At 36.6% G+C, this 230,686-nt stretch carries 237 protein-coding genes, 8 tRNA genes, 1 other RNA gene and 1 riboswitch (2 of these 247 only partly in view); of the genes, 119 read left to right on the plus strand and 127 right to left on the minus strand.

The window, feature by feature from the left end; all coding sequences use genetic code 11:
- Both CSP5_RS05010 and CSP5_RS09870 read right to left on the minus strand, forming a co-directional pair.
- A protein-coding gene (locus CSP5_RS05010) for a CoA-transferase (protein WP_148689788.1) crosses the window boundary here: on the minus strand, nucleotides 1-695 show its 5' portion. It extends 961 nt beyond the left edge of the window; only the first 695 of its 1,656 coding nucleotides appear in the window; it begins with the start codon at nucleotides 693-695; the stop codon falls past the left edge of the window.
- Nucleotides 696-821: 126 nt separating this feature from the next.
- A complete protein-coding gene (locus tag CSP5_RS09870; RefSeq protein ID WP_197685796.1) occupies nucleotides 822-1,556 on the minus strand; it encodes a J domain-containing protein in 735 nt (244 codons plus the stop codon).
- An 81-nt stretch (nucleotides 1,557-1,637) separates the two neighbouring features.
- Between CSP5_RS09870 and CSP5_RS05020 the strand changes: the two genes are divergently transcribed.
- A complete protein-coding gene (locus tag CSP5_RS05020; protein WP_172399412.1) occupies nucleotides 1,638-2,138 on the plus strand; it encodes a flavin reductase family protein in 501 nt (166 codons plus the stop codon).
- Nucleotides 2,139-2,288: 150 nt separating this feature from the next.
- Here the strand turns inward: CSP5_RS05020 and CSP5_RS05025 are convergent, their stop codons facing one another.
- From CSP5_RS05025 to CSP5_RS05055, 7 genes are all read right to left on the minus strand, one after another.
- Nucleotides 2,289-4,331 (minus strand): ABC transporter substrate-binding protein, encoded by a 2,043-nt coding sequence (locus CSP5_RS05025; RefSeq protein WP_148689790.1) that lies wholly within the window; start codon nucleotides 4,329-4,331, stop codon nucleotides 2,289-2,291.
- Nucleotides 4,332-4,481: 150 nt separating this feature from the next.
- Nucleotides 4,482-4,880, minus strand: coding sequence for a PH domain-containing protein (locus CSP5_RS05030; RefSeq protein ID WP_148689791.1), 399 nt, complete (start codon nucleotides 4,878-4,880; stop codon nucleotides 4,482-4,484).
- On the minus strand, nucleotides 4,861-5,814 hold the full coding sequence (locus tag CSP5_RS05035) for an oligopeptide/dipeptide ABC transporter ATP-binding protein (RefSeq protein ID WP_148689792.1): 954 nt from the start codon (nucleotides 5,812-5,814) through the stop codon (nucleotides 4,861-4,863). The genes CSP5_RS05030 and CSP5_RS05035 overlap by 20 nt, the downstream gene beginning before the upstream one ends.
- Nucleotides 5,807-6,775 (minus strand): ABC transporter ATP-binding protein, encoded by a 969-nt coding sequence (locus tag CSP5_RS05040; RefSeq protein ID WP_148689793.1) that lies wholly within the window; start codon nucleotides 6,773-6,775, stop codon nucleotides 5,807-5,809. Before CSP5_RS05040 ends, CSP5_RS05035 begins: the two co-directional genes overlap by 8 nt.
- Nucleotides 6,776-6,784: 9 nt before the next feature.
- The gene (locus tag CSP5_RS05045; protein ID WP_394335019.1) at nucleotides 6,785-7,651 is read right to left on the minus strand and encodes an ABC transporter permease; all 867 of its coding nucleotides are present in this window, start codon (nucleotides 7,649-7,651) and stop codon (nucleotides 6,785-6,787) included.
- An 83-nt stretch (nucleotides 7,652-7,734) separates the two neighbouring features.
- On the minus strand, nucleotides 7,735-8,766 hold the full coding sequence (locus CSP5_RS05050) for an ABC transporter permease (protein ID WP_148689795.1): 1,032 nt from the start codon (nucleotides 8,764-8,766) through the stop codon (nucleotides 7,735-7,737).
- Nucleotides 8,767-8,948: 182 nt separating this feature from the next.
- Nucleotides 8,949-9,023 (minus strand) — tRNA-Arg (locus CSP5_RS05055).
- Between the two features lie 56 nt (nucleotides 9,024-9,079).
- On the opposite strand from CSP5_RS05055, the gene CSP5_RS05060 reads away from it, so the two are divergent.
- Genes CSP5_RS05060 through mptA form a run of 3 tightly spaced genes read left to right on the plus strand, consistent with a single transcriptional unit; the run spans nucleotide 9,080 to nucleotide 10,585 of the window.
- Nucleotides 9,080-9,322 (plus strand): KEOPS complex subunit Pcc1, encoded by a 243-nt coding sequence (locus CSP5_RS05060; protein ID WP_077076299.1) that lies wholly within the window; start codon nucleotides 9,080-9,082, stop codon nucleotides 9,320-9,322.
- Nucleotides 9,323-9,682, plus strand: a complete 360-nt coding sequence (locus CSP5_RS05065) for a prefoldin subunit beta (RefSeq protein WP_021790036.1) — start codon at nucleotides 9,323-9,325, stop codon at nucleotides 9,680-9,682. It abuts the gene before it with no gap.
- A gap of 9 nt (nucleotides 9,683-9,691) precedes the next feature.
- Nucleotides 9,692-10,585 carry a GTP cyclohydrolase MptA gene (gene mptA, locus CSP5_RS05070; protein WP_021790035.1) on the plus strand — a complete coding sequence of 298 codons (894 nt, stop codon included), beginning with the start codon at nucleotides 9,692-9,694 and terminating at the stop codon, nucleotides 10,583-10,585.
- Here the strand turns inward: mptA and ribH are convergent.
- The 4 genes from ribH to ribB are packed head-to-tail and all read right to left on the minus strand — an operon-like array spanning nucleotide 10,582 to nucleotide 12,608.
- Nucleotides 10,582-10,986 (minus strand): 6,7-dimethyl-8-ribityllumazine synthase, encoded by a 405-nt coding sequence (ribH, locus tag CSP5_RS05075; RefSeq protein WP_021790034.1) that lies wholly within the window; start codon nucleotides 10,984-10,986, stop codon nucleotides 10,582-10,584. The genes mptA and ribH overlap by 4 nt on opposite strands.
- A gap of 11 nt (nucleotides 10,987-10,997) precedes the next feature.
- On the minus strand, nucleotides 10,998-11,492 hold the full coding sequence (gene ribC, locus CSP5_RS05080) for a riboflavin synthase (RefSeq protein WP_148689796.1): 495 nt from the start codon (nucleotides 11,490-11,492) through the stop codon (nucleotides 10,998-11,000).
- Complete coding sequence (locus tag CSP5_RS05085; RefSeq protein WP_021790032.1) at nucleotides 11,489-11,920, minus strand: adenylyltransferase/cytidyltransferase family protein; 432 nt, start codon at nucleotides 11,918-11,920, stop codon at nucleotides 11,489-11,491. Before CSP5_RS05085 ends, ribC begins: the two co-directional genes overlap by 4 nt.
- Nucleotides 11,913-12,608, minus strand: coding sequence for a 3,4-dihydroxy-2-butanone-4-phosphate synthase (gene ribB / locus CSP5_RS05090; RefSeq protein WP_077076301.1), 696 nt, complete (start codon nucleotides 12,606-12,608; stop codon nucleotides 11,913-11,915). Before ribB ends, CSP5_RS05085 begins: the two co-directional genes overlap by 8 nt.
- Before the next feature lie 61 nt (nucleotides 12,609-12,669).
- Here ribB and rimI point away from each other — a divergent pair, with 61 nt between their 5' ends.
- Nucleotides 12,670-13,125, plus strand: coding sequence for a ribosomal protein S18-alanine N-acetyltransferase (gene rimI / locus CSP5_RS05095; RefSeq protein WP_077076302.1), 456 nt, complete (start codon nucleotides 12,670-12,672; stop codon nucleotides 13,123-13,125).
- Here rimI and CSP5_RS05100 read toward each other — a convergent pair.
- The 6 genes from CSP5_RS05100 to CSP5_RS05125 form a co-directional block, all read right to left on the minus strand.
- A complete protein-coding gene (locus tag CSP5_RS05100) occupies nucleotides 13,114-14,247 on the minus strand; it encodes an HD domain-containing protein (protein WP_148689797.1) in 1,134 nt (377 codons plus the stop codon). The two genes, rimI and CSP5_RS05100, sit on opposite strands and share 12 nt — an antisense overlap.
- Nucleotides 14,248-14,260: 13 nt before the next feature.
- Nucleotides 14,261-14,566, minus strand: an RNA gene (gene ffs / locus CSP5_RS05105) — signal recognition particle sRNA.
- A 173-nt stretch (nucleotides 14,567-14,739) separates the two neighbouring features.
- On the minus strand, nucleotides 14,740-15,717 hold the full coding sequence (locus CSP5_RS05110) for a nicotinate-nucleotide--dimethylbenzimidazole phosphoribosyltransferase (RefSeq protein ID WP_148689798.1): 978 nt from the start codon (nucleotides 15,715-15,717) through the stop codon (nucleotides 14,740-14,742).
- A gap of 4 nt (nucleotides 15,718-15,721) precedes the next feature.
- Entirely contained in the window at nucleotides 15,722-16,711 is a 990-nt protein-coding gene (locus tag CSP5_RS05115; RefSeq protein WP_021790027.1) for a cobalamin biosynthesis protein, read from the minus strand.
- Entirely contained in the window at nucleotides 16,701-18,128 is a 1,428-nt protein-coding gene (locus CSP5_RS05120) for a cobyric acid synthase (protein ID WP_148689799.1), read from the minus strand. Before CSP5_RS05120 ends, CSP5_RS05115 begins: the two co-directional genes overlap by 11 nt.
- Nucleotides 18,121-19,164 carry an aminotransferase class I/II-fold pyridoxal phosphate-dependent enzyme gene (locus tag CSP5_RS05125; RefSeq protein ID WP_077076305.1) on the minus strand — a complete coding sequence of 348 codons (1,044 nt, stop codon included), beginning with the start codon at nucleotides 19,162-19,164 and terminating at the stop codon, nucleotides 18,121-18,123. The genes CSP5_RS05120 and CSP5_RS05125 overlap by 8 nt, the downstream gene beginning before the upstream one ends.
- A 47-nt stretch (nucleotides 19,165-19,211) precedes the next feature.
- On the opposite strand from CSP5_RS05125, the gene cobS reads away from it, so the two are divergent.
- The 4 genes from cobS (at nucleotide 19,212) to CSP5_RS05145 (ending at nucleotide 22,798) form a co-directional block, all read left to right on the plus strand.
- The gene (gene cobS, locus CSP5_RS05130; protein ID WP_148689800.1) at nucleotides 19,212-19,946 is read left to right on the plus strand and encodes an adenosylcobinamide-GDP ribazoletransferase; all 735 of its coding nucleotides are present in this window, start codon (nucleotides 19,212-19,214) and stop codon (nucleotides 19,944-19,946) included.
- Between the two features lie 72 nt (nucleotides 19,947-20,018).
- Nucleotides 20,019-20,198 carry a DUF1059 domain-containing protein gene (locus CSP5_RS05135; protein WP_021790023.1) on the plus strand — a complete coding sequence of 60 codons (180 nt, stop codon included), beginning with the start codon at nucleotides 20,019-20,021 and terminating at the stop codon, nucleotides 20,196-20,198.
- Nucleotides 20,199-20,202: 4 nt separating this feature from the next.
- A complete protein-coding gene (locus tag CSP5_RS05140; RefSeq protein ID WP_148689801.1) occupies nucleotides 20,203-21,168 on the plus strand; it encodes an NOG1 family protein in 966 nt (321 codons plus the stop codon).
- Nucleotides 21,143-22,798: a glutamate--tRNA ligase gene (locus CSP5_RS05145; protein WP_077076308.1), complete on the plus strand. Its 1,656-nt coding sequence runs from the start codon at nucleotides 21,143-21,145 to the stop codon at nucleotides 22,796-22,798. The genes CSP5_RS05140 and CSP5_RS05145 overlap by 26 nt, the downstream gene beginning before the upstream one ends.
- 65 nt (nucleotides 22,799-22,863) lie before the next feature.
- On the opposite strand, the gene CSP5_RS05150 is transcribed toward CSP5_RS05145, so the two are convergent.
- Nucleotides 22,864-23,268, minus strand: a complete 405-nt coding sequence (locus CSP5_RS05150) for a hypothetical protein (protein ID WP_077076309.1) — start codon at nucleotides 23,266-23,268, stop codon at nucleotides 22,864-22,866.
- 129 nt (nucleotides 23,269-23,397) lie between these two features.
- Nucleotides 23,398-23,814 carry a hypothetical protein gene (locus CSP5_RS05155; protein WP_148689802.1) on the minus strand — a complete coding sequence of 139 codons (417 nt, stop codon included), beginning with the start codon at nucleotides 23,812-23,814 and terminating at the stop codon, nucleotides 23,398-23,400.
- Nucleotides 23,815-23,942: 128 nt separating this feature from the next.
- Here CSP5_RS05155 and CSP5_RS05160 point away from each other — a divergent pair, with 128 nt between their 5' ends.
- Nucleotides 23,943-24,437 (plus strand): DUF2240 family protein, encoded by a 495-nt coding sequence (locus CSP5_RS05160; RefSeq protein WP_021790016.1) that lies wholly within the window; start codon nucleotides 23,943-23,945, stop codon nucleotides 24,435-24,437.
- On the opposite strand, the gene CSP5_RS05165 is transcribed toward CSP5_RS05160, so the two are convergent.
- The 3 genes from CSP5_RS05165 to CSP5_RS05175 form a co-directional block, all read right to left on the minus strand.
- Nucleotides 24,421-25,167 (minus strand): hypothetical protein, encoded by a 747-nt coding sequence (locus CSP5_RS05165; protein WP_021790015.1) that lies wholly within the window; start codon nucleotides 25,165-25,167, stop codon nucleotides 24,421-24,423. The two genes, CSP5_RS05160 and CSP5_RS05165, sit on opposite strands and share 17 nt — an antisense overlap.
- A 1-nt stretch (nucleotide 25,168) precedes the next feature.
- Complete coding sequence (locus tag CSP5_RS05170) at nucleotides 25,169-26,440, minus strand: hydroxymethylglutaryl-CoA reductase, degradative (protein ID WP_148689803.1); 1,272 nt, start codon at nucleotides 26,438-26,440, stop codon at nucleotides 25,169-25,171.
- 119 nt (nucleotides 26,441-26,559) lie between these two features.
- Nucleotides 26,560-27,816, minus strand: a complete 1,257-nt coding sequence (locus CSP5_RS05175; RefSeq protein ID WP_021790013.1) for an MFS transporter — start codon at nucleotides 27,814-27,816, stop codon at nucleotides 26,560-26,562.
- A gap of 125 nt (nucleotides 27,817-27,941) precedes the next feature.
- Here CSP5_RS05175 and CSP5_RS09755 point away from each other — a divergent pair, with 125 nt between their 5' ends.
- Together CSP5_RS09755 and CSP5_RS05180 are read left to right on the plus strand one after the other, a co-directional pair.
- Nucleotides 27,942-28,103, plus strand: coding sequence for a hypothetical protein (locus tag CSP5_RS09755; protein ID WP_021790012.1), 162 nt, complete (start codon nucleotides 27,942-27,944; stop codon nucleotides 28,101-28,103).
- An 8-nt stretch (nucleotides 28,104-28,111) separates the two neighbouring features.
- Nucleotides 28,112-28,194 (plus strand) — tRNA-Ser (locus CSP5_RS05180).
- A gap of 71 nt (nucleotides 28,195-28,265) precedes the next feature.
- Here the strand turns inward: CSP5_RS05180 and CSP5_RS05185 are convergent.
- Nucleotides 28,266-29,966, minus strand: coding sequence for a long-chain-fatty-acid--CoA ligase (locus CSP5_RS05185; protein ID WP_241869798.1), 1,701 nt, complete (start codon nucleotides 29,964-29,966; stop codon nucleotides 28,266-28,268).
- A gap of 129 nt (nucleotides 29,967-30,095) precedes the next feature.
- Here CSP5_RS05185 and CSP5_RS05190 point away from each other — a divergent pair, with 129 nt between their 5' ends.
- Entirely contained in the window at nucleotides 30,096-31,340 is a 1,245-nt protein-coding gene (locus CSP5_RS05190; RefSeq protein ID WP_148689804.1) for an MFS transporter, read from the plus strand.
- Between the two features lie 351 nt (nucleotides 31,341-31,691).
- Here the strand turns inward: CSP5_RS05190 and CSP5_RS05195 are convergent.
- Nucleotides 31,692-31,765: transfer RNA gene (locus CSP5_RS05195), tRNA-Thr, on the minus strand.
- Nucleotides 31,766-31,908: 143 nt separating this feature from the next.
- On the opposite strand from CSP5_RS05195, the gene CSP5_RS05200 reads away from it, so the two are divergent.
- On the plus strand, nucleotides 31,909-32,895 hold the full coding sequence (locus tag CSP5_RS05200) for a glycosyltransferase family 2 protein (protein ID WP_172399413.1): 987 nt from the start codon (nucleotides 31,909-31,911) through the stop codon (nucleotides 32,893-32,895).
- 42 nt (nucleotides 32,896-32,937) lie between these two features.
- On the opposite strand, the gene CSP5_RS05205 is transcribed toward CSP5_RS05200, so the two are convergent.
- Nucleotides 32,938-33,897 carry an MBL fold metallo-hydrolase gene (locus CSP5_RS05205; protein ID WP_148689806.1) on the minus strand — a complete coding sequence of 320 codons (960 nt, stop codon included), beginning with the start codon at nucleotides 33,895-33,897 and terminating at the stop codon, nucleotides 32,938-32,940.
- Nucleotides 33,898-34,052: 155 nt separating this feature from the next.
- On the opposite strand from CSP5_RS05205, the gene CSP5_RS05210 reads away from it, so the two are divergent.
- The 3 genes from CSP5_RS05210 (at nucleotide 34,053) to CSP5_RS05220 (ending at nucleotide 36,055) form a co-directional block, all read left to right on the plus strand.
- Entirely contained in the window at nucleotides 34,053-34,496 is a 444-nt protein-coding gene (locus CSP5_RS05210) for a hypothetical protein (RefSeq protein WP_148689807.1), read from the plus strand.
- 422 nt (nucleotides 34,497-34,918) lie between these two features.
- The gene (locus CSP5_RS05215) at nucleotides 34,919-35,338 is read left to right on the plus strand and encodes a ribbon-helix-helix domain-containing protein (protein ID WP_077076314.1); all 420 of its coding nucleotides are present in this window, start codon (nucleotides 34,919-34,921) and stop codon (nucleotides 35,336-35,338) included.
- 9 nt (nucleotides 35,339-35,347) lie between these two features.
- Nucleotides 35,348-36,055 (plus strand): hypothetical protein, encoded by a 708-nt coding sequence (locus CSP5_RS05220; RefSeq protein ID WP_148689808.1) that lies wholly within the window; start codon nucleotides 35,348-35,350, stop codon nucleotides 36,053-36,055.
- A 181-nt stretch (nucleotides 36,056-36,236) separates the two neighbouring features.
- On the opposite strand, the gene pyrI is transcribed toward CSP5_RS05220, so the two are convergent.
- The 4 genes from pyrI to CSP5_RS05240 form a co-directional block, all read right to left on the minus strand.
- Nucleotides 36,237-36,713: an aspartate carbamoyltransferase regulatory subunit gene (gene pyrI / locus CSP5_RS05225; protein ID WP_148689809.1), complete on the minus strand. Its 477-nt coding sequence runs from the start codon at nucleotides 36,711-36,713 to the stop codon at nucleotides 36,237-36,239.
- Nucleotides 36,706-37,635: an aspartate carbamoyltransferase gene (gene pyrB / locus CSP5_RS05230; RefSeq protein WP_021790002.1), complete on the minus strand. Its 930-nt coding sequence runs from the start codon at nucleotides 37,633-37,635 to the stop codon at nucleotides 36,706-36,708. The genes pyrI and pyrB overlap by 8 nt, the downstream gene beginning before the upstream one ends.
- 67 nt (nucleotides 37,636-37,702) lie before the next feature.
- Nucleotides 37,703-38,455: a tRNA (adenine-N1)-methyltransferase gene (locus CSP5_RS05235; RefSeq protein WP_148689810.1), complete on the minus strand. Its 753-nt coding sequence runs from the start codon at nucleotides 38,453-38,455 to the stop codon at nucleotides 37,703-37,705.
- Nucleotides 38,452-39,672, minus strand: a complete 1,221-nt coding sequence (locus CSP5_RS05240) for a DUF4147 domain-containing protein (protein ID WP_148689811.1) — start codon at nucleotides 39,670-39,672, stop codon at nucleotides 38,452-38,454. Before CSP5_RS05240 ends, CSP5_RS05235 begins: the two co-directional genes overlap by 4 nt.
- A gap of 188 nt (nucleotides 39,673-39,860) precedes the next feature.
- Between CSP5_RS05240 and CSP5_RS05245 the strand changes: the two genes are divergently transcribed.
- Together CSP5_RS05245 and CSP5_RS05250 are read left to right on the plus strand one after the other, a co-directional pair.
- Complete coding sequence (locus CSP5_RS05245; protein ID WP_148689812.1) at nucleotides 39,861-42,587, plus strand: DEAD/DEAH box helicase; 2,727 nt, start codon at nucleotides 39,861-39,863, stop codon at nucleotides 42,585-42,587.
- Nucleotides 42,588-42,622: 35 nt separating this feature from the next.
- Complete coding sequence (locus tag CSP5_RS05250; RefSeq protein ID WP_077076315.1) at nucleotides 42,623-42,949, plus strand: toprim domain-containing protein; 327 nt, start codon at nucleotides 42,623-42,625, stop codon at nucleotides 42,947-42,949.
- Here CSP5_RS05250 and CSP5_RS05255 read toward each other — a convergent pair.
- Genes CSP5_RS05255 through CSP5_RS05265 form a run of 3 tightly spaced genes read right to left on the minus strand, consistent with a single transcriptional unit; the run spans nucleotide 42,903 to nucleotide 45,730 of the window.
- Nucleotides 42,903-43,691 (minus strand): ABC transporter ATP-binding protein, encoded by a 789-nt coding sequence (locus tag CSP5_RS05255; protein WP_148689813.1) that lies wholly within the window; start codon nucleotides 43,689-43,691, stop codon nucleotides 42,903-42,905. The genes CSP5_RS05250 and CSP5_RS05255 overlap by 47 nt on opposite strands.
- A complete protein-coding gene (locus tag CSP5_RS05260) occupies nucleotides 43,684-44,715 on the minus strand; it encodes a FecCD family ABC transporter permease (RefSeq protein WP_145983961.1) in 1,032 nt (343 codons plus the stop codon). Before CSP5_RS05260 ends, CSP5_RS05255 begins: the two co-directional genes overlap by 8 nt.
- Nucleotides 44,716-44,737: 22 nt before the next feature.
- On the minus strand, nucleotides 44,738-45,730 hold the full coding sequence (locus CSP5_RS05265; protein WP_148689814.1) for an ABC transporter substrate-binding protein: 993 nt from the start codon (nucleotides 45,728-45,730) through the stop codon (nucleotides 44,738-44,740).
- Nucleotides 45,731-45,858: 128 nt separating this feature from the next.
- Between CSP5_RS05265 and CSP5_RS05270 the strand changes: the two genes are divergently transcribed.
- Nucleotides 45,859-46,845, plus strand: coding sequence for a glycosyltransferase family 2 protein (locus CSP5_RS05270; RefSeq protein ID WP_021789995.1), 987 nt, complete (start codon nucleotides 45,859-45,861; stop codon nucleotides 46,843-46,845).
- Here the strand turns inward: CSP5_RS05270 and CSP5_RS05275 are convergent.
- Nucleotides 46,842-47,855 carry an aldo/keto reductase gene (locus CSP5_RS05275; RefSeq protein WP_077076316.1) on the minus strand — a complete coding sequence of 338 codons (1,014 nt, stop codon included), beginning with the start codon at nucleotides 47,853-47,855 and terminating at the stop codon, nucleotides 46,842-46,844. The genes CSP5_RS05270 and CSP5_RS05275 overlap by 4 nt on opposite strands.
- A 66-nt stretch (nucleotides 47,856-47,921) precedes the next feature.
- On the opposite strand from CSP5_RS05275, the gene CSP5_RS05280 reads away from it, so the two are divergent.
- Nucleotides 47,922-50,234, plus strand: a complete 2,313-nt coding sequence (locus tag CSP5_RS05280) for a hypothetical protein (RefSeq protein WP_148689815.1) — start codon at nucleotides 47,922-47,924, stop codon at nucleotides 50,232-50,234.
- Between the two features lie 7 nt (nucleotides 50,235-50,241).
- On the opposite strand, the gene CSP5_RS05285 is transcribed toward CSP5_RS05280, so the two are convergent.
- From CSP5_RS05285 to CSP5_RS05300, 4 genes are all read right to left on the minus strand, one after another.
- On the minus strand, nucleotides 50,242-52,290 hold the full coding sequence (locus CSP5_RS05285; RefSeq protein ID WP_148689816.1) for a glycosyltransferase 87 family protein: 2,049 nt from the start codon (nucleotides 52,288-52,290) through the stop codon (nucleotides 50,242-50,244).
- Between the two features lie 285 nt (nucleotides 52,291-52,575).
- Nucleotides 52,576-53,622: a glycosyltransferase gene (locus tag CSP5_RS05290; RefSeq protein WP_077076319.1), complete on the minus strand. Its 1,047-nt coding sequence runs from the start codon at nucleotides 53,620-53,622 to the stop codon at nucleotides 52,576-52,578.
- Nucleotides 53,623-53,822: 200 nt separating this feature from the next.
- On the minus strand, nucleotides 53,823-55,412 hold the full coding sequence (locus tag CSP5_RS05295) for a DUF2029 domain-containing protein (RefSeq protein ID WP_148689817.1): 1,590 nt from the start codon (nucleotides 55,410-55,412) through the stop codon (nucleotides 53,823-53,825).
- A gap of 137 nt (nucleotides 55,413-55,549) precedes the next feature.
- On the minus strand, nucleotides 55,550-57,382 hold the full coding sequence (locus CSP5_RS05300; RefSeq protein WP_148689818.1) for a DUF2079 domain-containing protein: 1,833 nt from the start codon (nucleotides 57,380-57,382) through the stop codon (nucleotides 55,550-55,552).
- Nucleotides 57,383-57,469: 87 nt separating this feature from the next.
- Here CSP5_RS05300 and CSP5_RS05305 point away from each other — a divergent pair, with 87 nt between their 5' ends.
- Genes CSP5_RS05305 through CSP5_RS05320 form a run of 4 tightly spaced genes read left to right on the plus strand, consistent with a single transcriptional unit; the run spans nucleotide 57,470 to nucleotide 61,492 of the window.
- Complete coding sequence (locus CSP5_RS05305; protein ID WP_148689819.1) at nucleotides 57,470-58,582, plus strand: glycosyltransferase family 4 protein; 1,113 nt, start codon at nucleotides 57,470-57,472, stop codon at nucleotides 58,580-58,582.
- Nucleotides 58,583-58,641: 59 nt separating this feature from the next.
- Nucleotides 58,642-59,418 carry an NAD-dependent epimerase/dehydratase family protein gene (locus CSP5_RS05310; RefSeq protein ID WP_148689820.1) on the plus strand — a complete coding sequence of 259 codons (777 nt, stop codon included), beginning with the start codon at nucleotides 58,642-58,644 and terminating at the stop codon, nucleotides 59,416-59,418.
- On the plus strand, nucleotides 59,415-60,503 hold the full coding sequence (locus tag CSP5_RS05315; RefSeq protein WP_077076323.1) for a glycosyltransferase family 4 protein: 1,089 nt from the start codon (nucleotides 59,415-59,417) through the stop codon (nucleotides 60,501-60,503). Before CSP5_RS05310 ends, CSP5_RS05315 begins: the two co-directional genes overlap by 4 nt.
- On the plus strand, nucleotides 60,500-61,492 hold the full coding sequence (locus tag CSP5_RS05320; protein WP_148689821.1) for a glycosyltransferase family 2 protein: 993 nt from the start codon (nucleotides 60,500-60,502) through the stop codon (nucleotides 61,490-61,492). Before CSP5_RS05315 ends, CSP5_RS05320 begins: the two co-directional genes overlap by 4 nt.
- On the opposite strand, the gene CSP5_RS05325 is transcribed toward CSP5_RS05320, so the two are convergent.
- From CSP5_RS05325 to psmB, 5 genes are all read right to left on the minus strand, one after another.
- Nucleotides 61,489-62,247 (minus strand): glycosyltransferase, encoded by a 759-nt coding sequence (locus CSP5_RS05325; RefSeq protein WP_172399414.1) that lies wholly within the window; start codon nucleotides 62,245-62,247, stop codon nucleotides 61,489-61,491. The two genes, CSP5_RS05320 and CSP5_RS05325, sit on opposite strands and share 4 nt — an antisense overlap.
- Nucleotides 62,248-62,417: 170 nt before the next feature.
- Complete coding sequence (locus CSP5_RS05330) at nucleotides 62,418-62,801, minus strand: hypothetical protein (RefSeq protein ID WP_148689823.1); 384 nt, start codon at nucleotides 62,799-62,801, stop codon at nucleotides 62,418-62,420.
- 274 nt (nucleotides 62,802-63,075) lie between these two features.
- Nucleotides 63,076-63,603, minus strand: a complete 528-nt coding sequence (locus tag CSP5_RS05335) for a hypothetical protein (RefSeq protein ID WP_148689824.1) — start codon at nucleotides 63,601-63,603, stop codon at nucleotides 63,076-63,078.
- Nucleotides 63,604-63,612: 9 nt separating this feature from the next.
- Complete coding sequence (locus tag CSP5_RS05340) at nucleotides 63,613-65,535, minus strand: beta-CASP ribonuclease aCPSF1 (RefSeq protein ID WP_021789521.1); 1,923 nt, start codon at nucleotides 65,533-65,535, stop codon at nucleotides 63,613-63,615.
- 51 nt (nucleotides 65,536-65,586) lie between these two features.
- Nucleotides 65,587-66,222 carry an archaeal proteasome endopeptidase complex subunit beta gene (gene psmB, locus CSP5_RS05345; RefSeq protein WP_021789520.1) on the minus strand — a complete coding sequence of 212 codons (636 nt, stop codon included), beginning with the start codon at nucleotides 66,220-66,222 and terminating at the stop codon, nucleotides 65,587-65,589.
- Nucleotides 66,223-66,610: 388 nt separating this feature from the next.
- Between psmB and CSP5_RS05350 the strand changes: the two genes are divergently transcribed.
- Nucleotides 66,611-67,033: a CBS domain-containing protein gene (locus CSP5_RS05350; RefSeq protein ID WP_021789519.1), complete on the plus strand. Its 423-nt coding sequence runs from the start codon at nucleotides 66,611-66,613 to the stop codon at nucleotides 67,031-67,033.
- A gap of 86 nt (nucleotides 67,034-67,119) precedes the next feature.
- On the opposite strand, the gene CSP5_RS05355 is transcribed toward CSP5_RS05350, so the two are convergent.
- A complete protein-coding gene (locus CSP5_RS05355; protein WP_021789518.1) occupies nucleotides 67,120-67,743 on the minus strand; it encodes a 3'-5' exonuclease in 624 nt (207 codons plus the stop codon).
- Nucleotides 67,744-67,793: 50 nt separating this feature from the next.
- Between CSP5_RS05355 and CSP5_RS05360 the strand changes: the two genes are divergently transcribed.
- The gene (locus CSP5_RS05360) at nucleotides 67,794-68,186 is read left to right on the plus strand and encodes a hypothetical protein (protein WP_021789517.1); all 393 of its coding nucleotides are present in this window, start codon (nucleotides 67,794-67,796) and stop codon (nucleotides 68,184-68,186) included.
- Between the two features lie 31 nt (nucleotides 68,187-68,217).
- Here CSP5_RS05360 and CSP5_RS05365 read toward each other — a convergent pair whose 3' ends face one another.
- The gene (locus CSP5_RS05365) at nucleotides 68,218-69,108 is read right to left on the minus strand and encodes a phosphoribosylaminoimidazolesuccinocarboxamide synthase (protein WP_148689825.1); all 891 of its coding nucleotides are present in this window, start codon (nucleotides 69,106-69,108) and stop codon (nucleotides 68,218-68,220) included.
- Between the two features lie 33 nt (nucleotides 69,109-69,141).
- Nucleotides 69,142-69,441 (minus strand): antibiotic biosynthesis monooxygenase family protein, encoded by a 300-nt coding sequence (locus tag CSP5_RS05370; RefSeq protein WP_148689826.1) that lies wholly within the window; start codon nucleotides 69,439-69,441, stop codon nucleotides 69,142-69,144.
- A gap of 125 nt (nucleotides 69,442-69,566) precedes the next feature.
- Between CSP5_RS05370 and CSP5_RS05375 the strand changes: the two genes are divergently transcribed.
- The gene (locus tag CSP5_RS05375; protein WP_148689827.1) at nucleotides 69,567-70,022 is read left to right on the plus strand and encodes a peptidylprolyl isomerase; all 456 of its coding nucleotides are present in this window, start codon (nucleotides 69,567-69,569) and stop codon (nucleotides 70,020-70,022) included.
- Here the strand turns inward: CSP5_RS05375 and CSP5_RS05380 are convergent.
- Genes CSP5_RS05380 through cysS form a run of 3 tightly spaced genes read right to left on the minus strand, consistent with a single transcriptional unit; the run spans nucleotide 70,012 to nucleotide 73,076 of the window.
- On the minus strand, nucleotides 70,012-71,187 hold the full coding sequence (locus CSP5_RS05380) for a nicotinate phosphoribosyltransferase (RefSeq protein WP_148689828.1): 1,176 nt from the start codon (nucleotides 71,185-71,187) through the stop codon (nucleotides 70,012-70,014). The two genes, CSP5_RS05375 and CSP5_RS05380, sit on opposite strands and share 11 nt — an antisense overlap.
- Nucleotides 71,180-71,719 carry a cysteine hydrolase family protein gene (locus CSP5_RS05385; RefSeq protein WP_021789512.1) on the minus strand — a complete coding sequence of 180 codons (540 nt, stop codon included), beginning with the start codon at nucleotides 71,717-71,719 and terminating at the stop codon, nucleotides 71,180-71,182. The genes CSP5_RS05380 and CSP5_RS05385 overlap by 8 nt, the downstream gene beginning before the upstream one ends.
- Nucleotides 71,706-73,076, minus strand: a complete 1,371-nt coding sequence (gene cysS / locus CSP5_RS05390) for a cysteine--tRNA ligase (RefSeq protein WP_148689829.1) — start codon at nucleotides 73,074-73,076, stop codon at nucleotides 71,706-71,708. Before cysS ends, CSP5_RS05385 begins: the two co-directional genes overlap by 14 nt.
- A 119-nt stretch (nucleotides 73,077-73,195) precedes the next feature.
- Here cysS and CSP5_RS05395 point away from each other — a divergent pair, with 119 nt between their 5' ends.
- The 3 genes from CSP5_RS05395 to CSP5_RS05405 are packed head-to-tail and all read left to right on the plus strand — an operon-like array spanning nucleotide 73,196 to nucleotide 75,904.
- Nucleotides 73,196-73,741 carry a hypothetical protein gene (locus CSP5_RS05395; protein WP_148689830.1) on the plus strand — a complete coding sequence of 182 codons (546 nt, stop codon included), beginning with the start codon at nucleotides 73,196-73,198 and terminating at the stop codon, nucleotides 73,739-73,741.
- 5 nt (nucleotides 73,742-73,746) lie between these two features.
- Nucleotides 73,747-74,868 (plus strand): SPFH domain-containing protein, encoded by a 1,122-nt coding sequence (locus CSP5_RS05400; protein WP_021789509.1) that lies wholly within the window; start codon nucleotides 73,747-73,749, stop codon nucleotides 74,866-74,868.
- Between the two features lie 4 nt (nucleotides 74,869-74,872).
- On the plus strand, nucleotides 74,873-75,904 hold the full coding sequence (locus CSP5_RS05405; protein ID WP_021789508.1) for a zinc-ribbon domain-containing protein: 1,032 nt from the start codon (nucleotides 74,873-74,875) through the stop codon (nucleotides 75,902-75,904).
- A gap of 1 nt (nucleotide 75,905) precedes the next feature.
- Here CSP5_RS05405 and CSP5_RS05410 read toward each other — a convergent pair whose 3' ends face one another.
- The gene (locus tag CSP5_RS05410; protein ID WP_021789507.1) at nucleotides 75,906-76,514 is read right to left on the minus strand and encodes an alpha/beta fold hydrolase; all 609 of its coding nucleotides are present in this window, start codon (nucleotides 76,512-76,514) and stop codon (nucleotides 75,906-75,908) included.
- Between the two features lie 166 nt (nucleotides 76,515-76,680).
- Here CSP5_RS05410 and CSP5_RS05415 point away from each other — a divergent pair, with 166 nt between their 5' ends.
- On the plus strand, nucleotides 76,681-77,988 hold the full coding sequence (locus CSP5_RS05415; protein WP_021789506.1) for an FAD-dependent oxidoreductase: 1,308 nt from the start codon (nucleotides 76,681-76,683) through the stop codon (nucleotides 77,986-77,988).
- Here CSP5_RS05415 and CSP5_RS05420 read toward each other — a convergent pair.
- The 3 genes from CSP5_RS05420 to CSP5_RS05430 are packed head-to-tail and all read right to left on the minus strand — an operon-like array spanning nucleotide 77,957 to nucleotide 81,276.
- Nucleotides 77,957-78,613, minus strand: a complete 657-nt coding sequence (locus CSP5_RS05420) for a histidine phosphatase family protein (RefSeq protein WP_021789505.1) — start codon at nucleotides 78,611-78,613, stop codon at nucleotides 77,957-77,959. The two genes, CSP5_RS05415 and CSP5_RS05420, sit on opposite strands and share 32 nt — an antisense overlap.
- Before the next feature lie 53 nt (nucleotides 78,614-78,666).
- Nucleotides 78,667-79,812, minus strand: a complete 1,146-nt coding sequence (locus CSP5_RS05425; RefSeq protein ID WP_077076842.1) for an MFS transporter — start codon at nucleotides 79,810-79,812, stop codon at nucleotides 78,667-78,669.
- Between the two features lie 42 nt (nucleotides 79,813-79,854).
- Nucleotides 79,855-81,276 carry an MFS transporter gene (locus CSP5_RS05430; RefSeq protein WP_021789503.1) on the minus strand — a complete coding sequence of 474 codons (1,422 nt, stop codon included), beginning with the start codon at nucleotides 81,274-81,276 and terminating at the stop codon, nucleotides 79,855-79,857.
- A 189-nt stretch (nucleotides 81,277-81,465) separates the two neighbouring features.
- On the opposite strand from CSP5_RS05430, the gene CSP5_RS05435 reads away from it, so the two are divergent.
- Nucleotides 81,466-82,062: a hypothetical protein gene (locus CSP5_RS05435; RefSeq protein WP_021789502.1), complete on the plus strand. Its 597-nt coding sequence runs from the start codon at nucleotides 81,466-81,468 to the stop codon at nucleotides 82,060-82,062.
- 4 nt (nucleotides 82,063-82,066) lie between these two features.
- Here the strand turns inward: CSP5_RS05435 and CSP5_RS05440 are convergent, their stop codons facing one another.
- The 5 genes from CSP5_RS05440 to CSP5_RS05460 all read right to left on the minus strand — a co-directional run bounded on the left by CSP5_RS05440 (nucleotide 82,067) and on the right by CSP5_RS05460 (nucleotide 91,195).
- Nucleotides 82,067-84,463 carry a hypothetical protein gene (locus CSP5_RS05440; RefSeq protein ID WP_148689831.1) on the minus strand — a complete coding sequence of 799 codons (2,397 nt, stop codon included), beginning with the start codon at nucleotides 84,461-84,463 and terminating at the stop codon, nucleotides 82,067-82,069.
- Between the two features lies 1 nt (nucleotide 84,464).
- Nucleotides 84,465-85,886 carry a hypothetical protein gene (locus CSP5_RS05445; RefSeq protein WP_148689832.1) on the minus strand — a complete coding sequence of 474 codons (1,422 nt, stop codon included), beginning with the start codon at nucleotides 85,884-85,886 and terminating at the stop codon, nucleotides 84,465-84,467.
- 2 nt (nucleotides 85,887-85,888) lie between these two features.
- Entirely contained in the window at nucleotides 85,889-87,559 is a 1,671-nt protein-coding gene (locus CSP5_RS05450) for a hypothetical protein (protein ID WP_148689833.1), read from the minus strand.
- Nucleotides 87,556-89,235: a TRAFAC clade GTPase domain-containing protein gene (locus CSP5_RS05455; protein WP_148689834.1), complete on the minus strand. Its 1,680-nt coding sequence runs from the start codon at nucleotides 89,233-89,235 to the stop codon at nucleotides 87,556-87,558. Before CSP5_RS05455 ends, CSP5_RS05450 begins: the two co-directional genes overlap by 4 nt.
- Nucleotides 89,236-89,332: 97 nt before the next feature.
- Nucleotides 89,333-91,195: a hypothetical protein gene (locus CSP5_RS05460; RefSeq protein ID WP_148689835.1), complete on the minus strand. Its 1,863-nt coding sequence runs from the start codon at nucleotides 91,193-91,195 to the stop codon at nucleotides 89,333-89,335.
- Between the two features lie 146 nt (nucleotides 91,196-91,341).
- On the opposite strand from CSP5_RS05460, the gene CSP5_RS05465 reads away from it, so the two are divergent.
- From CSP5_RS05465 to CSP5_RS05475, 3 genes are all read left to right on the plus strand, one after another.
- Entirely contained in the window at nucleotides 91,342-92,145 is an 804-nt protein-coding gene (locus CSP5_RS05465; protein WP_148689836.1) for a hypothetical protein, read from the plus strand.
- Between the two features lie 14 nt (nucleotides 92,146-92,159).
- Nucleotides 92,160-93,257 (plus strand): ATP-binding protein, encoded by a 1,098-nt coding sequence (locus CSP5_RS05470; RefSeq protein ID WP_148689837.1) that lies wholly within the window; start codon nucleotides 92,160-92,162, stop codon nucleotides 93,255-93,257.
- 63 nt (nucleotides 93,258-93,320) lie between these two features.
- Nucleotides 93,321-93,920, plus strand: a complete 600-nt coding sequence (locus CSP5_RS05475; RefSeq protein WP_148689838.1) for a rhodanese-like domain-containing protein — start codon at nucleotides 93,321-93,323, stop codon at nucleotides 93,918-93,920.
- A gap of 3 nt (nucleotides 93,921-93,923) precedes the next feature.
- On the opposite strand, the gene CSP5_RS05480 is transcribed toward CSP5_RS05475, so the two are convergent.
- Nucleotides 93,924-94,346, minus strand: coding sequence for a hypothetical protein (locus tag CSP5_RS05480; protein WP_148689839.1), 423 nt, complete (start codon nucleotides 94,344-94,346; stop codon nucleotides 93,924-93,926).
- Nucleotides 94,339-95,196: a J domain-containing protein gene (locus CSP5_RS05485; RefSeq protein ID WP_148689840.1), complete on the minus strand. Its 858-nt coding sequence runs from the start codon at nucleotides 95,194-95,196 to the stop codon at nucleotides 94,339-94,341. The genes CSP5_RS05480 and CSP5_RS05485 overlap by 8 nt, the downstream gene beginning before the upstream one ends.
- A 293-nt stretch (nucleotides 95,197-95,489) precedes the next feature.
- Between CSP5_RS05485 and CSP5_RS05490 the strand changes: the two genes are divergently transcribed.
- From CSP5_RS05490 to CSP5_RS05505, 4 genes are all read left to right on the plus strand, one after another.
- A complete protein-coding gene (locus CSP5_RS05490; RefSeq protein WP_206744747.1) occupies nucleotides 95,490-95,945 on the plus strand; it encodes a nucleotide exchange factor GrpE in 456 nt (151 codons plus the stop codon).
- The gene (gene dnaK / locus CSP5_RS05495) at nucleotides 95,938-97,776 is read left to right on the plus strand and encodes a molecular chaperone DnaK (protein WP_148689841.1); all 1,839 of its coding nucleotides are present in this window, start codon (nucleotides 95,938-95,940) and stop codon (nucleotides 97,774-97,776) included. Before CSP5_RS05490 ends, dnaK begins: the two co-directional genes overlap by 8 nt.
- Before the next feature lie 10 nt (nucleotides 97,777-97,786).
- Complete coding sequence (dnaJ, locus tag CSP5_RS05500) at nucleotides 97,787-98,884, plus strand: molecular chaperone DnaJ (protein WP_148689842.1); 1,098 nt, start codon at nucleotides 97,787-97,789, stop codon at nucleotides 98,882-98,884.
- Nucleotides 98,885-99,343: 459 nt separating this feature from the next.
- Nucleotides 99,344-99,784 carry a universal stress protein gene (locus CSP5_RS05505; RefSeq protein WP_148689843.1) on the plus strand — a complete coding sequence of 147 codons (441 nt, stop codon included), beginning with the start codon at nucleotides 99,344-99,346 and terminating at the stop codon, nucleotides 99,782-99,784.
- A gap of 76 nt (nucleotides 99,785-99,860) precedes the next feature.
- Here CSP5_RS05505 and CSP5_RS05510 read toward each other — a convergent pair whose 3' ends face one another.
- The 7 genes from CSP5_RS05510 to CSP5_RS05540 all read right to left on the minus strand — a co-directional run bounded on the left by CSP5_RS05510 (nucleotide 99,861) and on the right by CSP5_RS05540 (nucleotide 106,783).
- On the minus strand, nucleotides 99,861-101,729 hold the full coding sequence (locus CSP5_RS05510; RefSeq protein ID WP_148689844.1) for a proton-conducting transporter transmembrane domain-containing protein: 1,869 nt from the start codon (nucleotides 101,727-101,729) through the stop codon (nucleotides 99,861-99,863).
- Nucleotides 101,726-102,355, minus strand: a complete 630-nt coding sequence (locus tag CSP5_RS05515; RefSeq protein WP_148689845.1) for an NADH-quinone oxidoreductase subunit B family protein — start codon at nucleotides 102,353-102,355, stop codon at nucleotides 101,726-101,728. Before CSP5_RS05515 ends, CSP5_RS05510 begins: the two co-directional genes overlap by 4 nt.
- Nucleotides 102,352-103,551, minus strand: coding sequence for an NADH-quinone oxidoreductase subunit D-related protein (locus tag CSP5_RS05520; RefSeq protein ID WP_148689846.1), 1,200 nt, complete (start codon nucleotides 103,549-103,551; stop codon nucleotides 102,352-102,354). Before CSP5_RS05520 ends, CSP5_RS05515 begins: the two co-directional genes overlap by 4 nt.
- Entirely contained in the window at nucleotides 103,548-104,903 is a 1,356-nt protein-coding gene (locus CSP5_RS05525; RefSeq protein ID WP_148689847.1) for a proton-conducting transporter transmembrane domain-containing protein, read from the minus strand. The genes CSP5_RS05520 and CSP5_RS05525 overlap by 4 nt, the downstream gene beginning before the upstream one ends.
- A complete protein-coding gene (locus CSP5_RS05530; RefSeq protein ID WP_021789481.1) occupies nucleotides 104,900-105,523 on the minus strand; it encodes a hypothetical protein in 624 nt (207 codons plus the stop codon). The genes CSP5_RS05525 and CSP5_RS05530 overlap by 4 nt, the downstream gene beginning before the upstream one ends.
- The gene (locus tag CSP5_RS05535) at nucleotides 105,520-106,470 is read right to left on the minus strand and encodes a respiratory chain complex I subunit 1 family protein (protein ID WP_077076339.1); all 951 of its coding nucleotides are present in this window, start codon (nucleotides 106,468-106,470) and stop codon (nucleotides 105,520-105,522) included. The genes CSP5_RS05530 and CSP5_RS05535 overlap by 4 nt, the downstream gene beginning before the upstream one ends.
- 16 nt (nucleotides 106,471-106,486) lie before the next feature.
- Nucleotides 106,487-106,548: riboswitch (Fluoride riboswitch) on the minus strand.
- A gap of 1 nt (nucleotide 106,549) precedes the next feature.
- Entirely contained in the window at nucleotides 106,550-106,783 is a 234-nt protein-coding gene (locus tag CSP5_RS05540) for a hypothetical protein (protein WP_077076340.1), read from the minus strand.
- Between the two features lie 124 nt (nucleotides 106,784-106,907).
- On the opposite strand from CSP5_RS05540, the gene CSP5_RS05545 reads away from it, so the two are divergent.
- Nucleotides 106,908-107,969, plus strand: a complete 1,062-nt coding sequence (locus tag CSP5_RS05545) for an archaeosine biosynthesis radical SAM protein RaSEA (RefSeq protein WP_148689848.1) — start codon at nucleotides 106,908-106,910, stop codon at nucleotides 107,967-107,969.
- Nucleotides 107,966-108,940: a thiamine-phosphate kinase gene (locus tag CSP5_RS05550; protein WP_148689849.1), complete on the plus strand. Its 975-nt coding sequence runs from the start codon at nucleotides 107,966-107,968 to the stop codon at nucleotides 108,938-108,940. The genes CSP5_RS05545 and CSP5_RS05550 overlap by 4 nt, the downstream gene beginning before the upstream one ends.
- Here CSP5_RS05550 and ileS read toward each other — a convergent pair whose 3' ends face one another.
- Nucleotides 108,941-112,021, minus strand: coding sequence for an isoleucine--tRNA ligase (ileS, locus tag CSP5_RS05555; RefSeq protein ID WP_148689850.1), 3,081 nt, complete (start codon nucleotides 112,019-112,021; stop codon nucleotides 108,941-108,943).
- Between the two features lie 110 nt (nucleotides 112,022-112,131).
- Here ileS and CSP5_RS05560 point away from each other — a divergent pair, with 110 nt between their 5' ends.
- The 3 genes from CSP5_RS05560 to CSP5_RS05570 are packed head-to-tail and all read left to right on the plus strand — an operon-like array spanning nucleotide 112,132 to nucleotide 113,778.
- The gene (locus tag CSP5_RS05560) at nucleotides 112,132-112,749 is read left to right on the plus strand and encodes a translation initiation factor IF-2 subunit beta (protein WP_021789475.1); all 618 of its coding nucleotides are present in this window, start codon (nucleotides 112,132-112,134) and stop codon (nucleotides 112,747-112,749) included.
- 7 nt (nucleotides 112,750-112,756) lie between these two features.
- Nucleotides 112,757-113,098 carry a type II toxin-antitoxin system VapC family toxin gene (locus CSP5_RS05565; RefSeq protein ID WP_277868681.1) on the plus strand — a complete coding sequence of 114 codons (342 nt, stop codon included), beginning with the start codon at nucleotides 112,757-112,759 and terminating at the stop codon, nucleotides 113,096-113,098.
- On the plus strand, nucleotides 113,089-113,778 hold the full coding sequence (locus CSP5_RS05570; RefSeq protein ID WP_077076344.1) for a DUF120 domain-containing protein: 690 nt from the start codon (nucleotides 113,089-113,091) through the stop codon (nucleotides 113,776-113,778). Before CSP5_RS05565 ends, CSP5_RS05570 begins: the two co-directional genes overlap by 10 nt.
- On the opposite strand, the gene CSP5_RS05575 is transcribed toward CSP5_RS05570, so the two are convergent.
- The 8 genes from CSP5_RS05575 to CSP5_RS05610 form a co-directional block, all read right to left on the minus strand.
- Nucleotides 113,768-114,022, minus strand: coding sequence for a hypothetical protein (locus CSP5_RS05575; RefSeq protein ID WP_148689851.1), 255 nt, complete (start codon nucleotides 114,020-114,022; stop codon nucleotides 113,768-113,770). The two genes, CSP5_RS05570 and CSP5_RS05575, sit on opposite strands and share 11 nt — an antisense overlap.
- A 5-nt stretch (nucleotides 114,023-114,027) precedes the next feature.
- On the minus strand, nucleotides 114,028-116,340 hold the full coding sequence (purL, locus tag CSP5_RS05580) for a phosphoribosylformylglycinamidine synthase subunit PurL (protein WP_241869799.1): 2,313 nt from the start codon (nucleotides 116,338-116,340) through the stop codon (nucleotides 114,028-114,030).
- 2 nt (nucleotides 116,341-116,342) lie between these two features.
- The gene (purS, locus tag CSP5_RS05585) at nucleotides 116,343-116,588 is read right to left on the minus strand and encodes a phosphoribosylformylglycinamidine synthase subunit PurS (protein ID WP_021789470.1); all 246 of its coding nucleotides are present in this window, start codon (nucleotides 116,586-116,588) and stop codon (nucleotides 116,343-116,345) included.
- 145 nt (nucleotides 116,589-116,733) lie between these two features.
- Nucleotides 116,734-117,468 carry a phosphoglycerol geranylgeranyltransferase gene (locus CSP5_RS05590; RefSeq protein WP_021789469.1) on the minus strand — a complete coding sequence of 245 codons (735 nt, stop codon included), beginning with the start codon at nucleotides 117,466-117,468 and terminating at the stop codon, nucleotides 116,734-116,736.
- Complete coding sequence (locus tag CSP5_RS05595) at nucleotides 117,465-118,283, minus strand: UbiA family prenyltransferase (RefSeq protein WP_148689852.1); 819 nt, start codon at nucleotides 118,281-118,283, stop codon at nucleotides 117,465-117,467. The genes CSP5_RS05590 and CSP5_RS05595 overlap by 4 nt, the downstream gene beginning before the upstream one ends.
- Before the next feature lie 127 nt (nucleotides 118,284-118,410).
- A complete protein-coding gene (locus CSP5_RS05600; protein WP_148689853.1) occupies nucleotides 118,411-119,514 on the minus strand; it encodes a class I SAM-dependent methyltransferase in 1,104 nt (367 codons plus the stop codon).
- Entirely contained in the window at nucleotides 119,472-120,014 is a 543-nt protein-coding gene (locus CSP5_RS05605) for an NTPase (protein WP_077076348.1), read from the minus strand. Before CSP5_RS05605 ends, CSP5_RS05600 begins: the two co-directional genes overlap by 43 nt.
- Nucleotides 120,015-120,016: 2 nt before the next feature.
- Entirely contained in the window at nucleotides 120,017-120,379 is a 363-nt protein-coding gene (locus CSP5_RS05610) for a dihydroneopterin aldolase family protein (protein WP_077076349.1), read from the minus strand.
- A gap of 153 nt (nucleotides 120,380-120,532) precedes the next feature.
- Between CSP5_RS05610 and CSP5_RS05615 the strand changes: the two genes are divergently transcribed.
- Complete coding sequence (locus tag CSP5_RS05615) at nucleotides 120,533-120,766, plus strand: hypothetical protein (RefSeq protein ID WP_083705422.1); 234 nt, start codon at nucleotides 120,533-120,535, stop codon at nucleotides 120,764-120,766.
- Here the strand turns inward: CSP5_RS05615 and CSP5_RS05620 are convergent.
- From CSP5_RS05620 to CSP5_RS05635, 4 genes are all read right to left on the minus strand, one after another.
- Nucleotides 120,759-122,636, minus strand: a complete 1,878-nt coding sequence (locus CSP5_RS05620; protein WP_172399415.1) for a helicase HerA domain-containing protein — start codon at nucleotides 122,634-122,636, stop codon at nucleotides 120,759-120,761. The two genes, CSP5_RS05615 and CSP5_RS05620, sit on opposite strands and share 8 nt — an antisense overlap.
- A complete protein-coding gene (locus CSP5_RS05625) occupies nucleotides 122,626-123,411 on the minus strand; it encodes a hypothetical protein (RefSeq protein WP_206744748.1) in 786 nt (261 codons plus the stop codon). The genes CSP5_RS05620 and CSP5_RS05625 overlap by 11 nt, the downstream gene beginning before the upstream one ends.
- 182 nt (nucleotides 123,412-123,593) lie before the next feature.
- Nucleotides 123,594-123,872, minus strand: coding sequence for a hypothetical protein (locus tag CSP5_RS05630; protein ID WP_021789462.1), 279 nt, complete (start codon nucleotides 123,870-123,872; stop codon nucleotides 123,594-123,596).
- A 46-nt stretch (nucleotides 123,873-123,918) separates the two neighbouring features.
- A complete protein-coding gene (locus CSP5_RS05635) occupies nucleotides 123,919-124,428 on the minus strand; it encodes an acyl-CoA thioesterase (protein ID WP_077076352.1) in 510 nt (169 codons plus the stop codon).
- 45 nt (nucleotides 124,429-124,473) lie between these two features.
- On the opposite strand from CSP5_RS05635, the gene rpiA reads away from it, so the two are divergent.
- The 4 genes from rpiA to CSP5_RS05655 all read left to right on the plus strand — a co-directional run bounded on the left by rpiA (nucleotide 124,474) and on the right by CSP5_RS05655 (nucleotide 126,241).
- Complete coding sequence (rpiA, locus tag CSP5_RS05640; RefSeq protein ID WP_077076353.1) at nucleotides 124,474-125,142, plus strand: ribose-5-phosphate isomerase RpiA; 669 nt, start codon at nucleotides 124,474-124,476, stop codon at nucleotides 125,140-125,142.
- Between the two features lie 87 nt (nucleotides 125,143-125,229).
- On the plus strand, nucleotides 125,230-125,544 hold the full coding sequence (locus CSP5_RS05645) for an Lrp/AsnC family transcriptional regulator (RefSeq protein WP_083705306.1): 315 nt from the start codon (nucleotides 125,230-125,232) through the stop codon (nucleotides 125,542-125,544).
- Between the two features lie 5 nt (nucleotides 125,545-125,549).
- Entirely contained in the window at nucleotides 125,550-125,807 is a 258-nt protein-coding gene (locus CSP5_RS05650; protein ID WP_021789458.1) for a UPF0147 family protein, read from the plus strand.
- A 74-nt stretch (nucleotides 125,808-125,881) separates the two neighbouring features.
- Complete coding sequence (locus tag CSP5_RS05655) at nucleotides 125,882-126,241, plus strand: ArsR family transcriptional regulator (RefSeq protein WP_171970452.1); 360 nt, start codon at nucleotides 125,882-125,884, stop codon at nucleotides 126,239-126,241.
- Between the two features lie 23 nt (nucleotides 126,242-126,264).
- Here CSP5_RS05655 and CSP5_RS05660 read toward each other — a convergent pair whose 3' ends face one another.
- On the minus strand, nucleotides 126,265-128,085 hold the full coding sequence (locus tag CSP5_RS05660; protein ID WP_077076355.1) for a glycoside hydrolase family 15 protein: 1,821 nt from the start codon (nucleotides 128,083-128,085) through the stop codon (nucleotides 126,265-126,267).
- 198 nt (nucleotides 128,086-128,283) lie between these two features.
- Here CSP5_RS05660 and CSP5_RS05665 point away from each other — a divergent pair.
- Nucleotides 128,284-128,387, plus strand: a tRNA-Tyr gene (locus CSP5_RS05665).
- Nucleotides 128,388-128,914: 527 nt separating this feature from the next.
- Here the strand turns inward: CSP5_RS05665 and CSP5_RS05670 are convergent.
- Nucleotides 128,915-129,430 carry a hypothetical protein gene (locus tag CSP5_RS05670; RefSeq protein ID WP_148689856.1) on the minus strand — a complete coding sequence of 172 codons (516 nt, stop codon included), beginning with the start codon at nucleotides 129,428-129,430 and terminating at the stop codon, nucleotides 128,915-128,917.
- Nucleotides 129,431-129,881: 451 nt separating this feature from the next.
- Nucleotides 129,882-130,385 carry a DUF2250 domain-containing protein gene (locus CSP5_RS05675; protein WP_148689857.1) on the minus strand — a complete coding sequence of 168 codons (504 nt, stop codon included), beginning with the start codon at nucleotides 130,383-130,385 and terminating at the stop codon, nucleotides 129,882-129,884.
- 227 nt (nucleotides 130,386-130,612) lie between these two features.
- Here CSP5_RS05675 and CSP5_RS09760 point away from each other — a divergent pair, with 227 nt between their 5' ends.
- The gene (locus tag CSP5_RS09760) at nucleotides 130,613-130,783 is read left to right on the plus strand and encodes a hypothetical protein (protein ID WP_172399416.1); all 171 of its coding nucleotides are present in this window, start codon (nucleotides 130,613-130,615) and stop codon (nucleotides 130,781-130,783) included.
- A gap of 313 nt (nucleotides 130,784-131,096) precedes the next feature.
- Here the strand turns inward: CSP5_RS09760 and CSP5_RS05680 are convergent, their stop codons facing one another.
- The gene (locus CSP5_RS05680; protein ID WP_148689858.1) at nucleotides 131,097-131,369 is read right to left on the minus strand and encodes a hypothetical protein; all 273 of its coding nucleotides are present in this window, start codon (nucleotides 131,367-131,369) and stop codon (nucleotides 131,097-131,099) included.
- Between the two features lie 266 nt (nucleotides 131,370-131,635).
- On the opposite strand from CSP5_RS05680, the gene CSP5_RS05685 reads away from it, so the two are divergent.
- The 3 genes from CSP5_RS05685 (at nucleotide 131,636) to CSP5_RS05695 (ending at nucleotide 134,729) form a co-directional block, all read left to right on the plus strand.
- The gene (locus CSP5_RS05685) at nucleotides 131,636-132,910 is read left to right on the plus strand and encodes an MFS transporter (protein WP_172399417.1); all 1,275 of its coding nucleotides are present in this window, start codon (nucleotides 131,636-131,638) and stop codon (nucleotides 132,908-132,910) included.
- A gap of 62 nt (nucleotides 132,911-132,972) precedes the next feature.
- The gene (locus CSP5_RS05690) at nucleotides 132,973-133,341 is read left to right on the plus strand and encodes a RidA family protein (RefSeq protein WP_148689860.1); all 369 of its coding nucleotides are present in this window, start codon (nucleotides 132,973-132,975) and stop codon (nucleotides 133,339-133,341) included.
- A 137-nt stretch (nucleotides 133,342-133,478) separates the two neighbouring features.
- Complete coding sequence (locus tag CSP5_RS05695; RefSeq protein ID WP_077076850.1) at nucleotides 133,479-134,729, plus strand: Glu/Leu/Phe/Val family dehydrogenase; 1,251 nt, start codon at nucleotides 133,479-133,481, stop codon at nucleotides 134,727-134,729.
- Nucleotides 134,730-134,913: 184 nt separating this feature from the next.
- On the opposite strand, the gene CSP5_RS05700 is transcribed toward CSP5_RS05695, so the two are convergent.
- On the minus strand, nucleotides 134,914-135,885 hold the full coding sequence (locus tag CSP5_RS05700; RefSeq protein ID WP_148689861.1) for an alcohol dehydrogenase catalytic domain-containing protein: 972 nt from the start codon (nucleotides 135,883-135,885) through the stop codon (nucleotides 134,914-134,916).
- 94 nt (nucleotides 135,886-135,979) lie between these two features.
- Between CSP5_RS05700 and CSP5_RS05705 the strand changes: the two genes are divergently transcribed.
- Nucleotides 135,980-136,051: transfer RNA gene (locus tag CSP5_RS05705), tRNA-Gly, on the plus strand.
- Nucleotides 136,052-136,252: 201 nt separating this feature from the next.
- Here the strand turns inward: CSP5_RS05705 and CSP5_RS05710 are convergent.
- Entirely contained in the window at nucleotides 136,253-137,386 is a 1,134-nt protein-coding gene (locus CSP5_RS05710; protein WP_148689862.1) for a hypothetical protein, read from the minus strand.
- Between the two features lie 106 nt (nucleotides 137,387-137,492).
- Here CSP5_RS05710 and CSP5_RS09765 point away from each other — a divergent pair, with 106 nt between their 5' ends.
- The 15 genes from CSP5_RS09765 to CSP5_RS05760 all read left to right on the plus strand — a co-directional run bounded on the left by CSP5_RS09765 (nucleotide 137,493) and on the right by CSP5_RS05760 (nucleotide 145,380).
- Nucleotides 137,493-137,645, plus strand: a complete 153-nt coding sequence (locus CSP5_RS09765; RefSeq protein WP_172399418.1) for a hypothetical protein — start codon at nucleotides 137,493-137,495, stop codon at nucleotides 137,643-137,645.
- Nucleotides 137,635-137,817, plus strand: a complete 183-nt coding sequence (locus CSP5_RS05715; RefSeq protein ID WP_148689863.1) for a hypothetical protein — start codon at nucleotides 137,635-137,637, stop codon at nucleotides 137,815-137,817. The genes CSP5_RS09765 and CSP5_RS05715 overlap by 11 nt, the downstream gene beginning before the upstream one ends.
- Nucleotides 137,818-137,963: 146 nt before the next feature.
- Nucleotides 137,964-140,501: a DNA primase family protein gene (locus CSP5_RS05720; protein WP_148689864.1), complete on the plus strand. Its 2,538-nt coding sequence runs from the start codon at nucleotides 137,964-137,966 to the stop codon at nucleotides 140,499-140,501.
- Nucleotides 140,501-140,782, plus strand: a complete 282-nt coding sequence (locus CSP5_RS05725) for a hypothetical protein (RefSeq protein ID WP_148689865.1) — start codon at nucleotides 140,501-140,503, stop codon at nucleotides 140,780-140,782. Before CSP5_RS05720 ends, CSP5_RS05725 begins: the two co-directional genes overlap by 1 nt.
- On the plus strand, nucleotides 140,775-141,092 hold the full coding sequence (locus tag CSP5_RS05730; RefSeq protein WP_148689866.1) for a hypothetical protein: 318 nt from the start codon (nucleotides 140,775-140,777) through the stop codon (nucleotides 141,090-141,092). Before CSP5_RS05725 ends, CSP5_RS05730 begins: the two co-directional genes overlap by 8 nt.
- On the plus strand, nucleotides 141,089-141,211 hold the full coding sequence (locus CSP5_RS09975) for a hypothetical protein (RefSeq protein ID WP_277868656.1): 123 nt from the start codon (nucleotides 141,089-141,091) through the stop codon (nucleotides 141,209-141,211). The genes CSP5_RS05730 and CSP5_RS09975 overlap by 4 nt, the downstream gene beginning before the upstream one ends.
- Entirely contained in the window at nucleotides 141,212-141,385 is a 174-nt protein-coding gene (locus tag CSP5_RS09770; protein ID WP_172399419.1) for a hypothetical protein, read from the plus strand. It begins immediately after the preceding gene.
- Nucleotides 141,382-141,513, plus strand: coding sequence for a hypothetical protein (locus CSP5_RS09980; protein WP_277868657.1), 132 nt, complete (start codon nucleotides 141,382-141,384; stop codon nucleotides 141,511-141,513). The genes CSP5_RS09770 and CSP5_RS09980 overlap by 4 nt, the downstream gene beginning before the upstream one ends.
- Nucleotides 141,500-141,970 (plus strand): hypothetical protein, encoded by a 471-nt coding sequence (locus CSP5_RS05735; RefSeq protein ID WP_148689867.1) that lies wholly within the window; start codon nucleotides 141,500-141,502, stop codon nucleotides 141,968-141,970. Before CSP5_RS09980 ends, CSP5_RS05735 begins: the two co-directional genes overlap by 14 nt.
- Nucleotides 141,967-142,143, plus strand: a complete 177-nt coding sequence (locus CSP5_RS09775; protein ID WP_172399420.1) for a hypothetical protein — start codon at nucleotides 141,967-141,969, stop codon at nucleotides 142,141-142,143. The genes CSP5_RS05735 and CSP5_RS09775 overlap by 4 nt, the downstream gene beginning before the upstream one ends.
- Nucleotides 142,140-142,418 carry a hypothetical protein gene (locus CSP5_RS05740; protein ID WP_148689868.1) on the plus strand — a complete coding sequence of 93 codons (279 nt, stop codon included), beginning with the start codon at nucleotides 142,140-142,142 and terminating at the stop codon, nucleotides 142,416-142,418. The genes CSP5_RS09775 and CSP5_RS05740 overlap by 4 nt, the downstream gene beginning before the upstream one ends.
- Before the next feature lie 44 nt (nucleotides 142,419-142,462).
- Nucleotides 142,463-142,735 carry a hypothetical protein gene (locus CSP5_RS05745; RefSeq protein ID WP_148689869.1) on the plus strand — a complete coding sequence of 91 codons (273 nt, stop codon included), beginning with the start codon at nucleotides 142,463-142,465 and terminating at the stop codon, nucleotides 142,733-142,735.
- Between the two features lie 471 nt (nucleotides 142,736-143,206).
- On the plus strand, nucleotides 143,207-143,413 hold the full coding sequence (locus CSP5_RS05750; protein ID WP_148689870.1) for a hypothetical protein: 207 nt from the start codon (nucleotides 143,207-143,209) through the stop codon (nucleotides 143,411-143,413).
- Nucleotides 143,414-144,616: 1,203 nt separating this feature from the next.
- Nucleotides 144,617-144,859 carry a DUF5678 domain-containing protein gene (locus tag CSP5_RS05755; protein WP_148689871.1) on the plus strand — a complete coding sequence of 81 codons (243 nt, stop codon included), beginning with the start codon at nucleotides 144,617-144,619 and terminating at the stop codon, nucleotides 144,857-144,859.
- Between the two features lie 17 nt (nucleotides 144,860-144,876).
- Nucleotides 144,877-145,380 (plus strand): hypothetical protein, encoded by a 504-nt coding sequence (locus tag CSP5_RS05760; protein ID WP_148689872.1) that lies wholly within the window; start codon nucleotides 144,877-144,879, stop codon nucleotides 145,378-145,380.
- Here the strand turns inward: CSP5_RS05760 and CSP5_RS05765 are convergent.
- Nucleotides 145,373-146,614, minus strand: coding sequence for a tyrosine-type recombinase/integrase (locus CSP5_RS05765; RefSeq protein WP_148689873.1), 1,242 nt, complete (start codon nucleotides 146,612-146,614; stop codon nucleotides 145,373-145,375). The two genes, CSP5_RS05760 and CSP5_RS05765, sit on opposite strands and share 8 nt — an antisense overlap.
- Before the next feature lie 391 nt (nucleotides 146,615-147,005).
- Here CSP5_RS05765 and CSP5_RS05770 point away from each other — a divergent pair, with 391 nt between their 5' ends.
- Complete coding sequence (locus CSP5_RS05770; RefSeq protein ID WP_148689874.1) at nucleotides 147,006-147,470, plus strand: hypothetical protein; 465 nt, start codon at nucleotides 147,006-147,008, stop codon at nucleotides 147,468-147,470.
- A 189-nt stretch (nucleotides 147,471-147,659) separates the two neighbouring features.
- Here the strand turns inward: CSP5_RS05770 and CSP5_RS05775 are convergent, their stop codons facing one another.
- Nucleotides 147,660-147,941 carry a VOC family protein gene (locus CSP5_RS05775; protein ID WP_197683160.1) on the minus strand — a complete coding sequence of 94 codons (282 nt, stop codon included), beginning with the start codon at nucleotides 147,939-147,941 and terminating at the stop codon, nucleotides 147,660-147,662.
- Between the two features lie 302 nt (nucleotides 147,942-148,243).
- Here CSP5_RS05775 and fabG point away from each other — a divergent pair, with 302 nt between their 5' ends.
- A complete protein-coding gene (fabG, locus tag CSP5_RS05780; RefSeq protein WP_197685797.1) occupies nucleotides 148,244-148,987 on the plus strand; it encodes a 3-oxoacyl-ACP reductase FabG in 744 nt (247 codons plus the stop codon).
- A 47-nt stretch (nucleotides 148,988-149,034) separates the two neighbouring features.
- On the opposite strand, the gene CSP5_RS05785 is transcribed toward fabG, so the two are convergent.
- From CSP5_RS05785 to CSP5_RS05805, 5 genes are read right to left on the minus strand one after another with little or no spacing between them, the layout of a single operon-like run.
- The gene (locus tag CSP5_RS05785; RefSeq protein WP_148689876.1) at nucleotides 149,035-149,619 is read right to left on the minus strand and encodes a TetR/AcrR family transcriptional regulator; all 585 of its coding nucleotides are present in this window, start codon (nucleotides 149,617-149,619) and stop codon (nucleotides 149,035-149,037) included.
- 25 nt (nucleotides 149,620-149,644) lie between these two features.
- Entirely contained in the window at nucleotides 149,645-150,634 is a 990-nt protein-coding gene (locus CSP5_RS05790; RefSeq protein WP_148689877.1) for a 3-oxoacyl-ACP synthase, read from the minus strand.
- The gene (locus CSP5_RS05795) at nucleotides 150,615-152,021 is read right to left on the minus strand and encodes a class I adenylate-forming enzyme family protein (RefSeq protein WP_277868683.1); all 1,407 of its coding nucleotides are present in this window, start codon (nucleotides 152,019-152,021) and stop codon (nucleotides 150,615-150,617) included. The genes CSP5_RS05790 and CSP5_RS05795 overlap by 20 nt, the downstream gene beginning before the upstream one ends.
- Nucleotides 152,022-152,024: 3 nt before the next feature.
- Nucleotides 152,025-152,843, minus strand: coding sequence for an alpha/beta fold hydrolase (locus CSP5_RS05800; protein ID WP_148689879.1), 819 nt, complete (start codon nucleotides 152,841-152,843; stop codon nucleotides 152,025-152,027).
- Nucleotides 152,840-154,231, minus strand: coding sequence for an MFS transporter (locus CSP5_RS05805; RefSeq protein ID WP_172399421.1), 1,392 nt, complete (start codon nucleotides 154,229-154,231; stop codon nucleotides 152,840-152,842). The genes CSP5_RS05800 and CSP5_RS05805 overlap by 4 nt, the downstream gene beginning before the upstream one ends.
- 465 nt (nucleotides 154,232-154,696) lie before the next feature.
- Here CSP5_RS05805 and CSP5_RS05810 point away from each other — a divergent pair, with 465 nt between their 5' ends.
- From CSP5_RS05810 to CSP5_RS05830, 5 genes are all read left to right on the plus strand, one after another.
- On the plus strand, nucleotides 154,697-155,071 hold the full coding sequence (locus CSP5_RS05810; protein WP_197685798.1) for a methionine-R-sulfoxide reductase: 375 nt from the start codon (nucleotides 154,697-154,699) through the stop codon (nucleotides 155,069-155,071).
- Nucleotides 155,064-155,600 carry a peptide-methionine (S)-S-oxide reductase MsrA gene (gene msrA, locus CSP5_RS05815; protein ID WP_148689881.1) on the plus strand — a complete coding sequence of 179 codons (537 nt, stop codon included), beginning with the start codon at nucleotides 155,064-155,066 and terminating at the stop codon, nucleotides 155,598-155,600. Before CSP5_RS05810 ends, msrA begins: the two co-directional genes overlap by 8 nt.
- Before the next feature lie 67 nt (nucleotides 155,601-155,667).
- Nucleotides 155,668-156,171: an ArsR family transcriptional regulator gene (locus tag CSP5_RS05820; RefSeq protein WP_021789049.1), complete on the plus strand. Its 504-nt coding sequence runs from the start codon at nucleotides 155,668-155,670 to the stop codon at nucleotides 156,169-156,171.
- Nucleotides 156,171-157,214 (plus strand): HD domain-containing protein, encoded by a 1,044-nt coding sequence (locus CSP5_RS05825; protein WP_021789048.1) that lies wholly within the window; start codon nucleotides 156,171-156,173, stop codon nucleotides 157,212-157,214. The genes CSP5_RS05820 and CSP5_RS05825 overlap by 1 nt, the downstream gene beginning before the upstream one ends.
- A 52-nt stretch (nucleotides 157,215-157,266) precedes the next feature.
- Nucleotides 157,267-157,339: transfer RNA gene (locus CSP5_RS05830), tRNA-Asn, on the plus strand.
- Between the two features lies 1 nt (nucleotide 157,340).
- Here the strand turns inward: CSP5_RS05830 and CSP5_RS09780 are convergent.
- Nucleotides 157,341-157,511, minus strand: a complete 171-nt coding sequence (locus CSP5_RS09780) for a hypothetical protein (protein ID WP_172399422.1) — start codon at nucleotides 157,509-157,511, stop codon at nucleotides 157,341-157,343.
- A 137-nt stretch (nucleotides 157,512-157,648) separates the two neighbouring features.
- Here CSP5_RS09780 and CSP5_RS05835 point away from each other — a divergent pair.
- Nucleotides 157,649-157,722, plus strand: a tRNA-Ile gene (locus tag CSP5_RS05835).
- 803 nt (nucleotides 157,723-158,525) lie between these two features.
- Here the strand turns inward: CSP5_RS05835 and CSP5_RS05840 are convergent.
- Together CSP5_RS05840 and CSP5_RS05845 are read right to left on the minus strand one after the other, a co-directional pair.
- Complete coding sequence (locus tag CSP5_RS05840; protein ID WP_021789045.1) at nucleotides 158,526-158,741, minus strand: hypothetical protein; 216 nt, start codon at nucleotides 158,739-158,741, stop codon at nucleotides 158,526-158,528.
- Nucleotides 158,738-159,535, minus strand: coding sequence for a hypothetical protein (locus CSP5_RS05845; protein ID WP_145983972.1), 798 nt, complete (start codon nucleotides 159,533-159,535; stop codon nucleotides 158,738-158,740). The genes CSP5_RS05840 and CSP5_RS05845 overlap by 4 nt, the downstream gene beginning before the upstream one ends.
- A 238-nt stretch (nucleotides 159,536-159,773) precedes the next feature.
- Here CSP5_RS05845 and CSP5_RS05850 point away from each other — a divergent pair, with 238 nt between their 5' ends.
- Nucleotides 159,774-160,832: a TrmB family transcriptional regulator gene (locus tag CSP5_RS05850; protein WP_077076381.1), complete on the plus strand. Its 1,059-nt coding sequence runs from the start codon at nucleotides 159,774-159,776 to the stop codon at nucleotides 160,830-160,832.
- Here the strand turns inward: CSP5_RS05850 and CSP5_RS05855 are convergent.
- From CSP5_RS05855 to CSP5_RS05880, 6 genes are read right to left on the minus strand one after another with little or no spacing between them, the layout of a single operon-like run.
- Complete coding sequence (locus CSP5_RS05855) at nucleotides 160,825-162,642, minus strand: glucosidase family protein (RefSeq protein WP_148689882.1); 1,818 nt, start codon at nucleotides 162,640-162,642, stop codon at nucleotides 160,825-160,827. The genes CSP5_RS05850 and CSP5_RS05855 overlap by 8 nt on opposite strands.
- A 1-nt stretch (nucleotide 162,643) precedes the next feature.
- On the minus strand, nucleotides 162,644-164,635 hold the full coding sequence (locus CSP5_RS05860) for an amylo-alpha-1,6-glucosidase (protein ID WP_148689883.1): 1,992 nt from the start codon (nucleotides 164,633-164,635) through the stop codon (nucleotides 162,644-162,646).
- 25 nt (nucleotides 164,636-164,660) lie between these two features.
- Nucleotides 164,661-165,806, minus strand: coding sequence for an ABC transporter ATP-binding protein (locus tag CSP5_RS05865; protein ID WP_148689884.1), 1,146 nt, complete (start codon nucleotides 165,804-165,806; stop codon nucleotides 164,661-164,663).
- A gap of 5 nt (nucleotides 165,807-165,811) precedes the next feature.
- The gene (locus CSP5_RS05870) at nucleotides 165,812-166,732 is read right to left on the minus strand and encodes a carbohydrate ABC transporter permease (protein ID WP_241869800.1); all 921 of its coding nucleotides are present in this window, start codon (nucleotides 166,730-166,732) and stop codon (nucleotides 165,812-165,814) included.
- A complete protein-coding gene (locus CSP5_RS05875; RefSeq protein WP_077076384.1) occupies nucleotides 166,732-167,643 on the minus strand; it encodes a carbohydrate ABC transporter permease in 912 nt (303 codons plus the stop codon). The genes CSP5_RS05870 and CSP5_RS05875 overlap by 1 nt, the downstream gene beginning before the upstream one ends.
- A gap of 52 nt (nucleotides 167,644-167,695) precedes the next feature.
- Entirely contained in the window at nucleotides 167,696-169,024 is a 1,329-nt protein-coding gene (locus CSP5_RS05880) for an extracellular solute-binding protein (protein WP_083705424.1), read from the minus strand.
- A gap of 177 nt (nucleotides 169,025-169,201) precedes the next feature.
- Between CSP5_RS05880 and CSP5_RS05885 the strand changes: the two genes are divergently transcribed.
- The 4 genes from CSP5_RS05885 (at nucleotide 169,202) to CSP5_RS05900 (ending at nucleotide 173,886) form a co-directional block, all read left to right on the plus strand.
- A complete protein-coding gene (locus CSP5_RS05885; protein WP_148689885.1) occupies nucleotides 169,202-170,884 on the plus strand; it encodes a TIGR04190 family B12-binding domain/radical SAM domain protein in 1,683 nt (560 codons plus the stop codon).
- 271 nt (nucleotides 170,885-171,155) lie between these two features.
- Nucleotides 171,156-171,752, plus strand: a complete 597-nt coding sequence (locus tag CSP5_RS05890) for a DUF981 family protein (RefSeq protein ID WP_077076386.1) — start codon at nucleotides 171,156-171,158, stop codon at nucleotides 171,750-171,752.
- 464 nt (nucleotides 171,753-172,216) lie between these two features.
- The gene (locus tag CSP5_RS05895) at nucleotides 172,217-173,152 is read left to right on the plus strand and encodes an ABC transporter ATP-binding protein (protein WP_172399423.1); all 936 of its coding nucleotides are present in this window, start codon (nucleotides 172,217-172,219) and stop codon (nucleotides 173,150-173,152) included.
- Nucleotides 173,149-173,886: an ABC transporter permease gene (locus CSP5_RS05900; RefSeq protein ID WP_148689887.1), complete on the plus strand. Its 738-nt coding sequence runs from the start codon at nucleotides 173,149-173,151 to the stop codon at nucleotides 173,884-173,886. Before CSP5_RS05895 ends, CSP5_RS05900 begins: the two co-directional genes overlap by 4 nt.
- A gap of 54 nt (nucleotides 173,887-173,940) precedes the next feature.
- Here the strand turns inward: CSP5_RS05900 and CSP5_RS05905 are convergent, their stop codons facing one another.
- Both CSP5_RS05905 and CSP5_RS05910 read right to left on the minus strand, forming a co-directional pair.
- Nucleotides 173,941-174,981 (minus strand): glycosyltransferase family A protein, encoded by a 1,041-nt coding sequence (locus CSP5_RS05905; RefSeq protein WP_172399424.1) that lies wholly within the window; start codon nucleotides 174,979-174,981, stop codon nucleotides 173,941-173,943.
- Nucleotides 174,982-175,829: 848 nt separating this feature from the next.
- Complete coding sequence (locus CSP5_RS05910; RefSeq protein WP_148689889.1) at nucleotides 175,830-176,618, minus strand: glycosyltransferase; 789 nt, start codon at nucleotides 176,616-176,618, stop codon at nucleotides 175,830-175,832.
- A 449-nt stretch (nucleotides 176,619-177,067) separates the two neighbouring features.
- Between CSP5_RS05910 and CSP5_RS05915 the strand changes: the two genes are divergently transcribed.
- The 4 genes from CSP5_RS05915 to thiI all read left to right on the plus strand — a co-directional run bounded on the left by CSP5_RS05915 (nucleotide 177,068) and on the right by thiI (nucleotide 180,921).
- On the plus strand, nucleotides 177,068-177,448 hold the full coding sequence (locus tag CSP5_RS05915) for a hypothetical protein (RefSeq protein ID WP_172399425.1): 381 nt from the start codon (nucleotides 177,068-177,070) through the stop codon (nucleotides 177,446-177,448).
- 921 nt (nucleotides 177,449-178,369) lie between these two features.
- Nucleotides 178,370-178,792 (plus strand): hypothetical protein, encoded by a 423-nt coding sequence (locus CSP5_RS05920; RefSeq protein WP_197685799.1) that lies wholly within the window; start codon nucleotides 178,370-178,372, stop codon nucleotides 178,790-178,792.
- A 45-nt stretch (nucleotides 178,793-178,837) separates the two neighbouring features.
- A complete protein-coding gene (locus CSP5_RS05925) occupies nucleotides 178,838-179,470 on the plus strand; it encodes a chlorite dismutase family protein (protein ID WP_148689892.1) in 633 nt (210 codons plus the stop codon).
- Nucleotides 179,425-180,921 carry a tRNA uracil 4-sulfurtransferase ThiI gene (gene thiI / locus CSP5_RS05930; protein WP_148689893.1) on the plus strand — a complete coding sequence of 499 codons (1,497 nt, stop codon included), beginning with the start codon at nucleotides 179,425-179,427 and terminating at the stop codon, nucleotides 180,919-180,921. The genes CSP5_RS05925 and thiI overlap by 46 nt, the downstream gene beginning before the upstream one ends.
- On the opposite strand, the gene CSP5_RS05935 is transcribed toward thiI, so the two are convergent.
- Entirely contained in the window at nucleotides 180,893-181,414 is a 522-nt protein-coding gene (locus tag CSP5_RS05935) for a TIGR00725 family protein (protein ID WP_021789026.1), read from the minus strand. The genes thiI and CSP5_RS05935 overlap by 29 nt on opposite strands.
- A gap of 188 nt (nucleotides 181,415-181,602) precedes the next feature.
- On the opposite strand from CSP5_RS05935, the gene CSP5_RS05940 reads away from it, so the two are divergent.
- Both CSP5_RS05940 and CSP5_RS05945 read left to right on the plus strand, forming a co-directional pair.
- Nucleotides 181,603-181,675: transfer RNA gene (locus CSP5_RS05940), tRNA-Asp, on the plus strand.
- A gap of 1,123 nt (nucleotides 181,676-182,798) precedes the next feature.
- Nucleotides 182,799-183,233, plus strand: coding sequence for a hypothetical protein (locus CSP5_RS05945; protein WP_148689894.1), 435 nt, complete (start codon nucleotides 182,799-182,801; stop codon nucleotides 183,231-183,233).
- Between the two features lie 265 nt (nucleotides 183,234-183,498).
- Here the strand turns inward: CSP5_RS05945 and CSP5_RS10060 are convergent, their stop codons facing one another.
- On the minus strand, nucleotides 183,499-183,711 hold the full coding sequence (locus CSP5_RS10060) for an AAA family ATPase (RefSeq protein ID WP_148689895.1): 213 nt from the start codon (nucleotides 183,709-183,711) through the stop codon (nucleotides 183,499-183,501).
- A 19-nt stretch (nucleotides 183,712-183,730) separates the two neighbouring features.
- Between CSP5_RS10060 and CSP5_RS05955 the strand changes: the two genes are divergently transcribed.
- Nucleotides 183,731-184,330 carry a hypothetical protein gene (locus tag CSP5_RS05955; protein WP_148689896.1) on the plus strand — a complete coding sequence of 200 codons (600 nt, stop codon included), beginning with the start codon at nucleotides 183,731-183,733 and terminating at the stop codon, nucleotides 184,328-184,330.
- A gap of 1,107 nt (nucleotides 184,331-185,437) precedes the next feature.
- Here the strand turns inward: CSP5_RS05955 and CSP5_RS09985 are convergent.
- Together CSP5_RS09985 and CSP5_RS05960 are read right to left on the minus strand one after the other, a co-directional pair.
- Nucleotides 185,438-185,560 carry a hypothetical protein gene (locus CSP5_RS09985; RefSeq protein WP_277868658.1) on the minus strand — a complete coding sequence of 41 codons (123 nt, stop codon included), beginning with the start codon at nucleotides 185,558-185,560 and terminating at the stop codon, nucleotides 185,438-185,440.
- A gap of 492 nt (nucleotides 185,561-186,052) precedes the next feature.
- On the minus strand, nucleotides 186,053-186,430 hold the full coding sequence (locus tag CSP5_RS05960; RefSeq protein ID WP_148689897.1) for a hypothetical protein: 378 nt from the start codon (nucleotides 186,428-186,430) through the stop codon (nucleotides 186,053-186,055).
- A gap of 856 nt (nucleotides 186,431-187,286) precedes the next feature.
- Between CSP5_RS05960 and CSP5_RS05965 the strand changes: the two genes are divergently transcribed.
- The 5 genes from CSP5_RS05965 to CSP5_RS05985 are packed head-to-tail and all read left to right on the plus strand — an operon-like array spanning nucleotide 187,287 to nucleotide 189,100.
- Entirely contained in the window at nucleotides 187,287-187,955 is a 669-nt protein-coding gene (locus CSP5_RS05965) for a DNA-directed RNA polymerase (protein ID WP_148689898.1), read from the plus strand.
- Nucleotides 187,955-188,161, plus strand: coding sequence for a transcription elongation factor subunit Spt4 (spt4, locus tag CSP5_RS05970; protein ID WP_148689899.1), 207 nt, complete (start codon nucleotides 187,955-187,957; stop codon nucleotides 188,159-188,161). The genes CSP5_RS05965 and spt4 overlap by 1 nt, the downstream gene beginning before the upstream one ends.
- Complete coding sequence (locus CSP5_RS05975; protein ID WP_148689900.1) at nucleotides 188,142-188,639, plus strand: GTP-dependent dephospho-CoA kinase family protein; 498 nt, start codon at nucleotides 188,142-188,144, stop codon at nucleotides 188,637-188,639. Before spt4 ends, CSP5_RS05975 begins: the two co-directional genes overlap by 20 nt.
- A complete protein-coding gene (locus tag CSP5_RS05980; protein ID WP_021789016.1) occupies nucleotides 188,640-188,939 on the plus strand; it encodes a 30S ribosomal protein S24e in 300 nt (99 codons plus the stop codon).
- Nucleotides 188,939-189,100 (plus strand): 30S ribosomal protein S27ae, encoded by a 162-nt coding sequence (locus CSP5_RS05985; protein ID WP_077076398.1) that lies wholly within the window; start codon nucleotides 188,939-188,941, stop codon nucleotides 189,098-189,100. Before CSP5_RS05980 ends, CSP5_RS05985 begins: the two co-directional genes overlap by 1 nt.
- Here CSP5_RS05985 and CSP5_RS05990 read toward each other — a convergent pair.
- Together CSP5_RS05990 and CSP5_RS05995 are read right to left on the minus strand one after the other, a co-directional pair.
- Nucleotides 189,097-189,399, minus strand: a complete 303-nt coding sequence (locus CSP5_RS05990; RefSeq protein WP_021789015.1) for a DUF2175 domain-containing protein — start codon at nucleotides 189,397-189,399, stop codon at nucleotides 189,097-189,099. The genes CSP5_RS05985 and CSP5_RS05990 overlap by 4 nt on opposite strands.
- Before the next feature lie 95 nt (nucleotides 189,400-189,494).
- Nucleotides 189,495-190,667, minus strand: coding sequence for an MFS transporter (locus tag CSP5_RS05995; RefSeq protein WP_148689901.1), 1,173 nt, complete (start codon nucleotides 190,665-190,667; stop codon nucleotides 189,495-189,497).
- 109 nt (nucleotides 190,668-190,776) lie between these two features.
- Between CSP5_RS05995 and CSP5_RS06000 the strand changes: the two genes are divergently transcribed.
- From CSP5_RS06000 to CSP5_RS06015, 4 genes are read left to right on the plus strand one after another with little or no spacing between them, the layout of a single operon-like run.
- Complete coding sequence (locus tag CSP5_RS06000) at nucleotides 190,777-191,877, plus strand: DUF763 domain-containing protein (RefSeq protein WP_148689902.1); 1,101 nt, start codon at nucleotides 190,777-190,779, stop codon at nucleotides 191,875-191,877.
- A gap of 58 nt (nucleotides 191,878-191,935) precedes the next feature.
- Nucleotides 191,936-197,047, plus strand: a complete 5,112-nt coding sequence (locus CSP5_RS06005) for an ATP-dependent helicase (RefSeq protein ID WP_148689903.1) — start codon at nucleotides 191,936-191,938, stop codon at nucleotides 197,045-197,047.
- 40 nt (nucleotides 197,048-197,087) lie between these two features.
- On the plus strand, nucleotides 197,088-197,378 hold the full coding sequence (locus tag CSP5_RS06010; protein WP_077076401.1) for a hypothetical protein: 291 nt from the start codon (nucleotides 197,088-197,090) through the stop codon (nucleotides 197,376-197,378).
- On the plus strand, nucleotides 197,375-197,872 hold the full coding sequence (locus tag CSP5_RS06015; protein WP_077076402.1) for a helix-turn-helix domain-containing protein: 498 nt from the start codon (nucleotides 197,375-197,377) through the stop codon (nucleotides 197,870-197,872). Before CSP5_RS06010 ends, CSP5_RS06015 begins: the two co-directional genes overlap by 4 nt.
- A gap of 1 nt (nucleotide 197,873) precedes the next feature.
- Here CSP5_RS06015 and CSP5_RS06020 read toward each other — a convergent pair whose 3' ends face one another.
- The 8 genes from CSP5_RS06020 to CSP5_RS06050 all read right to left on the minus strand — a co-directional run bounded on the left by CSP5_RS06020 (nucleotide 197,874) and on the right by CSP5_RS06050 (nucleotide 207,844).
- The gene (locus CSP5_RS06020) at nucleotides 197,874-198,890 is read right to left on the minus strand and encodes a hypothetical protein (protein WP_148689904.1); all 1,017 of its coding nucleotides are present in this window, start codon (nucleotides 198,888-198,890) and stop codon (nucleotides 197,874-197,876) included.
- Between the two features lie 47 nt (nucleotides 198,891-198,937).
- Entirely contained in the window at nucleotides 198,938-199,096 is a 159-nt protein-coding gene (locus CSP5_RS09785) for a hypothetical protein (RefSeq protein ID WP_021789007.1), read from the minus strand.
- A 177-nt stretch (nucleotides 199,097-199,273) separates the two neighbouring features.
- Nucleotides 199,274-202,615, minus strand: a complete 3,342-nt coding sequence (locus tag CSP5_RS06025) for a thermopsin (RefSeq protein ID WP_148689905.1) — start codon at nucleotides 202,613-202,615, stop codon at nucleotides 199,274-199,276.
- A 73-nt stretch (nucleotides 202,616-202,688) separates the two neighbouring features.
- Nucleotides 202,689-203,285: a hypothetical protein gene (locus CSP5_RS06030; RefSeq protein WP_148689906.1), complete on the minus strand. Its 597-nt coding sequence runs from the start codon at nucleotides 203,283-203,285 to the stop codon at nucleotides 202,689-202,691.
- The gene (locus CSP5_RS06035) at nucleotides 203,285-204,586 is read right to left on the minus strand and encodes a DUF58 domain-containing protein (protein ID WP_148689907.1); all 1,302 of its coding nucleotides are present in this window, start codon (nucleotides 204,584-204,586) and stop codon (nucleotides 203,285-203,287) included. Before CSP5_RS06035 ends, CSP5_RS06030 begins: the two co-directional genes overlap by 1 nt.
- Entirely contained in the window at nucleotides 204,586-205,554 is a 969-nt protein-coding gene (locus CSP5_RS06040; protein WP_148689908.1) for an AAA family ATPase, read from the minus strand. Before CSP5_RS06040 ends, CSP5_RS06035 begins: the two co-directional genes overlap by 1 nt.
- On the minus strand, nucleotides 205,544-206,668 hold the full coding sequence (locus CSP5_RS06045) for a hypothetical protein (RefSeq protein WP_148689909.1): 1,125 nt from the start codon (nucleotides 206,666-206,668) through the stop codon (nucleotides 205,544-205,546). The genes CSP5_RS06040 and CSP5_RS06045 overlap by 11 nt, the downstream gene beginning before the upstream one ends.
- A gap of 9 nt (nucleotides 206,669-206,677) precedes the next feature.
- Nucleotides 206,678-207,844 carry a hypothetical protein gene (locus CSP5_RS06050; RefSeq protein WP_148689910.1) on the minus strand — a complete coding sequence of 389 codons (1,167 nt, stop codon included), beginning with the start codon at nucleotides 207,842-207,844 and terminating at the stop codon, nucleotides 206,678-206,680.
- A gap of 250 nt (nucleotides 207,845-208,094) precedes the next feature.
- Here CSP5_RS06050 and CSP5_RS06055 point away from each other — a divergent pair, with 250 nt between their 5' ends.
- The 14 genes from CSP5_RS06055 to CSP5_RS06120 all read left to right on the plus strand — a co-directional run bounded on the left by CSP5_RS06055 (nucleotide 208,095) and on the right by CSP5_RS06120 (nucleotide 218,035).
- Nucleotides 208,095-208,730 carry a zinc-ribbon domain-containing protein gene (locus tag CSP5_RS06055; protein ID WP_148689911.1) on the plus strand — a complete coding sequence of 212 codons (636 nt, stop codon included), beginning with the start codon at nucleotides 208,095-208,097 and terminating at the stop codon, nucleotides 208,728-208,730.
- Nucleotides 208,731-208,858: 128 nt separating this feature from the next.
- Nucleotides 208,859-210,817, plus strand: coding sequence for an ATP-dependent protease LonB (gene lonB, locus CSP5_RS06060; RefSeq protein WP_148689912.1), 1,959 nt, complete (start codon nucleotides 208,859-208,861; stop codon nucleotides 210,815-210,817).
- Entirely contained in the window at nucleotides 210,807-211,208 is a 402-nt protein-coding gene (locus CSP5_RS06065; protein WP_148689913.1) for a hypothetical protein, read from the plus strand. The genes lonB and CSP5_RS06065 overlap by 11 nt, the downstream gene beginning before the upstream one ends.
- A complete protein-coding gene (locus CSP5_RS06070) occupies nucleotides 211,205-212,128 on the plus strand; it encodes a PfkB family carbohydrate kinase (RefSeq protein ID WP_148689914.1) in 924 nt (307 codons plus the stop codon). Before CSP5_RS06065 ends, CSP5_RS06070 begins: the two co-directional genes overlap by 4 nt.
- Complete coding sequence (locus tag CSP5_RS06075) at nucleotides 212,109-212,633, plus strand: gamma carbonic anhydrase family protein (RefSeq protein ID WP_148689915.1); 525 nt, start codon at nucleotides 212,109-212,111, stop codon at nucleotides 212,631-212,633. The genes CSP5_RS06070 and CSP5_RS06075 overlap by 20 nt, the downstream gene beginning before the upstream one ends.
- A gap of 24 nt (nucleotides 212,634-212,657) precedes the next feature.
- Nucleotides 212,658-213,875: a phosphopyruvate hydratase gene (gene eno / locus CSP5_RS06080; protein WP_148689916.1), complete on the plus strand. Its 1,218-nt coding sequence runs from the start codon at nucleotides 212,658-212,660 to the stop codon at nucleotides 213,873-213,875.
- Nucleotides 213,865-214,677, plus strand: coding sequence for a diphthine synthase (gene dph5, locus CSP5_RS06085; protein ID WP_148689917.1), 813 nt, complete (start codon nucleotides 213,865-213,867; stop codon nucleotides 214,675-214,677). The genes eno and dph5 overlap by 11 nt, the downstream gene beginning before the upstream one ends.
- A 175-nt stretch (nucleotides 214,678-214,852) precedes the next feature.
- On the plus strand, nucleotides 214,853-215,317 hold the full coding sequence (locus tag CSP5_RS06090; protein WP_148689918.1) for a YbhB/YbcL family Raf kinase inhibitor-like protein: 465 nt from the start codon (nucleotides 214,853-214,855) through the stop codon (nucleotides 215,315-215,317).
- The gene (locus CSP5_RS06095) at nucleotides 215,304-215,855 is read left to right on the plus strand and encodes an NTP transferase domain-containing protein (RefSeq protein ID WP_148689919.1); all 552 of its coding nucleotides are present in this window, start codon (nucleotides 215,304-215,306) and stop codon (nucleotides 215,853-215,855) included. The genes CSP5_RS06090 and CSP5_RS06095 overlap by 14 nt, the downstream gene beginning before the upstream one ends.
- A gap of 1 nt (nucleotide 215,856) precedes the next feature.
- The gene (locus CSP5_RS06100) at nucleotides 215,857-216,288 is read left to right on the plus strand and encodes a DUF6114 domain-containing protein (RefSeq protein ID WP_148689920.1); all 432 of its coding nucleotides are present in this window, start codon (nucleotides 215,857-215,859) and stop codon (nucleotides 216,286-216,288) included.
- Nucleotides 216,289-216,377: 89 nt separating this feature from the next.
- Complete coding sequence (locus CSP5_RS06105; RefSeq protein WP_021788990.1) at nucleotides 216,378-216,668, plus strand: NfeD family protein; 291 nt, start codon at nucleotides 216,378-216,380, stop codon at nucleotides 216,666-216,668.
- A 51-nt stretch (nucleotides 216,669-216,719) separates the two neighbouring features.
- Nucleotides 216,720-217,034 carry an NfeD family protein gene (locus CSP5_RS06110; protein ID WP_148689921.1) on the plus strand — a complete coding sequence of 105 codons (315 nt, stop codon included), beginning with the start codon at nucleotides 216,720-216,722 and terminating at the stop codon, nucleotides 217,032-217,034.
- Nucleotides 217,024-217,233: a hypothetical protein gene (locus CSP5_RS06115; protein ID WP_148689922.1), complete on the plus strand. Its 210-nt coding sequence runs from the start codon at nucleotides 217,024-217,026 to the stop codon at nucleotides 217,231-217,233. Before CSP5_RS06110 ends, CSP5_RS06115 begins: the two co-directional genes overlap by 11 nt.
- Nucleotides 217,214-218,035 (plus strand): aldose 1-epimerase, encoded by an 822-nt coding sequence (locus CSP5_RS06120; protein WP_172399426.1) that lies wholly within the window; start codon nucleotides 217,214-217,216, stop codon nucleotides 218,033-218,035. Before CSP5_RS06115 ends, CSP5_RS06120 begins: the two co-directional genes overlap by 20 nt.
- Nucleotides 218,036-218,042: 7 nt before the next feature.
- Here CSP5_RS06120 and CSP5_RS06125 read toward each other — a convergent pair whose 3' ends face one another.
- Nucleotides 218,043-218,447: a hypothetical protein gene (locus CSP5_RS06125; RefSeq protein ID WP_148689924.1), complete on the minus strand. Its 405-nt coding sequence runs from the start codon at nucleotides 218,445-218,447 to the stop codon at nucleotides 218,043-218,045.
- A gap of 240 nt (nucleotides 218,448-218,687) precedes the next feature.
- On the opposite strand from CSP5_RS06125, the gene CSP5_RS06130 reads away from it, so the two are divergent.
- Nucleotides 218,688-218,879 (plus strand): hypothetical protein, encoded by a 192-nt coding sequence (locus CSP5_RS06130; protein ID WP_021788985.1) that lies wholly within the window; start codon nucleotides 218,688-218,690, stop codon nucleotides 218,877-218,879.
- On the opposite strand, the gene CSP5_RS06135 is transcribed toward CSP5_RS06130, so the two are convergent.
- Nucleotides 218,876-220,792 (minus strand): glycoside hydrolase family 31 protein, encoded by a 1,917-nt coding sequence (locus CSP5_RS06135; RefSeq protein ID WP_172399427.1) that lies wholly within the window; start codon nucleotides 220,790-220,792, stop codon nucleotides 218,876-218,878. The two genes, CSP5_RS06130 and CSP5_RS06135, sit on opposite strands and share 4 nt — an antisense overlap.
- Nucleotides 220,793-220,890: 98 nt before the next feature.
- Here CSP5_RS06135 and CSP5_RS06140 point away from each other — a divergent pair, with 98 nt between their 5' ends.
- A complete protein-coding gene (locus tag CSP5_RS06140) occupies nucleotides 220,891-221,877 on the plus strand; it encodes a hypothetical protein (protein ID WP_077076422.1) in 987 nt (328 codons plus the stop codon).
- A 5-nt stretch (nucleotides 221,878-221,882) separates the two neighbouring features.
- Here the strand turns inward: CSP5_RS06140 and CSP5_RS06145 are convergent, their stop codons facing one another.
- Nucleotides 221,883-223,349, minus strand: a complete 1,467-nt coding sequence (locus tag CSP5_RS06145) for a D-glyceraldehyde dehydrogenase (RefSeq protein WP_021788981.1) — start codon at nucleotides 223,347-223,349, stop codon at nucleotides 221,883-221,885.
- 149 nt (nucleotides 223,350-223,498) lie between these two features.
- Here CSP5_RS06145 and CSP5_RS06150 point away from each other — a divergent pair, with 149 nt between their 5' ends.
- Nucleotides 223,499-223,690, plus strand: a complete 192-nt coding sequence (locus tag CSP5_RS06150) for a transposase (RefSeq protein ID WP_021788980.1) — start codon at nucleotides 223,499-223,501, stop codon at nucleotides 223,688-223,690.
- On the opposite strand, the gene CSP5_RS06155 is transcribed toward CSP5_RS06150, so the two are convergent.
- Nucleotides 223,691-224,812 (minus strand): hypothetical protein, encoded by a 1,122-nt coding sequence (locus CSP5_RS06155; RefSeq protein ID WP_077076424.1) that lies wholly within the window; start codon nucleotides 224,810-224,812, stop codon nucleotides 223,691-223,693.
- A gap of 174 nt (nucleotides 224,813-224,986) precedes the next feature.
- Between CSP5_RS06155 and CSP5_RS06160 the strand changes: the two genes are divergently transcribed.
- Entirely contained in the window at nucleotides 224,987-225,457 is a 471-nt protein-coding gene (locus tag CSP5_RS06160; protein ID WP_148689926.1) for a hypothetical protein, read from the plus strand.
- A gap of 6 nt (nucleotides 225,458-225,463) precedes the next feature.
- On the plus strand, nucleotides 225,464-227,284 hold the full coding sequence (locus CSP5_RS06165; protein WP_148689927.1) for an APC family permease: 1,821 nt from the start codon (nucleotides 225,464-225,466) through the stop codon (nucleotides 227,282-227,284).
- A gap of 26 nt (nucleotides 227,285-227,310) precedes the next feature.
- Here the strand turns inward: CSP5_RS06165 and CSP5_RS06170 are convergent, their stop codons facing one another.
- The 4 genes in view from CSP5_RS06170 to CSP5_RS06185 are tightly spaced (at most 6 nt apart) and all read right to left on the minus strand, a layout consistent with a single transcriptional unit that may run on beyond the window.
- Nucleotides 227,311-227,946: a hypothetical protein gene (locus CSP5_RS06170; RefSeq protein WP_077076427.1), complete on the minus strand. Its 636-nt coding sequence runs from the start codon at nucleotides 227,944-227,946 to the stop codon at nucleotides 227,311-227,313.
- Nucleotides 227,947-227,952: 6 nt separating this feature from the next.
- Complete coding sequence (cyoE, locus tag CSP5_RS06175; RefSeq protein ID WP_148689928.1) at nucleotides 227,953-228,834, minus strand: heme o synthase; 882 nt, start codon at nucleotides 228,832-228,834, stop codon at nucleotides 227,953-227,955.
- On the minus strand, nucleotides 228,835-229,500 hold the full coding sequence (locus CSP5_RS06180) for a cupredoxin domain-containing protein (protein WP_148689929.1): 666 nt from the start codon (nucleotides 229,498-229,500) through the stop codon (nucleotides 228,835-228,837).
- Between the two features lies 1 nt (nucleotide 229,501).
- Nucleotides 229,502-230,686, minus strand: partial view of a cytochrome c oxidase subunit I gene (locus CSP5_RS06185; RefSeq protein ID WP_148689930.1) — the 3' portion only. Its footprint extends 537 nt past the window's final position; the window shows 1,185 of its 1,722 coding nt (coding positions 538-1,722); its start codon lies beyond the right edge, outside the window — the gene reads right to left on this strand; the stop codon is at nucleotides 229,502-229,504.

Consider the following 230,686-nt stretch of genomic DNA (forward strand, 5'->3'; position numbering starts at 1 on the left):
TCCAGCAACTTCACCTGTGCAATTACTGTCCCAGGATTGGGTCTAGCCTTCACTGCCTGTACTATATTTATTACTGTTCCCCTGATAGGTTCGTCTTCCATTGATAGACTGCCCATAATATCAGATGATGATACCCTTACAAAGCAGACATCAGGTTTGGGTGCCTCATAAAGTAATAAGGGGCTGCCAGAAATGTTCAGTTTTGTAATTTTGCACATATTGCTCTTTCTTGCACTTTCATTAAGTGTTCCACTGTCCTGATCCGGATCAAGAAATGTTCCTATTCCTATCCTTGTCAAAAGACCTGGTCTTCCTGAGGCAACTTCCCTGAACCAGTATGATGCTATTCCAATAGGCCACCCATACACAGGTATTTTATCCTCTAGGGTTATTTTCTGTAAAAATGGAGAGAAACCCATGAATGGTATCAACAAACCCCTAATTAGAGAGAAATCATTTGTCTCATACATTTCTTTAAGAACTGCATCAAGAGCCCTGTCAACTGAGGCAGGAAGTGCATCTGTTTCTATGAACAAATCTCTAGGGTGACCCGTTAGTTTATAATTCTCGTACAACTTTTTGAGAAGAAACTCTGGGGTATTTGCAAGATTAAACCCTGAAATTGCAAGAGTGGAACCATCCTTGATATCTTTGTAAAAATTAAGTTCCTGATTTTCTGTATATATTTGAACCATCTAAATCATTCATGTAGATTTAACCAATTTATTAATTCTTTGAAAAAGATTGGGCATCCTTAATTTTTAAATAATAATTGTTTTAAAATGCTATTATCATACAAGTGTCAATACAAACAAAAAGGATTAATTAAAACGTTTCTGCAAATATTCATAGGCTGCATTTATTTCCTTTATTTTTTTAGTATATTCAGAGTTGTCAGCATTTTCAGAGAGATCAGGATGATATTTTCTTACCATTTTCCTGTATGAAGATTTAATTAGTTCAGGGTCTTCTGTTGGATTCATTTCAAGCAAATTAAACATTTCTGTTTCTAATTGCAAATTATCGGATTCACTTTGAATGTGGGGCTCGTAACCAAACTTATTTTTGTATCTATCATTATCTACATACTCATAAAATATATCATGGTCTTTTTCGGGGAAACCGTAAATTTTTACAGCTTCCATTAACTTGAAGAAACATAGTTTCCTATCCTTCCTCTTTAAGGAATTATTCAGGGAATAATAGGCCTCATTAAGATTAGAATTTAAACCATCACTAAAATTGCATAATACTACAAAATTCTTTATGATATCGGGAAGTCTGAGAGACCACCCAATATTGCCAAATGACTCAAAAACACTCTTCCTGTAAAGTGGTTTGGCCTTTATCCCGTCTCCTGTTATGTAAAATCTAATAATTCCTTTCCTGTCAGAAATAATAGATTCCTCAATTATCCAGTAGATGAAGATATTCTGGAATAACTTCTTTCCGTTGAATATACTTAAATCTGTTTGAAATTTAAGAAATCCATTTTCCTTTTCAACTTTTAATGGCTTTGAAAAGTTTGAAAATGGGATCTGATTTCCCTTTACCATTATGAGGGGGTATAGATTTTTCTTTTAAGATGTTTCGCAGATGTTTATACACTATTTTATACGATTTCATAATGCAGCCTGGTGTTGATAGAGGATTTAGATAAATCTCAGAACTATACCACAACCACAGTTGCATTAGTTACCTCTAGAAATGGAAATGTGGATAATGTTATGTCAGCTGAATGGAGCATAAGGGTGTCCATAGATCCATTTCTCATAGGAGTTATGGTGGGGTATGAGCGTGAATCATACAGACTTATATCCAGATCTGGAGAATTTGGTATCAATTACTGCTCAGATGAACAGGGAGAACTTGCTCATATTGCCGGTAACTACTCTTTGAAAGATACTAACAAATTTCAAAAAGGACATATAGCTACTTTTTATGGCAAGTTCATAAAAGCGCCCTTAATAGAGGGGTGTATATCAGTATACGAGTGCCGGGTAATTAATGAATTCAAAGTAGGAGATCACGCTGCTTTCATTGGAGAGGTACTGAATGGCTACTACGATGGTACTAAGAAACCTCTGGTTTTCCACCAGGGAAAATTCTTTCATCTTGGTGACAGAATCTCCCATTAAAATTTAGTTCTGTAATCCTACAAATAATTATTCATAAATTTCATAATCGTCAAACGAATCTTTGAATTTTCTGTTGAACTTTGATCTTATAAAAAATTAATTTATTCAAAAATGAATTGAAATAAAGGTTAATAAAAATCGTATGGCTGATTAAAACAGCCTGGAAAATATACTTGAGTCAGCCTGCATAGATGATACGAATGCCTGTACATTGTTTGATGAATTTTGATTTGCTACTGCCACTGAACTGGATGCTGAAGATCCGTGATATGAAATGGTCAGTAAGTTATAGAAGTAACCAACGAACGCGTTATCAACGAACCCGTGGACATAGGGCTGTATGAAATATACGTTGTTTGGCATTGGAAGCCAGATATATGCTGATAGGTTATAGGTAATGTTGTATATTTCTTTCATGTCATGGGCCTGGACTGCAGATGACTGGAAATCAAGGGTTGAAAAGAGATTCTGCAACGTCTTATTATTTACAAACGCATCATTTCCGCCTAGAGCTCCACCCTGCTGTATATCGTACACAGGCATTAACTGCTGTCCAATTGGATCTGGATAATCAGGTACCCATCCAAGGTCCATAAACCTCGGGAATGAACTGTTTTTCGTAAGACCTGCAAATGTTGCCTCAGTAACTGATTTTGATGCAAAATGCAGTCCAATTTTAGCGAAGGAACCAATAGCATATGTAAACTGAGCAGTTTCTATTGAATTTATTGGTGATATTCCAGTAAGATTGAATGTAACTGCAGTACTAAGATCATATCCAGATGTATCTCCATATTTATGAGTACCAACTGTTACGTAGTATCCTGATTCATTTCCAGCCATTGATATGTTCTGTAATGCGTATTTAAGATTCTGGCTCTGCAATGGGAGGTTTAGAGGATTGTAGAATGCGCTACCATATGAAGGGGAAATTGGTCCAAGCTCATTGTAAGCCTCTGGTTGACCATTGTAATTGTTGTTATATATGCTAGTTTGTTCTGTATAGTTATTTGCCTCTATAAGTGCTCTTCTGAAATGTATGTTGTTGGTGTATGATCTTTCTGTATTCATTGAGAAGTAAAATACTCCATCTATTGGGAATGATTTTACAAGATTATAATTGGCTTCTGAGCTATTATAGAAACTAGTTATAATGTTCTTGAAGGATGCAGGGGAAACTGTAGATATTTGTGACGTATTCTTGTCAAATTCCTCAACTCTGTCTGCGTGAGATAGTGCATATTTTATGACTATTTCCTGAATGTGAGGAGCTTGGAGGGATGAGGGTGTGTTTGTGCTTTTAGATACCCAGTAGTTAGGATTTGCCTGCAGAACCACAGTATCAAGACCGGCACTTGCAGATTTTACTTCGTATGGCCCAGTTCCAATTGCACCATTATCGTTGATGTAGGTATTTTGCTGATTATATATCACTCCACCATTTGCGTCAACTTGTCCTGGATATATTACTGCTCCCCACCATCCGGCCAGATCTGATAGCATGAATGAATAAACATAGAGACCCTTTACTGTAACAGTGTAATTCCCATTAACAACAACAGCCTGATGAGCATAACTCATTAGCATCATGTTTGATTTGTTTGTGTTAAAATTAGACAGTACATAATCAAGAGCGTTTGCAGTATTTTTAGTTGTTACTGTTAAGTTATTTCCTTTAACGTTGTAATGAGAAAGAGTATCGTTTTCAAATGCTCCAATTGTGCCCCATGGTAATGCAATACCAGTTGCTGCATAGTCAGAAGCATTAAACAGTATATTTGGGTAGTTAGATGTGGATACTCCCTGCCCCATTATGATTGTCCTGTAGATTGAAAACCAAACATCAGGAGCAGTCATGGGTTTTCCATTACTGAATGTGACATGTTGTCTCAATGTGAAAGTATAATTCTGTTGTGAAACATTTGTTACACTTTTAGCGAGAGCCGGCACAACTCCTACACCAGAATTATGGAACTCAGTTAATTCCTGATACAAGGCAGTATAAAGCGGCTCATCTGTCGTAAAAAATCCCGTTGCTGGATCCAGTTCCCCTGGTGCAGCAGTTTGAGATGTGTCAGTAAGTACTGAGGATGTAGCTTTAGCTGGATGATAAAATTCCAGTACAGAAACACCCGCGGCAATCAAAATGACAACAACCACGACAGCTATTATAGCATTAGTATGTTTTACCATAAGCCTAAATAGTTAAATGCTAAATATAAAGATTATGGTAATTTTTAAGTCAATTATATATCATGGAAACCAACAAAATCCGAGAAAACCTACTAATTAATATTAAGAATTTAATATATATTATTCACAATTCTATCAAATTTACTTATTTCAATCGGAAAATCTTTCACCCAGAACTATTTTTAAGTCGCTGTGAATTTTATTTCCCAGTGGTTTATCTTTTATGAGAAGATTTCGTCCCCTTGATATAATGTAGATTGATTCCAAACCAAATTTCTTTTGAAGGTAACCTTGAGTTGAAAAAGCCTCAGACACGTTTCTTGATAGAATTGTGTGATTGAGGAAGAAATTCTTAACTTCTATCTCTGAATCCGTTATTATAAATTTATAATTTCTTTTCCAAAGTATATACAAAGCAACCAATAGATAGGATATTAAAAGGAAAATAAGATAATTGGTGAAATTTTTTGGTGAAATTTCTAGAAATACAGAGAAAATGGCTATCAGGATTGTAGCTTTTAATGTAGTTTTAATTTCCATTGCTCCCATATAACCAGCACATCACTTTTACCCCATTTACATCTGCATAACCAGGTTCCCTCGTTTTGCATATTTCCATGACGAAAGGGCATCTGTTATGGAATCTGCAGCCCTCAGGAGGATTGATAAGGCTTGGTACGTCGCCTACTGGAGAGGCGACCTCCTTGCTGTTAAAAGATGGAATAGAACTGATCAGAAGTTGAGTATAAGGATGTTGAGGTGACTCAAGAATCTTTTTAGTATCGCCAATTTCAACTGCCTGACCAGCATATATAACGACCATTTCGTCACTTATGTATTTAGCTACTCCTATATTATGAGTTATAAAGATGTATGTAAGATTGCTCTTTTTCTGGATAGATATAAGAAGATTTAACATCTGAGCCTGTATCGATTCATCTAGGGCGGACGTTGGTTCGTCAAGAACAAGTAATTTTGGCTCCTTAATTAGTGCCCTTGCAATCGCGATTCTCTGAACCTGACCTCCAGAAAATTCTCTTGGCTGTTTATCCTTCGAATCATCATAATCCAGTCCAACGGAATTTAGAACATTTTTTACTGCCTCTTCATCGAATCTTCCCAATGGTTCTGAAACAAGATCCTTTACTTTCATTCGGGGATTAATAGATGTTGAAGGATTTTGAAAAACCATTGAAACATTTTTTCTCACGTTCCTGATACTGTTTTGATTGATCTCTTTTCCTTCATAATAGATCTTTCCTTCAGAGGGCTCTTCGATAGTGGCAACAATCTTACCAAGTGTAGACTTTCCAGAACCACTTTCTCCAACTACTGAGAGAATTTTTCCAGTTTCAATTGTCAAGTTAATGTTCTCAAGTGCCCTTACATTCGGTATCTTTCTCCTTGCAATAGTGTCTAGTAACTGTTTTTTCTGGACAGGATATAATTTTTTAACATTTTCAAATCTGAATATTTCACTCATAAAGCCAGCACCTCACCATAATATCTTGCTGGTAATTTATCAACTTAGGTTCTTCCTTTCTGCATTTATCAAACACCTTATTGCATCTGGGGTTAAATCTGCATCCTGTCGGCATATCGAAAAAAGAAGGTGGAGAGCCAGGAATAGAATATAATTCCCCAGAGGATTTATAGTTACTAGGGACACTTCTAAGCAGACCTTCTGTGTAGGGGTGCAGAGGCTTTTTTACAATATTTTCAGCAGGACTATTTTCTGCAATTCGACCTGCATACATTACAAGTATCCTATCGGATAAAACATATGCCAAACTGAGATCATGTGTTATGAAAATAATGGACATTTTAAATTCCTTATTTAACTGCTTCAATAGATTTATAACCTGTGCCTGTATGGTTACATCTAGAGCTGTTGTTGGTTCGTCGGCTATAAGCAATCTTGGCTTTAAAATTATAGCCATAGATATGACTACTCTCTGAACCTGACCTCCAGAAAGCTCATGTGGGTATCGTTTCATTATTTCCTCTGGATCTGGTAGCCTCATGATTTTTAACGTTTCTACAGCTTCTTTATGCATATCATTTTCAGAAAGATTCTCATTCTTTCGCTGGCTTCTAATTCTGATTGCCTCAATAAGCTGATACCCAACTCTCTTAACAGGGTTTAAACTGTTCAGAGGATTCTGAAAGATCATGAAAACACTTGTTCCCCTGTAAATTGTCATTTGATCCTCAGTTAATTTCACCACATCCCTGTTTTCAAACAAAATTTCCCCGGATACCACTCCAGACATGGGTAACAATTTTGTGACTGCCTGCCCAAGAGTACTTTTACCTGAACCCGATTCCCCTACTATGGAAATAATCTGTCCTTCTTCCATCTTCAGGCTGAAATCCTCAAGCACTGTTGAAATGCCATTTATGGTTTTGTAGCTTACCTTTAAATTATTTACTTCCAGTAACAATTGATCACCTTAATAGTCTATCCTGTTGTTTATGAGGTCTTGATACCTGTCTCCGACCAGAACGAATCCTATCACTATAACTAAAATTGTAATCCCCGGGAAGAATGAATACCACCAGTCCGCTGGTAGATAACTCAACCCATTTGAGGCCATTGCACCAAGCTCTGGTATCGGAATCGATAAACCTATGCCTAGAAACGCAAGGGTTGAATACGTTAGAATTACATTTCCAAAATCCAATGCAGCATATGCAATAATCGGATCTACACTGTTCAGGAAGAGATATTTTATAAAGAAATTGTGAGTTTTAACGTTATTAATTTTTGCTGCCTCTACAAAATCCATGTTCTTTAATCTCAATACCTGACCTCTGAAAAACCTTGTATATGTTGGCCACCATACTATACTCAACCCCAATATGACACCAGAATAAGTAGCTCTCAATGGAATTGATATTGCAATTACAAGGATTAACGCAGGTATTGCCAGAAAAGAATCGGTCAACCTCATAATTATTGTTTCGAGCCATCCACCTTTATACGCAGCACTAATCCCAAGAATAGCACCTATGACTATTGCAGAGAAAACCACTATAACAGATACGAATGCATCTCTCGGCATTGCAAAGAGCATTCTAGATAGAATACTTTCCCCTTCAAGGTTTGTTCCAAACCAAAATGCTACCGATTTTGTTGAAGGTGGTAAGAGACTATTTGCCAAAACAGTGTGATATGGATCTGATGGTAACAAAATATAACCCCAGCTGGAATACTTAGGAAATGATGACATATACTCCAGAAAACCCTGTATTGCGGACCAGCCAAGAAATGCAACGACTATAATCATCCCAATAATAGCCGACTTATCCTTTGACATCAGTTTCAGGAAATTTGACCTCTTTTTGAAGGCTGTCTTTCTTGCCCCTTTTTTTTCTTCGTCCTTGTGTGTTTGTTCATTGATCATTCCAGCCTCACCCTTGGATCAAGAATACCATATAGTATATCCGCAACCAGATTTGCTATTATAATAGAGATGGCTATTATGATAGTAGTTCCTAAAATTGCAATATAATCCAAATTAGTAATGGCATAAACTATGAACCATCCCATTCCGTGATAGTCAAAAATATCTTCAACAACAACTGCACCTGCAACTGCGTATCCAAAAGACAGAGCTAAAAGTGTAACTATTGGTATGGAAGCATTTCTGAGAGCTACGGTATAAACAGCTCTTTTCCTTGAGATTCCTTTCATCAAACCCAGCTTGAAATATTCTGATTCCATGGAATCTAGCATACTGGATCTTGTTAATCTTGTAATTATACCAAAACTTAGCAATCCTATTGCAATAATAGGCAGAATCATATGATGAATTAAACTAATAAAATAAGTAAAGTCTCCAGCTATTAGAGCATTTAAAAGCGGAAACCCTGTGACATTTGGAGGAGATATTAACAGTGGGTTCACTAATCCGGTAGCTGGTAGTAGACCAAGGTCATACGCAAAAAATAGTTGCAAAACTATTGCGACCAAAAAAGGTGGTGATGCCCAAGTAATAAGATAAACACCCTTTACTGCCTGATCTCCAGCCTTCCTTCTCTTTGAAGCGCCGAATGCTCCGGTAAATAATCCAAGAAACATAGATAATATAAGCGCCGGAATGACAAGCTCAAGCGTTCTTGGTAGGTATCTGGCTATTAACTGAATTTCAGGCCTGTGATAAGACGGATCAAATCCTAGATTCCCGTGAAAAATATTAGAAATATAGTTAAGCACCTGATATTCAAGAGGTGCCTTTAGATCATATTCGCTAATAATTGCATCCAGTTGCGATTTAGTGGTGTGTCCCGGCCCAGCGTATACCTTGGCGAGGGAGTAAGGATTTGGTGCAACAGCGTGAATCAGAAGATACACAATCGTTATAATAAGGAGCAGAGAAACTACCGCATATATTGCTCTTCTTACTATATACAGAACTAGATTTGTGTTCACTAGTGCAGAATTTAATTACACTATTTAATGATTTATAGCATTTAAGTGAGAATTATGTTTCAATTTACTTAATTTTATGCAGATTTTGTATACAAAATTACAATCAAATACTAAAATAAATTAGTAGATATAAAAAAGAGATATATTACTATATAATTAATTTTTTACAAAACTAAAAAAAGCGGGCTTGGTGGGATTCGGACCCACGATCACCGACTTAGAAGGACGGTGCCTTATCCAGACTAGGCCACAAGCCCATGCAAGGAAAATACTAACTGGCATAAATATTTTTGAGTTAAATGCATATCTAATTGTGGTAGAGAAAACAATTTCAGTTACATTAGATTTTGAAAAGAGCTGGTATTTGAAGCAAATACTTGCAATACTACCAAATATTGATGAAATATCCGGTAGAACTCAAATAAACACTCGGGAAACTGAACAATCCTTTCAAATTTATATAGAAGCGAGGGATACTGTTGCAATAAGGGCTGCACTAGGTTCGATAACAAGATGGATTCTAATTGCAGACAGGTTAGTTAAAGAGGTGCAATGAGTGGAAGGTGGAATAAGTAACTATTTACAAAATCAAGTAAGACAGGCTCAACAGATTGAAAACCAGATAGAACAGATAGGCACTCAAAAATATCAACTTGAAGTGAGAATTAAGGAACTTTCTAAGACCCTTGAGGAACTTGGGAAAGTGGGAGAAGGAATGCCAATATATAGAAGCGTGGGACCGGTCTTATATAAAGTTGATGACAAAAACAAATTAATAGAAGAACTCAAAGAGCAAAAAGAGTTGAGTGAAATTAGGATAAATACCATTGAAAAACAACAGAAAGCCCTTGAAGAGAAATATAAAGAAATAGAGGAAGTTATTAAGAAAGCATATTCAGAAAGTAAGACTAAATAAGGAAGTTTTATGGATAAATATAAAGATGTTCAGGGTGGAGAACCTGTTCATCTACTAAATGTGGACAGAGTTGGAGTCAAAAATGTAAGGGTTCCAATAACGGTGAGAAGGGGAAATGATGTTTTTAATTTGTCCGTTAGTCTAAACGTATTTGTTGATCTTCCTTCCTGGAGAAAGGGTGCTGATATGTCAAGAACCATTGAATCGATAAATTCCGTTATTAATGGTCATAAAAGCGAAGACGCCATAGAACATGTATCTATGGAGATTTGTAAAGAATGCCTTAAAAGATTTGACTATTCACAAAAGGCAATGGTAGAAATGAATACAGTGCTTTATCTTAACAGGAATGCCTCTGGAGGTTCTGAATCGTTTGTTCCCTATGAAGTTAAGGTAAATTCAGAACTTGATAGGAATGGAACCAGCAAGACTACCTTATCTGTTGAAATAATGGTAATAAACGCATGTCCATGTGCAATGGAAACGGCAAGGACAATACTAAAGGAAAGTATTCCTGAGGCTACTGAAATACTTGATAAGATTCCAGTAATAACTCACAATCAAAGGAATCACATTGTAATTAAAATAGAATACAGAGGTAATCTTGATATTGAAATCAAGAATTTAATAGAATTTGTGGAAGGTAGAATGAATGGTTCACTTCTACCACTCCTGAAGAGATCAGACGAGGGTGAGATGGTTGTAAAAGCTCATTTAAATCCTATGTTTGTTGAAGATATTGTAAGGGATATTTCATTTAATATAGTGAGGTATTTTTCTGAAATCGGAGATGATGTTAGATTAACAATATCATCCGAAAGTGAAGAAAGCATTCATCCCCACAATGCATTTGCGGAGATAAGTTCGACTTTTGGACAGATAAGAAAAGAAAATAGTAATTAATTCTTATTTGCTTTCAGCATTTTAATAACTGCTTCAACCGCGCTTCTGGCCTTTTCAATTCTTGCTTCTGCCTGTAATCTTGTCTGTCCAGGACCAGTAACTCCAAGCGACACTGGCATTCCTGTTTCAATGGATATATCCATGATTTTTCTTGCTGCGTTCTGCATTATAATGTCATCATGATCTGTTTCTCCCTGAATGACAGCACCCAGTGTAACAACACCGTCCACGTTTCCTGCTTCAATAAGTCTTTTTACGCCGAGTGGGATCTCAAAAGTTCCGGGTACCTTAAGTACTTCTGAAACCTCACCACCAAGAAACTTAACGTGATCTATGGCTCTTTCCAGCATCATCATTGTAATATCATAATTATATTCCGATACAACTATTCCAATTTTCATATTTTTTCACCTCAATGTGTTATTGCACTTCCTTTTTTCCCTTCGCCCAGTACGTCCCCCGCATCTGCATATCCCTGCCTTAATCCCTTTCCTGCATTCTGTGTTAATTTATCCGGAAAGAAAAGTAGATTGTAGGCGTTAATGGCATGTTCTCTTGCTCTCTGGTCACAAAGCCATGCCAGCTCCCTATCATCTTTTGCCTCATCTTCATGAACAAATACTTCAATTATATGTTTTCCTACCTTTAATTGCACTTCCATTAATCCAGTAGATGCGACCTGACTTGAAATCTTGTCAACTGGTTTCCGTCCAGGCATTCCGCATGCAATGACGATGTCACAGCCTGTGTTGAATAACAAAAGGCTTGCCACTGGAAGATCCTTAATTCCTGGGACTGTATATCTTGATATTCTGAATCCAGTTCCCGTTGAACCAAGTTCCTCAATTATAGACTTTGCCATGTCGTATCTTGCAAAAGTTGTGTCTGCGATCCCAATAAGTTTCATGCCCTTATACCTTCCATTTCAACAATCTTTCTCTTGATCATTCTTGTTCCTACTGGATCAGTTGAATCAAATTTCTTGCATCTTACCACTCTTACCTTAATATTTCTCTTAGCACATTCTTCCTCGATCTGCTTTTCATCAAATTTCTGATCGAAGCCTAAAGTGATAATATCAGGTTTCAGCAATTCAACTGTTTTGAATATATCACCGTGATTCCCAACTATGGCCTCATCAACCATTTTGAGATTGGAAACCATTTCTCTTCTTGCACTTTCTGAAAATACTAACTTTTTACCACTTTTCTGAGCATTCAGATCAGTTGCAACTACAACCACTAAATCTTCTCCAAGTGCTTTCGACTGGTTTAGATAATTTATATGCCCAAGATGAAGGATGTCAAACACCCCTGTTGCCATTACTTTAGTCATTGGTCCACTTTTCTATGATTTCCTTTCCCTCTATAAATGTTAAGTTATGTTCCACTGCAAAGTTTCTGGCTTCCTCAAATGTCATCGCTCTACCTGAATCTGAAAGCATCTCGGCTAAGGTTGCACTTGGTACCAAACCTGCTCTTTCTACTAAGTATGTGGCAAGCTCTGTATGTCCTCTTCTCTCGCCAAAGTAACCTTCTCTTGCTATCAGCAGATGAACATGGCCGGGAATCCTGAATTCCGTATAAAATTCATCCACAATATCTTCCTTCGATTCTATGTTTTTTATGAATTCTACAAGTTTTGAAATTGTTACCTGCCTGTCCATATCTGGTATTCCAGTATAGGTACTTCTATGATTTATTGTAAAAGTGAAGGATGAATGTTTATCATATCCCATATCTGAGGTATTCGTGGCCTTTTTCCCGTATGGCAGGAACCTTTCATAGATCTCCTCAAGATAGGGTAACTGAATTAGATCAGCCTCTTTCTTCCTAATGGTAGTGCATATAAGACCACCCGCTTCCTTTCTTAACATTTTTATTGAATCTGAAGTAACAAACTGTGATGCGAAAATAAGATCTGTCTCACCTTCTCTCTTTGCATCATCAAATATTAATATGGGTGAACCATGCTTCATATCGTCGATGGCCTGATCGAATGCCAACTCTTTCTGTCTAATCATAGATGGATATTGAAGGATGCATTAAAAATATTTGGTAGATACTCTAATTTGAGTTGATTACATGAAAATAGACAGGATTACTGATGATGACCTTAGGAAACTGGTGAAGCTAGAGGAACGTGCTTTTACTGTTGGACCCTATTCAGCCGATATGCTTAGATATGCACTATCAGAGTCTGGAGACATGGCGTTCAAGGTTGAAGATGAAGAAAATATAATAGCCTACATAATGGCATGTCCAGTATCAGATAGTTCTCTGGATATAGAGTCTGTAGCAGTTGATCCAGAATATAGAGGTAAGGGACTTGCAAAGGCTCTATTTCAACATATAGAGGATATTGCTAAACAAAGAGGATATGAAAAGATAGTTCTTGAGGTCAGAGAGCACAATCCGGAAGCCATTGGTTTATACGAAAAATTAGGATTCAAAAAAACAGAATTCCTCAAGAACTACTATAGTGAGAAATTGAATGGCAGTAGAAATGCATTCAGAATGGAAAAACGTTTAATCGAGTAGGCTTCTAATTTCTTCCTGTCTTATTTGTAGTTTTTGTGGTCCATATATGGTTATATATCTCCTGTTGAAGCTATCATAAAGCGAGTTAATCAATGGTGAAAGTGAACTAATTTCCATGAATTTTCTTCCCTGTTTTACCAGCACCTCATTTTTACTTTTCTTTCTGTCCTGATATGCATATGGAGGTACATAATCAACTATAAGCTCAGGATATTTTTCATGAATCTTACTTTCTATTTCAGGATTCCTTATATCAGGAGCAGAATCCCTGTATACGACCTTGTATAGATCTCTTCTATCTATCTGCCCGATCATATCTGAACTTGAAGCCTGATTTCTTAGATAATTCAGGAAAATATCATCATGCATATCCATCATTGAACTGTCAACCTTATCCAGTGAGTCCATTGCTCTCTCAATCATTTTTTGTGCAATCCTGACGGTTTTATGAAAATATACTGACTTATGCATCAGGTTTCTTGATAGAAGGATCGATTCCACTGATGTTATTCCTTTTTCCTCAATGAATATTTTTTCGCCATCTGTCCTGAGTATGTCTACCATTCTTTTTATACTGAAAGCTATGTTTCCTGTTCCTGTAAAGTAACTATCTCTTACAAGATAATCCATTTCATCGGCATCTAAAGGTCCACTAACGATTTCACTTTCCAGTTTAAATTCTCTGTGACCTCCAGAAAGGATTCTGGTCACCACTTCAGGATCAATATCATTAGACTCCAAATATTCCCTTATTTCACCCGTTCCTTTCTTACCAAGTATAATTTCTCGTCCATTTTCTTCATGATTTACGTGGAATTTATCCTGAAAAAAATCTTCGAATGAATGACTTAAGGGAAAATGACCTATATCATGCAGGAGAGCAGCAAATGTAACCTCCGTGGGATATTTAGTTTCAAGTTTCCGTGCGATCTGGTCGGCCAGTGCCATAGTTCCAAGTGAATGCTGAAATCTAGTATGAACTGCACCCGGGTATACAAGATAACACATTCCAAGCTGCCTGATCCAGTGCAGTCTCTGAAACTCAGGAGTGTCTATTATTTTCAAAAATTTTTCCGGAATCTCTGTGTAACCCCAAACAGGATCCTGAATGGCTTTGAACATTTTTAACCTCAAATACCGGACGCGCCCAGATTGGGCCTGACGTCCTGCTAAGTTTACCCCTGAGTTCACTCGACCCCGGTATCCAGCAGCACCAAAAGTTCCACCTACCGTTGCTCCCTTCCGGACCTGGCGGGTTTGGTGAATAAGTTACGGAAAGCATTTCCTTTGAATTGCTTTCTGTAATCCTCCGATCCGCTGGGCCGAAATCTCATTGATTCCTCAAGGCTTAACAGAGGCCAGGTTGGCCTCTCTGGACTGTCGTTCCCGCGTATAGGCTTCGGGTAACAGGAAGAGCCTGGCTTCCCAACCTAGTCCGGCTATTACCTTTATTAATCCTTCCTTAATATTTTTTCCATAGTTTTCGCATGTTTTCGCATTTCCTTTGTGACATCCTCCCACCCCTGAAGAGTGCGGGATTTCCCGCTCACACGTGTTGAAACTTATTTATACGAAGGAATGAAAAAGTTTTTTGATTAAATGGAAACAGGATTTTCACATAAATGATTCGTAGACGTCATCGATCGATTTTATTATTCTTTCAGTGCTTGCTTCCATCTCTGCCAGTACCATAGATCCGCCCATTCCTGCTCCTTCTTTAACGTATCCGTCCTCAAAGCGTCTTATTCCATCGAACCTTGATTTTGTTAAATCAGTACGGGAAAACCTCAGGTGATCCGGATCGACCAGATATTCCATAGTTTTTCGTGAGTCTTTCATTACCTGTTTAGTTGTCCACACTTCGAGATTATCCACCGGTAGTTTCATAGAAGATGCAATGTAATATATTGTTGCCATCTGTGTACCGCCAGAGAGAACTATTCTGGAGTCTTCGTTCTCTGAAATAATTCCAAGTGCTATTTCCTGAGTATAATCCCCAACCCTTGATATGGATTTCAGTGGATCATTCTGAATTCCGTGTCTCTGAATCATTTCTTCTATAACGTCACTCTTAAGGTTTGTAGGGTTTATTCTAAATGAACTGCTTGTTTTTATATCCAAACCGAGAAGTGATAGGACAGATTGTGCAGTAGTCGTTCCTCCTGGTATGGATTCTGAAATCATTATGGAACGACCATTTTTTAAAAGTGTCTTGCCAATATATCTGCCAGTTGAAACTGCAAGTGATGCCTGAGGTAAAGCCATCTCTTTCCTTCCGTCTCTCGCTGGATTTAGATCTGTATGTAGATAGGCACACTTTGGTTTTATCCCCATCCCTCCATCCACTACCAGAGTTTCCAATCCAGAAATACCAAGACATGCTCTGGCTATGAGGGAAGGTGTTGGTAATCCATCGGGTGTCATTGGAGGGACATCAAGAGATTTACATTCCCCCTCTACAAGTATTTCAGAGTCAAGGGCTGGTGTTAGAAAGGTTAGATCTGGAGTTTTACCAGCTGATGTTATACCTGGGATAAGGGATATCTGTGTATTTCCCGCTATCATCAAATTAATGTCAGGTTTTCTATTCATTTTATCATACCACTATTTTAAGGGGAAATAAAAAGAATATGTGTGGGTAAAGAATATATGAAAAAATGAGGATCAATGGGATTGTTACGAAAATTACCATGAGAAAGAATGAGAAATAGAATATTCTTAATGCTTTCTTGAGATCGCCAAGAGTTGGGTCAAAACCTTTTCTGTTAATCACATAACTTCCTTTTTTCTCAAGCTTAAGATTCAAAACAATTGCCATTGTACCCATGGAATATGCAGCATTCCTACTGGGTACGCTATTTAGAACGGATGAAAGCAGTGATTTCCTATTGCTATAGTTCAGCATATATGCAGAAATTGATATGAGTGCAGATGAAATTCGTGCAGGAATATAGTTAAGAATTGTATCCATAGCAGCAGAAGCCCTTCCAAATTTCAGATATTTTTTATCCCTGTACCCAAAGGTTGAATCCAGTGTGTTCACGATTCTGTAAACTATGGAACCAATAACACCAAATATGGAGAAATACAGTAAACTTCCTGTGAATGAATCTGTGATACCTTCAGCAACTGTTTCAATGGCCGCAGATATTAGTAAGGGTTCGTTCAACTCTGAAACATCTCTTCTTACACATCTGGAAGTTAGGACTCTGGCACTGTCCATATCTCCTTTTTCAAGACTCTTTATTATGGGATTAATGTGCGCTCCCATTGAGGTAAATGCAAATGTTGATTTTGCAATTATGGCGTAAAATATCAGGAAAAATATGTATATAAGAGGAAGACTGTAAAGGAAATCAAAAACCACTCCAAAAAATATGGTGATTGGAATTACTGTAAGCAATGCAGTAATCCACCCTGCCCTCACCAGCTTCCTGGATTTCTGCATCCCACGCCCAATGAACATGGCCCATCTTCCTGAGATTACTGCAATGTGTAGAAAACCTCTGGGTTCTCCGAATATTATGTCTATTATAAGGGCAAGGAAAAGAGTTGAGATTATGATTGAAAGGAATTCAGGTTCCATTTACGATCTGCATTAACAGTTCTCTTTTTAAATTTACGGATAGATTCATGGAGAATGATTTGATATTATCTTCCAGGGTTTCTTCGAAACTTCTACTTCTATTTATCCCTGTAAACCACTGAAAAACATTGGAATTTTCAAGGATCCCATGAAGATTGGTTCCAATAATTTTTCCGTCTGTGCTTATAGAACCTTCTGGACCAACGTTTGTATTGACAAAGTTTTCCTCATTTTTACTCTGTTCCTTTCCATAATGGATGAAATAGGCAGATCCTTCTAAGGGCAGGTTTCCAAGAGAACCGTGATACTTAACATCCCTAATCTCCTTTTTAGAATCATATAGGAAATTGGTATTTAGTAAACCAAGACCTTTAAGCTCATTCACAGGTAGCTGAACATGATCTGGATCCAGTATAGATCTTGACAGCATCTGGTATCCTCCGCAGATTCCCAGTATTTTCTTCCCATTCTCTAGAAATTCGCTTATCTTCTTCCCGATTCCTGTTTTGATTACAAAATTAAGATCTTCATAAACATTCTTTGAACCTGGAAACAGAAGAGAATCTACACTATCAAGCTGTTCCGGAGTGGTTATATATTTACCAAGCCCCATCTGTATAAGTGGATCAATGTCACTGTAATTCTCAAAATATGGATATCTTATAATGCCAACCTTTGATCCGTTTATATTGCTGTAATCAAGAGAATCTTCTCCAGGTAATGTAGTGTTTTCCATATGGGGAATTACTCCCATGCTGATCATCCCTGTCATAGAACTTATCTTTTCTATACCACTGTTCAGTAAATCCACCTCACCTCTCATGTTGTTTATGATGAAGTATTTTAGTACGTCGGGATACTGAGCAAGTGCCTTTGTTCCGTATAGTGATGAGAATGAACCACCATTTTCAATGTTGGTAACAAGTATTCCAGTACCTTTGAATTCATTTGTTAACCATGTATTCGCAAGATCCCTCTCATAGAGATTGATCTCCGCAGCTGACCCAGATCCCTCTGCAACAACCACATCATAGCTTTCAAGAAGAGACTTTAAAGCCTCCTTTACTGCTAACCTTGCTTCATCCCTCAGTATCTTTCCATAGTCATCAATGGTTCTGCTCCCGATGGACTTTCCCATAAAAATTACCTGGGACTTTCCTGATCCCTCGGGTTTAAGTAGAATAGGGTTAACCTTCCAGTCAGGTACTATTCTTGAGGCTTTTGCCTGTAACCATTGAGATCTTGCTATTTCATAACCATCTACAGTGGATATAGAATTCAATGACATGTTCATTGCTTTGAATGGCGATACTCTGTATCCCAGATCACTTAGAATTCTGCAAATCCCCATCGTAATAGTACTTTTCCCAGCATTGGATGATGTTCCCATAATGTGTATAAGCTTACCCTCAACCATTTATTACCGCCCGTATTGCCTTAATTAACTCCATATTTTCGTCGTGACCTCTTATATTTATTCTAAAGTCTCTCCCTGTAAAGCCATAAAAGTCACCCAGATTCCTTATTAAGAATCCCTTTTCCATAAGTTTTGTTTCAAAAAACAGAGGATCTATTTTTTCATTTAGACTGAAAGCCAGAAAGTTAACCTCTGACCTTCCCAGTACCTTTAGTTTCATTTTCTTTAATTCTAATACTAGATTTTCCCTTTCCCTTTCAATGTTTATGATATCAGGCTGATACTCAGACCATTTTTCTAATATAAGTTTGTAATCCTCTGGAATAGTCCACGGTCCCCTGATTTTCTTAAGAATTTTTATAGTTTCGGGTGAACAAACACCAAATCCTAATCTAATTCCAGGTAATCCACTCACTTTAGTAAGTGACCTTCCTAATATTACATCAGGATATTCTTCAGTAACTTTCCTAAATTCTTTTTGCCTTTCCGTTGATAAAAAATCTATATATGCCTGATCTAAGAAGACAGTTGCACCTTTCTTCGTTGAAATCCGGATTATTGCTTCAATCTCTGTGGAGTTAAGCATTTCACCTGTAGGATTGACAGGTATATTCAATGAGATTATATCATAACTAAAATTTTTTATAATTTCAGTGTTCTTAATCAATGCTCCTAAGGATAATCTTGCTATTCTACAACCACTGACCTCAGCTGCTCTTCTGTGCTCTGAAAAAATTGGTTCTATTAACAGAGCGTTCCTTCCTGAATGTGATTGATATACATAATGAATTAGAGATGTCATTCCATAGGTTGCAATAATTCTTTCAGGGTTAATGTCGAATAGTTTCCCTATGAGTTCCTCTAATTTTTCTTCACCCGCAGGGTAGTGTTTCAAAACTCCCGTCTTTTTACCCACAAGATATTCTGGACTGTTGTGATTGATATTCGCTGAAAAATCTGTTATTTCGGGATATTTATCCTTGATCCTCAGGAAATGATCACCGTGTGTAAAATTATCATCTGAACTTAATTTCATTTTAGTGTAATTAATTTCATATTTATATCACTTAAGTATATTCCAACGTGAAAATATCAAAATATGCAAGGGCATCGATTTCTTTCTTTACAATCATACCTGCAGGAAATGCAGAATTCATACCTGAAGCTATCTATTTTCTCTGGTTACCATATCTTCTATCAGGACTGGTCTCCTTTATAGTTTTGTACGAAATTGAAGGTTTCGTTTCAAAGTTCATTCTCGCAATAATTGCGCTCAGTATAATAGGTATTATACACGGTGCACAGAATCTTGATGCGCTATTTGATCTTGGAGACGGGCTCATGAAGAGAGGAGAGGCAGAGAAAAGACTTAAGGTGATGAAAGATCCATCTGTTGGTGCTGGAGGCTTATTTATGTTCTTTGTTGTATATGGGATTAGTGTTTCTGCCTTATTTTCTGTTCCCACAAACAAAATTCCCTACATGATACTTTTTTCCCAGTTAGTGGATATCATTTTCATGTCAGTGGTATTCTTCAGAAATAAGCCAATAGGTGAGGGTTATGGTAAATTCTTTTCAGTCATTTCATCAAGATGGACATTTTTAATAACTTCCTTTGGAATTCCGTTTATATTATCATTGTTACTCTTCCCAGAGTATATTGTTGTTCTTTTTTCTGTAATTATAATAGCAATTATTCTGAGGCTTTATCTTTACAAAATTTTCGGAGGCGTAAATGGAGATATAGTTGGAGCGTCTGGGGAGATCGGAAGAATGTTTGCCATTCTTCTTTCAACCATTTCAATTTTTATTGTGTGAATTGAGGATTCAGTAAAAATGTGTTAGTATTGAGAATGATAATTTTTTATGCACGTATACAATGTCCATTCTATGTCAAGATTTTATTATGCTTGTAAGGACGTAGGATTTGATTGCAGTTACCATATTGATGAACCAACTCATAAGGATCTGTGGAACAAAATAAGGATACATAATAGATATGCACACAATCAATTTGATATTACCCCTGAATGGGAAGAAAAAATAAATAAGGCAATACAGGAAAAGTGAAGTAATGAGACCGATACCGACCATACTCAGGTCTGATGAGCTTATAGATAAGAGCCTGAAGAAAGCGTCAAAAATAGACGAGCCTTACGACAAGATATTTGAGAATAAGGTTAGAAAGGAAAATATAGACAGAATTGCAACTGCAGAGAGTGTTTCCGCAATATATCTAAAAAGGATAGTTAAGAAATTTCCAACTTCTGAAAAACTCCATCCGTTCTATGAAGATTTTCTTCAGTTAAAATTTGGAATTGATAATTATAAAAGATCACTGAACAATGTGCAGTGGGCTGGAGAAAAGATTGTTGAACTTGCGACAGATTCTATACATGATCTTAAGAGAGCAAGAACAGCACACGAAATGGTAAATGTAAGAAAGAAATTTTACGGTCGATTTTGCTCTGTTCTTGAGCACGTTGACAAGGACCTAAGATTACTTGGTGAATGCAGGGACTTTCTAAGGAAACTTCCGGAAATCGATCCAGAAAAACCGTCATTTGTCATAGCAGGAATGCCTAATGTTGGGAAAAGCTCACTGCTAAATTCACTTACTAATAATGATGTTCAAATTGCACCTTACCCATTCACGACACTTAACGTATTCATAGGTCACATGAATGCGGGACCAAGAAAGATCCAAATTGTGGACACACCCGGTTTACTTGATAGGCCGATGGATGAGAGAAATGAACTGGAAAGGAGATCTATTCTTAGCCTGAAAGATATACGGGGAGTTATTCTATTTCTTATTGACTATTCTGGATTTTCAGGATATACAGTGGAGCAGCAGGAGAAACTTTACAACGATATAAGGGCAAACTTCCCTAAAAAGATAGTAAGGGTACAGACAAAAATAGATATAAGTGAAAGAAAAGAAGAAATTGCTATATCGAACATCAACAAAACAGGGATAAAAGAATTAAAGGACTTTATTATTAAGGAGTCTGGTGAATTCACTGAATACGGATATTGAAAAGAATGTCCTTAAGAATGCCATCGAACACGATGGTAGGGCAGAACTAAAGAGCGTAGTTAATAAATTACTTGGTTCCTATCCAGAACTCCGATCCTCGATCAAGGATCTGATGGCAGATATCAATCTGAGTATTTCAAAGATAAATTCTATGAGCATCGAGGAACAGATTTCTCTTGCCAATGAGAAATATAGTGATATCCTTATAGTTGAAAAGAAGAATGAGGAACATCACCTACCAGATCTTAAAAATGTAAAGGGTAAAGTTGTGATGAGGATGGCACCATCCCCCTCTGGACCACTCCATATTGGTCACAGCAGGATGTTGATTTTAAATGATGAATATGTGAAAAGATACGGTGGAGAATTAATTCTCAGAATAGAAGATACAAATCCAAATAATATATATCCTCAGGCTTATGACATGATCCAGGAAGATACCAGATGGCTTGACGTAAACTTCACACAGTTTGTTATACAATCAGAGAGGATGGAACTTTATTATAAGAGGGCGAGAGAATTAATCCTGATGGGAAAGGCCTATATTTGTAAATGCAGAGTTGAAGATTTCAAAAGAGACCTTATGGAATCAAAAGCATGTCCCCATAGGAATCTTCCACCAGAGATGATGGTTGAACAATTTGACCAGATTATAACAGGACATGATAAGGACTTAAAGCCTGTTCTTGTTATAAAAACTGACTTAAACCATCCCAATCCTGCGGTTAGGGACTGGATTGCATTCAGGGTTATAGAAACCCCACATCCTCATACTGGTAAGAAATACAGATTCTATCCTCTGATGAATTTCAGCGTGGCTGTGGACGACCATGAACTGGAATTGACACATGTAATAAGAGGGATGGATCATCTAAACAATACGGAAAGACAAAAATATATTTTCAACTACTTTAAATGGGACATACCAGAATATTTTCACTACGGTCTCATCAATATACAGGACGCCATACTGAGTACTACATCAATGAGGAAGGGTATTGAAGCGGGCGAATACAGAGGATGGGATGATGTTAGGCTCGCAACTCTCCTGGCCCTAAGAAGAAGAGGGTACCAGAAAGAAACCTTTAGAAAATACTGGATAGATTCTGGCCTGAATGATGTAAACTCAGATTTCTCATGGGAAATATTCAACTCAATGAACAGGCAATTCATAGATCACTCTGCAAACCGTTATTTCTTTGTCTCTGATCCGGTGAAGGTAAAGATCAATGGTTCTCCTGAAACAGAATCAATGATACCTCTCTATCCTAAAGAATCTGAAAGGGGATTTAGGAAATACAGTCTTGATAAGGATCAGACCCTTTATCTGCAGAAATCTGACATTAACGATGCAAAGGAGAATGATACAGTTAGGCTAAAAGATCTGTATAATATAATCTATAAAGACGGAGCCTGGCATTATCTTGATTCTGAAAATAAGACCAGAAGAAAAATCATTCACTGGGTGAAGGACGATTCTCCGGAATTTGAAGTTTATAAACCAGATGGTACAACTGATAGAGGTTTCATAGAATCTGATGCAGTAAAAGCAAATGGGATAGTACAATTTGAGAGATATGCATTTGTGAACAAGACATCGGAAAGATATGCACTATATCTGCATAAGTGAAAATAAAAAAGCATTGAGTTTATTCAAAGCCAGTTTCCTTTCCAATTTTTATATAAATAGATGTTTTAACCTATATTTATTGAAATGTCTCCTTCCTTAACGTAATATGCTATTGCACCCAGTATTATGAATATAGGGCCAATATAGAATCCTGCATGAATTATTAGCAGAACTATTCCGAGAATTAGAAGAACTATACTGTTATGTTTTCTGTCACTGTTTCCTACCTTAAGTTTCTCACCGTAAGAGATAGAAATTGCAGACAAAATTATCTGTAACAGAAAAATTGCTACAATAAATCCAAAGGCATCCGGGAAAATAGAAAGATTTCCTGTAACTCTAACAATACCTCCATTAAGTGAGGCCGCACCGATTATGATTGCAACTATAAGTTCCAAGACACCTGCAATTATTCCTATTACTGCACCGATAAAAATTGCCAGACTCTTGAGATCATTAGTAATCTTCATTATTTATAATAACGTCTCATTATAAAATATTTTTCTACATACAAATTAAACATTGGTTTTACAAAAAATTTGTAGAGTTAATTTATAAACTTCTAATAGGTTTATTAAGTAATTGCTGGAGGACTGCCCTCAATCCCTGACGATTATATCCCCTTCCTTGGCAAAAAATGCAAAACCACCCAGTATAATTAATATAGAACCAATGTAATCCCCTGCTCCAAAGGAGAATAAAATTATACCAATTATGAGTATGGCCATTCCATTTCTTCCACTCAACTTAGCATTTTTAAATGAATTTTTCGCAAATTTAACTGCTATTATTACTAATATCACACTTAAGAGTAATAAAATCAACATAATCACAATGGTATGTTCTACTGACAATACAGCTTCCTCTGTCGGATTTATAAAAGGACCACCTGAAAAATAGTTTGTTATGTAATCATATTGAATAATATAGTTAATAAAACTTATAATTCCCCAGATAATGATAAATAGTGATCCTATCAACACTGAATAATATTTAGTGCTGTTTTCAATCTTCATATATTAAGAATGAACCTCAGTTAATAAATTTTGCTTTAAGTTCAATTTACTAAGTTTCTTTACATATAACTAAGTTCTGAAACTCATTATTAGAGTGTTTTAAATAAAATGTACGTATATGATTGACAATGGATAGGGAATTGGCAAGAAAGCTTATTTCAGTAGTTTCACAGGAAAAAAAGAATGCGAGATCTATTTCTGGCAAGGATATTGTTAATATTCTGGTTTACAAAAGGAAATTTTTAAAGGAAGAAAGTTCGGTAAGGTTTGAAGATGAATGTGTCAGGGAAGGACTACTTTCAAGAGAAGGAGATAGTTTTCTCATCAACTTCAATGCTCCTGCGGAACATGTTCCAATCGATCTGGTAATAGATGAGGAGGAACTTTTCCAGGAGCAAACCAGGGATGCTTCTTATCTAGACAGATTGCTCAATGCTGTAGTTGCCTCGGGTAAATTAACAAAAAAAGAAGCTCTGGAAAGGTCAAAGAAGCAGCTTGAAAACTTAAAATATGTTAACATGACAATAAGGCTTTGTTCACTTATGAACGATCTATATATTGATTATTCTGACATTAAAAAAGATATGGAAAGAGATATCTTTAACCTTATTTCTCTCCCTTAAATTTTTCAGCTAAATCTCTTGCCCTTCCGATGTCCTCGTTCTCCATTGCAAGATCTATCGACACATCGTATAGGTAGGAAATAACGTCCTTAAATTCCTCCTTATCTTTCTTTGTCTTGAATGAGTTCAGGGTTGCCTCGGCCTTATCTATATTCTCGGTTGATAACTTGTTTGCATCCTCCATTTTGTCCCTGTCTCTTAGTAGCTTTATGAGACTTACACAGGCTTCATAATATATCTCCCAGATTTTCTCCTTCTCTGATTCCTGCATGATTTCTTTATATATTTTCGTGGCCTCCTCTGTATTTTTTATGTCCTCAGCAAGAATGTCGGCAAGAGCATTCTTAAGTGACAGAGTAAGGCTTATGTCCTCAAGTTGATCAGCAACTTCCATTGCCTCTTTAAGTGTTTTTTCTGCATTTTCCAGGCTACCAGCCTCATCCTGCAAATATGCAAGATTCATCATTTCAAGAGCAAGAATCTCTGGTTGTTCCAGCTCTGCTCTGATCTTGAGTGACTCAATAAGATTGGAAATGGCATTCTCTGTTTTCACACCTTCTTTTCCATAATAAGCCTCTGAAATCTTGCTCAGAATATCTGCCTTAAATTCCTTCTGATCACCGGCCTTCTCAAGCATTCCTTTGAGGGCAGTTAAGGCATCTGCATATTTCTCCTTATTCATTAGCTTTTCAACTTGCTTCATACCAGAATCGTATTCACTTTTATCCATATTATTCACCTTTCATTAATTTATCAAGAATTACCCTTGCATTAGTCATATTAATCGAACCAGATTTAACCAGCATTTCGGCAACTTTCTCAATATTATCACCAGTGGCTCCTACTGCCATCGCTAAATTTTTGGAGTGGAGAGCCATATGACCTTTCTGTATTCCCTCATCACTTAAAGCCCTCATTGCGGCGAAATTTTGTGCGAGTCCTACACAGGCCAGCACTTCTTCGAGTTCTCTGGCGTCTTTAATATCCAGAATCTTTTGACAGATTTTTGCCTTTGGAATGCTAGCAGAGGTGCCTCCAACGGTGCCCACACTTACTGGTATCTCAATTGATCCTATTATATCTCCATTGTTATCCAGTTCATAATGCGTGAGAGAGCCGTATGAACCTTTTATTGCTGCATATGCATGCGCATTAGCCTCAGCTTGTCTCCAGTCGTTCATGATTGCAAGTAATACTGCATCGATTCCATTCATAATACCCTTGTTATGTGTAGCAGCTCTGAATATATCTTCCTCGGCTAGCCTTGCTGCGTGAATGAATCTCTCAACCACCTCAGGACCACCAATTGCATCTTTCCTGAATGTTGCATATGCTCTGACAATTCTTAGAGGTGAAAGATTGCTAAGGATCTTAAGTACAACAGTACCTCCTGTGATTGCTTCCAGAAAAGGCGATACTCTTTCTACCATACTGTTTATAATATTTGCACCCATTGCATCTCCCGTATCGATTTCAAGATGTATAATCAGAACATGCTCATCATATTTCACATTATGAAATGTGATCTCTCTGGCACCTTTTCCCAGTTTGCTTAATGTCCTGCTTGCCTCGTTGGCAATTCGCAATATGTTCTCTCTTTCCATGAGAATTTCCGTCTTGGCTTTTCCTATATCATCGAGATTGGTTAACTGTATCTGGCCATACATAATAGATGAGGATGCATAGGCCCTGAATCCTCCTGCCATTCTTGCAATCCTTGCACCGTTTGAACATGCTGCTATTACAGAAGGCTCTTCTATGGCCATTGGAATAAGATAATCCCTTCCATTAATACTAAAATTTGTTGCAATTCCCATGGGAATTTCCATATTAGAAATATAATTTTCAACCAGTTTTTCTCCGGTTTCCCGATTCAGAGAACCGTTGTTCTTCAAAATGGATATTTCCTCATCGTTAAGATGGCAGTAATCCCTTAAAGTCTCTATTCTTTCCTCTGTACTCTTCCTGTAAAACCCTTTCAATTCTGAATTTTTTACTGGCATAAAATGAAGACCTTTTCCAAAAATAGCTAAAACGTATTAAACGCTTTGGTTGGTTTTTCACTTTACACTTTACCTTATAGAAATATGAATTTTAACAATTTAATAAATGATTTAAAAAATTACTGTGTTATCTGGGATGGAAGTTTCTTAGCAAATGGCTTGATCATTATGTTTGTAATAATAGAAAGAACAAGGAATGAAAGCATTAAGATAAATGATAATTCCATTGAAATTTTTAGCGTCTCAAATAGAGTTGTGAATATTAATATTCCAAAGGCTCCTCCAACTGTATTCCCTATACCCCAAGCCCATGTGTTTGCCCTGGTTGATACTTCCTTCGGTATTTTTTGATTCAGGAAACCAAGAATTGATGGGAAACCGGTAAATGCTCCAAAGGCATAAATTGAAAAGAATATCAGAGATAGAACATAATTCTGTGAAAAATAAAGGAATGGAAGGAAAGCCAGCAATGATAGAACGCCTGCAAAGAGTAATGTGAAATCTCCCCCTTTTCTTCTAGTTAATTGTCCGAATATAGGTTGACCTACTATGGGTGTTACCAAAGCTACCGCAAGGAATAAAAATGACAAAAAGCTACTTTTAAAGATTCCATCAATGTATGTAAATGCATAAGTAGAGATTGCCAGCTGAAAGGCAGACCTGAGAAAGAGTGTGACTGTCAATATGGCAAGAAATCCTCTAACTCCCGGCAGTGATTTCATCCTAACAAGCTCTTTCCTCTCTATTACAGCTTCCATTCTCTTTTCGCGGTAAGTTTCTGATTTTCTTAAATTTCTTGACATTATGTAAATGACTATAGCAACTACGAAATAGTACAGAGAAAGATAGAACAATCCCCTAAAAGCTCCATAATCTACTATCATAATACCAACTATAATGAGGATTACAGCCCTTCCAATGCTACCAAATGAACCATTTATTCCAAGTAAGAATGATGAATCTCTTCCCTTAAGTGAATATCTTAATATATCAGCACCAAGTGGATGATAAAATGCCTGCCCCAGTCCGAGGATGAATGCACCCAATCCAACTACAAGATATTTGGTCAGTATTGCCATAGATGATGAAAAAAGGAACGGGATAGAAAATGTAACTAGCGATATGGCAAGTAAGAGTATTCCCAGTGACATGAGCTCCGGATCTCTATCACCTGAATCTGACCATCTACCAACTGGAATGCTAAGTATTCCCGAAACAAAAACATATATAGTTGCGAAATAACCCAGAATTGTTATATTCAAACCAAGGGATGGTTCTGAATAATACACTATTAAGGAAGAAAACAACAGGAATACTCCATCGTTTGATAGATGGGCAAGAGAAGTACTCGAAAGTGCTTTTAATTCAGTTTTCATGAGACATAGGTATTTCAAAACTGTATTTAGAGATATATATTTTGTAGGCAAAGGAACGCTTGTTACCTGTAGATCATTATTGAAGAGTTCCAAAGAATATTATAGGTAATCTAATTACAGGTTTAATGGCGGATAGATTGGCAGAAGTTGAAATATCCAAAGATGGTGACGTATATCAGGCTAGGATAACATTACCTTCCGGTGAAGTTGTCAACCTTGAGAATGAACAATTTGAGGATATTTTAGAGCAGATAGCAAACGATCTTGGAGAAAGATTCTCCAATTAATGAAAAATGCGAGGATGGCCCAGCGGTACGGCGGCAGCCTGCTAAGCTGTTTTTCCTATGGAAAGCGTGGGTTCGAATCCCACTCCTCGCGTCTAATGATAATTTTTTATTAGAAGTTAATCTACAATAACTGTACCTTTTACACGAAACTATAAATGATGGTTATGTCCTTCTTTCATTTCTCTCCACTAATTCTCTTCTCAGCACTTTTCCCACAAGACTTTTAGGAAGTGAGTCTACAAATTCAACGCGCTTTGGTATTTTGTAAATTGCCAGTTTCTCCGAGCAATATGAAATCACCTCTTTTTCAGTTAAATTCTGGTCTTTCTTGAGCACAATATAAGCTTTAACCGTTTCTCCACGATGCGGATCCTTTATTCCTATGACAGCAGCATCTTCAATTTTCCCATTCTTAAGTAATACTTCTTCGATCTCTCTAGGATATATATTATATCCACCAGCGATTATCATATCTTTCTTTCTGTCTATTATATGAATGTATCCCTCCTCATCTACAAACCCTATGTCACCAGTGTATAGCCATCCATCGCGAAGCACCTGATCAGTTTCTTCTTTCTTATTCAGATAACCAAGCATGACCTGCGGGCCCTTTACCGTTATTTCTCCAGATTCCCCCATATCTATAACTTTGGTTCCAGTTTCAATATCTACAATCCTGATTGATGTATTTGGGATCGGGAATCCAACTGTTCCTCTCTTTCTCTTTGAAGGATCTACAGGGGTTATAGTAACAACAGGTGAAGATTCAGATAAGCCATATCCTTCTATTATTATGATATTCGTAAGGGAAGTGAACTGACTTTCTAGTTCCTCTGGCATAGGAGCTGCACCTGAAAAAAGCAATGAAGTGTTTGACAGGGCCTTTTTATCTCCCTTAAGGTTTTTCATTATGGAATGATACATTGTTGGAATTCCAGGGAATGTAATATTTTTTCCTTTTTTCATAGTACTGATTATAAGTTTTGTATTTCTTGGGTCCGGTATAATTGTTATGGGCATTCCGTTAAAAATTGGGAAAAGCATAGCTGTCATCATACCATAGACATGAAAAAATGGGATAGCAGCAAGGACCTCTGCATTTTTTTTATAGTTTTCAGGAACCCATTCATTGATCTGATATACATTGGAGATTAAATTCTGATGTGTTAAGATTGCACCCTTTGGCGTCCCTGTTGTTCCACCTGTATACTGTATTATGGCTGGTGTTGTTGAAGGTTCTATCTTTGCTTCTCCATTTTCTATTTTTCCCTTTTTATAGAATTTATATAGAATTATATCCTTGTTTAGCTGAATTTTTACCTTGCCTTTTTTAAACACTCTCCCTAAATTGTATAAACCCCTTATTGCACCTGGAAGGTAATCCTGAATTTTACAGAAAATTATCTTGTTTAGATATTTCTTATAAAGTGTTGCAATCCTTTCGTAAAAATCATCAAGGGTAATTATGACATCTGAACCAGAATCAGATAGTTCATTACTGATTTCAAAGCTTGTATAGAGTGGGTTTATTTGGACTACTACTGCTCCTATCTTGCAAATAGCAAAGAACATAATCACATATGCAGGAGAATTTGGCAACATTATGCCCACTCTATCACTGGGTTTTATTCCATTTGCCTTCAAAAATTCTGCTGCATCATCAACCATATCTTTCAGTTCTGAGAACGTGTACTGTTTTCCAATAAACTTTAGTGATATCTTATTCGGATTCCTTAATACAACATCCTGCAAGACTGAATAGAGGGTTCTTTCGGGGATGCTCAATTCGCGTCTTGTCCCTCCTGGATAATTCTTTTTCCATAATTCTTCCATATGCTGCAATATTGATGTCTCGTCTTCCATTTCATTTACACTATACTCATGTATAATTTTAACTCTTATGTTAGTTTATATTGATTTTATTATATTAAGACTTATAAAACTGATATAATAGGTACTGAACTTAAATATCAAGAAATAGTATATTTAAAAATGAAAGAAGATTCTGTTGGTACGGATGATCAGAGATCGCTATATAGGTGGATAATGGCAGGCATTGCAGGACTTCTTATGACTACGAGTTTTATCTCACTGACTGCATTCGGCATCATGTCTACAAAAATGGCATCCACTTTTGGGATTAGTTCCGGTACACTATCTATATACGGTGTTGATGCATTTTCTGTTGGCTTATTTGTAGCATTTTTTCTGGGTCATGGTGGTATATTCGATACAAAATTGAAAACTGGTGTTCTTGTTGCACAGATTTTTCTCATAGTGCCTCAGTTTCTTATTCCCGTCTTTCCCAATCCATATGTGCTCATAGCACTCCGTTTCTTTCAGGGTTTAATGATAATGATGCTTGCACTGTTTTCAATTCAGCTCGCTGGATGGTTTCCAGCAGGGGAGAGAGCTAGGTCTCTTGCTTTTACATTAGGTGCCATAAGCCTTGGTAGTGCTGCTGGTGGAATTCTCTCTGGTGCACTTATTGCACTTTCATGGCAAGAAACGTACTACATTACAGGTATAGTGATGGTTGCAGGTGCACTGATCTACTTCATTTTTGCAAGAGATTCTGAGTCTCAGAGAGATGCCATAATTCAGGCAAAGGGTGAACATCATCAAAGCGCATGGAAAAACCCCATGGTAATCTTGATGGGATTGATCCAGTTCCCGCTTACGTGGGTCTTGTTTAGCGTTGGTGGATATTTATCTTCATATTCTTATCACCTTGGCTATTCAAGTTCACAAACCAGCAACCTTATAATTGCCTGGGGTTTATCTGGATTTGTAGCCGCATTTATCGGAGCGATTCTAGGAGATTATCTCGCAAAAGGAAAGAAAACCAACAGAGGTATCCTGAATTCAAGACTTTTAATAATGACGTCTGCTGATATTCTTATGGCCATTGGGATTCTTCTCATGATAGTCATAGGAAGTTTCTCCTATTATGATCTTCTATTTGCCGCTGTGGTTAATGGATTCCTGATGATGTTTCCACCAAATTACTGGGCTCTACCTGGAAATGTATTTCCTTTGGCTATAATGAGTGCAGGGGCTTTTGGAATGGGGCTTATATCTAATTCAGCGGATGCAATAGGACCGTTTGTAACTTCATCACTCATAAGCGATTTAGGGTGGGATGGTGTGTTTTTAATTATGCTAGTCCTTTCATTAATAGGAATATTGCTTAACGTTTATCTATCCAGATCGAAATTACCTCTTCCACAGGATTAAAATTATATAATATATTTCCATTTATATGTTCCAAAAACCAAAATATTTTTCTACAAATAATGAAATTGAATTTTAGCTCTCTTTATGGTTCTAAGCTATGGTTATATCCTGTGTATTATATTTAGATTAGCTTTATTGAATAGATATTTAATCCAAAATTATAAATTCTGAAAAGACTTGTATTATTTATGGCAGTACCAAGAATAAAAAAGGGAAAATTGTCAAAAGAAAGAGAAAGAAATGATGATGGAACTTGGAGAAAGAAGAGAAAAAAGTGAAAATGCCTAATTTGGAATTTTCACAGTTTTAAATTAATAATGGATTTGCATATACGTTTTATAAAATCTTCAAAGCCGCCGACGGGATTCGATCCCGCGACCTCGTGCTTACCAAGCACGCGCTCTACCAGGCTGAGCTACGACGGCAGTAACCACCTGAATTCATAATCCTTAATAAATCTTGCAAAAAATTCTGAATAGTTCCTTATTTCCCTTAGGACTGCATACTTCTGTTGATTTAAAAGGTGCTTCTGCTATAATTTTAATAAATAGTAAGTGATTTTACCTTGTTGGAAGAGAAATTACCTATTATTTCTGTAATTATAACACTGTATAACAGAACACAATTTGTTCGTGAAGCAATCGAATCTGTTATCAAACAAACACTAAATAAAGATCTCTATGAGATTATATTAGTGTCTAATATACCTTTAGATACAAGTGCGTATGGAGAAAACCTGAAGTTCTCACTAATTCCTGATGAACAAATAGGGAAAAAATATTTGAGAGGACTCGAACTTTCAAAGGGAAAAATAATAACATTCCTTGATGATGACGACCTATTTTATGAAACAAGACTGGAGAAAATTGTGAATTTCTATAAGAAAAATAGTGGCACAATATATTATCATAATTCCTTTTCATTTATCAGTGCTGATGGGAAGGATGTGAAGACGACATTTAAGAAACATTCCCAAAAATTTTCACAAGGAAATAGACCCATGGTTATTAGAAATGATGGAAAACTTAAAAAACTTGTAAAAGCTAAAAAAATTTCGGCTGATTTCAATATGAGTTCCATAGCAGTTTCTAGAGAACTTATAATTCAGAATTCCAATTTGCTTTTCTCAAGTAACAAAACGCCTGATATATACCTGTTTCTTGAGGCTATACATCAGAGGGCCACAATATACCTGGATCCTGAAAAATTAACCAAATACAGGTTGAGAACAGAAACTCAGCCTAAATTATTTACTGAAACTATAAAACCCGGACATGTTCAACTTGATGTCAGGGATGAAATTGTCTCGATTGCCTCAAAAAGTGGTGATAAATTATTTTTGAAATATTCATATTTTGAACGTTATGATTACCTTGCATTTTCTGAATTAAAGAAGTTTAAAAACAGTAGGAACAGAAATAGGAAAAAGGTAATCGATAACATGAAAAAACTCCCTTTAACAAAAGTTTATTTGATACCTTATTTTTTTAAATACATATTTTTCTACATAATTTTATTTATTTATCCTGAGTGGGTAAAGCACATAAATATTTGACAATAGATTATCTCTGGTTAACTTCAGTCATAAGTGAGTTTATCAAATACTGCTTGATCCGTAATAATAAATTCCTCCAATCTCTTTTTTGTCTAATGTCCCTGTACTTTCCATATGTCTTAAATGCGATATGGCTTCACCAATTGCAAAGTTGGATTCCATCATATTCATGGATTCCATGGTTCTCCCCTTACTCCAGCGCATTTTGTGTGCTGTTTCATAGGCTGTCAACCACTTATCCCTAACGAGTTCCATGATTTCATTCATCCTATCACCATGATGTTTTATCAACTGATCTATCCTTTCATTTTGGTTTCCAAAAGGCTTTCCATGACCCGGGAATGTAGCCTTTACCTTAATGTTTTTAGTCTTGATGAGGCTGGAAAGGTATTCTCCAAGCATATCTTCCTCTTCGTCGTAATAGCTGATGTTGGGTGTAATTCGTTCTAAAATATGATCACCAGACATTAGAGCGGTACTATCATTTACAAAGTAGCAAGTAGATCCTGGTGAATGACCTGGAACATGCAATGTTCTAATTCCATTTGGTAAATTTTTAATTGCTTCGAGAGGCTCCAGTTTAAGGTCCAAATAATTTTTCAACTCCCTGAACACAGGATGACTCTCGGTAAGATTTTCTAAGAATTTATCTGGTACGCCATTCCTTCGTAGGTAATCGATCTGCCATGATATGAAACCTTTAGCTGAGGATTGAATTGCCTCAATTCGTCTCAAATCTTCCTTTCCTATGTACCCGTTCAGACTGTAATTATTATGTAATTTATTAACTCCCCCTACATGATCTATATGCAGGTGAGTGAGGAGTACCATGTTTATACTTTCTATGTCAACCCTCTTACTTTCCAGAAATGTATCTATTTGATCATCCATTCCTGTGTCGATTAGAATTTTATTTTTACCATCATCAAGAATGTAAATGGAAGCAGTTCTTAAAGCCCTTATGGCAATGGGAATTTCAAATGTGCTGATTTCGAATGTCATGAACTGGTATTACGATAAATCTTAAGTTACTTACTAGTTGCTATTTTGTTAAAATATCAAACAGAAATGTGATTATTAAACATTAGAATTTGAATTCCTTAATGCTGACTTTGAGGGTTGGGATAAATTATAATTTATAATTGGAATACTGGATTATGAAGAGTTTGGTTCCACTTGCTGTTTTTAAGGCAGGGACAAATGTAATTCCATATATATCTGCAATCTTCCTTGTAATAGCAGTCATTTTGCCAATCTACTTTTACCCTGGTTATTTTTTGGCAAGTGTCGTAAACTACGCTCCTTTTCTGGTACTATCCATCTTTATAATTGGATACAATATTGTACAGTACAGGAAAAGGGCTGACATAGAAATATTTGAAGATAAGATAATCATAGTTACCACAAACAAGAGATTTAATGTCTACTACAGTGACATACAAGATATTACCAGAGATATGAATGATGGCAAAAAACTGTTCATAATTCAAACCAAGTCTGGTCGTAAAATAGCGCTATATGACAGAAAATTAATAACATTCAAAACTACATTAATTGACTTTATTAAGAGCAGGACATCGTCAGGACAGGGTCAAAAATAAAGACCTACCTCTAAACTCTGGCATATGGTGATCTATTTTTTGATATGCGTGAAAAGTTCTTCTAATTTGGCATCTATATGGACATAATGAAGTTTAAATCATTTAAGAGTTGACATAACTATGATTTATTATATGGTTAGACTTACCAGCCCTTGCTTATTATTGATTAATTCCATGACTATATTGATTTTAATATGTTTGTATATTTATATTATAAAAATTGCCATACAGACGTACTTATTTAAAAATTGTAAATTATTATTAGAAATGTAATGTATGTTTGTTAAATCCTCTTAATTATTGGTTTTTAATTAAAAAATAGAATTATTTACTGTAACAATTTAGACTATTTTTGTATATACTTGTGTACAGTCATTTACATAAAATTTATATACCTCCAAGTATATCTATTAGAGATAATAATGAATCCTGAATCAAAAGACATTAAGATTACACTAAGGATTTCAGAAGAAGATCTTGACTTGATAGATAGTTTTCTTGAGGAAAACATGTCTTTTGGAAGTCGATCAGAGTTTCTTAGAAACTGCGCCCTAGATTTTATACAATCTAAGAAAAATTTCAAAGGAATGGATCTGGGAAACGGTATATCCCTTTCTAAGAAACAGGAAGAATACATTGAACGAATGATAAGAATGGGTTACTATCCATCAAAGGAAGATGCAATTAAGTCGATTCTGGAATATGTTTTTGATTCTGGCTTTATAAAAAAGATTTTTGAGGAAAAAATAGAGAAGTATCAGGAAATAGAAAAATCAATGAAATCTAACGAAAGGGTAAGTTTGGTAGACAGGGATGAAGAAAAAAAATATGGGAGGTATTAGGTGATTTAAATGGAGGAAGTAAATAAATTGAACCTGGAGAATGAAAAGCTTGACTCGGTGGAATTGCAGACCTACATGCAACAAACTATTGTGCTGATAGGTGACAGAATGAGTGATGTGTATAATGGCCTCATCAAAGCAAATGAAGGAAAGAAGAATGCAATTATCTATATCACACAGGAAAAGGAAAGAAAATTGAGTTCCTCAGGAAAACTGAAATACGAGGATTTTAATGATGAATATGATAGTTCCTTTGTAAAGATGACAGATAAAGACGGAAATATAATGGACGAAGAGGACGGTGCCAGCAGGATATCTTACCCTGACATTGTACAGGTAAAATTCAGAAATCTATCTTCGGATCGTGAGCTGAGGCACGCTGCTGAAATTGTATCGGGACTTGTGGATAACAGCTGGGTAACAATAGTTGCAAGTGATCTGTCTGAAGGCTTCGCTAGAAATATACATTCATCCTTGGTCTACAGAAGAAAGAAGTTCAATAATTCTGTCGCATCCTTCGTTTTTACAAGAGCAAGCAATCCCACTGATGAATTCAATCTTAAGATAATCAGAGAAAGTATAAAAAAGAACACTAATAAGTATAAAGAAATAGGCGAAGAGAAAAAAATAAGACACAATATCTTCTCAAAGAAAGGAGAAGAACAGGAAATACAGAAGATGATAGCTGAAATCTCAAGTCTGCAGAAGAATTTTTAAAAATTTAATTCTACCGATTACCTTAGAATTAAAAATCTACGCTTTCCTTCTTTTAAGATTTCAAGAGACTTCCACAAATTATTTTAGTTAGTGGTTCACTGAGCATTATATAAAAATAATCACTAACCGAATTTTTAGGCTGTTTATAGGGGATTTATTTCAAAAAAAGTGGTGTAAAAGATTATTTCATCAGGGATTCTCTTACTTCCTTGATGTCCATGGTTCTTTCACAGTAGTGACACCTGAATTTTTCACTGTTTTTTTCTATTTCTACCTTAAAGCTTGATTCAACTGGTTCTTTAGAATTTGTTACACAGTTCTGGTTGCTGCATTTTATAATGCTCCTGACTTCGCGTGGTATCCTCACGCTAAATTTTTCCTTTATCTCGAATTTTTCGATTACATTTATTGTTGCGTTGGGGGAAACGATGCTTATTAGGTCAAGCTCTTTCTTTGCAAGCTTACGGTTTTCAACCTTAACTATATCCTTTGTTCCATCCTTCTTGCTTGGAACATTCATAAGGACACTTACTGTAAGTTTATCACGGCCATTAATCTTTAAAACTGATAAAACTTCAAGTGCTGCTCCTGGATTGATATGATCAATAACTATACCATCAGAAATCTTGTTTATCTTCAATACCTTTTCTTCACTCATATTCTCCACCTCTCAGAATTATATCAATCAATGCCATCCTTACAAAAACACCATTTGCAGCTTCTATAAAGTAATAGGCCCTCTTATTGCTGTCTATTCTCGGATCAATTTCGTCCACCCTCGGAAGTGGATGCATAATTATGGAACTTTCCTTCATTCTTTCAACCAGATCCTGATTAAAAGAGTATGAACCAATTACTTTCTGGTAGTCATTAAGATCAACAAATCTCTCCTTCTGAATTCTTGTTACATAAAAAACATCCGTTGTTCCGAGCACATTTTCCAAACTGGAATCGGGTCTAATCTTCGCCTTAGATTTAATAGAACTCAAAAAATGTTCAGGCATCCTTAATATTTCTGGCGAAACAAGGTTGATTGTATTATTAAACCTGCTCAAAGCCTTTATTAATGAATGAACAGTTCTCCCATATTTTAGATCCCCAATCATCGAAATTTCAAGATCTTCTATTCGTCCATATTTTTCCCAAATTGTAAACAGATCAAGAAGAGTCTGTGTGGGATGCTGTCCTGACCCATCTCCTCCATTCAACACAGGTACTGTAGAAAATTCTGAAGCCAGTCTTGCAGCACCCTCCATTGGATGCCTCATAACAACTATATCTGAATATGAAGAAGCCATTCTTATGGTATCGGCTATGGTTTCCCCCTTTGCTGCTGAACTGCTTTTTGCCTCGGAAACACTTATTACGGAGCCACCGAGTCTATTCATTGCACTTTCAAAGGATAATCTTGTCCTTGTACTTGGTTCAAAGAAAAATGTAGCCATAATTTTTCCTTTCATTAGATCCAGTATTTTACCCTCCTTAACAGCTCTCTTGAAAATAGACGCACGTTTAAAAATTTCATAAAAATCTTCGGTTTCTACGTCGTCTATACTGACAATACTTTTACTCTTTAACATTAAAAATAGACATGGATAATTGTTATTTAGATTTACCTTACAATAGATCCGGACTAGACCCCGCAGATCAAATTTTCAGGACAGATCCACTGGATTTCATGTAAGTTGATATGAAACCTGTGTGAATAATTCCTGTAGATTTAGGACGGGTTGCTCCTGTTTTCACCTGAATGTCCCTTCCTTCTATTTCAACTGTTTCCAGATGTAGAAATCCATTTTTTTCATATTCCTCTCTTGCTTTTTCTACCTGATTAAATGTTGGTAGGTAGGTGATTATCCTTTTTCCTGACAGGATCCATTTTCTCTGCTCAGATACATTCTTCCAGGGTTCGGGCAGATCTAGAAAAATGGCATCTACTTTCCTCCCTTCATACTTATAGTCCTCAAATTCACCTATATCTATTCTTATATCCATTCCTGTGAAGTTCTTCACGTTCCTCTTAGTAAATAATGCCGAATTTTCATTATGATCAATTCCAAGGTACCCTTCAGAATTCTTGATTATTTTCAGAATGTATGTCGTTAGTGCTCCTGAACCTGTTCCACTTTCTATCACCGTTGATCCAAATTCTATTCCAGATGCCATCACCATATAAGATGAATCCCTCCCATTGATAATCTGTGCTCCCCTCTCACCTATATTTGGAAAAAATTGTGGAGTATATGACATAATTACATAATTTATACCGTCAAACAGAACACTGTCCCCGGGACTCAAAACCGCTGCGGGATTAACTTCAATTCTCTTCTTACCGTTTATAATGATGTTTTTCTCATCGTCATACAGCATTGTTCCATTATCAGAGTGAAGAAGCATCATTGTAACTTACCACCATAATATCCAATGACAACATCTGATACATTATTTCCTGAGGGGCCTGTGTTTATATCTCTCTTAAGCTTGATTGCAAGATTTCCAGTGTCACTGTTCTGAATATATCTTTCAATCTCGTCATTGTCAATTCTTTCTTTCAGAGTACTATCAACCAGGAACCCGGCGAGGCCACTGTTTCCATCCTGACCATCTGTAGCAAATGAAACAAAAGAAAATTCCTCTGATTTTTCAGTCTTTTTGAGTATTAAGGATGATAAGTAACAATTTCTACCTCCCTTTCCATCTCCAGTCACCCTGGATGTTGTCTCTCCATATGCTGAAAAGACGAATGGCTTTCCAGTCTTTTTATATTGATTTCTCAGGAGGTCCAGTAATCTATCTGAGCAGATGTTAACATCTCCATCAAGTATATTCCCAAGGAAGATTTTTTCATAGGGCAGTTCGATACTATTGAGCATATCTCCTGCATATTTCTTACCGGCCAGAATTATATCTGATTCTATCCTGCATTCTCTGTATGTAATATTATGTTTCTCTATTCCGAGCTTTGCCATGAGTTCTTTATCCGGGTCAAACCTCTTTCCTGGATAAAATGGGTTAGAACCAATGACTGAAATGTCATCACCAGGAACGTCTGATATGGCAAGAATAAGGACTTCACCATAATTACTGTGATTCAACATTTTTCCGCACTTGACATCTGAAAGTATGCATCGGATTGAATTTATCTGTTCTATGGGATAACCTCCTGTAACAAGTATATGCATGATTTCCATGTAACGATCGATTGAAACCCATGGAACAACTTTCTCGAATAGTGATGATGACCCTCCTGAAAGAAGGAAAATTAGTTTCTCCGAATTATCTTTCCCGATTAAATTAAATATTGCCTCTGAAGAATTAAATGTGTCATTCTCTGGAAAAGGATGATTTCCCTTAAACACCATGAATCCGTCAACATTTTCTGGACTTGGCGTCAGGCATATGCTTAGATTAGAATTTTTTATTACTGATCTGTCCAGTCCTTTTACCATTGGAATGGATGCCTTACCAACAGAAAATATACTGTAACTGCTATGTGATATAAATGTCCTGATTCGTTCACTCTGATTCTTCATTATGATTTCCGGAGATTCTATTTTCATTACCCTCAAGACAACATCTCTTATTTTTTCATTGATCTCCTTCATGTTTCCTGACATGTTTAAGGTATCAGCTTAAGGTCAATAAACTTAATTTTTCATAAAAAATTAGAAAAAACATTTTAATACTATTATCATTTAGATGTCATGAGGTGAAGCCGTGTTATTCAACTATAGACCTAGGGATGATGACGACGATGACGACGACGATGACGATGACGACGATGGGTTCTGAAGGAGCAATTTAAATGGTCGTTATCAACGAGAATAATTTTGAAAATTTTTTCTCACAGAGAATGTATGATTTTTTCAACACCCTAAAATTTGAAGAATTGACAGAAGCTCAGGAGATGCTCATCCCAGTAATTAGAAGTGGAAAAAGCGCCATGCTGATATCTCCAACAGGAAGCGGAAAGACAGAAGCCGCTATTTTTCCCATATTTGATTATATACTTAATAACGAGACAAAACCAATAACAGCACTCTTCATCACACCACTAAGAGCTTTGAACAGGGATATGTTACTCCGACTCAAGAATTATGGAAAAAAGATGGGTATAAGTGTTCAGGTTAGACACAGTGATATCTCTGAAAAGGAAAGGAGAGAGATCAGGGATAATCCTGCAGATATACTCATCACTACGCCAGAGTCGGTTCAGATACTGTTAAACTCAAAAAAGATAAGAGAGTACCTTAAATATTTGAAATATGTCATTGTAGATGAACTCCATGAACTGGCACAGAATGAAAGAGGGACGCAGTTAAGCATTTCTCTGGAAAGACTTGCAGAATTGTCACCAAATTTTCAGAGGATAGGACTATCTGCAACAGTCGGAAATCCAGAGGAACTAGCTAGATTTCTTTATAATACTGGTAATGTAGAAATTCTCAAAACATCCATGATAAAAACCATGGAGTTTGAGATTACAATTCCTGAAAAAGCCTCAGATGACATAGCAAGTAAGATGGGCTGTGAACCAGAGTATGCAGGGGCAGTTAAAAAAATTAAAGAACTGATTGAGTCCCATCAGGGTGCACTTGTATTTGTGAATACAAGAAGTGTGGCGGAGGATATTGCATTTCGAATGTCCCTATATTATGGACAATTACCAGTAATGGTTCATCATGGTTCCCTTTCTAGAGAAACCAGGGAAGAGGCAGAGGCAAAATTCAAGAACAGGGAGATCAAAGGACTGATTTGTACATCATCTCTGGAACTTGGGATAGACATAGGTTCTGCAGATCTTGTAATACAGTTCAATTCTCCAAGACAAATAAACAAGTTGATTCAAAGGATCGGTAGGTCAGGTCACTGGATACAGAAAATCTCCAGAGGAATAATTCTCTGTGGAGACCTCATTGAAATGGAGGAAGCTATGGCAATAGTAGGACAGATCAACAACCAGATACTTGAACCGGTGTTTATCAGAGATCTGTCCTATGCAACAGTGGCAAATCAGATACTTTTAAGATCTCACGAGATGAGAAAGTTTAATACTGAGAAATTCTACAAAATACTTATCAGAAGCTATCCCATGAGAAACCTATCCTATGAGGAATATCTTTCCATCATAGATTTTTTAAAAGTTTCAAGAAAGATCAGGTACGATTCTGTTAACGTTATGTCATCATCATCCTCGCTTGAATATTTCATAAATAATATTTCAATGATACCAAGCGAGAAGACATATAGGGTGATAGATGTAATCAACAGGAAATTTGTTGGAACACTTGACGAAAGATATGTACTGAATGAAATAGAACCCGGAGCTTATTTTGTTATGAGGGGTGCAACATGGAGAACAATAAGACTTGAGGAACAGAGTATATTTGTTGAACCTTTTCATACTGCTGCCCTCACCCCCAAATGGACGGGAGAGGATATACCTGTCCTTACAGATGTAACTGAAAGAGTTTCATTTAACAGGGAATTCTGCAATATAGATGAAAGCGTTGATCCCAGATCAAGAAAGAAACTTGAAGAGTGGCTGAAACAGGATCTTGCTCTTACAAGGAAGGTGTTCGTGGAGACCCATGGACAGGAGATACTTATACAGATACTATTAGGAACAAAGGGAAATTTTGCTCTTTCTGAGATAATAGGGTCCTTACTCACTGCCATAACAGGTGAAAGCGTTGAAACAGACTATTCTCCATACCACATTTATATGAGAACTGGTAAGAAATTGAGGTCAGCCGATATGGTTGAGATAATTAGACAGCTGAAGAATCATGATCTTGAAATTCTCATAGAAAATACTGTTAAAAGATCCAGATTTTTCAATGGAATATTCCTTTACGAGGCAAGAAAATTTGGAGTCATTAAGATGGATGCTGATCTTTCAAGAATGAGGATAGAGAAGATAATTGAATCTTATAAAAACACGGTTCTCTATGAAGACTGTATAAGGAAGATGATGAATGATTATATGGACATGGATACTGTGAATCTATTCATTAAAAACATTGATGATATTGAATTTGTTGAACGTGAAAACTTCAGCCAGGGATCAGAAAAGTTCCTGTCTCATTATTCAGAGAGAATTGCACCATTAAAACCAACCAAGGCAATTATTGATTCGATCAGGGACAGACTACTAAATGAAGAGATGACACTGCTCTGCACAAAGTGCCTGTGGACACATACAGATAAGGTTAAAAATTTAAATAATTTTAGATGTCCTTCCTGTGGAAGCAACCTTGTTGCAGCAATTTCACCGTTCAGCAGAGATAGCATAAAGGAATCAATTGACCGCGAAAAACTTACACTTAAGGAGAAAAATAGCCTGACAAAGTCCATTCACATTCTAAGGGCAAGAGGAAAGACAGCATTAATGACCATGGCAGGTAGAGGAATAGGGCCAGAAATGGCTACAAGACTTCTTTCGGTTAGATATTTTGATGAGGATGACCTTATTAGGGAAATAATAAGACAGGAAACTGATTTTGCAAAAAATAGGAGGTTCTGGAACTGAGGGAGAATAAATTCGTCAGAGAAGTTGAATATGTTTTGAGGGACAATATTAATTCGCCTATTATTGTAGAGGGGGATCATGACGTTTCAGCGCTAAGGGAAATTGGTGTCACTGGAGAGATCATAAAAATCAACCAGGGTGTATCCATAGAAAATTTCTGCAGCAGAGTTTCTTCAGAACATACTAAAGTAATACTATTAACGGACTTTGATAGAAAGGGAATAGATCTTCAATCAAAAATATCCACTATTCTTCAGAGTTATGGATGCAAAGTGAACTCCAGATTCTGGTACTTTATAGACCACAGCTTTAAGATTAAGAGTGTTGAGGACCTTCCCTGGCTTCTTCGGGAAAATCAGTGAAATCCTCCATTTCAACCGGATAAAATCTTATTCCCTCTGGGGATGAATATTTAGCAAATTTTGCATTATATGCCATTTCTAGATTGTGGATTGTTAGAACATCTTCCTTATCTCCGAAGGCAACAACCTTACCTTCCCTGAAAAGAAGGATAGAATCAGATATTCTGTTAGCTAAGTTTATGTCATGCATTACAAGCAGAACACCCTTTCTCTTTTCCTTTAAAGAATTAAGAATCTTAATAAGAGTGCTAATTTTGTCAAGATCAAGAAATGACGTAGGTTCATCCATCATTATATAATCTGCATTCTGATAAATACCGCCGGCTATGGACACCATTCTTTTTTCTCCTCCACTCAACGTAGAGAAATCCCTATCGATGAACTTTTCTACGCCACATAGTTTTAGAGCATCTACAATTTCTTCATCACCACCCATTCTTGTAAAGCCAGAAATCTCCATAACATCCCTTACTGTAAAACCCATGGGGTCCGGAATTTCCTGTTGAACATAGGAAATTTTTCTTGCTACAACTGATGGCTTCAATTTCCTAAGATTGTCGCCATCCACAATTATGGAACCTCCAATCAGGGGTATATAACCACTGATTGCTGTGAGTGTCGAAGTTTTCCCTGAACCATTTTTTCCGCAGATTGAAAGGATTTCTCCAGGGGAAAGTTCCATGGAGACAGGACCTATCTCAAGCTCACCTCGCCTGAAACGAATGTCATTCAGTTCAAGCACTGTAATACCCCCTTTTTGATATTTTTGCCATAAGAATCATGAAAAATGGTACACCAATTATGCCCGTGATAATACCTATGGGTAAAACCTCTCCCTTTATGATCAAATGTGCAAGATCATTGCTGAGAATAAGGAATGTTGCACCAAGAATAGCAGAGGAAGGGATCACATACTTATTGGAACCACCATACAATAATCTTGAAACATGTGGGAATATTAGACCTACAAATCCGATGAGACCGCTAATTGAAACACATGCAGATACTGCCACTGTGGTAAGCCCTATAGCAGCGAGTTTAGATTTTTCGGCATTTACTCCTACAGACTTTGCGTAAATCTCTCCCATCTGGAGTGCGTTTAACTGCCTGTACATTGACCCCAGTATAAGGGAAGTTACAATAACCAGAGGTACAACGATCATGTCATCAAGCCAAGAAATACCTGAAAGCGATCCAAGAATCCAGTAAAATATCCTATTCTCAAGAGCCGGTTTCGAATAAAGCAATAGGGCCACAAATGATGTTGCAAAAAGTGATATGGCGATACCTGTAAGCAGGAATACAACAGGAGGAGTTCTCCCATTTCTAAAGGATAAAACATAAACACCTGAAACAATAAGTATTGCGAATATAAATGCAAATATGGGTAATGTGAAAATTCCGAAAACTGTTATTCCAAAAACTATTGCAATGACAGCTCCAAGGGTTGCCCCACTGGATACTCCTGTAATATATGGCTCAGATATGGGGTTCCTAAAAATACTCTGGATAACAGCACCTCCCACGCCTAGGGAAGCTCCAACAGCGGCTGCCCCAAGAATCTCGGGTTCTCTCAGCTGAGTTACTATAATATAATCAGAATATTTTACGGAACCTACATTGATTCCGATCTGCTCTCCTACTGAGCGCAGTATGGTAAAAAATTCAACATTTACCGACCCTACCCCCAGAGAAAGGAAAAATGATAGGAAAAAGGCTATAATTGAAATTGAAAATATGGTATACGTTCTACCATGTGATACCATTAATTTCCTAATCTGTTTATTTTTAAACATTAACATCCTCATAGATACTCTGAACCTTTGGAGGTTCTGGATTGTAATTTAATTCAAATGGAAATTTAGGAAGTTTGACTGTTATGTGATATACTTCATAGATCATCCATTCTATGGCAAATATATTTCTGAAGTTAGGTTCTGAGAAAAGATTTGTATTAAATGCGGTATAGATCGTATTATTCTTATAAGCACCAGTTGAATCAAAGGGTTCTTTGTCAAGATCGGATTGATTAAAGCATGTTCCAAGAAGTATTACCTGAGGATTTGAGTTTACTATGTTTTCATTTGATATCTCATAGAAACCAGATCCATTTGCTATATTATTTAAATGAGAGTAATTGAACATAGCATTCACAAATGTACCTTTTCCAGTGGTCCATGTTGCACCATTCTCAACACACATTGCATATAGCAATGTCTTGCTGACAACACTTACATTAGAGAATTCATTCAATGATTCCCTCATCCAGTTATTGAGAAGTGTTGCATTCTTCTGGTTGCCAGTTAATTCACCCAGCAACGTGTTCTGAGCCATTATTTGTGTAAATGTAGAATTCAATCCTGCGCTGAGAAATATATAATCAATACTTGCGTTCAGAAGTTCCTGCACCTCACCTGGTGGATAAGAGCTAAATGAAATAACCGCCTGTGGAGAAAGATTTACTATCTGTTCAATACTCATATCTGGATAACATGTCATATTTGGTAAATTACTCTTTGGATATGTTGTGTAAGGACCCTTTCCCAGAACATCTTTGAATGCCCCTATGGCATAAAGTGTAGCACTTGCCGCCGGATCGAGTGAAACGATCCTGTTCAGATGAATGCCAGAAACGTTTGAATTTACAGTTATTATTCGTCCCTTTTTCGAGCTGGAAATGTGCTCATATTCAATCGCACCAATTGCTGATAAAATCACAACAATAACAACAATAGTTGCTATTATTTTCTTGCTGCCTTTCATTCTGTTATTTGTTTCCATATGAAGTCTCCTTTACAAAAGTGAAATTTAATTCATATTTATAAAGTTATCTTCATAACAATTATAGTGTTCGTCTAAATAAAATATCTTTAACAAAAACTTTTAAATGGATAGCTAATACCATAAGTGTGCCAGAATCCTTCACTCAACAATTGAAATATTATGAGCTTAAAAAGAGCCAAAAAGCCCTAGTATCACTTAGTTTTCTATGTCTCTTCAAGGGTAAGGAAACTCTTCTTGAAGATTCTCTGAATAGCATTGTTGATATAGCTGAAGAGTCTGGAATGGATTATGAAATAATAATAGTAAATACCACGCTGCTCCCAATTAATTCAGTATCCACTGAAGGAATAAGAGTTGAAAAGCCACTGAAAATTGCAGATTATGGATATTATAAAAGGGGTCAGGCTAAAAATGAAGCCTTTAAAAAAAGCACTGGAACACATATAGTTTTATTTGATCCTGAAAAAGTTTACGATATTAAATTTTCAGATGTCCTGTACAATTTTGTAAATCAGCGTGAGAAAAGGATGTTATACAGTGAATTCATAGTTATTCCCAGAGAAATACTTACAGAGGTAAATGGGTGGAACGACCTTTCTGTTTCAGAAGATTTAGATTTATTTGCAAGGATAAGTCAGGAGTATAACATCCTTTTTTATATAACAAATGGTCAGGAGTCAATTGAGAGATTCCTTACTTACAAACCAACCCAGATATTCGCATCGAAAGAATTTCAGCGAATGATGAAGGAGAAAAGGAGTAAAGTAATTACTGATCTTTTCATGGGATGCAATTATGGACTTAGAGATGCACTTCTCTTATCCCATAATGAGAATGTGAAACTCAAGATAAGAGATTATATGTCCCTTTATGCCTCATATTTCTTGGTAAAAATAAGAAGATACAACCGAGGAAAGAAGAGTAACTTTACCACAATAATGGAATCCATGTTCGAATCAATCATCCTTCAGGAATACGAAAAGGTGAAAATAGAGAGTTATCCCCTCAACATAAGTCTTGGAAAAACAGAGATTCGATATCTCATGGTTAAAAGCGACATATTTCCCAAGATATCAAAAACCCTTGACAAAATAATAAAAAGAGAGAATTAAATTTTTTCGAAATCTCTTCCCCTATCCTGTCTCTTTATCATCCAGCCTGGGTAAAGTTCCCTATCTTCAGAAACATCATCCAGTCTCTTAACCTGCTCTGCTGTTAGATTCACATCAAGAGTCTTCATGTTTTCTTCAAATTGCTCCAGAGTTCTTGCACCAACCAGAACTATTCCCTTTTTTGCTATTACCCATGAAAGTGCAACATTTGAAAGTTTGCAATCCTGTTCTTTTGCTATTTCTTCTGCGACCTCAAGTACAAATCTTGCCTTTTCCTGATCGAATGGTGGAAATACCCCTCTATCGCCAAACCTGGTACCTGCTTTCGCTTCAACTTTCTTGCCATACTTTCCTGATAAAACTCCACCGTGAAGTGGACTCCATGCAAGCAGTGATAGTCCATCATGATTCATGTATGGCAACACCTCCTGCTCTATATCCCTGTTCAAGAGAGAATAATTCATCTGTGCCGAATGATACGCCTCAAAGTGGTTTTCTCGGGCCACAGAATTGAATAGTGCCATTTGCCATGCCTGAAAATTTGAAAATCCTGGATAATCAATATCCCCTCTTTCGACAAGATCCTGAAGTGTTTCAATCGTTTCTATTATTGGCACATGATAGTCAAACGAATGCATTTGATAAAGCTCCACGTGATCTGTTTTCAATCTTTCAAGACTTCCCTTTATGGATTCCCTTATATGATGTCTTGTTAGACCAATCTGATTTATGCCTTTTCCAGTTCTCCCTCTTACCTTTGTGGCTATGTGAATCTCATCTCTAAACGACTTCAGGGCCTTTCCAAGAGCTATTTCAGATTCTCCTTCATCATATACGTCCGCAGTATCGAAAAGGTTTATTCCATATTCGTATGCTCTCTTCACCATTTCATTTGTCTGTTCCTGGCTTAATCCACCGAGTTTCCAGCTGTTCTTGTCGCCAAATGTCATTGCCCCAAGAGCCATTACTGAGACATACAATCCTGACTTTCCCAGTCTTACATACTTCATAAATGAATAATACAAGTGCATATTAAACCGTTATGACATAATATTTTTAAGGAGAAAAAATCACGAATGATGAATGCAATAAAGATTCTTCTCCCTGTGGTCCTTGTTTCAATCTTAATACCTCTTATACCAATTACCGGTGAGATTAATAGTCATAATATAAAATCCCCGGAACAGCAAGTGACAAATTCCAATACATTAAAAAACATTTATATTTATAATAATTTTACTATAAATACCACAAACCAGAATATTGCAAAGTCTTACATGCTGATATTTGAGGGTCAAAAACATATATTTCTTCAAATCCGGACTAATCTATCATTTGAGAATGAGATAATAGTTACCAAGGGAACGAATCTTACAATCGAAACACCTTCCGCAGGATACGAAGTTGGAATTTGCAACTCTGACTTTCTCTTTAATGGATCCTTGAGTTTTGATGGTGATAGAGTTCAAGTTTCTGATTCCATAATTGGTAATAATTTAAGTCATATCAGAATGTATTACGCCAAAGACATGATGGTTTTTAGAAATTCAACTTTCAGGAACCTAAATTCATCAAAAGTAGTATACAGAAATGTTGATTCGCTAAGACAAAGTTCCCAACCGATTAGTGCTGCTGGTAGTTTTACATATAGTTATATCCAAAACACAACCCATAAATTCCCCATAAGCGAGATTAAATTTAAAGGAAATTTTTCATACAATGGAAGCGGTATTTACCTAGGAATGGCATTCACCTTTGGTTGTAATTCCATAAGCAATAAGATTAATATTACAGCGGGAAATGGCAATTTTGAATCAGCTATCTACATGGTACATCCAGTTTATCTAAAGAGTATTTGTAATGATGATAAAATTGTAAACATCAGTATGCCATATGGTTCAAACCTAACTATCTGGAAATCTTCTATATGTTTTATTTCCAATTCAACGTTCAATATTACTGGATTTAGTACGAACTACATTGTGCTGAATGACACACATCTGGTTACACTTAACTCTTCATTCTCTGCTAATTCATTGCCTTTCACAAACTCGGGCTTTTATAATCTGAAGAAAGAAGGATTTCTATTGAACAATGGATCAGAACTCATAATGATAGGATCGTATTTCTCTGGAAACAATCTCAGTTCTGAATCTCCGGTTATAACAACAGATAATTCATTATTTTACTTCCTACCCTTACTGAGTGTTACTTATTCCATGTACCATAAAATTATATATTATCGTCCTGTGGGGATTTATCCAGCAGGTACGGTTAAACAAGATTTTAACCTAAGTTGTATCCTCGACAGTAATACTTATTCATATGGTACTAACACTTCCATTATCATCCCGGCGTATAAACAGGGGAGTAACAAATGTATGAATTCTATATTTTCCTTTACAATGTTTAACAAAACACAATATTTTTCAATATCGTCAAATGATATTTTTAAATTAGGGTCTTATACATACACAAAAACATATTATGATATTCCATATGTGAATGTAAAAACTGAGATCTCATACAACAACTCATCCATTTTTCTAAATATATCTGCAAATGAATCTATTTACAAACCAATCAACGTAACATATATTACCAAATTAAGTTATGATAATTCAACTGAGATATCCAAATATGACCTAAAAATCACTTCAGAGAAAAACTACTCATACGCTTTTAATATTCCCAGAAAAAGGAGCCTATACTATGAAAACATTGAGGTTAACTCTGAACTAAGATACTTCAACACCGTAAAGAATGTGACTGAATATTATATGAAAGTTTTCACTATTCCCCCTCTTTTTTCAGTTTTTATTCTAAAGTCAGTCAACCTTTCATATGGTTCCAATTTCTCGGTTTACATTGGTAGTCACTTATATCAAAGCTCCAATGGAATCATTGAATTCAGAAATGTGAAACAATGTCTAAACGTTCTAACAATGAATTCAGGCTTCATGGCACCAGAGGAAAAGAACATTACAGTTCACCCAGGTTTAAATTATATCAAATATAAGATAGAGTCAGGCAAGGTGGTTTTTACCGGTACTCTTTCTGAAAAACTTATAATAAGCGTAGGCAACACGAACTATGAATATTCAAATGGGCTATCAATTACCCTAACATATGGAAACCACACAATAATGTTGAACAATTCCGGAAAAGTTACATTTATGGATATTTTCGTACATAGTAATATGACAAGTATTTACCTGTATCAAAGGAATTTAAAACCCCCAATAGATTGGAGCGCTGAAGTTCTTCCTATATTGCTTTCTTCCCTTGCCATATCTGCAATATACAATATTTCCAGAAAGAAGTTAAGAAGAATTTGTCCTGTTTGTATGCAGGAAGTAACTTTTGATCGTAAACACTCACACGAGTAAGCTTTTATCAAAACCTGATGTTTGAAACGCTGAAGTTCTGTGCTGATGTTCCATTGGTATAAAGTTCGTAGTTAAATACTGTTGTAACGGGAACAATATGGAACATATTGCTTATTGCATATATCCTGGTGAAATTTATATTTCCATATCTTTGAATAAATATGTACTGGTTTATACCTGAATAATACGTATTTCCACTTACTGTTCTATTCATCCCAATGTAAATATCATAGATTCCATTTATAGTCATTTCTACTCCAACAAAATTTTTAATCTTGTCATTTGTCACAGAGGTCCCATTTCCTGAGTAGGAATAATTAAAGTTAAGATTATCCCCTGAATTCTTTAAATAAGATAGGTTTACTGCAGAATTTGAAAGCCTTATACAGTTAATCTTCGAGATATTATGATCGGGTGAAAGGGAAATCGTAAAACCGTTACCTGATTTACCATTCCCGTTATTTAAGTGGTAATTAAATCGATTACTGATCTGACTTGTGTCAACACCCCAGCATAAAAATGGAGATTTCAGGTTGTTTGTTGGATATTGAAGATTGTAGTTTGCAATCCCTATTCTGTTTATCTTTGGAGCTTTGACAGTAATATAATCACTAAGAAAGTTATAGTATGCCTGAATCCTAAAGGTGGTACCCTGTTTCAACAGATATGCATATGATTCAGGATATGCGGTTACATAATTTTGCCCAACATGAAGTGATGAAGATGCGTACCAAAGCATGCCATTATAGTTACCTTCCGTAGCGGTACTGGGAATTATTCTAAAATAAATTGGAGAGGTAAGATTAGAACCTAGCGCTGGCTGGTAAGTGATGCTGATATTCATAGATGTTATGTATCCAGGAATGCACTGCTGATCTGACATATTTTCAACTGCATTTATGTGGTAAATATTACTATCATTATCATTGTATGATAAATAGATCGACCCGGCAGTCGTTAAAGATATAATTATTATAACTATTACTGCGAACGTTATATTCTTCTGCAAATATTTCCTGATACCTGTTATATAAATACCTGTGTTTAGTGGCTTTGCCCTAATATCAGAGAGCGTTGGTGGTTTTATGTTTTCTTCTCTTAAATAATCTGCAAAACTTATAACGATTAAAAGCGACCAGTCAACAATATACCCAAGCAGTACCCTGTAATTTACAAGGAACATGAGCATAGGAAAGATAAATAGTGCGTACTTCAGCTTACTGTAGAAACGTACATAAAAGAGGAAGGTAATTATTATCGTTGCTAAGAATATAAGTGTAAAAACAGTGGATGGAATTTTAAACAATCCTGTGAATGAAAGTTCCGAAAAACCTATGCCTATACCAAGAACAGGCTGGAATTCGGCTTCGACGATGTTCCTAAGCCAGTCATAAGGCTGCATAATTATAAAAGGAAGGTTGGTGAGGAGAAAAGAAAACGCGGCGAGACTAAAGAAGACGAAAGACTGCTTGAAAGATTTTCCTTTTTCCATGAAAATCATAAAGATAAGAAACGGAAAGGCAACTATAGCCAGCTGCTTGGATGAAATTGATAAGCCGTAAAATAGGCCAGATAGCCAGGGTTTTTCCCTGAAGATATAGGCCAACACAAGAAAGAAAATCCATAGTATATCAGTTGAACCTCCTATTGAAAGCCCGAATGTATATACACTTAACATTATTATTAAGGAAAAATAAGGTAAAATCTTCTCCATATGAGTTTTCCTTAAATATAGAAAAACAGCCAGAAAATTAAGGGCTGAAAATATGAATAAGGTTGTATAATCAGGAAGATGGAAATATACAACTGGTAGAAATGCAAGAACCGACATTCCAGGATATAACAATATTTCCACCAGTTTACCATTCAATCCCGGTGTTACATAAAGTGAATATGGCTTTATGTAACTGAATGCACCAAGCATGTTGCTTTTAATATATGGGTCTTTGCCCTCAAGAAAAATTTTCGCAGCATATGTTTGAAGTATAATTTCATCGGTTAATGCATTGGGATATAATGTTGATATAACAAAGAAAAGTTGTACAATTGATAACACAAAACCAATATAAGGAAGGTTTTTGATAATTTTTGATTCTTTTATGCTGGTTAGAAAAACAAACATAAGAATAATTCCTAGAACGACTAGGATTACTCCATTAATTATTGAACCATAATCTAGATAACTCGTATAATTTATAGATATGAATGGTAAAATAATGAATACTAAGCCAAAAACAAAATAGCGGATTCGGCTCAACTTCTTAACTTCGGTTTCTGACTTCATATACAGATCAAATAAAACTAAATTTAAAAGAAGTTGTTAAAGATTGTTATTGTATCATTATAAATGCCATACTACACCCTGACTTCCCCCGAAGTTTGTCGAGAACGAAGCCAGAATGCCGATACCCGTAGCAAGCATATAATTTACACTGAATGCAGTTAAGAGAAATATCATTGCAAAATATATTGCAGATCCAAGACTGCTCATCATATTATATCTTGCGTACTTTCTCAGTACTGAGCCACTACTCCTTCTTCTGCGATATGTCCAGTAATTGTTTAGTATGAAGTTGCTGACAATCGATGCTTCTAGAGCCAGTATGGCTCCCATATATAGTGGATCATGAAAACCACCTACTATTAACTTCATCATCAACAGGTTAAGAATTGCCCCTGAGATTCCAACAACAAGAAATTTAACCATCAGGTAGTCTGAAAGATTGAGTAATAATTTAAGGTATCTTATAAATTCCTTGATTCCAAACTTACTCTTTCCTGCAGCCCTTTTATTGAATCTGTATGGAACCTCAACAACATTCCTGGTGCCAGATGCAACCAGCACTTCTAGAAGAACCTTGTATCCGTTTGACTTGATCTGTTCTGGTTCTATAATGTCCCTTTTGAACCCAAAAAATCCTGACATTGGATCTTTTATTCCTTCTGTTTCCTGTAAGTTTATGTGAGCTAAAAGTGTAGCTACTTTAGATATCATTCCCCTTGAGAAGCTAAAATCGCTTTTTCCTCCCCTAATATATCTTGATGCAATTGCAACATCCTTTCCCTTCTTTAACTCTCTTAAAATTCTGGGAACTACCTCTGGAGGATGCTGTAAATCACTATCCATTACAACTACGTATTTACTGCTGGATGCCAGCATTCCATCCCTAATGGCTGTGGCAATACCCAGCTTACCTTCTCTTTTGACCAATACAATATTCGTGTATTTCGCAGCAAGCTTTTCTACAACATTTGACGTACCGTCAGGGCTGTTGTCATCCACAACTACTATTTGATGATCAATATTCATATCTTCCAAACGGTGTATCAATATAGGTATGTTGCGCGATTCGTTATATGTCGGAATTATGATAGATAGTTCAGGAATAAAGCTCCCCCCATATAGTCAACATAATATCTTTTAGGATATTAAATTTTTTCTATGTCAATATTTAAAAATATATTGCTAGTTTAAAAGAGTATTTATGCATCTGCATAAGAATCTTTATCAACATTTATTAGATTAGCTGCCTCGTGTCTGACTGATTTCCACTCTAATTTGTTTTTAAAACGATTAAAGTAATTCTCCTAAACATTTATATTCTTTCCTATATCTATATGGTACCAGGTTTCAAGATTTGAGTTGTAAGCTATGATTACATAGCTGTTGTGCTCTTCAAGAAAATATGATGTGTCATTGGTGTGTATATGAAACGATGTATACAATTTTCCTGAAGCGGGTTTAAACTCAGTAGAATTCCAGAAAAAACCATTTGGATTGTTCAAAAAACCATCTTCAAGTATTCTGAATCTTAATGAAAGATTTTTAATCTCGCTTGAATATGTAACATTAACATAGAGACAATTAACACTTCCAGTACTATTCATACCTTCTGGTGTTACGGATTCTATTTTTATTTTTTGCTTATATGAACTGTCATTCTCCAGAAATACAAAGGTTGGGAGCAATATGATCAGTACCAACATCACCGGCACCATTATCCGGTAAATTTTCTTTATTTTATTGCTGTTTAGATGTATTGCCTGGTAAAATTTCTGAATAAACTGAAATGAAAAATCTTTCCTTTGCTCTATGGTATTTCCCTTTCTAATTATATATGGCAATGTTGAAAGAGTCAGTATTGGCCAGTACATTAAATAATTCTCCAGAAGTCTGAAATTGAATATCAGAACTATAATAGGGAGGGCTGTTAAAGAATATTTTAAGGTGTCAAATTTATATGCATAAATCAATACAAAGAAGAGCCACACGGATATCATTAGAGTGGTAAAGAACTCCCTGTCTGCAAATGGTATATATCCAGATATATAAAATTGAGATAAACCAAATCCTATACCAATTATTGGGGCATTTTCAGGTGCAAGGATCGAAGTGAAGAATGTTGTGGGACCCCTCATGATAAACGGTAAATTTAATAAAATAAAAGAAACGGCTGCCATTAAAGTAAATTCTAATAATTTCCTACTCCCGTATCTTTTGTATATAAATATTAGAAGAAATGGGAGGATAAATATGGGTAGCTGTTTGGATGCAAGAGAAAGACCAAAAAGAATACCAGGAATATAACGTTTTTGAAGTAGCATCAGAGAAGAAGCAAGAAAAGTAATCCAAATTATATCGGTTATCCCATTCAATGAGAAAAATATCAAATTTATATTGAAAAGTGAAACAGCAATAGCCAATGGAGCCATAAAAGCTAGGTCTCTTTCTATAAATTCCAGGGCAATAAGACTTAGGAGCAATAAAGTAAAGAAGAAGAGGACTACTTCAGGATTTACGTGAAGAAGTATGAATGGTATAAGAATTAAAAATGATAAATCAGGATATTGAAGATTTGTGACGTACCCTCCGGAAAGCTTTGGAGTGAGGCTTGAAAGTGGAACACCATAGGATTCCATACTTTTCAACGCGTACTGAAAGCCATAAGGATTTAAACCAGATAGAAATCTCTTTGCCGATAGTACCTCAATGGCGAATTCGTCTGTATATGTTTGTTTCATTGACATGCCTATTAAAAAGATTACTGAACCAACGCTAATTATTGCAATTATGATTACTAGCCTAAGAAATCGTTTGGTTATTTCCCTTCTTTTACCCGATAGCGTAGAAAGTACTATAAAGAGAAACCCGAAGATAGCGAGAAGAAATTCAATCATTATGTAGAATGGGCCTGAATAACCAACATAACCATATATGCTATATGGAAGATAAATCAGGAGAATACCAAGAGCAAGGAATCCAATCCTCTGGATTATAAGATCAAAGTTCTCAAGATTCTCCCTTTCTATTTAAATCACCTGCTATTAGCGCTGTACTGCTTCAATTTAAGTTCCTGCTTAATAACTGTAATTGAATCGAGACTTAAATAAATTTTTATATTACGGAAGTATGAATTCGATCTTATTTTTATGAAATCGTTCCCTTTCCCTATGACAGATATCTCCTTATTCAGCGATAATAATGAAAGATTGTTCTTTCCGGATAACCCCTTTAGAGTTAGATTATAGCAACCGGGAGCAATGAGACCTACATTATAATAGCTTATTCCCTTATCTTTCTGGATTACTGATGATGAATTCTCATTCAAATAACCGTATATTACTGGTGATAAAACTGAATTAAGCTGATAAAGGGCGACTCCCTTATAGAAATAAGTGAGTTTATAATTAAAATTATTTAGCAGGTAATTTATTTTAATTATGGGAGAATTATTAACATGAATCCCTGTTGCAACAGGCGATGTGAAAAAATAACTGTAAGGATCTGTTATGATATAATCTGGAATAGTTGTATTGAAATTAGAATTTAAACAGACTGGCATATATCCCTGTTCCAACTCAGGTAAGTTTCCTGCTATTAATACTGAAGAACCATGTGGAATATTGTTGATGAATGACATTAGATAGCCATCAGCCTTTGTTGGAATTATCTTTTCATATGTGCTATAAAGGATGGTTGAAGACCCCACGACGTATTCTTCCTGAGGATGATCATTCTGCTGTGCTGGAATTAAATTTCCTATAGGCGTAAAGAGATAGAAAAGAATTATGTTTAAAATTAGTATAATCACAAGCAATTTTCTAATATTGAACCTCTTTCCTGATATTTTAATGAATCTTCTCAACCCAAATATAAATGCAATGAACAGTGTGGATACATAAAGACTTGGATACTGGAAAAACATCTGAGATTCATAAGGTAGGTATGAATTTGTAAAGAGGAGTAAGCCATAGGGTAAGAGTAAAATCAAAAATTCAATTCCAAGAAGAGGTATAAAGAGAAATGGTAACATGATTCTGACAAAAAATTCAGCCTTAAACCATACATTACCATAAATCCCAGGGTTAAGATTTATGCCAATATAGTGGGAGGGGTAAAATTTTAGGTAATATATGCTTGGGAGAATAAATATTATTATCGCAAATATTGCCTCTGATAATTCATACTTCATAATATTGAATTTACCAGATGATATCCATCTCTGCATAACCATGATAGCAAGGAACAGGAATACAATCACTGGAGACATTAGGTCTGTGATAGAAGCCAGAGAGAGGAAAATCAACCACTTTGATGTATCTCTTCTAATATAATAATATACTCCTAGCAGGAAGAATGTTGGAAAGAATGCCATATAATGGAAATCAAACCAGAATACACCTGATAGTGGATAATAGAGATAAAATATTAAACTGATCAAAAGGGCAAATTTTTTTGACTTTAACACTTCGCTGGCGATCAAATAAACTACAACTCCAGAAAATGATAGAAAAAAATCCTGTAGAAAAAGGAGAAAATATTCTTTTGGAAATAGAGCATAAATAAATCCAATAGGGATATATATTAGCTTATTTGTGGCTACTCCACCACTCATTACCTGTCCAAGAAAGGTCTGCCCGTAAATTACGTTATATGCAAGGGATGCATTAACTCCCAGATCATAAACATTCTCTGAAAATGATAAATATCTCAAATATGAAATTGATGAGTAAATTACTGAAAAAGAAATAAAAAGAAATAAAACCCATCTAATTTTCCATATTTCCGTGTAGATCTTTCCAATGCTAAAGTTTCTTTTGGATTTCTGATTTTTAGGGATATCCTCTTTATCACCTTCATTATACATCAAATCTACTTCGTAACTGTGATCAATTCAATGATTTAAAATTATGCAATATCGAAAACATATATAATCAGAGGCAATGCTGAACCAATGTCGATAGCCATCTTTCTGACAACTGACCTAAAAATGGGCGGAGGAGTGGAAAGATGGACTTTGAATACAGTAAAAGGAAGACCAAATGATCAAAAGATAATAATTATTTCGACAGATTATGCTGATAGAGCCAGATTTTCAGTGGTCAATCAAATTTCACAAATTGACCATGAACAAAAACTTAATTTGATTGAAAATAAATTTAATTTTTTGAGAAGATCTAAAATGCTTTCTTTCCTCTTAGATAATGCAATTATACCAATTATGCTGACATTTTTTAAAAGATCATATTCCAAAAAATTAAATTTGTCGGGCGTTGAAATAGTATATTTAACAAAGAACCAGTACTGGAAACTGTTTAAAGGAAAGAAGATAGTTGGAAGTAATCATACAGAATTTGGCAATGATGGTTTTATCTCCAGACTAAAGGCAAAACTGTACAGAAGTGGTATAATCTACAGGGATATCTCATATTTTCACGTATTTCCAGGCAGGGAAAAAATAGAGAAAATTATAGGAACGAAAGCCGAAGTTGCAGTCATTCCAAATGGCACTACATCCAGAAACTGTAATAAAAAAACAGGAGATTTAACCAGATTTCTCTTTGTTGGGAGACTTGAAACAATAAAGGGTATTCAAATTCTGCTTACTGCATGGACAAACATCAAAAGAGAAGATTGTTACCTTGATATTGTTGGTGCTGGAACACTGACGGAGGATAGCTATTTAGGATTAAAAAATGTAAATTTCCGGGGAATTGTAAGTGATGAGGAACTAAATAAAATATATTGCAAAAGCGATGTTTTTATTTACCCTACTCTCTGGGACTCATTTCCAAACACAATTATAGAAGCGATGTCAGCGGGCTGTAAGATAATAACCTCCAGATTTCTGAAAGGAGCCTTTGGTGGAAGCGGAAACGAATCGTTTCTGACTTTCGTAGAACCGAATACAAGTTGCATTATAGAAGAGATAAATAAGGCTGCAGACAACCTGGATGAAACCAGAAAGCAGGGAGAACTAACCTATGAATTCTTTAGAAAGAACTATGAATTAGCCATGGTCAATGAGAAATTTTTCAACTTTTTAAACAAAATAAGAAACGAATGACTGTTTTGGGAAAAATGAAGGCAACTAAAAGATTTTTACATATGAATAAATTAGCTTCTATGAATATACTTGTTACGGGAAGCAAAGGGTTCATAGGAACAGAGATCATGAAGTGCCTTCAGGAAAATGGTTATAGTCCGGATGGCGTAGATATTGGAGATAGTGTAGATGAAAAAAAGAAATATGATATTATACTTCACTTTGGAGCCAGAACACTCATAAGGAATTCATTTTCTAAACCATATGAGTATTTTGAAGATGGATTAGGTCTTACCATGAAATATCTTGAGCTTGCCAGAAAACATGATTCACTATTCCTCTTCCCTTCATCAGGATCAACTGCTGAACCTTCTAATCCCTATTCCCTAACCAAAAAACAGGCTGTAGAATGGATAAACCTTTACAGAAAACTGTATTCCACAAGAGTAATCATCTTCCGCCTTTTCAATATATATGGAACGACTGCAAGAAAGGGTGCAATATATCTTTTTACCAATGCAGCACTTAAAGAACAGACCGCAACAATCTATGGAGATGGAAGCCATGTAAGGGATTACGTCAATGTGCTTGATTTAGCCAAAACAGTTCTTGAAGTTGTAAATGGAAATATAAACCCGGGAGATTATGAAATTGGTTCTGGTGTGGGAACGAGTGTTAATGAAGTTATATCAATGGTAGAAAAGGTAACTGGAAAAAAGTTAAAAACAGAGAAAAAGCCGTTCATAGTTGATGAAGCAGACGAATTGATAGCCCATAATACAATTGTAAAGAACCCGATGAAACTTATTGACGGTATAAAGTTAATAAGGGACAGTCTTGTAACGGAAAACAAATGAATATTGCACAAACCAGTCATCATTACTACCCACATTCCGGTGGAACTGAAACTGTAGTAAAGACTGTGGTAGATGCATTGGCTTTAAGGAATAATACGGTTCATGTTTTTTCCGACTATGAAGACCTGAAGCAATTAAAGGATGAGAAAAACATATTATATCACGGTATTAGACTAAAAAGAGTGGGGAAGTTCAGGTTCCCGGCATCCGGATACTGGAAAGAAATTGAAGATTCTGATTGCGATATTCTTCATGTGCAGGGACAGAGGGTATGGAGCTCTGATTACCTTTATACTCACCTGAATAGAATCAAATCAAAGAAAGTTTTTACTGCTCATGGCTATTATCAGCTAATTTACGGCGGTATGATTAACAGGCTTTATTATGGCAGGTTTATGCCCTCATTTCTCAATAAATTTGATAAGATAATCTGTCTAACAGATGTGGAAAAGCGAATTTCTGAGAGAATGTTTCCTAAAATAACAAATAAAATAACTGTTCTTCCAAACCCTGTGGATTTCAAAAGGATGGATGAAATTTCATTAGACAGGGGTGTTCTGGAAAAATACAATCTGGTTGAAAAAAACTTTTTTATACATGCAGGTGGGCTTCAGAGGAATAAAAATATTGAATTTATACTGGAAGCAATGAAGGGGTTAAAAATTCCATTAGTTCTATGTGGAAACATACCAGATACTAATTATTTTGAAGAAATTAAGTTAAAAGCCACTCAGATGAAAGTGGAGATAAGGGTACTGGGTTCCATAAATGAGGATGAACTATTTTCACTTATTAGAAAAGCGAGGTTTTACCTATCTGGATCTATCTTTGAAGGATTCGGCATATCCATGGTTCAAGCATCCTATCTTGGTACTATGGTAATCGCAAACAACGCAGGCATTGCCACCGAACTACAGGAGATGGGGGGTCTAAAAATTGCAAATAGCCCAGAACAGATGCGAAAGATTATTGATAGTGAAATGAAGATAGAGGATCATGAACAATTGAAAGAATCTCTAAAAAAAAGATTTTCAAAGGATGAAATAATAGACAGACTGATAAAGCTCTACGGAGAGTTGATATGATAGAAAAAGTCTCTGTAGTAATAACTGCCCATAATAGAAAAAAATATCTTTTGGAAGCAGTTAACTCAGTGTTGCATCAGGTGAATCCTGGTGTTGAAATTGAAATCGTGGTAGTGAAGAATTTCGTTGACGATAAAATAGATTCTTTCCTCATGAATTCTGGTGCAGTGAACATATATACAGATGAAGAGAGTTTTGGGAGTAAACTCTCCCTTGGAATCAAAGCATCTTCAGGGAATATAATCTGCTTCCTTGATGACGACGACATGTTTAATCCTATTAAAATAGCACTAATAAGAAAGATTTTTGATGAAAACAAGGGGCTTTTATTCGTTCACAACGATATCCAGATCATTTCTGAGGAAACTACATGGAATACCGCTCGGGCTACTAATGAAGAAGCGACTAAGTTTAAAGTATACAGTAGCGAGAAACTAAGTGGGAGAGAATGGGGAAAAATTCTATCTTCCAGAGCAGACTGGTACGTATCATGTGCTTCCATGGATGCGCCATTCGCAAAATCTATTTCACAAATAGTGTATCAATCTAATAGAAGTTTAGATAAGATCCTGTTTCTTCTTGGTACAGGTAAAGAGGCATCGTTTGGGCTTTGCAAAAATCGACTTACTATGTATAGAAAGCATGAAAGTATTACTGGACTTAAAACGGATGTCACAGATTTTAGAAACAGGAGGCTAAAGTTCACCAAAGAGTCAATTGAAAATCTAAGAAGAACTTTCAAGAGTTATATAAAAGGAGTGAATAATTTACCGTATAACTATATGCTTTTGAAGATGAAGGGAAATTTAGCAATATACGATAAATATAGAAGGGGCAAAACTTTTAGAATAATGACCTCTGAATTAAAACATTTTATAAGATATGGTGGGGAAGAATATGCCTTACTGTCGATTCTTCTATTTCTAAATATTTTTTCAAACAGGCTCTCTATTAGAGTATTTCGGTATATCCAAATAAGAGATATCTAAATATTTCTGGAAAAGAACTCTGATTCGATCTTATCGATTATTGTCTTGATCTTGCTAGATTTTTTGTGCTTATTTATAATCCACATACCAAAAACTGAAAGAAACATTTTTGGGATGGTCTTGAAGACCCTAAGTTTTGAACCGTGCTCGTTGTTCCATTCTATACCCACTTCAACCGGCTCAAGGCCATATTCCATGGAGTGATAGATTACAGAGACATCAAATGCCCAGTCAAAAACCCTTACCTTCTGTATTATCTCCTTCAATGATTTTGATCTGAAAACTTTAAGGCCACACTGTGTATCCTTGATGTCCATTCTGAATAGAAAAAATACGAAATAATGGAATACCCTTCCAAATATGATCCTGTAACCTGGTTGCCTTACTTTTATTTTAGAACTTCTCATCCACCTTGATGAAACAACAAAATTTCTATCCGTTAGAAGGGTTGACAACCTATTCACTTCTGAGGCGGGAATAGAACCATCTGCATCAACATATGCTATTATATCTCCAGTAGCCTTTTCTATTCCTTCCTTAACCGCTCTCCCCTTTCCAAGCCTGTGATTGTGCTGGATTACCTTACAATCAGGACAGATAGATTCTACGATTTCAGGTGTTCTATCCGATCCGTCAAAAACAACAATAATCTCCTTAAGATTTTCTACAGAACCCTTAATGTCTTTAATGGTAGAAGCAATGCGAGATTCCTCGTTGTATGCAGGGATAACTATAGATATTGTCTTATTTTCCAAGTTGCTGAGTATTAATTGAATGGTTTTAAACTTTATTACGAATTAAAGAAATAAATAAGCATATTATTATTTTTTAATGTGATTTAACTGCTTAAAACTGATTGTGCTCACATTAATTTTAGTTTATGAAAACTCAGCGAAAAGTGGGATTTTTAATATTATGGTCATAATTAATTTCTCCCAAGATACTTCCTTGGAATTGCTACCAGAAACAGCATTAGAAGTAGGAAAGCAACAATAAGAGAAATATACTGATTATCTAACTCCAGTTTTGGCATATATACGTTGGTTGCGCTGTGCCTGGTTGATTGAAGAATAACGGGAACTGAAGTGTTACCTTCTATTGTTATATTGAGATAGTATGGCAAATATGTATTATTACTGAAATTTATTTGAAATCTATAAAACCTGTTTTCGTCCACTTTAAAACGTAGATCTGAAAGGTTGGATCCTGTTACATTCATTGCCAGTCCTCCATTGATGTAGAATCTTCCCGATGGAGTTATATTTGAATTTGCCTCAATTAGGATAAATTTTATTTGCGTGTGTTTCAATGGAAGTAGCACCTGATGAGATGAAACCTCCGTAGACACGTTTATTTTAGAAATGGAATCATTTATCCAATTCGTTCGATCTCTTAAAATGTTATGATCCTGTGTCTGATACAAATATATGGATGATAACCCGGAAATAATAATCATAGAAATTAGAATGATTGTTATCAACCTTGGCAACCTGTTCATCAGAATAAGGAATTTAAACTAATACTTAAACTGCATTGTCCATTGAGAGCAAGAAATATTTAATCCCATTGGCTGTGCTTTAATACTACAGCTTTTCAAACTCATCTTTGAACCAGTATGCGTCCCAAGGAGAAACAATAAGCAGATCACCATGTTCTATTTTCTCGTGTACTAATTTTCCAAGGATGCACATCCTCCTATCTTCGTACAGGATTTTGTAATCTTCTGGCATAGCATTTGAGTAAAATATAAAAAATGCCCTGAAAAGAGACATTGTAATCTCAGAATTTAAGGATTCAACAGATTCGTTGATATTTTCCACGTACTTTGCAATCGTTTCAAGACCTAGTTCAAGGACTTTCCTCTTTACCTGTAGGTCAGTCGATTGTCCTTTGTCTGGAACTTTTCCTGCAAAATCGCATTCTACAACATTGACTGGAATATTCTTGAATTCCTCGGTCAATTTGTTCCCCACAGATTCACTGTTAGATTCCAGACTAATGAAAATTCTTCCGGGGTTCAATCCACTTATTAAACTAACAAGCTCTTTTAATGATTTTTCCCTGTTTTCCTCCTTTCCTGGTGCATATATAATAACTTCAAGTTTACTCAATTATTTCACCTAGTATAGTCTAATGGTTTCAAGATTCCTCAGTGCATGAGATTCTATTCCGAATTTCTGTCTAATCTGCCTTGCGAAATCCTGTGCATTTTCACTTTCACCGTGATTTACAAGTATTCTCTTTGGTTTTGGCATCATGGTTGCAATATATGCAAGTAATTGCTTTTTATCCGAGTGCCCAGAAAACCCTTCAGCGGTCTCAACGTTCATATTTACTTGATAGGTTGTCATCTTACCACCCTCACTCAGGCTTACTTCCTTTGCTCCTCTCTGCAACCTTTTACCGAATGTTCCTTCAGCCTGATAACCGACAAACACCAGAGAATTTTTTGGAGAATCTGACCATGCCTTGAAGAACTCCATAACTGGACCACCATTCATCATGCCTGAAGTTGCAAGAACAATATTACTTTCAGATGAATCGCATATCTGCAATCTCTGTTCTCTAGTTTCTACCTTCTTAAAAATAGGACTCATAAATGGGTTTTCTCTCTGAATCATGATCTGTTCCCTTAGATTTCTGTTTAGGAACTCTGGGTAAGCTGCATGAATTGCTGTAGCCTCCATAATCATTCCGTCGAGATATACAGGTGTCTGTTTTATTGCTCCTGTTCTCATGGCTTCTTCAAGAACCATCATTACCTCCTGGCTCCTTCCTACTGCAAAAACAGGAATTAGGACTGAACCACCTCTTTCAAATGTACGATTTATTATATTGACAAGAATTTCAGATGCATCCTTTCTTGTCTTGTGGTAATCATCCCTTCCTGAATAGGTACTTTCCGTCATGAACGTTTCCACTCTTGGAAACTTATTATTGGCAGGATTAAAAAGCCAGGTCTTTTCAAACTTGACATCACCACTCAACACCACATTGTATAATCCATCTCCTATATGCAGATGTACAGATGCTGATCCAAGAATATGACCAGCATTGTAAAATGTAAGTCTCACATCGGGAGTAATGTCAGTTGTTTCGTTATTTCTCAGTACTATAGTTCTCTTCAATTCCTCCCTTATGTGCTTTGTTTCGTATGGAGCTTTATAACCCTCCATATGCGCTACCTTTATGAAATCGTTCTGGAGCAATACTGCAAGATCTCTTGTGGGCTGAGTCATATAGATTGGACCCTCATAGCCATACTTGTATAGCATTGGTGCCATTCCTGAATGATCTAGATGAGCGTGCGTTAGAATTACTGCGTCAATTGAACTCAATGGCTGAACTTCTGGAAGATATAAATATGGTGAACCTTCCCACGGCTTCTCTCCTGCAGTGTTTGTGTTCATCATTCCGCAATCTATGAGTATTTTGGAGTTATTTGTTGATACCAGGGTAGCGCTTCTTCCAACTTCCCTATGACCACCAAGAGCAGTTAACCTTACCCAGGTCTCACCAATCATAACAGGAGAATTCAATTTCTGCCCCAATGAATTGAGGAATTTCTTTCTTTCATCTTTGACCTCCCTCATGAATTCCCTTACTTCTTTTACAGTATGTGAATGCATTGGTGGTGCCCTGATTATCCTTGGAGACCAGTTAGTATTGTTTTTTATTGAATGTACATATTCGGAATCTTTCTGTGAAATAATAGAAGGTTCTTCAAGCTCTATTACAACCTCACCGGTATCCGATTCAAAATAAATATCCTTGAGTCCCGCCTCTTCGGGGATCGTATCTTCAACGATCTTCCTCACCTGATCCTCGTCCTTGAGAATTGATGGATCTGGCCTAATGAATATCCTTCTTCTGATTTCCTGTGCTACCTTTATTGCAATATCATCCCTGTTCGCAAAAAGATCCTCATTCTTTGTATAAACAACGATATTTGGCCCTTCATAGACAACTTCTGTAATTTCGTTATCCGGAACAAGTCTCTTGAATATGGATTTTGCATCCTCAATATAGTCTCTGAATACCATTTCTGATGACTCCTGAAAAATTTATTTTTTTAAAGTAATTAATAATAATATTTAAAGATTTAATTTTAGCTTTTTAATTCTGCTCAAAACGTCTGATTCTTCGAGTTGAACATAGCCTTTATCTTTGGTAATTACGGCTACATCTATCATTCCACCTGATGCTGAATCCCTTGATTTAGCTGCAGATATACCCTTAATTACAAGGTCTACCCCTTCATCAACTGTCATGTCTTTGTTATACATCGATTCAAGAACGCCGTACACAAATGGAGATCCTGATCCTGTGCTGACAAATATATCCTCCACCGATCCTCCTGCTGCATCTACCGAAAAGATGTGTGGCTTTGAATCAACCCCACCTATGAGAATTTGTACCATATAAGGATAGAACTTTGTCTGGTTTAGTATATTTGAAAGTAACGTGGCAGCGGCGCTGATTGGAATGTTTATTTTTCTTTGCATCCTGTATAGTTCTAGCTCTGCTTTCATGTATCTTACCAGTACCTGAGCATCTCCTACAAGTCCAGCAATGGTCATTCCAGCGTAGGTGTCAATTTGAAATAATTTCTGCCCGTCCTTGTGTGCTATAAAATGCTCCATTGTAACTCTTCTCTCTGTTGCCATTATAACGGCATCTTTGAGAGTGATAGCTACAGTTGTTGTTCCAGTTTCCATTAATTTTTCCATTAATTCCACTCCATTCAGTCAATAGCTATGTGTATTAAATACTTTTTAATTTTTTTAGCTCCTCGGACTTTTGTACTCACTGGGACTGCATAATTCACTTAGAAACACAATCTCTTATTTGATCCCAGCATAAAAATTGGTAGAGATATAAATTTTGAAATATTCGTGGTTTAATTTCTAATAAAATTCAATATTAAGCGATGATAATTTTCCATTGAATCTTTATTTTTACTTTAAAGAATTGGAAGAAATCTTTAAAATTGTTAAAAAAGAAGAATAATCTTTCAAAATAATGATAAACTACATTAAATAATATTTTTTCCTTAAATCCCTTAAGAAGCCATTTTAACTTACATTGATTTTAAATATCTTATGAAAATGACAGGTTATGGTACTAAATGCTGAAGATATCATGTCACCAATTCCATCGCCTCTTCCAGAGGATCTTGATGTGGCATCAGCCACAAAGCTAATGGCAAAGGATCATAGAGGATACGTTCTCGTAGGAGAAAATGGTACCATAAAAGGAATAGTTACAGAGTGGGATTTTGTCAGTAAAGTTATGGCAGCAGGAATAAATCCTGAGAAGGTAAAACTTGGTGAAATAATGTCAACCGATATCAGAAGCATTCCTGAGGACACACCAACAAAGAAGGTTACTGTAATAATGAGCAAAAACGGAATAAGAAGGATACTGGTTGGAAGAAATGGCAAATTTGTAGGGATTATAACTTCAAGGGATATTCTTAGAATTTTCGAAGACTATGTAGAAAATGTAGAAAATGTGGCAGGCAAATATGGCCTGCTCTAAACATTCATTCGTAAATTTTCATTTTTTTTAGAATGACATTTTGCTCAACATGAAGATTGAAAAAATGAATTGCAACAAATTTCGTTTCAATATTTAAAAATGGATTTGTAAAGTTCTATAACATCATGAACATCACCAAGGGAATATTCACGTAGTTTTTTAGAATCATTTTTCCACAAAAATTCAACGGCTTCAGCTGGATTCATACCATCAATCTGAATATTTTCTTTGACTCTCATTAGGTCAAGTTCATTATATAACTCGGAATTTACTATTTTCCTGAGGCTCCTGATATTGTAATCTCCTGTTTTTACTCTCATATCAAGAGCGCAGGCATACATCATGTCAAGTAAATAAGATGTGCCAAAGAAAAATTTCAATGCAAACAACTGTTTGGAGTATGGTAAGCTAACCAATTTTGTGTTTATCAGTGTAATATCATAACTCACGTGGTTATAGCCGATGATAACTTCTGGCTGATATGAATCCACAAAATCCTGTAACTGGAACAGGAGATCATATTCGTTATAATTACTGGGATCAGCCATTATTACATCATATTTTCCCTGAAGCGTTCCTACAGATACTGCTACTATTGATTCATTTCTCAAAAATCCTTCCTTCACCAGTGTTTCCAGGTCGAGGGCAAGGACACGAGTTGCCCCATTTATTCTTCTTCTGATTCTAGAAAGTCCTATATCAATGTCCATTGAGTATAATTGTTTAGATAATATTATAACTATTTCTTTATTTCCCGATCATGCACTTCACAAATAGAATATACCTGAATGAACAGGTAGATATGCAGAAACTTGGAAATCTTGTATTAAGCTTCTTCAAGGAAGAGGGATTTATTACTCAGAGAATTAATCTGGATCACACTCAAATTATTCAGGCAAAGAAAGGTGGTATAATGAGGGCTCTTCTTTCTACAAATAAGGCTTTCACCATTATAGTTAAAGGTGATCCAAATAATATAGATGTAATTATGGGAATACGGGAGTGGATAGAAGAAGATTCAGAGTCAAAGTTGAAAACGGCAATAAAAACTCCGATTTCATTCTTTGAATCGGTACCAGAGGCAATCTGGGCCTACGAACTTGAACACCACCTTTGGAATCATCTTGAAACCAACATTGAACTAGGTATATAGAGATTGCAATTTCCAAAATATGTAGGAATATTCACCAGTTTTGACCGGTGATCCTTTCGTACATTGTACGATATAATTTTGATGTTGATTCTATAATATTTTTTGGTAGGGCTTCAATATCTGGTTCCTTCTCCCCTTTTCCTCTTGCCTCGTACAGTCTATCGTAATAGCCATTGTCCCTGTAATATTTTCTGACACTTTCCTTTGAAAGTTCCACGATTTTCCCATTTTCATATTCCTGCATTTCCCAGAACCTGTCCTCATCCGCCGTCCCGAATGTGTCCACAATTATTATTTCCCTGCCATCTCCAAGCGCAAATTCCTTCTTTCCATCTGCATGAATTAGTCCTCTTTTTCCTACTTCGTCCTGAATCTTTCTATCAATTTTTGCAATGATATCACGTATTTTATATACTTCCTCTTCTGTCAATCCACCAATTTCTGAAGCTTCTCGAAAATTCAGAGGTCTATCAGTTTTTTCAAATTTTGTTGTCATTTCAAAAAAAGGTTCATCTAGCTTCTCTCCCTTTTCAGGAATATGATTCATCCCGAGGTCTTCCTTTTTGATTTTTCCAGACTTAATTCTATCAACAAGTGTACCAGCCGCATAATGTCTCATTACAAATTCCAGTGGGATGAGAAAGTTGATCCAGTGTTTAGATCCACCAGACTCATTTACTCTGTATTTCCTGACCTCCATTTCATTATTTGCTTTCAGGGAGAGAAAATGAGTTTTGATTCCCAGGTTCTTCTGAACAAAATCAAACCAGTAAGCAGAAGTTCTGCAAACTGATTCCCCCTTATTGGGCACATTGACCGGTATAATTTTATCAAAAACAGAGATCCTGTCCGAAAATTTAAAAATTAGAGTGTTTCCATTGTCATATACATCCTTAACCTTTCCCTTTCTGATCAGTTCCATGGAGGTATATTATCATCCTTTAGATTTAGATTTCTAAATTTCCTGTATGATTTCATGAATTTTGAGTACTGGACGATCAAGTATTGCCCCCTGTGGCATTGGCATAGAATGTGATTCTTTGAAGTCAGAGGAATCTGTCCAGGTATCAAAGTCCTTCCTCGAGTCCCACAGAGTCATAACAACGTATTCGTCATCATTTCCCGTTGGTTTAAGTATATAATTCCTGACAAAACCGTGAAATTTCTTCAGGTTAGACTGTCTATTCTTGAATCTTTCCTCAAATTCATTTCTGAAGTCCCTGGCAACCCTGATCCTGTTTTCAACAACAATCATAATTATCAATAGTTAATTGTTATATTATAATTTCCAGATCTTTGGGAATAGAAGTTAAAAAGAATTTGCCATAGATATGGACAGAACATCTAATAATATTGATTGCAATAGACCCCTTGGTACGTATGAAGGTAGCTGAATTTAAAACAACGGCTGGAAATTTTAAGGTACAGTTAGATGAGGAGAACATGCCCATAACTGCAGGAAATTTTATTACCCTTGCAAAAAAGGGGTTTTACGATGGTACAATTTTTCACAGAGTAATTGATGGGTTTATGATACAGGGAGGAGACCCTAAGGGAACCGGAATGGGTGGACCAGGATATACGATCAAAGATGAATTCTCCAAGGACAATCACAACAAAAAGGGAACCATATCAATGGCAAATGCTGGGCCGAATACAGGTGGAAGTCAATTTTTTATAAACCTTGTGGATAATATTTACCTTGATGGAAAACACCCAGTATTTGGGAAAGTTATTGAAGGGATGCCAGTTGTTGAGGCCATAGGAAAAACAAAGACTGACAGAAACGATAGACCTGTTTCCCAGGTCAAAATCATCAAATGCACTATTCTTTGAACTGATTCATCAGTTCCATAGCCATTTTTATACTTCTTTCTCTGATTTTCCCAGCGTTAAGTTTTGGTGAAGTCCTCTTCCCTTTATGAATGATCTGTTTAAGCAATGGAGTCATTTCACCGTGATCCTTGCAAACCTGTTTTTCATTGAACAACCCTATGGTAGTGAAACTGCACTTATCACATCTATACACGTTCTTCATCCCAGATAATTTTCCCCTCTTTGTTATTGGCCTGCCATCAATTTCAACGATATCCATTGCAAAATCAATTGAACGAGCCGAAGCAATTGAGGTTCCTACTCCAAAACTATCAACTCCTGCATCTTTTAGTTCCTGGATCTGTTCCTTCTTCAAACCTCCAGATACCATTATTTTGATTTTGGAGAAACCTCTAATATCAAGCTCCCATCTAATTTCCCTGATTATTTGTGGAAAATTTCCCCTCCTTGATGAGGGTGTGTCAATCCTTATGAAATCAATTTGTGGGAACTTTTCAGCAGCTTCAATTGCCTTGAACTTTTCGTCACCAAATGTGTCTATCAAAAGAGTTCTTGTGCCAGCTGGAAAATTATTTGCAATATATTCCCATGCTCTTTCCTCTCCCATTAAAAGAGCCACTGAATGAGGCATTGTACCTGAAGGTTCAATTCCAATTGCCTCGGCACCGAGTATTCCGGATACACCGGCGGCTCCACCAATATATGCTGCCCTGTCAATCATTGGTGATATGCCTGGATGCATTCTCCTAATACCAAAGGAGACATATGGCTTTGGATGGCAGGCCATATAGACTTTTGTTGCCTCTGTACTTATTCCGGACGATTGACATATAAAACCAAGAATAGAGGTTTCCAGTTCCATTATTTCAGAATAATTCCCCTTCATTACAATAAATGGAATTGACCTACCCAGGGAATCCCTCGTTGCCATAAGAGTACCCTCTGGAATTGCCCACACATCGATATTTCTGCCTTCTAACAGATTAGTTACCTCCTCCAGACCTGTAAAGTTAATCCATTGTTCGATGACAGAGGATGTAATTTCAGCAACTACAATCTTCTTTTCTGGCATTACAAGATTCAGTGTTCTGCTGAAATATACATCGCTTGCCTTTCCATCAATTATCTCCTTCTCTGTCGCAATAAAGAACTTTCCTTCACTCATTTAGATTCACCAGTTCACCTGATTTAATTGTTTTAACACCGTATAGCCTTTTCATCTGATTAAGTGCCAGATTGTGATCTTCCTCTCTAAGGGATGCGCACAGGTCATCGATTATTGTGATATTATAGTATCTAAAAAATGCACCTGCAACTGTATGAAGAACGCAAATATCTGTACTTATACCGAAAATATAAACTTCCCTTATTTCCTTAGCTCTAAGAAAACCGTCAAGATCACTTTGAAAAAATGCATCATAGAATCTTTTTTCAATGTGGTATGCATTTATTTTATCCAGATTTCCATAAAGGTATGAACCGGGAGTATTTCTTAAACAGTGTTCACCCCAAACACGAAACTCTGGATCATTTGTCATGTGTGAATCCAGTGTAAGTACGACTGTTTCTGATGAATCTATTTTTTTCAGGAATTCTTCAGCCTTTGTTGCAACCTTTCTCGCATTTTCTGACCCGAATTTCCCATCTACAAAATCTACTACAAAATCAACACCGATGAAAGCCCTATCTGAGTTCATAATGCCACCCTGATTTTCCCTGGCCATCCTCAATTATGACCCCAGATTCCTGAAGTGCGTTTCTAAGTACATCAGAATACTCATATTTTCTCTCTTTTCTTAGATTTTCCCTTAACTTTACAAGTTCCTCTATTGATTTTTTACTTAAAACTGTGCTTTCTCTTACCAATATTCCCAGATAGGAGTCGATCTCATCTATTCTAGTTTTCAATAAATTTGCATCGGTCTCATCCATATTGTCAATGTTTTTATATATCATTGAGCATACTTCAAGTAAACCTGCTACTGAACTTCTTGTATTCAAATCCTTTTCCATCTCTCTATCAATTGCCTTAAATAAATTACCGTAATCAAGCTTCTTCCCCTTTCCTCTTACTCCAGAAAGTAGCATATAAGCCCTGTTTATGTATTCCACGTTTTTCTTCGCTTCTTCAAGCAGAGATTCGGAGAAATCTGTCTCCGAGGCATAATTATTTGACAGAAAGGCCATCCTGACAGTTTCTGATGAATATTTCTCTGATATCTCCTTAACTGTAATGAAATTATTCTCTGACTTGGACATTTTTGTTCCATTAATTTTTAATAATCCGGAATAAATCCAGAAATCAACCACTCTGCTATTACCCTTCAGTGATGACATTATGGAAAGTTCAGATTCATGGTGAGGAAACAATAGATCTGTTCCGGCACCGTGTATATCATAGTGGTTTCCGAAATACTTACCAGATATTGCAGTGTCTTCTATATGCCAGCCTGGTCTTCCCATTCCCCATGGACTCATCCATGCAGGTTCTTTTTCTGTCTTCTGAAATTTCCATAGAACAAAATCCCTTGTATCTTCTTTGAAATCGGAAACTGTTGCTCTCTTACCCTGTTCGAGTTTATCTGCCTTTTGACCGGATAAAATACCATAGTTCCGGTCCATCCAGACCCGATAATATATCCCATCCGGTAGTTTATATGTGTATCCACGCCTCTCCAGAATTTTTATTTGCCTTATTATTTCCTTAATGTGCTCAGTGGCAGGAGCATAAAAATTTACGGAATCTATTTTTGCGAATTTCATTGCTTCTATGAACTTTTGAAAATATAACGAGGAAAGTTCAAGAGGATTCTGATCCGTTTCCATTGCTCTGTTTATGATCTTATCGTCTATATCTGTAATGTTCTCAAGAAAAAAAACTGAATACCCCTTATGCCTCAGATATTTTGCTAGAACGTCAAATGTAATGTATGTTTTAATATGCCCAAGATGTGGTTCATCATAAACTGTCGGACCACAAACAAAAAGTTTGATAACATTGCCCTTTTTGTTCAATGACTTCAATTTGTCTGAAAGGTGATCGTGTAGAATCATGATTTAGGTTATGATATATGGCTTAATATAATATTTTCTTCCTTATTAGGATGCATTTCTTTTGAACATAATAAAAGATAGCCTAATATTTAATAGCATAAATTACATGTTACATCTGAATGGACACTCAGAATGGAGATAAAGACATTAGGGTGGCTGTAGACAAAAACCAGTCCATACTTAAAAAGATTCAACTTGTAATTCCAGGTTTTAAGGGATACAGGGAAAAGGAAGATATTAGAACAGCGGACGAACTATTGAGATCACAGATAGGAGGAGTTCTTGGAAGAGCTGTAAGTTCATTAACAACCGCACGTCAGAATGCAATAAATTTTAATAAATTCGGTTCTCTGAACTTTATTGGTAATACAATATCAGTGGTTGAGACATTTCAGGGTGATATAGTTCACGGACAGCAGGGATATTCAGGATTTGCACCCGCGATTCAGGTAAATACTACAGTTCTTGACAGACTTTATGAATATGACTTTGAATTTGTTTCAAAATGCAAGGAAATTGCGGATACCTGTTCACAGCTTGAAAATGTGTCTGGGATGCAGGACCCAGACATACTTGCTTCCCTGAACAGAATTTCTGATATGATTAAAGATGCTAAAAGAGCTTGGTCTCAGAGAATAGAAACTGTTGAAGGTATAAAAGAGTGATTTAGATGTTTGGAAAGAAGTCAAAAGATATTCCATATAAGGGAGGAAGCGTATTTGGATCAATAACAATAGCATGGGAAACCCAATTTAAGGAAGGAAACGCCATGTGGAAGGTTCCAAGATTAATACGTCTTAATGATAACATTGTAGTAAGAGAGGATGAAACTGCTGTTTTTTACAGAGATGGAAAAGTGCTGACTTATTTTGATAAGCCCGGAAGATACGCACTTACAGATTTCAATGCCCCAGTTGTAGGCGATCTCCTGAAATATTTTTCAGGTGTTCAACAACAGGCTGAAGTCTATTATGTACAGAGAAGAATCATGGATGGTAAATATGGTAGTAGCAGCCCTTACCAGTTCATGGATGCCGCTTTTGGCATTGTAAATCTAAGAGCATTCGGTGAATACAGATGGAAAATTTCAGATCCTGCATTATTCATAAATCAGTTTGTTGGAACATTTAATGTCGATTCAACCACAGACGTAGAATCAAGGTTGAAAGATCAAATAATACTGCTACTTTACAATGCACTTGGAAAGTTAAAGGACACTGGAATGAAAGTGACTGATATACCAGCAAATCTCTCAACTATCGAGCAGGCTGTTCTGGGTATGGCGCCTTCAAGCTTTCAGCAATATGGAATTGAGATAGATAAATTACAGGGAATTAACATATCGCTTCCTGATGAGGTTCAGAAGGCTGTAGACACAAGATCAGAAATGTCAGTTCTTGGTGTTAACTACATACAGTATCAGGCAGGACAAGCTATGGTTGATGCATCAAAGAATCCCAATGGATTTGCCGGTTTGGGTGCAGGTATGGGAGTTGGAATGGGTGCTGGAGCCGGAGTTGGTTATGCAATGTCCGGTCCGATGATGGCAAATATGCAAAATGCAAATAACCAAAACGTAAATAACCAGAATGCTGGAACAGCACAGCAGGCTCAAACAAGGACATGCCCAAAATGTGGAGCAGCGGTACCCTCAACAAGCAATTTCTGCCCGAATTGCGGAAATGACATGAGAATACAGCAGCCAGCAACAATTAAATGTCCAAAGTGTGGATCTGAAATTCCAGCTAATTCAAAGTTCTGCCCAGATTGTGGACAGAAGATAACGGGGTGAAAAAATGTATTGTGACAAATGCGGAGCTCAGCTCCCAGATGACGCTGTTTTCTGCTCTAAATGCGGAAACAGGGTAGGAACTGCTAGCCAACAGAATGCTGCCGGAAACCAGAATGGACAGCAAAACACAACAGAAGCCAGAACAGTGATTGCACAGAGTGGCGTCACAGAGCTTAAATGCCCTGGATGTGGCGCACCCATAAAACCCACACAGGGAGAAATGGTTGTGACATGTGAATACTGTGGAACCAGCGTTACACTTGGTAATACGGGATGGACAAATGTTTCAAAACATACAATGCTCAATCTTTCAGTCGAGGACACAAATCAGTTACATGAAATAATAAAGAAGCATCTTGACAAGGGTCTTCTTGGGAGACACATGTTTGAGGAGTCTAAAGAAGAAGAATTGACTTTGACCTATGTTCCATACTGGATAGTCCCCACAGGTGCCAATTCAAGTTTTAAATACCTGAATGTTGCTGCTGAGGTTGGAACTCTGGCAATGGATGCCGCCATTATGGGTGTTGCAGATGATGCAATGGGCGGCCGTGGAGGCGGAATGGGTGGAGGTATGATTGATGGAATGATGATAGGTGGAATGATGAGTGGAGGCATGGGTGGAAACAATGCCATCAGAGGTGGAACTTTTTCTCAGAACTATCAGTTCCCAGTACTTGCAATTAAAGACAGACCCCATCTACAGCCAGACTCTTATAATTTCAAACTTGAACAGAGAGTAGATTTCAACAATTCAAAAATAATGAAAAGCATAAAGGTTCTCAATGGAGATATTGACGAGGACACGTCAAAGGAAATGGCGAAGACTCTTGTTTCTCAGGTTCAGGAAAATATAATTAAGCAAAAACATCATCATCTTGAAGCACTTCAAACCCAATGCGTAACTGGAACACCAGAATTACTTCATGTACCAATATGGCAGGGCAAATACACACATAAGAAGAGAGAATATTACGTAATCGTAGATGGTTCAGACGGACAGGTAATGAAAACAGATGTTGAAAAACTGAAGTAATTTATTTCATAAGAAATTTATCAACTATTTTAAAAAATTTCTCTGTTTGATCCAGGTACACTGGATGACCTGAATTTTCCACTATTTCAATTTCAAAGTTTTTATGTTTTCTAATTTCATTCAACATACTGTTATACGGAGCAACGGTATCATTCTGTCCCCACAAGAAAAGGGTTGGTGGTGTGATTTGGTTTAACAGTTTCATGTTAAACCATGCAGGTCCCACTACAACTAATCTTAAGACTGAATCTGGAAAGAGAGCTGTGTTCATTATTGCCATACCACCTCCCATTGATGCTCCAATTAATGTATACTTATCTATTCCCATAAACTCCATAAATGACTGTGCAAATGATTCGGAATTTTCTATGTCCCCTCTTTCTATTTTGAAATTCGGGTTTTCCTCGCTCTTTCCAAAACCAGGGTAATCTGGCGCATATACGTTATAACCCATGTTAGAAAAGTGTTCCATTGATCCTATCCTTTCCCAGTCCTTTGAACTAAATGAATAACCGTGGAGCATTATGAGATTTTTCTTATTTTCCTCCTTTTTGCTTTCCAGGTAGAATAAATTCCTGCCGTTAAATTTTATATTCTTTTCTTCAGTCATATCAATCTTAATGATATCACTGCACTGAGATTAAATGTTACACAATTTTTAATAAAGTATTGGGAGAGATTTGATGAACGATGAATATGTTAACTTATATGACAATTCATCATTGTCAACCTTATAAACTGGAAAAACTTAAAGATTAAACACATAATAAGTACCAATGGAAGTAGTAATTATAGGTGGAGGAGCTGCTGGAATGTCAGCAGCTTCAAAGGCAAAAAGAACTGCAATTGATTCAAGGGTAACAGTCGTGGAAAATGGAAATTTTGTATCCTATGCCGAATGTGGTATTCCATATTACCTATCCGATAAGTTTGAAAATTATGAAAATCTTATACATTACCCAATCAAAGAATTTACTGAAAATAGAGGAATTAATGTTATGACTGGGAAAAAAGTGAAAAGCATTGATTCTAACCAAAAGAAAGTAATTCTTGAAGGTGGAGAAACCCTGAAATTTGATAAACTTGTCATAGCAACTGGTGCATCTGCAGTCAGGAGTGAATATGAATCCCTTGGCAATGTTTTTGCCGTCCGAACACTGGATCAGGCAATTGCAATAAAGAAAAATGGTTTAGGAAAGAAAATCGCCATAATTGGTGACGGGATTCTTGGAATGGAGCTTGCTTCAGAACTGTCAATTGATGGAAAACAGGTTACACTTGTCTCTAAACATGATAGATTATTTCCAAAAATGGATGAAAAAGTTACAGAAGATATGATTTCATTCTTTAGTAGAAATGTGAAAGTTATTCTTTCTGAAAAGATTGTAAAAATCAGCAAAATTCAAAATGGGTTAAAAGTCGAACTTGAACATACAACAATTGAGGTTGATTCTGTATTCTATGCCATTGGTATTGTTCCAAACACGGGTTTCCTTAAGGGATCTGGAATAAAACTTAGCGAACAGGGACTCATTGAGGTAAACTCCCATATGGAAACAAATGTGGTTGATATTTACGCTGCAGGGGATTGTGCAACGTCTATCAATAGAATAAGTGGAAAACTGGAGGCTCAACCACTTGCACAGATCGCAAATAAGATGGGAAGGATAGCGGGATCAAATCTTGCTGGAAAGGAGATGGTATTTCCTGGAGGATTAGGAACCACTCTAGTAAAGGTGTTTGATTTTGAACTTGGATTTTGTGGGTTAAATGAAGTGGTTGCGAAGAAAGAGGGCTTTGCACCAGATGTAAAAATAGTGAGGGGAAAGAGTAGAGCAAATTACTATCCTGGAGGCAGCACCCTGACACTAAAGATAGTTTATGATAAGGAAAGCAGACGTCTTCTTGGAGCTGAGGTATGTTCAATGGATAATGGGGCATGGAGATTGAACACCTTAGAAACTGCCATATATTCAGGAATGACCGTTGATGATTTGTTCTATAACGATCTTGGCTATACACCCCCATTCGGTCCTGTCTGGGACCCAATAATTATAGCTGCAAGCTTGACCATGAGGGATTGATATCAGAATACCAGTCTTCTCTCATATTTATTGACAGAAATGGCGAAAAGATACCATGCTTTACTTCAAGTCCAAGTAGGGCGCAGTTGAGAAATGTTCTTGGCTTTGGAACCAAATTGAGTTTTTGATGAATAATTGACCACATAACACCCCCATGTGTAACGAGTAATATTTTCTCATTATCCTTTGAATTATTCAGTATATTATCCATACACTTTTCAATTCTCTTGTGAAAGGTTGAACTGCTTTCAACGCCCGGAATGAAATCAATGTTTGGCGTTACTGGAGAAAAATTCATTGAAACGCCAAAATTTCTCATTATTCCTTCAGAATCCAACCCTTCGATTCCCCTGAAATTTCTTTCACCTAGACATTCGTCTATTATAATTGGGTATCTTGAATCTTTACCTGTAACCATTTCTGCAGTGTCAATACATCTTTGGAATGGACTACAGTAAACCCTTTCAGGGTCAATTTTAAAAATCACATCTTTAATAGCCTCAGCCTGCTTCCTGCCATCTTCGTTTATATGGCTATCCTCTGGACAATACCATAATCCTGCCTTATTGCAGTCTGTTTGTCCATGCCTCAAAATATATATTTTCCCAGTAAAATCATTACCCATTCCATTGGCTTAATTCTTGATGTAATAAAATTTTTCCCAATGATATATGGATATTATGTTTTAAACCACGAATATTTCCAGTAAAGTATAATATCATAGGCTGCTTTTATACCTCCAGCAGCGAATATTAAAGATGATGGTAACAGGTCAACTGCAAGACCTCCAAGAAGTGGACCAGGTATTTGTGAGGCTGATCTGGCAGAGGTAAATCTTGAATTTGCTCCTATTCTGCTTTCTTTTGGTATAAAAGTGTTGATGAAACTATCCCTCGCTGGCACATCCATCTGGCTGGTTGTCTGGCGCAGGTACAAAAATGCCTCACTCCATAAAAGATTATGAACAACTGGCATGAACAGGAGAAAACCATTACTTATCAGATGAGTAAAAACCATTGTCCTTATCAACCCGATGCTGTTCTGTATCCTGGATGAAATCAGAATAGATATGGCCGTTAATATATTTACAACCAGGAAGATTGCCCCGGCAGTACTAAGATCTACATTATATACAGCCTTGAACCACAGGGTGAGCATTGATGTGGTTATAAGGCCTCCTCCAATGGAATCCATGGAAAATAAAGCAGTCAATATTCGAATATGACCCTTCATATCTTCAGATATTTCTGGGCGATCACTTTTCTTATGATATACTGGAAATTCAATCAAAAGATAGAAAAACAGTTGTGTTACAGCTAGAAGCATATCCATAATAAAAATTTCCTGAAATGTTATGGTGCTCAATATGAATAGAACGAGTGATCCAATTGACGCTGCTCCATAAGAACCAAAATTATAAATGGAGAAGGTACGGTTCTTAATTTTTTGGTCAACTTCATAATGACTAATTGTGTATTGTTCTATAGGCTGATAAGCTGAAAGGTCCCTTCCACTTAAGGATATACCACCTACTATCACACCTATCACATAGAACACTGGATTGTGAAAAATTATGAGAAGAACAAATCCAATGATCAGAAACGAGGATAACAGGATTGATCTCAATTTGAGTGATTTATTAATACGTCCGTATAATATTACAAATATACTGGTAGAGAGAAGACTCAGAAATAATACCAGACCGATCTCTATTGAATTATAATGGAAAGAGGCGAGATAATAGGGCGAGCTAACAGCCATCGTAATGAAAATAAATGATCTAAAAGACTTTGTTAGAGTAAGCAGACCGGATTGCCTGTTCATTTCCCATAAATACATCTATCATTAAAAATAGTTTTGAGAGTTTTATCTCTTTATGGCTCGATCCTCCTTTCCTCTTGCGAATGAGAATAATGCACCTACGAGTAATATTGCAAGACACACAAATAGGGCTGATCGTATTCCACCTAATAATGCAGATGAAACAGTTGGACTCAAACCACCATCCAATTCGCTTGTGCCTGCAAATACCTCATATGCAACATATCTTGAAACGCTGAGACTTGCTATGGATATAGATACTATGAAACTACCCAGCATTCCAATGTTAGACATTGTTCTCAGGAACCCTGATGATAAACCATAGAGGTCCCGAGGTGAATTAGCCATTACTGCACTGTTGTTAGCAGGGAAAAACAGTGAGGAACCAATTCCTGTGAAGAATGATCCAATTATAATTATATCCAGTGTTGAATTCACCTTTAAAGTGGAATATATAAGAATTGCCACGCCCATGATAAGAAGACCCGAAGTTGCAGGGATCCTCGCTCCTATCCTGTCCGCCAATCTTCCAAACAGTGGACCAAGGATACTCCCTACTACATATCCAGGGAGAAGATACAGTGAGCTAACAAATGGTGTAAGATCCCTTATTCCCTGAAGATACATTATTAGAAGGAACACAACAGATAGAAAACCAAGACTCTGCAAAAAAGCAGAAATGATTGAATAACTCAAGACACGTATTTTGAAAATTCTGAATGGTATGAGTGGCTTAGAAACATACCTCTCTACGGCTATAAAAGCCAAAAGTACAATTGTACCCACAAGAATGAACATTTCATTGTAAAATGTTAGACCATTAGAAGTTATATCAACACCTCCATATGCCAGAATTGCCAGAGATGCAGCGAGTAGAGTTGCCCCCGGGATATCGAGTTTGTTAGGAATTTTCTGCCCCGGATTAATATTCTGTATTGCATAGATGAATGCAAAAATTCCAATTGGGACGTTTATATAGAAAATGTACTGCCAGCCAATAAACGTAGTTATAATTCCTCCCAGAACTATCCCAAGCATGGCACCAGAGTTGAATCCGATTGCAGTGTATCCGAAAACTCTGCCCCTCCTCTGTGGTGGAAAATTATCAGCTACTATTGCTCCACTGTTTGACTGAATCATAGCAGCGCCAAATGCCTGGATTGCCCGGAAACCGATTAATTCATATATAGTGGTAGAGGCTCCACTCAGTGCAGAACCAATGGTAAAAATTCCAATTCCTGCCGTGAATATTTTTTTTCTAGTAACTATATCACCAAGCCTTCCAAGCTGGGTTGTCCCTACGGCAATTACAAGCAGATAAATCAGGATGACCCATATTGACAGAGAAAGTTGAGTTTTGAAATATCCGTTTATGGTTGTAAGGGCAAGGAGAACTATGGTGGAATCAATTGCACCCATTAGCACTCCGATTAGAAGTACAAGTATCAGTTTACTCTCTCTTTCCATGGAGGGATATTCTATTTTCGATATTTAACTTAATTATAGATAATATTAAAATTTCCCATAAAAACCACCATATATAACGATAAATTGGTATGGTTAGTCAACCTGCAAAACGGTTCAATATTACAAAGTTTATTAATCTTGATTATAGGAAATGTTTAATTAGTGGCAATGTAATAATATACTGATAAAATGGCGATTAAATTACGCAAAAGTGAGGATGACAAACAATTTGAGACGAGAAGCAAAATTAGAAATTACAAATCTCAAATAGACAGAGGGCTTAAAAGACAGCAACAGCTTATGGCTCAGGCCATAGCCAACATTAAAAAAGCAGCATCGATCAAGGATAAAAAAGGGATGCTGAATGCAGCACAGAATGCAGTCAGAATAAAAAGTTCGGTGGAGTATCTGAAGAGCTTTTCACTTTATCTGGATAATTTGGAAATAACATTTGAATTTGTATATAACGAAAGGCGAAACAATGAAATATTATCTGATGCAAACAGGGAACTTAATAAGAGAATGCTCTCAGAGGAACAGGCAAGGCAGATTGAAAATAACATCCAGGCAATAAACCAAAAGACAGAGGATTTAGAAAGAAGACTTGAGGATCAGTTTGGTAACATAAATCAGAGTCTTGATGAATTTGCTGCAAGAGGAGGAGAAAACGTTGATGAGGTAATAGGAAGCATATTAGGTCAAAATCCACCAGAGAATCAGGAAAAATCAAATAATGAAATCGATGATCTCATAAATAAAATAATGGGGGAGAATACAAAAACATAATGATTCATAGAGTGAGAAGCCATCCAAAGAATAGCTTGAATGCGTAATTTGTTTCTGGATCATATGGTATCCTTAGAATTCCATTTATTTCCTGTGACTCAATGGAGGTTTTTCCCTGTTTATCAGTTTTTATCTTTATGCTTGGTCTTAGGTAGATGGTGCTTGATTTAATACGGCTCTCGATTACTTTTCTTGTTTCTGGTAAAAGCATAACAACTTCCCTTGGTGTCTGACCCTCAAGATCCAGTGTTCCCAAGGGAAAATTGAATAGAACGAAACAGAACTTCGGATCTGGAAGATCATTTTTCCTGTTATCAAGAATATTCTTGAGTATTTTTACAATTTTAATATCGTAATTTTTTAAATCTGAGTACATTGAATGATCTATAAATATGGCATAGGCCTTTCCATTGCTGAGATTATCTTTGAATTTTTCTGACTCCGTTTCAAGAGTTATACCCGACCAATCTACTATGGTCAAATTTCTGAATGTACTTTCATTTTTTGGCTTCAGGAGGATAGATATTTTATTACTTTTCCCATTTTTATTTTTCTCCGGAAACTGACTATTTACGATTATGCTATTTAGAAGTGATTCCATTAATTCTATGCCACTGGTTATATCCCAGGTGAATTTTGTATCAGATGAAAGCGCATCTATGTAGTTTAAGAAGAATGCGAGAAAGGTAGTCTTGCCTGAATTTTCTGGTCCTACTAAACTCAGTGTACTATAACTCTCACTATTCACCCCATACAGAACACCATATTGATTTGTTCCCCTGGAAATCATCGACTCCTCGTATTGCTTGTATCCCGAGCGGGATGTTTCATCAAATATAGAAAATCTTAAAGGCGTTGATATAACAGAAGCTGCATAGGAAATAGCCATTACAGTAAGGATGCTAACCAAATAGGTTATTCCAGACGCATGCACAGAATTGAAATTGGGAATGTAAACTGTTAAAATGAAGTAAATGCCGATTATTGAGGCCATCATTCCACCTTTTCTGGTGCCAGGAGATATGGTTCCACTCAAAATATACGCCAAAGCGAAAAGGATAAGAAGTATTATAAGTGAAATTGTCAGTGGTATCCAATTTATTCCACTATTGTACTGGAAGAACAGGGTTCCCTTATTGAAAAGCTTTTCAAAGAAAGGTATTTTCTCAATGATCATGGTAAAAAAAAGAAATATGAGAATAAATGAAAATAAAAGACTCGACATATTAAGGATTTCGTTCCTGATTTTTGATAGCAGTCCTCTTGTTATTAGGTAGGTTGTGGAAAGAAATAGAATAATCAGGAAACCAGATTTAATTAGATCTGAAATAAGGATAAGGGAGATTATGTCTCTAATTAGGAAAAAAAGAGAATAATAAACAACGACTGGACCGGAGGAGAATGACCCTGAGAAAAGCAAAAAAATAAAGATTGCAATAAAACCTGTTAGAAAGGAGAATACATAGAGTGTTGTCTTTGCATTGGACCACTTCATTCTGTAACCCGCAGCAGATGATATTGCAATGATTAGTGAAAACGAAGGAAACCAGAGAAAAAGATACTCAAAAAATGTAATAGGTGAAATCACTGAAACGAGGCCAAGACTACTATTAGTATTTAGAATAAGTGCCAGTAGTATCATAACTACGGCAGGCCCAGATGAATTTATTAGGAATACTGGATCACTATCAGATTCCTTAAATCGAAGAAAGTACCCTATAAGAATCATAACGAATAATGAAAATGGCAACAGGTAGTACAGAATCTCCTGATGTGGAATGCTTGGATATCCCACATATATCTCCATGGAGATAAATATCAGGATTATTGTTGAAAAGAACGCTGAGAAATATGAAATCCTGATTCTCTGTAGAATAGTAAGAAATTTGCCCTGTATCCCAACAAGCAATAATATGCCGGAGAATCCAGATATTGCAAATGCGGAAATTATGAGATAAAATAAAGTTTCAGTACCGTTAGAAATTGATTTATATGTCGTCCCTAGAGCCAGTAATGTAAGTACCCTGATAAGGAGCAATATGATTATATAAGAAATTGAAGAGAATATAAATTTGTACAGTCTCTTTATAACGATCTGATTTCTCACGCCCACTATGTATTTTTTTAGGTAGGCGAATAATCTACGCATTAAAAATGTATAAATAAAAATTGCAAGAAATATTTTTGATATTAACGGAATTCCAACATGACTGTCTATACCAAGAAATGTTGCAATTGATCTTTCAATGTTTGCGTTCAGGTGAATGCCTCTGGAATTCAGATAAAAGTATGTAATTAATAGGTACAGAATGAAAAAGAGTGGTGATATTATTCTAAATATTTTGTGTAAAGCCCTGATGTCAAGTTTTTGCTCTCCACTACCTTTGAGATCTCTATTCACTTCACGACCTGTGTCTTATATTTTCTGCTATTTCGATAACATTCTCCATCTCTACCCTTGTTATCTTGTCTGTTCCCCTTAGAGAAAAATTAACTGAAAGTGCTGATAACCTGTTTTCAAGGTTTTCGTCTCCCTTTACATAATTTTTTAGTTCGTCAATAGCATTAACAACCTTTCTTACCTCCATTGTTTGTATGTCTTTGATCAGGATATCGATACTGTTTTCTCTTCTCTGCTCTGGCTTTGTAGCTTTAACAGAGGGTTCTTCAGTATCACTGCTGTGAACGATTACACTGGTTTCCTTTTTCGCCTCGTTTATTTTACGTTCAAATATGGCATCAAGAGTTAACTCTCCCCTCCAAAGATCTGAAGCTTGCAGCTCTACTGTTCCCTTTAGATGACCACTTGTTTCGGGGATCAGTCTTGATTCTAATTCTCTGTAATCATTTATCTTCAGGTTTGACAATGATATTTTTGTTTGACCAACCACATCAAATGAGCCCAAAAGTCCGTTAAGATTTATGACAAGATTCTCCATGTCCACTATGGGTCGGATCTTAAACACCAAAGAAAACTCCTCTCCTTCTCGAAGTATGCCAGAGAGTGAATATGAGACTGACATTTTAACGTAATTGGATGGATCGTTCGTAGAATCCACGATGGTAAAAATTGCATCGCGTACCATATCATTCAGATAGGCATAATCTCCGTTGTGCTTGAATTTAATCATATAATCTGGTATATTCAGTTTTCTGAGATTTATCCGCTCGTCGTTATCTGAATATTTGATCAACTCCTGAATGGCCTTTGTTGCCCCAACCCTCGAACACATTAAAATTATGATTGCTTTAATCTGGGGATCAGCTGAGTTCAGAGTTGAAAGGAGAGTTGATTCAAACTTCTTATAAATATCCGGCTTATAAGAACAGCATTCAAGAACGAATATACCTGATGATAAAGCCAGTTCTGTTTGATCTGATGACATGTTTTTTACAGCCTCTGGAACATATATTTCGAATTCGTCTCTCCATGACTGTTTGACGTACTGACTCATTTCTGTAAAACCCTTTGTTCTGTCTTCAATAACATCTGACTTGAATAGATTGATAAGCGATTCAAGATCTCTGTCCCTTTTCTTCTCTCTTTCTTCTTGCTCCAGCTTAGAAAGTGAATTTTGGAAATAAACTAAGTTCTTTTCATCAATCTTCCTGCTTTCTATTATGCCTCTTAAGGATATGAGCAGATTGCTAAGAAGTACCTCATCACTTGGATTTTTGAATGTTGACTCTATGAGTGTCCTGACATATTTTATGTTATTTCTCTCTACAGGTGTTATATCTCTCCTTTTCTCAATTTTCTTGCATTCTTTAAAAATTCTTGTTGCAAGTTCCTCCTTGCTCTTAAATATATTTTCTTTTGCCATTCTCATCCTCTCAGTCTGAATCTGCGCTTTTCAGTTGGTTCTTCATCACCACCTATCATTTCCACTATAATATTGTTGAGTTCTGGTGGAATTAGAACCTTTCTTTTTACCAATCCTTTCTTTACCTGCGTGATGAGATTGTACATCTTTTTCTGATCAAATACTTCATTGTTTTTTGCAATAATTTCTAAAACTTCCTTTAGGAATTCTAAATCTTCAAATTTGTTTTCAACTATAGATTCCTCAACCAGTGAGAACAGGTCTTTCCTTGCAATATCGAAACTCTTCAGAATGGAAATGCTCTGATCGATCTCTGTTGGCGTCATCTTCCTGCTTGTAGAATATTTTGACCACGTCCTGAAAAGTGTTGGTATTGTGGTAAATAAAGTTCTGCCCATGTTTACGTTTGAATCACTTTTCAACATGTTTTCAACCAGAATCTCATTTATCTTTCCATAATTCGATAAACTTATATTCTTTAGGAACTGAACGAGATTTCTACCACCTACAGTATTTGGGTCACACTGTATCAGCACAGGCATCATGTTGTCAATTAGATCAGTGTCGTATCCCTTTGCCTTTTCCTCCTCAACGTTATTTTCAAGATACTTTACAGTAGCATCAATTAGATCGTCTCTGAATCCACTTTTTCTAATAATATCGCTTACTATCTTGAAATATTCTTCCTTTGGTCCATATGATTCCATATTTGAAACTTTCAATGCTGTGTTAATTGCCATTGATGGCTCAGCATTGTTGCATATAGATTTTACTATTCTTGATATAAATATGTTGGCCAGAATTGTTCTATTACTACTCTGCGGTAAGTCGTCTGATTTTCCTATATCGTAAACTTTTCCTGTCTCAATTAGTCTAAAATACTCATTTGATACAGATCTTATGAGGCTATCTTCACCTGGAATTTCAACATTCTTTCCATTATAATTTATGATAACATTTGAACTATTATCAGTGGAAGGGAGTGTACACACCAGATCAAAAATTCTTTCTTCCTGCGAAGGCGGATAATCATATGTAGAATAAGTGAGTACTATCCATGGTGGAAAAAGACTCTCAAGAGTCATTATTTGCCTGAACATGGTAGTGATATCAGTGGATATAACACCAATTTTTATCTGGCTTTGGAAAATATTCAGGAAAATACCATAAAGTGCATCTCTGGAAAATTCTCGATTTTTATCTGATATTAATTCTTCTCCGTAGGACTGGTCATTTACATCTATCTCTATATTAACTACTGGAAGTTGCATAAAATTGCCATTAGCCAGTTTTAATTTTTCTATGTCCTTAACCGAAGCAATACCTTTCAAATGATGTCTGTCCAGTTCCTCAAGGTTCTTTCTTGCCTCGACAAAATTCTTAAAATCAAAAATAAGGAAATGACTCATCAGGGCTCCATCCCTTCCATGTATGTCTTTTCCTATATTTTTTACATAGTTCATTGCGACTTTTCCAGACGGTAATGTTAACAATCTTCTGGATTCCTTAAATGCGATGTTATTCAGACCGATTGGTATACTGTACTTTTCTATGTAGCTAAAGTCCTCTTCACTTAATGAGGAACTCTGTGTAATGAACTGATATCCTGACCTCCCTTTTTTTTCCGCCCAACCATAAAGAACCTGGTCTGCAACAATGCTAATTAGACTCATAAGTCTCCTACCTCACTAATCCAGTTTGCAATTAAGATAAAACCTGAGTTTAGTTGAGGATCGAAGTTTATTCCGTACATTCCACCCACACCAAGATCTAACTTTGGAACAATTTCTCCATTTTGATCCCTTTCAGTCTTTATGAATATCTTGAATGCTGATGGATTCTTTATGTTTTTTGTGATATATGCATAGGTATTTCTCAATAATTTTAAGAGGTCAATTGCTGAATAATTAAATACTGCGTCAGGAAGTGTATCTGTTTTCGTAAAAAGGAATGCTATATTTGGACGGCTTTTTTTGTCCACCCTTGCATTAAGAATGGTTTCAATGATTCTTCTGTATTGTAGATCCCGTGTAGCCCACTCACGGTATGAAGAACAATCGATCATTACCAGATATCCTTTTGCTTTCAGGAGGTATTCAAATCTTGTATTCATCAACATTCTCCTTACATTATCGGGACCACCCTGAAGACTGTTAAACGTTTCCCCAGCAATGTCGTTTATCCGCAAGTATATTCTATTTGATCCAAATCTTTTCTTCTTCGTGAATTGAAAGACTACCTCACCAACCCTGTCTTTCGCAGTGAGTTCTGGGAACTTGTGTTCGGAAAATATCCTGTTTATATATTCTTCCATAAGGTCTATTCCACTCACAACATCTGCTTCCACGTTTATGGCCGCTTCAATGTCCTGCAAAAAATGAAAAAAGTATGCAAGGAATGTGGTCTTACCGGCTGCTGGTGGTCCGATTATGGCAATTGCGTCTTTCTGTTCATATTTAGTGTTTATAGTTGATACTGCATTTCTCTGCTGATAATTAGTCTGATTTTGACTGCTATTGACCTGTTGCTTTTGATTTGCTGACTGATTTTTATCACGGTTAAATTCAGGCTTGTACCCCTCATTAATAACCGGATCTCCTGCCATTGACATCGTATTAGTTACATTGGTTTCTGCAATACCAGTATTGTTTTTGACAATCTTCATATGAAGCACCTTAGTTGTATGATAATTCACCATAAACAATAAAGCTATTAAGATTTCTGTGAATTCAATAAAATATATAATATTATAATTAAAAATTGTTGATCCTGACGATAAGATTACACCCATATATGCAAGTATAGAAAGTGTACCTACAACTCCTGTAGCACCTCTTATCCCGGGTGTAGATACTGACAATAATGTCCCAACCGATACTGTAAAATATATGGGATACCAGAGTATTTCAAGATAAAAGATTTGAGCATAGGAAGTACTATTATGCAGGAATCCTATTCCTGCTAGACTAACCAGGGTGCTGATAAACATCCCCAGTCCTGTTAGGAATGATACCATTACATATCTCCTTGAGGCTTTGGAAAAGTTATGATTTATGGCAGCAGTAACCCTTCTCATCCTTGAAATAGAAGATGAACTTAAAAACATAAAAATAAAACCGATATAGGGTATCATTGATAGAATCACATAAATTCCAGTTTCAACGGAACCACGGGAGAGGTTTCTATAATAAATCTCCTGAGAGCCCAGTATCTTCTTATTGGCCTCTTTGACATAATGACTTATTGAAAGATACCATGATAAGAGAACGAGAGAACACACTACCGTGAGAAATATGACTAATCCAATCTCTTCACCATATCCGAACTGGTTAAGTGGAATTCCTGGCATTATGTTAGCTCACCTGTGGACCTTTTTTTGTATTCCTCATCTTCGAGCAAACATTGCAAAAAATCCATGGAATGTAATGAAGATTTTGTATAAATAATCACTTTTTCTTGAATACTTCTTCATCCTGAACTTTTGACTGAATTCCAAGACCTTCTTTTTCCATTAACTTCCATACGTATATTACGTCCTTGCTACTGCAGTCTGTCATCTTTCCTATGGATTTCAATCTTGCAATACCTGAAATCTTCAATTCGTCAAGTGTCTCCCTTCTTATCTTTTCTATCTTATCCTTGCCTGGAGGTTGATCCTTTGCCATAAGTATATTACTGATCTCTACTGATTGACTGTTATTTTCGTTAAAATAAACATTACCATTTCTCATATCTCTAAGCAGTAGCAGGAAGTTCTTGCTATCAACTCCATTATTTGATGAGTTCTTAACCTGATCAATCACACTATCTTCAAAACCATTTGGAGAGCCTATAACTGCTATAATGTAGGAATTTTCCATGTTGGAAGTTTCGATTAAAACACCCAGTATTCTTGCAAGATCAATATTATTAAATGGGTGCTGATCTATTCCTATTCCCATATTTCCTTCCTTTCTGTAAATCTCGGATTCATGAACATTATAAATAAAGGCCACTCCTATCCTGACATCATTCCTCAGAAACCTTCTCTTCTGGTAACGGTACATTATTGCCCTACTTTCTACTGCATATGTTCCATCTCCACTCAATTCGTACATTTCTGAGAAAGTGTTTCTGTTAATTATGTCCTTTACCTTAACACCTCCTTCAAAATCCATTCTTGGGTTGGAAAGTCTTATGGATTTTTCGTCTGTGAATAAGGATTCTGCTGTTTCGAAAAATGCAACTTCTCTTATCCTTGCCTCTTCTTCAGTACAGGCAAATGTGGAGTCAAAGGCTCCTGTTCCACTTTTTCCTGACACTGCAATGAGTTTTTTGAGCGTATTCAGGGTACTAATCTGCGATTCTATATCATTTTCCATTTTATAGTTTGAATCCTGGATCAGTGATTGAATCCTCTTTACTTCTATTTCCCTTAACTCTGGATTGCCTGATATGTCAGGGTCTGAATTGAGTCTACCCATTTCATTCTCCAATTCGTTTATCTTTCCTTTCATTTTAATTTCAAAGGTCTTCAATTCCTTCAATGGAGACTCAATGTCAAAACTTTTAAGTGAAGCCATATCTCTGTTCTTCAGGAGGACTGTTGCTTCCATAACCTTGTTATAAATCTGATCAAGTTCATTTCCCGATAACATTTCTGTTAATTCATTCTCTATTTTAGATCTCTTATTTTCCAGATCCAGTGAAATTTTCAGGACTCTTTCATAATTGTTAAACAGTTTCTTAATCTGACCTGGATCAATCTGAATAAACGAAATGACACCTTCGGTAATTTTCTGGAACCTGTTTCTGTATTTTTCCTCCATAGCCTGAGAGATCTCCCCTCTAACATTTTTTCCTGATAGTATATCTATGGTGGAAAGGAAATTCTCCATATTCTCATTGTACCATTCCTTGATAAGCCTGTATATCTGATCATCCCTGTTTATTAGTAGTGTCCTTATGGACTCACTGTTCATTGAATCTATTTTTGAGAAATGTTCAAGTTTTTCTACAGCCTCATATTCATCATCAGTAAATTTCCTTACGTACTGTTCTATTTCCTGATCATCTATTGTTTTATTTTCAGATTCTTTCCTGAAAGAGAGTGATATCTTTAGCTGTGCCAGTTTTATATTAGCCAGAGCGCTCTTCGCCATTTCCATTCCAATTTTATCGCTGCATCTGGTTCCTATGGTTGAGTAATAGTTATCAAGATCTCTCATCATTCTCTTTCTGCCACTCGTGTCCATTGTAACAATGTCCATGTAATCTCTTCCAGCCTCCTGAAGAGCTCTCCTGAAAATTGTAATGCATTCACTTTCCATTTTATTACAAAAATAAAAGCACTTACCCCTTTATATTAATTTCTACATCATGAAAAGAATAGATTTATTTAAGTGAGATATTATTAACATTGAGGAAGAGTATGGAAAATGAAATTTTTAATAAAATTACAAATCTAGAAAGTTTGATGAACAGGAAAGTCATTATTTTAAAGACGAGGCTCAAGAACCTGCAGTCACTCGATGAGGATACTGTACAGCTTGCCTTTTCCGTATTAAAGAAGTTTTTTCCGAAAAGAGATGAAAAAAATTATGGAAATATTGAGACAATTTTTTTAGTTTCAGGATACTGGCCATACAACTCCCACTGCACTAATTCCCTTATTGAATTTCAGAAAAGATTCGATTATGATACAATTGCAGATGGGACTGTAGGTGGTGGTATGACCTTATTTTTTAAAAGTGGAAGGAAGAGGTTCAGAAAGAAGAACTCAATAATTTCAACCATTAACATTGAAGAAATAATACAGGATTTCAATTCTACAATACTCCAGAATATGAAATCTTTCGTTCCTGAACTGACAGACCAGCAAAATGTCCCTGTCAGAGAAATCCTGAAGAATTATTCCGCAGATAAGGTTCTTGATGTGGATTTGATAGACCAGATAAATATAAACAAAATATATAAGAATTACATTGAATCCATGGGAAAGAAGATCTCTATCCTGACTGGAAATTCCGGAAGTTATAAGGATATCGTGGATGAATTTGGTAACTGTCCTTATGTGGGCGAAGGTATTGATGAATACCTAACACAGGAACAGGAAAATGGGGTGAATGAAATTGTCGATTTCATTGACGAAATAGAAACGGACGAAGTAATGAAATCAAGGGATTTCAGGAAGCAGTGGATAAAGATATATTCAGGTAACTCGATGTTCTCAATTTATCTTGATAACCTTGGAGCTGTTAGGGAGATAAAGAGTATATGAGGGAGATTTAGAACATGGAACATGAAAAATTAAGGGAATTGCTGGAAAAAGGTCTGAAGGCTGAATACGATGGTGATAGAAAAACAGCACTGTCTCTCTACAGCGATGCAGTATTGATACTAAACGATGAACTTAGAACGGATAACCAGATAAAAAAGGAGAAAATACAGAGACAGATGAAATCTATCCAAACTGCTATTACGAGGTTAAAATCGGGTGAATCTTCGGGAAGCAGAGAGGATGCAGACGGGATCAAAATACTTGAAGAACTCGGACTGACACTGGAAAATGGCAATGGCCCCACCATGGATGAGGTTGCCGGTATGACAAAGGTAAAAGAAGAAATGTACACACAGATAATATATCCATTGAAATTTCCAGATCTGGCAAAAGAATTCAATATAAAATTTGGAGGTGGGATACTCTTATATGGTCCTCCAGGAAATGGTAAAACATTCCTTATAAGAGCACTGGCAAGAGAGGCAAAGATGAATTTTATCTACGTTAATCCTTCAAGCCTGTTCAGCCAGTGGTTTGGTAATTTTGAAAAGAATATTACTAAACTGTTCAAAGCGGCTAAAGAACTGTCTCCCTGCATTCTTTTCTTTGATGAACTTGATAGCCTCTTTCCATCCCGTGATCAGGTTAACAGTGATGCAGCGAGAAGAGGGGTTTCACAGTTTCTTAATGAAATAGGAGGGTTTTCATCTGATTCCTCAGATAGACCTGTAGTAATCCTCGGAGCAACAAACGTCCCATGGCAACTGGACCCTGCAGTGACAAGGCCAGGAAGATTTGACAGGATGATTTACATTCCACCTCCCGACCTAGAAGCAAGGAAACTGATACTTCAACACTATCTCTCTAAAATAAAGAGACTTGGTAAGGTAGATGTTGACGAACTTGCTAAAAAGACCGAGGGTTACAGCGCGGCAGATCTTGAATATCTATGTAAATTCACGACTCAGAAAGCCTTTTTGAGGGCTGTAGAAGGGAACAATGAAGAGTTCATAACAGATAATTCCATGAACGAAGCAATGCTTGATGTGAAGCCTTCCATTAATCCTTCTGTTCTGCAAAGGTATAAAAGATTCATGGATCAAAGGTCATGATTAAATAAAAAATATAAAAATTTTATGGAGAAAGCGTTAAGTTGAGTGTATTCATTATCTGTTATGACCGATGACATAGAGAAAGTAGTTGAGAAAGTGAAAAAAGAAGAAATGATGATACTCGATATGAGAGATTTTGAATCCTACATGAAAGGACATATTCCAAACTCGATTCTAGCTCCATATGTTGAAGGTAGATGGGCGCCAGAAATTTCAAATTTCCTCAGTTCCAGAGATAGCCCTACCATTGTGCTATATGAATCCGATGAGGAAAAGAATGTTGCATCCAGTGAACTGAGTAAGATTGGACACGAACTTCAATTCCTGAAGTATAAAGAGTTTAAGCAGGCAGGAAATTTCCAGGAAGCCCATGCCACTAATCTAGGACCTGATGAATTTGGAGAACATATCGAAGATTATCAGGTAATTGATGTAAGAGAGCCATATGAATGGAATTCCGGATATATAGATAATGCTCATCTTATACCATTGAATGACCTCTTTATAGAGTATGAAAAGTTAGATAAAAAAAAGAAATACGCCATTATTTGTGCCCATGGAAATAGAAGTCTTTACGGTGCAATTTTCCTTGCTGACAAGGGGTTTGAAGTTTATAACGTTGATGGAGGCATGGATGCACTGCAGCGTTCTGGATATGTGTGAACCTTAAGGACTCTCAAGAAATTCTAAATCATTTATTACATCAAAAATTTCTTTCTCCTGAGTTCTGCTCCCCCGTGACCTTATAGGTTCAACAACTTTCTTGTTTACTATGACAAACAACCAGGTTGAAAATGACATTATACCGACGTAAAGTGTGATGAATGATATTGTTACCGTGTATGAACCACCTGTACTTATTGACTGAAGATAAGCCGTAGAAATGATAAAAAGCAGAAAAATTATACCTACCACTGATCCAGCTCTAGTATAAAATGAACCTGAAATAAAGAGTCCGAGTAGAAGTACTATTGACAAAAGTGTCACGAAATCCTCGCTCTTTAGAATTAACGGTGACACCAGATATAAGACTATAATAGATATTAAAACTGGCAGAAGTATATTTAATTTCGATAATTTTTCAGTCAAACTTAACCTCCATTTTAATGAGTTCTTTTGCAACATCCCATTCGTTTTTAGAAATAGAGAATTTTGTAACTCCCGCAAAAAAATCGTCGTTTTTCTTCAAAAGATAACTGTGAAACTTCATGAACTTCTGGATAACCCTGTATTCCTCTTCTGTTAACTTTATCTTTTTGAATAGCCCTGCATTTACTTTAAGAAAGAGCTGAAGTATTAATTCTTCTTTCGATATTAGTTGCATACCTACTTCCATTTCATCTCTCGTTTTTGAGGTTTCAAGGATCTGCTTGATCTTTTTTGAATTGAAATAGTTTGTCTTTATTCCCATTGTGGATTTTTCCATTTGAAATGTACAGTATATGAAGAATGCATCTTCAAGTGTGAGATTTCCAGCCATCGCTTTTAATTTCAGATTTTCAGAAAGCTTCTCAAATGTATTACTGGCCCACTGATGATCCGCCATATACCTTGAAAGGTTTACCATCCATTTATCTAACCTCTCTCGTTCAAGTTTTGTTCTGTTTTTTCTTTCTATGTCCTCGAAATTATCAAATGATGGCCCTTTAACAGTGTTTTCCCTGGGAGTATTATCTCTTTTTGGATTTCTGGCATATTGCATCCACTTTTCTCTTTCATTCTTGGCCCTTTCCAGTGAAAGATCATAAACTCTCCTTTTACCTGGGTCTGATAAAACCTCATATGCTTCGTTCAACTGTCTTGCCATCAACTCGTTCATCGTGGCATCTCCCTTGGCCAAATCGGGGTGCCACTTCTTTATGAGAACCTTATATGAACTCCTGATTTCGTCTTCTGATGCGGTTCTGGAAACACCTAAAAGAGAATAATAATCAAGCACTGTGGTGTAATAATACCTCAGGTTAAATTACTTTTGTCCAGTGAAATGAATTTTTTAAACTTCATAATTTAGAATTAATTAATTTAATATGATCCATAATTTTCTTTTAAGTGCAAAACATTGTGAAATCCTGCTTAATAGTGAAAGAATAATTCTATAAAATATGACACTAAAATAGAAAAGATTTATAATGAAGAACATATTTACTTCCAATGACCGAGACGTCCGATAATATGGAAATTCTTATTAATCCCATACAGAATTCCATAAAAAATGCCAAGAGAAGGAATTCCATGAGAAAAGTATCTGTAAAAATTGAAGATGATCAAATAGACGAGCTTAAGAAACGAAATAATGATTTACTTAGGAACCTAGCTGACCTACAAAATTATTTGAAGATATCTCAGAGGGACTTTGAGGCACAGAAGAAAACTGCTGGAATGGATATTCTGAAGGGCCTTCTTCCATTTCTGGACACTCTTGATGCAGGAGTTGCATCTGAAAAGGATAACCAGGTGCTGATTTCATTAAGAGATAATCTACTCAATACCCTCTCCAAATATGGTCTAAAAACCATTGAGGCTGAAGGGCATAAAGTTGATTTAAAACACCACGAAGTTGTGGGAATAGTAGATGGGGAAGAAGAGAACAAGATAGTCCATGAGATTCAGAAGGGATACCTTTTGAATAATGAAGTAATCAGGACATCAAAGGTCATAGTACAAAAAAAAGGTGAAAAAATTGAGTAAAATAATAGGAATTGATCTGGGAACAAGTAACTCTGCAGCTGCGGTAGTAATATCCGGGAAACCAACCATAATTCCAAGTGCGGAAGGTATATCTGTTGGGGGTAAATCTTTCCCCAGTTATGTCGCGTTCACAAAGGATGGCGAACTTCTTGTTGGAGAACCAGCCAGAAGACAGGCACTTCTGAATCCGGAAGGTACCATTTATGCCGCAAAGAGGAAAATGGGATCGGATTATAAGTATAAAATTAATGGAAAAGAATATACTCCACAACAGATTTCTTCATATATTCTCCAGAAAATAAAGAGGGATGCAGAAGCATATCTAGGGGAAACCATTTCAGAAGCAGTTATAACTGTACCGGCCTATTTTGATGATAATCAGAGGCAGGCTACAAAGGATGCGGGAACAATAGCTGGTCTTAATGTTAAAAGAATAATTAATGAACCTACAGCAGCTTCTCTTGCCTATGGTATAGATAAAGTAAATCAGTCTATGAAGATCCTTGTCTATGATCTTGGTGGAGGAACACTGGATGTCACAGTAATGGACTTTGGAGAAGGCGTTTTCGAAGTTGATTCCACATCGGGAGATACAAAACTTGGTGGAACAGATATGGATGATGCAATCATCAAATATCTCATGGATGAGTTCAAGAGAACGGATAAGGTCGATCTAAGCAAGGATGAAAAAGCTAAGATTAGACTGAAAGATGCAGCAGAAAAAGCAAAAATTGAACTTTCAACAACTCTTGAGACAGAAATTAACCTTCCTTACCTTACAGTTGTTAACAATGAACCAAAGAATATGCTCATAAAACTCAAAAGATCAAAGCTCGAGGAATTAATCGCTCCTATAGTGGCAAGATCAAAGGAACCACTGGAGAAGGCTTTAAAAGAAGCTAACCTCACGAAAGATAAGGTTGATAAGATAATTCTCGTAGGTGGACCTACTAGAATTCCTTATGTGAGGAAATTTGTAGAAGATTTCTTTGGAAAGAAAGCGGAAGGAGGTGTTGATCCAATGGAATGTGTTGCAATAGGTGCGGCCATTCAGGGTGCAGTACTTACTGGAGAAATAAAAGATATTGTACTTCTTGATGTAACTCCCCTTACACTTGGTATAGAAACACTTGGAGGTGTAGCAACCCCAATCATACCAGCAAACACAACCATCCCAACTCAGAAGTCACAGATATTTTCTACAGCTGCAGATGGACAGACCGAGGTAACAATACACGTTGTCCAGGGAGATAGGGCAATGGCAAAGGATAATGTATCACTTGGAATGTTTAACTTGCAGGGGATTCCCCCGGCCCCTAGAGGAATACCTCAAATTGAGGTAACATTTGATATAGATGCAAATGGTATATTGACAGTAACAGCCAAGGACAAGGCAACCAATAAGCAGCAGAGAATTTCCATAGAAGCAAAGAATAAACTCAGCAAGGATCAGATAGAAAAGATGAAGAAAGAGGCGGAGGAATTTGCTGAAGCAGATAAGAAGAGAAAAGAGGAAATTGAAAAGGTAAATCTTGCAGAAACACTGGCATATACTACAGAGAAGACCATAAGTGAGAACAAGGATAAGATAGATCAGAAGGATCAGGATGAAGCAACTGAACTTATAAAACAGCTAAGAGATGCAATAAAGGATAATGATGCTGAAAAAATCGACTCTCTCTCGGAGGAGCTGTCAAAGAAAGCGCAAGCAATTGGAATGGCAATGTATTCAAAGGCACAGGAAAATCAGTCCCAGCAGTCTTCAGAAACACCAGATGAAACGAAAGATCAGGAAAATGGTCAAACCGAGGGTCAGGAAGAGAGTCAGTAAGTGATAGAATTTGGCCAAAGACTATTACAAAACACTGGGAGTTGAAAAGAATGCCTCCCCAGAGGAAATAAAAAAGGCATTCAGACAACTTGCCAGGAAATGGCATCCTGATGCCAATCCAAATAACAAAGCAGAATCAGAACAGAAATTCAAGGAAATTAGCGAGGCCTATGAGGTTCTTTCTGACGAAAATAAAAGAAAGGTATACGATCAAACCGGTCAGGTTAATTTCGGATCTAATGGAAGCGAAGGATTTAAATGGCAAGATTTCTCCCATTTCAATGATTTCTCAGACATTTTTGATGATATATTCAGGAACTTCGGTGGTGGAGGTTCATTTAGATCGGGATATGGTGGGAGAGATACAAGGCAACTTGATCTAAGTCTTAGTCTCTCAATTTCAATGGCAGAATCTTACAGAGGGGCAAAAAAAGAGGTAAGATATAAGAGAACCATAGACTGCCCAAACTGCAATGGGAAAGGATTTGAAGGAAACGATGTGAAGACATGCCCAACTTGTAACGGTACAGGTCAGGAAAGAGTTGTTCAACAGTCAGGTATATTCAGAATGGTAAACGTGATCACCTGCAGGACATGTAATGGGAGAGGTTACGTAGGCAGTACAAAATGCCACGTTTGTCACGGTTCAGGCAAAAAGACAGAAGTTGAGACAAGAACTATAGATATTCCCGCAGGAATAAGCGATAATACTCAATTTGTAATAAGGGGTATCGGTGATCAGGAAGGGGGACAAACTGGTGATCTTTACGTTCTAGTGAACGTGAGAGAAGAAAGCGGATACAGAAGGTCTAATTATGATCTTATAGTGGAAAAGGAAGTGGCCTTTCCAGATGTGGCCCTTGGGAAAGATGAAAGCGTAAATATATTCGGAGAGGATATTAAATTTAAAATACCGGCGGGGACTCAACCTGGCGAAGCCATAAGGCTAAGAAATCTTGGATTCCCTCACACACGGGGAACGGGAAAAGGAGATTTGCTTATAAGGATCAAGGTAGTTGTTCCAAAAAAACTCAATTCTACCCAGAGGGAAATTATAGAGAAGTTATCTGAAGAACTTAACACAAAGCATTCCTGGTTTGGAAAATAAGTTGTACTAATTATAAGTTCAATACTAAATTAAAAAAAATAATATATTATTACTATCCAAAAAATCGAAAAATCTTTATAAACTTGTATAAGTTTACGTTTAGAGGTAAAAATGGAAATAAAACTAACCAAAAAGAGAATCAAGGAGGATCTAAAATTTTTTATGGAAGATGATCCAATAGGAAAAATGGTATATGACGCTTTAGATAAATTATAATTTTTTAAAACCGATTAATAAGTTTCAAATCTATACAGTTCTTTTAGCCTTGGAACCTTGAACACTTAAAATTTATTGGATATATGAATGACTGTAATTAAATGGCGATCAACTAAGACGTTTTATTTCAAAAAATAATAAAGTGAGACTGTATGATTGTTTACTTTTTTGTTCACTTCTAAATCATATATAAAATGGAGGATAGGCAAATACTTAAATACGAACAGTCCCTTAATATAAACAATGAAAATGCTAGTAGCCTTCGATAATTCGCCAAGTGGTAGGAAAGCCCTGAGCTTCGCTTTAAAATTTGAACCTATTTGTGAATTTTTGACCGTACTATATGTGAATCCCGGGATGGTAAGAGTCGCGTCTAATGTGGATACAATTGTTCCAGAAGCAGTATTTAGTGATCAGAACAAATTTGTAGAAGAAATTCAAAAGGCAGCCGTTGAGTTAATTGGTGATAGGGCAATTAGATATGAATTTGTTAAGGTAGAAGCGACCGGAGACGAAGTTGCAAAAAAGATTTATGATACCGCAATGTCTAAACAGGCTGATTTTATAATAACCGGGACAAGAAAACTGACAGGTTTAAGTAAATTCATTCTGGGCTCTGTGAGTTCCGAATTGATAAAGATTGCACAGATTCCAGTAATGGTAGTATCTCCAGATGATATTTGATTCAAATTGAAAAAAAATTCTTTGATTTAATAAACTAAGAAATTTCAGATCAAAGTAAGATCGCATTAGATTATCTTTAAATAACGACCATTATAAGAACCAGAAACAGCGCCATAATAATGTACTGAACGTACCTGTTTATATTTCCGTTCATAAAAAATTTTCCAAATTTTATAGACAGTCTTGAGTAAAGTTTTGCCAGGTCGATCATGAATATCCAGAAGATATCAAACGTCCTCTCTTGATATTTTGAACCTTCTCTTTCTTCTCTTGAAAGATACACCTTTTTCAATATGATTCTCAACGTGTTTGCATAGGCAAATGAATTCATTTCCTCACTCTGATCTATTCCACCGTTCCATACAGGAATCTTTCTGTCATTTCCTCTTGATAATAATGATACTATAAGGGCCGTCAAAAATATGAATAGAATATCAAAAGTGGGTGACAGAAACCCAAAGAATCCCACATGAGCTGGAGAATACAGTAGAAATGGGTATATTATTCCTTTCAAACTGGATAGAAAGATCGTTTGTGTTCCAATTCCAACAAATGTTCCAATAAATTTTGAATACATATAAACATAGGCTGGGGCTATAACTGTGAGAGAGAGTATTATAGTTCCTGAAATCTTCAGTGGAGTTCCTATTCTATGACCACTTTCACTATTGTCATTCTTTCTTGTTGTAAATCCAAAATATTTTGTAAAGGTAGGAATGGTTATACCTGCACCCAGTGCAGCCATAGATCCAGAGATTATTGCAACAACTGCGAATATTAAATTTGATGAAATAGATGAAATAAAGAGAGATTCAAGAAGAAGCCATTCGCCTATACCCCCACCGAGAGGGGCCAGTCCCATGAGGGATATCACTGATACTGCTGCTCCAACTCTTGCATATGGTGTAAGACCATTTCCTCTCATAGTAGGAAGATTATTATTGTCTGAGATGCTTGAAAGTATGAACACTGAAGATTTAGCCCATGCGTGGGCTGTGGCATAGATAAATATCCCCAGCATGATGAATGATGCCATTACGGGGTCATTCATTCCCTTCCAGACAATGAGAAGACCTACAAAAATGATCATTGCTCCTGAATTTTCCACTGTGCTGTATGCCGGTAACATCTTACTGTTCTCAGAAGATAACGCAAAAATTGAACCGAAAAGCAGAGAGAATGAACCTATCACCATAAGGATCAAACCCAAAACAAAGTTTGATGAAGATGTGAGAACAAATTCAACTATACCGTAAAGTGCCAGAGTTGTCATTGCAGCACTAAACAGTATTGAACCAGGAGTAGGGGAATTTCCATGGGCAATTGGAAGCCACTCGACCATCTGTAATGGAACTATACCCATTTTGAAAGTAAATCCCAGAATAATTATTAGAAGAATATATGGATTTGTAAGGGCTGCACCAAGTAATAAACTGCCAGTTGATACATAATAACCTGCAAATCCCAAAATAAGGAATACTGTGCTGAGTTCTCCAAATGAAATGAAAACAAAGGGGGGATATGATTTAGTTTCTTTCTTCAACCCAATCATTAGATAACCACTTATGGTCATGGATTCCCAAAACATCAGAAATAGAACGATATTGTCAGAAATGAGAACTGAATTTATGGATGCTATGGTAAGACCCACAAAGAATGCGAGCTTTCTGTCCTGAGGCATATAAAATAGAGAGAATACGAAAACGAGAAATTCTACAACTGAGATTATAAGTAGAAAGGTTACGTTAGGTCCCTGCAACATTATGCTGAAGTTACCTATTAACAGTGTTCCCGTTGAGAGATATCCAATCATAGAAATAATGGCAATTGCAGAATTCAGCAATGTAAAGAAAATGCCAAAATAATATGATAGTCTGGCCGAAAAAAGTGATATAGGGAGTGAAAGAAACGGTAGTACAAAAAGAAATAGAAGAAGATAGATCATTTACGCCCCCTCACTTTTTCCAGCGCTTCAATTATAACGAAAGGATCAGGAGGACAACCTCCAATGATTAGGTCAGGATCTAAAAGAGATTCAAGATCTTTTCCGAATATATTCCCAGATAGAGCACATGCACCAAAAAGTATTACAACCGCAGGCTTTGACATTGCACCAATAGCTGCCCTGATCACAGGAATCATCTTTTCGCTGTAGACCCCCATTATTACAAGCGCATCTGCCTGTTTTGGGGTATTGGTGAAGAAAATGCCAAGCCTGGAAACATCGTAATAGGGATTATTAATAGAATGAAGTTCTGTATTGCATGAGCCACATGTTCCTGAATCTATTGGAAATATCTTAAATGATCTTCTTAGTGCCCTTTCTTTTCTCTTTAATTCATAATTATCTGTCCTCAGAGATGGTTCGAATGAAGTTACACACAGACCACAGGAAATGCATTTTCGCATATCTACGCCTTTTTTATCTATGGCATCCGCAGGGCAGAAAACCTCTTCATCTCCTCTCCTTACCGGGATTGTACTCCATGGTGATATGGTCTCGTTTTTCTTTGCTGGAAACTTTGTGGTTATGATACCCTTTCTTATAGAATCAACAGGCCAAATCTTCACTCAATATCACCCATTTCACTTAACCATATGCCGAAGCTTTCAAATGCAAAGGGTATGTCTGTTTTCACATTTCCCTTTATTCCCAGTGCAAAGGCTTCCATGTTCAGCACGGAAGGAGTGCGAATGTATAGTTTACCAATTTTTTCATTTTCCACATCTAACACAATCCTTGCATCTCCAGATGGTGTCTCGATACCGCTGGAACTCAATGCATCATATGTCTCACCTTTAAAATCTTCAAACTTCCTTGAGACTGCATCTTCAATTAGCTGAAGGGAAGAAAATACTTCAGCTGAGAATACAAGAAAGCGGGACAATGAGTCTCCTCCATCCTCTGTTACGGGTTTAAAATTTGACTCCTTATAGTATGGATCAAACGATCTGTAGTCATAGGAAATACCTGCTGCCCTGAGAACAGGCCCTCTCTGGAATTTTTCTTCTATTTTACATGTGTTTTCAATCCTGTCTATGAATATTCTTGAAACTGTCAACCCATCAATTATCCTCCTGTATTCAGAAACAACTTCTTTTGCAGTATCTACAATTTTCGTGACGTTTATTTTTCTTCCTATCCCACCTATCCTGTTCACTCCGAACATGTACCTATGACCTGTTTCCGTAGCCACTGCTCTCATCATTCTTTCCCTCAGCGCAAGCAGCCAGTACGAAGCTATATTTTGTGATGCCGCCTCACACAGCCTTGCAGTTTTAAAAATGTGAGAAATTATTCTCTCTATCTCCAGCAGAATCAGTCTTATTTTTACTGTTTCACCGGTAACAACAAGATCTAATTTCCTTTCAATCTCCCTTGCCAAAAGTGTGCTGTATGAAAAGCTGTGAAAACCATTAAATCTCTCCATCATTAAAAGTCCCCTTTCAAATGAAGATCCTGAAAATTTCATTACTCTCTTCTTAAAATCTGGAATCGCATCCAGTGAAAGAATTCTTTCACCGTAGGTATAAATCTTGAAATCTACTGTTTCTACCATCCCTCCAGTACTCGGACCATAATTGAATGGAAATACATTTTCTCCTGTTACTCTGTGATGGTATATTCCTCTTAGGGGATCGTAAATTCTTAAATTCTGAATTTCCTTTAAGTGGGATTCTTCTACCATCTCAGAATCATCTCTAATAAGGTAATATATTCCTTCCCTTTCAAAAAAACCAGTTACATTTTCTGTGTCCGGAATCATAAGAAACCTCCCAAATATACAAAAATTATGGAAAAAGCAAAGAGTACAGACAATCCTGCAACGTACTTTTGAGTTCTTTCCAACTGGATTACTTCCTGCCCATCTGCATTGCCATCAAAAATCATTACTGAAACTTTCTGTATAAGTGATATAGAAATGATAAACAGACATATCACAATAATGATTACAGCAGCAATGGTTCCATTGTTGATCAACTGGTAAATGATCAAAAATTCTCCTAAAAAAGTAGTAAATGGTGGTGCACCAGTAACTATGAGCGAGGATGCCAGCAAGGACATTGAAGTTGATGGCATCCTGTTCCTCAATCCTCTAATTTCATCAATCTTTTTTGTACCAAAACCATTCAGAATATTCCCAGAGGAAAAGAATGCACCAGATTTACCAAATGCATGGGTGAGAATGATGAAGAGAGCTCCCACAAGGGCAAGACCACCTGTGATCAGGCCAAGGGTTATGAGGGCCATATTCTCCATTGTTGAATAGGCAAACATTCTCTTTATATTTCTCTGTGAGGGCATTATAAGGGCAACGAAAACAAGAGTTGCGAGGATGAATATAAGAAAGATTTCTTCAAGGCGTGGCGTGTATGTGGCAAGAAAGAATCTGTATAATGCATATGCTGCAACAGGCAGGAGAATTCCTGAAAACATAGCACTGATCTCAGATGGGGCTTCTCCATGTGCATCAGGAAGCCATGTGTGCATTGGGAATATTCCAATCTTTGTTCCAAATCCAACCAGAGCAGTAGCACCTGCAATTGTGAGAATAAAGGAAGGAGAGTGTCCGGTTTCTATAATGGCAACAGAGTTCAGCGTGTGATAATTTAGATATATGAGTATCACTGAAATTAATGCGAGTGTAAGGCCAGTAGATACAATCAAAACATATCTCCATGCTGCCTCTATCTCAGTTTTCTGCCTTTCTATTATTAGCAGTAAGGCGCTTGATGCCGTTGTCGCCTCTATTCCAATCCACATCAATCCAAAATCGTTTATGACCAGAGTGAAAAGCATTGTGAAAACAAACAAATGCATCAATGAATAGTGCAGCTTCAGATTTCTTGACTCTTTTATTTTACTGTGATAGGTCGACGCAAAGAATATAGATAGGGTATATACAAGCGATACTGAAATAACAAGAATCCTGTTCACAGAATTTATGTTAAAATGTGAATATACCCCCATTGGAATTGATAGCACTACAAATGAAACAATGACTTCTATGACACTTCCTATCTTTCCAATCAACTGGGAAAGATTACTAAAGTATGAAAAGGATAGAACTACCGGTATAATCAGCAAAATATAGATGAGTAAAGTATCCAAGTTCATCCTATCAACTCCTCCATCTTTTCAGAAGTGTGATCCCCTGTCAGTAATACGGCTGCAACAATAACCAGAGCTAAAACATCCAGAAGTACACTTATCTCAACAATAAGTGGCAAGGGGAATATGCCAAGACTCAACAGAATCATTGCATTCTCCTCTTCAATATATCCGGTGAACTGTGTTATCTTGTTCTTTCTTGTTCCTATAAGCAGAAGTCCCTGTATAGCTATTACAAAACCAATTGCTGTAATGGGACTTGGGGCAAACTGAAATATTGTGAGTCTATAAATTATCAGGGTTGCAATTAGAACAATGATGCTTACTATGATTATTGAGGGAACTGTTGTGGACTTTTCTCTTATTAATTCCCTCCTTACAGGGAACTTTTTTATTAATATATATGCTGTAAGAATTCCCCTTATGAAAATTATGAGGAATGCTAGAAGTATCAAATCATAATTTACTGTGTATAGACCACTGATAAAGGCATATATGGCAAGAAGTGTAGTCTGTATAACTATTACCTGAATCTTTGTTATCACATAGCTACCTATTTGTGCCCAAATTGCCACGAAAAGCATCAATGTCGCTATAAAATCATAGACCTCATCCAGAGGGATCATATTATTGCACCTCCAAGTTTGAATAATACCAGTGCCAGAATTGCGAGAGTGAATGAAATGGCGAGGAAATCAGCTATCTTGAATAATCTAACTTTGGCTAGAATTTGTTCAATAAATATGATGATGAGAATCAAAACAATCCATTTTCCTAGCATTATAATTATATCGATTAAAGAACCCGTTATCCCGGTAAACATGAACCATGGAAAGATGAATATATTCAGTAAAACTGACCCAAGTAAGAATTGCTTTATCCAGGCTGCATATTTAAGAAAGAAGAGATTCCTTCCACCGTATTCATAGGTTCTTCCCTCATCAATCATTCCCATTTCTGAAAGTCCTGAACTTTCCACTGGCAGCTTGCCTGTTTCAAATATGAATATCATGAAAAATGCTATACTTGAAAGTATATGTGTAAGGGATAAGTACAGTGAAGCGTTTGATGAAACTAATGAGGCTGTTGTGTATGGATTATTTGTTCCACTTTCTATTGCCACTGAGAATAGTACCAGTATAAGGGTTGGTTCTGCAAGAGCTGAAAATGATGCTGATCTTGAGGCACCCATTGCTGAAAGGTTACTCCTTGAATCAATGGCACCAAGGATGAGGAATACAGATGCCAGTGAAAATAACATGGCCCCTCCAAGGAAATCTACCATTGGAGCAAATAATGTTGGTATTGGTATTATAACAGGAATTACAAATGAAATTGAGAACAAAACACCAAATACCAGCATTGGTACCCAGCGGTAAAGAAGATTTGTATCATATGTTGAAGTTTTCTCTTTTTTAAGATACTTTGCCAGATCATAGTATGGCTGAAAAATACTCGGCCCACGTCTGAATTCGGTTTTTGCCTTGAGGTTTTCGTAAATACCTGCCACAAGCGGAGCTAAAAGTAAAACTCCAAATATCTGAATTATGGTTTCTCCAAGCTGAACGTCCATTTGAACTCTACCTATTTAAAGATCAGACGTTATCAGCCCGGAGGGCGCTTAAAGGCTAACGTCATAGCCTTTCTTGAAATTACTCTACAACTTCTCCTGTGAATTCGGCTTCCTTTTCTGCTCTGTGTCTTTTCTTTATTACGTATCTGGTGGCATAACCTGTTATTTCGTTAAAATCCTTCTTTGATGCCCCTGTAATTACTGTTTTAAGCAGTTCCCTGTTCTTGTGAAAATTCTCAGTAAATAACTCTGGTTTTGAATTTGCAAGTTCTATTGCAATCTTTTTTACATATTGTGGTCTGATGCTTCCCATATTGTTCCGGATATGCCAACTTGCTTAAAAATATTTTTAATTAAGCTTCAATTTTAGGAAGTTTTATACAAATTCACAATATTTTTATCAAAAAACTTAACTGAATCTTGAATATGTGGTACTGATGATCAATAGGGAACTGGCAGCAGAGGTAAAAAGCCTTATGCCTTCCAGGGAAAGAGAAACAGATAGGAACAGTCCTGTTTCGATGTGGAACGAAATGGACAGGTTGAGAGGTAAACCGGAGCCAACAACAGTAGTGATATTCAGGACAAGAGGCTGTTCATGGTACGATTTCAGCTCATGCTCAATGTGTGGTTATTTCAACGACGTAAACACAAATGTAGGGATGGAAAACCTAAAGGCCCAGATTGATAAGGCCTATGACTTTATGGAAAATACAAAGATATTAAAAATATTCACCTCAGGTAGTTTTCTTGATAGGAGAGAAGTGCCAAAGGAGTCCTTTGATTACTTTATGAAAAGGATGTCAGATAAGGTGGAGAAACTTTTGGTAGAATCAAGAACAGAATATGTTACAGAAACTACCATTAAGGACATGAAGTCCTATGGCATTGATACACGGATAGCCATAGGAGTTGAAAGTTCTAATGATTATGTGGTAAAGAACAAGGTAAACAAGGGGACAAACTTCTCTAAATTTATTAATGCAGCAAAAACATTACAGAAAGAAAAGGTAGAGTTAAGATCTTATCTTCTACTAAAGCCACCTTTCATGTCAGAAGAAGAGGCAGTTATAGACGCTATTAAGTCTGTAAGGGACTGTGCACCCTATTCAACAGATATATCCGTTAATCCAATGAATATACAGAAAAATACCCTTGTGGAGAAATTGTGGAAAAGAGGAGAATACAGACCTCCATGGTTGTGGAGCGTTGCCAGAGTACTTTTAGAAACAGGGGATGTTGAGGCAGATGTGCTATCCTACCCAACCGGCGGAGATCGTGAAAGGGGTGCACACAATGATGACAGGGATCAGGAGCTCGTTAAGCTTATTTTCAATTCATCACTTAATCAGGACTTTAGAGAGTTGCAGGAATACTATGAAAGGGGTGAAAAGACAAAATATTTCTCACATATAAGGAATGAGAATAGATTGCCTGTTCAGTACGATATAGATTCATTTATCAGAAAAATAACATCTGGATCGGTGAAAATTCAATGAAACTTAACAAAATTGGAGAACGGGCCATAATAGATAGAATATTTTCAACTGGAGATATATCACAGGAACCAGATGACTGTTCTCTGATGGACTGCGGAGAAAAATATATCCTGTTTACAACGGATTCCATAAGTGAGAAAATTCATATTCCTGAACTGGCAACCCCTTATGAAGCAGGAAGGTTTTTTGGAAGCATAAATTTGAGTGATGTGGCTGCAATGGCCGGTATTCCAGAAAGCTTCATGGCAAGTTACAATCTGAGGAATGACATGGAAATAGACTATCTTGAAGAGTTCTCTAGAGGCCTTTCAAACCTCCTTCAGGAATATAAGGTTGAATTTGCTGGCGGTGATACAAAGGAAGCTGACGAAAATATTTTTGTAGGGTTCTGTATAGGTAGACAGGAAAAGGATCTTGTAAGGAAGAGGTCATATATAGGTCCTGATCAGATTCTGTGCTTGACAGGTAATATAGGCAAAGTCGGCGCTGCTTACATATCCTATAAAAATGGGATTGATGTTAGAGAATCATCCAGAAGAATGCTAGATATTAAGCCAAGACTTGATGTTGCGGAAATTATTAGCAGGTCTGGAGCTAGATTTATGATGGATCTATCTGATGGTTTATTTGGTTGCCTCTCCCAGATGAAACATGATTATGGCTATGGTTTTAGAATAGTTGAACATGAGATTAAAATGCATGGTTCTGTTGATGAGATTTCCAAAATAACAGGTGTATCAAAAAGAGATATGGCAATGAATATTGGAGGTGACTATGAACTTCTGTTTACCATAGAGAATGATCACTTTGGCGAGTTTTCAAGAGAAATGGAAAAAAACAACATAGATGTAAGTTACATAGGGAACACGTGGGAAGGAAACAACATCATTTTTAATGGGGAGAGATGGGAAAATATTGAGGAAAAGGGATGGGAACATTTTTCAGTGGAACCTGATTCCTCAGAAGAATGATCACATTTTCCTTATGGCCAGTTTTAATTCCCTACCATCTATATCCCAGTTCTTCGTAAACGATTCTCTGTCATCTCCAGAGAATTTTGAGTTTTCTATACTATCGCTCAGGGTTTCTGACTTTATGTTTCCAACAGATACCTTCATGGCTTCTCTTATGAGATCATCTCCGTCATACTTAACTGATATATGCTGATCGTATGGCAGATCCATTTCCTTCCTCATCACCTGTATTCTCCTTACAATTTCCCTGACCATTCCCTGAACCTCCAGATCATGGTCTATTTCCTTGTTAATATACAGATTAAAGGTATCCTCACAGACCATTGTATAGCTTGGTGAGACCTCCTCAAGTATCTCAACTGATCCTTCTGGAAGCTCCTGACCCTCAAATGAAATACCGGTTCCTCTTGAGAATGATTTTGCCTCTCCTGAATCGTTTATTTCTTCCAGAAACTTGTTAAAATCTTTCATCTTTTCTTTCAATATGGGTGCAACCTTACTCAGCACAGGTCTGAGATATGTTTTTACAGGTTTCTGATTTTCATTTATGAATCTTATCTTTCCACTGTTTATCTCTTCTCTAACTGGAATTAGTGTCTTCTCTGTGACACTGTTTCCTTCAATCAAGATTTCCTTGATAGGCTGCCTTCCCTTTATTGCAGCAGCCTGTCGCCCCCTTCTTACAGCTTCAAGCACCTTCCTGGACATTGCCATCTGATTTTCCAGTTCCTGATCTATGAGATTCACCAATACTTCCGGGAACATTTCAGCATGAATGCTTAATGACTCTGGGTGCAGCTTTCTGTATATGTACTCAGTCGTGAATGGAGCTATTGGCGCCAGCATCTTGCAGATACTTTCTATGGCAAAGTGAAGTGAACTATATGCATCATTCTTCTGCATTTCTCCGGAATTTTCCCAGAATCTTCTTCGTGAAAGCCGAAGATAAAAGTTGGATGTATCGTCTATGAGTTCTGCAATCTGCCCCTGTGCCTGGCTGAAGTCGTAAACATCCATTGCATTTATGACGTTTGAAACTGTGGAGTTTACCCTGGAAACAAGCCACCTATCAAGATCATTGTCAGAGCTGGAAAGTCCTTTATAAACATAATTATCTAGATTAGCATTTGAAGCAAAGAATGTGTATATATTTATTAGTGTCCCAAGTATTTTTGTCTCTGTTTCCCTCACAGTCTTATCCACAAGGGGTTTAGGCTTCCAGGGAACGGTGGTATAGAAGAATAGCCTTGATGGGTCCGGACCATATTTTTCTATCATTTCCTTAGCAAGGACCCCATTACCCTTACTCTTGCTCATTTTTCTTCCCTGAGAGTCCAGGATAAATTCAGCACAGAATACATTTTCATAGGCATTTTTACCGAAAAGAAGTGTTCCGATGACATGAAGGGTGTAGAACCACCCTCTTGTTTGATCTATTCCCTCTGTTATAAATGAGACTGGGATGTCTGGCTCCTTTGCACCGTTAAATGGATAGTGGGTTGCAGCGTAGGTTGCTGAACCTGAATCGAACCATGTGTCTATTACGTACGGTTCTCTCTCCATCATTTCTCCGCATTTTTCGCACTTTAGCTTTATTTCATCAACAAACGGTCTGTGGAGATCCTCTGGTGCCTTTTTAGCTCCATTTTTTATAAGTTCATCAATCGAACCTATTGCCTTCATGTGCTTGTTACTACATGACCATACTGGAAGAGGCGTTCCCCAGTACCTGTTTCTTGAAAGATTCCAGTCTTTCGCTTCCTCAATGAAATTACCAAAACGTCCTTCCTTTATGTGTGCTGGAACCCAGTTTATTTTCTCGTTGTTACTAACAAGTTCCTTCCTGAAAGATGAAACTCCAAGGAACCATGCATCAATTGGATAATACAGAAGAGGCGTCCCGCATCTGTAGCAAAATGGATATGAGTGCTCATATTTCTCACTTCTCAGGGCAAGGTTTCTTTCCTTCAGGTATTTCACAATCTCAATATCTGCATCCTTGACAAACAGACCGTTCCACGGTAAGGATTCGTATTCAAATTTACCCTGAAGATTCACAGGGTTTACAAGCTTAACATTCTGCTGCTTTCCTATCTCAAAATCTTCTGACCCGAAAGCTGGAGCGGTATGTACTACACCTGTACCTTCCTCAAGAGTCACATGATCTCCATGAACTATCACACAGGTATTATCAGGTAGTTTGATAAAATCTATAGGTCTCTCATACTTGAGATTTATTAGTTCTTTACCTTTAAACGTTCTTAATATTTTGTAGTTGTCGTGAAAAATGTTTTTTACCAGATTCACTGCTACAACATATGTTTCATCGTTAAATTGAACATCACAGTAATCTATATTCTCATTCACGGCCAGAAACATATTTGAAGGGAGTGTCCACGGCGTTGTTGTCCACGCCAGTACATATCTGCCATCATTTAATTTAAACTTTGCATAAACAGAAAGATCTTTTGTATCCTTATATCCCTGGGCAAGTTCGTGTGAACTGAGTGTTGTACCACATCTTGGACAGTACGGAGAAATCCTGTAATCTTTGTAGAGTATTCCCCTTTCGAATAGTGTTTTGAGGGCCCACCACTCACTTTCGATGTAATCATTCCTCAATGTCACATAGGCGTTGTCATGATCTATCCAAAACCCAAGTTTATCATCAACTTCCAGCCACTCCTCCACATACCTAAATACACTCTTTCTGCAGTAATCGTTAAACTTATCGACTCCAAAATTCTCTATTTCCAGCTTGGTTGTAAATCCGAATTTCTTTTCTGCCTCCAGCTCTACTGGAAGACCGTGACAGTCCCAGCCGGCATCCCTTCTCTTTATGTTATAGCCCATCATTGTCTTGTATCTCAAAACCGTATCTTTTATGGTTCTGGTTAAAGCGTGGCCTACATGTGGTATTCCATTTGCTGTTGGTGGTCCCTCCAGAAAAGTGTAATCCTTTCCGTTCTTTCTCATTTCAATTATGGCTCTGAATACATTTTTCTGATTCCAGTAATCTAGAATTTCTCTACCTATGTCCTTTTGATTCTTGCCAGATTCTATTGGTGAAAATACCATAATATAACACTCTACCCTATACTGAATTAGTTAAAAATTTAACCATCAATCATTCCTTATAGGATCACATTTGATGTTCAACTTAATAAAGTCATATGGAATACTGTATCATGGATGTTGATGATTATGAGAAAATGCTTTCAAAAGCTTCAGATGTTCTTGCTAAGGCAACTGTAAGCCAGGAAAGATTGAAAATACCAAAGGCAATAATAATGGAAGAGGGAAAGGTTACTGTTGTCAGGAATTTCATGGATATTGTAGAGATGATAAATAGAGATCCGAAAGAAGTCGCAAAGTTTCTCACGAAGGAGTTTGGTATTGGAATGACAATAGATGGGAGAAGGCTCATCATTAATAGGAAAATATCTGAAGAGGACTTCAACAACAAGATGGAACAGTATATGAATGTGTACGTGAGATGCTATGAATGTAACTCCCCGGATACAGAAATTATCAAGGAGGCAAGGGTAAGCCTGATTTCATGTAAGGCATGTGGTGCGCAGCATCCCATTAATATGTCAAGGGAAATCATGATTGACAGGGATGAAATAAGAGAAAACAAAAAATATACAGTAACCATAGATTCCATTGGTAAATCAGGTGAAGGAAGGACAAAACTGTATGGAACCAGCATAATCGTTCCCGGGGTTAAGAAAGGGCAAACTGTGAAGATTCTGGTTAAAAAAATAAGGGATAATACAGCAATTGCGGAGGTAGTAAAGGATTAAAATTCTAATAGATACAAATATAATAATATATTCAGTAAAACAGAAGATAAATCTTCTTATGGAACTGAAATTTTTCGACGGAAATGCTGAGCCATTTCTCAATAGATGTGTTGTTGAAGAGCTTTATGGACTTTCAAAGAAAAATAAAAGTGCAAAAATCGGACTTGAGATGTTTGGTAAGATAGAAGTGGTTGATGGCGAAGGGAGGGGCGATGATTGCATCCTTGACTCATGCTTGAAATACAACCTGTGTTTATTATCCAGTGACAGAAATCTGCTCAGAAGAGCAACTGATTTGAACTTGAAAACATTAACTCTTCAGGATGGTAGGAGGATAGGATGGTTCTGATAAAAAAAGAGGATAGTCTTTCATTTGATGAATATGGTGCATTAAAAACGCTTGCCAGAATAAAGAAAAAACATGGTAGCATAAGACTCAGTTCATCTGAGCTAGGCGAAATGCTCCTTGCGAGTCAGCAAACTGCATCTCGTTTGCTTATCAAAATGGAAGAAAGAGGATTTATTAAACGAGTACTCACTGGCAAGAAACAGAATATTACCCTTGAGGAAAAGGGAATCAATGCACTTTATGAGGAAATGGCTGAACTATCTGATTTACTTGGAATTATGGAGAATTTTTCAATTTCAGGGACGGTGAGTTCAGGACTGGGTGAAGGTAGATACTATGTGTCGAAAAAACCATACGTTGTGCAGTTTTCTGAAAAGCTAGGAATTATACCCTATCCAGGAACTCTAAATGTAAAAATATTGTCAGAAGATGAATCTAAGCTCAGAATGCTGAGAGCGAATGAAGGAATCCTTATTGAGGGTTTTGAATCAGACGATAGAACTTACGGTGACGTAAAGGCTTTCGGCTGCAGAATTAAAAATGTGGAATGTGCTGCTATCTTCCCTTACAGATCAGTCTATAAAGATATAATTGAGATTATAAGTTCAGAATATCTAAGAGAAAAGCTGAGTCTTAACGACGGTGATCTTGTTAAGATTGATTTTACCATTAGAAACTAACATCAAGCTTTCCGCTTTCAATTTCATCGCATACCTTCTTGAATCTTGCCTTAAATTTTTCCTCGTCCAGCCCACATTCAAGAAGTTCTGAATATACTTCAAATGATTCGCCATCAACATTCCTTCCATTATAAACTGTTATGGCTCCACAGCTTCTGGCTGCATCGAAATTGTATCGGTATGTGCCTGTCACGGTAACATTTCTGCCTTCTATATAATCTGAAACTTTTTCAAAATCTTTCATATGCTTCATCCAACTATTGTTTCTAATCCCGTCTCCCATATGGTTCTTAGGGATTCAATACTTTTGTGTAATATGATCTGTTCATCATTTACCACAATTGCCTCTTTTCCCTCAACGATCCCAATTTTCCTTGTCATTACACCCTTGAATGCCTCTTCGAACTCTGCCTCCTTTCCTCTGGCAACCTCAAAAATAAACCTGTTTCCTGATTCTGAGAATAACTTGTTCAGAACCCTCACAGGGGATATACTTGATATATCAACCTTAAAACCCTTTTCTGATCCAAAGCTCATTTCTAACAGTGAAATTATGAGCCCACCTGTTGAAATATCGTGAATAGAGTTTATCATAGCTGAAGATTTGTGCTTTATGATCAGACGTCTGAAACTTGCCAGTTCTTCCAAATCCATTGGTTCAAGGGATCCAGTCTGTTCGTCTCTCATAATGGAATATTGACTTCCCGCAAGGCTATATCCAGAGGATCCAAGAAGATATAATGTGGAACCTTCCTCCTTAAAATCTGGTGAGAATATTTCTGAATAATTGTCAGTAATACCAATCATAAGTATATTGGGTGTTGGTGGAATGTTATTTTTCCCTATGTGATTGTAAAGGCTTACGTTCCCAGCAACAACCGGAAGGGAGAAGAATTTGCAGAAGTCTCTAATGGCCTCCAGTGAATTCTTGAATTGCATCATAACAGTCATGTCGTTAGGGTTTCCAAAATTCAGGGAATCTATTACGGAATGTGGATCTGTACCTGAACAGAGGAGATTTCTAAATCTCTTTGCAAGAGTCCATATGGTTCCATTATATGGATCTATCTGAGTTGCGTTTACCGATGAACCTGATGATAGACTTAATCCATAAGAAGAATGATCATCCATCCTCAGAACTGATGAGTCAGAGTGCGTTTCTTTATTTGGAAGTCCAACAAATGGTTTCTGAACAGTGTTTCCTCTTACTGTATGGTCATACTGACGAATAACAGGAAACTTTCCACTGTTGTTGAAGTCTTTTATCACTTCAATAATTTCATCCTCCAGGTTGTTTGGATCTTTCAAATAAACGGTAGAGCGTGTCTCATGTTTACTGTTAAAATAGGGTTTAGAATATAATGGACCGGATGTCAGGAAGTTTAAAGAAAGGTCCATAACAAGGTTTTCCTGATAAAACAATTTCATTCTTTTTCCAGGAACAGACCTTCCTATAATACTAAATGGAAGATCCCATCTTTCAAATATTCCTGATATCTCATCGATGCTTTCCTGTTGAACTGCAAGGAGCATCCTCTCCTGACTTTCACTTATCCAGATTTCCCATGGAAGCATTCCCTGCTCTTTTGTGAGTACTTTATCAAGGTGAATTTCGCCACCAGCACCTCCTGCAAGACACATTTCTCCTGCTGCGCTTGAAAGCCCACCTCCTCCGAGGTCCTTCATTCCACTTATAAGTCCTTTATCATTGGCCTCTAGTATTGCCTTTATGAGTGGTTCCTTGACAATAGGGTTACCGAGCTGTACCGCTTTCCTGCTTTCTCGATCATCCTTTTCCAGGTTACGGGATGCAAAGTTTACTCCATGTATTCCATCTCTTCCAGTTTTGCCCCCAACAAGAATTAGTATATCGTGGGTTGAACTGACCCTGCTTCTGCTTATGTTTTTCTCTTTTATTACCCCAACGCATCCAACATTTACCAGTGGTATTCCCTCAAATTGCTTTCCAAAATATAGTGATCCTGCAACAGTTGGTATGCCTACCCTATTACCATAATCCCTTATTCCTGATATTATATGGTTAACTGTAAAATGTGTATTTAGATAACCTTCAGGTATCACACCCTTACCATTACCAAGGTACAGTGAATCTATGACTCCAATTGGTTGTGAACCCATACATAGTATATCTCTGAGAATGCCTCCAACTCCTGTTGCAGCGCCACCATAGGGTTCTACTGCACTTGGATGATTGTGACTTTCCATTTTAACTACGTAATCCAGGTCGTCCTTAACATTTACAACTCCTGCATCATCTTCCATTGCAAGTACAGTATATGGAGTACGAAGATTGGAAAGATATTTCTTCAGATAGATTTTAGATGATTTGTAGCAGCAGTGTTCACTCCACGCCTGACCCATTGCCTGTAACTCTGTCTCAGTTGGGTCTCTGCCCATATATAAAAAATAATTCTTAAGACGGATCATCTCCTCAATATCAAGCCCCAGCCCCATTTTTGAGCTTAGTTCCATGAGAGAGTCATTATCAAAATTCCCTATTGGGATGGCCCCATATAGAGGCGTTTCTGGTCCAGAATTCAAAACTACTCACCCAGGACGATTAACTTATAGTTATTTATAACGGGATTGATCAAAATGCTCTCTGCTATGGTTTTTGCCATATTTTTTGCCGTTTCTTCATCCTCAGAGAACTCCATTTCATAAACTTTTAACATTGAAACCTTATCAATGCTATAATAACCCAGAATTCCTAAATTGTGGTGAAGTGTAGTTGCCTCAGGATCCTCAACTCCGGGAAGATAACTTATTTCTAATCTGATCTTGACCATCTAAGTACCATATGTCATTATGATTAAATTATTTTACATTTTCTATAGTTCCTTTTAATGGTTTCATCTGCCATATAAAACTTCAACTCAAAAAATTTCATATTAGTAAAGGGTTAAATTTAGAGCTTTTTAATCTTTTAAATGATCATCTTATGGAATCTATTATTGGCTTTAGGGAAGAATAAACATCAACGGCCTGTTCGGCTAAGGTCCCTGTAACAATTATATCAGCACCCGCGTTACATATTTCTTTAGCAGATAATGGTGTCCTGATTCCACCTCCGACAATCACAGGGATAGAGGAGTATTTTTTAACTTCCTTTATCACGTTTGCGCTTATATGTGATGGTGCCCCGCTTCCCGCCTCCATATATACAAGCTTCATACCCAGCAGTTCTGCTGCAAGGGCGTAGTTAACGGCAAGAGATTTATCTTCTCTACCTATGAGCATTGCTTTACCAACCCTTCCTACGGTCATTCCCGGTTCGAAAATAATATATCCCATGGGGATAGATTCAATTCCACTTGTTTTAACAAGCTTTGCCGCTTTCACCTGATGATCCATTAAGAATTCCCTATCCTTAGAATTGAGAAGTGACATGAAAAATATTGCGTCCGCGTTTTTCGTGAACATGTCGGATGAACCTGGAAAGATGATTACTGGAAGTTCTGTTTTTGATTTAATTCTTAGGGCAGCCTCGTCCATCTCTTTTATGGTAAGATGAGTGCTACCACCCAGCAGTATGAAGTCAGTACCGGCCCTTCCCGCCTCATGGGCTATATTTGCGCTACCTTCAAATCCTGAGGTTGCTGGATCTATAAGGGTCATGTGAACCTTTCCCTTCTCCGATTTCTTAATAATTTGATCATATACATTCATGTTAATCCACCTATAGTAAATGATAAGAGACCGAGAATCATGGATAGTTTAGAGAACTGCTGACCCTTTTTAGCGCTCCTGTACTGGGTTATCATCGTAATCACAAAGAATATATCACACAACATGACTGCTAAAAGGTAATAAACTCCAAAAATTTTTTCTGTATAAGGAAGAATGGAAAAAGCCAGAGTTATGATAATAAATATTGTGGATAAGTTTAAGGCATTTCCCTTTCCGTGCACCCTGGGAAATGTCTTTCTGTCTACATCGCCATCAAAATCCTGAACGTCCTTAATTAGTTCCCTTGATGCATTTGAAAACATTGCCAGGAAAAATAGAAGGATAGTTTTTTGGGGATCATTGAAAATTACACCTCCATAAAGAAAGATAAGTCCTATAAGTGCACTCACTGTAAGATTGCCGGGAAGACCTGAATATTTTCCCTTAGTTTCATAATAAATGAGAAGTATAATTGCGGCCAGTGCAATAAATGTCCCATATAATGGTAAGAATACTATGGCTAGAACCACGGCGACTATGTAGGAACCTGAGAAGATATATGTTGCACTTTTTCTGGAAATTACCCCCGTAGGTATTGGTCTTTCTGGATGATTTACTTTGTCTGTCTCAGAATCCAGAACGTCATTCATTATGTTTCCTCCTGTCAAAACAAGAAATACAACCAGTGAAGCTATGGCAACAGTAAAAAGATTGTACTGAATTGAATATCCTATAGCCACCAGTGACGAGATTACAGTGCCTATAACTGCCATAACGGCATTAACTGGACGAAACAGCCTGACTATTGGATTCACTATGGGTTAAGTGTTAATCTTTATAAATTATTTCCCATATTATTCCGGACGGGTCTCTATTACGACTCAATTCCCAGTGATAGTATTTGCGTATAGATGATAGAACATTAAGATCTTTCCCTTAAAATTATCCTTTTTTCTGTTGTATAAGGGTATTTATGAGTTCTAAAGGTTTATCTGACTTAAAGCCCGTTGGGGAGAAATGTGTCCTTGCTACCTTAATTCCATTTTCTTCAGAAATCTTAACTACGGAATCAGTTGACGGCAGGTTGATCTTTCTCCTTGACATACTTTCGCTTAAGTCTGTAAAAAAAAGTTCCATGTCTTCATTCTTTAGTTTTCTTATAAAATCTGAAGTTTTTTCATACACTGTTGATGGAAAAACCATTTCTTTTTCGATGAATATAGTGTTCATCTTTCCAGACCAAATTGGTCCAATATATCGATCGGGATATACCGTATCTTTAATCTCATGCAAATTGATGTGCTTTAAGTTGAGAAGAGAGCTTTCTGCATCCTTTACGCTCTTGTTTATCCTTACTATAACCCTATAATAATGACCATGCCACATTGAGATCATTGGTTCCATTCCACAATCAAGAGTAGCGGCCCTTCTTGCTATAAATCCAAGTAAATTCCTGATTCCCATTTCATGTCGCAAACTATTATTTAGAACTTCGGTACCATATCTTCGTAGATTCTTATCCTTCAATGATCCTGAGAGAACGCTTAAATCTGTGGCTGTGAAACCAATATAACCATGATTGCTTACGTAATTTATGGCGATGTCCACAAAAGGTACGACTGAACCATATGGGTCCACATCGATAAAATCAAAGTGAAATTTTGATACAATTGATTCAAATGGCTCATTATATATCTCAATTTGGGATTCGTTACTTTTAGCATTTTCAATTATTTTTTGAAAAGATACGAAACTTCTCTCACTAACAACGGAACGAACGCCTGTCTCCTTTTCTGCTCTTAAAGCCCTTATTCCTGTTGCCCCAAATCCGTCCAGATACAATCTTGGTTTTACTGTGTTGATAAAAGATATGGTAAGATCTCTGTTTAACTTTTGAGAAAAGTTGAGGAAACCACTGGAAATCTTTCCTGGTCCCTTCTCTGGTCTGGATGACCCATCAGGAACGTTGAAATCAACCTCTACTTTTCCTTCTCTGTATATACTTATGACACTTCCTCTCCATTGAGTACTTTCATAACCCGGTATGGAAGTAGGCTTCTATTTATTGGTGTTATATCAAATACCCTCACACCTTCAAGAGCACGAATTTCCTGAAGCACCGGGTTTCTTGATTTCTTGTGAACTGTTACTATCATTGGTTTTGTGTAATTCAGGGTATCGTTAATTTCTTTCTGAACATTCTTGGTTGTTAACTCAAGTTTTCCGATTTCATCAATCACTATTACATCTGCAGTCTCTCTTGCTCTCTGAAGACTTGGGATGAGGATTTCTTCAAGAAGCTTAGTATCGACCCCAATCTTATCTATCTTCACTCTTGATACTAATCCAATTTCAGCAAATACTACTTTCTTCTTAGAGTATATATCAAAAATAGTGTATCCTGTGAGTCTATTCTGTTCGAAGACTTCCCCAACCAGAACTCCCTGTACTTCTTTCCCCTGATTTCTAATCATTTCCATTATTTTCGCAAGCGCATCTGCCTTTATGGACCCAACTGGCCCGGTTATACCTATCTTAACCGCCATTTTTATTCCTCCAGTGACATTAGTGGATAATCAAGTTCCTTTATGTATCTCATTCTAGCCCTTACTTCTTCCTGATTATATTTTATTGTGAGGTAAACATCAAGCATTTCTCCCTTAAGAGTGACATATTTATAATGACCTGTTGATCTTTTAACCATAGCTCTATTTATTTTAACTTCCGCCTTTTCTACAAAGGGCTGTACCATTACACTTTGTTTAATTGCAGTTTCTATTGCCTCTATGTTGGACAAATTCATTGGAACCCCAACATACTGATGATAAATGGAACCAAGCTTAATTCCAGCCTCAAATATTGCTCTTTCGCGATCAGTACAGTGAAAATAGGAGGCTGCTTCATCTACCATTTATCGGATATTTAAAAACTTGTAATAAAAGTTTTGAATTTTCTTGACAGTTTAATAATATGTATACTGTATGAATCTTTTTCATCTAAATTGATTGGGAATGCTTTTCGTAGAAAAATTTTATAACACAATTTGGAATATACTTCAGTAAAAATGGAGAAGAAGAACTATTTAGAGGGAAAGAAAGGCGTATCTTCCTATATTAATTACAGTAATGCCTTACTTGCCATAAGTTTCATATTTTTGATAATCGGTGTACTATTCTATCTCTCGTGGTCAATTCTATATAATACATGGTCAGACCCGGGACTCTATTCTTTTTGTCTGCCTATGGCAATATTCGGTATACTTGGAATAGCTTTCGTAAAATCTGGATCTTTTAACTAAAATTTTCAATCTCCCAGTCTGAGGCTATAATTTTTATCTTAGTCATTTCATCCTGAGAGAATAGAATTGTTTCTGAGAATGGACTATTTTTTCCACCTGAAAGGGACATATGTAGATTTTTTAAACCATAATCTGATAGATTAATACCAAATTTCTGAAGATTTGAAATTAGTTTATTCCTAAATATGAATATATTGAGTGAATTATTTAGAATCTTTTTTCCATTTTCTGTGGTGAAATCTGACGAATCCTGAGATACAATGAGAACAGAGGTAAGAAAGTGCCTTGAAACTTTTATCATCTCTACTATTTGTCTTTCACATTCCCTGTTTCTGAAAAATCTGTGACCCTCTTCAATAAGAATAATTGTTGGAACATTTCCAGAACGCTTCATGAATAATTCTGCATACAAGAGATGGTCAAGCAGATCATCATCACTGCATTTTCTTATTTCCATTTCGATATTTTCGCTTCTAGCTGATTCACCAGTGATATTCTCTCTCCAGAGTCTTTCATCGTATTCACCCAGAACATCAAGAACCAGAATTCTGGAAACATAACCAAGCACAATCATTCTTGTAAGTAGAATCTTCGAAAAGAAACTTTTTCCAGATCCTGTTTCGCCCATAACCAGAATATTGTGACTGCTCATAGGATATGGATCAAAAAATACAGGATTACCTGTAAGGTCTTCATTTCCAATAATTATCCCACTTCCTCTCGATTCAAACAGAATTGGAAAAAAAGAAACCAATTTAGATCTGGGTTGAGGGTATTCTATAAGTATTCGGTTCAGGTTGAACCAGTTAAAAGCAATGTTTCTTTGTTTTGGTATTACCAGCTCTATTCCCCATAATCTGGCATGATTTTGAAGTTGGTCTATAATTCTGGCAAGTTGGTAGAATTTATCAGATGAAACAGTTAATAGTAATTCCACATTGTAACAGTATTTATCGACATCCTTTCTGAACTCGGTTGCTGCGTCCACCTTATTTTTCAGAGTGTTTCCTATATGCCTTCCCTTTTCTGACAGTAATCTTTTGCGGGTTAGTATTGATGTAACTCTTCTTTTGAAGTGTGGATTTTCCTTTGAAATTTTTCGAAATCTAACAAAGGTATCAACTGCCAGATTTGAAGCACTAATAAATCGCGATATTTGAAATAATGAACCATTGCTTATTTGCGTTACCAAAAGTGTTATGGATTTCTGATTTCCCATAGAATGCATTCTATATCCATTTCTGTATCCCTTGATCTGAGACAACCTTTGCAATATCCTCTTTCTTTCTTCCCCATCAACAATGGTTGCCATTATTCCATGTTGTTCAAGATTTTCTATTAGGTTTAAGTGTGAATCATTTTCCTGAGAAACCAGTTCCATAGCTATATAAGACGTATTTAAAAAAGACTTCGCTCCAGCACCAATAACATTGTCAAGAGATTTTGTAATAGGTCCTCGATTATCCAGATTTCCATGATTCTCTTCAGATATGGATAACATTATGAATTTCTGATCAAGATACTCACTGATGCCGTTTATTAGGGATATTTGACTTTTAACCTTTTCCGAATTTCCATTCCATGAAAAATTTGCATCAAGTTTCAATATTAGGAATCTTTCCGTTGAAAACGGCTTCGTCGAACTGGAGTATCTAATTTTTATGAGGTAGTATGAAATTGAGAAGATTGCAGCTACTGAAATCAATACAATCATTATGAGTGGGTTTTGGTAACCATGAATAATGTATAGCAGGGCTAAAATAGAAAGAATTAAGACTACCACAGAGATTAATTTTTGATTATCAGCACTCCTGTAATCAAAGATATTAGATAATGGTTTAATGGGGTTTGCGATTTCACTATCCATCATAACCCTCATCTTTATCATTGATTCTGAAAAACTGGGGCTGATTTAATTCAGGATTTTGGGATTTCAAATTTCTTACCCTCTCTTCGTGCTTTTGCTTTTCCAATCTTATCCCTTTATCAAACGCAGTACTCAATAAACCATATCCAGATAGTAGAAAGAAGTTTGAGAATAATCCTGAATTGGATTGGTTTAACCTGTAAGATGTATATATAAAAGAATATGGCAAAATGGAAAGGAGAGAAAGGAAACCCAGCTGGATGAAGAAATATCCTGAAAAATTGAAGTAGAAGTATATTAACAGTAAAATTATAAGTGGTGATACAAGCAACTGCACATACAGGAGCCATAGTTTGACCACGAACTTTCTAAATGCATCTATTCCGGTTAATAGGGAAAGAAATGGGAGAAATATGTACAGAGTTATAAGAATGGCAACCCTGAGCATGAGAAAGCTCAGCATTGACATTGCGGCAGTAAGATAAATACCATCGAATACTATCTCAAGGATAGAGCTTTTGGATGAAAAGAAAGAAGATACATTTCCAAGCATGTATGAAATGGAAAAGTAATAAGACCATTTTGTTGATTGAGATAAAATGAGTTTTGACACGTCCATGGTTCCAATTGAAAAGCTATTAATGAGTATCATTGAAATAACAAAGAAAATGGCACTTTCCGAGAATTTAAGTAGAATTTCTTGAGATTTCCCATTTTTAGAAGATATCAGATAAAATGAAGAATAGATGGCAGAAAATAACAGTAAATAAGGAATCATAACAAATAGGTCAGAACGAAAAGTCTGTATGTTAAGATTGAACGCCTTCCAGAATTCAAAATCATAAGTGCTCTCTAATCCGTCATGAATTGCAATCTTCCATAGTGATGAAGAAATTAGTAATTCTAAGGATAAAATAAGTGTCCCTAAGGGAGACAGGATGGAAGAGATGCTTAGCAATTTTACCCAACTGCTATATACTTGAAAATTGCAAATAGGGTTCCACTTATCGCCAGAACATATATGAGGGTGCCAATTGCAGCATTTTTTGCTCTACCATATGACTGATACTTTCTTTGTTCATCTGCACTGAAGAAGGAAAACGCGATAGGAATCCAGAGTATAGCTATTATAAAAGCAGATATTCCAACAATAATGTCAGTTGAACGGGATATTAATCCTGTAAGGCTCGATGAAGATGTATAGTTTCTCATAGTTTCTAAAAAGTTGCTTAAATACACAACTGGATAAAAAAGTAATATTAAAAATTGTTTTCATGAATGCTTATTAATGCATATCATCGAAAATCTGAGCTTCTTTTTTCACAGATTTTAACAGTTCAAGCCTCCTTAAGCTCCTTTCTTCACCGGACTTGAATCTATCCTTTGAATCGTCGTCATCAAGTATCAATCCTGGAACTGGAGATGGTCTCCCATCTACATCAACAGCCACATAAGTGAGGTAAGCTTTTGTGGTAAACCTTTCCTTCCCTGAAAGTGCATCCTGTGCAGAAACATCTACTTCTATTTCCATTGTCGTCTTGGTTGTGTAATTAACCCTTCCCTTCATATTGACAATGAACCCAAGGTGTATGGGCGCAAGAAAGAATAAACTATCAATACTTCCAGTGACTGTTCCCTGTCTGCAATGCTTAAATGCAACTATTGATGCCACGTTATCTATCCATTCCATTAATCTACCACCATAAAGAGCATTGAATACATTGGTATCTGCTGGAAGAACCAGTCTCTCTATCTGTGTATAACTTTCTTTCCAAGATTTTGATTTTATTTCCATGTGTACGTATCGATTGATTTAATTTAAAGAAATCATATTGGATCTATGGATGAAAGTAGATTAAAGGAAAAAGCCGCTGTAAAAGCAATCCCATATGTTCCAAAAGAAGGTTTTGTTGGTATCGGTACCGGATCAACAGTAAAATTCCTTATCAAACTTTTAGTTGAGGAATCCAGGAAATATTCTGATGTTACATTTGTTCCAACCTCCCTGGAAACTATGTATTTGTTGAATTCTGGTGGATTAAGGACATCTACTGAATTTCACGGGAGTATTGCAATAGACATAGACGGAGCTGATGAGATTGATCCAAATGGAAATTTAATTAAGGGAGGGGGTGCAGCTCTAACCAGAGAAAAGATTGTAGCGGCAAACAGTCAAAAGTTAATTATAATAGCCGATCAGAGCAAACTAGTAAATAAGCTTGGAAAATTCAAGGTTCCTGTTGAGATACTACCATTTTTGGCAGAACAGACAATTCAAAATATTGAAAATAAGGGTTGCAAAGTAACCCTGAGACCAGAAAATAAAAACAGAAGCGACAACGGTAATATTGTTATTGATTCGGATTTTGGATTGATCGATAATGTTCAGGATATTCAAACAAAGTTGAAAATGATACCTGGGGTTGTGGAAGTGGGCATATTTCATGGGATGACATGGAAAACCATAGTTGGTAAGAATAGTGGTGTAGAGGAAATTAATTATAAATGAGTCAAAATATATAATAAAATCTTAGAATACTGGAAAATTTAAAATGTAGTTAGAAATAAGGTATTGAATTTTCGGAGTGTCCTTTTGATGCAAAACAGTGGTCTTGATGTTGATCTAGATCGAGTATTCGATCGAAAAATAGTAACGGCTTTGGTGGGTATGAGGGTAGAAATTAATAGAGTGGAAAATATTGCTGCCGAAATAGTGTCAGAACCACACGTTGAGGATGTATTTGTTGTAACCGGCGATTTTGACATTATAGTAAAGGTGAGATTTCCAGATTATAACGAGTTTCAAAAATACATTCTGAACAGGCTCAGTAAAATATCTGGAGTTAGAGATTCAAAGACCATGATGGTTGTAAGCATCAAGAAGGAAAATAAGAGAGTGTTTGTGGAGTGATTTATATGGATTCGAATTTGTTTAACGAAGTAATGTATTTGCTTGAAGAAATGTCGCTAGATACGTCAGTGCCAAAAAATGTAAGGAAGAATGCTTCTGATGCCAAAACAAAGCTTGAGAATCAGAAAACAAGCTTAGATATAAGGTGTGCAACCGCAATTTCCATGCTGGATGAAATTTCGAACGATCCAAATGTTCCTTCACATGGAAGGGCATCCCTGTACACTATCATAAGTAAACTAGAGGCACTTGCAAAGAGTTAGAGGAAAGAATAAATAATATTCAACATATTTTGAGAAGAATATATATATTATAATTATATTATTATGTGATAACAATGACGTTAACAGAAGAAGCAAATAAATTAGCCAAAATTCTGATTGTTTCTAACATTCCCAGAAGCGTTGCATACACACTCGTTTACACAAGAGGGAAGGAAGAAGTAACCAGTATTGAGATTGAACGCGAGGCTGGTCTCAGGCAGCCTGAAGTGTCTATTGCCATGCAATGGCTTAGAAGAAGAGGATGGATAAATAAACGTAACATGAAGAAAGAAGGCAAAGGAAGACCAGTTCATGGGTACAGATTATCAAAGGATTTTGATGAAATACTTGAAGAGATTATTCAGGATCTCACCACTCAGATCGATGATATAAAGAAAAATATTCAGGATCTTGCAAAATTTAAAACTGCTTAAAATTACATTTAAAAATTTACTTCTTAATTTTTACCATTTAATTTTTCGTTTGCTTTGCATATGGCCCTGATCACTCCAAGATGGGTGATTGCCTGTGGAAAGTTACCAAGTTGTTCCCCTGTTTCCATATCAATTTCTTCAGAAAATAGATGGAGGTGGTTTCCCTTACTTATTAGTGTTTCCAAAACATGTTTTGCTTTTTCAACATTACCCTGTTCAGAAAGGATCTCTGCATACCAGAATGAAGTCAGTAGGAATGCATTGTCCTTGCAGTTGAATCCATCATCGTTATTATATCTCCTCATAAGGTAATCTTTCCCCATTAATTCTTTTTCAATCCTGTTCACAGTTGACTTAATTCTAGTATCATTGGAGTCGAGAAATCCTGTAAGTGATATTCTTAAGAGAGAACTATCAACATCTTTGGAGCCATAGTACTGTACAAATGACTGTGTTTCTTTATCCACCCCATTCTGTAATATATCTGATTTGATTTCGTTCATCTCCTTTTCCCAGGTTATATAATCACCCTTGAAATTCAGCAATTTGCCAATTTTTATTGCCCTGTCATAACCCATCCAGCACATAACTTTAGAATAAGTATAATGTCTTGGAGGTGTCCTAAATTCCCAGATACTAGAATCGGGTGTTCTCCACACATGACGTATTTTGTCGATTATTTTTATTACAAGGTCCCACATGTATGCGTTTACAGTACCTCCGATCATTGCAAGATGGTAGATTGCATTAATCATTGAACCGTATATATCAAGTTGAAATTGCTTGGATGCTAGATTTCCCATTCTCACTGGAGAAGAATTCATGTACCCTTCATAGTCGATTTCATACTCTTCCAGATCATCTTTGGAATCTATGCTGTACAGTACTTTCATATCGTCTTTCTTTTCTATAATATCCATCATGTCATACAGATAATTTGTTGCAACAAACTTCAGGCCCATCATGGAAAGTGCCTCAATAACATATGATGTGTCCCTTATCCATGAATATCTGTAATCCCAGTTCCTCTCGCCACCGATACACTCTGGAAGGCTGGAAGTTGGGGCAGCTACCATCATACCGGTTGGATCATAAAATAGTGCCCTTAAGGTTAGAGCTGATCTCAGTGCTATATCCTTCATTAAGCCATTATATGTGCTCTGCGAGACAAAATCCTCCCAGTAACTTTTTGTTTCATCATATCTCACTTGTGACTTATAATTTCGTAAATCATCATCGGCCATATTATAGGATATCACAATCCACTCCTTTTGTCCAGGTTTTAGACTTATATTGCCTCTGATTTTTCTGTCTCCATCCCTAAATTTGGTATTTGCATATATACCAATTTTTCTTGAATTCTTGTGATAAACTGCCCCATTTTCCAGTAGCAAAATTTTTACAGGGGATAAGCGGTAATCAAGTGTTGCCTTGAGTTCAATTTTAACATCAATAGCCTCATCAAAAGCCTGTATCATTCTGTGCATTTCTGGAAAATTTATGCTTGCATAGGGAGTTGCAGGGAGGAAATCTGTAAGCATAAGCACAGGTTTACCATTCTTTAGAAATGTGGTTTGCAGAATCAATGTTTTTGGAACATATTTCTGGGTGACTGTCATGCCCTCGGTATCTACTGGTCTTGTTGTGAGATATCCCCCCTTATTTTTATCGAGAATCGAATCGAACACTGGATTTGAAGAAAAATCTGGGAGACACAGCCAGTCAACTGTTCCATTCATGGAGATTAATGCTGCTGTTCTATTATTAGCAATCATCCCGTGGTTTGCAATTTTGGTGTATCCATTAACTTCAACACTGTTTATATTTAGTCCCATTGTCTCCATTTTTTAGAATTATGCCATATATATTAAAATTTAAGAAATTGTGGTTATACTCGTATAAATATTTATTAGAGAATGTGCCCTTTTAGCATTATAAATTTAATTTTATTCTTAATAGTTATAACTTTCTCCTAAATTTTACTCAGATTATGTTGCATTAAGGGAAAATATTTTTATGAACGGTTATCTATGGGTATTAATCCCGACTTAGCTCAGCTGGTAGAGCGGCGGACTGTAGAGGGAAAGTACGGCACGTAAATACCGCCGTAATCCGCAGGTCTCTGGTTCAAATCCGGAAGTCGGGATTTAGAATTTGATGTGTGTCTCGAACTATGTTCCAACAAAATGGAATGATGATAATTTTCGATGCCGGGCTCTTATCCACATCATTACACCTTTGAATCTAGAAAGACCCCGATGGTTTTTTAATGTTGTATTATTGATAAATTCTGAACTGACGTTCTCTCGCATAGGTGTGCCAATAGAACTTTCATTGTGTGGGTGTACATTATACATCCATAATAAAAGAGTCACCAGCAAACTTACATACTCTTAATCTCCTGTAATACGATCTTACTTAATGATACCATCTTAAATTTCCATACTAGAGTATTTCTTTGGTGCTTAGATTGACTAGATCCGGCATACTTGGTATCCAAATCTGCCTTTAAAGTAGAATAATCTTTGAACGTAGGAACTTATTTCTTAATAGACACCAAACTATTTCTGATAAATTTCCCGCTCTGATTTAAACAATTGAAGGAGAGTTGATAAAAATAGGTTCTGAATGCTAATAGGTAAACTTAACCAAAAAATCCTAGGGTTGTGAGGCTTAATTCTTAACATTTAGCTTATCACCAAATGCTTCTTTTAATATATTTTCGTAACTAAGAAATATGTCCTCATTAAGCTTTCCCCTTCCCTTGAAATTATTGTGAACAAGATGAAACTTAATTTTTTTTCCATCTGAATCTAGTAAAAGGTGGGGGAGAGATAATGGAGTTCCGTTTGTAAGTTCAACTTTATCAACACTTGAATACGGTATCACCGTGAACTTTGGAGGTACTTCTTTTATTTTTGAATCCAGATTCTCCTCTATTTCTTTTCCTCTCCTTAAATTTTCATCTATTAACCAAGATACCTCTTCCTGTGTTACTTTATAATTGGAAACCGTACCCCCTAACGGGATCATTCTATAAGGATTACTTATCTGAGTTCGAATCAAATCTGATCGCTGCTCTTTTCCTTCCATTGTGAGAAATTGGTATATTTCCTCATTTGTAAATATAAGATGATAGGTTGTATTCCATACGGTTGCATTATCAATTGCTCCAATAACCTTGATCATATATTGATAATTTACATCCATTATAATACTTTTTGATTTTCATTAGCAATGTATGACATTTTCAAGTTCTATGTTTCAGGCTTAACTCTATTTATTGAAGTCTGAATTTTAACAAATAATTCACACCCACAAATCTTCATATCGTTTAGCGCGCGGTCATATTCATTACTCTCCTCCTTTTTAAGATCTTTGTTTATGCTATTATAGACGGTATACTAATGGATTCACAGCTCCAGCTATAACAAATGCTAGCTTTCCATCTGTTCCTGTTGATATCTATGCATTTATATGGAAACTTGAAGATTGTGTGCCCCTAAGCACGGATGATTGACTAGCAAATGTTAGATATGTGTTGTAAACAGAAGGGTATTCCTTTTCCTAGCTTGATGACATTATTCAAGTGCAGGCAAATCTTTAATCTCATGGAGCTTAAATTTCTCTTCAGCTGGCATTAACACCTAACTTTCTGTTTGCTTTTCCCGTATTTCAGGAGCTCATTCCCCAGTTCTGTAATCTTGCTGTCTTGATCCAAGAGATTGAATTCCATAAGCTTTTCTTTCATGTCAGGAAAATCAGATATCGCTTCCATATGGCATAATGATCCAATAACCTCTGGTCCTATAAGTCTGAAATAATTTTCCGGTGTTACCTCTTTCAGGAGAATGTCACCATTCCTGGTGATCTGATAATAAGTATGATGTTTATGCACCTCTGCACTTTTCTTTAGTTTTGCTGAGGTACGTTTAATTGAAGTATTTTCATATATATCCAGAAGTTTCATCGAATGGAGTCGTTTCATATAATCTGTAACTCTCATCAGAGGGATTTCGGTGTACCTTGAAGTGTTCTTGGCATAATCCACCTTCGCCAAATGCATATGGCGAAGCACCCTCAGCATCTCTGGAGACTTTAGTACCTCTAACAGCACTTCATCCGTAAAATATTCGTTTGCCATATTTTCACTGTTCTTTCACTATATGCTTACTATAATAACTTCATTAGAGAAATACTTCCCTGGTTTCATGAAAACATTGTTTTCTGGAATTGTAATTTATGATTCATATTTTTTTCCATATTTCCACAGAGTAAGACTCAAGCGGACTGATTTAAATCTGCGCCCTCTTTAAGGTTAAATAAATATACCTGTTCTATATAAACTATAACAATGAGAGATGAACTAAAATGTCAAAAATGATAAAATGTCCAAAATGCGAAAAAATTTTCAAGAAGCCAGTATTTGGAAGGAAAAGGGTCGGTGTGGGCATAGGTTTTACTGCATTAGGGGATTACATTAAGTGCAAAGAATGTAATTATGAAGGTATCCCAAGTGAATTTGAAAACAAGCAGCAATGAAAGTGTATATGACTGGTACTAATTCATCATAACAACCATTCCATAATATCTCATTTATAGCAGCTTCTGTAATTGGCTTATTTGGGTCAATTTCCCGAGATCTATTATCTTCTAAAGTTTGTTAACACTTTTGTTTACTATGCTTTTCTGTGTTCCTATAATTATGGAAAGAAATTTATTAATGATGAAACAAGGTGTAATTATGATAATTAATGTTTTTTAAATGGACAAACATTTAGACATTTTAAGGTTCTCTAACCAGGAAATCACACCTTCTCTAAAAGTTCAAGAAATATATCCATAATTTAAACTTTTAAATTTGCACTACTTCACTTCCATCTACCATTAGTCTTACTGGTGAGAGTAGTCTGATAAATATTTCCACCTTATGCTTTTCGGCATTTCCAATTTCAAGATCAAACTTTCTAGAAGGCACCAAATTGGGTACATCAATAACTCTTTCACCATCAACCTCTATTCTAATATATTTAAGAAAGGGGTTTGCGTTTACACTTATAACATGTTTTTCATGATCTCCTATTTCGAATCTTGCTTTTGACATTTTTGCTCTAAATTTATTACCCATTGGAAAATTATAAACTTTCTTAAAAAACATATTCATTAGCCACATAAGATAAGTATTTATGGAGTTGAGAAAGATGATCGAAATATATCTCTTCTTTTCCACATTGATTATAAATTTAGTATTCACCATAAATATAATAAATAACCGGAAAATGAAAGAATTATCCCAACAATTTATGTCGTAGATGTCTAGATATTTTGTATAAATGATTTAAGTATAAAGATGTAATGTAAGGATATCCTTACATTACCATGGGAGATGAAATAATGAGTGAAGAACTTAATTATCAGGCTGCGAATGGAATTAATAACCGGGATTCTAGAACCCAAATGATAATTTTAGGTTCGGGTATATTTATTGCAACCTTCGATCTGGCTGCAATTTCCATTGCCATGCTCGTTCTAAAGGGTATATGGCATCTGTCACCAATAACCGTTACCTTAATCGGGGCTGCAGCATTAATAGGAGCAATTTTTGGTGGTTTTCTTGGCGGATTACTGGCGGATAAGTTTGGAAGAAAAGGTATTCTGTTTTTAGATTTTGTAGGGTATTTTTTCGCATCTTCTCTAAGCGCCATTTCCCCAAATGCCTACTGGCTGATTTTCTTTCGGCTTATTGTCGGCTTTGTAATAGGAGCAGATTTTGCTGTTTCCTTTCCTCTTATGGCTGAAATTAGACCAAGAAAAACCAGAGGAAGGGATATGGCCATGGTAATGATGACTGCTAATTTTGGCATGGTACTTGCATATGGAATAGGTGGATTCTTCCTTGGAATAAACAACAATGGATGGAGATATGTGCTCGTATCTGGTGCTGTCCTTTCTATTCCAATTCTAATAATACGATCTAGAATCAAGGAATCCGAAAGCTGGAAAGAGAAGAGACACCATACAATAGGCAACATATTCAGGTATCTTAGACAGAATCATACAGGAGATGTAATTTTTTCATCTGTGGCATGGTTTTCATATCAGGTTGGAGATCAGGGACTCTCAATCTTCCTGCCCATACTCCTTTCATCTCTTTTATTTATAGGGCCTTCAGACGCATCATATTCAAGTTTGATTATTAAGTCTGTAACAATACCTGCTGCTATTATAACTGTACTACTTATAGAACGTATAGGAAGGAGATCACTACAGTTATGGGGATTCCTTGGTAGAACTTTATCCCTATTCTTTCTCGCTTTTATGCTTATTATGCTTCCAGATACATTCCTTTATGCAAAAGTACTCTTTCTCTTCACAGCTTTCTTCTTCGGTGCCATGGGACCAGACAAAACAATTGTCATAGCACCGTCAGAAAAGTTTGATTCATCGGTTAGGGGAACCGGAGAAGGAATTTCTGAGGCGTCAGGAAGGTTTGGTGGGTTGATAGGTATATTGGGATATGGTCTTTTGACTCCATTTCTGGGGGATGGAGGGGGAATAATGTTCTTTGCCATTTTTGCCATGATCGGATTGATAGCTACCCTGGTTTTTATGACAAAGGATAGAAATGAATATAGAAATTCAAAAAAATCCGATAGAAGAACACTCTAATTCAGCAGAAAGATAAATTTAAAGAGGCATATGATTAATTAATATCTTTACATTGTTGATACATGGACAAGAAAAGTGTTGTAGTTGAAGAACTTGGAAGAGCCGGACCTTATTCCCACAGTGTTATTGCAAACTCAATGATATTTTTATCAGGACAGCTAGGAGTAAAGGAGAATTCTGATAATTCCTTTGAGCAACAGTTCAGGAGGGCTGCGTCGAATGTTGAAAAAATTCTTGATCAGAGCAACTCCTCAATGAAAAATATAGTTAGAGTAGTTGTTTATATGAAAAATCAGGGAGACTTTGAACTTATGAACAAACTGTTCAAGGAAGTTTTTTCAATTGCTACACCTGCAAGAACAACCGTTGTTTGCAACTTTCCTAATGATAAAGCCTTAATAGAACTTGAGGTTACGGCTGTCACACAATGATTTTTATATATATTTATACATTTACATAATTTATTTTCAATGCTAGAATATAACACACTTTATTTTAGAGGGGTTTATAAAATGCTATAACCTTTAAAAGCTCTTTGTAATACAGTATGTACCGAGAAGGTGAATACATGGCAGAAGATTTAGATTCTTTTGATATTGCTGTACAGCAATTAGAAAAGGCGGCGAAAGTTATGAACCTCGACAAAGAGGCTCTGGAAATTTTGAGGGCACCCCAGCAGATTTTGGAGGTTAGTTTACCAGTAAGAATGGATAATGGAAAAGTAAAAACTTTCAGAGGATTCAGAGTTCATTATAATAATGCAAGAGGTCCCGTTAAGGGAGGTATAAGATTCCATCCAGAAGAAACACTTTCCACTGTAAAGGCACTCTCAGCATGGATGACATGGAAGACGGCGGTAGTTGATATACCAATGGGAGGAGCAAAGGGGGGAATAATATGCAACCCAAAGGAAATGAGTCCTTCTGAGCTGGAGAGACTTAGCAGAGCTTATGTTAGGGCCATTGCAGATTTCATTGGACCTGAAATTGATGTTCCTGCACCGGACGTTTACACAACACCCCAGATAATGGCCTGGATGATGGATGAATATGAAACTATAGTTAGAAGATCTGCTCCTGGTGTAATAACGGGAAAGCCACTGACACTAGGTGGCTCACAGGGAAGAGGAGATGCAACAGCCAAAGGAGGAATGTATGTTCTTAAGGTTGGAGCTAAAAAGAAAGGTATAGATCTCTCAAAGGCAACGGTTGCTGTTCAGGGATTCGGTAATGCCGGTCAATTTGCAATGACCCTTGTAAAAGAACACTTCGGATCAAAGGTAGTTGCAATATCTGACACTAAGGGAGGTATCTATTCAGAAAAAGGACTCGACTTTGATGCAGTTTTAAAGCACAAGCAGAAAACTGGCACAGTACAGGGTCTTGAGGGAACAAAAAATATAACCAACGAAGAACTTCTAGAACTTGGCGTAGACGTACTTATTCCAGCCGCAATTGAGAATCAGATAACCTCAAAGAATGCAGATAAAATTAAGGCCAAGATCATTCTCGAACTTGCGAATGGTCCAACAACACCTGAGGCTGATGAGATACTCTTTAAGAGAGGCGTTCTTGATCTGCCAGACTTCCTTGCCAACGCAGGAGGAGTTACAACATCGTACTTCGAATGGGTACAGAACATCGGAGGATATTACTGGACAAGAGAAGAGGTATACGAAAAGTTGGACAAGAAAATGACCACTGCTGCTGAAGATGTGCTTGCAACTGCTGACAAGTACAAGGTTAATCCAAGAACCGGAGCCTATATAATATCAGTGAAGAGAGTTGCAGACGCCATGAAGGCTAGAGGATGGTACTGAACCACCCCCTTTTATTTTCATAGTTCATTTTAAAAATTAAAAACCAAAATATTTCTTTTGTAAAATGATTACAAATTTCTTTTTTTAAAATATTAAAATAGCGTTATTCAGTTTTTACTTTCGTTCCCTTAAACTTTAGTAGAATCTGAGTTAATATGTTTCATTGAGGGAAGCAATACTACGTTTATGGAACAAGAACTTCTCTTCCCTTTACTTTGCCCTGTTTCAGATTGTTTAGCACTTCATTTGCAGAACTTAATTTGGACTTATGAACCATTGAAATTAAACCTTCAGATGAGGCTATGTCGAGGATCGCCCTTGTCTCCTTTCTTAGTCCGCTGGCCACACTTGTTATATTTTTCTCCCACATGAAACTGCTGAATGGAATCTCTATTTTATCCATTACTGCAGGTACTACTATTGTTTTTCCACTTTTAACAGATGAGGCCGCAGTTTGAACAATTTTGCTATTTGGTGCAAAAACAATTGCTCCGTCATAGTGACCTGATGGCCTGTCAGTTATTTCAGCAGCTTCGGCTTTTTCTGCAACATCCTTATGAGAAGTTGTTATTGCGCAGGCTTTTCCACCCATTAACCTGATCAGTTGAAGACCATAGAATCCTAATCCACCAATCCCGAATACTGCTATTCTGTCATTTGGAGCAATATTCAATCTCCTTACTGCCGAATATGCCGTGATACCTGCACAAAATAGTGGTGCAGTTTCTACACTGTTCAAATTATCTGGAATCCTGCTTACATATGTTGAGTCTAGGGCAACGTATTCAGAATAGCCTCCCTTGTGATTTATTCCTGTTACGGTTGCATATGGACATAAGTTCTCCTTTCCCGATATGCAATACTCACATTTCCCACATGCAGAATAAAACCAGCCTATTCCAACTCTCTCACCTATCTGAATATCACTTTTTGATTCAACAACTTCCCCTACTATTTCATGGCCAGGAATTAGAGGAAATAGTTCTGGAGGAAGAGGAAAGTCCCCCTCAATAATATGGAGATCACTGTGACAGACACCATTTGCCTGAACCTTTACAATTACCTGACCATGCTTTAATTCTGGCCCTTCATAATCTTCATACTTCAGAGGATTGTTTTCTATCTTGTTCTGTTTTTCCAGGATCATTGCTTTCATAATAAAAATAATTACAATCTTCCCTAAAGCATTTTGCCCATTGTACTGTACCACCAAATTTCTTTTATAACCATTTGCAATACCAGCGTTAGCAGCGGGAATAGTGTAGTGGTTATCACAGGGGCTTCCCAAGCCCTTAACCCGGGTTCGAATCCCGGTTTCCGCATATGTATAAAAGTTCAATGCGTATAATGGGAAGAAGGCAATTATACTATGTTTGTTTATATACTCTAACATGACTTTTTGAGATATATTAATTACAGAATAAAAATAATGATAATCTATTGTAAACACTTTGATCTTTGCGAGATAGCTTATAGGTCTTTTTCCAATGATATAATATTTTAGGATCCATTCACAGTAAAGATCAGAATTTACTATATTTTTCCCTATATTCCTTTGACATTGTGAACAAGCCTTCAAAACTTTCCTTGAACTTATTTAAAGCCTGTTCAAATAGTGAATGTATGAAAGAGTATTCCAATTCATTTCTTGAAATAAGGTACGATGTTAAAAGTGGGATCTTGTGTTCTTGCCAGAACCATTCTGTCAGCAATAAGAAATATCCAACGAATACGGAGTGGAATCCTACCGAATTAACAACAGAGCTCCTATACTTTTCATCCATCAGTTTATTCCTGCTTATGTTATGAAATCCCATCTCTTTTCCTTTATTTTTAGAACTTCTGCGAGAGTTATTCAAAGCTGCCTCTTCATCAATCAGGTTTTTATCAATTTCTTCAATATATATCTTAAACAAGATTTCATCACTATAGACATGACTTAACCGATCTAATCCTTCCTTTGATATTTTGGGCATTGTTTTTTCTCCTATAGTCCGATGAAGCAGCAATGTAGAATCCACTGCATTAAATCCATATACCCCATTAACATAAAATGAACTAAGCAGTGCAAACCTATCTAACTGCTTGAGAGTTGCATCGGGATCCACATTTATGAAGATAATTCTAAACAAAATTCGAGTCATTTCTGAGTAGGAAAGAGAGGATCCTTTTCCTTTAAATTTTTCCAGCACTGTTTTCAGGCCATCAAATAAAGTTATTTCATCGCCCTTGAGTTTCAGGATGAAATTAGATACGCCAGGTTCCTTCATAGTGCTTGATCCCATTGGTTCTGTTCCATACTTTTTCCTGAGATCATCCATACCAGAATTATCAGTATCATCTCTTGAGAGGTAATTCCTTATGATATCCTTATGTATGGCTAATTCTAAGCTTAAGATAAGTTCCTCATTAGTTTTTGGAAGATTGAAATCGCTTATTCCTATATCAGTTAAGAATTCTCCAACCAGATTTTTACCATGATTTTCCCAGTTTCCAAGAATTTCTAAGTAAGAGTGAAGAACGCACGCTTTAAGGATATCACTAAAGTCAAGAACATTGGAGATAGGGATTCCAGAATAAAGGAGTCCTTGTTGAATGTAGTTTAAAAAAGCATAGTCATTTTTGCTTAGTGATACAGGAACTTTCTTTTCATCCATGTTTCGTAAATATAACCTATCCATATAAACATATAGCATATGATATTCATAATGTTTATACGTGTGGTTACACAATTATTATATAGTGCGTGTTTATACATATAGTATGGCACAGCTTGATATTTATATCAAACCAAAGGACAAAGTAAAACTGACCAGGAAGGCAAACAAATTTAATGTGTCCATTTCCAAGCTAATGGTTACGGCAGCACTCATGTGTGATAAGGAAGTAATGGAGGAAATAAAGCATGGCCAGTGATTACCAATATTCCGATCCAAGGCTTTTATTTGAACTGTGGCGGGAATTAACCGGCGAAGACCTTTTAAGTGATATAACAGAGAGTAAAGAACCTCAAGGAAAATCAGTTGAGGGGGATAAAAAGGAAATAAGGGCAAGTCAGAAAGAAACCCAAAAAAGGAGGATAAAATGAGATGAATAAAAAGATATTTGGAGGGGTACCAGCCCCTACAAAAAAAGTAAGCAAGTTATATAACCAATCTAAGTTAATTAAGGTTTCTTTTAAAGAGATTTACCAGTCAGGCAATGGACAAATTACGATTTTTGAGGTGTTTTGAAATGAGAACTAAAATAGAGGCTAACGGCAATGGAATCATGAGTGGAGATGTGATTTATATAAATAAGAGGAATTCAAATATAACCTCTGTTGATAAGAAGAAATATTCGGAATTATTAGAACGATTTGTTAAAGGAACCAGACCTATCACAGAGGAGAACTTTTTAAACATAACTGTAGGTTACTCTATGATTGTGGGTTTTCTTATAGAACAGATTCGCAAGAGTCCAGAATTATGGGACAGCAGAAAGGAACCTGAGGAACTGCGAGAACTTAAAAGTAGATATCTTAAAGTATGGAAAATTAAAAAAGGGCTGATGCTACCTGAAATAGAAAAAAACAATATTATTTTAATTGAAGATTCTGATTCCCTTTACTTTCCTGGTCCAAATCACATTGCAGATTCCATAATGCGTAAGCATACATGCAAGACAACCTATACTGATGATGACGACAGGGAAAAACTTTGGTTTTTCAATGGAGAAATATACACAAGAGGAGAGGCATTAATAAAACAGGAAGCGCACAACGAATATATGCGTCAATGGAAAGCGATGCACGAAGAGGCCAAGAAAAAACAGAGCAAGGCATTATCAGAGAGATTGAGAGAGCTGTTACATAGAGGGCCCAGAGCAAACGATATCAATGAAGTAATCGCAATGATCAAGAGGGTAACATTTACAAAAGAGGAGATGAACCCTGGGTCTCACATCCCATTCAAAGGCAAGGGGCTCTTGAATTTGAAATCATGGAAGTGGGAAGAATTCAATGATGAATACTTTTTCACATACATGATAAATGCCACTCCAGTTGATCGGTATGTTACCTTGAAAGATGTCCCACTGTTTGGGAATTTACTCAGAACGGCATACTACTATTCTGATATCCCAACGATCCTAAGCTATGCTGCCTATACCTTTAATCCGAGATTACCTGCTGAAAAAGTGTTATTCATAGTGGGAACCCCAAGAATAGGTAAAGGAACAACGGTCAAAGTTTTAGAGGGTCTCCAGCCTCAGGGAACAGCTCCATTCTCAATGAAAACAATTCTAACTGCTGATCGATTCATGTTTTCAGGTTTAGAAGGAAAAAATCTAATTACCGACAGCGAAGCCACCCGAACCTTCAAGAGAGGGATCCCTCTTAATTGGGCTAACTTTACCACATTGTTTGGTGGTGATACGTTGCCTAATGAGGAAAAAGGGAAAGAGATGAAAGGGGCCAGAAGCCATGCAAAGGGAATAGTATTAGGGAACCTACCACTTATGAAGATAACGGACCCAGCCGCATTATCCCGAATTATTGTTGTTGAAACCAGAAACCAAAAACCCAGGGTAAGGATAGAAAATCTCAGCGATAAGATCCTGGAGAGAGAAGGAAACCTGGTTGCCACACTGTTACTTCAGGTTCTTTTCAAACTAATACGCAGGAAATGGATTTTCCCAGGAGAGTTGTCAGAAGATGCAATTTCTCAACTGATGGATCACCTGGCTAATCCGGTTGAATATTTTATTGAGGAGAAAATTGAGGAAGACAGCAATAGTAAGATCAGAGAAGATGAACTTTTAGAGGCATTTGAAGATTTCTGCGATGAGAACAGTGTTCCTAAAATTTCAAAGAACCTGTTCACTAGAACATTTGCAAAAAGTTTTCAAAGGAAAAAACAGGGGACAAGAGCAAATCGAGTGAATTACTACTTTGAATGCAAGTTAGCCCTCTCAGATAAAGAATTAAAGATCGATACTGAGGAAAAAGTGGGACACGGGCTTAATTACACAGAAAGCCAGAATTTAAGGGATTCTGGAGAGAGATATAGGCGTGTCCATCTTTTGTCCCCTATCTTGTACATGCGGGAGAGAGAGGACACACGTAAAAAGGAAAAGGCACAAAAGTTAGACACGTACTTTTCAACCCTTAAAACCAATGAAATAAAGGGTTTCGAGGATAAGAAAAGCGTGTCCAACTTTTTTCATGAAAAAGAGTCATCACCTGAGACAAGTGAAACTAAACCTTCCAAATCTTTAGCGAATGACGGTATTCAGGATGATAGTGAGAAAGTTAAAGATCAATCCTACCAAATTGAAGAAACTATACTTAACCTTCTAAAGCAGATTACAAGGAACGATAAGAGCATGAGAGTGGAACCATCTATTATTTTGAGTAGTTTAGCTCTGAATGGGATTTATCAACCTATCACACTTAAAGAGATGAATGAACGCATTTTACCTACCATGGCAGAGTTAGGCATGATTTCCATGAGTAATGGCAAAATCGCTCTTACTGGAAAGAAATTAAAGGAACCTAATAACCCGGAAGAAAATGAGAAAATCGAATATGTCCTAATATCTGCCCTGGAAGATCTTCCCGCTTTTGCATGGAAGGACAGAGATTATTACGTTCACCAAGGGGACATCTGCCACATGCCTAAGGAAGTAGTAAACACACTGATAAGGCAAAACAGGAAAATACGGATAATTGAGGAGAATGGACAGATAAATGATCCTGCCGAAGTATCTGTTTTGAAAAGGGGTGGCCAGTGATGATCCTTCCAGTATATCTGAAAGGTCTTGAAGGATCAACAGTAAGTGTGAATTACCTAGGACCCAAAAACGCACCCTATACCCTGACTGGTGAATTTCAAAGGAGATCCTTTAACAAAATCATTATTGACGGGTTGAAGTCAGGAAGAACCCATAGAATACCACTTGATAAGGTGATATCTATAGCTGAGCTTGACTCAGATTTTAAGATCCTAAAATTTTTACAGGATGGCACAGGGGCGGCCTTATGCTCCAAAGAGGAAGTGATAGAGAATGAATGAACAAAGTATGGAGAATTTGCAGAAAGCAATCGATGGCATACTTCATCCTTGGGGATGGAAGCTGGAAGCAAAAAAAGGAAAAGATGAGGTTATAGTGGTTGAATACAACATGGAGAATCTGAATAAGACTCTATTCTCAGGAGCCGTATTCCGTTTAGTGCTGTATGAGTTTGAGATACGGCATTTTTCTTTACTGTCAGTCAAAACTAAGGGTCAATCTCTTTTCCTGGTATTCGATGAACAACGAAAGGACTCAGGGGGAATAGCAGCTGAAACAAAGAATCCCACAGGCAGAGGTGCGTTAAATTGAAAATGAGCAATAACGGAATAGAAACAATAAGAAGGATCCTGGATAATAGGATCACTTACTATTTTGTCAAGGTCCTTGTGTGGGCTGGAAACAAAATATTGAAGGATGGGGTGGATTAAATGAAACCCTTTCAGTTAACAACAAAAGGAACAACCAGGAGAAAATTAGAGAAATTTGCCAATGCCCATCCTGAAGGATTCTATCTGAATTATAGCACAGTCATAGACGATCTTCTCAGTGGAAAAGTAAAGAGGAGAATAAAGTTAAAAAGCAATAAAAAGGCGGTAAGATGAGTGTGGAAAGAGTAAAGCAGAATACCCTCAGGAAGTTAGGGAGCCTTCTTCCTGAAGGCGTAAGGATAAGGCTCATTGTCATTGGGAGATCCGGAATAATAACGGTGGTTGTAAATGAAGCCGAATAATGATAAAATGCATAGGCTCTCATACTTCCATGGGGAAGGGGAATATAATTATACCAAAGAACATCAAACAACTCTGACAATACCTACAAACAGACAAACATCAGGCAAAGAATCACTATCTAAAGATCTTCTCTCAATCAAAACCATGTCATACTGCTCCAGGTATAATTCATGTGAAGCTCCCATATGTCCTCTTGATATCCTTGTAAAAAAAAGAACATACGCTGAAGGAGATCCTGAGTGTGGAATGGCAAGGGCTACAAGGCATAGATACTGGGAGAATATGCCCGAAGAACTCAAAAAGGAGCTGCCATACCAGGGATATTTCCAGGGAGAGTTTACAAGGTTAAAGGCAGCCAGGGAAAGATGGGAATCCTTAAGTGAAGGAGAAAAACAGGGAGTTTTAGATCGATTGAAGGATATCAGGAACTCTAAAAAGGGAGATGGTCCACGATGAACATAATTCTATTTTCCCCGCTTCTTCCGGAAAGAAAGCTTCCTGGTATTCCCTGGGATGATGAACCTGAACCAGATATTCCATTCATACCTGAGGATCCTGGAGATGTCCCCAAAGATCCAGATGAGGAACCAGATGAAGAAAATAACAATAGGATCGGTGTTGCCCGATGATTTCCCACATGCCTGCAAAACATGTCCAGGCAACACTCGACCAGTTTATTTCTAAACCATTAACCAGTAAGATGGAAAGGTTCATAAAACTATGTGAATTCTATAAGGCCAATACTGGCAAAGAACCCGATTGTCCACACAGTGTGTATAACTTTGTCCAGGACAACAAGCTTCCAGGAGATGTAAAACAATTTAAATTCTTTACACTCAGGAGCATAGCAGCCTATTACGGAAAATGGGAAAATATCTCAGGGGATGGGAAACATGAAAGGTAACTATTCCCATTTTAATTTTTTAAACACATCAACAAATTTGAGGATTGATAACCATTTCTGATCCTGGAAAATTCACAGTGAGGATCAGGCTCGATGAAATCAACAGGAAGATCTTGGAGATCTTTATTAAATATCCTAACAGGAAATTCAAGACAGGCCAGATAAGAACCATACTTGCTTTTGAGGGTTTGGAGCTTGGTTATGGCGTAATCACCTTAAGGCTTACCAATCTATCACTTCTCCATATACTTACAGCTGAAATGGGATCCAGTGTAAAGACATACTGGCTGACCGAAGATTTTAAAATTAACCCCTGATCAATCTGAATGGGATGGGTATATACCCCCCCTCAGCTCGATTGATCAAGGGAAAGACAAAAACGAAGGCTGACATGATGCCCCCATATCCATGTTATCCACAGGGAATTAAGGACAATCCGGCATTTCCTTAATAATCTAACTAAATTTGCAGCTGCTTATTTTTTCTTTCCTGGTTAATGCTTCCTGATCCAATGCAGTTATGCTGCATACTGTAGGCCTAAGCCTTTTTCTTCCTGGTATTCAGTAAGAGAAGGTAGCCTATAGCAAGGATTACTGGGAAGAATACCAGATCGAATTCATACCATGCCATATCTTTCAATATCCTATGGACTAACACATTCTAAAAGGTATGTATTCTGCCATTTCCTTGAGGCAAATCATGATAAAAATACAGTCCATAAAAACATTAAAATGCCTTAAAATTCCTGAAAAAGAAACGTTCTTATCGTTAAGTGCGGGTCAGGAATTATGGCAATAGATCCATTGAAAAAATCCTACAGGAATGGAAGGAAAGATCAGCTTGAAGTTGATTCCTCAATTCTGAGGGATGCGGACGAGGTATGCGATACCAGGGAAGAGCTTGTAGAATATATCAAGGCCAGGCTTGGTATAATCTCTGAACAGCTTACAGTCGAGAATGTGAGAGAGATCAAGGATATACACAACCTTTTGTAATCTTCCATTCTCTATTTTTTTATCCGGCCTAATTGGGTAAACTCATTTTCATTTTTGTTACTACAGTAACATAATTGAGTTATGGTCCTGATAGAACACAGATGGACTACAGAAAGGAATACAGAATCAAACCCGCAGTTCAGCGTATTTTACCAGAAACCTATAGCCACTGACATGTTACCTATATGTAAAACATGGCCTGACATCTCATTGTAAAATTGCAATGGCATTACATCGTTATAGAAACAGTATTTTAAAGGGATAATACAGTAAACGGTCATGCAGTGATGTTGTCATCTATTATTACATAGTCATGAGCTTCATCGATATCTATCGAAAGAACACCGAAAGCCTCATCGAAAGAAAACCAGTAAATTCCACTACTTTTATCGAGAGCCTATGACAAGAGATATATTAACTACATATAAAACAGTCCAGGATAAACGAGAATGCCATGGGCTACTCACATGCCGTAGCGGTTAAAACCTTGTCTTACAATGAGAAATCACATAGGCAGCATGTGGTAGTATTTGATATCCCGTTATCCATTGCATAAGAATCAGGCCTAATACAGGGATCGATTGTTGACTGATTGAATCCATGAGTTCTCAGGATGACTGGGAATGTCATGTGAAATGTAATATTACATTGGCATGTGATCGTTATAGAAGCAGTATTTTAAAGAGAAATAAGGTAAAATGTCATGTGGTGGCGGCGGCATTCCTATTATTATATACACATGAATCAGAAGGCGGATGTAAACCTCAGGTCAAATTCTCATGCCAGATCTGAGATCTTTCAAAATGATACCTAATGGTTTATTCTAAGGTATGTTTAGTTTAACATCCTTTACCTTTTATCAAGGCTGTGGTAATGGGGACTATTGTCTTAATGATATTATACCATGCCTTGCCAGTGAGATATGAGAACCTATGATAACTAACATGTTTTATTAAATTAAGACTACTTTAAGGTATAGCTCTATTATAAGAATTGATCCTCATCGACATGGCCATGAAGGATCCTTAAAATTTGTTACTGCAGTAACAAGAATTAGAATGGGATCTTCATTACTATCTTACCAGATGGTAGAGTTGTAAAAACTTCAAAGTTGTTGCTCTAATTTTCATAGAATTGCGATTATACAAATTTAACCTTATTAAGAGCGCAAGCATTATTATATCTATTTAATTATCTGATATCATGGAAAATGTAACTCTTCCAGATGACGCGGTTAACTCTTTTAAGAAATTTAGGCGCAATTACGAAGCATCTAATAGGATGTATAACGAGTTAAAGGAACATGTAGGGAAATATGTCGTAATCGATAACGGAAATGTTATAGGATTCACAGACACTTATCAAGAGGCTACAGAAAAATTTGGGAAGATAGACGGAGTGTTTATAGAGTTAGTTACTGACAAAAACATTTTTTGGATCCTGTAATTGTCGGTGAAATCACCATGGCAATTATAGATTTAATATTTGACGAAAAGAGAAACTTGTTTTCAATTCCTGTTATCTTAGTAAAGAAACCTGTTCGTGGAATTGGAAATATCCCAGATAAGTCCTCTAAGCTAGAGTGGTGTAATGCACTTATGTATGTGGATACGGGTTCTAACTTGACATCTATTACTGAAATCGAGGTTGATAAATTAAACCTAAATAGGGGAGCTTTTAAGAATCAGAGAGTAGGAGGCATAGGAGGTTTTATGGAAACTCCCACCACTAATGAAGTAACTATTACGATTATGAGCGGGGATTCTATGATTGATATAAACCTTGATAAAATCGCTGCACATCCATCACAATTAAAAAGGAAGATTCAGAAGAAGCAAGGCGTGTATGTGCAAAAAGGAGAAGAAAAGTTGGAAATGATATGCCTCTTTGGTTTAGATGCACTTGAAAAACTTGGAGGTAAGTTAGAGTTAGATGTAAGAAATAAATCAGGAAAGATAATCATTTAGAACTGTCCTGTGCTTTCTTATCTTTCAGAGCCATTTGAATAATGGTTGTAAGTATTCCGGTCCTCTCACTCTCGGGCATATTGTCAATTAATGCCTTTATCTTCTCATCTATTAATCCCTCGTTGGCCAGCTCCTTCTCGATATGCTCCTCTTTCTCTTTAATTTTAAGAGTTGCCTCGATTGTTAAAGGTAACCAGCACTTACGACAGTAAACTGCATTTGAAGGGTTCAGAGTGCTGCACCTTGGACATTCTCTGGGAGAAATGTCCTTTACTACGTTATCTTCTTCCGGTTTGATCCCGTACGCTTTTAGTATGGCCATATCCTGATCCTTTGCTGACAGATGGACATAGGTTCTTGTTTGCCTTGATCCATGAATCCATCCCATTTGTGATTCAAGGGGTGCCTCTGCTACCCTTGAAGCCAAGATGGAAGCCCTTGTATGCCTGAATAGATGAGGATGTATTCTCCTGGTTATCCCAGCTCTCCTCTTTGCTCTGTTGAGGGCTCTGGCCATTTCAGGATAGTTCATGGGTTCACTGTATGCCTGGGCGGAAGTGCTTACAAAAACCATAGAATCGGGATTGTTAGCCTTAGGATGCTGCTGAACCCACTCTCTAAGATATGGTACAGAATCCCCAACTATTCTAACCATCCTCTCTCCAGTCTTTCCTGAAACATGAAGGACTGTTCCCCATTGATCATTTTGAAGATCCCTAATCCTTAAGGTTAAGATCTCTCCAACCCTGCAGCCTGAATCATACAGAAGTGAAAATAATGCTTTATCCCTTACACTAATGCAATTCTCAATCAGTTTATGCATTTCATCTACTGAAACCATCTCCTCTGATTTCTTCAACCTGTTTACTGAATTTCCCCTTACCTTGATCCACTGTACTCTTTTTTGAAACTCTCTATCTGAGAGCTTCCACTTATAATATTTCCTTATGGCCTGTTTATAATCTTCTACTGTTCTCGGGCTTATGTTCGCCTTAGACTGAAGATTAACTATTGCTGATTTAAGATCTTCCATTGAAGGATTGAGAAAAACATCCGGCATCATTTTACTGAGGACTCTTAACCTGATCAAGTAAAAGATGATTCTATGATCAGTAAGGCCTTCCTGAATCTTCAAATCTGTGGCAAATGACTTTAGAGAATCTGTAATGGGCTTTATTCCTATGAGCCTTTCATTCCTTTCAAGTTCTTGTTCAACTGTATCCTTGTAAATCATCTTAATTGTATGTTCTGATAGCTTATAATTTTAATGACACGCATTGAACTATTTAGTAAATGCTCGGTTTCCGCATATTCTGATGTCATATTCATTTAACAATTAATTTTCCGGGATTGCTGATAGACACGAATGACTCGAAAAAAACATAATCTAAGGCTTAATGTGAAAAATTTATTTCTTCTATTTATTAAGAGATTTAATATATACTGGATTTAAAAATATGTGTAATCCGTTTGACATTAATATTACAATTATGAAAAATAGTAAGGTAAAACTTTGACTAAAATACCTATACAAAGAATAGATAGGCATTCATTTACCATAGTTATTAACTATTGTTCTAGATTTAATAAATAAATTTAATAATGATTCTTACTTATATTTATTCATGATGCCCATGAAAAAAATGATGACAAACGGTTTGCCTTCTATGGTGATCATGTTATTCCTTTTCCTATTTATTCAATTTCTTCTAGGCATGTATATAAATCTTTTTGTATCGATTCCTGCAGCATCTCCTTTCTTCATGATGGGCTATGGACCGTATGGAGGATTTCCCATAGTCATGGTTCATATGTTCCTTGGAATACTCATCGGACTTATATCCATAGGGATACTATTTCTTTCAATCGGATTTGGAGAAAAAAAGATACTAGCATCCGCTATCGGCCTTTTTTTATCCGTACTGATCGCCGGTATAGATGGTTTGTTTTTCCTTTTTGATGGTCAGAATAATATCAACTCATACCTTATGGCAACGGGTTTCATTCTTGCTATGTTGTTTTCATTCATATTACTATTATTTGTATACCAACCTGATTTTAAAATGGAAAGGAAAACAAATTTCAATTAAATTATAAATTCTTATTATTAAGAAACTGTTTACAAACACTAATATCTGGAAATTTTGACCTTTAATAATGATTTAGACTGTTAATGAATAATGTAACATTTTGGAATCATATCCCATAGAGTAATTATTAATTAAAAATCCAACTGTGTATTTCTTAAACTATTGATTTTTATCCAGTGAAATATTTTTTCACACACTTTCAATGAGACCCCATGCGTTTCCAAATGGATCAATCAGCTGGCATATTTTTACTCCATCTACCCCAATAATTGGCCCCCTGAACAACCTGCAACCATGGTCAATAAAGTGTGAAATAGCACTCTGCATATTGCTCACTTTCCAGTAAGAAACCTGCCCTGCTACACCAGAACTTGATTTACTATCAGATGGATGTAGTCCTATTTTACAAAATCCCAGGTTAAAAGAATAATAATTTTCACTTTGAAAATCTGGCTCTTTTTCTAATAACACTTTGATCCATTCCTTTGCTTCTGCCAGATTATCAACAAAAAAGAGAACTTCATCAATACCTGAAATCTCACTTATAATTATTAATCACCATTTTCAGATTACTCCTTTGCTTAAATAAACTATTCTATATTCATGATTATCGTGGAAGTGTCTTTAAATGAAATTAGAGTTAGAAATTACCAGACCTTCAACTGATGTTAAATTCGATGCTCAACGTTGTTCATAACCTTCCCGATTCGGGATTAAATTAAAAAGTTAAGTCCAAAGAAAACTTTAAGAACGTTTTAAGATATATGACATACATGTCAGGTAATAAACAAGTTGCAGTAATTACAGGTGGTAATGGAGGAATAGGAAAAAGTATTGCCAGATCTCTTTTGAGAGACGGATTTTTTGTAGTTCTAGCGGATTTGAAAGATGAGGTAGCTGATACCGCCAGAGACCTTAAGAATGAAACAAATGGTAATATATTAGGAATGATGGCTGATGTTACTGATTTTACATCAACAGTGGAATTATTTAATAACATCATGAGAGAAACAGCAACTGAATCAGTGAGCGTTCTGATAAATAATGCGGGAATTACAAGGGATGCAACAATAAGAAAAATGACTTATGAGCAGTGGGATCAGGTGATGAGGGTGAACCTGTACGGTGCATTCAACTGTACAAAACAGGTTGTTGAAGGTATGATCGGCAACCATTTTGGAAGAATTATTAATATTTCGTCCATAAGTCGATACGGTAACAGGGGACAGGCAAATTATGCTGCATCAAAAGCTGGACTTGTAGGATTGACACTAACACTGGCCAGAGAACTTGGGAAATATGGCATAACTTCAAATGCTATAAGTCCAGGCATAATAAATACGGAAATGATTTCAACCATTCCAGCAGAAATCCTCAAAGATTATGAGAATAAGATTCCATCCGGTAGACTTGGAAAACCTGAGGAAGTTGCTGAACTGATTTCTTTTTTATGCTCTGAAAAAGCTTCATATATAAATGGAGAGGTTATAAACATAAATGGAGGATTCTTTTTCTAAACTGGAATTTATTACAAAAATAAATTTTTGTTCCGGTGAACTCTTTTCTAATTTTTCATTATGCTTTCTATTAGACTGTCAATCTCGTTGAATGGAAAATCTGATTTGCTATCATTATCCCAGAGAATAAACCTTCTAGCAAGAAAGTCAGCTGTGCCCATTAATGTATATGCAAGTATATTTGGATCTCTATCCTTAATTTCACCTTTTTTCATAGCATCCTTGAGATACTTCGCATAATGATCTCCAAGCATCCTGTAATGCCATTTGTAAGTTTCAGGTCTGTGTATCTCTGCCTCCAGGAGAATCTGGAACAGATGTGTGTTTTTCTTAACCCATTCAATAAAGGCACGAAAACCTCTCTTTTCTATATTTATTCTACCCTCAATTCCGTTTATACTGTCATGAATGTATTTCCTCATTTCATGGTTATACTTCTTAACCAGTTCTTCCAGAAGATCGTCCTTATCCTTGAAATAAAGGTAAAAAAGCCCATATGACACACCAGCATTTCTTGTTATTTCTCCAACACTTGCATTTGAATATCCAAGTTTAGCAATTGTTTCTATTGAACTTTTAATAATCTTGTTGAATTTTTCCTGACCTTTTTTGGTCTTTGGATAGAGATTCATGTCATTTACAATGATAAGCCGTTTATTAAACCTTTAATATTACAGTTGCACCCCATGTCCATCCTGTCCCGGCCGAAACCAGGCATATAAGATTTCCAGGCCTTAAAAGATTCTTTTCTTCTGCCAATTTGAGTGAAATAAATGGATCTACCCCCTGCATATGTCCATAATCTTCTAGGTATATACTTTTACTCCTATCTATTCCAAGAGCATCCATAATTTCACGGTGAAATGATCTCTTTGTGTGAAGGAATGCCAGGTAATCAATATCCTTAATGTCATAACCTGATTTTACTGTTGCCTCTGTAATCACCCTTATAAAATTCCTCAGTGTTGCATCAGCCATCCTTTCTTTCCAGGCCTTTTCCTCACTTACAGTAAGTTTATTGGACCAGATATCCTTATCTAAAATGAATGAACCACCAAAGGGTGCGTATACTACATCAGAGAACGATCCGTCTGTAAGGAATGCACTCTGTAATATTTCATATTCACCTTTTTCCTCAGAAATGAGTACTGCTCCAGAACCGTCTGAAAAATCATACATGAATGAACCTGTTCTGTCCTTATAGTTCACAATATGACTTTGCTTTGTAGCGATGCTAATTAGCGCATCAAAGTTGCTTTCAGATGAGATCCTCGATTTCATCATGTCGAGTGCAACTAAACTTCCGACACATTGAGAGGATATATCAAAAGATAGAGCTTCTTTTACTCCAAGTTTAGATGTCAGTGATGGTGCAAGTGTCCATATGTATTTATCCTTAAAATCTGATCCTGCTGAGACAATATATTTTAATCTTTTAAGAGAACTGTCGGCCGGCCCAACTATTTTCTCAATTGATTTCATGCTGAGATCTGAAAGTGAAAGCTTTTCCTCAACAGGCTTTGAAACTATTCCCAGTTTCTCCCTTACAACATCTTCAGGTATGCCAGTTTCTTCGCTGATTGACTTAGCCGTCATCACATTTTCGGAAGCATAAATTGCAAATTTCTTAATGTACACTTTTTTCATATAATCTCACCAGTTCCTCTCTTGACACCTTACCTACAGCATTTCTTGGTAAATTATTAACAAAGATTACCCTCTTAGGAACTTTGTAACCTGATAATTTCATCTTTAGATCTTTTCTTAGCTGTTCTTCTGATTTTACCTCATTGGTCTTCACAAAGGCAACTACCGCTTCACCCCAATAGTTGTCTGGCATTCCAATAACAGAGCATTCAACCACATAGGGTAAAGTTAGAATGATATCTTCTATCTCGGTTGCATAGACATTTTCTCCTCCAGTTTTAATCACATTCTTCTTCCTTTGCACAAAGAAATAGTATCCAAGCTCATTGGTTCTGAAAATATCTCCTGTTTTAAAATAACCATCCATTTCAAAGGGATCAATGTCGCTTCCGAACATGTATCTGGAGAAGAGGTGTTTACCTCTGATCAATAGCTCACCATCTTCCGCAAGTTTTACTTCTACAAATATACATGGAGTTCCAACAGAGTCCGGGAATTTTTTCTGGTTCTCTGGAGAAATGTAAAAATTATTAGGACCAGCCTCAGTTAATCCATAACCCTGAAACACTTTAATATTTATTTCCAAAAGCTTTTCATAGGTCTCTTTTCTGAGTTTTCCACCTCCAGATATCATTCTAACCTTGGAAAGGTCTTTCTTATAAAATTCGCTACTTGCCACTATTTTCTCATACATGGTTGGTACACCCATAAATATAGTTATTCTTTCCTTTTCTATGAGATTTATAATTTCGTCAGGATCAAAATTATTTTCTGAAAATATTACACTTCCTCCGGCAATTAGAGTTGGTATCAACAGGATATTCCAACCCCCTGTATGATATAAAGGCATACAAACAAGTGTTCTATCACTTTGGTTTATGCCCCATGTGAGAACTGTGTTAAATGCATTCCACATAATTGCATTCTCGGAAATTTCAGCACCCTTAGGAGTTCCTGTCGATCCTCCTGTTAGAAGGGTCAATACTGTTCTCTCAGGGTTATAATTCTGGTTAGGGTTTAGACGGTTGCCTTTAATACTCCTGTTTTTCAAAGTTTCAAAAGAAATTCCTTCATTGTTAAAATCACTTATAATTAGTTTTGGCTTTGCATTGCTGATTACATGATCGTAAAGGGATTTCTCTATTACTGGATTTATAGGGAATAAAATTGCACCACATTTAACAACTGCGAAAAATAGGATGACGTTATCAAGAGGGTTCTTTATTATGGATAAAATCACATCACCTTCTTTTATGCCCATTTCACTTAGAACTAAAAAAATATGATCACTCTGTTCATCTATTTCTCTATACCTGAGTACCTTCTCTTCATATTTTACAAATCCAGTATTACCAGTATTATACCAATTTCTTAAAACCTTATCCAGCGTTTAAATCACCAATGGAGTTATGACCTTACTAAAACTCTTACTCATTACACTTGTGCAGAATTTATCTATTTCTGCATTGTAATCATTGTGTCTTTCCATGTTGACCAGGTGTCCTGAATCTCTGAATTTTATAAACTTACTGTTGGGGAGTTTTTCATGAATTATTTCAGAGTTTTCAATAGGAACTATCTTATCATCCAGTCCAGAAATTACCAGAGTTGGACATGATATATTCTGAATTTTATCTAAAACGTCGAATTTTATGAACGCCATTGACTGCTGTATCTGCTTCACAATGGGAGAATCAAGGCTCCTTTCCTCTATAATAAGATCAATCAATTTTCTATTATTCAATACGGTTTTTTCTGAAAAAGCAGGTCTCATTCTTTCAAACATTTCCTTTCCATTGGGAGGTTCTGAAAGAATCTTAAGCACATCCATTGAAGGCAACTTTGATCGTATTCCAAAATTAGTTGAAGAGAGTACTAGTCCTTTTATCATTTCTTGATGTTCCAGGGCAAACTGTTCGGCTATCATCCCACCCATTGATACACCTATCAGAAAAAATTTTTCTAATTTTAATGACTGTACAAGAGAAAATAGATCACTCTGAAAATCATCCAAGGTATAATATTCTTCAGGCTTAGATGATTTCCCAACTCCCCTATTATCGTAAAAGATGAGTTTATACTTCATGGAAAGGGTCTTCTGGAATTTCCACATCCACATTGAATAACCAAGTCCCTCAATAAAAACTATTGGGGTTCCTTTACCGACTACATTATAAAATATTTGAATGTCCCCATTTCTTAGAATCATGGGGACACCGTTTCGAGTGGTTTTCTTGACGCTCTTGGACCGGCTAGCAATACAAAAGCTGCTATTATTTCAAGTATTCCAAGTAAGATAAAGAAGTTTGCACCGGTTTTTACTATGCTAGCAGTGGTGAGAACAACCATCGCTGTAAATGCAAAAGGTACTATGGCTCCCCCCAGGTGACCAATACCATCTGAGAGAGCAAACCCAGTTGCCCTTGCCCTGGTTGGATATATTTCTGCAGTGTATGTATAAGCTGGCACTGCGAAGGCTGTTGCGAAAGACCCTAAAAAGGCACCTATGGTTAATAAAACTGCAGAATGATCATATAGAGCCAGTGCAAATAGAAATACTGCTATAATAGCTGGTATGAGTGCAGAGATAATCAGATATTTTCTTTCCCACTTATCAGCGATAAAAGTCATGGAGACTGCACCTACTATATAACCGGTGGATCCAAGACCAATATACCATACTGCAGTCGTGAACAGAAATCCTGATGTGACAAATATCAATGGTGCAAATCCCAGTATACCGTAAGCCAGGAAATAGTCTAGAAACCAGAATGATGCCACTATGGCTAATCTAGGACCATACTTTTTTGTAAATATTTCTCTCGTAGGAAAGTGTTCACCAGGAATCTCTCTTTCATAAGCGGGAATTTCAGGAAGCGTGCTAATCTTCTCCTTAACAAAAGACTCCATATCATTGATTATTTTCTCGGCCTCATCTGGTTTACCTTTAAGTACAAGCCATCTAGGAGACTCCGGCATACTAAATCTCAGGAAGACTATTGCCACCGCAATAACTGCTGGTATAGCAAAAAGGTACCTCCAACCGTCGGCATTTATTGGTATGATAACCAGTGCAATAAATGGAGCGAGAGCGAACCCAAGGGCTCCTGAAAAATACGCCCATTGAGTCATTTTTCCTCTCATATGAGATGGGGTTATTTCTGACATATATGTGTTGATTATGGATATCTCAGCACCGATTCCCATTCCAGCTATGAATCTCCCAGCTATTAATTCTGGGGCATTGAATGACAGAGCTGATATTAATGTTCCTACGGCAACCAGTAAGGCATTGGTTACAAGCCCAAGCCTTCTTCCGACATAATCACTTATGGTTGACACAACGTAAGTACCAACTATATATCCAAAAAGAGTTGCAGAAGCAGAATCACTAAGTAGTATCTCAGTCAGCTTCAACTGTGAGACCATAGGAGATACGAACGCATAACTCAAAGCAAGTATATCGTAGAAGGCAAAAAAATAGCCAATTCCCAGAATTACAAGCCAGAACCTTGGATAGGGTCTTATGGGCAAACGGTCAAGCCTTGCCTGAATATTAGCAAGTCTTTCCCCACTGTCATTAACATTACCTGACATAAAAGTCATATGTCATATGAATTACTTAAATTTTTAGATACACATTAAATCATTTATATACAAGTTAAAAAAGACTTACACCATGGTATCAGGAACAATACAAATTCTTTCTTAATTTACGCAACTTATGCTATTATAATTCCCTTTAATATTGATAAAATAGAGGAACCTACGTTGATGCAATATTATAAAACATTTAAGGTGTAACAAGTGTATTAGCAATTCTAATGACTCTAAATTTCTATATACACAGCCTGATGTTGATTAAAAATTTTGCATAAGATCTTGCAGGAAAGATTAACACTATCTATCACACTTTAGTTTTTCAATGAGCCTACATCGATTCAATTTATGAATCAACTTATTCAAAGCAAGTTGTTGATTTGTTCATGCAGAAACTCTTTATCTCAAATATATAAAAATTTGGTTGATTTATCCTTATATATTGAAAATACATCTATTATTATGGAAATGAGAAAACTCACAAAGGAAGAGGAGAGAGTAATAATTCACAAGGGAACTGAGTATCCATTCACTGGTAAATATGATGATTTCTTTCAAAAGGGCACATATGTATGTAAAAGATGCGGACAACCTCTGTACTCATCAGAAGCTAAATTTGATGCTGGCTGCGGCTGGCCAGCTTTTGATAAAGAGTTTCCAGGAGCTGTGAAAAGAGTGCCTGATCCAGATGGCATGAGGACAGAAATAGAGTGTGCAAAGTGTGGAGCACATTTAGGTCATGTGTTCACAGGAGAGAGATTTACAAAAGAAAACACAAGACATTGCGTGAATTCGATTTCCATAGAATTTATTAAGGAAGGTGAAGGTAATGAGTGAAGAGGTAGCAATACTTGGAGCAGGATGCTTCTGGTGTACTGAGGCAGCGTTTCAGCAAATAAAGGGAGTGAAAGAGGTTGTACCAGGATATGCAGGTGGACACGTTGAAAAACCAACGTACCAGCAGGTGTGCAGGGGAAACACCGGGCATGCCGAAGTAGGTAAGATCACTTTTGATCCGGAAGAAGTCTCATATGCAGAAATACTTGAGATATTTTTCTCAATCCATGATCCAACTTCTCTGAATAGACAGGGGGCAGATGCTGGGGAGCAATACAGATCGGTCATATTCTATATGTCACCGGAACAGGAAAAAACTGCCAGGGAAATGATTAAGAAAATGGAAGAAGAACATGTTTACGGAAAACCCATAGTAACTTCTGTAGAGGCATTTACTAATTTCTTTGAAGCGGAGGATTACCATAAAAATTATTATAAGAATAATTCAAGAGAACCGTACTGTCAGCTTGTGATTTCTCCAAAACTGAAAAAGCTTCAGAAGAACCATCCAGAAAGTCTCAAGCTCTGAACTTTAATCTATAAAATTATAACTATTAATTGAAAATGGAAATATAGTTTAAACCTATATGGGATAGATGGCAGGTAGAATAAAAGTTATAAATGACCCCGGTGAGCTTGTTTCCATATTTCATGCCTCAGATTCAGATGTTAAGAGAAAGTTACTTATTGATCTCTCGACGAGCTGGATAACGATGCCTACCATAGCTGAAAAATATGGGCAGGAAGGAAAGAGAGCGTTACTTTATCTCGACAAAATAAAAATGCTTGAAAGCCAGTGGATAACAACAGGAAATGGACCGGAGAAAGCATATCATACATTTTACAATAATGTTCAAATTAACCTTATGGGAACGATGACTGAGCTTGCAGATATAATATTTGCCACAAATCTCAGTGAGGAAAAACTGGAAGAATATGAAAATCAGTTGATTGAAATGATGAATGATACGGAAGGTGTTTTTCTTGGAGAAGCCTCAGAAAAATTGGGAATTTCTCAAACCTTTCTTCGTGGAATAGTGAAGAGATCCAGTATACTGCAAATTAAAGGATTTAAGATTGAAAAAGTGATTCCAGACTGATGGCAGAAATTGTCATATATAGATACGGTCACAGACCCGCCAGGGACAAAAGGATAACGACCCATGTTGCCCTAACAGCCAGGGCAATGGGTGCAGGTTCAATAATTATAGATACAGGGGATAGGGGTATAGAAGAAAACATAGTTGCCGTGAACAGGAATTTTGGTGGACATTTTAAGGTTCAGACGGGAGTGAGTATTGAAAGATTCTTTAATTCTCTAGGTAATAATGATTTGCTGGTGCATCTCACAATGTACGGTAAACCTATAATGGAAAAGATTGAAGAAATAAAGGAAGCAAGCAGGGAAAAAGATAGAATTGTTGTGTTTGTAGGAGCTGAGAAAGTTCCTGGAATAGCCTATGCAAAAAGTAATTTCAACATTTCAGTTACGAGCCAACCAATAAGCGAGGTTTCAGCATTAGCAATATTTCTTGACAGATTCCTTGATGGAAACGAATTAAAAAACGAAATGAAGGGCAGGCTTGATATAAATCCCAACGAACGCGGAAAAACCATAGAGTACTTTCCAGATGGAAGAGACTGCATGGAAATACTGCTTAACAGGGGTGCTAATGATAGATTGATAGAACACTGTGTTGCGGTGAATGAGGTTGCAATGATCATAAGTGAAAAAATGGATTGCGATAGGAGAGTCGTGAATGCGGCCTCATTACTGCACGACGTTGGTAGAACCGTAACAAATGATATAAAACATGCACTAGAAGGATATAGAATATGCGAAGAAGAGCATATTTCAAAAAAAATTTCCGAAGTAGTTCTAAAGCACACCGGGGCCGGGATAACAAGGGATGAAGCAATGGAACTTGGATTACCAGATCTAGATTTCATGCCGGAAACTATTGAGGAAAAAATTGTTGCATGCGCTGATAATCTGGTCATAGGAAACAGGAGAATAGACATCAATGATCAGGTTCAAAGATATAAGAACAAAGGTCTTGATAAGGCTGCAACCAGAATTAAAGAACTCTACGAAAATGTGAGTTCTAAAGCAAAAATGGACATAAATGAGATTGAAATCTAAGGAACCATTCGAAAAAGTTAATTGGTTGATGTTAATTAGGCATAATAAGTAAGCCGCTGTAGCTCAGCTGGTAGAGCACACGCCTGTTAAGCGTGCGGTCGTCGGTTCGAACCCGACCGGCGGCGTTCATAAATATTTATTAATTATAACTTTATATGGTGGTGTGCAGTCAAGGACTAAGAGAGATTTTATTATTTCAACCACATTTTCCTTACCGTTAGTATTATTGTTGGCATCAGTTACCATACCAGCCAACAGATTTGATAGAATCGCCTTCCTGTCAGCCTGGTCTGCCATTTTTATCGTATTACTGAGCTTTTATATATTGAAATACGGTAAGGTAAGAAAGAAACCTACAAAGTGAGAATAATTAACAGTAAAACTATTACACTATTGGAAAAGTTTAAGTGAAATTTTAACATTGGCTTTCTTAAGGGGTTGTAGCTTAGCTAGGTAGAGCGCCTGGCTCATAACCAGGTGGTCATTGGTTCGAATCCGATCAGCCCCATACCAAGTTTTGGGATGTAATTAATATCAAAAGGTGGCGATTTTTTAAAATATTCATCTTAATTTCAGATTGTATTTGTTGCCGGCAATTCATCATATTTATTTTAAATTTTTATCGAAACTGCGTTTTTATTGTTGAGAAAACAACTTCATTACTTATTCAACCTTCGCTCTTGGAAATGGGGTTTCTAACTTCTATTCCTGTAACATAAAACAATGAAATCATTTCTGTTGTATTTAATCCATATAAATCTTTTTTCAAGTTGAACAGACTTACGTATCTCAATTCAAGCATTAAACATAAGGATTCTGTTTTGGAAATAGTGAAGTTCTATACCTGGAGGGTTAGTCTATTTTTTCAATTTAAAGGAACAGACCTTTAACTCTCAAACCCTCTTGGATCCTATTTTTTTCATAGTAACGTTAGTATCTTCTTGTATGATGAGTAAGAAATGCGTTATTTCTAGAGAAAGTGGATATGAATTTACATCCATATTACCTTTATGATTCCTTCATGTGGACCCTATTTGGTCATTCTCATCATAGTCTTGGTACTTTTATTTCACACAATAGAAATTCGTTTCTTACAACATGATGTCCTACATAGAAAAATAACGTGTAAATATATCTAAATTATAACAGTCTTATCCACTAACTTATTCAATATCCCGATTATGTATATTTTCATCTAGTCAAATAAAACATATCTTCAGAATATTTGCCCAATATAAATTAAAATGATAGATTTTATATATCTCAATAATAAAATGAGATGAAATGTGTAGACTGATAGCAAATTTTACTTTATAAATTATTTTTCATGTCTTTATCTGTTTTATACATTGCAAACAGGTAAAATCCAGCGCCGAAAAATGTCGAAGCTACAATGGCATAGGATATTAAGGGCCATGAAAATAAATAACCGTATGGAGTCAATAAGGAAATTAAGCTTTCAATCTCCAATGGGAGAGTTAAAATAATAAATATTATTGTATATTTTAAAGGAACTTTTTCGTTCACGGTAATTCACCATTATATACTGTCAATGGATATGAACCATCATCCCTTAAGTAGCTTGGTACATGGTTATATGGAGAATTTATCCATGCAAACGCAAAAAACAAGAAATTCTCAGAAAAGAAGAATACGCCATTATCACCTCCCCACGCATCATAAAGTCCAATGGTGGAGGCTCCAACTGCAAATACGACACTTAAAATACCCACACTGGCTAACGCGCTAATCGGAATTCCGGCAGCCATTATTGAGAGTAACAAATCGGTCATATCCTGTGTAAATGCGAGTGCGTTTCCATTAGTTCCCCATGAATATATACCCTTTAAATTAACATAAACATAACTTCCTCCTGTGCCTTTTTTGTTTTTGCTATTCGCACTATTGAATAGGGTTATTGTATTATAGTTTCCGGATAAAGAATATAGTGGGATTATAGTAATATTTCCATTTAATTTTGTGCTGTTAATTAGCAGTGATCTGTGTATTAATTTACCGTTGAGATAAACGTTCAAAAGCTCACCGGTTACATTATTACTTCCCATATAAAATGTATAATTCATCCTTATTGTATTGTTAATTGCTTTGACCCCAGCCACATTAGAAGATTCAGTTCTAAAAGTGGATTTATGACTTACGTTACCTAACTCCTTCAAATAATATTCACGAATATAATGCCCTAATTCATGTGTTTGTATCTTATTATCATGAACTGCAGGATTGTAATAAATTAATCCGCCAAAGCCCACCATTAAAATAATCCCGGCAGACAAGTACGCCATTAAAGTCTTTCTGTCCATAATACTGTTAATAATGAATATATATATATATATTTCGAAATCAATCTTTTTTGAATATGTTGCCACAGATGTTGTATATTTTAAAAGATTATAACCTTAAAAATGAGCTTAAAAATCCTATAATATCATCATATACTCTATTTATACGGATAATCCTCTATTAAATTCTATATTATAGATTATTTGAGTTATGGCTTGCATTGGAAATCGTTAAAATAACGGAATGTATACATATATAATGAAGAACTCAAAGCCCTCTCATGAAACAGTGATTGAAATTTTGCAAGACATGGGAATGACTGAACTTGAAGCGAATGTATATTCATTTATCTTTAAGAATGGAGGGGCCACATCCAGAGATATATTACGGGCATTAGATCTTAGACAGCCTCAGCTTTATGATATTACTTCAGGACTGGAAAGAAAGGGTTTCGTAAATGTAATAGTGGGAAGACCACAGAGGTATGAGGCAATTAATCCGGAAATAATATATGAGAACCGTGAAGAAAATTTGAAACAGATGAGGGGCACATTCCTTGACTGGGTAAAGAAAAATGCACCAGCAGGTTATAAGGGTGAGCCTGAAATTTTTATTTCAAGGAACATTAACGGATTTCTTTCCAATACACTGGATATTATAAAGAAAGCTAATCAATATATCTTCATTCACACAACGCTGTCTTACCTTGTAAATTTTCTTGATTATCTGGAGGAAAAATCGAGGCGGGGAGTCAGGGTATTTCTTCTACTATTTGATGATGGTTATGAAGAGGGCTTTTTTGATGAAATAATGAAGAAAAATATATTTTCTAATGTAAGGTATAAGCGAATCGGTAAATTCTTTGCAGTTATTTCAGATGAAAGTTATTCTGCGTTTATGCCAAGGAATATCCTTCTTGGAGCAAGGAGTGAACAGTATGGTTACATCTTTAAGGATGATGATATGACCTGGTTTCTCATCCATAACTTCTTTTCTGGCTGGTTTAGTTCATCGGTAATAGATGAACGCATGCCGGAGATACCTGCTGAATATGATAACCAGAGAATAGCAATTACAGACATTATATCTCTGAAAAACAAGGGTGTAAACAAAATAGAAGTAACTATCGACGGAGAATACAGAAAAAATGGAGTGCCTGTAATACTCAAAGGCCTGGTTTCTAATATAAATATAAATGAAGATGTTGTTAATTTCACTATGAAGGGAAATGATGGCAAGGAGATTTCAATTGGTGGATTTGATTCAAAGATTGAGGATGTTATTGCCCACAGGATCACCATTGAGAATATTAAATAATATTCCTTGAGTAAGATACGGCTCGATCGCATACCTCAAAATTGTATAGCCTATTTCTATGCTTCATCCCATTAATTCTTAGTCCTTCAAACTCTTCTGGAATGGAAAAGCGTCTGTTTATTTCAAGTTCTTTTCCATTGGGGTAGATACCAAGAAAGTCATAAATAATATTTTCAATGAAGAGAGCAGCTGACCATGCCTGAATGAAACAACCAGATGGATTGTTTATAATTTCAGGAAAGCAATAGTTACTGTATCGACCAATGGCATCTATATTCATGTGAAGTACCTTGAGTGCATTATTCACGTCTCCATAATTTAGACTTGCCTTTATAAGCATGGAATTCCCATTGGGCATAACGTTTCCATTTTGATCCACCTTCAGTCCATTTGAGGACATTAATCTTGAAAATGCTTTACTATTTTCAGTTGCGAAATTGGCATAATTCTCCTTACTGGCTAGATTAAAAGAAAACGGAAGCACAGATGTCCAGAAACCATTGAACTGTGGTAAGCCGTCTTTATACCTATCTGCAAATCCATTTATCTCTGGCATCCACATATCTTTCCTGATAAACCTGGTCTTTTCACGGATCTCCTCTTCTATTTCTTTTACCTCGATCTTATCACTGTGAACAACTGAGTTTATTTTGAGTATGGAGTTCATTGACTCTATATAATTGCACACTGTGTCAATATCAATTCCATTACCCGCTTTTGGATCTTCCATTATTCCATTGCCCCTAACATCATGTAGTATTGCCGGACTTATGGAGCTAAGAATCAGATCTTCTCTTTCTTTTAAGTGTTCAATATTTACACTATATTCATAGAGGTTCCAAACCATGGTTGGATACACAACAGTTTCCACACGATTTCCCATATTGAAAACTCGTCCATTTGAAACTATTTCATGTGGTATTCTTCCACCTTCTTTTCTGGCGTATTTTTCAAGAACCTTGAGAGTATTTTCGTACTCATCATTCATACCAGCTATCAGTAATCCTCCTGAACTGTAATATGTGTCAATACCGAATAACCATGGAAACTCAGGGTATCCAGCTACAACTCCTCTACCAGTGTTATTCATATTTAAGAACAACCACCTAAGGTTTATGACAGCAAGATCAAAAGCATCGGATATGGATGTGTTTCCTGAGATGGTGGTTTTACTTCTTAGTGACTCCACAAACTGGTGGCGATAGTTCTCTGCCTCCTTTTTTATGTTAGCTGGTGAAATATTGGTTGATTCATTTCCTTCTATTTTGATATTTACTGTTGTGGAATCTTTAGTCTCTATCACAATTCGGTTATTATTATAGGTTAACACGCCATTCCCATCAGAACTAACTGTTATGCTTTGCCTATAGTTCTTTTCACTTATAATAATAGAGCCTGAAAGTTTGGATATGCTGAAATCTGTATTTAACTGACTGTACCATACTGGTATAACACCTATTTCCAGTATTATCCTAACGGGTTCAGTGATTTCTATTTCCTTTGTCAGTTCTATTAAAAAATAATTGTCTCCTGTGGTACTTAATTTTAAGCTTAATTCTCTGAAGCCGAAACTAACAGATGTATAATCTGTTGTTACATATTCTGGGATCATACTTCTTCCATTTCTTTCAAGTGCTATCCACTTGAAGATCCTTATGGGAGGAAACCATAGCCCATTCATCTCGTTTTCAATGTGATACCCTAGACCTGCAGGCTTCATATCATTGTAACCAATATAGTAAGAACTTCTTCCACTCAGGACGAATGGTTTACCATCCTGTTTTTTAGTCCGAGGTAATATATATGTCATTTCAGATCGCATTTTCCTTACTTAAATTGATTTGCCATTCATTTTTTTGCATATATTTTGAGATGTCACTTGCCTCCTTCCTGTTTCCCTTCCGCACTGTAATATTAAAGACTTTATTCCTGAATGGAAAATTAAGCAATTTTACCTCATCCCAGCTTTCAGGTAAATGTGGATTCATCATTTCAGAAGGATCATCATCTGTTGGTACTCTTTCAAACCCCAGTAGACCTTCCATTATAGATTGAATGAACAGGCTGGAAGACCAACCCTGGAAAAACTGACCCTCTGCATAAAGGAACTCCGGGTTGTAAGTTTCATTAATCCTTCCCGGATCAAGGCTAGAGAAAGCGAGTCTTGTGAACGTTTCAATCATGTCAAAACCCTCAGTATACATGGAGTTGTTATAAAGTGCCAGTACCATCCAGCCCGTCATCAGGGGCCATATGGTTCCAGTATGATAACCCCCGTCGTAAAATCTGTCCCTGTTTGATACTGATCGTACTCCCCACTCCGTTACCAAGTCAGGTTGGTATAACCATTTAAGACCTTCACTGAATAAAGAACCACTGAAATACATGGCTGGAACTATCTGCATTGCGCCCTTTATATCCCTCGTTTTACCATCATTTGCGGAATCAATAATTGTTATTCCATTTTCTGTAAACCTGTAAAATAGGTCTTTATAGAGCTTTAGTATGCTTTCAAAACGCCTATTACCTTCTCCATTCATTTGATCAAAGACTCTTATAGCTTCGAGCCACCAGGCATTCACATCCACACATATACCGTCCCGTTTTTGTGCCCATGACTCTGGCCATCCGATGAGACCTTCGGAAAAACGATTTTCTATCAGGCCATCCTGATCTCTGTCGCATGATTTACAGAAATTCATAACATCGCTTATGGTTTTTTCATCAGATTTTTTTCCGGTCCAACCAGAAAGCATATACATGCAAATGATCCATAGAGGTGAACTATCTATGGACATAAACTGTGTCGATACTGGCGAATCTCCAATTTTATAATTATCACCTTTAATGTGACCTCCATTTGAAAGGGGAATCTCATGTGGTATTCTTCCTCCTTTAGAGAATGAATAAAGCATGTCTAAATGATTTTGTGCAAGATCTCCCAATCCACATTCAATCGCAGCCATAGACATCCATTCTCCATCTCTTCCGAAAAACCATGAAAATTGAGGTATTCCTGCGTAAAAACCATTTCCAATAGGAGTGGATGTAAATAATTCCAGGAGGTCATGTTTTGCCCATCTGAATAGTTTATTTATTCTGAATGAGGGAGTAACCAGATTTGATATGGTGTTTGTCTTTTCATTATATTTTATTGAATTTTCAAGATCATTTTCTTCAGGTAAGGAATCATCGCAAGAAACATAAATATCCAGGAATGAAGTGGAATCTGAACTTATGGTTATCTTCTGATTATCTATGGCGATCTTAGTATTCCCGTTACTTTTGTAATTTATGGTAGTACTGGCAATACTACTACTAATCCTTATGTATCTTTCATTCACTTTTACCCTGTAATCCTTACCAAAATTGGATTGTGGCCATGCTGTCTCATGAAGAATCTGTATGTTTATCTCAAAATTGACCAGTTTTTCAGATCTTAACTTCATTTCAAGAATGGCTTTTTTGGAGGCAATGAAGTCCAGCCTTTCAAAATCCTCATACTGCCTGTAAATGTATGCAAACCCCCTTACATATTTCAGGAAGGTTTCTTTTTCACTTTTACCATTTACCTTAATATCCAGTCCCGATATGTGCTGTGTGTCAAAATTCCACAATCCCACCCTTCTTCTTGGAGAAATCCATGATTCAATGGAACCGTTCTGACCACACACAAAGTGAACAGGTCCATTCTTGATTACAGAACTATAAAAACCTTCACTTCGTGAAGTATCCCGCTCTACAATCCAGTGATCCATATCTCTTTCGTTGTCACCGATTTTCAGAGTTCTGCAGATATCCATTATACTCTCAGTTTTTAGCAAATTATCACTTTCCTTTCTTATTTTCTACTAGCTTCTCTGGTGGATGAATTTTCAGTATTGGATTCTTTATTCTCGATCCATCAGGTCCAAACACATAGAACCTTTCTGAATCAACTGAAAATCTCAGTTCAGATCCGGGCTTTAGATCAAATATATCTGTTTTGGTCCTTGATTCTCTTGAAAGTGCTATTGTTATATCATTACTACCCATTTCGACCTTTATCTGTATAACCGACCCAAGAAATTCCAGTGTTTTGAGAGTTGTTTTTATTTCACCATCAACTACCAGCTTGAAATCCGTCGGTCTGATTCCTATGGTCAGTTTATCTGGCAGATCAGCAGATTCAAATTCAAGACCAAATGGTGTAGTCTCGTCCTCAGAATCGAGGATGAACATGTGCGGATTGCTGGAATTTTTCACAAAATTAAAAGTATTCATCGCTGGTGAACCTACAAAAGTGGCAACGAACACATGTTCTGGATTATCATACAGTTCCCTTGGTGCACCTTCCTGAATCTTCACCCCATTATTCAAAACAACTATCCTATCAGCCATGGACATGGCCTCAATCTGATCATGTGTAACATAGAGAATACTCTTCTTTGTAATTCTGTGGAAATGTATGAGTTCCTCTCTCATCTCATCACGGAATTTTGCATCCAGTCCTGTCAATGGTTCATCCATGAGATAAATAACAGGATCACGTATCATCGCCCTTGCCAGACCAACTCTCTGTGCCTGTCCACCGGATATCTCCCGCGGTTTTCTGGACAGAATTGTGTTGATCCCAACTATTTTAGCAACCTCATTTACCCTCCTATCTATTTCATCTTTTGACACACCTTTCATCCTTAGATTTAGTGCCAGATTATTGTAAACGGTCATATGTGGATACAGTGCCTGATTCTGGAACACCATTGCAACATTTCTTTCAGAAGGGTGAATATCATTCATTATCTCTCCATTTATCACCACATCTCCAGAATCCTGAATGATAAGGCCAGCAATTATCCTCAGGATGGTACTCTTTCCGCCTCCCGAAGGACCCAAAATAGCCACAAATTCTCCATCTTCTATGTGCAAGTCAAAATCTTTTAGTGCAACGGTTGACCCGTATGCCATGTTTAGTTTTTTCAATTCTATTGCCATTGTTATTACCCCTTTACTCCTGTGAGCGCAAAGCCCTCTACGAAATATCTCTCAAATAGGATATAGATTACCAGTGTTGGTATCAGTGTTAGGAATACAACCATCATCATTTCATTCCAGTATATCTGTGTACCATTCACACCCTTGAAGAAATTCAGAACCAGTGGCAGTGTGAAGAGCTTCTGGGAATGAACTTCCATTAAAGGCCAGAGAAAGTTGTTCCATGTTCCGATAAAAGTGTAGATCGTAGCTGCAGCAAATGCAGGTTTTGCCATGGGTGCTGATATCTTGTAGAATATCTGGAATGGCGATAAACCATCCAGTTTAGCTGCGTTTTCAACATCCGCTGGAATGGTCATGAAATACTGCCTAAATATGAAAACGTTGAGTCCAGAAACGATTTCCGGAAGTATGAGTCCCTGATATGTGCTGATCCATCCCAGATCCAGCATGAATATGTACGAGGCTATGGATATTACTGGAAATGGTATCATCAATGTTGCTAGTACAGCATAGAATAGAAGATCCCTCCCCTTGAAATGAAGCCTGGCAAATGCATATCCAGCCGCAGATCCTACAAGGACGCTTCCTGTAACCACAACAGCTGCTACAAATACGCTGTTGAAATACCATAATGGAAATGAACCAAAGCTTACAACTGACCTGAAATTTGCGACCAGGTTTCCAACACTTGTCAAACTGAAGGGGTTAAGATCGGGTGGGAAATGTGCAAATATACTGCTTCTAAACATTTTCAGGAACATCCAGTAAAATGGAAGCATATATATTATTACAAGCAGGATGCTTAGGATATAGATCACTCCCTTTTTTGCTGGTCCTATGGACAGCAACATTTCGTATACGTCCTTCTTCCTGTTTTTTCCGATAGATCTGGTTTTTGAATTCCCTGTTTTGTTTCTGAACATTATGTCCACCTCGTATCTTTAAGATATCTTCTCTGCATGAGCGTGATGAACAGGATTGCAAAGAAAAGTATGAAAGAGGCAGCAGCAGATAGACCAACCTCCCCAAAGTAGATGAATGTCCTATTATAAATAAACATCAGTGGAACATAGGTTGAATGGGAAGGCCCACCATCAGTTATAACGTAGATCTGATCAAACAATTGCATAGAACCAATTATTCCAAGTATCACGACGATAAAAGTCGTGAAATTGAGCATCGGTGCATAGATATATCTGAATCTGTGCCAGCCAGACTTCACACCATCTAAACTTGCTGCCTCCAGTACACTTCTTGGTATTGTCTGTAGCCCGGCAAGATAAATTATCATAAAATATGGGGTTGTTGAGAAGATATTAAGTGCCATAATTGCAGGAAACGCATATGTTGTGCTGAAGAAGAAATTTATTGGTTTAACTCCGAAAAATGATATGAAATAATTTATGAGACCCTGGTCTGAGAATACCCAGATAAATATGATTGACAAAGCGACTGAAGATACGATCGCAGGAATAAATACAAAAGCCCTTGATATTCTTGATACCATCATTTTATGATTGAAAAGTATGGCAAACATAAAGGCCAGGATGGTCTGTATTGTGACAACTACAACTGTATAATAAAGTACATCCAGAATTGCCTTAGCAAATAGTCCGCTGTGGAGCACTGTATCATAGTTGGCCAGTCCCACAAAGAAAACTATGTGACCAAAAGGATTGTAATGAAAAAGACTTATTGCAAAGGAATACACGGCTGGAAAGAAGGTAAACACTATGATAAGCATCATAAGTGGTGCTACCAGCAGATAGCCATACCGTGCCTCCAGCTTTAGATCTATCTTTTTTTTCTTATTTTTTAATGAGCTATTATTCATGATTATATCATCGCCTTAAAATGTCTAAATGTAAATAAAATGTTTTAAAAAATTATAGGGTTGATGTACCAGCCAATGAAGCATTGGTCACATCAAGCATCTCAGTAAGAGCCTTATTTAGCGAAAGTGATCCTGCGAACAGGCTTGCATAAACATTATGCACATCGAGCTCTGTAGCCTCAAAGTTTGTGGTGTTGTAATTCCATCCGTAGGCGTAAGGGAACTGCTTTCCAACAAATGACTGAATTGGGAAGTGTGAGCTATACCAGGAACTATCAAGTATTGCAGTTCTTGATGGTAGAGCAAGCCCTTCAGACACCCACTGTTTTTCACCAACTGGTCCAGTGAAGAATTCTACAAACTGATCTGCAATCCATTTTTGTGTTCCTACCAGAGCGCTGTTTACACCTAGACCCACATTGAACATCATTGTAGCATGGATACCTGTTGGTCCTGCAGGCATATAATAGTAACCCACATCTGACATCTTGCCTACAAAATAAGCACCGCTTGCATTAAGTACTGGTACAGTCCATGTTCCGCTTACTATCATTGCAATATTTCCCGCTGCAAAGTCTCCCCCATTCCATCCTGCGCTGAAATTAGAGTTTAATTTGGCAAGACCACTTGAATAAAGATCATACCAGTATGAGAATCCTTCCTTGAACGCTGTAGTATTATTTACGGCTCCGTTACCTTTTTCATTTATCCAGTCTCCTCCAGCTTCATGCATGAATGCAAGCGCTCTTGCAACCTGTGGTCCGATGACCATCGGAGTAACATCCTTTATACCGAGGGATGAAGAAGCCATGGACTCATTTGCCTTAAGCATTTCAAGTGTTTGTTTCATTGTAGTCCAGTTCCATGTACCATTTCCTGGATATGGAACATGTTCGGCACTGAATATTGCCTTGTTAAAGAAAACCGCCAATGGGCTCCAGTCTTTTGGTGCTGCATATAAACCGCTCTTATAGGAAAACGTCTTCAGGATTGATGGTGCAAAGCCACTGAGATTGTAGGAAGTGTTGGCAGTAAGTATTGGTTTTAGATTCTGTAAATAGCCCTCAGAAGCAAACTCCGGAAGTGCACTGTTTTCCATATAGAAAACACCTGGAGCACTGTTTGTTGCAAATTCAGTACCAAGGGTTGGATAGAAATTATTCAGTGATTCAAAGGTTACAGAAACGTTTGAATGCTCACTATTGAAAGTATTGACCATATTCTGATCAAATGTATATTCCTCACCGCTGGATACTGCAGCAGCGAAAATAATAGACTGCTTGCTAGACTTTGCCGGATGGTAGACTTCAAAATAAATACCCAATCCAGCCACTATTACTATGATTACGATAACGATTGAATAAATCGCTTTCTTGTTCATTAAAACATCACTGAATATACTAATGAACATTAGTATATAAATTTTATTTTACACAAATAACTGTATAAATAGTATAATGATGAATTAAGTTTTTACCCGAATATCTACCGTCATAATCATATTGGAAACTTAAGATGTGAGGAGAATGCTTTTTAAACTCACTTACTATGTATTGATATGAAGACGGATATTGCCTTTATACATCCTCCTAGCATTTACGACTTCAGAAAGAGGAATTTGAAAGCTGGGCCGATTAGTGATGTTGTACCGTCAACACCAGTTTTTGAGATGTATCCCATGGGATTTCTCAGCATGCTGTCTTACCTTGTTCCCAGAGGATATAATGCAAGAATAAGCAATGTTGCATCCATGATGGTAATGTCGGATAAATTCGATCCCGTAAAATATTTGAAATCTCTGGATACAGAAATTTATGGAATTGATCTCCACTGGTTACCGCATGTTCATGGCGCAATAAGTATTGCCAGAATTATAAAGGAATTTAATCCAGATGCAAGGGTATTGCTTGGAGGTTTTTCCGCAAGCTACTTCTCAGATGATATAATGAAAACGTATCCAGAGATCGATTATGTGCTGAAGGGAGATTTTCAGGAATACAGTACGATGAAGCTGATTGATTCCGTTGAGAAGAATATTGATCTGGGTACAGTTCCAAATCTTGTTTACAGAGATGAAATGAGACATGTGAAACACAATCCGAATTCAAAGGAGAATACTGTTGACAATGTTTTCCTGAATTATAAAGTGTTAATGAGGAATGCAATTAAATATCACGATGTTAAGGGCCATCTGCCATATGCAGACTGGATAAACAATCCAGAATCAGTTACCATAATTGAACATGGATGCCAGTTTAACTGTGCTTTCTGTGGAGGTTCTAATTTCTCTTACAGAAACAATTTCTTTCCTGTATCACCAGTATACAGGAATCCTGAAACTATTGCAAAGGAAATAGAACTGGCAAGAGAGATACTGGGTGCGCCCATATTTGTGGCAGGGGACATTAACCTTGCTGGTGAAAAATTTTATGGAAACCTTTTCAGAGAGATAAAGGAACTTAAGGCTGACATTCCTATTCTTACTGAGTATTTCAAGCCACCCCAGAAAGATTATCTTAACGAGCTTTCCAGATCCTTTGGTGAATTCTCAGTGGAAATATCACCAGAGAGCTCAAGCGAAAATATTAGAAGAATAAATGGGAGAGAATATTCAAATGAATCACTGGAAAAAAGTATTGCAGATGCTAAAGAGGCAGGATGTAAAAAGTTTGATGTATATTTTACCTTAGGCATAAGCGGTCAGGGGGAGAAGGAACTGAAAGATGATATAGAATACGCCACAAAGCTAATGAAATATGAAAAAGGAAGCGAAATGAAGGTTTATTCTTTTATTTCGCCACTTACACCATTCATAGATCCTGGTTCACTAATATATGAGAAACCTGAAAAGTATGGATTCCATATAACGGCAAGAACCATAGAAGAATACTACAACCTGCTGGATAAGGGGAAGTCATGGGTAGATTTCCTGAATTATTATAACGACTGGATGAGTGCAAAAGATATTGAAAGACTTACATATCAATCAGAAATCGAGATGATTACTGCAAGGAGAGATTTGAGGCTCATAGATTCAGAAACAGCTGAGAATATTATTAACAATATAAACAGGTACATTGATGGAAAGGATTACCAGAAAGATTACAGGAAGAACAGTCACCTTTCATACCTTAATAAGGATATAGAATGGTCAAAGAAACATAATATAACAAGAAGTTCACTGATGGTCTACTGGTATAAGGAACTATTAGGCCTCGAGAAAGATCTTGGAAGGTTGTAAAATGCCATAGTATTTTCATACTTTACATCAAGAATCAATTTTTGATTTATCAGACTGTAAGAAATGAATATTAATTGAATAATTGACTATTTCCATTGTAGTTGCCAGATGATCTGAAGAGAATGATGTCTCTAAAAATGTAGAAATTTCCCATATTATGTAAAGGACATGATTTTTCACCTTATATGTTATGTTAAGAGTTTATTTGTATAGAGAAAATATGATAATTGGAGTTAATTAAAATTCCAGAAATTAAAAAAAGGTGAAAAAAATGACAGCACCATTTGTAGATCCTCTGGCAATCATGTTGATTGGTTTGGCCATGGGAACAGGGATTGGAGCCTTCTACTTCTTTTACGCAGCAAGAGGGCAGAAGGATCAGATAGCCAGTTTGGTTTACCCTGCCATAGGTATAGGATTGTTTGATTTCATGAGCGGTTTTTACATGTCTTTTGCATGGCCAATGAAAACTTTTGGGGTACCGTATAACATGCTATTTGGTGATCCGTTGCTTATGTTCGGTTTACTACTGATTATTGGAGCAGTAATGATTTATAAGAATGTAAAACTTGGGATTATGCCATTACTTAGTGTACTGCTTGGCATTTATGTACTGGATGGAGCATACAGTATTTCTGCACTGAAACTTGAAACTGGACAGAATTATATAACAGCAATGGGTTTATACATCTTCGATGCAATAGGTGCAATACTTGTTCCTATAGCATACTTCAAACCTGAGGAAGGAAAGAGCGGAGCTATAAAATACATGTATTACGTTGAGTGGATAATACTTGGAATCGGTACAATATTTGCACTTGTAATCGGCTATCTGGCATTATATGGGCATCTGAGCAGCCCACCATAATGCATTATTTTTGATTAAAAAATACTAATATAATTTTTATATACAGATCAAAGTCGGAGATTGAGATTTTAGAAGTAATTTTGGATTTTACCATATTTAGTGCGGTTATCTGGTTTCGCGGGACATAGTAAAATGATTGATTTTATGCGTATGTAGTTGCGCCTCAAGAGGTAACAAATGTTGTAAGGTAGGATTTATTGATTCTTTGCATTATCAAAGTTAACAATTTCATATATATTCGGTTAATTCGGCAATAATATTAAAAATCAAAACTTAATTTGAATTTGTGGAAATATAACTTCTGCCATCTAATTTGTACAATTGGGACGATAAACATTAAAATAGGGTGTATATTTAAAAATTTCAATTTTCTATCAAATATAAGTTTACCATGTAAACTGTTAAAGATAGAAGATTAGATATAATTTATATATATGCTTCATATAATATCGAAAGCTGAATTAATGGAACCACTTGTTGAGATTAAAAATTTAGGAAAAAAATTTGGAGAAAAGTATGCAATTAAAGATCTCACGTTTTCTATCAATAAGGGAGAAATTTTTGGACTTATTGGCCATAATGGTGCTGGAAAAACAACTACAATAAGAATTTTATGCTGTCTAATCAGTCCAACGGAAGGAAGTGCAAGAATAGGAAATATTGACGTATCAGATCAGAAGGAAACCCAGAAAATAAGGAAAATTATAGGGTATGTACCTGATAATGTAGGACTATACGAGCAGTTAAGTGCGTATGAAAATTTACTTTTCTATGGAAAACTGTATGACTACCCAGAAAGAGAACTGGAAGCAAATATTGAAAAATATCTCCGAATAGTCGATCTCTGGGATGAAAGAAATAAACCCGTTGGGACATATTCAAAGGGAATGAAACAAAAGGTGGCACTTGCCAGGGCACTGGTACATGAACCCAGTTTACTTATCCTAGATGAACCAACTGCAAATCTCGATCCTGAAAGCTCAAAGAATATAAGAGATTTAATCCTGGACCTGAAGAAAGAGGGAAGGACAATACTCTTCAACACGCACAATCTGGATGAAGCCCAGCGTATTTGCGACAGAGTAGGAATTCTGAAGACTACCATAAGAGCTATTGATACCCCAAACAATCTGAAGGAAAAATATGGAAGTGAAAAGTTAATAGTTGTCAGGATAGATGGAGTGGTGGAATCCATAATTGATTTGCTAAAAAATTCAGGTTTTTCTGTGCTGATAAATAAAGGAAATGATCTGACAGTTGAAAGCACGGGGAATAGTGATGAAAATCAGGCCATAATCGATGTAGTTAACAAAGCAGGTGGAAAGATAAAGTGCATTAACGAAGTGACTTCAAGTCTGGAGGATGTATACATAAGACTTGTAGAGGGTGAGAAAAAATGAATTTTGGAAAAGCATGGCTTGTCACAAAGAAGGATCTTCTAATAATGAGAAAAAGAAAGTCAATTCTTGCACTCATGTTTGTACTGCCCTTGTTGTTAAGCATAGGATTGCCATCACTGATAGATTACCTCATCATTAGAAAGTCTCCACCAGTAAGCGAAATAACAGAACTCCTCGGGTCATTTGCATACTTCTTCATTTTAATATCAGCGTTTATTCCATTGTATGTTTCCTCATACAGCATAGTTGGAGAAAAATCTGAGAAAAGTATTGAGCCTTTGCTTGCAGCGCCAATCAGTGACGACGAAATACTTCTTGGAAAGTATATTGCAGTCCTTTTGCCAGCTCTTTCTGCAATTTACGTCGCAGGGTTAATATTTATGACTCTCACAGACCTTCTAACTCATAACTTCATTCATTACTATTACTATCCAAACTGGACCTTTGGTGCAGTAATGCTGGTAGATGTTCCACTTGGTTCATTATATGGAGTGGCACTGGGAATTCTGGTGTCTTCTAAAACAAACAATGTTCAGAGTTCCTACCAGATGGGTGGAATTACACTCATTCCCTTCATTATCCTCTATGTGATGAGTGAGGTAAACATAATAAGTCTTGATGATGTAAACAATATATTACTTATCTGCCTTGGAATATTCATAGCCGTGATTATTGTTTACATATTTAACAGCAAAACGTTCAATCGTGAAAGAATCATCCTGAACTGGAAATAGTGATAGGAATTCATTTTAATTTCATTCTATATTTTAAATTAATTCTATAGATTTTCAGAGCATCAATCTTATTATTATCCTTCTAGTAATTTCCGGGTCAAAAATAAAAAAAGGGGATAAAAGTGAGACTTTGAGGTAGGAAATATATGTTCTTCTTAGGAATACCTTATATTTTTTACCCTTTCTATATATAGAGGTTTTGTAAAATTCTTTTAAATCGTGAAGAAGTTTTCTCTTGCTTAGTGATAGTACATCTATCATGATTTCACGCATTTTAAATTCTAGTTCTATAAAATTTGCAAGTTGAATGTTAGTTTCATGAAAATACTTTATTAGAGAGATGTAATCGCCTAAAAGAAGTTGACTTCGTTCTATTTCATTCTCTAACGCGTTTGAGGATTGTGTGTTCATTAATCTCTCTTTTCTGGGCTTAAAATTGCGCATCATGAACTTGTTTTTTATTCCCGGTATAAAAGCTATATTGAGATTCATGCCAATCCAGATATTAGGCATCAATACATCTACCCCACGTTCGATCAAATTTAAAATGGGAATAAGAGATTGAGATACACTTTTTGTAAATGAAAACCTGCTATTGTTAAAATATAGATTAAGAGACTGAAATAAATCGGGGTTATAATTCCGGCTATCTATTTTTATTAAAGGCTGCTTAGATTGAAATTCCCTATTTTGTTTGTAAAAGTTTACATCTATTACCTTTCCTTCTGTATCTACAATATCATATCCATTCAAGAACACATCTATTTGCTTATCCGCCTCATAAACCTCTGCTATTGTTTTCAACTTTAACTCTGAAAAAGCATCATCGTCTTCCAGCATACATATAATATCACCACTGCTATCTTGAAAGCCAAGTGAAAATTTCTTACCAATTGATTTTGATTCAGTGTATATTGATTTTATCAGTTTTTCAGATAGAGTTCTGTCGATTACATCATCTTTAAATGACTTTACAACAATAATTTCAATCAATTCCTTTGGATAATTCTGGTTTAAAACCGAATTAACGGCTTTAATCAGAAATTCTTTTCTCTTGTATGCAATTATTACAACGGAAAATCTTGTTGTTACCAATAAAAGAGACATTTAATTCTTTATTATAAGTATGTTGAGGCGTTAGGTAGAGAGAGTATTATTACTATTTACCATTCGATATACTTTAAAATTAACAAAAATTCACAAACATTAGGAATGTCACTGGTATACAGCATTTTTATCTGAAATGTCAGTAAGTAGTATTTTCTAACTTTAGTATAATAAGGAATGCCAAAATAATTCTAATTATATTTTCCATGAAAATTCAGAATTAAAAATGTCGTTTTGGATATGACTCCATATATTTACAATGATATTAAATGAAAAAGAGAGAATGACAATTTCCACTTAAAGTCTATGAATATCAGAACTTAAATGCAAACTCTCTTTACGAAAAACGTGGGTTTCAGAATTATATAACCCGTAGTGCCGTAATAATTTAAACGCAGACTTTATCAAATGAACGAGACAGTAGCAAGAATTAATCGTAAAAGTGCCTTCTAAATTATTCCGGAACACTCTGAAAGTTTACGATTACCAATCATAGAAAATGTGTGAATATGGAACGTTTTAACTTATATAAATAATGCAAGTTATGGAAAAGTTATCATATCATTCATACATATATCTGAATGCCTAATCTGATGATGAAGAATAGATAGGACCTCTAAGGGCTTTTAACCAGTATTCTTCAACTCATTCTTAAAGGGAAGGATTTAATTAAAAGAATGTGACGTAAAGTACAGTCAAAAATGTATTCTGTTGATAAGTCGCCAGTTAAAATTGAAAGTCCCCCTATATTGAGCGAGCAGATGGTATAATCGAGCATAATAAGAGCACAGCCAAGGAGAATTATGAATTAAATGTATTGCGATTAAAAAATGTACCTAAAAATCAGAGGTTTTCATCGATTGTCCTGCAATTTGCTTTGCCTTATCTTCTATTGTTGGAACTTTTATAATAAATCGTGAATATACCTTTCCAATAACGAATAGGAATAAGGAATAAATAGTTTTTCTGAGTGAATCTACCCTGTTAAATTTTTTAAAAGCGGAATAATTTTGACCTTTAACAAATATTATGTCTGCCGATTTCTCTATCCATCTTTTTAGATATTCATATCTTCCTTTTGAATACCGCCACTCACTTATGGTACCAGTCAGTTCGTCTATCCTAATGTTATCTGCGTAATCTACTGGAATATCTATCCTTTTGAAGATTTTTAGATTATTTGCCAGGTCCCATAAATAAATATCCTCATAACAGTTTATCGGAGGATATAGACCTAACTTAATGAAAATATCCTTGGGTGCTCCCGTTATGTTTACACCAACAATTCCTGAACGGAAATGAGTCAATATTTTATTGTTTGTTGGGTCAAGACATAGTTCAACTACAGACTGTAACTGCTTATATTCGATATCTGCGTCTAGCATAATTATATAATCTCCTGTGGAATTTTTTATGGCTATGTTTCTACCCTCTCCCCTGTTACACTTTTCCTGAATGAATTTAACATGCTCGTTTTTAAATCTTTCGAAATATTCCTTTGTCCCATCTTGAGAGTTGTTATCAACGATGACTATTTCATATTCTATTAGTAAGCCATTAAAAGAATTGAAAAACTTATCAAAAGTCTTTGATGTGTTGTAGGTTGTAACACAGAATGATATCATTTAATCTTAAATGTGTAATAGACATATTAATTTGACTAACTGTAAATGTTCTTCTGCTTACCATGACTTAAGAATTTGTATGAACGTGTAAATGATGATTTTCCTATTTCGATCTAATACGTTTAAAAATGCCCACATGAATCAGAGAAGAAATAAATGTAAGAATGAAATCTAAAAAGTTACTATATTATTCACTATTGAACGGATGTCTTAATTAGGAGAATTTTGATGCTTTGCGATATTAATAAATTGCTTGGTGGATCGCACAACAAAAAGATAATTCATGATTTTTTGTGAATCCAGATAAGACAGAGAAATATTAGTTCTCACATAGCATGAATAAAAATGTTTTTATATTACTGATTCTTAGCTAATTTAGGTAAATTAAAATGAAAGAGTTAAGGCCTAAAGAAGATAAGGCTGTATCACCTATCATTGCAACTATTTTATTGATAGCAATAACGGTGGTACTGGCTGCAACCCTCGTAACAATATTGGGAGGGTTTACGCATGGTGTGAGCAATACTGTGGAAACGGCTGGTGTGACTTCACATATAACTAGCAAATACATATTTATTAATGTGTCAAGTTCTTCAAGTGCAATCAGCGCATCATCTATAACAATAACAATAACAGGAGCAAGTTTCAAAGTGACTAGTGGTGATACTTTAGCTGAAGTAGCCGGTGTTAGTTCAACTTCATCTAATGCCACTTTCACTGGAGGTTCTGATTACACAGTTCCAATATCATTGTCTAGTAGCCAAACTGTAGCTGGTGTATCTTTCGAACTAATATACAAAGGAAATGTAATCTACAACTCTGCAGCATAAATATAAATTATCAATTTTTTAATTTTTAATTTCTTTAAAATTATCATAATTAGGTTTTTTATGGGATTAGTATTAAGGTGAATTTACGTATTTTATTATTCTTAGAAAATCCTTACGATTTTATGTAAGCGTTGCAATTTGATTCTTAAATGAATGATATTATACAGTAAATGAGCTATAACTGCGAAGAAAATGTTATCTAGGAATATAAACAAATAGAAAATTCAGATTAAATATAAACCTCTAAAACAAAATACGAAGAGTGAATGCCATATCGCTAAGGGTTTTATTTTGCTCTTAACTAACACAGAAATCATCAATTAATTATTCATAATTATTAGTGTTTAAATGACAAAATTAAATGATTCAAAAAACTTTGACTGACCTTAACAATGTCCTACCAATCACTGATACCTCATTAAGATTTATTACTTTTTTAATAGAGCGAAATATCCGTAAAGAAATGACGTGGAATTATACAACTTTTCCTACCTTAGACAAAGGCAACTTTTTATGTGCGAGACGTATGAGTTTGAAATATGGTTTTCTATAATTTGATTGAAGGAACGCAAAAGAAACTGCAATAATTGAAAATCCATCGATATCAGAATCTATCAGTTAAATGATCAAGATGTAGATGAATATGAGAATGGTAATGCTAAAAATGTTTAGAAATAATAGGGAAGCAATATTGAACTTTATTATACTGAATCCCCAAGTATTGTAAGATATACTAAGTTATGTCAACACCTAAAAGCTAAAGTGCTTCGGAGAATTTTATAATTAATAAGACCTCACTATCTTTTCATAAATAAAAATGTTTATATATTACTGATTCTTAGCTAGTTTAGGTAAATTAAAATGAAAGAGATAAGGCCTAAAGAAGATAAGGCTGTATCACCTATCATTGCAACTATTTTATTGATAGCAATAACGGTGGTACTGGCTGCAACCCTCGTAACAATATTGGGAGGGTTTACGCATGGTGTGAGCAATACTGTGGAAACGGCTGGTGTGACATCTAGTGTTGTAAATGGCACGGGGCAATTTGGTACTGGTACCCATGACAACATACATTACTGGAATGCTACTTTATACGCTAATGTGTCAAGCTCCTCAAGTTCAATTAGTTCTTCTTCTATCACAGTAAGTTTAACTGGAGCTTCGTTCGCTAACCCTAGTTCAACGAACACTTTAGCTAGTGTATTACCAAGTAACCCAGCAACCTTCACTGGAGGTTCTGATTATAAAATCCCAATAACCTTGGCTAAAGGACAAACTGCAGCAGGAGTATCTTTCGAACTGATATATAAGGGAAACGTAATTTATAACTCTGCAGCTTAAATTTAAATAACCAACTTTTTAATTTTTAATTGTATTATCATTTTTATGGAAGAAAAAACAAGTGAGTTATACATGCTGATTTTTTCTATTAAAGAGTCTAAGCAGGAAATTATTAAAAAAAGTTTAGAGGAGAATAAAGAAAAGATAATTAGTAATTCTGGATTAAAACACCTAAATCTATATGAATCTCTGAGAGGAGATTGCGATATTATTGGGTGGGTTTCAGCAGATGATCCCTCTAATATTCTCTCATTTCTAAAAGTATTGAAAACTATAATTGACGGTAAAGGAGAGATAGTGCATTCTTTTCATTCGATATACCAAAGATCACCATATTTGAAAAATTCACTGAAAATTGAGGAACAGATTCAGAACAGCAGGAAAAAATACATAATTGCATATCCAATGTCAAAATCAAATGACTGGTATATATTGCCTTATGAAGACAGAAAGAGAATAATGGATGAACATATAAGAACTGCAATGACAGATCCAAACAATAAAGATATTCTATCATATACAACTTATTCATTCGGTATAGGAGATCAGGAATTCGTTGTTATTTACGAAACAGATAGTCTTTACTCATGGATGAAGGTAACAGAAAAGCTTAGAGAAGTGGAGGCAAGGAAGTGGATCATAAAGGAAACACCAATTTTGACTGGAATCAGGATCTAGAGAAATTCAACATATATCTCCTGAGATATTCAGAGATAGGTTTGAAGGGAAAGAAGACAAGGAATCAGATGGAAATAAAGTTGATTAACAACCTTACAGTATCACTTAGAAATAAAGGTAAAAATGGAACTTTTATAAGAGAAAGAGGAAGGATATTTGTAATATCGAACGATGATATTTCTTCAGAAATCTCTAAAGTAATGGGAATAAAATCTTTCTCATCTGTAAGAGTTATTAGATTCAAAGATAAGAAAATACTTGCAGAGAATGTAAAAGATCTTTTTGCGGAAAAGATTAGGAATAAGAAGTATGCGGTTTATACAAGAAGAACTGGTAGTCACGATTTCACATCAATGGAAATGGACAGGATGATAGGTGATCTACTATTTCCATATTCCAATGGAGTGGATCTGAAAAATCCTGATATTAGAATTGAAATTGAAATTAGGAATAATCTGGCATATGTTATGCTGCACACATTTGAAGGACCGGGAGGATTGCCACTAGGTACCGAGGGTAAGATGGTTTCTCTGATATCAGGGGGAATAGATTCTCCAGTGTCCACATGGATGATGATGAGAAGAGGTTCTCCTGTAGATTTAATTTTCATGTCTCTGGCAAATCCCATAGACACAAAGCACTTTCTTAAGAAGGCGTTGATTCTCTATTCAAACTGGTACAGCGGCTATAATCCATATATATACATTGTAGATGCGTCAAGGCTTATTACAGACTACCTTTTCAAAGGAAAAATGAAATATGCAAATGTCAGTTACAAGAGAAAGATGTATGAGATTGCAGATAACATAGCACAAAAGATAGGTGCATATGGAATTATAACCGGTGAATCCTCAGGTCAGGTTTCTTCCCAGACTCCAGAAAACTTATATGAGCTTAGTATGGGGCTTAAAACAGTTATTCACAGGCCATTGATTGGAATGGACAAGGACTGGATAATAGATCAGGCAAGAAAGATTGGTACATTTCACAACGATTCCACAGAAGAATTCTGTGCTCTTTTTGGTGAAAGACCGATCACCAAAGTAAAGCACGAAGAATTGATGGAAGATATTGAGAGAATATCATCCTATTTCCCCAATGAATCTGAAATAATAAGAATAAGAGGAAATGAGATAGAAGAGTATCTAAATAGAATAGGAAATCCAGAATATGAGATCAGGTCAATAGAGAAAATACCAGAACAATCCATTATTGTTGATGTAAGAGACCCTCTTTCATTTAAGTCATGGCACCCTGATGGTGCTATTAACATCAACCCTGGTTCTCTTGATCATCTGGATGAAATCAATAGGGATAAAAAACCGGTTGTGTTTTACTGCAAACAGGGTTTGCAGAGTGCCTACATGGCAGGTCGTTTGAGAAAAAAAGGTTATGAAGCATACTTTGCCAGTGAAAAGATATTCAAGAATCAAATATTAGAGGGTCCTTAAAGCCTCTTTCCCTTAAGTTTTTTGCAGACTCTATGGCGAGATCAACAGCCTCTTTTGCATTTTTAGCCTTGAAATATTTTCCTTCTCTCTTCCTGGTAGGAGTTAGCTCTAGGCTTTCTATTCCTATGACATCCTTACCTTCACTTATTGCGAATGATTCTTCGGATATGGTGCCATTCGATCCATCAATGGCAATGAGAGATTCAGCTGCCCTTACAATCAGAAAATTTCTTGCGTAACCTATTCCAGTAGTTATTGAATACGAAAGATACTGGTTTTCCTCTCCCCTCCCATATCCAGGTAGTATTCCTATGACAACACCACCATTGTCCTTCACGCCTTTAGAGACTTCTTTCATAACACCTGATAAGCCGCCGCATAGCACAGTAGCATTATTTTTTGCTAGTAGTTCTCCTACTTCATAGGCAATTTTGAGGAATTTCTCAGGAGGGTTTGCTCCTCCAAGTACTCCTATGTAATAGTTCTCTTTCATATTATGATATGCTAGTTTCCTATTACTTTTTTTTCATACACAAGGCATATTTTATGAATCAAACGTGCTCAAAGCTCATATTTAGAATCCTTTTTAATCGGATTATGAGTAAATAAAATTGGATTAGTTTTCGTCTGCATTATCAACAAATTTTATAATCTTTTAGTAATTACCTGACTACTCAGTTAGCCCCGGTAGTGTAGTGGCCTATCATACAGGCCTGTCGAGCCTGTGACTCGGGTTCAAATCCCGGCCGGGGCGTCAATATGGAATTCCATGTCTCTTCCTTTAATTTACCAATTTTTCAACGTAAATTTGTATTTACAATCTGGTGGTTTTGAGATATATTATTTTCCGAATTTAAATAATAAGTGACTGTTGTTGATAAAATAACAGGTCAGATCTATATTGTGAATCATTCTTTAGAACACTGTCCATGGAGAAATCTTACCAATGTTGCATTATTTAGGTTGATATACGTTTTATATATCTAATCGTTTCATTAGATTGTTCAGGTTTGTAATTTAAATCAGGGTGGATAGCGGAAAATAATTTGCCTATCGCTTTTTCAAAAAAAATTGCTTAAATTTACTACTTTAGCTATTTCTTCAAAGAACTTAATAAAATGCTCTAACTTAGGCTGAGCAAGGTTTGATTGGTTGATTCCACTCGATTCTAGGCTTATTCGTCTCCCATAAAAACTTCCCTGCAGCTGAGTTAGTGATTACTGCCTGCCAAGGAGACGCCCTAACTACTTCTTTATTACAACTACCTTTAAACAATACTTCCAATTAATCCTTCCATAGATGAAAGATCCATTAGTCCTAATTGACTCGGACCATATGCTTTCTGTTATCAGTTGACATAATAAGTTCGCCTGTGATTTAATAGCTGACTGTTATAACTACTTATCGAACTATCTTCTCTCATTATTATCCAGACACTAAAAAGATTTCTAGATTTTATTCAAGTATAGATAATCAAACATCAAACAGTACTCAAATTTCATAAAATAATACCTATGATGGTTGTAGAGAAAATAGCAATTAACGTGAATCTGGCAGTCTTCTTACTTGTCTTAGACTGGGAGCCATTATTTTTAGATTGATAAGTTTGATATAATAAGATAGAAATTGCAGACTCAAAATACTAGCTAGATGACTTAGTTGGTATCGGAGGCCAGTTTAACACAAAGAATTTTAACCAAGACGCTTATAACAATCTGGACCTTATGAAAATTCTCTCAGCTGGGATTCAGAATTTGCGTTGTGTTGAAGATTCTGTGGTTTTAATATTCAGGGTTTGATTGGTATAGTCGGAAAGAATGAATTGGGCAAAACCACGATTCTTAAGGGAGTTTAGAAATTAAACCCAGAAAATATAAATGGTTCCAAATTTGTGCCACTGGAATATTATCCAAGAAGAAGATATTCCTCTTATAAATCTCGACACAAAAAAAAATGACATTATTTTCACTATTAAACGGAAATTAGATGACAGTGATATCGTTGAAACTGCCAAAAAAGTGGGTGAGAAAACATTTCCTGAAAAGATTATCACTATTACTAAAGGATATGATAATAGGATAAGGGTATCTGACAATATAGATGAACAGGAATTAGTGAACCATCTAATATCTACCACAAAATTGAATCCATACGAAATTGCTAGAGTTACCAATACTAAGACTATTCTAGAGCTAAGGAACAAGCTTACAGGTGCTCCTCGACTCGCATCACCGCAAAATCAACTTCTTAGTACCGTACAATCACTTTCCCCAGATGGACTTCTATCCACTGTATACAACAACATTGCTTAAGAAAGAACGAAGGTCCTGTCATCCAATAGGAGGGTAGCAGCATTGATAGACTAATTAAATCTTTCGAGGGCCTTTTGTTAAATTGGGTTTAATATTCGATAGTATGATGCATTCTGCACGTAAGCTTAGCTATCGGAAAAGAACGAAAATTTGAGGATTGTAGTTCCCATCTGGTGCTTCAGTATCAGTTCAAATTCCGTAACTTATCCTATATCGTGAGAATCAATAATTGAACTTAATTCGATTCGACCTTTATTATCAGGATTCAGCATATATTGTTCCATAGTAATGTTATTATGAATTTTGAATACAGATAGAGGAACTCAGTTGACCTAAAGATGTCAAACGAGTATAGAATAGAGCTTTTACCAGTATTATTTGCACCAATAATTATAGTCAATAGTTTAAAGTCTATTGAAATGTCTTCCCCATCAAATGGTCCAACATTTTTAATGTCGATCTTGCTTAACAAATCCACATTAGCATAAGTATAACACTTGAAAGTTCAGAAAATTTCCTTTAATGCTCCATTAAAGAAAATATGCATGGAGCTTTATCACAATTTACCAAAGCTTATAGATATTCGTGAGAATATTTATATTGCTAAATTTCATATTCATTCAATGGTTCAATGTGTATGTTTTCCCCATTCAGATGATCAATTTGAAACTCCAGGAGAGCTAATGGTGTGGTTGGATTTTGACTTAAGAAACAACCATAGAGGGTACTATAGATATAGAAAAGGGGTTGGTCTTACACCTTTAGAGCCTGGTTCCTTAGTTTTATTCTACAAAAATAAGCTTATTGTTGGCTGCGGAGTAGTAGAAAAACCGCCAAGACCATTGACCAAATCTGAAATAGAAAGATGTGATGAAATTCATGGTGGCGATAACAACTGTTCAGGGATGGAAAATATACTAAAATTCTTCCCAAATTCAATATGGGTATGGGATGAACACGAATTAGTTAATGAGGAGGAATTTTATAAAATTACACAAAAAAACCTGAAATATTATGTCACTGTAAAACCAGAGCAAGTTCTTGATATTTTTAAGATAGTTGCGGAAAAAAGGCAAAAAATGGAGAGATGGGTTTAATCTTCTGCCATTTTGGAATAACTTGTAACAAAATGTTAACTCTTCTCATAGGTTGGAAACAAAATTCTTAACTTTGGAGACAGAAAACGATAGAATGAGTAAACAGTTGGAAAAATGTTCTCTTTCTGCATACATTGGATGCTTCAGCATAGATATTATGGATTATCTTCCTACAAGTACCTTCCGATTTACTGGGGAGCACATAGACCTCTTTTATGAATGAGATAATTAATCAAATGTCTTGCTGGAAAGATACGCATCGTAATCACCCAAGACTAACTGCTTGTACTCACAATCCAAACAAATGGTTTTTACATCGCTATATGACTTTGAATCAGAATTGAGATAACGTCGTTGTACTATTGTCATCTCATTGTCTTTGTGGAATTTTTTTAATACGAACTTATTTTGTCGTCCCATTCTTCTATATAGTTGACAACAGGAAGTGAGTATTTTCTAGCTATTTCTCCCAACTTCTTTGGATTTGACAATGCAAGTACCAATATAAAATTGCATCCTCTCCAATCTTGGATTAGTTTTTGAACCTTTTAGGCTCGGGGATAGGGCATTTACACTTTGGGCAATAATAGTTGAGTTTAAAAGCACTAAAAGCATTGATTGCAATAGTTGAAAATAAACGTTTACTACAAATTTGACACTTCATTGAAATATCAAACCCCTGAGAGTTAGATTGGTGCTATAAAATACATCATCATTAATACGAGAATAAAGACTTTGATAATCATAATGATAGTTTTTCGAAACTCTATTAAAAATTAATACTATAGCCAGCGCCACAAATACTGAAAATAGTATTGAAAATGCCATCAAATCTCTTATTATCACTAAGCCTCTAAAGATTAAGGGAAAAAGTGGCTAAAACTATCCTCTCATTTTTTAATCTTCACCCCCTCATTGATTTTGTAAGGTCGTCTCTTTTTAGAAGAATAAAGCCATCACTTGCGATCGATCATCTCCTGCGCCTTTTCTTCCAACAAATGTGTGACTATTTCTCCCATGAGATATCATTGTTCTTTGCAGTCTTCTTGAGTTTGTTAATTTCTTCTAATCTCAATTTCATGACAATTCTCACCTCTTCATTTTCACTCATTTTTCTTCCTCCTGCTCGTTCAGGAATGTAAGCACTAATGCTCTTATGTAAATAGATGGCGTAATTTCCGTGATAGACGTTCTGCGTGTAACGTCATCATACACCCGCTTACGAGTCATGAATGAAGTTCGTCAAGTTTCTCCTAATATTTAGATAGTATTACCAAATAAATTGCAGGACAATCTCTTCTATTGTCAGCAACTAATCATTTTTCATTTGTATGTGATGTAATTTTCTACGAATCAACTGGAAACACTTTAGACCATTGATGTTTAAGATTATGAATTGTCATGACGAAGCCATCTCCAACGATAAGTTTGCTGAAAGCATTACATTTTCAGAGAGACCCTCGATTATGGTAGTTATAACAATATTAGTTGGGAGAAATTCAGATAATAAGTCATTATCTAAGTTGCCTTCGTGAATCAAAAAAGTTGTGTTTAATAAAAATTGTATATACCATTTTTATTCACTGAATCACCAGAGTATTTCACATTTTCAGTTGAACCGATATGACTAGTATAGTATGACAAAACACTATAAAAAAGATCAGCCGATGTGTTTATCAAACTGTTTCTTCACTGAATAATAGATAAAAACTCCTTTTGTAGTTATGTGAGATTAACATTTATGAGTAACTTGAACGAACGATGGTCAGATTGAAACATTCCGGATACGTTGACATAGAAGGTCGGGACCAAGAACTCCGATCCCATTTTCATGGAGTTGAGGGAATTTATCATCCTGAGGGATGAAACATTTTCTCCATTCCGAGATATGTAGTAATATCCTGTCAGGTTTTGATCATAGATATATGGATATCTGGAATAGGTGTTGCACGTTCCTACTATTGTGTAGGTGAGGTTGTGCGAGGAATAAGTTATCTGTTGTATAGGTTCAGGCGAAAGTATTTCGTAAATAGAAATTGGAGCAGCAACTACGACCACTGTAATTACAGCGAATATGATCATCCTGTTTCTCTTCGGCACTATCTAGGATATTAATATAAACAAGGATAAAAACTTTTATTGTATAATATATTGTCATAGATTAAATGCAATTTTAATTTATTCTTTTCAAGATGGGTGAAAGGAAAAGTACTAATCTCATCTTAGGTTAAATGGCCTCATTGGGTCATAATATCTGTAGGTTTGCAGGATTTTTTCTTCTATCTATTAAATGATCTTAAATAAAATTATTAACGGAATTTATTTTCAACTCTCTTTTGCTTATATATTCATTGGTTCAATTCGCGGAAAGGATAAAGTTCTTTGTTGAAGGAAAAATGTAGCGTTTTAAAATGTCAGAGAATTATATTCGTATTACAAAGCAGAGATTGCCAAGCCAGGTCAAAGTCGATGGATTTTGGGTCCATTCCTGTTTTGGTTTGCCAGTTAGAATTTGTCCTGACACTAGCGATTCCACCAGTGTTTCCCCATTATTTTTCTTAATTGTACATCGCGTACGTTATGCAGTTAAGAGATCTCGCACTTCTATCTGAAAATGTTTTGGTGGATTTTATGTTTGTTGAATACAACACTTCTAATTTGAGTTTTTCAAAAATAGTACTGGTTTTGTTATATACTTAAAAGGTAAATTGTTACACTGTTCAGTTCAACTTAACAAGAACGTGAGAATGATTTAATTTTTCCCTGAACCATTTCTATCTAATTAACCAATATTGTGATTTGAATTAATCTATCAGTTAACAATGCATATGCTCACTCCAGTAAACCATAGGCAAATGTATCAAAGTAAACCAACATCTTTATTAATTCATCAAATTTATTAACAAAGTAAATATACTCAATGGACACAAGTTACAGATATCTGTGGTGATTTTGATTGTATGCAATTATAGAGGATGAACATCTTGCAAGGGTACCTCCTACCCTACTGGGAGAAAATTATGATAAGGCGATAGAAGAAGTTACAAGGGAAACCCTGCAGGGAACCTTAATAGATTATGTCCCTGACAAGAACTCCAGAGCGGACATGCTAAAATGCTATGTCGTTTCCATTCTGAATATTAAAAAAATAGACTATGGAATTATTGTCCATGGAGATGGCGGTGTTTATCAGAAGATACACTATAAAGCACTGGCATTTATACCAAAGAATAATGAAATAATTGAGGGAATTGTTGTTTCAGTTGTTCCAAAGATCGGAGCTTTCGTCAGATTTGGTCCCTTTGAGGGTTTGCTCCATGTCGGTCAGATTATGGATGACAGAATTGATATGGATGAAAGCCAAAACAGGTTAGTTGGAAAGGATACTAACAGGGATATCAGGATAGGGGATCAGGTAAGAGTAAGAATTGTTATGCTCAACCTGGCATCTTCTTCAGTGAGGGACAGAAGAATAGGATTTACAATGAAGCAACCTGGATTGGGAAAATTACAGTGGTTAGAAGTTCCAGCAGTAGGAAGTAGTGAACCAGCGGCAAAAAAAGTATCAAGAAAAAAACAAAAACCTGAAGACGGTGAAACCAAGGTAAAGGAGAGTGTTCACTAATGGCAGGAAAATCAACCAAGAAGAGGACAATGGCATGCAAAATATGCAAGAAAATATACATGGATTCATCATGCCCACAACACGGGGATTCTCATATGAGCGATGAATGGTTTGGATTTCTCATAATAAATGACACAGAAAATTCAATAATAGCAAAGACAGCAGGAATTACAGAACCAGGAAGATATGCAATTAAGGTCAGATAAGGATTATATCCTTACAGATGAATCCAAACTTTTAATCCAGATAAACAATGGAAAAATAACCACTATTGAAGAAATAAAGGAAGTAGATCAGAGATTTTTATACGCAGTTGGAGACTTCACCTGTGAGCTTTTGGAAAAAAATGGTATTGATCCTCAGATAATGATCTTCGATCTAACAACAAAAAGAGGAGAAAAGTCTTATCCGGACAGACCAGGTTCAATACAGGTAGAAAATCCTCAGGGAATCGTAAGTGGGAAACTTATTGAGATTATAGAGAAAAGTTTCAATGAAAACAAAAGGATCAAAATCAGAATAATAGGAGAGGAAGATCTTGCAGTTTTACCAATAATTTTTTATGCTCCTGTTAATTCACTGGTAGTTTATGGAATTCCTGATGTGGGAACTGGTTCCATAAGGATTGATGAAAGGGTTAAGGAACTAACTAATTCAATATTAGAAAAAATGGAAGTGAAATGAATGAACTTGAAAATTGAGGAAACTAGAGAAAATAAGCTCTTGAAGAGAAAGGAGATCAAATACACTGTTGAGTTTGAAAAGAACAACACACCATCCAGAGAAGTTGTAAAGGAACTTATAGCAAGAAACACAAACTCAAATAAGGAACTGGTCATAGTAGATTTTAATGAACAGCTTACCGGTTTACATGTAATAAAAGGCTATTCCAAGATATATTCAAAAAAGGAAGACGCCATGCTTTATGAACCGGACTACGAACTTTACAGAAATGGTCTGAAAGTAAAGGAGGAGAAGCAATAATGCAGAAGAGAGAGCTTTATAAACTGGAAAACAGTAAGATAGTGAGAGAAAGAAGAAGCTGTCCTAGATGTGGAACAGGGGTTTTTCTTGCAGAACATGAAAACAGATTAACCTGCGGAAAATGCGGTTATACAGAATTCAAAAATAAAAAGAAGAATTAGAGTTCGTCTATTCTTCGTGTAGTTTCTCCAGCGGCCTTTTCTATTTCCTTATATTTTGATTTTTCAATTTCTTTAGATGCTTCATCTTCTGGGCTTATTCTCAGGAGATTTAACAGATGTGTCAATTCTGAATCCAATATTAGAGATAGTGTTCTTAGCATCTCTGCCTTTTCTGGATCTATCGTTTTTCTCTTGGAAGATACAAAACAGTCATAATGCACACTTCCTTTCTTTGTGAAGGTGAACTTCTGACCCGTGTTAACATCTTTGCTGCATTCATAACATTTAAACTGCGCCATACGATGAAAATACATTATGGCATATTAACTGTTTTCACATTTTATTGAATGTAAAGCTGCATTCATTTTTCTTCAATCTTAGTAACAATGGCCTTCTAGCCTGAAACTTTCCTATTATACTTTTTGAAGAAAATAACATAAAGAACCGGATCAAGCAGCGATACAACACCTGCAAAGGAAAACATCAATGTAATGTAACCTGCACTCAATAGAAAACTTCCAAATGTTGTGGAAGCACCGTATGGTAGTCTTCTTGCAATACCAGTGAGGCTGTTTCCTCTTGCCCTTTCCTCAGGTTTGAGCAATTCCATCTGGAAACTCTGCCTGATTGGAAGAGCGAGCTGGTAGAAGCCTGTTCTGATGGCATATATTACTCCAGCTACAATGGGTGGAACAAATGGTATTACTATAAAGAGAACACTTCCCAGCGTTCTGAATATTCCGATGGCATAAATTGCTCCAAAAAAACGCTCCATGTAGGTGGAAAAAACAACAGCAATACCCGCCGCGATGTAGGAACCGGTAAATATTTCCGAAATTATGTATGCCGGTAATCTCACATCATGGAAATACAGTGATATAATCGGTGTTACAACACCAAGACCTACACTTCCGAAAGCACCAGAAAGACCAATTTTTAATATGTTTCCCCCAGATTCCATCTTAATCGTTGGGGTCTTTTCCTTATGTTTCCTGATTTTAGTATCCTCAAGCAATAATGTTATTGCTACAGAAGTTAGATTCAAAACAAGAGCAATTAAAAAAAGCACCTGATAATAATTTGCAATATAAATTTCCAGTAATGCGGATGTAGAACTGCCGGCGATAGCTGCAACAATGGATATAATCATCAGAATGGAATAGATTCTTGTCCTGTTTGCCGGATCTGTTTTATCGGCTACAAATGCAGTTAATATTGGCGCAACAGGACCACCACCTGCACCACCTCCTATTGCACTGAACGTAATGCCAAAAAGTGAAGTGAGAGATATGATTATGAAGTTCCTCGTGAAAAGAAATGATATGAATATAAATGCTGGAAGAACTGACATGAGAAGAAGGGTCTTCTTTCTGCTGTAAAGATCTCCCATGAATCCAGATAATAGCACAAGAACTGAACTGGCAATAGTTGCCACAAGAGCATAGATTCCAACATATATGGTTGAAAAGCCGATGTGAACAAGGAACAGGGGAATTAAGAATGCAATGTACCCAAAATAAAAACTCCTCAATCCTCGTATTAGACCAAGTAAGGGAATCTGCTTCATTACCACGTATTCAAAACAAATATTAGAATATTGATTATCATGAAGTTAAGTATTTATAAAGTGAACATCATCAACAGTAAAAATTCTTATAAGGTGGTTGTAATGTTTAATGGTGACCATAACAAAGAATGGGACCGCCTATCTTCCCTTACACTATGGAAAACCTCCGGAACTTCTTTACAGGAAAATTGTCAGGTTAACTGGCCAGATATGTGAACTGATATCGGAAACTTACGGAACTAAGGAGTTGATATGGAGAATGGCAGACCCTGTTTGGTTTCACTCACTGAGTCTTGTTACGGGATTTGACTGGAATTCAAGCGGAACTACCACTACAACACTTCATGCCCTGAAAGAGTATTCAAATTCTAAGGACCTGGATTTCTTCGTTGCAGGTGGAAAAGGAGTTCACATGAAGGAAAAATCTGGAGACATATCAACCAGATCCGAACTTTTTGCAACCGAGAAAATTCCTGAACGAATCAGAAAAGAAACCGATCTTGCAGCCAAAATCGATGAGAATCTCTTACAGGATACTTATGATCTCTATATCCACAGCGTTGTTCTGGATTATAAGGGAAACTACTCAGTTATTCAGCAGGGTCTGAATTATGAGGAAAAAATGGCCAGAAGATATCACTGGTCTTCTAAACATATAATGGAAAAAATGGAAGAGAGCAGGATGGGAATTAGAACAGATCTGCTTTCTGACAACTGCCTTGATCTCTCAAGCCCCTTAAGCAGAAAATCTAGAGATTCCATGCTTAAAGCAATTAAGGAGAAGCCTAAAGTTTCAAATGAAAACCAGAGGACCCTGGATTATTACAGCGATGAAAAGGTTTTGAATCTTGCCATAAAGGTACCATGGAAAAACCTTGAGAAAATATACGAATTTGAGCCTTCTAATTTTGATGATCTTTTATTTATTCCAGGGGCAGGCAAAAGCACCATAAGGGCACTGTGTTACATAGCAGAGGTTATAACAGGCGAAAAGCCAAGCTATGAGGACCCAGTGAGATATTCCTATGCACTTGGAGGAAAGGATGGGATTCCGAAACCTGTAAACTACGATGATTACGACAGGTCCATTGAGTTCTTTGGAAATCTCCTGAGACAGGGAGGAATGCAGGCAATGGAAAGGGAGAAAATCTTAAAGAGACTCAGCAGAGAAAGAGTCAATTCGGGATCATCCTATACTGTAAAATCCTGAAGTATGTTGCCCAATTGGTAAAAAGCCTTTTATATCTTCTTACGTTGAACCACAGATTATCACGTTTAAACAGACCGACGAAAAAAGAGGAGGTGTTGAAGAACATTTACCATTTCTTGATCCAATCATATCAAAGTGGTTCAATGAAAAATATGATTCACTAACTGTTCCCCAGAAAAAGGTAATTCCTCTAATCCATAAGGGTGAGAATGTGCTTGTTTCCAGTCCAACCGGTACAGGAAAGACCCTGACCGGATTTCTTGCCATAATAAACGAGCTTTTCCTGAGATCAAAGGAAAATGGACTGGAGGATAAGATAGAATGTGTATATATAAGTCCACTTAAGGCTCTTGCAAACGACATAAACAGGAACCTTAACGAACCATTAAAGGAAATTTATAAGATTGCTGAAGAAAGCAACATGAACCTGCCGAAGATCAGGGTTGGTCTTAGAAGTGGAGACACAACACAGAACGACAGGCAGAAAATGCTAAGGAAACCACCACACATATTGATTACAACACCTGAATCACTTGCACTTTCACTCACTGCACCAAAATTCAAGGAAAAGTTCAAGGATGTAAAATATGTTATTGTGGATGAGATACACGAGGTTTCTTCATCCAAGAGAGGCACACTTCTATCGCTGAATCTAGAGAGACTGGAAGAACTATCGCCAGGTTTTGTCAGAATAGGTCTTTCAGCCACACAGGCACCCCTGGATAAAATATCAAATTTCCTCTGTGGATATGAGAATGGAGAACCAAGGAAATGTAACATAGTAGATGTTGATCTGAAGAGAGGTCTAGATCTCATGACACTCACCCCTGTGGATGATCTCACGACTGCAGGTTTTGAGGTTGCAAACGAAAGGATGTATGATATACTTGTAAAACTCATAGAAGAGCATAAAACAACACTAATATTTACAAATACAAGGAGTGCCACTGAACATGTTGCAATAAGATTAAAGGCCCGCGGTATTGATAGTCTTGAGGCACATCATTCATCCCTTGGAAAGGAGATAAGGCTTGGTGTTGAGGAAAAGTTAAAAAATGGTGAACTGAAATGTGTTATTTCGTCAACTTCTCTTGAACTGGGAATTGATATAGGCAGCGTTGATCTTGTAGTGCAGATAGGGAGCCCAAAATCTGTATCCAAGGGACTGCAGAGAATAGGGAGGGCAGGTCACTCCATATCAAAATTGAGTCAGGGAAGATTTGTTGTGTTCAATCTTGACGATCTTGTGGAATGTGCCGTACTCACGAAGGCAGCCTATGATCGTGAAATAGACAGGGTTAGCATTCCAGAGAGTGCACTGGATGTGCTTTCACAGGCTGTGGTTGGAATGTCTCTGGAGAAAACATGGAGTATTGACGAAAGCTACAATCTCATAAAGAGATCATACCCTTACAGAAATCTGACCATGGATGACTATATGTCTGTTATAAACTATCTTGCCGGGAAGATTGAAAATAACACCATTTATTCAAAAATATGGTACGATGAGGAGGAAAAGGTATTCGGAAAGAAGAAGAGCACAAGGATGATCTACTTCATGAATATAGGAACAATTCCAGACGATTCAGATTACAGGGTTATTGATCTCAGTGGCAGGCATCTTGGACAGCTAAGTGACAAATTTGTGGAGAGAATGACAGTTGGGGATATATTCGTTCTTGGGGCGAGAACCTATGCCTTCATTCGCACCAGGGGGAACAGGGTCATCGTCAGGGATGCCACAGGACTGAAACCAACAATTCCCTCTTGGACTGGAGAAATGCTCCCTAGAAGTTATGATCTTGGAACACTTATCGGAAAGTTTCGGGATAATATACAGAAGAATCTTGAGAAGGATGATCTCAGGGAATGGCTAAGAGAAAATTATCACCTTGATGAAAATGGAGCGAGAAGCATCATTTCATATATAAGGGCACAGACCAAGTTTAACGTACCTACTGATAGTCATCTGTATGTTGAAGGATATACAGAAAATGGTTTATACAGTATACTTTTCCTGATTCCTCTTGGAAGAAGGGTCAATGATGCCATATCGAGAGCCTATGCCCAGGCTATTTCCAATACTTATGAAACCAATACAAGGGTTACTGTTACGGATGATGGATTTATGTTAACAGTTGAATCCTCAATTCCCATAAAGAATGTTATAAATCTCATAGATGAAGACAATTTTGTGGATTACGTTAAGAGATCAATAATGAATACAACTGTCTTTAAGGAGAGATTCAGGCAATGCGCCACGCGGTCATTAATGGTACTCAGGCGATACAAGGGTCATGAGGTTTCTGTGGTGATCCAGCAGTTAAGGAGTGATAAGGTACTGAGAGCAATAGAAAATATACCAAACTTTCCAGTGGTAACTGAAACATATAGAGAGATCATGAATGATATGATGGATGTGCCATCTGCACTGAAATATGTTGAAGAAGTTATAGGAAAAGGTCGGTACACTGTAAAGGATTATTCAGAGGTGGCAAGCCCGTTCTCCCTTTCCCTTATTCTGGCAGGCGTATCTGATGTTGTGCTGATGGAGGAAAGGGCAAAACTAATGAAGGAACTGCAAAGCAGGATTGTCGATAGGGTTTACGGAACTGAGTATATGGATTTTAAAATAAAAGATCCAAGAATAGTTGATAATTTTTATAGAAGCAAGGTTCCACCTGTAAACGATGCAGAAAGTTATATGGAGTTATGCAGACACTTTCCTATGGTAGATATCACCAAATCTAGATTCAACTCTCCCTTTCCATATGCTTCTATGGATGTACTTTCCATAGGCAGAGAACTTGTGAAAGAGGATAAATTATGGAGCATCAGCCTCAGGGGACTTTACTGGGTCTCTAAGGAACGTTACGGTCTCTTCAGGGAACTATTCGCAAGGAATCGTCCACTTAATGAGGAAGAAAGGAACGTACTTGAACAGTGCAATGGAAGCACACCAAAGGAAATTCAACAAAATACAGGGTATGAAGAGTCGCAGGTAAAGAACGCTCTACTTGCACTTGAATCACTGTTTCTTGTGAGGAGAAAATTCAAGCGCGATGCATTTTCCTATGAGAAAATTGAAACCTACCCAGATGGAAATTATACAGTGGAGGAACTTTTCTTTGATCTGCTTAATTCCATGGGTCCTATGACCCTTGATGAGATTTCAGTCCGTTTCCCTATTGAAAAGGACAGGATAGTAAAAACACTGGAATTACTGGAATCAAGAGGAAAAATTACAGAAGAGTATGTGACTCCAGTATTTGCAAAGCAATACATTGTTAAGGGAGATCTTGAAAGAATCCTTAGCACAGCGTCTCAGGAACCAACAGCCCTTAGAATAAGCCGTTATATGAGAAAGTTCAAAAACACTGATGAGTATCTTGAAAATCTTGGATTTTATGTGAAGGAGGAATCTGTAAGGGCAAGACTCATTTCTGATGGACAAAATCATAATGAGATCAATATTCCTGTGATTCGGGGAAGATTCTTCAAGCACAGACCTGCTGTCATGGAAAGGAAGCTGGCCATGGCCCTGCAAAAACTGAGAGAATCACCATTGGATGAAAAGGAGCAGAGAATATATGATTTTCTGAAGTTTGGGGCTGTTACACTTGATGCAGTATCCAGAGAAATTAATATAGATCCAAAGGAAGCAAGACAGCTTCTAAGATCGCTGGAACATAGAGTTCTCGTTTCGGAGCAAGACGATACATATTCAAGAATAAACATGGAAAATGACCTTGATAGAAAAAGCGCCATGAAAATTCTCCTAGATCGTTTTGGTCCCCTGACACAGAATGAAATAATGAATTCATTCTGGTTTTATATCAAGGCTGGAGACATGGATGGAATTGAAATGCACTCAGGCTTGCGTGGAACATATTACGGGAAGTTACCAGAACCTGTTGAGGAGAGCATCATGCTTCCCATGGGAGACCCCGTTTCCATTATAACAGGAAGGCTTGTTACAGAGGCAAGCAACCTCAATACCATGTTTTTTGCGAAGAACAATCTGGTATGCATCCTATCACTTGAACAGACACAGGAGGGCATATGGATAGATGATCTAATAGTTGAAAAAGAGGATCTTCTTCAGAGCTTCTTTGATTACCTTAATGAAAGATTTGGTGGAAATGGACTTTCTATTATTTTCACAGGAGTAAGGGAAAACCTATGGGGTATGCTTGAACAGAATGGTTTCATGAAGATAAAGGATGTCGCCATAAGAAGTGGTTCTGAAACAGAACTTTTATACAGTGATGAACTTTTCCAGAGGTCTCTCTACTGCTATTCTCAATCAAGGATGACAAGAAGAACTGTCATGGATTCCATAATGGAGGCCAGGCTTGGTATAAGGGATGCAACGGAAGCATATGCTAATGGTATCAGATCAACCGATGTTGACAGCTATTTCTATTCTGACATACTATTCAATTTCAACGGTCCAATGAATCTCAATTCAAAGGCGACAATGGAAACCATTTCACTTTACAGGACACTGAGGGGAAGAAAGATAGACAGGTTAGAGATGGATATATTAAAGATAATAATGGATTACCCGAAGACTGAGGACGAAGTTCTAATTAATGTTCAGGGGTCTCATGACAGGGCTGTGGCATCCATCAAGGATCTCTGGAACAGATCCATAATATGCAAGGATTCTGATTCAAAATTCAGGTATGTCGTTGAAAAGTTTGAACTTAAGGAATCTGCCACCATTCTGGAAACAAAAATACTGGAATCCTATGGCTTTATAGATTTCCAGCTATTTTCAGAAATCACTGGAAACAGGGATGAACAGCTCTACTCCGTAACCATAGAAAATGTAAGAAAGAGAGATGGGTTAAAAAACTGTATTATCCTTGACAATAAGAGGGCAGTTCTTGTTAATGAAAGATTTCTTGACATGAAGAAAAAGTCTACAAAGCCTTTCATAATAGGACCAAGAGACCTGTTCAGCTACATATTCAGGAACCAGATTAAGAATCAGACCGGGGGGACAAGGAACTTTCTTCTTATAGATAATTTATCAGTAAAGGCATTCGCAACGGTAAAAAGGAACAGGAATGAATTAAAGATAGATGAAATGAGTGGTGAGAAAGAACTCAGGAAAGAATTTATAAAGGAATTCTCCAATTCTGGATACTCAATCAGGTTTTAATTACCAATTAACTTATATCTGAATTTATAATTATTCTGTAATGACCCTGTACTTTAATTTCAATGAGCTATCCATCCTAATTTCCGGCGTAAACGTGGTTGTCTCCCTTTTCTTACTGCTCGTTTCACTCAAGGCGGTGAGAAAGGGTGTCGGAATTATAAAGTACCTGAGTGCGTTTTTTGGGCTGGTACTTCTTGATTCACTGTATATTGTAATAACAAATTTTGGAGTGAACTTCCTGAGTGAATATAATCAGATCCTTCTTGAAATGACTGCACTCATTGTTATGCTGCTATTTTATTCTGGAATGATAAGAGGAAAGAAAAATTGACAGATGAAACTGATCCAAGAACCATCCTGATACATATTATAGAGAGCGAACCTGGGCTTCATTTCAGGGCACTTCAGAGAAAAACAGGAATGGCAGTTGGTCAGCTAGAGTACCATCTTTATAAGCTTGAAAAAGAGGATGAGATCATGATCAGGAAAGATGGTCGGTATAAAAGATATTTCCTCATTGCCTCATCAGACAATACCAGAAAGATTCTAGGATATCACCTGAGAAATAAGGTGAGCAGAAACGTGATAATGCTTTTACTGAGGAAAAAAGAAATGAATCTTGAGACACTCAATGAAAAAATAAAGGATACTCAAAAACTTAATGATGCCATAAAAGTTCTTCTTTCAGATAATATCATTATCAGGGAAAATGATCAGTTCAGCCTCAATAATCCCAGTTCGGTAAAAGAGTATATAAGAAAGAGCAGGAAATCATTCCTTGAAGAACTCTCAGATAGCTTAATAGATATGCTGGATGAGGAATAGATCATTGATTCTTCTTTCTGTACACATATCCTGAACCTATCATAAGCATTCCCACTATGAGACCTATAGAAAGGTAAACTGAGTTTTCAAGAATAATATTCACAACACCACTTTCTATATCCTTCACCGTGATATTCTTAAGTATATTCTGACCCGGGATGGACAAATAGGGATCATATGAAATGTTGGAGTATTTTCCTTTACCTGTGAAAACGTATGTAAGGGCATTTAGGTTCGAACCGTTTGGACCATAATTTAGTGTTTTCATTTCCCTTGCGATTCCATCCATGTAATATGTGCTGTTATAGAGGAAATATATATTTCTGTCCTGATCTATATGTAATCTTATGCCACTGTATAACTGATTCCTTTCAGTCATCCTGGCACCTGTAAAATTCTCCACCCCTATGCCATTTGAATAAGTTGAAAATACCGTTGGAATTATTATACGATATGTACCGCCAAGCGTTGAGTGTATATTCATCTCATAGGTGATTCTCAATGAGTTATTGTTTCCTACAAATATGTTACCGTTAATAGAAGTAACTGTATTATTATCCCTTACCTCGAAGATATTGATCGTCATGTTAATGAAAAGATAACCATAATTTAAGGGGAAAAAGCTCTCAGTTGATTCTGCCATTATACCTGGCATGCTTACTTCAAACACTTGTTCCTGAAGAAAATATGAATATGAAATATTCAACTTTCCTATAACATTTTCCTGGAAAGATTCCTTTACTGGCTTCCCGAAACTTAGATTCGTATTCTTTTCCAGACCATAGTTCATGAAATCTGAAGTATTTATTATAGGATTATGAGTAATTTTTTTAAAGTTAGAATTCAAGTAATGTGGACTGAACAAATCAATGGAAATTTTCTGATCTCCAATTGAAAGATTGAATGCTGGTGATTTATCAAACTGTATCTGCCCGCTACTATGACCATGTGCAATTCCCAAATACGTTGGAGACATTACAAGAATTGCGGCAAAAATTATAATGAAGGCAGATCTCATTTATTCAAATATATGTTACAATATTAAATCTTTATTGGTACAAAGTTTCAGGAGAATTCTTCTTCAAGTTCTATTATTACCTGATTCAACACCTCTTCAAATGTAAGACCCGAATATTCCATTAGTCCCCCTATTTCTGTCCTTAACTTTGCCTGAAATTCATCTCCTTCCTGGAGAAATTCTATGTTACAGATAAGTTCCTGCATAATTATTACCAATGCCTAATGAGTTAAGGTTTATTTAATCATTTCTTTACGATACATACGACTTTTGGCTTCCTATTGCATATCCACAAATGTATTCATTATTCTAAATTAGCATGTTAAAAGTTCCCAGGATTACCTGAAATGATTGATTTTTCAAATAAATACACTTCAGGTTCTTCATTTTTTTGATCTCATGTAGAAGACTGCACTGCCCACTATGAATCCTGTGATCAGTGATATGGCAATGTACAGGATTAACATTACAGGAATTGCAGAACTTTTCTGAAAGCTGATTTCCATGTAAACATTGGAGTGCGTAAGAGAAACTGATCCACTCTTGATTCCACTGTAACCCGAAGGAGTAGTAATTGAATAGGTATAATTTCCCCCTGATAGATTATTGAATGTAATTGTGCTAGAAGTCGAACTTTCAACTGTTCCATCCAGATTAACGGACCATTTGCTGCCTCCTGATAGTCCAGATTCAGCAAAAGTGACAGAATAGGTACTGATAAGTTGATTACTGTAAACATAATCTATGGTTATATTTTGTTCTGGATGAGTCACCTGCACAACAGGTATGTTTGAAGCTTCGTAGCCATAGGCATCCTGTGGGAGGAATTCATATATTCCTGGAACTATATAGAACGATATATTACTTCCTGTTGAAATGAACCCTTCACCTGCAGCTGGAATTGAGAACCCCCAGAGAGTTCCCTGTGGAAGACCGCTTTCCTGAACAGTAATACTGTATAGTAAACTGTATTTCAATGTGAGATTTACCATTGGCCCACTAACGATGAATGCCCCAGAACTATCTCTTACAGACCCCAAATAAAATAGAGGTTCTAGGAGTATTTGTCTGGATTCCAGTGCGATACCTGTTGCAGTGTAACTTCCATTGGGAAGATAGATTGAGGTCCCACTAACTCCAACGGAAAGTATATCATTGTTAATATCAACATACCCAGTTATCTGTCCTTGCTGGGAAAGTGGAAGACCTGTGGCACTCACAGTTGTCCTGTAATAGTATCTGGTAAGTGGTGCACTGTCATATGCATAATTTATGCTTCCATTCAGCAATCCCTGACCATTAAAGACAAATCCAACACCTGTTCCATTGTACATAGTATTACCATTCCCAAAGTAGTTGTAATAATAATTTCCCCCAGTATATCCAGAATCTATTATGCTCCCGCTGAGTACCTGTTCCATGAATGTTACAGATGATGTGACCGATTCTCTCGTTATGTTAAATCTGTTGTGGTATTTTACCTCGCCATCAGTATATAGATTACCATATCTCCCTTCCAGACTTACTATTGGAATCGTGGATGTAAATTCATTGTTATAAATGGTGTTATTGGAACTTGCAACAATAAGACCTATGGGTGCTGCACCAAATAGTGCTCCTGCAGGTATGAGATTATAATTTGAGAAACTGTTATTCCATACATAGATATTTGATTTCATCTCCGCGTTATTGTAAATGAGCATACCAGAGCCTGCACTTTCAATTTCATTGTTTTCAACAAGGCTGTGAGTAACGTTCCACAGCATAAGACCTGCGATGGGTGGAATATTATATTCAGTATAATTTGTGTATGTTAGAGAGGAAAACCATCCAGATATCACGTTGTTTCTTATAATTAAATTGCTTGAGTCATAGAATACAAGCTGAAGGAAGTTTGATGATGTTACACCAAATGATGATAGGAGGTTATTCAGACTAATTGTGTCATAGCTTATCTGGAATGATGGCGCCTGATTATTACCAGAGAAGTTCTGAACAACTGTATATGCAGTGGTGTTTTGTATGAATACACCGTAAAATACAGGATATAAATAATCGTTAACTTCTGAAAATACATTATTCATTCTATCAGGAACACCGGCTTTACTACCTTGAGACAGGGGAATACCACTTACCACGTAGGGATTGCTGTCTGTGCCCTCACCTGATACGCTTATATTTTTTATCTGGCTGTTATCTGAGGCGTAGAAAGGAGTATATATCCCGTAGGAAACGCTGTATTCCAGTTTTATATTTCCAAGGGAATACTGTTTTCCTTCTCTAAGAATCATTCCATTGAAAAATACTGGCTTATGATAACTCATTAAAACCTCAACAGAATATGTACCTGGATTAAGGTACAGATAGAATCTACCATTTTCCTGAATTGGAGAACACTGTGCCGTCTCGTTGTTTATTTTGTTCCCAATTCCAATCATGAGAAAAGCGTTGGATGGGCTTATTGTTCCATTTATGATTGCATATCCCTGCTTACTTCCAGTTATGTTCCAGAGTGGTTCAACAAAGGTCGGTCCTGAATGAAGATGCGCAGTGCTACCCATGAAGTATTCACTGATACCTGTGGATGTTTCACCAGTTTCAGAACCTACATCATATGCCGATCTCACATTACTATAAGTTCCATCACTTTTTTCATATTTGAGCGACATGGTCGCATTCATTTTACTGAATTGTGCGTTAGAGCCACCTCCTTCCCCTCCAAGGATCATTTCCGCATCCATTGGTATAAAGCCATTGTTGGATAGGTTTGTTCCTGTTACAGTATATTCTGGAATAACCATTGATCCTGAACTACTTCCTGATGTTGAATTGAACTGTACCCTGTCATAGGAACCTTTTTGAAGAACGTTTAAACCCTGAGAATTCTTGTGTGAAATAGAGTAATTGAAAAATACAGTATTCTCTCCTCCATAATTTGAGGATGATAGGTACAGATTGAGAGTAAATGGTTCGGATATATTCAGGGTTGGTCCAATATCGTAGTAGAGTACCCCTGGCTCCACAGTCCCATTTCCCGATACTATATCGTTTGACCCCATCACTGCAGTGGGAGAGCTGAAGTTCCAGATGTTATCTATGAATGTTAGTTGGTGGGTAGATGTTGAATAATCTACCACATTCTGAGTCCAGAACTGATATCCTGTATTGCCCCTGATTGTCACGTTGTTCAGTATGGCGTTCAACTGAATCGAAAATGAGTTAAATGAATCTCCATCCATATAAAGCTGTGATGCTGTGTTAATTGAAATCTGTCCATCAAAGCTTCTTGTTGAATATGAGTATGGTGTAAGTTTTCCGCTTTGATTAATTATTCCGTAACTGGCAACACCTATTGGTGCAGGTGCTGATGTATATGATGGAAGATAAATTGTTCCTTTTCTATCTGGTTTCTCGGAAAAATTTGGAGGAAGTTTTGCTATGGCGGGAATCTTCAGTGAATTTAACTTTGATAAAAGACTGCCTTCCATGGATGTCCAGTTGCTTTCAGATGCTATGCTAACTGCTGAGGTGTTCAGTTTGGGTGTCGTGTATTTTAATTCAGAACTATTTCCTAAATTTTCAGCTGAAGTAAACGTTCCAGTGCTCCCTGCATTAAAAGGTTGATGATTCTCAGGGAGGGGATTAATAGTAATGTTTGCCATTGAAAGAATCATGATCAAAGTTAACAAAACTACAATGAGTGAAAATGCAAGTCTCCGTCTCATGACTCAAAATCGAAAATACACTATTAAAGTATTGTGGAACTTAATTGAAAATATTGTCGTTATATTATTCTGATCAGGACTCCTTTTTCACAACAGTTGTAATGACAATGACATAGACTATGAAGAACAGAATTATTGCAGGAATTATGCCTATATCGGCAAATGGGGCTCCCTGGACAAGAAGAATTATTCCTAATCCCCCAAGCATTGACGCAAGAGCAATATAGATAACACTCCTTTCGAAAAAACCCAGTTCTTTCTCTATTTCCTCTCTATCATATCCTGCAGGTATGAGAGGCGTTTCCACCTTGCTGGCCGTCTCCATCGCCATTATTCCTATGGTTGATAGTACCATTAGAACAAGAAAAAATGAGGTGTTGTATGTTCCCTGAGAAGATAGCATTGTTAAGGAAGAGAATGATGAATGAAGATATCCACTTGAGAATATCAATGCTACTGGAACAATGAGTATGGGTAAAAATTTTATTGGTGAAACCTTCTCACTTCCTGTCTTTGCCTTTTGGAACACCGGTATAAGTGAAAGACTGAAAAATAGAAGTATCAATAGATCAAAAACATATCCGATTGAGTTTGAGGATGCCCTGAAAAATATCAGTACATAGATATACCCAAAAAATACTGTGATCAGTAATGTGAGATTGAATCTCATTACCAACCAGCCTCCATTGCAAGTCTGTAGGCTGCTCTTCCCAGAGTTTCATTTACGGGGTCCCACTGTATCAGTCTTCCGGATGTACTGCTTAGTCTGTTTTTTGTTAGGTTATAGTTCTTCACTGAGAAGACCTTACTCAGTCTCGGATCTGTAAATTTGGCTGCAATGCTTTCTGCCCTTATATCCACTATTGTGGGGATAACCTTAAATCTTGAAAGATGTGAAGCTATGGTTTCTATTCTAGATAGATTTCCCCTCTCTAGGCTTGTCATGATCATGACGCTTGGTCTCGTTTCCATCATTATTCTTGTAAGTGAAGAGCCCAGCCCATTGAATTTTTCAGTAACCCACTTCGATTCAAGAAGTAGGAGACTGAGCCTTATCTGATTGAATGTGTCCATTCCCGAAGAGGGAAGAACATACTCATTTCTTTTCAGGTGATTTAGTTTAATAGGCCAGAAACCCACGTTGTAATTTTTAGAGAGCAGGTATTTAGAGCCAGAAAGAACAAGTGTTATGGCATATTCCAGTGGATTTTCAACACTCGAACCCCTTGACATGAAAGGAGAAACGTCCACGTAAAATATGAAATTCTTTAATCCCTCTCTTTCATAGACGTTTACCATTAAGTTTTCCTTGTAGGATGTCTTGGCAGAGCTCTTCCAGTTGATGGTTTTAAATGGATCTCCTGGAATGTATTCCCTAATGGATTCAAATTCGTGGGTTGGTGGACCAGTTCTTGTGACGGAATTTCTAGGCTTAACTCTGTTTGATTTAAGCTGGAACTGGCTTTTCTTAAGCATCTTTATCTGCGGGTCCACTTCAATATTATGATCAACTGGAAATTTCAGCAGTTTTTTTCTTTTGTAACCTATTACCGGCTGATATTCGATAAGAATATCAGTCCAGTTAAATATCCCTCTTCTGGTTGTAACTATGGTATAATCCACTGTTTTTTCCCTTTCATGGAATCCCTTGAAAAAGAGATGCACATTCGTTCCATCGACAATATTCATTTCCGGGAATGTAGGAAGCTTCATGTTTAGCATGCCGAAACCTTTCTTTGCGGAAATTTTTACCCAGATTTTATATTCATCCCCCACCTTTAAAAATTTAGGAATGTCATAATCTATGTCCAGTTTTAGATCCCTCTCCATGTAAGAAAGTAGAAAGATGAATATGACTGGCATAAAAAGAGAACCGAATATTGCTTTCTGTGTTGATATTATTCCAGCAACTGCTATGAAGGCTGAAACTATTGAAAGGATGAGTATCTGCTTGTTCCATATGCTGTTCATCAGTTACCTTTTGGTACTTCCATCTTATCCAAATATTCCTTCACTATGGCTTCAGGACTTATTTCATCCATAACCTGTTCTGGTTTCAGAATGATCCTGTGTGCAAGGCATTCTATTGCCACATTTTTAACATCATCTGGAATTACATAATCCCTTCCATCTATCATGGCCATGGCCTGAGCAAGTCTCATTAGTGAGATGATTCCTCTTGGGCTTGGTCCGGCCATTACTCTCTTATCATCCCTTATTTGTCTGAACTGGGAAATATAACTTGTTATCTCATCACTTACTGTTACTTTTTCCGATGTCTTTTGCAGATCTATGATCTTCGAAGCATCCATAAGCTTAGTTGCCATTGAACTTGGATCATTTGTTCCCCATAATTTTCTTCTTCTCAATATTTCAAGATCATCCTTTGGATAACCGAAAGAAAGCCTGATCATGAATCTGTCCATCTGAGCTTCAGGAAGTGGATAGGTTCCTTCAAATTCGATTGGGTTCTGGGTTGCAATAACGATGAACGGTGGAGGAAGCTTAATCGTTTCTCCCTCAATTGTAACCTGTCTCTCCTCCATGGATTCAAGCAGGGCGGCCTGTGTTTTTGGGGGTGCCCTGTTTATTTCATCTGCAAGTATGAGATTAGAAAATACTGGACCCTTAACCAGTTCAAAGTTTCCGGTGGAAGCTCTCCATATCTTTGTTCCGGTGATATCACTCGGTAGAAGATCTGGCGTGAATTGAATCCTTTTGAATCCTATCCCAAGAACGTTTGAGAATAACTTTGCAACAAAGGTCTTTCCGATTCCAGGATTATCCTGCAGTAGTACATGGCCAGAGGCCATTATTGATGCAGTTATCTTCTTCAGTGGATCACTATCACCCACAAAAAACTTTGATATTTCATTAACTATAGAACCTGATTCCCTCACACTTTCGCTCACTTCTTTTTCTAAGCTGTCATTGTTCATTTTTTTCACCCACTGCTCCCATATATTTCAATAAATTTTCTGTAATATTTTTTCTTCTTGACACTTCATTTTCATAAATCCTGCTATTTCTATTTGCAACTCCAAGCGCGACAGACCTCGGAGGGTTATACTCCATTATCTGCTTCAGCAACCTCAGGATGAAATCAAGATCCATGCCCCTTTCTGTAAGATACTTTGTTGCTGCTATTATAAGCTGTTCTTTTGCCCCTTCATTCTCAAATGTGCTAACCGCCTTCCCCATGTATGATATGTCAGAATAAGATGTGAGATTGGAGACTTTCTCAAATTTGTTAAAAGTTGTTAAATTAGTATCTTCCAGCTTTACGGAAGAGCTTCGGTAAAGCGACTTTACTGCAATAAGTACTCCTATAAGAAGGATAGCTATAAAGAAAACAAGAAAAACGATGGAAAAGGGATTTGGCACAGATTCAAAGTATAGACCCAGGAATAACCCCATTATAAAGAAAAATGTGCCTATAGAACCTCTAGCGTTCACTATTTGTGAGGATAATATTGAATTCTGTTCGTTTTTAGAGTCAAGTCCAAAGTAGAAAAAGGATGTAGCAACCATAGCAAGAAAGGCAAAAAGAAGACCGTATGAAATTGCTAGAACTTTACCTATGTCAGTGAAAAACGCATACAGGATAAGTAAGAGCAGGGAAGTTGTGAAAGGAGTTATGAACATAGCAAATCTTGGCCATGTTCTGTTTACTCCATCTATCTTTCCCATCTTCCTTCCTGTAAAGAAAATTGAAAGTGAGATCATTATGGGAAAAAGAGAGGTTTCAAGTGAATAGTATGATGGATTAACTGAATCCAGTAAGGGTGAAAGAAGAAAGATCCAGAAAAATACAATAAACACAAATGGGAACAAAAGATACCAGAAAGCGTAGTAAATCCCGACTTTTTTTAGTTCCTTAAAGATTCTTCCTATGTCATATGCAAATACCAGAATGTCCAGCAAAATTAACAGAGATGCAGTTATAGAAGGAAATGTGAGATATACAGGAAGAATGAGAATTATACCGATCAGGAACAGGATATAGACAGTTAAATTCTTGCGTGATTTATTCTTTATCTGATTATTTTCCAACAGCAACCCCTACATAAACATTTTTGGATCTTTCATTGCGTTTTTAAGATACCTAAGGAATTCATAATATTCATTACTATTAATTCTTTTTTGTCCATAATATATCCGTTCGTATAACCTGATCAATTTATCAGCATCAGCCTTGCTTTTGATCATGTTTTGGAAATCTATTGAATTTTCCAGCTCTCTTAAAGTCCTGTTCTTCAGTGATTTTAGAATATCGTTTCCTAGATTTCCAGTTAACTGTTTCTGGGCGTCATCTCTGATATTAATTCCCACTATATCCTTTTCTTCGCTTCCATCATCCCAGATGCCCTTTATCATGTTTTTTCCTCTGCTAATATTCATCCTGATCTTTCCATGAGTCATATTACCATTCAAATTACTGTCTGATGAATTGATCTGCATATTTTTTTCAATATCTATATCTAATGGACTTTCGTAGTCCCATATAAGGGGCATATCCTCTGGAATTTCTGGTTTTATGTAACCTTTGCCCTCCCAACCCATGAAATTCTTAAGCTTGAGAATATAGTTCCTTGACTCGCTATTACTGTAGGTTTTAGTTTCCGGGACAGCCTGGAGAACATCATTCTTTTCATTTCTAGAGTCATATGACTTTTTGTAATCCTTCCCTTCTCCGTCTTTTTTATTTAACTTCTTTTTTGGCTTTTTACCACTCATTGACTTTATTGCATATACACTCATTATTGCAGCAATTGCAATAACAACTATAATAAGGAATATTGGATTTAATATGATTTGCTGCAGAACGGTTACTTTATTATTCACACTGCTTGAAGAACCACGACCGCCATGACCTCCTCCACCTCCAGAGGATGAGGAAGTTGTATTTGCCTTCGTTAAATTAAAATTCAAAGGAGGTAAAGTAATATTAAATTGTGGCCATTTAATATGGAAATTTGGAATCTTGAAAATTGAACCTAAATTTAGATTCAGACTGGGTAGCTTAAAGTTGAAATTTGGTAGACTGAATCCAAAGCCGCTTCCTAACCCGCTTCCGGGACCACTTCCTGATCCGGTTCCACCTCCACTTCCGGACCCACTACCTGGACTGGATGAATGAACTACTGGTACCGATGAAAGTGAAGATATAAGAATCCATGTGACAATTACTACTGCAATTATGGATATCACTGCCTTCTTATATCCCATATTTAGTTATGCAGAATTCGCAATATAAATTTTTGTTTCTTTTTAGTGGAAATAGTTGAACTCTTCATCCATCATCGCCTTTCGAAAAACATTGACCGGTTATTTTAAAAAGTACTTAATAGTTCGAATTTTTAAAAACTTGTAAATTATGGTTAGAAATTGTCTATCAAACAGTGATATCGGATGATTGTTATCCGATGTCCTGTTTATTCGTAATAAATATATATGTATGTAACGTATTGTCTTTTTAATGATTGTACTTGAACCAGATGAAAATGAAATTCTCGAAGAGAAGAGCGTTATGATACAGAATGGCGCACGAGTAGAGGATGGAAAACTACATGTAACTAATAAGAGAATCATTTATGAAAAAATTGGAGAGCGAAGATTAAGAAGGGCTGAGGCTTCAAAGATATTTCTTGAAATTCCAATGTATGATATTCTCAATGTTTCTTCGGCAGTTCCAAAAATGAGTCTCCTTACAAAAAAGAAACTTGCTGTGGAATTTAGAAAAGATGGGGACATGCAAACTGTTGAATTTGAAATAAAGAAGCCAGAGGGAATAGTAGATATTATAAAGAACTGGGCAACCACCTCGAAGAGAGACCACGAAGATAGATTGAAGCAGGAAGACCAGGAAAGATTTAGAAGGGAACTGGAAATGGCAAAGGCTAAATCGAACAAAAGTAACGTTAATGTTATAAGCTTTGGAAGAAATGGCAATCAGCCGAGTTCCTCAAATAAGGATACAGACATAGTTCGTGACAACAAGGCAAATCTTCCAAGACCGGCTGAAACAGTGGAAGTTTGCCCTGAATGTGGTAGTTATATTCCCGAAGGTAGCAAATTTTGCCCTGAATGTGGATATAAGGTAAAAAAATCCTAAACAGGCACATAAAAGTTAACTAATAGCCTGTGCCAGTATTTTACAAATTTATTCCAATAATGGTATGATGCATCATTTTTTAAAAAAAATCAAGCAAAATCTTAATACTGAAATTTCCATAATGAAGAGTGGACGCAAATAACGAATCTATTGAAGATTGGGTAAACAGCGAAAACATTCAAACTACAAAAGATGTAGAAGTGCCTAAGATTCTTTTTGATCAGGTGATAGGGCAAGAAGAGGCTGGGGAGGTAGTAAAAAAAGCAGCTCTTCAGAAAAGGCACGTATTGTTGTTAGGTGAGCCTGGTACTGGTAAGTCCATGCTTGCCCAATCAATGGTGGATTTTCTACCCAAAGAGGAACTTGAGGATATTGTGGTTTTCCATAATCCAGAAGATAATAATAGACCTAAAATTAAGACGTTCCCTGCAGGCAAGGCCAAGGAGATAGTAAGACAGTACCAGATAAGAGCCGAACAGGATAAGAAAGATAAATCAAGAATGATTATAACCATAGTTTTCTCAATATTTATTGTAGGACTGATCCTGTCTATTCTAACTCTGAACTATTATATTGTGTTTCTAGCACTTCTGGTAGCTGTCATGATATATTTCTTCGCCTCTATGAATCCTGCAATGAGATCAGAAAGGGCCATGATTCCAAAGATTTTAGTATCACACACTCCAAATGATAAACCGCCATTCATCGATTCTACTGGGGTACATTCTGGTGCACTTCTTGGTGACGTAAGACACGACCCATTCCAGTCAGGAGGTTTAGAAACTCCATCCCATGACAGGGTTGAGGCGGGAAATATACATAAGGCAGATAAGGGGGTTTTATTCATTGATGAAATAAACCTGCTGAGGCCTGAGAGTCAGCAGGCTCTTCTTACGGCAATGCAGGAGAAAAAGTTTCCAATTTCTGGACAGAGTGAAAGAAGTACTGGGGCCCTGGTCCAAACTGAACCGGTTCCATGTGATTTTGTTCTGGTTGCCGCAGGAAATCTTGATGCACTACAGGGAATGCATCCTGCACTCAGATCGAGAATTAGAGGATACGGTTACGAAGTATACGTCAGGGATTCAATGGAGGACAATGAAGAAAATAGAAAGAAGCTATTACAATTCATTGCTCAGGAAGTAGTAAAGGATAAAAAGATACCCCATTTTGATAAGAGTGCCGTAATCGAAATAATGAAGGAAGCTCAGAAAAGATCAGGGAGAAGGGGTAAACTTACCTTAAGATTGAGAGAACTTGGAGGATTGATAAGAGCTGCAGGAGATGTTGCAATTTCAGAGAAGGCTTCAGTTGTTACTTCAGATCATGTAATCAAAGCAAAGGAATTCAGTAAACCAGTAGAGCAGCAAATTGCAGATAGATCACTGGAAATAAAAAGGCTCTACAAGACATTCCACAATAAAGGGGCAGAAGTTGGAACGGTTAATGGTCTAGCTGTTATGGGCGCCAACTCTGGAATGGCAGAGTATACTGGAGTTGTAATGCCCATAGTTGCGGAAATCACACCCTCACAGACAAAGGGACACGGAAGTGTTTTTGCAACTGGAAAACTTGGAGATATTGCAAAAGAAGCCGTGCAAAATGTTTCCGCAGTTTTCAAAAAGATAAGTGGTAAGGATCTCTCCGACTTGGATATTCATATCCAGTTCATTGGAACATACGAAGGAGTAGAGGGTGATAGTGCAAGCGTTTCAATCGCAACCGCAGTAATATCTGCAATAGAGGAGATACCTATAAAGCAGAATCTTGCAATGACAGGTTCTTTAAGTGTAAGGGGCAATGTTCTCCCTGTCGGAGGCGTTACTGCAAAGGTAGAGGCAGCTATCGACGCTGGACTGGATGAAGTGATCGTACCAGCATCTAACTTTGGTGATATAATTCTGGATCAGAAATACACCGATAAGATAAAGATAATACCAGTGTCCACTATTGAAGAAGTTCTTGATGAAGCTCTGGAAAAATCAGACGAAAAGAAGTTACTGTTTGAGCGAATAGCAGAACTCCTCAAACCACCAAGTACAATTTCACCTTCAAAGAAAGGAAGGACCGGAACAAGTGCCGCCTGAAGTTGTGGAACTTGTCTCTGATTCCAGATCAATCAGAGAAATAGATCAGAACCTAAATTTCAATCATTCATTTTTTAATAAAAAAATAGGGAAGCCAGCTCTGGTAGAGGCCTGGAAAAGATCGGAGAAATTTCCAAAAACCAGAGTAAGAGATAGAGGAATGTATTTTTTATGCCTAATTACTGGAGAAACAAATTTAGAAAGGGCAAAGGAAATTGGTGGATACAAACATGATGACATGAGGTCTTACATAATTTATGAAGATCACGATAGACATTTCATAGATGATTTGAAAGGGATCACCAGTATTCCATACACAAATTTATCAGATGAGGGAAAGACATTTTATTTTGAAATGACTATGGTTGAACTTGAGCTGATACATAAATGACAGTAAATAAATTTCTTGCATATACTGGACATATCAACCTTGATGTTGTGCTCAAGGTTGACAAGATAAATGACAATGTTACCCTGCCAGTCAGTGAGGTAAAGGAAACCTTTGGTGGCACTGCAGGAAATTTTGCAATTGTTGCCTCTAAACTTGGAATGAGATTCAGATTGTATTCAATAGTCTCGAAGGTAAGTCACGGGAACTACATAAAGAAATTGAATGAACTGAATATAGATCTAAGTGGCATAAAGATAACTGATGAAAGTTATGGACCAGTCTGCTATGCAGTCAACGATGGAGAAAAACAGAAATATTTCCTCGCAGAAGGACCAATGAAATATGAAAAATATAATATTCTTGATGAAAAGTATGAACATCTGCATCTTGGAACTGGAAATCCGGAACTGAATGTGCAGATGATTGAAAATGCCATGTTTGACTCTCTTTCTTTTGATCCATCACAGGAAGTATTCTTCAAATATGGAAAAAAAGAACTTGGATACTTCCTTGAAAAATGTGAATTCATAATGGGAAACGAGGAAGAAATAAAATTCATGTTTAAAACATCAGAATTTGATCTAAAGGATTATGCTGGCAAAAAGCACACAGTCATAATGACTGCAGGATCAAAAGGCGCTTATGTCTACGGTGACAGGAATACGCATGTATATCCCTTTGATGAGGTTGTGGAAGGGGGCAATACTCTTGGGGCTGGAGATTCTTTCAGAGCAGGTTTCTATTATGGATTGAAGAACGGACTAAGTATCGTTGATGCTGTAAAATGCGGAAATGCAACATCATATGAAATAGTGAAGAATGGAATTGAAAATGCCGATCTTGTTGGTGAGGGGATATTAAGCATAGCAAAAAAATTAAGTGCAGAAGAAATTGCGTTAGATGACAGTTTACACTTTTGAGGGAAGAATACCAAACATCTCGCCGGAATCATATATTTCCCCAAACGCTACGGTGATTGGTGATGTTACAATTAAGGGAGAAGTATGGGTTGGTCCTGGTGCGGTGATAAGGGGAGATTATGGAAAGATCATTATAGGAAATGGAACGGCAGTGGAAGATAATGTGGTGATTCATGCCAGACCAGGAGAGGTGACTACCATCGGAGAACATGTAACACTGGGTCACTCGTGTGTTATCCATACTGCGACCATAGAGGACTATGCTGTAATAGGAATGCATTCTACTGTAACCGATTTTGCAAAGGTTGGAAAGTGGGCGGTTATAGCCGAACACGCACTCGTTAAGACGAGACAGACAATTGAACCAGAGAAAATAGCAGGAGGTGTTCCAGCTAAGGTAATAAAGGATGTTTCAGAAGATTACAAAGCACTTTGGGCTGACTACAAATACAATTATACTTCTTTCTGCAAGAGGTATAAGGACGGACTTAAGGAAAAATTATAATAGCACTGTCTTTCTCTCATGTTTATGGATGAAAGGTTCGATATTAAAGGGACTTCGCTTAGAATAATTCTCGATTCCAGAGGAAATAAAACAGTTGAAGCTACGGTAATTTTAAATTCGGGTGCAGAAGGAATATGTTCTGCACCTGCAGGGGCGAGTACGGGAGCCACAGAGGTAATTCCGTTCAGGGATGGAAGGGCAGAAGAAAGTCTCAATTTCTTTGAAAGAAATGTGAGGGAGTCGCTGAAGGGATTCAATGGATTTAATCAAACTGGGTTTGATAATCTTTTGAAAAATATCGATGGCACTGAAAACTTCTCATCAATGGGAGGTAATGTTTCCACGGCACTATCCATTGCCCTGGCAAAGGCTGTTTCTAAAGAACTTGGGATTCCTCTGTACAGATATGCCGGAGGTAATTTCCGAATGAAAGCACCAAAACCAATTGGAAATGTAATTGGTGGTGGAAAACATGCAATTAACGGGACGACATTTCAGGAGTTTTTAGTCTCCAATGACTCCTCCTCATTTCTAGCGGCCATAGAGGTTAATGCTCTTGTCCACAAGAGAATTGGTCAGAAAGCAAAGGACATTATGAAGAATGTAAGTATTGGAGTAGGAGATGAAAGGGCATGGGTTTTATCAATAAGTGATGAACAGGCAATGCAGTTGCTGAAAGATTCAGCCAATGAGATATCTAAAGAGAAAAAGGTGAAGGTTTATCTTGGATTTGATGCCGCTGCTTCAAGTTTTTATGAGAAAGGAAAATATGTATACAAGGAAAAGAAGAGGGATCAGGGAGAACAGATACAGTACATTATTGACGCTCACAAAAATTATGGATTTTATTATATGGAAGATCCAATGGATGAGGCTGATTTCGAAGGACATGCAGAAATTACAAAAGCAGTTGGGAAGAATGCTCTCATAGTAGGAGACGATCTATACACAACCAATGCAAGCAGGATAAGGAAAGGTATAGAAACAAAGGCTACAAACGGTGTGCTTATCAAGGTTAATCAAATAGGAACACTCACAGATACATGGGACGCAGTCAAAACTGCAACTTCAGCATCAATGGAAAATGTGATCTCCCACAGGAGTGGGGAAACCACTGATGATTTCATTGCACATCTATCCCTTGCATTCTCCTCCACATTCATAAAAAGTGGAACCATAGGAGGGGAAAGACTGGCAAAATTAAATGAGCTTGTGAGACTTCAGGAAGAGATTGAGCACTGAAAACTTAAACATAATCGGTTCCGGTCTTCGCGGGATCGGTAGCCTGACCATTATAGAGATGGATATTCTTGGTAGATCAGACCATATTTTCATTGATGATTATACCTCAATATTTCCAGAGAGTTTCAGGGAAGATCTGGAGAAGAGCATTTCAAAACCCATAATTTTGCTTAAGAGAGAGGATGTTGAAAGCTTTTCATTTATAAAAGAAGGAAGTGGAACTGTTTCACTCATAGTATCTGGCGATCCTATGACTTCAACAACTCATTTCTCTATAATTAGTTACTGCAAGATTAATAATATCAAATGGAGGATATTTGAAAATGCATCCATTACTGGTGCAGTTGCAGGTAGAACGGGACTATCATCCTACCGTACAGGAATAACTGTTTCATTACCAGAAATATATGAAAATTTTATCCCCGTCAGCCCGCTACAAAATATAGTCAGAAATCTCAGGAATAGGCTTCACACAATTATATTGATTGATTTGAAAAATGGAAAGAATTTAGATATTGTGAGAGTTCATCATATTGTCAAAGTGATGATAGAAAAAACAGGTTATCGTGAACTTCAATCTATCCCGGTACTGATTCTTCAGAGAGTGGGCTGGAACGATGAACATATTTTTACTTCCACTCTAGATGGGATGGGCAATAGGAAGGTAGAATCACCATATTGCCTGGTGGTTCCGTTCAGGCCAGACTCAAATGAGATAGAGAATATGAAGTCCCTTAATCTTGAGGAAATCAGCATATTCGAGAAATTCAATTATGAAAAAATTCCTGAAAAACTGGATTGAATTGCTTAACTAATCTATGGTGCAGATTAGATGTGGTTCCTTCTAAATCTTAGTTTTTCTTATTTAAGTTATCAATATTAGGTTAAAACTGAAGGCTATGAAAGCATAAGGATATAAATCTAAAGTAACCAGAATAAATCTAAAAAATATTAAACACTTACAGTATACAGAACCCATGTCTTTTGAAATGCACGTTGACACTATTAAGTACGGGGACGAAATTTCTGAAAAATACACTTGCAGTGGACAGAATATCTCTCCTGAAATCAAATGGAAGGATGCTCCATCGTCCACAAAGGAAATTGTCCTATTCATGGATGATCCAGATGCACCAAGAAAATCATTCAATCACTGGTGCATGAGAAATATTCAGTCATCTGTTGGCACAATTCACGAAAATGTTCCTATTGCCGAAAAGACAGATGAGGGCTGGATACAGTTAAAAAATGACTTTGGAAAAAATGGATATGGAGGTCCATGCCCCCCCGGAAAGAAAACGCATAAATATACTGTAACATTATATGCACTTGTAAGGCCACTGAATGAATCAGAAACAGTTGACAGAGAAAGTATGCGAAAACTCTGCGAAACATTAATGGTCAAAAAGGTTACATGGATGTTTACATATGGAAAAAAATGATGGAAAGTTGCCGCTGGTGATCATGTCCGGTGGCACTGGATCTAGAATGAATATGCCTGATAAAGGTTTACTGATGATTAGAGGTGAAACCCTGATAGGAAGGAACCTCAAATTTCTTGAAGAAGTGGCGAAGCCTGTTTATCTTGCAGTCACTCCGAATACAGAGATCACTGAAAAATACTATTCTGAAAAGTTAGAAATAATCAAGACATCAGGTAACGGATATTCAGAAGATCTTGGAAAAGTTCTGAAAAAGATAAATACATACCCTATAATGGTTATTCCGGGTGACATTTACTTTTCAGATCAGGAAGTTGTTAACAGCTTTATCTCCTTTGCAAAGAAAAGTGGGAAGGGTATTGTATCAATGTTAATCGAGGGACTTTTCTGTGGTGTGAGTATATTTTTCTCCCCTCCTGATGATGTAAAAAGTGAGGAGTTCCAGTCCTTTGATGTTTCTGAAAAGCAGGCATATAATGTCAACACTGTTGAGGACTTCTTTCTCATACTTAACAGATTGAAAAAGCAGAAGAACTAGAATGGCAAGCGAACGGGCTAAAAAGGCTGGAAGGGCTCTTCTGAAGTTTTCCTCATATTTCAGGGAAAATAGAGATGCAGCTACTGTAATGTTTATAGGTGCATTTATAACATTTGTGATTTCTTTATCTATTCTTTATCTTTCAATTCAAAATGGAAGCTTCCTGAAAGCGGATAATGCAATCTTTGAGATTCTGACTGATGTTATTGCTCCTATACTTGAAATTGTAGCATCAGTGGTCATGTTTAGAAGGGTATATCTCCATAGATCAATGGGTGGGCTTGGTATCCTGATGGGAATAATTTCACTTCCGGGAAGTGAAGGGGGTTTGCTAATAGGCTTCATATTGGTTGTAATAGGCGGAGTCATGAGCATGCTTTACAGGGAACCCTATACAGGAAAAGATAATGATGCTAAGAAGATAGATAAATAAACACACGATAATCGTTTCAGTATAAATAAAATTAAATAATGAAATAGCAATGCTTACTTACGATCTCTAACGGTGTATATTACCTATCCATGCTGCTTGCTGCTATAGGATTTTTCTTCCTTGGTGCATGGTTTTACCAGATAGTTTCGTGGTTTCCCAGAGGTGGTAAGTCTGTTACTGGAACAAAGAGTTTAATCGGACAAATAGGCCAGATCGTAAGGGATAACGGCACAAATATGATTGTAAGGGTTGATGGGCAGAACTGGAATGCAAAGTACCAGAGTGTAGACAGACCCCCAGTTGGTGCAAAGGTGAAGATAATTTCTGTGAAAGGATTGAGTCTCGTAATAGAACCTCAAAATAAACTCAGAAAGAATTGAATGGTGAGAAATCTTACTAAATATTAATTAGTTACAATTCTATCTCAATATATGATAAGCGACGACCTGTTTTACATATCAATATTACTTGTTGCAATTGTTTTTTTCTTTTTAGGTGCATGGTTCTACAGACTTGTTTTATGGTACCCAAGGGGAGGAAGGGCAGTTACCGGTACTAAAAGCATGATTGGCAAGATTGGACGGGTAGTGAGAGATAACGGAACAAATATGGTCGTGAGGGTTGATGGGCAGAACTGGAATGCAAAATATGTTGGGGAACACAGACCGGAAGTGGGAGACAGAGTTAGCATAAAGGACGTAAATGGACTCAATCTTTTGGTAGAGGAGATAAAAGATGGGAATTGATTGTTCCCAGCTTGGCAAGGCCCTCATAATAAGAAGAGATGGAACTAGGAAACTGCTTTCCCTTGAAGAAACTATACAGCTTTGCAATGAATCCTTAAACTCTGGAAAGGCATTTCATGAAATTCTGAAGAGAACTGAGCCAAATCTTAAGGTTATAAGATTCATTCAGGATGGAAACGATGAAGATAACACTGAATAATGAATCAATTAGGGCAGATATTGACAGTAATGGATGCTATATTGAAGGTGTTGAGTTCAGGGAAAATGAAATCATAAAAAGAACTCAGGATGGACATAAAACCCATGGGGGATGCGCACCACTATTTCCGTACGCAAACAGAATAAAGGGTGGGAAATATGAATGGCTTGGAAAATCCTATGAATTTAAAAAATATCTGGATGGGAACTCAATTCATGGATTTGCCAAGGATCGACAGTGGGACATAATTGATCAAAGCGAAAATTCTGTTCAAATGAAAATGAACCTGGAGGATGAATCCTATCCATTTGATGTGGATGTTACAGTTGTTATTGAAATTAGTAATGATGGTTTCAGGGAGAATGCAAGGTTTTTCAACAATCATAATACCACAGTACCATTGAGCCCTGGCTTTCATCCCTATTTTGTAACAGGATCAAACTGGGAAATCTTACTGAAATCGAGGCCACTAAAATCACTGAAGATTGATCAGTATTTTCCTTCTGGAAATTATTCTGAATTTTACCGTCATTTTTATAAAAAGGAGTCACATGTTTACGATGACTGTTTCAGGTATTCTGGGGACATACAGCTAAGGGGAGATTATTTTGTGTATGATGTAAAAAGAACAAATTCTGAATTCTTCATGGTGTATGATGGAAAATTCAGCGATTCCATATCTGTTGCCATAGAACCAATGGCATCAGAAGTTAATTCGTTCCAAACCGGGAATATGCTGAAGATATTAAAACCAGGAGAGGAGTGGGAGTTTGGATACTCTGTTTCAATTTCCTCTCTATAGGATCATATTATTTTGTCCTGAAATGTTTAACCATTATTCCAAAGGCTTCTCCCAGAATTATTCCAGCTAGAAAGGTAAATGTAATTGTAATTACAGGGTCAACAAAGGTTGGAAAATGTGGTTCGTAGAGATAGGAATACCATTTTACCAGGAAAAGGAATGACCATGCGATGGCTACCCCTGCTGATGACTGGTATATTTCATTTCCCTTTCTTCTTACTATTTGAGAGAGATCACCGATAATAAAACCAATAATAAAACCAAAGAGGTATATTATCATTGAAAATTCGAATTCAAACAGTGTTAGGGTGATGGATGAATATAATGTAAGAAGAAGATAGATCAAAGGGTAAATAACTATCTTTCTTGAATAGGTTTTCCCAACCTTTGCTCTTACTGCTCTTAGCACCATTAGAAATATAGTAAATATAAGAAAAACGTAGAATTGTATTTTGAAACCTCTTATTATATTGATAATGCTTTCTTCACTTAACGCGAACATATTTACTTATATCCTCCAGAAAATATCGAATCCTGTAATCTGAAATTGCATTTATACTATTTCATTACAGTTTACGTTGTTGACTGAAATCTGGAAGTGGATCAGGCATTATAATCCCAATTCATTAATAGAACTATGTAATAACCAAAAATGGATATGGGAAAGGTATTTCTTTTTGCTCTTTTGGGGGCAGTTATCGGAGCAGTTCTTGGGATAGTTGCTTCTCTCCTTGTAACGCAAAATAATTTCAGGGTTATGTTTCTAATGACCTTTACAGAAGTTGGAGTTATAGTTGGTCTTCTGGGAGGAGCGAAAATAGAAGACAGGAAATCAATAAACTAGGAAATCAGATCTTTCAAGAGAGGTTTTTTCATTTCAATGTTGATTGCAATCTTTTCGCTATCTTCTTTTCCATCTATTTCTACCGTTCCATTCACTGATTTGAACCTGTGCCATTTGTTTCCAAAGTATACTTCCCTTTCAACATTCCCAAAATAGTAGATTTTTTGTCCGACTATTATAACTGAATTCTTCTTCTGGTATAAAGGAAGGTCTCCTGTTGATCTTATTCTTCTATGTCCCATGTATATATCAGATGATTCATAATCGTACCACATACCATCTGGCAGGTAAAGCTCCCTGTTTTCCTGAGACTGAACAACAATAGGCGCAAGTAAAAGCTCATCTCCAACCATGTACTCATCATCGATTGTGAATATGCCATCTTCTTTCGGAAAGTTGAAGGCAAGCGGCCTTATAACAGGGGTGCCAAATTTCTCAGATTCAACACATTTCCAGTAAAGATAGGGAACAAAATTATGTCTTATATTTAGTAAATCACTGAATCTTTTTCGGTAATAACTGTCAAAGACATACAGTTCCTGATCATTCCCCATCTTCACCTTGTGATTCCTGTATACTGGGAAAAAGAGGGCCATTTGGTAAAATCTCAAAATTAGTTCAGGACTAGAATACCCTGAAAATCCTCCAAGATCGCAACCTACGTATGGAACCCCTGATATGCTCAAAGAAGTAAGAATTGGAATCTGAAGACCCATATTTTCAAATGTTGATAGCCCATCTCCACTCCATATGGCAGCATATTTCTGTATACCTGCAAATCCAGATCTGGACAGGATATAACTTTTTCCGGGCTTCATCGCTTTATAAGTATATTCAGCCTCCTTCAGTGCATATGCATTATGTACTTCGGAATGTTTCACCATCTTTCCATTCACTTCGTGAACAGCATCAGGTTCTACTGTTCTTGATTCAACATTATGAACTGAAGGTTCGTTCATGTCAAGCCAGACACCATCATAGCCCTTAGAAAGAAATTTAGACATCTCGTCGAACCAGAAATCTCCACCCTCCTTCTTGAAAAAATCTGGAAATACGCATTTACCGGGCCATACATCTCCAGTATATATCTCACCTCTGGAAGTTTCTATATATGATCCGAGGCCTTTCCTGAATATTTCACTTTTTTGGTCTGCCTTAAGCCCAGGATCTATTATGGGAATTACCCTGACATTTTTGCCATGTAGTCTTTCAATCATTTCTTTCATTCCTGGAAATTTATTTTTATCCTCTGTAAAAATGTTGTATTCATCCATATAATCAATATCCAGATAAACTGAACCTACGGCATAAGGTCCAAATGCCTTTTGATAATTTTCTACAACTTCCTCCACCCTTTCCTCTGGATAGTATGAATATTTAGATATCTGGTGTTCTAAAGCCCATTCCGGGATATGAAACGGCTTTCCTGTAAGGTCAGTGTATTTCTGCAATACAACTTCTGGTGTTTCTCCATTCAGGACATAAAAGGAAAAGTTTTCAGATTTTACATCAATTATTATGTTCGTATAATCGGTTACTCCAAAATCAAAATTGATTTCACCTGTATAATTTATGAAGTACCCAATGGTTTCATTTATTCCAGTTTTCATGAAAAATGGTATTGATACATATAAGGGATCATATCCAAGATAATAGTTATAACTATCATAATTCCACATCTTTCCAGTTGTTCTCTTCCTTTCTACAGGAAATGCCTTTTCTCCAAGCCCCAGTATATGGTCACTCTCCAGAATAGGCACTATAATTCTTGTTCCTCCATCCTCTTCCCTTAACTGAAAAGAGGGAGAACCTTCGACCTCATTCTCCTTAAGGAATCCTGTTTCTATGAATTCCTCTCCGTTTCCAACCTGAAATTTCAATATGTCCTTCTGACCCTTAAAAATATGATACATTAAGATTGCCATGAAAAATTTGGATAATAACATTTCCAAACTATTGATGTAAAAAACTGAGACTGATAATTATATATACGTCATGGAAATAGAATATCATGTTTTCAAAAGATCCAAGTGAACTTGTTAGAAAGGAAAAGTTTGACAATGAAGAAATTAGCAGATCAATAAGACTGGCCCTTGCTGCAGAGCTTGATGCCATTAATTTTTATCTCCAGCAGTCCAGGTTAATGCCAGAAGGACCGTTTAAGAAGGTGCATGAAGATATAGCAAAGGAGGAAGTAACACATTTTGGGGAATTCCTTAGGCTGCTTCACGAATATGAACCTCAGGATTTTGACAGGATCGATGCAGGATGGAATGAGGCTTCTGGCCTTCTTGGAAGCCAGCCAGCATTCCTGAAAATGGATTCTAATAAGAGAAATATTTCCCCGGACAGTGAAAAAGAAAAAACATCGGGTGAATATCTGATGGAAGGTCTAAGAACAATAAGGTGGGACGAAAGTGGAGTGCTCCTTCCGGGAAATAAGGAAACAATTGCGCCATTTGAGAAGATATCCATGGAATTCAAGCTTGAAAAAGGAATGAAGGAAATTTACAGAAACCTCCTGATCAGGAAGCAGGAAGATGAATATAGATCAATAATAGAGAAATACATCTATGAAGATTCAAAAATTTCTCTTACAAACAGATCAACAAAGATCAGGAGCGAAAAATCAGATGCCTCTGGAATTATTTCCTCTGTTCTGAAAGCCCTTAAAATTCTATCCGATCACAATTTTGACTCTGATCTGGAGACACAAGTTTCCTTCAGTGTGTATGAGATTCTCATGACAGTGATGAATGGTAACGAAAATCTTTACAAATCAGTGCGCAGGATTCTGCATAGAATAAGGCTCAATCCAAACCTATCTGGAAAGAAGCTAATCGTTTTCAGGAAGGATATGTTCACCGTTGCGGTGAAAAAGGCTCCAGAATTGCATAAAATTTCAGAAGATGTTGATAGCATAAATTATGGTATATATGGATGGATTCTTCCACTTCTTCTTGATGAGAATGCGTCCGTATTAATTGAATTTAAATAAATGAATTAGAAGCCTGGAATGCTTCCCAATTTCAGCTTATCTCTTGAGTAATCCACATACACATTTTTGAGTTGCAAATACTCTCCTATGCCGTATTTACTACCCTCACCGGCAAGACCGGTCATTCTGAACCCGGTGTGGTATCCCTGAGATGATTCTGGTCCAGGCATATTTACGTATAGTTCTCCAAATCTTATGGCCTCGGATGCCTGGTATATCCTCTTGTTATCTTCTGTGAATAGATAGGAAGCAAGCCCGAATTGCGAATCGTTTGCCATCTTTATAGTTTCATCCCAGTCATTTACTCGATGAATTCCTAGCACGGGACCGAATATCTCATCCTGAAATATTGATGACTTCTGAGGAACATTGTCTATTAGTGTTGGTTCAAAGAAGAATCCTTTGTTAAACTCTCCCTTAAGATCTGGCTTCCTTCCACCTGATAATATTTTCAGATTCTCCTTTTCCGATTCAGCTATGACATTTTCCATGTTTTTCTGTGCATCATGGTTGATAAGTGGACCCATCTGTGCTGTTTCTGGATCACCGACCTTTATACCTTTTGTCATTGAAATGAATTTCTCCTCAAATTTATCAGCTATATCCTCATGGATGTAAAGTCTCTCAGCAGCTATACATGACTGACCAGCATTCCAGAATTTAGCCCATACTAAAGTCGTAAGTGCCTTTTCCATATCTGCGTCATTCCAGACAATAAAAGGTGCTTTACCACCGAGTTCGAGCATAAGCTTTGACATATTAGCCGATGATTGCTGTATAATTCTCTGACCGGTTCCTGTTGAACCTGTAAGTGTGACCAGAGCTACCTTCTTGTGTGAAACTATGAAATCCCCTATTTCGGAACCTTTTCCAGTGACAAAGTTAAGAACTCCATCAGGAATGCCTGCTTCCTGGAATTTCCTTACTATCCATTCTGCAATTAATGGTGTGTCACTGCTTGGCTTCAGAACAACCGAATTACCTGTCATGAGGGCTGGGGCAAGCTTTCTGGCTACCATTGCTGCGGGAAAGTTCCATGGTGTGAGTGCAACTACAACTCCCCTTGGCACCTTATACTGGAATATTTTTCTAGTGCTTGAGTCGCCCTCTACAAGATCGCCGTTGATCTTTCTTTCAAATTCAGCGTAGTAATAAATCTGGTCAAGAACACCATTTACCTCTTCCTGGGCCTGTGGTCTTATCTTTCCGCATTCCCTGACCAGCAGATCTTCCAGTTCTTTCCTCTTAGCCTGTATTAGGTCTCCAGCCTTCCTGACTATTCGTCCTCTCTCCTTCGAGCCAAGATCATTCCACTTCCAGAATGTTCCTTCTGCCGCGTCTATGGCTCTACTCACATCATCTTTTGTTGCAGCTGGAAATGTATCAATTTTCATGCCTGTTGCAGGGTTCAGATCATCCAGTGTTTTTCCACTTGACGAATCTACCCACTTTCCATCGATTAAATTCTTCATAGGTAGTAATGGCTTCAATGGAATTTAGTATTTTCTATTTTTCCGCCATATGAGTTTAGTTGAATTTTCTCAATAATTTGCGTGATATTTTTTAAATAACATCCGCTTAAATGAATTAAGCTTATAATGCCTGAAGATCATGAGGAATAATGAATCATGTGGTCTGTCCTATGTGCGGATCGGAGAACATTTTCGCTGATTCCGGATTGATAACTGGAAAATACAAATGCAATGAATGTGGGTACGTTGGCTCACTCATATATGAATTTGATGACAAGGATTATGAATTATTTAAAAGACAGCTTGAAAGGAGTAAGAGCAGAGAAAAATTCCCTAAATAATCATAGGGGACCCAGATCAAGGATGTTTGCAATCTGTACCCCAAATTCACCTGCAAGTTTTAATTTTTCCCTCAGATTATCAACGGTTATCTTGTCCTTGTCCGCCCTTTCCTTTATCTGATTTATATAGCTCTTCAGTGCATCTTTCTTAATCTCAATTATCTTTACAGCAAGTTTCCTGAATGATCCTGTTGATAGTATATCAATCCCATCTTCCACAAGCCTGATTAACTTAGTCTTGTTTGATTCTATCTCCTTCAGTGTACCATATATTCTGTCAAGTGGTACCTGGATCTTGTCGATTTCCAGCATATTGTTGAGGGCAGGAATACTTGTTACATCAACTGTCTGGTTGTCATCCTTATATTCTATGGAAAGGAATGAGTTTTCATTTCCTCTTGACATAACAAATGTGACTTTAGCATTACTGTCAGGATCTGCAAATTCAACAAACAGGTTTCCCTTGTTTATGCTTGCAGAGACCATGTAAAATTTATCAATCTTTTCGTAGTCAATCTGAGCTTCCTTTCCTGCCCAGTTGCTTGCAGAGTTTATTGGTATCTTGACCCCTTTTTCCAGAAAACCAAAGCGCAGAGATTCCTTGAATAAATCTGAACTTCTTGAATTAAGTGAGAAATCGTATTCAATTGCACTCTCTGCTGTATATCTCACTGCAGCATCATAAACGCCATCAATCCATTTTACGAAGATATTCGCATCTATGATTTTCAGAAAATCCATGGAAAGAAATGCCTGTATATTCTTTATAGAATTAGTCCTCGAGGCAGACATTGACCCTTCAAGATCATTTATTTTGTTCTTATAATCATCATTAAGTTTCCTCTTGAATTTCTCAAGTGATACACCAACTAAACTCTGTATTTCCTTCTCTGTATCATCAAACAGACCGGAAACAGTTGTTGACTTGAAATCGCCAAGTAATTTTTCAAGTGAAACCATTAAATTGTCCACTTCAGCAATGCTCTGGGGCTGTTTAGATTTTAATGCGTCCTGAAGACTCTTGTGATTTTCATATTCGTTTTTACTTATTATTGCATCAAGTAAATACTGATAAAATGCTTTGAACATTAAATCAGAATTTTGCTGCTGGTTTGACTCCATTAAATCCCTAGTCAGTAATTACTTCAATGGTTTAAGACTTTATGGAAAACCTGATTACAAGGGTCTGTCAGACATTGTTATGCTCACATATAATGCATGCTTTTGTTTATTAAACAATATGAAGCAATGTTTTTATGGAAAGTTTATTAATGGAATTTCATAAGGAGATATCATATGGAATCTAATAAGAAAGAGGAATTACTCAATCCTCTAATAGATTCACTTGAAGTAAACATAAAGGGACTGATAATATTAAGCGATAATGAGAAAGATATTTCCAGAGCTGACGTTATCAGGAAACTTGAAAATTCTAAGGAAGAGGAAGTAAGGGAATTTCTTAATCTCATAAAGGAAGAGCGCAAAGGAACAGATGTTAACATTTTACTGGCCACATTGGGTGAATTCCTGCTCTCATCATTCCTGTTTGTAATGGGTATACTTTTTGTCATCCCAACTTTTTTTGGAGGAAATGCATCTGGTTATCTGTTAAACTATTACGGAAATGCTCTACACAGTATATCAGAAACAAGTGGACTGCCATCTCTGACCATTGTTATAAATTTTCTTGTAGCAGTGGTCCTGCTTCTGGCTTCTTTTAACACGCTTAAAACTGCCAGGATGAACATCAGATTCCTGTTCAGGTAAACGCAAATGGATAGAAGAACAGTACGAGAAATCTATTTGGGAAGGCTCATAATAACAGTTTTAAGTCTCGCTGTTTTTTTATTCTCCATACTTTTCTTCGTTAGTAACAAATCAGTTTTACTTAATTTTAACAATATGACAATAAATAAATCTCTTCTGATCGTTTCCATAATGGCAATGATATTTTTTAGCCTGTATCTCACAGTATCATTTCCAAAATCACTTAGAATTAAATTCTCCAGACCCAGAATCAGAGGAAAGCCAAACCCCGTTTATGGTTTTTTTATAATTCTTTCCATAGGGATAGGTTCTACTCTAGGTTCACCTTTATTTATACTCATACCAGAAAATGCACTGCAATACGGCATAATATCAACGGTATCTCTTCTTGTTGCCGCCATTACTTCCCTTTTTATGGCCAAGGTTTACTTTGATGTCTATGAGTTTCACAAAAACAATGGTAGAGATATTGTCGGAGGACCTGCATTTGTAAGGGAGGCCTATGGAGTTTCATCTGTCAGATACTTCATTAGCAGAATTTCTATGTGGGTAGCGAACTCAGCCCTATCAGCCTACTGTGTGATCATCTTTTTTGACCTTCTATTGATCGTTATACCAGATAGTTCCATTGGTGGGTCGCTAATCTCAATGGTTATGGTATATGCCATTCTTGGGTTATTTGTTGTGTGGTTCATAATAAATGCATTCTTCGAGGAAAGATTTCTAAGATCTATAGGTAAGGTTCAGCTAATTATGATGATCGTTATGGCTGTTATACTAGTTGCAGAAGAAACTGTAATTTTAAGAACACCCGCACACCTTTCGACTCATCTATTTTTTTCCTTTACAGGAAACTGGATAGAAGATATACTTATAGATACGGGATACCTGTTTATTCTCTTCTTCGGGTTTCAGGAAATCATGGCATTTCAGAGGAATATTACGGATAAAAGCACTATAAAAATACCAGGTATTAAAAAGACCATAGTGATGGATAAGGATCATGTTATAAAATGGTCAATGATTTTTACCATAATTGTCTCTTCTTCCATTAATATCATTTATTCCATTGCAGTCCTTTTGACGCAATCCAGGGGCACAGGAATAGAGAAAAGCTCGATTCCTGCATTTCTTATTGCGCAGATGACAGGGGGTGAATCATGGTTTTTATTGATGATTATCGCATTCATCATTGCCACCCTGACAACCTTTGTACCTGCATTTCTGGCCGCATCACGACATCTTAAATCCCTTGGTGAGGACAGAATATTTCCATACAGTTTAACAAAATACTCGTGGCTATTTACACTTGTGTTCATCATCCTTCTGGTTGCATCTGGTGAATCTTTTCTCCTGAGCATTACAGATTTCATGGTTCTTATAAGTCTTGGTTTCATAACAATTTCCGGTACACACTACAGGAATGAACTTGGAAATGTGAAAGGATTGCTTTTTCCAGTTATGGTAGGTATACTGACATTTACCTTTGGTGCGTTTAATTATTTTGTTGATCCTGTCGTTGTATTATTTTCAATTCTGATCATTTCTGTTGCGTATCTTGTCCATAATCTCATTAATATGGATTCTGTGGCCCTTAAGTTATTTACTGGTTCTATGCTGGTTATGATCTTATTGACTGATATGTTCATAAATATTGAGGTGACTGGAACTAGTGGAATTCATTTTTTCTTCCTGAAAGAAGGGTTAAAGAATACCTTTGATGAATTCTTATTGCTTATGTTTTCGCTTGTAATATTAAGTATAGTGGATTTCATGTTGGAGTGGAGGCTAAGTCGAAAAATGAACCTACTTGACATTCTGCAGTAATAGAATAAAATTATATCATATACCTATCAGGATGGTACTAGCGTATAGAAGAAAGCTGCAGGTAATGGAGGTATAAAAACGATCATCATCAGGAGACTTATCTGTAAGGTCATTGATACATATATTGACTTACTTACAGCATATAATCCAATGTAAATAAGACCGATTGCGAATGAATCCAGTATGAATAGAGGGAAGTACAGACCAGGAAATCCCGGTAATGAGTTGATTAGAACAACAAAATAATATGCTTCATAAAATAGGGCAGATATTAGAATTGATGTACCACGTTTGAAGTACAAACTCATTGTCTCTATTCCAACAAGAGCAAATATGGATTGCTCAAAAAATGATGGATAATATAATGATTCCATTAGATAGGTTACCTCAGTTGTTCCAAGATTCATTACCAGAACAATGTAAGCCCACACGAATATCGCGGAAATAATAAGTATTATCCATTTTATGGAAATCAAGCCCTTGAGGATTTTTTTTCCATTTAATCCGTAAAGTGCAAGGAAAGTGATTGAGAAAACTGGCTCTATAAGGATGATATAAAAGAAGAATTTTCCAAAATTACTAAACCTATATGTAAAGAAATTTAGAATAACAGATAAAGTAAGGATGGAAATACCAAAAATAAAAGTACCTTTCCGTTCCATATTGATCTATTTCAATATAGTAAAAGTAGATATTATGATTAAGATCAAAGCTATGGTAAGATATCCATTTGTATATGAAAAAAGTTTCCTGTACTCCTTTGCTTCTCCTTTTCTCCTGAAATAATAATATGATGGTATCAAAATCCACAGAGCAAGTGGTACAGACGCTATTCCATAAATGAGATTCAGGCCAATTCTTGAATAGACAAATGGAATGATAGTCACTATCGCAAGGAAGATAGAATTTATTAGTATGTATTTTCTGGTGATGGCAATTCCCTTAACAGCTGGAAGCATTGGAATATTTGCAGATGAATAATCATCCTTATATTTTATAGCCAGGGACCAGAAATGAGTTGGTGTCCATACGAACACAAGAACTGCGATAAAAATTGCTGCAGGTGTTACCGTTCCTGATATTGCAGCAGAGCCGGCAAGTGCTGGAAAACTTCCTGCTATACCTCCAAATACAATATTAAGATCTGTCCTTCTCTTTAGTACCACAGTATAAAGGAAAGCGTAACTTAGAAATCCTGCTATTATGTAAATTACTGAAACGTAGTTTAGGTATGAGAATCCAACTATCATTGACGCTGCGAAGAGAACTATCAGAAGAATAATCATCTTTGATTTGTTCCTGTAAACAACCTTTCTTCTTTTTGAAACCCTCTCCATTTTTGAGTCTATATCTGTGTCATATATGTTGTTGAAGACGCCAGATGCCATAGATGCCAGTGATCCTGAAACAAGCAGAGGTATTAGAAAAATAGTATCCTTCAATGATTCTGTGTACGTAAAAAATCCTGCAATCGCAACAAGGTCGATGAGAAATGTGATCTCTAGCTTAAAAATATTATTAAAAAAAGAAAAGTTCCATTTCTGTTCCAACTAAAACACCGGCAGGTCTCTTGCTTCTAAATTAATAAAAGCCTTCACCGTGTTGTGAAGGTTGAAAGTATTCAATAGGTTTAACTGAGATTCTGAAGGGTTTTCATTACTCTTGTGTGCATTGTGACCCGCTATTGGCTGAGAAACAATGGATGTTGCTGCTGTTCCGCTTGCAGTTCCATTTACCTGTATTCTAGCAAGCATTGTTGTTTGATGTACTTCACACCAGTAGGTGTAATTTCCTGGTTGGAAAAATATATAAGATTTAGAAACTGAATGCCCTGGAATCTGTGTTAACTCTCCGGTTGTTACTAGAGTTAGACCCGTCGCTGCATTTTCGTATGCAGTCAGTACGGTGCCTGGAACATATTTCTTATCCTTATTTATTGTGAATGTGTGTGGTAGATTGTCCTCCTCTATAATTGTAAAGCAGATCTTGTAGTCAAGGGGAAAATATAAAGTTGGGTTTATCGGACCATGAGAATAGTTCCATCCACTTGCATCTGCATAAATTGTTTGATCTATTGTTCCCTTCACCTTAAGTCCAGCCGGGTCTATCAGCCCCCCTCCAGAGGAAGTTGGTGCAGATAGAACAAATGTCAATGATAATCCGACCAGTAGAATTATAACAATCCCATATACTACTCCTAATTTTCCTTTATTCAAATTATTCACCTCCTACTGCCGATGGATTTCCAAGTGGTTCTGGCTCCTTATCCGGCGATGGCTCTTCATCATTGTATGTATCTTCGAATGCGTTGTTTGTCGTTGTGCTTGGCTCATCCAGCGTGGACTTAATGAGATTTGCAAGGAAGAACAGCTGACCTATTCCGATAATTACTCCACCTGCGATGGCAATATCCTGATAAACCTGGAATCTTGCAAAGTAGCCGGATACGTATCTAGGCATTCCTAGAAAACCTCCTATAGTCCATCCCATTGACATTATAAACGATCCAATTGCAGTTAATGCCATGTGCCAGGTTGCCAGGCGCTGATCGTACTTCCTACCTCTGGTTATTGTTGGCCACAACATATACACTGAAGCAAAGAGGATTCCAGTGGTTATTCCCATGAATATGAAATGGAAGTGACCTGTTACCCAGTAAGTTCCGTGTACCTGTATATTAACCACTAGCATTGATTGCATTACACCTGTTATTCCTCCAATGATAAAATCAAATATTCCGTTGACCACGAATAACATTGGTGTTGAAAGCCTTATTTTGTCCGCTGTCCACAGGGAAGCTATGTAATTGAATATGGTAATTGCTGACGGAATAACTACAAGGAATGAAGCTGTTGAGAAGAATAATCCCCACTGAAGACCAAATCCTGAATTTAGAAGATGATGCCCCCATACGAGTTCAGATAATGGCATCAGTAAGGCAAGACCAATAACACCAGAGGTATAACTGTATATCTTTTTTCCCGTGAACTTTGGTATAATTTCGTAAATCAATCCAAATTCTGGAAGAATTGCAATATAAACAATCGGATGTCCCCATATCCAGAATAGTTCTGCAAATGATAGTGGAGAGCTTGCTCCTGCTACACCTGTGAAGAATATAGGATTGAAGAAATCATAGAAGAGCATTACTAAAGCTGACATTAGAAAAGGTGCCGACGCAAGGAACATTAATAGTGTGAATAGAACGCTCCAGGCAAATAGTGGCATTTTTGTAAGTGGTACGTTGTCTCCACGATCCATTATGATCATTCTTATCACAACTATCGCAGCAATTGTTATGCCGATGAATATCATTTCCAGACCTATAACAGCCAGCCAGTTGTAAGCTCCAGCTCCGTAAGGGTTCAACTGAAGAGCAAGTGGAGGGTAAAAATACCATCT

Origin of the sequence: Cuniculiplasma divulgatum, from assembly GCF_900083515.1 — an archaeon.
Taxonomy (GTDB): Archaea; Thermoplasmatota; Thermoplasmata; order Thermoplasmatales; family Thermoplasmataceae; genus Cuniculiplasma; species Cuniculiplasma divulgatum.

Excerpts from the sequence above, each read along its gene's own strand:
- CSP5_RS05785 (WP_148689876.1), bottom strand. The coding sequence starts at position 149,619 with ATGAATCTCTATCCAAAGACCAAAAAAGGTCAGGAAAAATTCAACAAG.
- CSP5_RS05245 (WP_148689812.1), top strand. The coding sequence starts at position 39,861 with ATGGTCGTTATCAACGAGAATAATTTTGAAAATTTTTTCTCACAGAGA.
- CSP5_RS05045 (WP_394335019.1), bottom strand. The coding sequence starts at position 7,651 with ATGTCAAAGGATAAGTCGGCTATTATTGGGATGATTATAGTCGTTGCA.
- CSP5_RS06000 (WP_148689902.1), top strand. The coding sequence starts at position 190,777 with ATGGTGACCATAACAAAGAATGGGACCGCCTATCTTCCCTTACACTAT.
- CSP5_RS06095 (WP_148689919.1), top strand. The coding sequence starts at position 215,304 with ATGGAAAAAAATGATGGAAAGTTGCCGCTGGTGATCATGTCCGGTGGC.
- CSP5_RS05635 (WP_077076352.1), bottom strand. The coding sequence starts at position 124,428 with ATGGAAATAAAATCAAAATCTTGGAAAGAAAGTTATACACAGATAGAG.
- CSP5_RS09775 (WP_172399420.1), top strand. The coding sequence starts at position 141,967 with ATGAACATAATTCTATTTTCCCCGCTTCTTCCGGAAAGAAAGCTTCCT.
- CSP5_RS05690 (WP_148689860.1), top strand. The coding sequence starts at position 132,973 with ATGGACAAGAAAAGTGTTGTAGTTGAAGAACTTGGAAGAGCCGGACCT.
- CSP5_RS05125 (WP_077076305.1), bottom strand. The coding sequence starts at position 19,164 with ATGAAATTAAGTTCAGATGATAATTTTACACACGGTGATCATTTCCTG.
- CSP5_RS05885 (WP_148689885.1), top strand. The coding sequence starts at position 169,202 with ATGAAGACGGATATTGCCTTTATACATCCTCCTAGCATTTACGACTTC.
- pyrB (WP_021790002.1), bottom strand. The coding sequence starts at position 37,635 with ATGTTAAAGAGTAAAAGTATTGTCAGTATAGACGACGTAGAAACCGAA.
- CSP5_RS05695 (WP_077076850.1), top strand. The coding sequence starts at position 133,479 with ATGGCAGAAGATTTAGATTCTTTTGATATTGCTGTACAGCAATTAGAA.
- CSP5_RS06010 (WP_077076401.1), top strand. The coding sequence starts at position 197,088 with ATGACCCTGTACTTTAATTTCAATGAGCTATCCATCCTAATTTCCGGC.
- CSP5_RS09755 (WP_021790012.1), top strand. The coding sequence starts at position 27,942 with ATGGCGGATAGATTGGCAGAAGTTGAAATATCCAAAGATGGTGACGTA.
- CSP5_RS05205 (WP_148689806.1), bottom strand. The coding sequence starts at position 33,897 with ATGACATTCGAAATCAGCACATTTGAAATTCCCATTGCCATAAGGGCT.
- CSP5_RS05425 (WP_077076842.1), bottom strand. The coding sequence starts at position 79,812 with ATGAACAGGCAATCCGGTCTGCTTACTCTAACAAAGTCTTTTAGATCA.
- CSP5_RS06050 (WP_148689910.1), bottom strand. The coding sequence starts at position 207,844 with ATGGGATATAAGAAGGCAGTGATATCCATAATTGCAGTAGTAATTGTC.
- CSP5_RS05340 (WP_021789521.1), bottom strand. The coding sequence starts at position 65,535 with ATGGTATTCAGAGACTATATTGAGGATGCAAAATCCATATTCAAGAGA.
- CSP5_RS05150 (WP_077076309.1), bottom strand. The coding sequence starts at position 23,268 with ATGAAGATTACTAATGATCTCAAGAGTCTGGCAATTTTTATCGGTGCA.
- CSP5_RS05800 (WP_148689879.1), bottom strand. The coding sequence starts at position 152,843 with ATGATTCTAAGAAATGGGGACATTCAAATATTTTATAATGTAGTCGGT.
- CSP5_RS05700 (WP_148689861.1), bottom strand. The coding sequence starts at position 135,885 with ATGAAAGCAATGATCCTGGAAAAACAGAACAAGATAGAAAACAATCCT.
- CSP5_RS05810 (WP_197685798.1), top strand. The coding sequence starts at position 154,697 with ATGGAAATGAGAAAACTCACAAAGGAAGAGGAGAGAGTAATAATTCAC.
- CSP5_RS05620 (WP_172399415.1), bottom strand. The coding sequence starts at position 122,636 with ATGATGGATAGTGAAATCGCAAACCCCATTAAACCATTATCTAATATC.
- CSP5_RS05160 (WP_021790016.1), top strand. The coding sequence starts at position 23,943 with ATGGATAGGGAATTGGCAAGAAAGCTTATTTCAGTAGTTTCACAGGAA.
- CSP5_RS09870 (WP_197685796.1), bottom strand. The coding sequence starts at position 1,556 with ATGGTAAAGGGAAATCAGATCCCATTTTCAAACTTTTCAAAGCCATTA.
- CSP5_RS05300 (WP_148689818.1), bottom strand. The coding sequence starts at position 57,382 with ATGTATAATGAAGGTGATAAAGAGGATATCCCTAAAAATCAGAAATCC.
- CSP5_RS05770 (WP_148689874.1), top strand. The coding sequence starts at position 147,006 with ATGATGCCCATGAAAAAAATGATGACAAACGGTTTGCCTTCTATGGTG.
- CSP5_RS05855 (WP_148689882.1), bottom strand. The coding sequence starts at position 162,642 with ATGACATATATATTACCTCGGACTAAAAAACAGGATGGTAAACCATTC.
- CSP5_RS06125 (WP_148689924.1), bottom strand. The coding sequence starts at position 218,447 with ATGGTGCTAAGAGCAGTAAGAGCAAAGGTTGGGAAAACCTATTCAAGA.
- CSP5_RS06160 (WP_148689926.1), top strand. The coding sequence starts at position 224,987 with ATGGAATCTAATAAGAAAGAGGAATTACTCAATCCTCTAATAGATTCA.
- CSP5_RS05170 (WP_148689803.1), bottom strand. The coding sequence starts at position 26,440 with ATGCCAGTAAAAAATTCAGAATTGAAAGGGTTTTACAGGAAGAGTACA.
- CSP5_RS05115 (WP_021790027.1), bottom strand. The coding sequence starts at position 16,711 with ATGGAACCTGAATTCCTTTCAATCATAATCTCAACTCTTTTCCTTGCC.
- CSP5_RS05870 (WP_241869800.1), bottom strand. The coding sequence starts at position 166,732 with ATGTTCAGAAACAAAACAGGGAATTCAAAAACCAGATCTATCGGAAAA.
- CSP5_RS05935 (WP_021789026.1), bottom strand. The coding sequence starts at position 181,414 with ATGAAAGAGAACTATTACATAGGAGTACTTGGAGGAGCAAACCCTCCT.
- CSP5_RS05655 (WP_171970452.1), top strand. The coding sequence starts at position 125,882 with ATGACGTTAACAGAAGAAGCAAATAAATTAGCCAAAATTCTGATTGTT.
- CSP5_RS05820 (WP_021789049.1), top strand. The coding sequence starts at position 155,668 with ATGGCAGGTAGAATAAAAGTTATAAATGACCCCGGTGAGCTTGTTTCC.
- CSP5_RS05395 (WP_148689830.1), top strand. The coding sequence starts at position 73,196 with ATGGACACTCAGAATGGAGATAAAGACATTAGGGTGGCTGTAGACAAA.
- CSP5_RS05315 (WP_077076323.1), top strand. The coding sequence starts at position 59,415 with ATGAATATTGCACAAACCAGTCATCATTACTACCCACATTCCGGTGGA.
- CSP5_RS05660 (WP_077076355.1), bottom strand. The coding sequence starts at position 128,085 with ATGGAGACAATGGGACTAAATATAAACAGTGTTGAAGTTAATGGATAC.
- CSP5_RS05375 (WP_148689827.1), top strand. The coding sequence starts at position 69,567 with ATGAAGGTAGCTGAATTTAAAACAACGGCTGGAAATTTTAAGGTACAG.
- CSP5_RS05880 (WP_083705424.1), bottom strand. The coding sequence starts at position 169,024 with ATGAACAAGAAAGCGATTTATTCAATCGTTATCGTAATCATAGTAATA.
- CSP5_RS05550 (WP_148689849.1), top strand. The coding sequence starts at position 107,966 with ATGAAACTTAACAAAATTGGAGAACGGGCCATAATAGATAGAATATTT.
- CSP5_RS06025 (WP_148689905.1), bottom strand. The coding sequence starts at position 202,615 with ATGAGACGGAGACTTGCATTTTCACTCATTGTAGTTTTGTTAACTTTG.
- CSP5_RS05420 (WP_021789505.1), bottom strand. The coding sequence starts at position 78,613 with ATGGGTAATGATTTTACTGGGAAAATATATATTTTGAGGCATGGACAA.
- CSP5_RS05310 (WP_148689820.1), top strand. The coding sequence starts at position 58,642 with ATGAATATACTTGTTACGGGAAGCAAAGGGTTCATAGGAACAGAGATC.
- ribC (WP_148689796.1), bottom strand. The coding sequence starts at position 11,492 with ATGAAACTTATTGGGATCGCAGACACAACTTTTGCAAGATACGACATG.
- spt4 (WP_148689899.1), top strand. The coding sequence starts at position 187,955 with ATGGCAGGAAAATCAACCAAGAAGAGGACAATGGCATGCAAAATATGC.
- CSP5_RS06150 (WP_021788980.1), top strand. The coding sequence starts at position 223,499 with ATGAATCATGTGGTCTGTCCTATGTGCGGATCGGAGAACATTTTCGCT.
- CSP5_RS05030 (WP_148689791.1), bottom strand. The coding sequence starts at position 4,880 with ATGGGAGCAATGGAAATTAAAACTACATTAAAAGCTACAATCCTGATA.
- CSP5_RS05850 (WP_077076381.1), top strand. The coding sequence starts at position 159,774 with ATGAAGAACTCAAAGCCCTCTCATGAAACAGTGATTGAAATTTTGCAA.
- CSP5_RS06030 (WP_148689906.1), bottom strand. The coding sequence starts at position 203,285 with ATGAGATTCAATCTCACATTACTGATCACAGTATTTTTTGGGTATATC.
- CSP5_RS05350 (WP_021789519.1), top strand. The coding sequence starts at position 66,611 with ATGGTACTAAATGCTGAAGATATCATGTCACCAATTCCATCGCCTCTT.
- CSP5_RS05185 (WP_241869798.1), bottom strand. The coding sequence starts at position 29,966 with ATGGAAGACGAGACATCAATATTGCAGCATATGGAAGAATTATGGAAA.
- CSP5_RS05890 (WP_077076386.1), top strand. The coding sequence starts at position 171,156 with ATGACAGCACCATTTGTAGATCCTCTGGCAATCATGTTGATTGGTTTG.
- CSP5_RS06115 (WP_148689922.1), top strand. The coding sequence starts at position 217,024 with ATGGGAATTGATTGTTCCCAGCTTGGCAAGGCCCTCATAATAAGAAGA.
- CSP5_RS09985 (WP_277868658.1), bottom strand. The coding sequence starts at position 185,560 with ATGACTCGTAAGCGGGTGTATGATGACGTTACACGCAGAACGTCTATC.
- CSP5_RS05035 (WP_148689792.1), bottom strand. The coding sequence starts at position 5,814 with ATGAGTGAAATATTCAGATTTGAAAATGTTAAAAAATTATATCCTGTC.
- CSP5_RS05560 (WP_021789475.1), top strand. The coding sequence starts at position 112,132 with ATGGATGTTGATGATTATGAGAAAATGCTTTCAAAAGCTTCAGATGTT.
- pyrI (WP_148689809.1), bottom strand. The coding sequence starts at position 36,713 with ATGAGTGAAGAAAAGGTATTGAAGATAAACAAGATTTCTGATGGTATA.
- CSP5_RS05645 (WP_083705306.1), top strand. The coding sequence starts at position 125,230 with ATGCAAAACAGTGGTCTTGATGTTGATCTAGATCGAGTATTCGATCGA.
- CSP5_RS05925 (WP_148689892.1), top strand. The coding sequence starts at position 178,838 with ATGGAAGAAAAAACAAGTGAGTTATACATGCTGATTTTTTCTATTAAA.
- CSP5_RS05895 (WP_172399423.1), top strand. The coding sequence starts at position 172,217 with ATGGAACCACTTGTTGAGATTAAAAATTTAGGAAAAAAATTTGGAGAA.
- CSP5_RS06075 (WP_148689915.1), top strand. The coding sequence starts at position 212,109 with ATGACAGTTTACACTTTTGAGGGAAGAATACCAAACATCTCGCCGGAA.
- CSP5_RS05625 (WP_206744748.1), bottom strand. The coding sequence starts at position 123,411 with ATGATTCCTTATTTACTGTTATTTTCTGCCATCTATTCTTCATTTTAT.
- CSP5_RS05220 (WP_148689808.1), top strand. The coding sequence starts at position 35,348 with ATGGAGGAAGTAAATAAATTGAACCTGGAGAATGAAAAGCTTGACTCG.
- CSP5_RS05355 (WP_021789518.1), bottom strand. The coding sequence starts at position 67,743 with ATGGACATTGATATAGGACTTTCTAGAATCAGAAGAAGAATAAATGGG.
- CSP5_RS05900 (WP_148689887.1), top strand. The coding sequence starts at position 173,149 with ATGAATTTTGGAAAAGCATGGCTTGTCACAAAGAAGGATCTTCTAATA.
- CSP5_RS05675 (WP_148689857.1), bottom strand. The coding sequence starts at position 130,385 with ATGGCAAACGAATATTTTACGGATGAAGTGCTGTTAGAGGTACTAAAG.
- msrA (WP_148689881.1), top strand. The coding sequence starts at position 155,064 with ATGAGTGAAGAGGTAGCAATACTTGGAGCAGGATGCTTCTGGTGTACT.
- CSP5_RS05275 (WP_077076316.1), bottom strand. The coding sequence starts at position 47,855 with ATGAAGTATGTAAGACTGGGAAAGTCAGGATTGTATGTCTCAGTAATG.
- CSP5_RS06100 (WP_148689920.1), top strand. The coding sequence starts at position 215,857 with ATGGCAAGCGAACGGGCTAAAAAGGCTGGAAGGGCTCTTCTGAAGTTT.
- CSP5_RS06165 (WP_148689927.1), top strand. The coding sequence starts at position 225,464 with ATGGATAGAAGAACAGTACGAGAAATCTATTTGGGAAGGCTCATAATA.
- ribB (WP_077076301.1), bottom strand. The coding sequence starts at position 12,608 with ATGATTAGACAGAAAGAGTTGGCATTCGATCAGGCCATCGACGATATG.
- rpiA (WP_077076353.1), top strand. The coding sequence starts at position 124,474 with ATGGATGAAAGTAGATTAAAGGAAAAAGCCGCTGTAAAAGCAATCCCA.
- CSP5_RS05460 (WP_148689835.1), bottom strand. The coding sequence starts at position 91,195 with ATGGAAAGTGAATGCATTACAATTTTCAGGAGAGCTCTTCAGGAGGCT.
- CSP5_RS09980 (WP_277868657.1), top strand. The coding sequence starts at position 141,382 with ATGAGTGTGGAAAGAGTAAAGCAGAATACCCTCAGGAAGTTAGGGAGC.
- CSP5_RS05410 (WP_021789507.1), bottom strand. The coding sequence starts at position 76,514 with ATGACTGAAGAAAAGAATATAAAATTTAACGGCAGGAATTTATTCTAC.
- mptA (WP_021790035.1), top strand. The coding sequence starts at position 9,692 with ATGGATAAATATAAAGATGTTCAGGGTGGAGAACCTGTTCATCTACTA.
- CSP5_RS05670 (WP_148689856.1), bottom strand. The coding sequence starts at position 129,430 with ATGATCAAGGTTATTGGAGCAATTGATAATGCAACCGTATGGAATACA.
- CSP5_RS05305 (WP_148689819.1), top strand. The coding sequence starts at position 57,470 with ATGTCGATAGCCATCTTTCTGACAACTGACCTAAAAATGGGCGGAGGA.
- CSP5_RS05685 (WP_172399417.1), top strand. The coding sequence starts at position 131,636 with ATGAGTGAAGAACTTAATTATCAGGCTGCGAATGGAATTAATAACCGG.
- CSP5_RS09770 (WP_172399419.1), top strand. The coding sequence starts at position 141,212 with ATGAAACCCTTTCAGTTAACAACAAAAGGAACAACCAGGAGAAAATTA.
- CSP5_RS05805 (WP_172399421.1), bottom strand. The coding sequence starts at position 154,231 with ATGTCAGGTAATGTTAATGACAGTGGGGAAAGACTTGCTAATATTCAG.
- CSP5_RS09760 (WP_172399416.1), top strand. The coding sequence starts at position 130,613 with ATGTCAAAAATGATAAAATGTCCAAAATGCGAAAAAATTTTCAAGAAG.
- CSP5_RS05215 (WP_077076314.1), top strand. The coding sequence starts at position 34,919 with ATGAATCCTGAATCAAAAGACATTAAGATTACACTAAGGATTTCAGAA.
- CSP5_RS05465 (WP_148689836.1), top strand. The coding sequence starts at position 91,342 with ATGAACAGGAAAGTCATTATTTTAAAGACGAGGCTCAAGAACCTGCAG.
- CSP5_RS05945 (WP_148689894.1), top strand. The coding sequence starts at position 182,799 with ATGGTTCCAAATTTGTGCCACTGGAATATTATCCAAGAAGAAGATATT.
- cysS (WP_148689829.1), bottom strand. The coding sequence starts at position 73,076 with ATGATTCTACACGATCACCTTTCAGACAAATTGAAGTCATTGAACAAA.
- CSP5_RS05760 (WP_148689872.1), top strand. The coding sequence starts at position 144,877 with ATGGCAATTATAGATTTAATATTTGACGAAAAGAGAAACTTGTTTTCA.
- CSP5_RS05995 (WP_148689901.1), bottom strand. The coding sequence starts at position 190,667 with ATGAAGCAGATTCCCTTACTTGGTCTAATACGAGGATTGAGGAGTTTT.
- CSP5_RS05175 (WP_021790013.1), bottom strand. The coding sequence starts at position 27,816 with ATGAAAACTGAATTAAAAGCACTTTCGAGTACTTCTCTTGCCCATCTA.
- CSP5_RS05110 (WP_148689798.1), bottom strand. The coding sequence starts at position 15,717 with ATGAATAGAAAACCTGACATTAATTTGATGATAGCGGGAAATACACAG.
- CSP5_RS05505 (WP_148689843.1), top strand. The coding sequence starts at position 99,344 with ATGAAAATGCTAGTAGCCTTCGATAATTCGCCAAGTGGTAGGAAAGCC.
- CSP5_RS05735 (WP_148689867.1), top strand. The coding sequence starts at position 141,500 with ATGAAGCCGAATAATGATAAAATGCATAGGCTCTCATACTTCCATGGG.
- CSP5_RS05190 (WP_148689804.1), top strand. The coding sequence starts at position 30,096 with ATGAAAGAAGATTCTGTTGGTACGGATGATCAGAGATCGCTATATAGG.
- CSP5_RS09765 (WP_172399418.1), top strand. The coding sequence starts at position 137,493 with ATGGCACAGCTTGATATTTATATCAAACCAAAGGACAAAGTAAAACTG.
- CSP5_RS06070 (WP_148689914.1), top strand. The coding sequence starts at position 211,205 with ATGACAGTAAATAAATTTCTTGCATATACTGGACATATCAACCTTGAT.
- CSP5_RS05730 (WP_148689866.1), top strand. The coding sequence starts at position 140,775 with ATGAATGAACAAAGTATGGAGAATTTGCAGAAAGCAATCGATGGCATA.
- CSP5_RS05590 (WP_021789469.1), bottom strand. The coding sequence starts at position 117,468 with ATGAATGTATATGATCAAATTATTAAGAAATCGGAGAAGGGAAAGGTT.
- CSP5_RS05610 (WP_077076349.1), bottom strand. The coding sequence starts at position 120,379 with ATGGTAGATGAAGCAGCCTCCTATTTTCACTGTACTGATCGCGAAAGA.
- CSP5_RS05525 (WP_148689847.1), bottom strand. The coding sequence starts at position 104,903 with ATGAACTTGGATACTTTACTCATCTATATTTTGCTGATTATACCGGTA.
- CSP5_RS05240 (WP_148689811.1), bottom strand. The coding sequence starts at position 39,672 with ATGTCAGGAAACATGAAGGAGATCAATGAAAAAATAAGAGATGTTGTC.
- CSP5_RS05910 (WP_148689889.1), bottom strand. The coding sequence starts at position 176,618 with ATGATATCATTCTGTGTTACAACCTACAACACATCAAAGACTTTTGAT.
- CSP5_RS05545 (WP_148689848.1), top strand. The coding sequence starts at position 106,908 with ATGATCAATAGGGAACTGGCAGCAGAGGTAAAAAGCCTTATGCCTTCC.
- CSP5_RS05405 (WP_021789508.1), top strand. The coding sequence starts at position 74,873 with ATGTATTGTGACAAATGCGGAGCTCAGCTCCCAGATGACGCTGTTTTC.
- CSP5_RS05445 (WP_148689832.1), bottom strand. The coding sequence starts at position 85,886 with ATGGCAAAAGAAAATATATTTAAGAGCAAGGAGGAACTTGCAACAAGA.
- CSP5_RS09780 (WP_172399422.1), bottom strand. The coding sequence starts at position 157,511 with ATGGCAGACCAGGCTGACAGGAAGGCGATTCTATCAAATCTGTTGGCT.
- CSP5_RS05450 (WP_148689833.1), bottom strand. The coding sequence starts at position 87,559 with ATGAGTCTAATTAGCATTGTTGCAGACCAGGTTCTTTATGGTTGGGCG.
- CSP5_RS05750 (WP_148689870.1), top strand. The coding sequence starts at position 143,207 with ATGGCAATAGATCCATTGAAAAAATCCTACAGGAATGGAAGGAAAGAT.
- CSP5_RS05605 (WP_077076348.1), bottom strand. The coding sequence starts at position 120,014 with ATGGCGGTTAAGATAGGTATAACCGGGCCAGTTGGGTCCATAAAGGCA.
- CSP5_RS05860 (WP_148689883.1), bottom strand. The coding sequence starts at position 164,635 with ATGGATATCTGCAGAACTCTGAAAATCGGTGACAACGAAAGAGATATG.
- CSP5_RS05520 (WP_148689846.1), bottom strand. The coding sequence starts at position 103,551 with ATGATTCCGGACACAGAAAATGTAACTGGTTTTTTTGAAAGGGAAGGA.
- CSP5_RS05120 (WP_148689799.1), bottom strand. The coding sequence starts at position 18,128 with ATGGTTGAGGGTAAGCTTATACACATTATGGGAACATCATCCAATGCT.
- CSP5_RS05725 (WP_148689865.1), top strand. The coding sequence starts at position 140,501 with ATGATCCTTCCAGTATATCTGAAAGGTCTTGAAGGATCAACAGTAAGT.
- CSP5_RS05400 (WP_021789509.1), top strand. The coding sequence starts at position 73,747 with ATGTTTGGAAAGAAGTCAAAAGATATTCCATATAAGGGAGGAAGCGTA.
- purS (WP_021789470.1), bottom strand. The coding sequence starts at position 116,588 with ATGGTCAAGATCAGATTAGAAATAAGTTATCTTCCCGGAGTTGAGGAT.
- CSP5_RS05085 (WP_021790032.1), bottom strand. The coding sequence starts at position 11,920 with ATGACTAAAGTAATGGCAACAGGGGTGTTTGACATCCTTCATCTTGGG.
- CSP5_RS05980 (WP_021789016.1), top strand. The coding sequence starts at position 188,640 with ATGAACTTGAAAATTGAGGAAACTAGAGAAAATAAGCTCTTGAAGAGA.
- CSP5_RS06130 (WP_021788985.1), top strand. The coding sequence starts at position 218,688 with ATGGATATGGGAAAGGTATTTCTTTTTGCTCTTTTGGGGGCAGTTATC.
- CSP5_RS05135 (WP_021790023.1), top strand. The coding sequence starts at position 20,019 with ATGTCAAGATTTTATTATGCTTGTAAGGACGTAGGATTTGATTGCAGT.
- CSP5_RS05710 (WP_148689862.1), bottom strand. The coding sequence starts at position 137,386 with ATGGATGAAAAGAAAGTTCCTGTATCACTAAGCAAAAATGACTATGCT.
- CSP5_RS06140 (WP_077076422.1), top strand. The coding sequence starts at position 220,891 with ATGTTTTCAAAAGATCCAAGTGAACTTGTTAGAAAGGAAAAGTTTGAC.
- CSP5_RS05370 (WP_148689826.1), bottom strand. The coding sequence starts at position 69,441 with ATGATTGTTGTTGAAAACAGGATCAGGGTTGCCAGGGACTTCAGAAAT.
- CSP5_RS05365 (WP_148689825.1), bottom strand. The coding sequence starts at position 69,108 with ATGGAACTGATCAGAAAGGGAAAGGTTAAGGATGTATATGACAATGGA.
- CSP5_RS05720 (WP_148689864.1), top strand. The coding sequence starts at position 137,964 with ATGAGAACTAAAATAGAGGCTAACGGCAATGGAATCATGAGTGGAGAT.
- CSP5_RS05845 (WP_145983972.1), bottom strand. The coding sequence starts at position 159,535 with ATGGACAGAAAGACTTTAATGGCGTACTTGTCTGCCGGGATTATTTTA.
- CSP5_RS05430 (WP_021789503.1), bottom strand. The coding sequence starts at position 81,276 with ATGGAAAGAGAGAGTAAACTGATACTTGTACTTCTAATCGGAGTGCTA.
- CSP5_RS05825 (WP_021789048.1), top strand. The coding sequence starts at position 156,171 with ATGGCAGAAATTGTCATATATAGATACGGTCACAGACCCGCCAGGGAC.
- CSP5_RS06110 (WP_148689921.1), top strand. The coding sequence starts at position 216,720 with ATGATAAGCGACGACCTGTTTTACATATCAATATTACTTGTTGCAATT.
- CSP5_RS06105 (WP_021788990.1), top strand. The coding sequence starts at position 216,378 with ATGCTGCTTGCTGCTATAGGATTTTTCTTCCTTGGTGCATGGTTTTAC.
- CSP5_RS05530 (WP_021789481.1), bottom strand. The coding sequence starts at position 105,523 with ATGATCCCTCTGGATGAGGTCTATGATTTTATAGCGACATTGATGCTT.
- CSP5_RS05385 (WP_021789512.1), bottom strand. The coding sequence starts at position 71,719 with ATGAACTCAGATAGGGCTTTCATCGGTGTTGATTTTGTAGTAGATTTT.
- CSP5_RS05100 (WP_148689797.1), bottom strand. The coding sequence starts at position 14,247 with ATGTTCAAAGCCATTCAGGATCCTGTTTGGGGTTACACAGAGATTCCG.
- CSP5_RS05280 (WP_148689815.1), top strand. The coding sequence starts at position 47,922 with ATGATGAATGCAATAAAGATTCTTCTCCCTGTGGTCCTTGTTTCAATC.
- CSP5_RS05320 (WP_148689821.1), top strand. The coding sequence starts at position 60,500 with ATGATAGAAAAAGTCTCTGTAGTAATAACTGCCCATAATAGAAAAAAA.
- CSP5_RS05260 (WP_145983961.1), bottom strand. The coding sequence starts at position 44,715 with ATGGTATCACATGGTAGAACGTATACCATATTTTCAATTTCAATTATA.
- CSP5_RS05865 (WP_148689884.1), bottom strand. The coding sequence starts at position 165,806 with ATGGCAATAGAATTGAAAAAACTAAACATGGCATACGGGTCAACCGTT.
- CSP5_RS06055 (WP_148689911.1), top strand. The coding sequence starts at position 208,095 with ATGATTGTACTTGAACCAGATGAAAATGAAATTCTCGAAGAGAAGAGC.
- CSP5_RS05490 (WP_206744747.1), top strand. The coding sequence starts at position 95,490 with ATGAGAAAAGTATCTGTAAAAATTGAAGATGATCAAATAGACGAGCTT.
- CSP5_RS05475 (WP_148689838.1), top strand. The coding sequence starts at position 93,321 with ATGACCGATGACATAGAGAAAGTAGTTGAGAAAGTGAAAAAAGAAGAA.
- CSP5_RS06020 (WP_148689904.1), bottom strand. The coding sequence starts at position 198,890 with ATGAGATCTGCCTTCATTATAATTTTTGCCGCAATTCTTGTAATGTCT.
- CSP5_RS06155 (WP_077076424.1), bottom strand. The coding sequence starts at position 224,812 with ATGGAGTCAAACCAGCAGCAAAATTCTGATTTAATGTTCAAAGCATTT.
- CSP5_RS05575 (WP_148689851.1), bottom strand. The coding sequence starts at position 114,022 with ATGAAAGATTTTGAAAAAGTTTCAGATTATATAGAAGGCAGAAATGTT.
- CSP5_RS06145 (WP_021788981.1), bottom strand. The coding sequence starts at position 223,349 with ATGAAGAATTTAATCGATGGAAAGTGGGTAGATTCGTCAAGTGGAAAA.
- CSP5_RS05455 (WP_148689834.1), bottom strand. The coding sequence starts at position 89,235 with ATGCCAGGAATTCCACTTAACCAGTTCGGATATGGTGAAGAGATTGGA.
- CSP5_RS05875 (WP_077076384.1), bottom strand. The coding sequence starts at position 167,643 with ATGAATAATAGCTCATTAAAAAATAAGAAAAAAAAGATAGATCTAAAG.
- CSP5_RS05470 (WP_148689837.1), top strand. The coding sequence starts at position 92,160 with ATGGAACATGAAAAATTAAGGGAATTGCTGGAAAAAGGTCTGAAGGCT.
- CSP5_RS05650 (WP_021789458.1), top strand. The coding sequence starts at position 125,550 with ATGGATTCGAATTTGTTTAACGAAGTAATGTATTTGCTTGAAGAAATG.
- ribH (WP_021790034.1), bottom strand. The coding sequence starts at position 10,986 with ATGAAAATTGGAATAGTTGTATCGGAATATAATTATGATATTACAATG.
- CSP5_RS09785 (WP_021789007.1), bottom strand. The coding sequence starts at position 199,096 with ATGCAGGAACTTATCTGTAACATAGAATTTCTCCAGGAAGGAGATGAA.
- CSP5_RS05755 (WP_148689871.1), top strand. The coding sequence starts at position 144,617 with ATGGAAAATGTAACTCTTCCAGATGACGCGGTTAACTCTTTTAAGAAA.
- CSP5_RS05510 (WP_148689844.1), bottom strand. The coding sequence starts at position 101,729 with ATGATCTATCTTCTTCTATTTCTTTTTGTACTACCGTTTCTTTCACTC.
- CSP5_RS05265 (WP_148689814.1), bottom strand. The coding sequence starts at position 45,730 with ATGGAAACAAATAACAGAATGAAAGGCAGCAAGAAAATAATAGCAACT.
- CSP5_RS05210 (WP_148689807.1), top strand. The coding sequence starts at position 34,053 with ATGAAGAGTTTGGTTCCACTTGCTGTTTTTAAGGCAGGGACAAATGTA.
- CSP5_RS05235 (WP_148689810.1), bottom strand. The coding sequence starts at position 38,455 with ATGATGCTTCTTCACTCTGATAATGGAACAATGCTGTATGACGATGAG.
- CSP5_RS05990 (WP_021789015.1), bottom strand. The coding sequence starts at position 189,399 with ATGGCGCAGTTTAAATGTTATGAATGCAGCAAAGATGTTAACACGGGT.
- CSP5_RS06035 (WP_148689907.1), bottom strand. The coding sequence starts at position 204,586 with ATGAACAGCATATGGAACAAGCAGATACTCATCCTTTCAATAGTTTCA.
- CSP5_RS05380 (WP_148689828.1), bottom strand. The coding sequence starts at position 71,187 with ATGAGTGAAGGAAAGTTCTTTATTGCGACAGAGAAGGAGATAATTGAT.
- CSP5_RS05360 (WP_021789517.1), top strand. The coding sequence starts at position 67,794 with ATGCACTTCACAAATAGAATATACCTGAATGAACAGGTAGATATGCAG.
- CSP5_RS06090 (WP_148689918.1), top strand. The coding sequence starts at position 214,853 with ATGTCTTTTGAAATGCACGTTGACACTATTAAGTACGGGGACGAAATT.
- CSP5_RS05715 (WP_148689863.1), top strand. The coding sequence starts at position 137,635 with ATGGCCAGTGATTACCAATATTCCGATCCAAGGCTTTTATTTGAACTG.
- CSP5_RS06135 (WP_172399427.1), bottom strand. The coding sequence starts at position 220,792 with ATGTATCATATTTTTAAGGGTCAGAAGGACATATTGAAATTTCAGGTT.
- CSP5_RS05985 (WP_077076398.1), top strand. The coding sequence starts at position 188,939 with ATGCAGAAGAGAGAGCTTTATAAACTGGAAAACAGTAAGATAGTGAGA.
- CSP5_RS05570 (WP_077076344.1), top strand. The coding sequence starts at position 113,089 with ATGGTTCTGATAAAAAAAGAGGATAGTCTTTCATTTGATGAATATGGT.
- CSP5_RS05975 (WP_148689900.1), top strand. The coding sequence starts at position 188,142 with ATGCAATTAAGGTCAGATAAGGATTATATCCTTACAGATGAATCCAAA.
- fabG (WP_197685797.1), top strand. The coding sequence starts at position 148,244 with ATGTCAGGTAATAAACAAGTTGCAGTAATTACAGGTGGTAATGGAGGA.
- psmB (WP_021789520.1), bottom strand. The coding sequence starts at position 66,222 with ATGGAAAAATTAATGGAAACTGGAACAACAACTGTAGCTATCACTCTC.
- CSP5_RS06120 (WP_172399426.1), top strand. The coding sequence starts at position 217,214 with ATGAAGATAACACTGAATAATGAATCAATTAGGGCAGATATTGACAGT.
- CSP5_RS05790 (WP_148689877.1), bottom strand. The coding sequence starts at position 150,634 with ATGAAAAAAGTGTACATTAAGAAATTTGCAATTTATGCTTCCGAAAAT.
- CSP5_RS05535 (WP_077076339.1), bottom strand. The coding sequence starts at position 106,470 with ATGGACGTTCAGCTTGGAGAAACCATAATTCAGATATTTGGAGTTTTA.
- CSP5_RS06170 (WP_077076427.1), bottom strand. The coding sequence starts at position 227,946 with ATGGAACGGAAAGGTACTTTTATTTTTGGTATTTCCATCCTTACTTTA.
- rimI (WP_077076302.1), top strand. The coding sequence starts at position 12,670 with ATGAAAATAGACAGGATTACTGATGATGACCTTAGGAAACTGGTGAAG.
- CSP5_RS05615 (WP_083705422.1), top strand. The coding sequence starts at position 120,533 with ATGGAGAAGAAGAACTATTTAGAGGGAAAGAAAGGCGTATCTTCCTAT.
- CSP5_RS05165 (WP_021790015.1), bottom strand. The coding sequence starts at position 25,167 with ATGGATAAAAGTGAATACGATTCTGGTATGAAGCAAGTTGAAAAGCTA.
- CSP5_RS05680 (WP_148689858.1), bottom strand. The coding sequence starts at position 131,369 with ATGGGTAATAAATTTAGAGCAAAAATGTCAAAAGCAAGATTCGAAATA.
- eno (WP_148689916.1), top strand. The coding sequence starts at position 212,658 with ATGGATGAAAGGTTCGATATTAAAGGGACTTCGCTTAGAATAATTCTC.
- CSP5_RS05295 (WP_148689817.1), bottom strand. The coding sequence starts at position 55,412 with ATGATTGAATTTCTTCTCGCTATCTTCGGGTTTCTCTTTATAGTACTT.
- CSP5_RS05540 (WP_077076340.1), bottom strand. The coding sequence starts at position 106,783 with ATGGGAAGCATCAGACCACAATATGTAAAAAAGATTGCAATAGAACTT.
- CSP5_RS06040 (WP_148689908.1), bottom strand. The coding sequence starts at position 205,554 with ATGAACAATGACAGCTTAGAAAAAGAAGTGAGCGAAAGTGTGAGGGAA.
- ileS (WP_148689850.1), bottom strand. The coding sequence starts at position 112,021 with ATGGTATTTTCACCAATAGAATCTGGCAAGAATCAAAAGGACATAGGT.
- CSP5_RS05740 (WP_148689868.1), top strand. The coding sequence starts at position 142,140 with ATGATTTCCCACATGCCTGCAAAACATGTCCAGGCAACACTCGACCAG.
- CSP5_RS05415 (WP_021789506.1), top strand. The coding sequence starts at position 76,681 with ATGGAAGTAGTAATTATAGGTGGAGGAGCTGCTGGAATGTCAGCAGCT.
- CSP5_RS05140 (WP_148689801.1), top strand. The coding sequence starts at position 20,203 with ATGAGACCGATACCGACCATACTCAGGTCTGATGAGCTTATAGATAAG.
- CSP5_RS05435 (WP_021789502.1), top strand. The coding sequence starts at position 81,466 with ATGGCGATTAAATTACGCAAAAGTGAGGATGACAAACAATTTGAGACG.
- CSP5_RS05155 (WP_148689802.1), bottom strand. The coding sequence starts at position 23,814 with ATGAAGATTGAAAACAGCACTAAATATTATTCAGTGTTGATAGGATCA.
- CSP5_RS05765 (WP_148689873.1), bottom strand. The coding sequence starts at position 146,614 with ATGATTTACAAGGATACAGTTGAACAAGAACTTGAAAGGAATGAAAGG.
- CSP5_RS05025 (WP_148689790.1), bottom strand. The coding sequence starts at position 4,331 with ATGGTAAAACATACTAATGCTATAATAGCTGTCGTGGTTGTTGTCATT.